168 protein-coding genes, 2 pseudogenes and 1 other annotated feature are annotated in these 190,262 nt (G+C 60.2%); of the genes and pseudogenes, 77 read left to right on the top strand and 93 right to left on the bottom strand.

All coding sequences use genetic code 11. From position 1 onward, the window contains the following. Nucleotides 1-944, top strand: a 944-nt coding sequence (locus BGO64_RS01010; RefSeq protein WP_286700008.1) for a phage portal protein, incomplete at its 5' end; no start/stop codon positions are given. A 401-nt stretch (nucleotides 945-1,345) separates the two neighbouring features. On the opposite strand, the gene BGO64_RS01005 is transcribed toward BGO64_RS01010, so the two are convergent. The 4 genes from BGO64_RS01005 to BGO64_RS00990 all read right to left on the bottom strand — a co-directional run bounded on the left by BGO64_RS01005 (nucleotide 1,346) and on the right by BGO64_RS00990 (nucleotide 4,767). Further along, a complete protein-coding gene (locus BGO64_RS01005; RefSeq protein ID WP_286700007.1) occupies nucleotides 1,346-1,918 on the bottom strand; it encodes a hypothetical protein in 573 nt (190 codons plus the stop codon). Between the two features lie 301 nt (nucleotides 1,919-2,219). Beyond that, a complete protein-coding gene (locus BGO64_RS01000; protein WP_286700006.1) occupies nucleotides 2,220-3,056 on the bottom strand; it encodes a hypothetical protein in 837 nt (278 codons plus the stop codon). A 173-nt stretch (nucleotides 3,057-3,229) separates the two neighbouring features. After that, nucleotides 3,230-3,862 (bottom strand): P22AR C-terminal domain-containing protein, encoded by a 633-nt coding sequence (locus BGO64_RS00995; RefSeq protein WP_286700005.1) that lies wholly within the window; start codon nucleotides 3,860-3,862, stop codon nucleotides 3,230-3,232. Between the two features lie 479 nt (nucleotides 3,863-4,341). Continuing rightward, complete coding sequence (locus tag BGO64_RS00990; protein ID WP_286700004.1) at nucleotides 4,342-4,767, bottom strand: GIY-YIG nuclease family protein; 426 nt, start codon at nucleotides 4,765-4,767, stop codon at nucleotides 4,342-4,344. A 268-nt stretch (nucleotides 4,768-5,035) separates the two neighbouring features. Here BGO64_RS00990 and umuD point away from each other — a divergent pair, with 268 nt between their 5' ends. The 3 genes from umuD to BGO64_RS00975 all read left to right on the top strand — a co-directional run bounded on the left by umuD (nucleotide 5,036) and on the right by BGO64_RS00975 (nucleotide 9,752). Further along, a complete protein-coding gene (umuD, locus tag BGO64_RS00985; RefSeq protein WP_286700003.1) occupies nucleotides 5,036-5,458 on the top strand; it encodes a translesion error-prone DNA polymerase V autoproteolytic subunit in 423 nt (140 codons plus the stop codon). A gap of 439 nt (nucleotides 5,459-5,897) precedes the next feature. Then, the gene (locus tag BGO64_RS00980) at nucleotides 5,898-8,612 is read left to right on the top strand and encodes an AAA family ATPase (RefSeq protein WP_286700002.1); all 2,715 of its coding nucleotides are present in this window, start codon (nucleotides 5,898-5,900) and stop codon (nucleotides 8,610-8,612) included. An 87-nt stretch (nucleotides 8,613-8,699) separates the two neighbouring features. Further along, nucleotides 8,700-9,752, top strand: coding sequence for a DUF3800 domain-containing protein (locus BGO64_RS00975; RefSeq protein WP_286700001.1), 1,053 nt, complete (start codon nucleotides 8,700-8,702; stop codon nucleotides 9,750-9,752). 125 nt (nucleotides 9,753-9,877) lie between these two features. Here the strand turns inward: BGO64_RS00975 and BGO64_RS00970 are convergent, their stop codons facing one another. From BGO64_RS00970 to BGO64_RS00955, 4 genes are read right to left on the bottom strand one after another with little or no spacing between them, the layout of a single operon-like run. After that, nucleotides 9,878-10,285: a TetR family transcriptional regulator gene (locus tag BGO64_RS00970; RefSeq protein ID WP_286700000.1), complete on the bottom strand. Its 408-nt coding sequence runs from the start codon at nucleotides 10,283-10,285 to the stop codon at nucleotides 9,878-9,880. Then, on the bottom strand, nucleotides 10,282-12,171 hold the full coding sequence (locus BGO64_RS00965) for a site-specific integrase (protein ID WP_286699999.1): 1,890 nt from the start codon (nucleotides 12,169-12,171) through the stop codon (nucleotides 10,282-10,284). The genes BGO64_RS00970 and BGO64_RS00965 overlap by 4 nt, the downstream gene beginning before the upstream one ends. Further along, the gene (locus tag BGO64_RS00960) at nucleotides 12,168-13,844 is read right to left on the bottom strand and encodes a site-specific integrase (protein ID WP_286699998.1); all 1,677 of its coding nucleotides are present in this window, start codon (nucleotides 13,842-13,844) and stop codon (nucleotides 12,168-12,170) included. The genes BGO64_RS00965 and BGO64_RS00960 overlap by 4 nt, the downstream gene beginning before the upstream one ends. Next, nucleotides 13,844-14,989 (bottom strand): tyrosine-type recombinase/integrase, encoded by a 1,146-nt coding sequence (locus BGO64_RS00955; protein WP_286699997.1) that lies wholly within the window; start codon nucleotides 14,987-14,989, stop codon nucleotides 13,844-13,846. Before BGO64_RS00955 ends, BGO64_RS00960 begins: the two co-directional genes overlap by 1 nt. Before the next feature lie 99 nt (nucleotides 14,990-15,088). On the opposite strand from BGO64_RS00955, the gene umuC reads away from it, so the two are divergent. Then, entirely contained in the window at nucleotides 15,089-16,348 is a 1,260-nt protein-coding gene (umuC, locus tag BGO64_RS00950) for a translesion error-prone DNA polymerase V subunit UmuC (RefSeq protein WP_286700013.1), read from the top strand. Nucleotides 16,349-16,363: 15 nt separating this feature from the next. Here umuC and BGO64_RS00945 read toward each other — a convergent pair whose 3' ends face one another. The 14 genes from BGO64_RS00945 to BGO64_RS00880 form a co-directional block, all read right to left on the bottom strand. Then, nucleotides 16,364-16,699, bottom strand: coding sequence for a hypothetical protein (locus BGO64_RS00945; RefSeq protein WP_286699996.1), 336 nt, complete (start codon nucleotides 16,697-16,699; stop codon nucleotides 16,364-16,366). A 61-nt stretch (nucleotides 16,700-16,760) separates the two neighbouring features. Beyond that, a complete protein-coding gene (locus BGO64_RS00940; protein WP_286699995.1) occupies nucleotides 16,761-17,237 on the bottom strand; it encodes a hypothetical protein in 477 nt (158 codons plus the stop codon). Further along, complete coding sequence (locus tag BGO64_RS00935) at nucleotides 17,234-19,567, bottom strand: replication endonuclease (RefSeq protein WP_502686707.1); 2,334 nt, start codon at nucleotides 19,565-19,567, stop codon at nucleotides 17,234-17,236. Before BGO64_RS00935 ends, BGO64_RS00940 begins: the two co-directional genes overlap by 4 nt. Continuing rightward, nucleotides 19,564-19,821, bottom strand: coding sequence for a hypothetical protein (locus BGO64_RS00930; protein ID WP_286699994.1), 258 nt, complete (start codon nucleotides 19,819-19,821; stop codon nucleotides 19,564-19,566). The genes BGO64_RS00935 and BGO64_RS00930 overlap by 4 nt, the downstream gene beginning before the upstream one ends. Then, entirely contained in the window at nucleotides 19,818-20,126 is a 309-nt protein-coding gene (locus tag BGO64_RS00925) for a hypothetical protein (RefSeq protein ID WP_286699993.1), read from the bottom strand. The genes BGO64_RS00930 and BGO64_RS00925 overlap by 4 nt, the downstream gene beginning before the upstream one ends. Further along, nucleotides 20,123-20,332, bottom strand: a complete 210-nt coding sequence (locus BGO64_RS00920; protein ID WP_039040893.1) for a hypothetical protein — start codon at nucleotides 20,330-20,332, stop codon at nucleotides 20,123-20,125. Before BGO64_RS00920 ends, BGO64_RS00925 begins: the two co-directional genes overlap by 4 nt. Then, entirely contained in the window at nucleotides 20,329-20,520 is a 192-nt protein-coding gene (locus BGO64_RS00915; protein ID WP_223956666.1) for a hypothetical protein, read from the bottom strand. Before BGO64_RS00915 ends, BGO64_RS00920 begins: the two co-directional genes overlap by 4 nt. Further along, on the bottom strand, nucleotides 20,517-20,690 hold the full coding sequence (locus BGO64_RS00910) for a hypothetical protein (protein ID WP_286699992.1): 174 nt from the start codon (nucleotides 20,688-20,690) through the stop codon (nucleotides 20,517-20,519). Before BGO64_RS00910 ends, BGO64_RS00915 begins: the two co-directional genes overlap by 4 nt. Nucleotides 20,691-20,692: 2 nt before the next feature. Next, a complete protein-coding gene (locus tag BGO64_RS00905; protein WP_223956668.1) occupies nucleotides 20,693-20,869 on the bottom strand; it encodes a hypothetical protein in 177 nt (58 codons plus the stop codon). A gap of 67 nt (nucleotides 20,870-20,936) precedes the next feature. Further along, nucleotides 20,937-21,389 (bottom strand): hypothetical protein, encoded by a 453-nt coding sequence (locus BGO64_RS00900; RefSeq protein WP_286699991.1) that lies wholly within the window; start codon nucleotides 21,387-21,389, stop codon nucleotides 20,937-20,939. Between the two features lie 45 nt (nucleotides 21,390-21,434). Beyond that, nucleotides 21,435-21,659: an Ogr/Delta-like zinc finger protein gene (locus BGO64_RS00895; RefSeq protein ID WP_286699990.1), complete on the bottom strand. Its 225-nt coding sequence runs from the start codon at nucleotides 21,657-21,659 to the stop codon at nucleotides 21,435-21,437. 8 nt (nucleotides 21,660-21,667) lie between these two features. Beyond that, nucleotides 21,668-22,177 (bottom strand): phage regulatory CII family protein, encoded by a 510-nt coding sequence (locus BGO64_RS00890; protein WP_104455960.1) that lies wholly within the window; start codon nucleotides 22,175-22,177, stop codon nucleotides 21,668-21,670. Nucleotides 22,178-22,214: 37 nt separating this feature from the next. After that, complete coding sequence (locus BGO64_RS00885) at nucleotides 22,215-22,484, bottom strand: hypothetical protein (protein ID WP_045526470.1); 270 nt, start codon at nucleotides 22,482-22,484, stop codon at nucleotides 22,215-22,217. A gap of 20 nt (nucleotides 22,485-22,504) precedes the next feature. Beyond that, the gene (locus BGO64_RS00880; RefSeq protein WP_286699989.1) at nucleotides 22,505-22,702 is read right to left on the bottom strand and encodes a Cro/CI family transcriptional regulator; all 198 of its coding nucleotides are present in this window, start codon (nucleotides 22,700-22,702) and stop codon (nucleotides 22,505-22,507) included. 120 nt (nucleotides 22,703-22,822) lie between these two features. Here BGO64_RS00880 and BGO64_RS00875 point away from each other — a divergent pair, with 120 nt between their 5' ends. From BGO64_RS00875 to BGO64_RS00815, 13 genes are all read left to right on the top strand, one after another. Next, complete coding sequence (locus BGO64_RS00875; protein ID WP_286699988.1) at nucleotides 22,823-23,521, top strand: LexA family protein; 699 nt, start codon at nucleotides 22,823-22,825, stop codon at nucleotides 23,519-23,521. A 101-nt stretch (nucleotides 23,522-23,622) separates the two neighbouring features. Continuing rightward, complete coding sequence (locus BGO64_RS00870) at nucleotides 23,623-24,507, top strand: BRCT domain-containing protein (protein ID WP_286699987.1); 885 nt, start codon at nucleotides 23,623-23,625, stop codon at nucleotides 24,505-24,507. 73 nt (nucleotides 24,508-24,580) lie between these two features. Then, a complete protein-coding gene (locus tag BGO64_RS00865; protein ID WP_286699986.1) occupies nucleotides 24,581-25,939 on the top strand; it encodes a hypothetical protein in 1,359 nt (452 codons plus the stop codon). Nucleotides 25,940-26,326: 387 nt separating this feature from the next. Then, on the top strand, nucleotides 26,327-27,313 hold the full coding sequence (locus BGO64_RS00860; protein ID WP_286699985.1) for a phage integrase: 987 nt from the start codon (nucleotides 26,327-26,329) through the stop codon (nucleotides 27,311-27,313). A 398-nt stretch (nucleotides 27,314-27,711) separates the two neighbouring features. Further along, nucleotides 27,712-28,695: a phenylalanine--tRNA ligase subunit alpha gene (gene pheS / locus BGO64_RS00855; RefSeq protein WP_041215128.1), complete on the top strand. Its 984-nt coding sequence runs from the start codon at nucleotides 27,712-27,714 to the stop codon at nucleotides 28,693-28,695. A 12-nt stretch (nucleotides 28,696-28,707) separates the two neighbouring features. After that, the gene (pheT, locus tag BGO64_RS00850) at nucleotides 28,708-31,095 is read left to right on the top strand and encodes a phenylalanine--tRNA ligase subunit beta (protein ID WP_045524898.1); all 2,388 of its coding nucleotides are present in this window, start codon (nucleotides 28,708-28,710) and stop codon (nucleotides 31,093-31,095) included. A 3-nt stretch (nucleotides 31,096-31,098) separates the two neighbouring features. Continuing rightward, nucleotides 31,099-31,395 carry an integration host factor subunit alpha gene (ihfA, locus tag BGO64_RS00845; protein WP_005300715.1) on the top strand — a complete coding sequence of 99 codons (297 nt, stop codon included), beginning with the start codon at nucleotides 31,099-31,101 and terminating at the stop codon, nucleotides 31,393-31,395. A 54-nt stretch (nucleotides 31,396-31,449) separates the two neighbouring features. Then, entirely contained in the window at nucleotides 31,450-35,373 is a 3,924-nt protein-coding gene (locus tag BGO64_RS00840; RefSeq protein WP_286700011.1) for an ATP-binding protein, read from the top strand. A 1-nt stretch (nucleotide 35,374) separates the two neighbouring features. Beyond that, nucleotides 35,375-36,625 (top strand): response regulator, encoded by a 1,251-nt coding sequence (locus tag BGO64_RS00835; protein ID WP_039040767.1) that lies wholly within the window; start codon nucleotides 35,375-35,377, stop codon nucleotides 36,623-36,625. After that, complete coding sequence (locus BGO64_RS00830) at nucleotides 36,626-37,240, top strand: GNAT family N-acetyltransferase (protein WP_103261891.1); 615 nt, start codon at nucleotides 36,626-36,628, stop codon at nucleotides 37,238-37,240. It begins immediately after the preceding gene. 72 nt (nucleotides 37,241-37,312) lie between these two features. Continuing rightward, nucleotides 37,313-38,086 (top strand): Sir2 family NAD+-dependent deacetylase, encoded by a 774-nt coding sequence (gene cobB, locus BGO64_RS00825; protein WP_010674794.1) that lies wholly within the window; start codon nucleotides 37,313-37,315, stop codon nucleotides 38,084-38,086. 85 nt (nucleotides 38,087-38,171) lie between these two features. Further along, nucleotides 38,172-38,651: a putative pterin-binding protein gene (locus BGO64_RS00820; protein ID WP_029314555.1), complete on the top strand. Its 480-nt coding sequence runs from the start codon at nucleotides 38,172-38,174 to the stop codon at nucleotides 38,649-38,651. Continuing rightward, entirely contained in the window at nucleotides 38,648-40,297 is a 1,650-nt protein-coding gene (locus tag BGO64_RS00815) for a GGDEF domain-containing protein (RefSeq protein ID WP_274799354.1), read from the top strand. Before BGO64_RS00820 ends, BGO64_RS00815 begins: the two co-directional genes overlap by 4 nt. 88 nt (nucleotides 40,298-40,385) lie before the next feature. Here the strand turns inward: BGO64_RS00815 and BGO64_RS00810 are convergent, their stop codons facing one another. The 7 genes from BGO64_RS00810 to BGO64_RS00780 all read right to left on the bottom strand — a co-directional run bounded on the left by BGO64_RS00810 (nucleotide 40,386) and on the right by BGO64_RS00780 (nucleotide 47,160). Continuing rightward, a complete protein-coding gene (locus tag BGO64_RS00810) occupies nucleotides 40,386-41,411 on the bottom strand; it encodes a substrate-binding domain-containing protein (RefSeq protein ID WP_216944279.1) in 1,026 nt (341 codons plus the stop codon). Continuing rightward, the gene (rbsK, locus tag BGO64_RS00805; protein WP_216944278.1) at nucleotides 41,411-42,343 is read right to left on the bottom strand and encodes a ribokinase; all 933 of its coding nucleotides are present in this window, start codon (nucleotides 42,341-42,343) and stop codon (nucleotides 41,411-41,413) included. The genes BGO64_RS00810 and rbsK overlap by 1 nt, the downstream gene beginning before the upstream one ends. A 98-nt stretch (nucleotides 42,344-42,441) precedes the next feature. Next, nucleotides 42,442-43,317 (bottom strand): ribose ABC transporter substrate-binding protein RbsB, encoded by an 876-nt coding sequence (gene rbsB, locus BGO64_RS00800; protein ID WP_010674790.1) that lies wholly within the window; start codon nucleotides 43,315-43,317, stop codon nucleotides 42,442-42,444. A 30-nt stretch (nucleotides 43,318-43,347) separates the two neighbouring features. Beyond that, complete coding sequence (rbsC, locus tag BGO64_RS00795) at nucleotides 43,348-44,316, bottom strand: ribose ABC transporter permease (protein ID WP_042863889.1); 969 nt, start codon at nucleotides 44,314-44,316, stop codon at nucleotides 43,348-43,350. After that, on the bottom strand, nucleotides 44,313-45,842 hold the full coding sequence (rbsA, locus tag BGO64_RS00790) for a ribose ABC transporter ATP-binding protein RbsA (RefSeq protein ID WP_286699984.1): 1,530 nt from the start codon (nucleotides 45,840-45,842) through the stop codon (nucleotides 44,313-44,315). The genes rbsC and rbsA overlap by 4 nt, the downstream gene beginning before the upstream one ends. Before the next feature lie 35 nt (nucleotides 45,843-45,877). Continuing rightward, a complete protein-coding gene (gene rbsD / locus BGO64_RS00785) occupies nucleotides 45,878-46,297 on the bottom strand; it encodes a D-ribose pyranase (protein ID WP_216944276.1) in 420 nt (139 codons plus the stop codon). A gap of 245 nt (nucleotides 46,298-46,542) precedes the next feature. Then, nucleotides 46,543-47,160 carry a glutathione S-transferase family protein gene (locus tag BGO64_RS00780; protein ID WP_201890014.1) on the bottom strand — a complete coding sequence of 206 codons (618 nt, stop codon included), beginning with the start codon at nucleotides 47,158-47,160 and terminating at the stop codon, nucleotides 46,543-46,545. A gap of 257 nt (nucleotides 47,161-47,417) precedes the next feature. Between BGO64_RS00780 and BGO64_RS00775 the strand changes: the two genes are divergently transcribed. Together BGO64_RS00775 and BGO64_RS00770 are read left to right on the top strand one after the other, a co-directional pair. After that, entirely contained in the window at nucleotides 47,418-48,173 is a 756-nt protein-coding gene (locus tag BGO64_RS00775) for a DUF2189 domain-containing protein (protein WP_042017089.1), read from the top strand. 60 nt (nucleotides 48,174-48,233) lie between these two features. Further along, complete coding sequence (locus BGO64_RS00770) at nucleotides 48,234-48,896, top strand: DUF2987 domain-containing protein (protein ID WP_216944275.1); 663 nt, start codon at nucleotides 48,234-48,236, stop codon at nucleotides 48,894-48,896. A 71-nt stretch (nucleotides 48,897-48,967) separates the two neighbouring features. Here BGO64_RS00770 and ttcA read toward each other — a convergent pair whose 3' ends face one another. The 11 genes from ttcA to ccoN form a co-directional block, all read right to left on the bottom strand. Next, nucleotides 48,968-49,876 carry a tRNA 2-thiocytidine(32) synthetase TtcA gene (gene ttcA / locus BGO64_RS00765; protein WP_010674783.1) on the bottom strand — a complete coding sequence of 303 codons (909 nt, stop codon included), beginning with the start codon at nucleotides 49,874-49,876 and terminating at the stop codon, nucleotides 48,968-48,970. A 67-nt stretch (nucleotides 49,877-49,943) separates the two neighbouring features. Next, a complete protein-coding gene (gene uspE, locus BGO64_RS00760; RefSeq protein WP_039040780.1) occupies nucleotides 49,944-50,891 on the bottom strand; it encodes a universal stress protein UspE in 948 nt (315 codons plus the stop codon). 136 nt (nucleotides 50,892-51,027) lie between these two features. After that, nucleotides 51,028-51,783 (bottom strand): fumarate/nitrate reduction transcriptional regulator Fnr, encoded by a 756-nt coding sequence (gene fnr / locus BGO64_RS00755; protein WP_041215139.1) that lies wholly within the window; start codon nucleotides 51,781-51,783, stop codon nucleotides 51,028-51,030. A gap of 68 nt (nucleotides 51,784-51,851) precedes the next feature. Then, nucleotides 51,852-52,538: a sulfite exporter TauE/SafE family protein gene (locus BGO64_RS00750; protein WP_286699983.1), complete on the bottom strand. Its 687-nt coding sequence runs from the start codon at nucleotides 52,536-52,538 to the stop codon at nucleotides 51,852-51,854. Beyond that, nucleotides 52,522-52,728 (bottom strand): cbb3-type cytochrome oxidase assembly protein CcoS, encoded by a 207-nt coding sequence (gene ccoS, locus BGO64_RS00745; protein WP_124243799.1) that lies wholly within the window; start codon nucleotides 52,726-52,728, stop codon nucleotides 52,522-52,524. The genes BGO64_RS00750 and ccoS overlap by 17 nt, the downstream gene beginning before the upstream one ends. A gap of 82 nt (nucleotides 52,729-52,810) precedes the next feature. Then, on the bottom strand, nucleotides 52,811-55,207 hold the full coding sequence (locus BGO64_RS00740) for a heavy metal translocating P-type ATPase (protein WP_286699982.1): 2,397 nt from the start codon (nucleotides 55,205-55,207) through the stop codon (nucleotides 52,811-52,813). Between the two features lie 88 nt (nucleotides 55,208-55,295). Continuing rightward, nucleotides 55,296-55,784: a FixH family protein gene (locus BGO64_RS00735; RefSeq protein WP_010674777.1), complete on the bottom strand. Its 489-nt coding sequence runs from the start codon at nucleotides 55,782-55,784 to the stop codon at nucleotides 55,296-55,298. A 113-nt stretch (nucleotides 55,785-55,897) separates the two neighbouring features. Continuing rightward, a complete protein-coding gene (gene ccoP, locus BGO64_RS00730; RefSeq protein WP_286699981.1) occupies nucleotides 55,898-56,887 on the bottom strand; it encodes a cytochrome-c oxidase, cbb3-type subunit III in 990 nt (329 codons plus the stop codon). Continuing rightward, the gene (locus BGO64_RS00725) at nucleotides 56,887-57,066 is read right to left on the bottom strand and encodes a CcoQ/FixQ family Cbb3-type cytochrome c oxidase assembly chaperone (protein WP_010674775.1); all 180 of its coding nucleotides are present in this window, start codon (nucleotides 57,064-57,066) and stop codon (nucleotides 56,887-56,889) included. The genes ccoP and BGO64_RS00725 overlap by 1 nt, the downstream gene beginning before the upstream one ends. A gap of 11 nt (nucleotides 57,067-57,077) precedes the next feature. After that, a complete protein-coding gene (gene ccoO, locus BGO64_RS00720; protein WP_010674774.1) occupies nucleotides 57,078-57,692 on the bottom strand; it encodes a cytochrome-c oxidase, cbb3-type subunit II in 615 nt (204 codons plus the stop codon). A gap of 18 nt (nucleotides 57,693-57,710) precedes the next feature. Then, nucleotides 57,711-59,135 carry a cytochrome-c oxidase, cbb3-type subunit I gene (ccoN, locus tag BGO64_RS00715; RefSeq protein ID WP_010674773.1) on the bottom strand — a complete coding sequence of 475 codons (1,425 nt, stop codon included), beginning with the start codon at nucleotides 59,133-59,135 and terminating at the stop codon, nucleotides 57,711-57,713. Between the two features lie 279 nt (nucleotides 59,136-59,414). Between ccoN and BGO64_RS00710 the strand changes: the two genes are divergently transcribed. The 14 genes from BGO64_RS00710 to rmf all read left to right on the top strand — a co-directional run bounded on the left by BGO64_RS00710 (nucleotide 59,415) and on the right by rmf (nucleotide 79,754). After that, nucleotides 59,415-59,873: a hypothetical protein gene (locus tag BGO64_RS00710; RefSeq protein WP_286699980.1), complete on the top strand. Its 459-nt coding sequence runs from the start codon at nucleotides 59,415-59,417 to the stop codon at nucleotides 59,871-59,873. Between the two features lie 108 nt (nucleotides 59,874-59,981). Continuing rightward, the gene (msrC, locus tag BGO64_RS00705; protein WP_010674771.1) at nucleotides 59,982-60,440 is read left to right on the top strand and encodes a free L-methionine (R)-S-oxide reductase MsrC; all 459 of its coding nucleotides are present in this window, start codon (nucleotides 59,982-59,984) and stop codon (nucleotides 60,438-60,440) included. A gap of 101 nt (nucleotides 60,441-60,541) precedes the next feature. Then, nucleotides 60,542-61,186, top strand: coding sequence for an RNA chaperone ProQ (gene proQ, locus BGO64_RS00700; RefSeq protein ID WP_010674770.1), 645 nt, complete (start codon nucleotides 60,542-60,544; stop codon nucleotides 61,184-61,186). A gap of 8 nt (nucleotides 61,187-61,194) precedes the next feature. Continuing rightward, the gene (gene prc, locus BGO64_RS00695) at nucleotides 61,195-63,210 is read left to right on the top strand and encodes a carboxy terminal-processing peptidase (RefSeq protein ID WP_286699979.1); all 2,016 of its coding nucleotides are present in this window, start codon (nucleotides 61,195-61,197) and stop codon (nucleotides 63,208-63,210) included. 129 nt (nucleotides 63,211-63,339) lie between these two features. Beyond that, nucleotides 63,340-65,964 (top strand): aminopeptidase N, encoded by a 2,625-nt coding sequence (gene pepN / locus BGO64_RS00690; RefSeq protein ID WP_286699978.1) that lies wholly within the window; start codon nucleotides 63,340-63,342, stop codon nucleotides 65,962-65,964. Nucleotides 65,965-66,031: 67 nt separating this feature from the next. Beyond that, complete coding sequence (locus BGO64_RS00685) at nucleotides 66,032-66,253, top strand: DUF2835 family protein (protein WP_010674767.1); 222 nt, start codon at nucleotides 66,032-66,034, stop codon at nucleotides 66,251-66,253. A 274-nt stretch (nucleotides 66,254-66,527) separates the two neighbouring features. Continuing rightward, a complete protein-coding gene (locus BGO64_RS00680; RefSeq protein WP_286699977.1) occupies nucleotides 66,528-71,390 on the top strand; it encodes an NAD-glutamate dehydrogenase in 4,863 nt (1,620 codons plus the stop codon). Between the two features lie 47 nt (nucleotides 71,391-71,437). After that, nucleotides 71,438-72,448, top strand: coding sequence for a quinone-dependent dihydroorotate dehydrogenase (pyrD, locus tag BGO64_RS00675; RefSeq protein WP_039040791.1), 1,011 nt, complete (start codon nucleotides 71,438-71,440; stop codon nucleotides 72,446-72,448). An 85-nt stretch (nucleotides 72,449-72,533) separates the two neighbouring features. Continuing rightward, complete coding sequence (locus tag BGO64_RS00670; protein ID WP_286699976.1) at nucleotides 72,534-73,070, top strand: cell division protein ZapC; 537 nt, start codon at nucleotides 72,534-72,536, stop codon at nucleotides 73,068-73,070. A gap of 307 nt (nucleotides 73,071-73,377) precedes the next feature. Next, entirely contained in the window at nucleotides 73,378-75,549 is a 2,172-nt protein-coding gene (gene rlmKL / locus BGO64_RS00665; RefSeq protein WP_042879482.1) for a bifunctional 23S rRNA (guanine(2069)-N(7))-methyltransferase RlmK/23S rRNA (guanine(2445)-N(2))-methyltransferase RlmL, read from the top strand. Further along, a complete protein-coding gene (locus BGO64_RS00660; protein ID WP_042017071.1) occupies nucleotides 75,549-75,776 on the top strand; it encodes a glutaredoxin family protein in 228 nt (75 codons plus the stop codon). Before rlmKL ends, BGO64_RS00660 begins: the two co-directional genes overlap by 1 nt. A gap of 72 nt (nucleotides 75,777-75,848) precedes the next feature. Continuing rightward, nucleotides 75,849-77,759: an ATP-binding cassette ATPase Uup gene (uup, locus tag BGO64_RS00655; protein WP_214003222.1), complete on the top strand. Its 1,911-nt coding sequence runs from the start codon at nucleotides 75,849-75,851 to the stop codon at nucleotides 77,757-77,759. A gap of 8 nt (nucleotides 77,760-77,767) precedes the next feature. Then, a complete protein-coding gene (locus BGO64_RS00650; protein ID WP_010674760.1) occupies nucleotides 77,768-79,417 on the top strand; it encodes a DUF3466 family protein in 1,650 nt (549 codons plus the stop codon). Between the two features lie 157 nt (nucleotides 79,418-79,574). After that, nucleotides 79,575-79,754: a ribosome modulation factor gene (gene rmf / locus BGO64_RS00645; RefSeq protein ID WP_005315693.1), complete on the top strand. Its 180-nt coding sequence runs from the start codon at nucleotides 79,575-79,577 to the stop codon at nucleotides 79,752-79,754. 80 nt (nucleotides 79,755-79,834) lie between these two features. Here rmf and fabA read toward each other — a convergent pair whose 3' ends face one another. The 4 genes from fabA to BGO64_RS00625 all read right to left on the bottom strand — a co-directional run bounded on the left by fabA (nucleotide 79,835) and on the right by BGO64_RS00625 (nucleotide 84,543). Then, nucleotides 79,835-80,395 (bottom strand): 3-hydroxyacyl-[acyl-carrier-protein] dehydratase FabA, encoded by a 561-nt coding sequence (gene fabA / locus BGO64_RS00640; RefSeq protein ID WP_010674758.1) that lies wholly within the window; start codon nucleotides 80,393-80,395, stop codon nucleotides 79,835-79,837. A 78-nt stretch (nucleotides 80,396-80,473) separates the two neighbouring features. Further along, the gene (locus BGO64_RS00635) at nucleotides 80,474-82,453 is read right to left on the bottom strand and encodes a Lon protease family protein (protein ID WP_042017065.1); all 1,980 of its coding nucleotides are present in this window, start codon (nucleotides 82,451-82,453) and stop codon (nucleotides 80,474-80,476) included. 208 nt (nucleotides 82,454-82,661) lie between these two features. Further along, nucleotides 82,662-83,957 (bottom strand): tyrosine-type recombinase/integrase, encoded by a 1,296-nt coding sequence (locus BGO64_RS00630; protein ID WP_286699975.1) that lies wholly within the window; start codon nucleotides 83,955-83,957, stop codon nucleotides 82,662-82,664. 280 nt (nucleotides 83,958-84,237) lie between these two features. Next, complete coding sequence (locus BGO64_RS00625; protein ID WP_103243120.1) at nucleotides 84,238-84,543, bottom strand: YebG family protein; 306 nt, start codon at nucleotides 84,541-84,543, stop codon at nucleotides 84,238-84,240. 220 nt (nucleotides 84,544-84,763) lie between these two features. On the opposite strand from BGO64_RS00625, the gene BGO64_RS00620 reads away from it, so the two are divergent. From BGO64_RS00620 to rsmF, 4 genes are all read left to right on the top strand, one after another. Continuing rightward, nucleotides 84,764-85,408: a paraquat-inducible protein A gene (locus BGO64_RS00620; RefSeq protein ID WP_219595742.1), complete on the top strand. Its 645-nt coding sequence runs from the start codon at nucleotides 84,764-84,766 to the stop codon at nucleotides 85,406-85,408. Next, entirely contained in the window at nucleotides 85,386-85,994 is a 609-nt protein-coding gene (locus tag BGO64_RS00615; RefSeq protein ID WP_010674753.1) for a paraquat-inducible protein A, read from the top strand. The genes BGO64_RS00620 and BGO64_RS00615 overlap by 23 nt, the downstream gene beginning before the upstream one ends. 51 nt (nucleotides 85,995-86,045) lie before the next feature. Beyond that, nucleotides 86,046-88,598 carry an MlaD family protein gene (locus BGO64_RS00610; RefSeq protein ID WP_286699974.1) on the top strand — a complete coding sequence of 851 codons (2,553 nt, stop codon included), beginning with the start codon at nucleotides 86,046-86,048 and terminating at the stop codon, nucleotides 88,596-88,598. 129 nt (nucleotides 88,599-88,727) lie between these two features. Further along, on the top strand, nucleotides 88,728-90,158 hold the full coding sequence (gene rsmF, locus BGO64_RS00605) for a 16S rRNA (cytosine(1407)-C(5))-methyltransferase RsmF (RefSeq protein WP_286700010.1): 1,431 nt from the start codon (nucleotides 88,728-88,730) through the stop codon (nucleotides 90,156-90,158). 234 nt (nucleotides 90,159-90,392) lie between these two features. On the opposite strand, the gene BGO64_RS00600 is transcribed toward rsmF, so the two are convergent. The 16 genes from BGO64_RS00600 to BGO64_RS00525 form a co-directional block, all read right to left on the bottom strand. Next, on the bottom strand, nucleotides 90,393-90,677 hold the full coding sequence (locus BGO64_RS00600) for a RepB family protein (protein WP_042017648.1): 285 nt from the start codon (nucleotides 90,675-90,677) through the stop codon (nucleotides 90,393-90,395). 163 nt (nucleotides 90,678-90,840) lie between these two features. Continuing rightward, complete coding sequence (locus tag BGO64_RS00595; protein ID WP_286699973.1) at nucleotides 90,841-91,869, bottom strand: tyrosine-type recombinase/integrase; 1,029 nt, start codon at nucleotides 91,867-91,869, stop codon at nucleotides 90,841-90,843. Nucleotides 91,870-92,168: 299 nt separating this feature from the next. Continuing rightward, the gene (locus tag BGO64_RS00590; protein ID WP_202042471.1) at nucleotides 92,169-92,948 is read right to left on the bottom strand and encodes a TatD family hydrolase; all 780 of its coding nucleotides are present in this window, start codon (nucleotides 92,946-92,948) and stop codon (nucleotides 92,169-92,171) included. Nucleotides 92,949-92,960: 12 nt separating this feature from the next. Next, entirely contained in the window at nucleotides 92,961-93,908 is a 948-nt protein-coding gene (holB, locus tag BGO64_RS00585; RefSeq protein WP_286699972.1) for a DNA polymerase III subunit delta', read from the bottom strand. Beyond that, nucleotides 93,893-94,534, bottom strand: coding sequence for a dTMP kinase (tmk, locus tag BGO64_RS00580; RefSeq protein WP_042017643.1), 642 nt, complete (start codon nucleotides 94,532-94,534; stop codon nucleotides 93,893-93,895). Before tmk ends, holB begins: the two co-directional genes overlap by 16 nt. Next, nucleotides 94,534-95,535, bottom strand: a complete 1,002-nt coding sequence (mltG, locus tag BGO64_RS00575) for an endolytic transglycosylase MltG (RefSeq protein WP_029314535.1) — start codon at nucleotides 95,533-95,535, stop codon at nucleotides 94,534-94,536. Before mltG ends, tmk begins: the two co-directional genes overlap by 1 nt. Next, on the bottom strand, nucleotides 95,525-96,331 hold the full coding sequence (gene pabC / locus BGO64_RS00570; RefSeq protein WP_286699971.1) for an aminodeoxychorismate lyase: 807 nt from the start codon (nucleotides 96,329-96,331) through the stop codon (nucleotides 95,525-95,527). Before pabC ends, mltG begins: the two co-directional genes overlap by 11 nt. A gap of 66 nt (nucleotides 96,332-96,397) precedes the next feature. Continuing rightward, nucleotides 96,398-97,639 carry a beta-ketoacyl-ACP synthase II gene (gene fabF, locus BGO64_RS00565; protein ID WP_239053586.1) on the bottom strand — a complete coding sequence of 414 codons (1,242 nt, stop codon included), beginning with the start codon at nucleotides 97,637-97,639 and terminating at the stop codon, nucleotides 96,398-96,400. A gap of 81 nt (nucleotides 97,640-97,720) precedes the next feature. After that, nucleotides 97,721-97,957 (bottom strand): acyl carrier protein, encoded by a 237-nt coding sequence (acpP, locus tag BGO64_RS00560; RefSeq protein ID WP_005300909.1) that lies wholly within the window; start codon nucleotides 97,955-97,957, stop codon nucleotides 97,721-97,723. 157 nt (nucleotides 97,958-98,114) lie between these two features. Continuing rightward, nucleotides 98,115-98,849 carry a 3-oxoacyl-ACP reductase FabG gene (gene fabG / locus BGO64_RS00555; protein ID WP_286699970.1) on the bottom strand — a complete coding sequence of 245 codons (735 nt, stop codon included), beginning with the start codon at nucleotides 98,847-98,849 and terminating at the stop codon, nucleotides 98,115-98,117. 13 nt (nucleotides 98,850-98,862) lie between these two features. Continuing rightward, the gene (fabD, locus tag BGO64_RS00550) at nucleotides 98,863-99,798 is read right to left on the bottom strand and encodes an ACP S-malonyltransferase (protein ID WP_042017641.1); all 936 of its coding nucleotides are present in this window, start codon (nucleotides 99,796-99,798) and stop codon (nucleotides 98,863-98,865) included. Nucleotides 99,799-99,864: 66 nt separating this feature from the next. Continuing rightward, entirely contained in the window at nucleotides 99,865-100,824 is a 960-nt protein-coding gene (locus tag BGO64_RS00545) for a beta-ketoacyl-ACP synthase III (RefSeq protein WP_010674740.1), read from the bottom strand. 6 nt (nucleotides 100,825-100,830) lie between these two features. Next, nucleotides 100,831-101,850 (bottom strand): phosphate acyltransferase PlsX, encoded by a 1,020-nt coding sequence (gene plsX / locus BGO64_RS00540; protein WP_202043673.1) that lies wholly within the window; start codon nucleotides 101,848-101,850, stop codon nucleotides 100,831-100,833. 9 nt (nucleotides 101,851-101,859) lie between these two features. After that, nucleotides 101,860-102,027: a 50S ribosomal protein L32 gene (gene rpmF, locus BGO64_RS00535; protein WP_005300935.1), complete on the bottom strand. Its 168-nt coding sequence runs from the start codon at nucleotides 102,025-102,027 to the stop codon at nucleotides 101,860-101,862. A gap of 20 nt (nucleotides 102,028-102,047) precedes the next feature. Next, nucleotides 102,048-102,569: a 23S rRNA accumulation protein YceD gene (yceD, locus tag BGO64_RS00530; protein WP_029314532.1), complete on the bottom strand. Its 522-nt coding sequence runs from the start codon at nucleotides 102,567-102,569 to the stop codon at nucleotides 102,048-102,050. Between the two features lie 196 nt (nucleotides 102,570-102,765). Beyond that, nucleotides 102,766-103,395: an START domain-containing protein gene (locus tag BGO64_RS00525; protein ID WP_406569094.1), complete on the bottom strand. Its 630-nt coding sequence runs from the start codon at nucleotides 103,393-103,395 to the stop codon at nucleotides 102,766-102,768. Between the two features lie 183 nt (nucleotides 103,396-103,578). Between BGO64_RS00525 and BGO64_RS00520 the strand changes: the two genes are divergently transcribed. Beyond that, the gene (locus BGO64_RS00520; RefSeq protein WP_041215169.1) at nucleotides 103,579-104,160 is read left to right on the top strand and encodes a Maf family protein; all 582 of its coding nucleotides are present in this window, start codon (nucleotides 103,579-103,581) and stop codon (nucleotides 104,158-104,160) included. Nucleotides 104,161-104,212: 52 nt separating this feature from the next. Here BGO64_RS00520 and rluC read toward each other — a convergent pair whose 3' ends face one another. After that, nucleotides 104,213-105,157 carry a 23S rRNA pseudouridine(955/2504/2580) synthase RluC gene (gene rluC / locus BGO64_RS00515; RefSeq protein WP_201893979.1) on the bottom strand — a complete coding sequence of 315 codons (945 nt, stop codon included), beginning with the start codon at nucleotides 105,155-105,157 and terminating at the stop codon, nucleotides 104,213-104,215. 414 nt (nucleotides 105,158-105,571) lie between these two features. Here rluC and rne point away from each other — a divergent pair, with 414 nt between their 5' ends. Further along, nucleotides 105,572-108,718: a ribonuclease E gene (gene rne / locus BGO64_RS00510; protein ID WP_286699969.1), complete on the top strand. Its 3,147-nt coding sequence runs from the start codon at nucleotides 105,572-105,574 to the stop codon at nucleotides 108,716-108,718. 649 nt (nucleotides 108,719-109,367) lie between these two features. On the opposite strand, the gene BGO64_RS00505 is transcribed toward rne, so the two are convergent. The 4 genes from BGO64_RS00505 to apbC form a co-directional block, all read right to left on the bottom strand. Next, nucleotides 109,368-110,840 (bottom strand): inorganic phosphate transporter, encoded by a 1,473-nt coding sequence (locus BGO64_RS00505; protein ID WP_029314527.1) that lies wholly within the window; start codon nucleotides 110,838-110,840, stop codon nucleotides 109,368-109,370. A gap of 321 nt (nucleotides 110,841-111,161) precedes the next feature. Next, the gene (gene dcd / locus BGO64_RS00500; protein ID WP_010674732.1) at nucleotides 111,162-111,743 is read right to left on the bottom strand and encodes a dCTP deaminase; all 582 of its coding nucleotides are present in this window, start codon (nucleotides 111,741-111,743) and stop codon (nucleotides 111,162-111,164) included. A gap of 63 nt (nucleotides 111,744-111,806) precedes the next feature. After that, entirely contained in the window at nucleotides 111,807-112,451 is a 645-nt protein-coding gene (gene udk / locus BGO64_RS00495; RefSeq protein WP_010674731.1) for a uridine kinase, read from the bottom strand. Nucleotides 112,452-112,559: 108 nt separating this feature from the next. Next, the gene (apbC, locus tag BGO64_RS00490) at nucleotides 112,560-113,642 is read right to left on the bottom strand and encodes an iron-sulfur cluster carrier protein ApbC (protein WP_010674730.1); all 1,083 of its coding nucleotides are present in this window, start codon (nucleotides 113,640-113,642) and stop codon (nucleotides 112,560-112,562) included. Between the two features lie 185 nt (nucleotides 113,643-113,827). On the opposite strand from apbC, the gene metG reads away from it, so the two are divergent. After that, complete coding sequence (metG, locus tag BGO64_RS00485) at nucleotides 113,828-115,861, top strand: methionine--tRNA ligase (protein WP_286699968.1); 2,034 nt, start codon at nucleotides 113,828-113,830, stop codon at nucleotides 115,859-115,861. A gap of 71 nt (nucleotides 115,862-115,932) precedes the next feature. Here the strand turns inward: metG and BGO64_RS00480 are convergent, their stop codons facing one another. Together BGO64_RS00480 and BGO64_RS00475 are read right to left on the bottom strand one after the other, a co-directional pair. Further along, nucleotides 115,933-116,667 carry a CHAD domain-containing protein gene (locus BGO64_RS00480; protein ID WP_286699967.1) on the bottom strand — a complete coding sequence of 245 codons (735 nt, stop codon included), beginning with the start codon at nucleotides 116,665-116,667 and terminating at the stop codon, nucleotides 115,933-115,935. A 12-nt stretch (nucleotides 116,668-116,679) separates the two neighbouring features. Continuing rightward, complete coding sequence (locus BGO64_RS00475) at nucleotides 116,680-116,952, bottom strand: acylphosphatase (protein WP_010674727.1); 273 nt, start codon at nucleotides 116,950-116,952, stop codon at nucleotides 116,680-116,682. 85 nt (nucleotides 116,953-117,037) lie between these two features. On the opposite strand from BGO64_RS00475, the gene BGO64_RS00470 reads away from it, so the two are divergent. Together BGO64_RS00470 and BGO64_RS00465 are read left to right on the top strand one after the other, a co-directional pair. Beyond that, nucleotides 117,038-118,468, top strand: a complete 1,431-nt coding sequence (locus tag BGO64_RS00470) for a methyl-accepting chemotaxis protein (RefSeq protein ID WP_286699966.1) — start codon at nucleotides 117,038-117,040, stop codon at nucleotides 118,466-118,468. Between the two features lie 183 nt (nucleotides 118,469-118,651). After that, complete coding sequence (locus tag BGO64_RS00465) at nucleotides 118,652-119,845, top strand: class I SAM-dependent methyltransferase (RefSeq protein ID WP_039039155.1); 1,194 nt, start codon at nucleotides 118,652-118,654, stop codon at nucleotides 119,843-119,845. Nucleotides 119,846-120,311: 466 nt separating this feature from the next. Here the strand turns inward: BGO64_RS00465 and BGO64_RS00460 are convergent, their stop codons facing one another. Further along, the gene (locus BGO64_RS00460; protein WP_286699965.1) at nucleotides 120,312-120,956 is read right to left on the bottom strand and encodes a glutathione S-transferase family protein; all 645 of its coding nucleotides are present in this window, start codon (nucleotides 120,954-120,956) and stop codon (nucleotides 120,312-120,314) included. Nucleotides 120,957-121,215: 259 nt separating this feature from the next. Here BGO64_RS00460 and BGO64_RS00455 point away from each other — a divergent pair, with 259 nt between their 5' ends. From BGO64_RS00455 to BGO64_RS00440, 4 genes are all read left to right on the top strand, one after another. Then, nucleotides 121,216-122,400, top strand: coding sequence for an acyltransferase family protein (locus tag BGO64_RS00455; protein ID WP_286699964.1), 1,185 nt, complete (start codon nucleotides 121,216-121,218; stop codon nucleotides 122,398-122,400). Between the two features lie 348 nt (nucleotides 122,401-122,748). Further along, nucleotides 122,749-123,786: a selenide, water dikinase SelD gene (selD, locus tag BGO64_RS00450; protein WP_286699963.1), complete on the top strand. Its 1,038-nt coding sequence runs from the start codon at nucleotides 122,749-122,751 to the stop codon at nucleotides 123,784-123,786. Beyond that, nucleotides 123,783-124,913 (top strand): tRNA 2-selenouridine(34) synthase MnmH, encoded by a 1,131-nt coding sequence (gene mnmH, locus BGO64_RS00445; RefSeq protein ID WP_286699962.1) that lies wholly within the window; start codon nucleotides 123,783-123,785, stop codon nucleotides 124,911-124,913. The genes selD and mnmH overlap by 4 nt, the downstream gene beginning before the upstream one ends. Continuing rightward, a complete protein-coding gene (locus BGO64_RS00440) occupies nucleotides 124,907-125,551 on the top strand; it encodes an MBL fold metallo-hydrolase (RefSeq protein WP_139736310.1) in 645 nt (214 codons plus the stop codon). Before mnmH ends, BGO64_RS00440 begins: the two co-directional genes overlap by 7 nt. Here BGO64_RS00440 and BGO64_RS00435 read toward each other — a convergent pair. From BGO64_RS00435 to BGO64_RS00405, 7 genes are all read right to left on the bottom strand, one after another. Beyond that, nucleotides 125,527-126,543 (bottom strand): response regulator, encoded by a 1,017-nt coding sequence (locus tag BGO64_RS00435; RefSeq protein WP_039039149.1) that lies wholly within the window; start codon nucleotides 126,541-126,543, stop codon nucleotides 125,527-125,529. The genes BGO64_RS00440 and BGO64_RS00435 overlap by 25 nt on opposite strands. Continuing rightward, entirely contained in the window at nucleotides 126,540-129,710 is a 3,171-nt protein-coding gene (locus tag BGO64_RS00430; RefSeq protein WP_286699961.1) for a hybrid sensor histidine kinase/response regulator, read from the bottom strand. Before BGO64_RS00430 ends, BGO64_RS00435 begins: the two co-directional genes overlap by 4 nt. Before the next feature lie 204 nt (nucleotides 129,711-129,914). After that, nucleotides 129,915-130,202: a 50S ribosomal protein L25 gene (gene rplY / locus BGO64_RS00425; protein ID WP_010674717.1), complete on the bottom strand. Its 288-nt coding sequence runs from the start codon at nucleotides 130,200-130,202 to the stop codon at nucleotides 129,915-129,917. Between the two features lie 162 nt (nucleotides 130,203-130,364). After that, nucleotides 130,365-131,195 (bottom strand): hypothetical protein, encoded by an 831-nt coding sequence (locus BGO64_RS00420; protein ID WP_286699960.1) that lies wholly within the window; start codon nucleotides 131,193-131,195, stop codon nucleotides 130,365-130,367. 71 nt (nucleotides 131,196-131,266) lie between these two features. Beyond that, nucleotides 131,267-135,181 carry an ATP-dependent RNA helicase HrpA gene (gene hrpA / locus BGO64_RS00415; protein ID WP_286699959.1) on the bottom strand — a complete coding sequence of 1,305 codons (3,915 nt, stop codon included), beginning with the start codon at nucleotides 135,179-135,181 and terminating at the stop codon, nucleotides 131,267-131,269. 189 nt (nucleotides 135,182-135,370) lie between these two features. Next, nucleotides 135,371-135,793, bottom strand: a complete 423-nt coding sequence (locus BGO64_RS00410; RefSeq protein ID WP_010674714.1) for a CBS domain-containing protein — start codon at nucleotides 135,791-135,793, stop codon at nucleotides 135,371-135,373. Between the two features lie 83 nt (nucleotides 135,794-135,876). Next, nucleotides 135,877-136,947 (bottom strand): helix-turn-helix transcriptional regulator, encoded by a 1,071-nt coding sequence (locus BGO64_RS00405; protein WP_041215183.1) that lies wholly within the window; start codon nucleotides 136,945-136,947, stop codon nucleotides 135,877-135,879. 407 nt (nucleotides 136,948-137,354) lie between these two features. Here BGO64_RS00405 and BGO64_RS00400 point away from each other — a divergent pair, with 407 nt between their 5' ends. Then, on the top strand, nucleotides 137,355-138,677 hold the full coding sequence (locus BGO64_RS00400; RefSeq protein ID WP_286699958.1) for a YjiH family protein: 1,323 nt from the start codon (nucleotides 137,355-137,357) through the stop codon (nucleotides 138,675-138,677). A 57-nt stretch (nucleotides 138,678-138,734) separates the two neighbouring features. On the opposite strand, the gene BGO64_RS00395 is transcribed toward BGO64_RS00400, so the two are convergent. Next, the gene (locus tag BGO64_RS00395; RefSeq protein WP_286699957.1) at nucleotides 138,735-139,616 is read right to left on the bottom strand and encodes a pirin family protein; all 882 of its coding nucleotides are present in this window, start codon (nucleotides 139,614-139,616) and stop codon (nucleotides 138,735-138,737) included. A 118-nt stretch (nucleotides 139,617-139,734) separates the two neighbouring features. Between BGO64_RS00395 and BGO64_RS00390 the strand changes: the two genes are divergently transcribed. Next, entirely contained in the window at nucleotides 139,735-140,661 is a 927-nt protein-coding gene (locus BGO64_RS00390; protein ID WP_286699956.1) for a LysR family transcriptional regulator, read from the top strand. Between the two features lie 110 nt (nucleotides 140,662-140,771). Here BGO64_RS00390 and BGO64_RS00385 read toward each other — a convergent pair whose 3' ends face one another. The 4 genes from BGO64_RS00385 to BGO64_RS00370 all read right to left on the bottom strand — a co-directional run bounded on the left by BGO64_RS00385 (nucleotide 140,772) and on the right by BGO64_RS00370 (nucleotide 144,942). Next, nucleotides 140,772-141,101, bottom strand: coding sequence for a YbaB/EbfC family nucleoid-associated protein (locus tag BGO64_RS00385; protein WP_005301028.1), 330 nt, complete (start codon nucleotides 141,099-141,101; stop codon nucleotides 140,772-140,774). 124 nt (nucleotides 141,102-141,225) lie between these two features. Continuing rightward, the gene (gene dnaX, locus BGO64_RS00380) at nucleotides 141,226-143,709 is read right to left on the bottom strand and encodes a DNA polymerase III subunit gamma/tau (protein ID WP_286699955.1); all 2,484 of its coding nucleotides are present in this window, start codon (nucleotides 143,707-143,709) and stop codon (nucleotides 141,226-141,228) included. Between the two features lie 177 nt (nucleotides 143,710-143,886). Next, nucleotides 143,887-144,432 (bottom strand): adenine phosphoribosyltransferase, encoded by a 546-nt coding sequence (gene apt / locus BGO64_RS00375; protein WP_010674707.1) that lies wholly within the window; start codon nucleotides 144,430-144,432, stop codon nucleotides 143,887-143,889. A gap of 132 nt (nucleotides 144,433-144,564) precedes the next feature. Then, nucleotides 144,565-144,942 carry a YbaN family protein gene (locus BGO64_RS00370; RefSeq protein ID WP_039039141.1) on the bottom strand — a complete coding sequence of 126 codons (378 nt, stop codon included), beginning with the start codon at nucleotides 144,940-144,942 and terminating at the stop codon, nucleotides 144,565-144,567. A 177-nt stretch (nucleotides 144,943-145,119) separates the two neighbouring features. On the opposite strand from BGO64_RS00370, the gene dusC reads away from it, so the two are divergent. The 4 genes from dusC (at nucleotide 145,120) to BGO64_RS00350 (ending at nucleotide 148,438) form a co-directional block, all read left to right on the top strand. Continuing rightward, nucleotides 145,120-146,064 carry a tRNA dihydrouridine(16) synthase DusC gene (gene dusC, locus BGO64_RS00365; protein WP_286699954.1) on the top strand — a complete coding sequence of 315 codons (945 nt, stop codon included), beginning with the start codon at nucleotides 145,120-145,122 and terminating at the stop codon, nucleotides 146,062-146,064. Between the two features lie 56 nt (nucleotides 146,065-146,120). Beyond that, entirely contained in the window at nucleotides 146,121-146,948 is an 828-nt protein-coding gene (locus BGO64_RS00360) for an AraC family transcriptional regulator (RefSeq protein ID WP_286699953.1), read from the top strand. 74 nt (nucleotides 146,949-147,022) lie between these two features. Beyond that, nucleotides 147,023-147,988, top strand: a complete 966-nt coding sequence (locus tag BGO64_RS00355) for a DMT family transporter (RefSeq protein ID WP_286699952.1) — start codon at nucleotides 147,023-147,025, stop codon at nucleotides 147,986-147,988. A gap of 81 nt (nucleotides 147,989-148,069) precedes the next feature. Beyond that, nucleotides 148,070-148,438, top strand: coding sequence for a TraR/DksA family transcriptional regulator (locus tag BGO64_RS00350; RefSeq protein ID WP_039039175.1), 369 nt, complete (start codon nucleotides 148,070-148,072; stop codon nucleotides 148,436-148,438). A 158-nt stretch (nucleotides 148,439-148,596) separates the two neighbouring features. Here BGO64_RS00350 and rnd read toward each other — a convergent pair whose 3' ends face one another. The 7 genes from rnd to BGO64_RS00315 form a co-directional block, all read right to left on the bottom strand. Then, complete coding sequence (gene rnd, locus BGO64_RS00345; RefSeq protein ID WP_042865294.1) at nucleotides 148,597-149,709, bottom strand: ribonuclease D; 1,113 nt, start codon at nucleotides 149,707-149,709, stop codon at nucleotides 148,597-148,599. Nucleotides 149,710-149,807: 98 nt separating this feature from the next. Beyond that, nucleotides 149,808-151,484 carry a long-chain-fatty-acid--CoA ligase FadD gene (fadD, locus tag BGO64_RS00340; RefSeq protein ID WP_010674700.1) on the bottom strand — a complete coding sequence of 559 codons (1,677 nt, stop codon included), beginning with the start codon at nucleotides 151,482-151,484 and terminating at the stop codon, nucleotides 149,808-149,810. A 196-nt stretch (nucleotides 151,485-151,680) separates the two neighbouring features. Further along, a complete protein-coding gene (locus tag BGO64_RS00335; RefSeq protein WP_261999618.1) occupies nucleotides 151,681-152,532 on the bottom strand; it encodes an alpha/beta fold hydrolase in 852 nt (283 codons plus the stop codon). A gap of 9 nt (nucleotides 152,533-152,541) precedes the next feature. Further along, entirely contained in the window at nucleotides 152,542-153,057 is a 516-nt protein-coding gene (locus BGO64_RS00330; protein WP_039039136.1) for a Slp family lipoprotein, read from the bottom strand. 50 nt (nucleotides 153,058-153,107) lie between these two features. Continuing rightward, entirely contained in the window at nucleotides 153,108-153,809 is a 702-nt protein-coding gene (tsaB, locus tag BGO64_RS00325; RefSeq protein ID WP_286699951.1) for a tRNA (adenosine(37)-N6)-threonylcarbamoyltransferase complex dimerization subunit type 1 TsaB, read from the bottom strand. A gap of 97 nt (nucleotides 153,810-153,906) precedes the next feature. Further along, a complete protein-coding gene (gene yoaA, locus BGO64_RS00320; protein WP_286699950.1) occupies nucleotides 153,907-155,826 on the bottom strand; it encodes a DNA repair helicase YoaA in 1,920 nt (639 codons plus the stop codon). A gap of 61 nt (nucleotides 155,827-155,887) precedes the next feature. Further along, complete coding sequence (locus BGO64_RS00315) at nucleotides 155,888-156,133, bottom strand: hypothetical protein (protein ID WP_010674695.1); 246 nt, start codon at nucleotides 156,131-156,133, stop codon at nucleotides 155,888-155,890. A gap of 190 nt (nucleotides 156,134-156,323) precedes the next feature. Beyond that, nucleotides 156,324-156,452 (top strand) — a sequence feature (His leader region). Nucleotides 156,453-156,475: 23 nt separating this feature from the next. On the opposite strand from BGO64_RS00315, the gene hisG reads away from it, so the two are divergent. The 11 genes and pseudogenes from hisG to hisIE all read left to right on the top strand — a co-directional run bounded on the left by hisG (nucleotide 156,476) and on the right by hisIE (nucleotide 171,259). Continuing rightward, nucleotides 156,476-157,372, top strand: a complete 897-nt coding sequence (gene hisG / locus BGO64_RS00310) for an ATP phosphoribosyltransferase (RefSeq protein WP_010674694.1) — start codon at nucleotides 156,476-156,478, stop codon at nucleotides 157,370-157,372. A gap of 31 nt (nucleotides 157,373-157,403) precedes the next feature. Continuing rightward, nucleotides 157,404-158,729: a histidinol dehydrogenase gene (gene hisD, locus BGO64_RS00305; RefSeq protein ID WP_286699949.1), complete on the top strand. Its 1,326-nt coding sequence runs from the start codon at nucleotides 157,404-157,406 to the stop codon at nucleotides 158,727-158,729. Beyond that, nucleotides 158,726-159,796 carry a histidinol-phosphate transaminase gene (gene hisC, locus BGO64_RS00300; RefSeq protein ID WP_201956991.1) on the top strand — a complete coding sequence of 357 codons (1,071 nt, stop codon included), beginning with the start codon at nucleotides 158,726-158,728 and terminating at the stop codon, nucleotides 159,794-159,796. Before hisD ends, hisC begins: the two co-directional genes overlap by 4 nt. A 19-nt stretch (nucleotides 159,797-159,815) precedes the next feature. Next, nucleotides 159,816-160,949, top strand: a complete 1,134-nt coding sequence (gene hisB / locus BGO64_RS00295) for a bifunctional histidinol-phosphatase/imidazoleglycerol-phosphate dehydratase HisB (protein WP_128273211.1) — start codon at nucleotides 159,816-159,818, stop codon at nucleotides 160,947-160,949. Further along, nucleotides 160,949-161,572, top strand: coding sequence for an imidazole glycerol phosphate synthase subunit HisH (gene hisH, locus BGO64_RS00290; protein ID WP_286699948.1), 624 nt, complete (start codon nucleotides 160,949-160,951; stop codon nucleotides 161,570-161,572). Before hisB ends, hisH begins: the two co-directional genes overlap by 1 nt. 5 nt (nucleotides 161,573-161,577) lie before the next feature. Beyond that, a complete protein-coding gene (gene hisA / locus BGO64_RS00285; protein WP_010674689.1) occupies nucleotides 161,578-162,324 on the top strand; it encodes a 1-(5-phosphoribosyl)-5-[(5-phosphoribosylamino)methylideneamino]imidazole-4-carboxamide isomerase in 747 nt (248 codons plus the stop codon). 132 nt (nucleotides 162,325-162,456) lie between these two features. After that, a pseudogene (locus tag BGO64_RS00280) lies at nucleotides 162,457-163,565 on the top strand (response regulator). Then, nucleotides 163,558-165,711: a PAS domain-containing protein gene (locus tag BGO64_RS00275; RefSeq protein ID WP_286699947.1), complete on the top strand. Its 2,154-nt coding sequence runs from the start codon at nucleotides 163,558-163,560 to the stop codon at nucleotides 165,709-165,711. The pseudogene BGO64_RS00280 and the gene BGO64_RS00275 overlap by 8 nt, the downstream one beginning before the upstream one ends. Then, a complete protein-coding gene (locus BGO64_RS00270; RefSeq protein ID WP_286699946.1) occupies nucleotides 165,708-169,679 on the top strand; it encodes a PAS domain S-box protein in 3,972 nt (1,323 codons plus the stop codon). Before BGO64_RS00275 ends, BGO64_RS00270 begins: the two co-directional genes overlap by 4 nt. Nucleotides 169,680-169,857: 178 nt before the next feature. Beyond that, the gene (hisF, locus tag BGO64_RS00265) at nucleotides 169,858-170,631 is read left to right on the top strand and encodes an imidazole glycerol phosphate synthase subunit HisF (protein WP_042881382.1); all 774 of its coding nucleotides are present in this window, start codon (nucleotides 169,858-169,860) and stop codon (nucleotides 170,629-170,631) included. Beyond that, nucleotides 170,624-171,259 carry a bifunctional phosphoribosyl-AMP cyclohydrolase/phosphoribosyl-ATP diphosphatase HisIE gene (hisIE, locus tag BGO64_RS00260; RefSeq protein WP_029314506.1) on the top strand — a complete coding sequence of 212 codons (636 nt, stop codon included), beginning with the start codon at nucleotides 170,624-170,626 and terminating at the stop codon, nucleotides 171,257-171,259. The genes hisF and hisIE overlap by 8 nt, the downstream gene beginning before the upstream one ends. Nucleotides 171,260-171,350: 91 nt before the next feature. On the opposite strand, the gene BGO64_RS00255 is transcribed toward hisIE, so the two are convergent. The 3 genes from BGO64_RS00255 to BGO64_RS00245 form a co-directional block, all read right to left on the bottom strand. After that, a complete protein-coding gene (locus BGO64_RS00255) occupies nucleotides 171,351-171,671 on the bottom strand; it encodes a hypothetical protein (RefSeq protein ID WP_039039125.1) in 321 nt (106 codons plus the stop codon). A gap of 65 nt (nucleotides 171,672-171,736) precedes the next feature. Further along, nucleotides 171,737-172,435: a helix-turn-helix transcriptional regulator gene (locus BGO64_RS00250; protein WP_171865407.1), complete on the bottom strand. Its 699-nt coding sequence runs from the start codon at nucleotides 172,433-172,435 to the stop codon at nucleotides 171,737-171,739. 190 nt (nucleotides 172,436-172,625) lie between these two features. Continuing rightward, complete coding sequence (locus tag BGO64_RS00245) at nucleotides 172,626-174,248, bottom strand: acyl-CoA synthetase (protein ID WP_286699945.1); 1,623 nt, start codon at nucleotides 174,246-174,248, stop codon at nucleotides 172,626-172,628. Nucleotides 174,249-174,715: 467 nt separating this feature from the next. Here BGO64_RS00245 and BGO64_RS00240 point away from each other — a divergent pair, with 467 nt between their 5' ends. Further along, entirely contained in the window at nucleotides 174,716-175,513 is a 798-nt protein-coding gene (locus BGO64_RS00240; protein WP_171865392.1) for a helix-turn-helix domain-containing protein, read from the top strand. Nucleotides 175,514-175,673: 160 nt separating this feature from the next. After that, nucleotides 175,674-176,213: a glycine zipper 2TM domain-containing protein gene (locus BGO64_RS00235; protein ID WP_010674678.1), complete on the top strand. Its 540-nt coding sequence runs from the start codon at nucleotides 175,674-175,676 to the stop codon at nucleotides 176,211-176,213. 154 nt (nucleotides 176,214-176,367) lie between these two features. Here BGO64_RS00235 and BGO64_RS00230 read toward each other — a convergent pair whose 3' ends face one another. Further along, entirely contained in the window at nucleotides 176,368-179,586 is a 3,219-nt protein-coding gene (locus BGO64_RS00230) for an ExeM/NucH family extracellular endonuclease (RefSeq protein ID WP_286699944.1), read from the bottom strand. Between the two features lie 668 nt (nucleotides 179,587-180,254). Between BGO64_RS00230 and BGO64_RS00225 the strand changes: the two genes are divergently transcribed. The 8 genes from BGO64_RS00225 (at nucleotide 180,255) to BGO64_RS00190 (ending at nucleotide 188,264) form a co-directional block, all read left to right on the top strand. Then, on the top strand, nucleotides 180,255-181,376 hold the full coding sequence (locus BGO64_RS00225; protein ID WP_286699943.1) for an ABC transporter substrate-binding protein: 1,122 nt from the start codon (nucleotides 180,255-180,257) through the stop codon (nucleotides 181,374-181,376). 123 nt (nucleotides 181,377-181,499) lie between these two features. Then, complete coding sequence (locus BGO64_RS00220) at nucleotides 181,500-182,600, top strand: ABC transporter substrate-binding protein (RefSeq protein ID WP_103243162.1); 1,101 nt, start codon at nucleotides 181,500-181,502, stop codon at nucleotides 182,598-182,600. A gap of 51 nt (nucleotides 182,601-182,651) precedes the next feature. Next, nucleotides 182,652-183,704, top strand: coding sequence for a FecCD family ABC transporter permease (locus BGO64_RS00215; RefSeq protein WP_010674675.1), 1,053 nt, complete (start codon nucleotides 182,652-182,654; stop codon nucleotides 183,702-183,704). After that, entirely contained in the window at nucleotides 183,697-184,467 is a 771-nt protein-coding gene (locus tag BGO64_RS00210; RefSeq protein ID WP_010674674.1) for an ABC transporter ATP-binding protein, read from the top strand. Before BGO64_RS00215 ends, BGO64_RS00210 begins: the two co-directional genes overlap by 8 nt. Nucleotides 184,468-184,522: 55 nt before the next feature. Continuing rightward, nucleotides 184,523-185,752 (top strand): MFS transporter, encoded by a 1,230-nt coding sequence (locus BGO64_RS00205; RefSeq protein ID WP_286699942.1) that lies wholly within the window; start codon nucleotides 184,523-184,525, stop codon nucleotides 185,750-185,752. A gap of 384 nt (nucleotides 185,753-186,136) precedes the next feature. Further along, nucleotides 186,137-186,967 carry a ParA family protein gene (locus BGO64_RS00200; protein WP_286699941.1) on the top strand — a complete coding sequence of 277 codons (831 nt, stop codon included), beginning with the start codon at nucleotides 186,137-186,139 and terminating at the stop codon, nucleotides 186,965-186,967. Nucleotides 186,968-186,969: 2 nt separating this feature from the next. Further along, complete coding sequence (locus tag BGO64_RS00195) at nucleotides 186,970-187,491, top strand: hypothetical protein (RefSeq protein ID WP_286699940.1); 522 nt, start codon at nucleotides 186,970-186,972, stop codon at nucleotides 187,489-187,491. A gap of 224 nt (nucleotides 187,492-187,715) precedes the next feature. Beyond that, entirely contained in the window at nucleotides 187,716-188,264 is a 549-nt protein-coding gene (locus BGO64_RS00190; RefSeq protein ID WP_286699939.1) for a hypothetical protein, read from the top strand. Between the two features lie 63 nt (nucleotides 188,265-188,327). Here BGO64_RS00190 and BGO64_RS00185 read toward each other — a convergent pair whose 3' ends face one another. Further along, nucleotides 188,328-188,606, bottom strand: a complete 279-nt coding sequence (locus BGO64_RS00185) for a phage virion morphogenesis protein (RefSeq protein WP_268452850.1) — start codon at nucleotides 188,604-188,606, stop codon at nucleotides 188,328-188,330. A 173-nt stretch (nucleotides 188,607-188,779) separates the two neighbouring features. Here BGO64_RS00185 and BGO64_RS00180 point away from each other — a divergent pair, with 173 nt between their 5' ends. Together BGO64_RS00180 and BGO64_RS00175 are read left to right on the top strand one after the other, a co-directional pair. After that, nucleotides 188,780-188,923, top strand: a complete 144-nt coding sequence (locus BGO64_RS00180; RefSeq protein WP_171280595.1) for a hypothetical protein — start codon at nucleotides 188,780-188,782, stop codon at nucleotides 188,921-188,923. A gap of 43 nt (nucleotides 188,924-188,966) precedes the next feature. Next, on the top strand, nucleotides 188,967-189,629 hold the full coding sequence (locus tag BGO64_RS00175; protein ID WP_286699938.1) for a helix-turn-helix domain-containing protein: 663 nt from the start codon (nucleotides 188,967-188,969) through the stop codon (nucleotides 189,627-189,629). Nucleotides 189,630-189,919: 290 nt separating this feature from the next. Here the strand turns inward: BGO64_RS00175 and BGO64_RS00170 are convergent, their stop codons facing one another. Further along, a complete protein-coding gene (locus BGO64_RS00170; protein WP_268452849.1) occupies nucleotides 189,920-190,066 on the bottom strand; it encodes a hypothetical protein in 147 nt (48 codons plus the stop codon). Nucleotides 190,067-190,143: 77 nt separating this feature from the next. Here BGO64_RS00170 and BGO64_RS00165 point away from each other — a divergent pair. Then, nucleotides 190,144-190,262, top strand: a pseudogene (locus BGO64_RS00165) (IS5-like element ISAs34 family transposase); the annotation flags it as partial.

Raw genomic sequence — 190,262 nt, 5'->3', positions numbered from 1 at the left:
TCTTATCGCAACGGGAGGTGTTCGACTACCTGGAGGCCATGCACAACGGCCGCTGGTACGAGCCGCCCCTTTCTCTCAATGGCTTGTCACGGGTCTATCGGGCCGGTGTGCATCACGCCTCGGCCATCCAGGTAAAGCGCAACATCCTGCGCTCCTGCTTCATCCCGCACCCCAAACTGAGTCTGGCCGCCTTCACCGGCCTGGTGCTGGACTACCTCATCTTCGGCAACGGCTACCTGCAGGCGGTGCAGAACCGGCTCGGCGGGGTGCTGCGCTATGACCACCTGCGCGCCAAGTACACCCGGCGCGCGCTGGATCTCAACCAGTATTGGTGGATTGCCCAGCCCGGCCAGGAGCAGGCCCTGCCCGCAGGCCGGGTGGGCCATGTGATGGAGGCGGACATCAACCAGGAGATCTACGGCATCCCCGACTATGTCGGCGGGCTCAACTCCACCCTGCTCAACGAGTCGGCCACCCTGTTCCGCCGCCGCTACTACGAGAACGGCAGCCACGCGGGCTTCATCATGCACATCACAGACCCAACGCAGAATGAGCAGGACATCAAGGACCTTAAAGAAGCCCTGCGCCAGAGCAAGGGTCCCGGCAACTTCCGCAACCTCTTGCTCTACACCCCGGGCGGCAGCAAGGACGGGGTCAAGCTGATCCCGGTGGCCGAGGTGGCCGCCAAGGATGACTTCCTCAGCATCAAGAACGTGAGCCGGGATGACCAGCTGGCCAGCCACCGGGTACCGCCCCAGTTGATGGGGGTCATGCCCAACAGCACCGGCGGCTTTGGCGATGTGACCAAGGCCGCCCAGGTGTTCGACATCAACGAGATAGACAGCATCAAGGCCAGTCTGCTGGCGCTCAATGACTGGGCGGGGGAGGAGGTAATCCGGTTCAATCCCTACCGACTGTCAGATCTGACAGGGCAGGCGGCATAGGCGAGGCTACAGTTACAAGGACCTTATGAGTCGCTAAAACGGCGTAAGAGAGGCCCCCTCACCGAGGGGGCTTTGTTTTGCCTGGCGTTCAGCGCCCTGACGCCCCGGGGCGGCGGCCCCTCAGCACCCAGCGCGCGCAGTCAAGACCCCGCCTCGCCTGCCCGCTTTATGTGTCGATTTCCATGCGGGTGAACGACGGGGGGAGGGGAACGGCTCCCCGCGCCAGCACTGGCCGCGCGCAGGATGTCGGATCCTCTCAGCGATCCTTCACTTTCCGTCAGATCCTTTCACGTACAAACAAAGGAAAGTAGAGGGGGAGGGTGAGCCCTCTCGTTTAGTTACTTCCAATGTCTAGAGTGGCGACAGATGGTACTGAAAGAGCTTTCGATATTAAATATCTATTACAGATTATTTATGCCAGAAATTTCGGCCATGAAATATCTGAGCTTAGTTTGTAAGTCTTTATAGCACTCTATTGATTCTTCATAGGCCTCAGAAATATGATAAGTATCATCATTAACTGCGTCAGTGATTTTACCATTTTTCGCCTTAGCTTTTTCTAGGCTATCGATAAGTTCCTTATCCATTAAGGAGCGATATACCTCTAGAACATATTCTTGTTTATCGATGAAATTTTTATAAACATCAGGCTCTGGTTTTTTTAGGTTTGTAGGCTCTGGATGTGGAGACATTTTTTCGTATTCCACATCCAAGTAATATTCAGAAGCTTTAATTACTAATGATAAACAATGTGCTAAATCAAGCAAGACAGTTTTGTTTATTTCCCATATTCTATCTTTCCTTTGCTTTGATACTGAGTCGAAGTGAATAATTGCTGCCACCACTGTGGCAAAAGCAATAACAATATTTGTTATCAAGCCTATATCAATTTTTAAATTTGCAACTAACATAATCGAAAGCAATATAAATGATAGGAATGTCCCTATAGTAATTCCCATTAAAAACTGAAACATATTCCTCCAGGATGATTTGATGTTTTTCCAAAGCCGCAAAGATTACTATCTTATTGGTTTTACTTTAACGGTGTAATCGCGTAGCTGGGTGGCTAAAGTAACCAATTTAAGTGTACGATTTATTAAATAAATTTCTTAGTGTCCTTGTTAGTTTATTGCTAGTGGCTCAACGCTGGTCAGGAACGTCATCGCGACACTGGCAGATACAGCCATACTCACACCAGCGATGTTATCAATAATTACCATAGTCAAGTTATCCATGATTCTTACTTTAACATTTATGCAGAATTATCGAAATTAATTAAAAATAGATACTTCGATAGAGGTTTTTTATTTCTTGCACAGAGCAAGCGTGTAAAGCTGCTGTCATATCATAATCTAGCATTGGACTTATAGACAGTAAATCTACTGCGGACTCTTCTGTAGGGAGGCGTACGATTATAATTTTGCGTGTTTTTTTCCTTATTTTAGTCGGGATAGAATTCTTGGCTATTTCAGGAAATCCAATAATAAAACAGCTCAGTTCAACCAAAAGTTCATCTGTTAACATTATTGCTTTCTCTGTTAGGTCTGATACCTCGCATATTTTAGATTGCCCGAATAATTCTAATAAATGTTCATCTGAAATTTTTTTGGCATGAAGCTGTCTCAATTGAGGTATCATCTCCTCAAAACTTTCATTTCTTTTTTTCCAAATGAATAGAGCTTGGTTGTAATTTTTAAATAATATATCCAGGTGTTCAATTCTTTGCCATTTACTATATATGTCACCGACATCAGTTGGTGCCAAAAAGACTAAGGTGGATATTTTGAAATTAATGGCTGGTTCATCAATTGGGATGCGTGGGATTGTCATCAATCTTTGGTATGGGCTTGATGATAACTCATTATGGTAATTGCTCTTGATTGCCATTAAAATATTTCTAGCCTCACTCGCCTTCAGTGTGGCATCATTTATCGAGTCTACATTTTGAATATGGATGCGATTACGCTCTTGAGTATTAACCGCATAAAATGCGGCCCATGCGCCTAATGCAGCGCTAGAAAGCGCACTGATAGCAGGAAATATATAATCCTTTATAGGGTTGGAGTATAGGCCATGTATTGCCTCAGTTACCTCCTTTAGTGAACCATCCAATACAAATTCTCCTAGTTATACGATCTTCACAAGTTTCATTTTTATATTTTAAAATGTCATTGGTTTACTTTATTGACGTGATACCTGTATGTATTTTTATATAAAATGCCATGAAGATAGATTACCCCTAGTGAGATAACTGGTCACGCACTGCGGTGCGTGACCGGTCACAATTACCAACTTTTTGTCATTGGCAGGCGGTGCAGGTGGGGGATCAACCTGTTCCAGTCTCGGTTGCTGTGGGTTGCGGGCTGCACATGGCGGGTCTTGTCGGCCAGGATCCGTTGGGCGGCGGCCAGGGTCATCGGATATTCGTGGATGATGGAGTAGTAGGTGCCGGCTTCGCGGTGCTCGGCGACATCGAGCAGGGGATAGATGCGGCGGGCGGCCCCCATCATGTAATCTGCGGCGCGCCACAGCCACGCCAGCGAATGCAGTTCGTCATCGGTCAGGGTGAGGAGGGGCTGCGGATGGGCGGCGGTTTCGCGGTCCAGCACATCGAGCACCCAGCGGCGAAACTCTTTGGCCAGCGCGGTGCGGGAGAACATGGCGATCAGATGGGCGCCGCGCAGGGAGAAGATCCGAACCTCTTTCTCGCTGCTGCCATTGCCGAACCCCTTGACGGTCAATTTGACCGTCAAGGTCATGCAGGGGGTAAATTCGTCGGCATTACGGCGATAGATTCGGCTCACGGCATCATCGCTGGCATAGCCAAGGGCTTGGGCGATTTGTGGTGCGGTCAGCCAGGGTTGGCCCTGATGGGGGATAACAGTGAACTGGGTGTCATGGAAGCGGATGCTGTTCATTGTGGTGTCTCCAAACGTCGTTGGGTAACGCCACCGATGACGCCAATCATCTGGTGACGAACTGAACGAGGTTGGCGTACCGGCCACAATGAACCCGGCGCCCCGAAGGGCCCCCGCCCAGCCCGTCATAACTGACAGATGTAACTGGGTTGCACAAAAAAACACGCGAGAGCGTGTTGTGCTCATTGTGGAAGTTCGGGACGCCAATCCCGGCAACGGATTTTGCCGTTGCCCGCGCAGTATCGCGCAACAGCGCGACACCAATCAACCCCAATAGTCCCCGATGCTCCTTTTTTGTCCCTTTCCGGCCCTCTGCGGCCCGAATCAGCGCTTATCAGGAAAAATCGGCACCATCACCCGCCCAGCAGCACAACACCGCCGGCAGGGTACCGGTTCTACACAGGGAAGGGGACGTTAGTTTCGGCAGGAAACATACACAGGGCGCACAAGGCGCCCTTAATTAGTGGTCACAGACCATTTTAAGCGGTAGTCGGCTCAACAGTGAATCTAGTGTCAAGAAACTGAGTTCTCCCAGTGAGTACAATGGTGCTTGGTTTGTGATTGAACTCTTCTGTATGTTCAGAGTTGAATTCTGGCTTGTGACGAAAAATCATTGCAGCCTCACACCGCTCTCGATGTTCCGGTGGCACTGCGCCAAAGGTATAGCAGAGTACTTCGCCAGTTTTGAGGCTTTTAGACCAGTCTTCAAACCTATTATGATTTGCAAGTCGCTCGTTCACATTTTTAGATTCACCAATGTAGATGAGCTTTTTCAGTAACACTTTATTGTTTTCGGAGTCAAAAACACAGCGGTATACACAGTAAATGCCTGATTTAGCAGTGCTTTTATCATTTCCAAATTGCAGTTTGTAACCTTCGAAGTCAATTTCAAACTCTGTTGCCACAGCGCTTCTCCTTAAAAATTGAGATGTAGTATTGATAATCCAAGCGGGTTTGCTTGGAGGGGCCATAGACTACCTCTTTGCCCCGCATGGGTCACTTATAGGTCTTGTGTGTTCGGTCACATTATCTGGTTTCTGTTGAGACTGATGTCATCGTGGCTTTCAACGTTAGGGGCTGATAGTGAATGGCGGAGCCAAACGCCGCACGGTGATCCGATTTTGGCGCCTTGCTATACTGGTTATCCATACAGTGCTTCTTGAGATTGCCAGCATGTTTGCTCAACCCACACTAGATGCCCCCTTGTTGGAGCTCCCCCTGTTCCTCTCCCCGGTGGCCTGCGGCTTTCCGTCGCCGGCGCAGGACTACACCGAGCAGACCATCGATCTCAACCAGCTGTGTGTGGCGCACCCGGCAGCCACCTACTTCGTGCGGGCGGCCGGTGACAGCATGGTCGACCACGGGATCCGCGATGGCGACTTGCTGGTCGTCGACCGCAGCCGCAAGGCGCGCCACGGTAGCGTGGTGGTCGCCGCGGTGGATGGCGAGTTCACGGTGAAGAAACTGCAGCTTGAGCCCACCGTCGCCTTGCTCCCTGGCAACCGGGCCTATCGCCCCATCCATTTCAACGATGGGCAGGAGCTGGAAATCTTCGGGGTGGTGGCCTTTGTCGTGCACCAGGTGGATAGCCCATGAACAAGCGCTGCGCCGTCGCCCTGGTCGACGTGAACAAATCCTGACCCTTACTAACCGTTAGTATTTGTTTTATTAATACAATTCAATTGGTTACATTTGGTAACTATTTATAAATTTTTTTAGGTGCGCATTCTACGGAATCTGGCCAATGACAAGAATCTGCATAGGTAAACAGCTTTGGCAGCGATGCATTCGGAATGTGATCATGCATGGCACCTCTGCGGATCAATCCAATGTTACTATCACCGAAGCCAGCCTGCGGGGGCTTTGATTTCGATCGCGCTATCTTGATATCAAGCACTTATCCCCTGAAGGCGCTGGATTTATTGAATTCGAAGCTGTTGCCAATTCGATTTCGGCATCAGAAGATGGAGGTGGAATTTTCACATTTTCACAGCGACTGGATGTTGGCCACGGTACGTTTACAGGGGATAAAAATATGAGTTCGGCTCGGCATGACTACCAGCAATTCCTAACTTGGCTTCATCTTCCTGAACGCGGTGCTACCGAAGATACTCGACGGTTTGCAAATCTGGTCGACCAAGATTTCGACACCGTGGCCGCACACTCGCGCGCTATGAGCCGCCGATCGGTTCTATTGGCTTCCAAGGCTAAAGAGTCTCTGCTCCAGACCGACTTTACACCTCCCGCAGCTGCAGGAACGGTTACTGTTGGTGAGTGGGCATGGAGCGCACTGCATAGTCTTACCATTGGCCCTTTTCGTGGCTTCAGAGTGGCTGAGACGTTCAATTTTCCTCAGCGAATTACCATGTTCTACGGCCCTAATGGCAGCGGTAAAACGAGTCTCTGCGAAGCGTTAGAGTTAGCACTCTTGGGGGCCGTAGATGAGGCGTCGGCTAAACGGATCCCTGCTCAACGCTATTTCGCGAACCTTCACGAAAATAGGTATGAAGCCCCCACCCTCGCTGCACGAAGCGCGGAAGGCCAGGTATCGGCAGTGCAAGCGGACTCAGAGGCCTATCGATTCTGCTTCGTTGAGAAAAACCGCATAGATAACTTTTCGCGAATCGCATCTAAGAGCGCAGGTGAAAAGAAGGATCTGATAGCGGCTCTGTTTGGTATGGAGCAGTTCCATGACTTCGTCACTAACTTCAACGAGTCGATGGACCAGCAGCTCAATCTGGTTGCTATCCAAGAGCAAGAGCTCGAAACGCAGCGTGCAGCACTGCAGCGCGATCAAGCAACAATAGATGGCGAGCTCCAGGCGGTTCAGATAATCGCGCAAGAGGAGACTGCCTATGCTGGAGCGTATGCTACCGGCCTCTCGTACCAGCAGCTTCTTGAGCTCATCGGCAGCGATGCCGCCCCAGGTCGTCTGCATTACCTCAATGCGCAACTGGATGGGCCAACTCCAGGTCTCTATGGCGTCAGCAGCGAGGCGTTAGTTGCGGCATATCAGGCTGCGGATCGTAAGCAGGAGCTACTCGAGGATGTGGACAAAAGGCTAGCTGCCAAGACTGGTGAGACCTCCTTCCAAAATCTGTACAACGCGGTTCTTGGCTTACAAGCCTTGTCGCCCGATAACTGCCCAGCTTGCGGGACGCCAATCAATGGTGATTCTCACGTTGTACGTGACCCATACGAGCAGGCGCGTGACGGTCTGGCTCAGCTTCAAGAGCTCGCTAGTCTGCAGGCTGAAAAAAACGTAGTACGAGGAGAATGGGAACGTGCGTCCCGAGGCTTGGAGGGGCTGTTAACTGCCTTCGGCCAGCGCGTTAGCGCTCAGCCTGATCATGCCGATGACAGGGTGCGATATCTCGCATCTCCGGGTGCTGACCACCGTGCCGCCTGGTGGAAAGCGAGCTATGTAAAACAAGGCGATGCGCCTTCGATGGCGCAAAGGGTCGTCGATTTAGCAGTCGAATGCGAAAGGATTGATATCCAGACAAACCAGGCACTGGCAGATCGCGCAGCACTGGCACAAGAGCGCACTCGGCTTGTTCAGGCAGCGCAAGATGTTGCAGGTTTTCAAACACGTCGCGCTGAGATAGCCCGGCAAGTCGGCATAGCTAGACAAACAATTGCCAACTTTGATCAAGCGAATGCAACACTCATCGATGCTGTGCAGCAAGAGGCTGTGCAGCTTGTACTCAGTCGGCGCATTAAAGCGGCCTATGACGAATTCTTAAGGCTGCTCAAGCAGTTCAGAGCAGAGCTGCCTGGTACGCTCATAGCTGGGCTTAACACTGTCGCTCTGGAGATCTATAACGAGTTCAACAGACGCGATCATGACGGCGACAAGCTAGCGGCACTTTATTTGCCGACCAACGAGGAAGAGCGTATCGGGCTGGCGTTTCGCGCTGCCCCAGATACCAGGGTAGATGCGTTACACGTCCTCAGCGAGGGACATGTTCGTTGCCTGGGCGTCGCAATCCTTCTTGCAAAGGCGCTGCATATTAAGGCTCCGACGATCATCTTTGACGATGCGATCAACGCGATTGACACCGAGCACCGTGAAGGCATCAGAGAGGCGATCTTCCAGAGTGATCGCTTCGCAGCAACTCAAATTATCGTCACGTGCCATAGCAGCGAATTCATCAAGGATCTGCAGAACCATGTCGAGAAAGGCCAATGGACGGCCTATTACTTCATGCCTCATATCGGGGACCACCGGCCGCGGGTAAAAGGTAACGAGATCACCTTCAACTACTTGGAGCAGGCCCGTTCCGCCTTGGACATTGGTGACTGGCGCAACGCTTTGGGCGCATCCAGGCAGGCCCTGGAGATGCTTACGGAAAAGATTTGGAAGTGGCTCGGCAAGAACGACCTCGGAGTAATAACCCTGCCGTTAGCTGGACGCGGGGCGGAGCCAAATCTGAGAAATCTCTGCGAGGCTTTGAAAAGACGGCTCGATGATTCGAGAACATTTGTGCACCAGGACAAGCCCGCTGTAATTCAGGGGCTTGGTGACGTCATAGGTGTTCCGGTGCAATCGAACGTATGGACGTATCTAAACAAAGGAGTCCATGAAGAGGCTGACAGAGATGACTACGATCCGAACCTCGTCCGCACCATTGTGGAGAACCTTGAAAGGATGAATCAGCTTCGGCTTGGCTCAATGCCTGTTGCTATCGCTGAAGCCGCCCAAGCGGCAGTTACGCAAGCGGTCGCTGACGTGGCTAATCCGCGATAACTGTTTTCAGTCATCGGTAACCCGGCGACACATACAGAGGAATAGCCAGGCTCTTCCTGTTCTGTCGACGACCTCAGGGAGTTGCATATGGAGTGCTTCAGAATCGACGAAAGTGGCTATACCGGATTTGACCTGCTAAATCTCGAGCAGAGGTATCAAGGGGCCGCAGCCATTGCCATTGATGATGATCAGGCCAGACACTTGATCCAAGAGCACTTTCCTAAGCTACAAGCGGAAGAGCTCAAGTACCGGGCTTTGTCACGCCGGCCAGCCAATCACCCACGGCTTCTGGCGTTGATGCGCGATGTCCTGACCGATCACAAGTGCGTTACCTACGTCTGTGATAAACGCTTTCTGCTACTGCTGATGTTTCTGGATTACGCAGTCGAACCGTACTACTACGAACGAGGATGCGACTTTTATAAGGATGGGCAGAACTACGCGCTCGGGTCACTGCTTTATGTGGCGGGCCCCACTCTTCTCGGAGAGGCAGCCTTTAAGCAGTTGCTCGTTTGTTTCCAGCGCGCAGTAAAGGAAAAAAGCCCTGCAGCACTTACCGACCTCGTGGCTGCTGCTCGCGCTACACGCTGGCAGGAATTACCGGAAGCTTTGGGGCCTTTGGCGCAGTATGCCGCGCCGGAATGCCTTCAAGCGATCGCTACATCAGGTGTCACCACTGACGCCACTTTTGTGGTGTTGCAATCGCTGATAAGTCGGATGGAAGTCATGGCTGATGGCCCCTACTTGGTTGAGCATGATCAGTCCAAGAACCTGCTTACTTACCATGACTTGCTGCTGCGCTTTATTAATCACAAGAAAGAAGTCACATTTCGCCAATCGGAGATCGCGAGCCTCACCTTTCCACTCAAGCTCCAGTCAGTGACACAAGTCGACTCAAGGGCCAGCCCTGCAGTACAGCTGGCAGACGTTATGATTGGTGCAGCCATTGAGGCGACTAACACGCTTACGGGACAGCGCGCCGGAGGGTTGAATCCTCATGATGTAATGTCCCTCTATGCGGATCATCAGATAATCCACATGCTGCCTTCGACTGACTTCGAAGGGCAGAAACGTTTCCGCCAGGGTACGCAGGCCAATGAGGTGATAGATTATTTCGGCAAAAATTTCAGTAATCCCTAGTGGTATTCCGCTTCGGGTGGAAAGCTATCTTCATCAGGCGACTGCTTTTGACCGACTCCTGCCGTTTGGCGATAGGTAGAAACCGGCCGATAGCAGTCATTCAGCAATGTGTGTTTCGCTTTACGTCAGAATATGCCTGGGGGCAGATCGATCACCTTGGAGTCACTCTGCTTTGCCTTTAGAAGTCGATTCTCGGCTATCAAAACCTCGTTGATGGAGGCAAGGCTGGCGACCTTGGCGCGCAGTCCTTCTATCTCCAGGCGAAGCGCGCGATTCTTCTCACGCTCCGCACGGAGCTCCTGGTGCTTCACATCGCGTTGAACTCGACTGGAACGCCCCTGAGCATCGCGGATCGCCTCAGCGATTATAGGGTAGTGGTTGTGGATCAGCGCTGTCGAAACGCCCGCCTCGCGCGCCACAGACGCGATAGTGACCTTGGATTCTCCGGTATGTGCCCGACCACGCTGAATGCGGGCTAGCGCGAGTTGCAAATCCCGCTCGCGGGCGTCCGAGGGCTTGCGTTTGATCGTCATGTTGGGTTCATCTCCGGGTCGTATCCAAGTTGCACGAGCACGTCACGGCAGCGCTCCAGGTCGCGCAAGATGCGCTGGCGGCCACCGTCACCAATGTCGTTGCAATCCAGCAACCCCTTCAGGTTGTCGTAGAGACGTTGGTATACGCCAATGTGGCTGCACCCAATCACTGCGTTGTGGCAGTCCCCGCAGCGAGTCCGCTCTAATGTGTTGCCGATGCAACGGTCGTCGCTGGCGGTACACCAGGCGTGGCCATTGCTGCGGATCGCGGTGCTCTCAGAAATTGAGGTCACCATCGATGTATGACTCTTGAAGATGGCGAGGTTCACCGGATCGCGCCGCCAGCGTTTGATTGAGCGACCGTAGCCTCCCGCCAGCGGTTCGTCCCCCATCCAAGTGTCAACGACGCCGAACTTGATGTCTTCGAGTTCTGTCTGGATGTCGCTGTACAACTCTATGTCGAGGTGCTGACCCCAATCCTCGTCCATGGCGTAGCCGAGCGTCATATCCATGGACCAGTGTGCGAAGTGCTCGCGCATGTAGCGCAAGTCTCCAAATTGGCTGTGTGCCGCGTAGTTGGCGAATTTGCGGCGGAATTGATGGCTGGCGAGGTTCCAGTCCAGCCCACAGCCCTGCACGAACGCCTTGAGAATATGGTTCCACGTAATGCCCGACAGGGTGCGAACTAGATTGCCCTTTGCAGGGCACACCCCGAGAAAGAGTGCATGGTGATGCTTATGCGCCGTGGCGATTTCTGGGTCGCGCAGGTCGACCTTTCTACGCTCGGCAATCTCGGCGGCGATCATAGCCTGATACGGCTCGGCCCAACGCTCCATCAGGCGCAACACGCGCACGGCGACCTCGGGGATCATCCAGTCGTGTACCCCAGTGTTGGTCTTATCCGACCTGGAACGCATCCAGTGATAGATCGTTCCCTCGTCGTCCTCGGTGCAGTGGTGCGCGCCCGACTGGACGTTGGCCAGTTCGTGGTTGCGGCAACCGGAGGTGCTGGCCAGCACGATGTAGCAGGCAGTTCGTAGATCAAGGATCGCCTGATTAAATGCCCCCAAGCCGCCTTCCCAGCCCAAAGTGGCGAGGTGGCGGTTTTTAGCCTCGATGACTGTTCTGGCAACCTGCCTTCTCCGCTGTGCTGCGACGGCATTGAGGGCATCGCGTAAATCGAGTAGCGCCTTGCCATGCTGAACCTTTTCATAGGCACTCTCGAACAGGGCGCAGAGCACCTCATCCGGCATCAGCGGTGTTTTGCCGCCCTGTTTGCGGGCCGTGCCGCTGCCGGCCAGCGTATTCGCGGAAGTATCAGGCCAGGGATGCAAAGGGATCGGATCGTGGGTGTACTGGCTCAATTCATGAAGCGCTTCGACGGCCATGAAGCGACGCTCAAGGGCGCTTTGAGACAGCGGCTTACCTTGGTTCCGGCTCGTCTGCTGGTACGCCCGACACTCGGCAACGTAGTACGCGCAGACCATGGGTGTCACCGCGCCGAAGCGAGTGAGCTTGAGCGCGTTTAAATGCCGCAGGAAGGGTAGCGCATTCTCAAAAAAATTTCGCAAAGTGCTTGCTCTGGGTCGCTTCTGCCCAGCGCGACCGCGCCGCAGGTAGCGGTACAGCAGGGCCTTCATCACGTCTTTAAACGCACAGGGCACGCGGCTGAAGTCCTGGCGCCGCAAGTTGTCTGGCACGTTGCTGGTAAAGCCGTCCAACAGCCAAATGTCGTCGCCATAGCGGCTGAGGATGACCCAGTGGTCATCGACCAGGATGGCGCTCACGATGAGTGCGTCGCGATCGATCTCGGGTAGCTCGCGTATTTCCCCCGGTTGGGACTCGATGTTTGCCCAAAATGGCGTGACCAGGTTGTTGCCGCTCACGCAAAGATCTCCAGCTTCTCCACCACATCGGACGACCAGAACGGGTGCGGCTCGCGGCGCGCACGCTCGCGGGCGGCTTCCACGGCCGCCGCTTTGAAAGTCCCGCGCCGCAGCCCCTCAGCCACAATGTAGTCGTCAATCAATCGAGGGATGTGCGCGTATTCCTGTGTCCAACGCCGCTTGTCCATGCGTGTGCGTTCCGCGAATACACGGAAGTAGAAGCTGAATAGGCGGTGCAGATCTTCCTCTGTCACTGCGTAATGCTTGCAGCGCAGACAGTTGAGGAACGAGAAACACGCTGCCCCTTCACGTTTCGGTGCGTACTGGCCGTTCATCGGGTCGCCACAGCGCCCCATCGGGGTGGTCTGGTAGGTCGCGCCGATGGTGCAGGTCAGTAACTCTTGAACAAGTATCTCGCCCATAAATTTCCAATTGCGCCTCGCGTCCCCGCTAGGTGCCAAATAATTTCGCCCGGCCACCTGTGGCGTGTTGCCAAGCGCGATGGCCGTGGTCACCAGATCGCCCCCTAGTAACTCGAAAATTCGGTTGGCGAACGTTTTACGGAGACGAGAGATGTTGATGCACAGCGGTTGGCCGTCGATATCGGTGAGCCCGTGGTCGGCCACGAGTTTCTTGATCGCCAGCTTCAACGTCTCGCCAGTCAGTGCAATGACCCGGCCGGGGCCGGGGCCGCGATGCACGCGATACAGCCACACGCGATCCTTGAGGTCGTCCGGGGCCTCCGCGCACAGCGGTTCGCTGTGGGCAAGGATGCGCCGGATCAGGCGCTCGACATTGGTCTGGACAGTTGGCGTGGATTCCAACAGCTGTGCAGCCCTGTTCTCGGCGCGCAGCGCCACCTTGTGACTGGTGTGGCTGCGGCGCTTCCAAAGGACCAGGAATACGCTGTTGTTCTTGGGATGGGTGCGCAGGCAATTGCGCTCCATCTCCAGCAGCGGCGTGGTGTTTCGCCCGGTGTGCAGTGCTACAGTCAGCAGGGCATAAGCCAACAACTCGCCGGTTACTGGGGTATCGTCGAGCCAAATCGGCATGACCGCTTGCCTGAGCGCGGTGGTGAAGGCCTGCCGCTGACGCTTCGGCAGCGGCGTTTCTCCCTTATGCTTGCCACTGTTTGGAAACGGATTTCGTGGGAAAGTCGCATCGTCCCCCGTGGTGACCAACGAAATAAGCCCACGCTGGCCCAACGCGTGAAGGACGGATTTCGCGCTGGTGTAGTGGCCCCTCTGGCTAAGGGTGGTGATACCCAGTCCAGCGAGGTGGCCAAGAAAGCCGTCAATTACAGCGCGATTAATATCATCCAGGGCCAGCCCGCGCCTGAGCGCGGTTGCGCGCAGCTCAATGTAGTTGAGAAAGTGACGTAAACCGCCTTTACAGATACTCGCCACGGAACTGGCCTCGAGCCCGCCGTCCTGCCGGGCCAGGAAGCGTTCGATCTGCCGCTGGCAGGCATAAGTGATCGGGTCGATGCCCGTGCCGTACCAAGGGGCGAAGTCGATGCCCCGGGAGCGCGTGGCATTGCGCCCGAAGGCGACCGTAGTGGTGGCCGGCGGAATCGCCTCGGGGATAATGACAACACGACCCGCCGCATCGCGGCTGTGCTCGACATGTGGGACGCGGAGGTCGGTCCTATTGAATACCTTACGTTTGCCCATCAGACCGCTCCCAGCCCTTCATTCAACTCATCGTCGTAGGCCAGCACCGCGTCGTCGGCCAGTTCGTTGACCAGGTGCAGGTACACCATCGTCGTTTGAATGGAGCTATGGCCAAGCTGCCGCTGCACGAACACCAGCGGATCCGCCCCAGCGCGGTTGCGCTGGAGCGTGACCAAGGTATGGGTGGCGTAGGTGTGGCGTAGCATGTGGGTATGGACCCTGATACCGGCGCGCTTGCCGGTTTCCCGGACGATACGCGCGATGCGCTTGCCATCATCAGAGTAGGGCTCACCAAACTGGTTCAGGAACAGCGGCTCATGTTTGGTGCGGCTCAATGAGGCTCGCTCACCGCGAACCTGCACTACGTAACGATGCAAATCAGCGAGGAAGCGGCGACTGATGTAGATGTCGCGCGGTTTGCTGCCCTTGGTGCGCATGCCATGTCCATCGAATGGATCGAGACGAATCCGGATGTTGCGCTCGCGCCTACCTGCTTTATCCGGATCGAAGATGTAGGCAAGCGGGAAAGAGGCGATTTCCTCCCGGCGCAGTCCCGTCTGAAGGCCGAGCCGAATCATCATGCGGTGATGCGGATTTTCCTGCGCCGCCAGCAATGCCTTGATCTCATCCATGCTCAGAAACTTCGGAAGCGCCTGATGCTTGCGCGGCATTATGTCGTTCACCATGGCTTTGCCGCCGCTGGCATCGACGTGGGCAAGGAAGCCAGTAACGCGTTTGACCATCCGTTCCTCATAGCCAAACGGGAGTCTGCTCACCCATCCCTGCTGCTTTGAATACTCGTAGAACTTGCATACATAGTGCAGCCGTTGACGGGTTGTTGATAAGGCCAACTTGCACTCCACCAGGCAGTAGTCCCGGTAGGCCGCTACGACACTCTTGGCCTCGCCACGGTCCACGTCGCGCCAGTCAAGATCATGCGCTTGGAGGAAACTGAAAAAATCGTAGAGCGCACGCCCTGTGCTTGGCCATGACTTTCGTGACCCAATAGCTCCACGCAACAGGTAGTGGCGAAAAAAATCATTGGCTGGGACGCAACTTTCCAGCGTGTCCCAAAGCAGGATCGGAAAGCCTGGATAAGGACGACCGGCAATCACCAAATCTTCGGTAGAACACACTAGCTCCATCAACCAACCCCCAGTCTCCGGCTTATCCCTGTTGCTTCTAAGACTACTTTTTAGATCTTTTTTTAACTCATTGTTTATAAAGCTACTCAACTCCTAACCATTAGCAAGCCCCAGAAGAACAACTTCTACGCCAGCTGCGAGCGGTTGTTTCGCCCAGACCTCAAGGGGCGGCCCATCGTGGTGCTCTCCAACAACGATGGCTGTGTGGTGGCCCGTTCGGCGGAGGCCAAGGCGCTCGGCATCAAGATGGGGGTGCCGTACTTCCAGATCCGCCAATTCTTCGAGGCCATGGGCGGGGTCTGGTTCTCCAGCAACTACGCCCTCTATGGCGACATGTCGAACCGTGTGATGACCATTTTGGAGGGGATGGCCCCGGCGGTGGAGGTCTACAGCATCGACGAGGCCTTCATCGAACTGAGCGAGTCCTGGGCGGGCGACCTGGTGGCCTATGGCCGCCAGATTCGCGAGCGGGTGCAGCAGTGGACGGGGCTGACCGTGGGGGTCGGCATCGGCCCCACCAAGACCCTCGCCAAGCTCGCCAACTACGCCGCCAAGAAGTGGCCCGCCACCGGCGGTGTGGTCGATCTGCGGGATGAAGCGCGGCGCGCCCGGCTGATGGCGATCACCCCGGTGGACGAGATATGGGGCATTGGCCGGCGGCTGTCGGCCAAGCTGGAGGCCCAGGGCATCAAGACCGTGGCCGACCTGGTCGCCGCTGATCCCAAGGCACTGCGGCGCCGCTATGGCGTGGTGGTAGAGCGCACGGTGCAGGAGCTGCGGGGGATCCCCTGCGCCGAGCTGGAGCAAGAGGCCCAGGCCAAGCAGCAGATCATCTGCTCGCGCTCGTTTGGGGAGCGCATCACCCAGATAGGCCCCATGCACCAGGCGCTGGCCGGCTACATGGAGCGGGCCGCCGAGAAGCTGCGGAGGGAGGGGATGTGCTGCCGGCACGTGACCCTGTTCATTCGCACCAGCCCATTCAGCGACCGGGAACCCTATTACGGCAACCAGGTGAGCACCAAGCTGGCGATGCCCACCCATGACACCCGGGCGCTGTTGGCCCTGATCCCGGAACTGCTCCCGCGCATCTGGCGCGACGAGCAGCGATACCAGAAAGGGGGCGTCATGCTGGCCGACTTCACCCCCGCCAACATGCAGCAGGGCGACCTGTTCGCCGCACAGCAGCCATCCCCGCGCAGCGAGGCGCTGATGCAGGTCATCGACAAGATCAACCAGGGGCGGTTGGGGAAGGTCTACTTCGCGGCCCGAGGCCGCGACACCCGGGAGTGGATGATGAAACGGGAGCAGTTAAGCCCCCGCTATACCACCGCGCTCAGCGAGCTGCCGGTGGTGAAGTGATGATGGCGGCGGGTGTCAGTACATCCGTTCGATCTGCTTGCCAAAATCCACCATCATCCATCCGGCGGCAAAAAAGCTGGCCCAAGTGAGGAACCCAATGAAGGTCTCCGGGATCATGGCCTGGATGATGGGCCACTGGTCAAACAGCCCTGGTGGAGTGGGGAGTGTCGCTTTGCCATCCGTGATGGTCAGGAGTCTGGAAAAAGCCCGTTCGAGACGGCGTTCAAACAGGAGAGTTCTGACGCCCAGCATCATTGCCGCCAAAGAGGACAGCATCAGCAGACCCCCCAAGCACTTCAACACCCCAGGCTCCATGACCAGTGAAGCCAGAATATCTTTCAGACGCTCCATGTAGGCTGTCCAATAATGGATTTATTCGGAGCACTATATCTGTTTTACCCGCCATTGGCATTTAGCTGCGATGATCCTCCACTACCTGGTGCAGTGCCGGCCGGTATGTTGGGTTGAGCCGCTCGGCGGCGCCCGGGTTGGCGCGGTCGGTGGCGCTTCCCGGTGCGATAAAGAGGGTGCGACCAGTGACGACGCACCGGATGGTGCCGCTCTGGTCGATGGCCACGGGGGTGAGTCCGTTCACCTTATGGCGGCGGCCAATAGGGCGGCCGTCTGCGGAGTGCACCGGCACGGTGGGGCGGCTGGCCTTGGCCTGATACGGGTTTGGAACTTCGGTGGCAATGGCCGGCAGGGCCAGCGATAAGGGGCGAGGGTGGCGGCGGCGCAGAATGGCAGACGCAACAGCCTGCTGTTTGCCCTTGAGCATCCCCACCCACTGGCTGATCTCGTTGGCTGGCCAGCGCTGCTGAAGAATGCAGGTTACCCGATTATCCAGGCGGCGGTACTCTTCGCGGCTGACGGTCTGCTTGTTGTTCATACCCACTCCTCGCTGTAGTCGTCTTGTTCCTGCATCCACTCCGGTGCATCCAGCCCTTCCAGCACACGCCACATCTCTGACTGATAGGGCTGCGGCAGCATCTCTATCCAGCGGTGCGCCCCGGCGTGGCCCTGCGCCTGGTAGACCTTGCCGCACAGCTCAACCAGCATCGGCCAGTCCTGGTCTCCGTCCGGTACCGCGTATTCATCCGGCATGCCCTGTTCGGCTGGCATCTGGCCTTCTGGCTGCCAATCCGGTTCGCTCGGGATCGCCCGGCTCGACTGCACCTGGCCGTTCTCCAGCCAGAGGGTGAAGCCGTCCGCTCTGACGCTGGCGCCAGCACGCAAGCGGTCGATGGAGAAGGGCGATAACCCCCATTGTTTCCTCATGATCTGGTCTGCAAAGGCATCAGGATCCGGCCGCGTACAGTTATTGTCAGAGCTCCAAGGTGCCGGGCTGTCGCCCGTCTTAACCCCAACCCCCCAAGCCGAACCTTCGGCGGCCTTGGTGGCCTCGTAGGTGCCTGCTGGTACCACCTCCCAACCCATAAGGCGAGTGCGCACCCCCAGGCGGGCTGTGTGCAGCCCCATCAGGCGCTTGATGTCTTCGCCGTAAGCGTTGGCCTGCTCCTCAATGAGGTGGGCCAGCTTGATGGGGTGATCGGCACGGGGGGCTATCGCGCCGCCCATGGCTTCCAGGTAGCAGCGGAAGATGCCGTGATCGGCTGCGAAACGAGCCGCCTCAAAGCGCGGGTCTTGCAGTACCGGCTTGGGTGGCCCCACCAGATCGCCGTGCTTCTTGGCGTTGCTGATGCGGCGCAGTTCGCGCCAGACCCCGACAGGGGCGCCGCCGATCTGCTGGAAGGTGCGGATCCCCCACCAACTGGCCCAGGCGCAAGCATGTTGGGCACCTTGATCAGCAGGGGTGTCAGATTCCTGATCACCATCAACGTGCTCGCCGTCGATGTTCTTGGCGATGTACTTGGCGAGATAGCCGGTTGCATCGCCCTTGGTGGGGTCGATCATCTTCCAGTCAAAACGGGGTGTGATATCGGTAAAGGTTGGGGCAGCCATGGGGACGCGCACCAGCTCGTCCTTGTCGTCGGTCAGGGCGTAGTGCTGCAGGGTGCTGATCACCTTGTTGCGATCGCATGGGCGCATAAACAGCAGCATGTGCCAGTGTGGCGTGCCGTCATGGTGTGGCTCGCAGACTCTGAACCCATAAACGGGCGTGTCGTTTCGCTTGAGCGCAGCCCGGGTCAGGCTCCACAGCTTGGCAAGGTATGAACAGGTCTGGCGCGGGGTTGCCCCTTCATACTTCTTGTTGTCGATGGCCTTGCCGTTTCGGCCGGTCTTCCAGGCATGGAAACGGCTCGGGGCTGTCCAGGTGAAGAATACCCCCACATGACCCTGTTTCTCAGCGTAGTCCTCGAACCCTCGCATACGAGTCATCATCTCGTTGCGGCGGTTGACCGGGTTGGAGACGCTGGCCTCCCAGCAATCCTTCATCGAGATCACCAGGTCATGCTGGCCGTTCATCACTTCTGTGTCGGCCAGCCAGCGCATCATGGCCCGCTTGCGCTCGCGTACCACTTTCATGGTGGCGTTCGAGACATAGGCGGAGACGCCCTTGCGCACTTTGCCGAGCAGAATGGCGATGTGCTCCTGCAGGCGATCCCAGCAGCGATTGACGCGCCTCTCCCACCACTTGGCAGAGAGCAGGCGCACAATGACGCTCAGGATCCAGTTATCTCGAGCCTCTCTGGTTTTGAAATCCGGCATCTTGGCGACAAATCCCCACTGGTCGGCTGGCTGCTTGATGGCTTCCCATGTCTCCATCAGATCCAGTTCACCGGCGGTGCTGTTCTGCTCGATATTCTTCCAGATGGCGGCGGTCTGGTTGGCGAACTGGTGGGCCACCCGCTTGCGGCCGTCGTCGTCGCGCAGGTGCTGGGAATCGACCGGCAGGGCCATCATCAGGGAGCGGACCCACTTCACTCGTTCCCGCAGCCAGATGTTTGCGCTGCGGCAGTTGCGAGTGGTGCCATCTTTACGGCGGCGCACGTACTGCTTGAACAGCACCTGGGTGAACTGCATGGAGAGGCCATCGAGCAGTTGCACCGCCCAGACCAGATCGGATTCACCAGGGGCGCCCACAAAGGCGGCTTCGAGCTTGGTGCCCGGCATGGCGTTGGCAAGGGCATCGATGCGGGTCTTGAGGGTCTTTTTCGACAGCGGTAGCTGGTTTCGTTTCGGCGGCGGCAGACGGCTGATCGCAAAACCAAACTGGCCAGCCTCGGCGGCTGGCCCTGTGTTGTTCTGATGGTTCATTGGTGATGGGGACCCGACAGCTCTTTGATGTTTTTTCGGCAGGAGGCCAGAGCATGACGGGCATGCCTCGCCATCTTTCTGGCTGCGACACACTGGCGCAGGGTGAGGGATACCGTGCAGCGGGGGCGGGGGGATAGCTGGCGCATTGCCAGCAGGTCGCGCTGATAGCTGCGCAGGCGGGACTCGTCGCCCATCAGGGTATCGAACCACCTATCCACACGGTTTTGCAGGTCGGAGATCAGGCGGTGGCTCATTTGATGATCTCCCCCAGTCCGTGAATTGGTGCGCAGTCTGCCCACCACTCGGCCATTTCTCTCGCCAGCGTGACTTCACCGCTCCCCAGCGCCAGCCAGTACACGGCGCGGATGGCGCCCAATGCCAACAGCTCAGATGCATCGAGATCAGCCCACAGAACCCGCGCCCGCTCGTATTCAGCGCGGGCCTCTTCCCAATGCTTGGCTAGCTGGCTGACCGGTGCGGGAGCTTGCAGATGAGAGGGGCCAGCTTCGCAGATACCCAGCTCGTCAACTGGAGGCTCGAGTTCAAACAGGTCACTCATGCCTCATCCCCCATCACGGAGTCGTCATCGAGCAGATCCGCAGGTCGGCTGGTCACGACCAGTTGCACCTGGATGTACTCATCCCCGGAATACAGCTCCCCCAAGGCGATGCGGTTTTCCTGCTCGCCGGTGGCCAGCAGTTCGGTCAGCAGTGGCAGCACGGCCCGCTCTGCCCGCTTGGCAATATGAATGGCGTCGATGCTCATGCTTGGGCTCTCCGGTTCATGGTGTGGAATAGCTGGTGCCAGCGCAGTTGCTGGCGGGCCTGCTCACGTAGATTGCGACCCTCGGGGCCGCGCCTGGTGGTGTAGGTCATCGCCCTGATGCGGTGCGGCAGATCGGCCAAGTCGGCCAGGGCAGCCTGCCGGGTGATGGGGTGGAACAGTTTTTTCATGCCACCCCCTCGATGATGCGAATCGAACCAGAGCTCAGGCGCTCCATACGGGCGTACCCGTTTTTGCCGCGCAGCCAGGTGGTGCCACAGTTGATGTACCCGCGACTGACCAGATAGGCGCTGGCGGCCTTGATGGTCGGTTCGGTATGACGAGTGATAACGGCGGCCATGATCAGATCCCCCCACGGCTGTTGACGCATGACCAGACCGCACGCCAGGCCATGGCGGCCGGGCGTTCTACTGCATGGATCAGGTCAGGGCTGGAGTTGTAGCGTTGACCCACACGGGCCAGCTTGCGGTTTTGCAGGCGCAGGTTGCGCACAGTGTCGAGAATGGCTAGAGTTGGCATGTCGATTTTCCTAGTCGATAAGTGATTGATGAAAGCCCGCTGGTGTTGGCGCACCGAAGCGGGTTTTTTATTGCCCGATTGCTCGCGGGCCGCTTTGCGTCATCTGGTTGGCCGCCATGACGGCGCGTTTCATGCGCAGCTTGGCGGCTCTCTCCCTCTTCTCTCGCTCGATATCCCCGATAGCCCTGGTCACTGGCGCCGGGTGCCATACCTTGGTGTCACAGCCGCCGCGAAACTCCCCCTGATACTCGAGTGCAATCACCGCCATCCTTACCGCCTCGCGCTGTGCGTGAGGCAGGGCGGACAAGGTGGCCGTCATCAGCTCGCTCCGTGGCTGGCGGGCGATGGCACAGATGGCTGCTTTCTTGGCCTGGCTCAGAGCCAGCCAGTCGGTGTCCAGACTGGAGCGCGTTTTGCCGAGTAGCTCCCGCAGGATCTGACAGCCGGCGGTGTTCATGGCGATCTGCTCGGCGGGTGTCAGACCCGCCAGATTCCGTTGTTCGTGATCGATGTGTGGCATGGTGGTTTCTCCTTTACCTGGGGCTGAGTTGAGGCGCCCAGTGACTCACTGGGCTACTGCCTTCGCCCTACGTGGGACCATGGGCAGCACAATGGCTGGGTTGGGCATGGCACTGGGGCTGATGGTCGCGATGATCTCGAACCCCGCCTTGAAGGTGTGGCCGCACTCCACATTGCTGCACTGGTAAGTGGCAATGCCGCACAGCGGGCTCATCCGGGTGGAAGTGCGGGTGCTGGCGCGGGCTCCGCAGTGGGGGCAAATCAGTCTCATGAAATCTCCTAAGCCCCGGCCGCCATGCGCGCGATATCCAGCGCACAAGACAGAGAGGGGATGGCTTGGTATTTGTGCTCGATCTCGGTGATCAGAATGGCGAGGTTGCCCATGGCTGCCGTCGCCGCACCGACCAGTGCATTGCGTTGCCCCTTGGTCACGCGGCCGCTCTCCACCACCTTCAGTGCCTGTGCGCCGAGTCCGGCCACCCTGGCCGTGGTATCGATCACCTGATGGGCCAGGCTGGGGGCTTTCTCCCGCTCGGGGATGGCAACAGCCGTCAAGCCACAGCCAAACAGGGCGCCATCGAACAGGGTTTCATCGCCCTCACTCGCCTGAGTGATGGCAATCAGCTCGGCCACCGTCAGTTCGTGGGGCTGATCGGGGTTTAACTTGTTGCGCAGGAGCTGTGGGTTCATGCCTGCCCGCTGGGCGATCTCGGCCATGTTGTGACTGGCCGCAAAGCGTTGGCAGGCGCTGATCCAGTGCGGATGTTTGCTGGCGTATTCGGTAAACATGCGAGCTTCTCCTTGACCCGTTATGGTGTTTGCAGGTTCACGCGAGCGTCATGGTGACGTAGCGCTCGGCCTGATAACGGGCCTGCAGGAACAGGGCGTAGAGGTTGACCTCGCGAGGAGCGCCCGGGCCGTCTTGCAAAATGGGCAACTGGCCGCGATCGGCGCGCTTTTTGATAGCCCCCAGGCTCATGCCCTGGCGTTTGGCATACTCCTCCAGGCTTTCGCTGACGCGATTGCCAAAGGGGTAATCAAGCGGCAACTGGCTCACATCGCTGGGGATACGGATGGGTTTGATTCGAGTAACCATGGTGAATCCTTCTCAGGGGTTCAAACACAGGGGGTGGGTTGTTGCGGGGTGCTGTGCGCGCCGGCTTTCAATTTGCCGCCGGTCAGCACCTCGATCTGGTAGGCGCGGCCTTGGGGGATGGTTTCGTCCCACTTGCTGACAGCGGCGTGAGAGATCCCAATAGCCCTGGCAATGGCAGTGATACTGCCGAAGTGTTCTAAGACGTCATGTTTCTGCATTCTCGACCTCACAAAATATAACTTAAGGATCATATATAGCCGAAGCGTAACTTATGTAATAAACGGGAGTCAAGAGAGTTTGATACTTAAGTGCGATTTTGGAGTGGTAACTTAGGTTTCATGGAAACGATCAATGACCGCATAACTGCCAGTCGGCAGGCACAGAAAATGAGTAAGGCTGAGCTTGCCCGACGTGTTGGTATTTCCCATGCGTCTGTTAGCAAGTGGGAGTCGGGACTTAACCAGCCAAAGGGTCGCTATCTCAATGATTTAGCGGCAGCGCTGGGGGTCACTGTTGACTGGCTTTTGACTGGCGACGGGGAGGCGAGGGCACAGCCTGCACCAGAAGTGATGCCTGGATATCACAACGTCGAACCGGCCGTGATCCCGCAAGGTACGCGCGTGCCAGTGCTGAGCTATGTTCAGGCCGGCCACTGGCACGAGATGTGTGAACAGGCCACGGCCTTCGATGGCAACGTCGAGTATGTGACGGCGGGGGTGGATGTCGGCCCTTGTGGTTTTGGCCTCTGGTTGCGTGGCCAGTCGATGGAACCCTTCTTTAAAGAAGGCGACCTCATCATCGTTGACCCCGACGAAGCGCCCCAACCAGGGGATTTCGTCGTGGCCAGGAACGGCAGCGAAGAGGCCACCTTCAAGAAGTACCGGCCCCGAGGCATCGACGAGAGCGGACAAGAGGTGTTTGAACTGGTCCCCCTCAACGACGATTACCCCACCATGCACTCCGACCGGCAGCACATCCAGATCATCGGCGTGATGGTAGAACACAGATCATATAGAAAAAGACAAACAGGGCGCTAATGCGCCCTGTTTTTATATCCGTTGCCAGCTTACAGACACGCCCAGACTCACATAACAATGGACGACATGCTTGAGCGGCAGAGACGTTTTAGGGAGAAAACATGTCAGAGTTCAATGATGTGCCAATGTCATTTGGTTACAAGCGCAATAAGCAAAAAGCACTGATCAGTCTTCACGGTATCTTGAGCGGCCTCACTGCCGATCAGCGTCTTAACGACACTGAAGTTCTCTTTATGGCAACTTGGTTGAAATCAGACTCCGAGTTCAAAAAAGATGGTGATTTCCTCGATATTCAAGATCTCATCCACGACGTTCTCGAAGATGGGATCATCACAGCCGATGAGAAAGAAGACCTACTGAACCTGCTCAATGATGTGCTGCAGTACAACGAGATTGAGCACGACAACATGGATGCGTTGGTCAATATGTTGCTCGGCTTCCTGCAAGGCATCAGTGCCGACAGCAACATCGTGGAACAAGAGGTGCATGCTCTTAGAGCGCTGTTGCTCAAGCATCGTGACTTGTTGGCCTCATGGCCAGGTAGTCTGCTGTTCAACCGCCTCAACGATATTCTGGCAGATGGCGAAATCACCGAAGACGAGCGCGAAGATCTGTTGGAACTGGTGAAACAGATTTCCGGGCAGCGCTTCACAGAATCAGGTCTTGCGGCTGGGATGGCGACCGAGTTCTTTGCCGATGGCAATGTGATGAGTCTTCGAGGCAAGACAGTCTGCTTCACAGGAAAGTTTCTCTCCGATACCCGTCACAATTTAGAGCAGCAAGCCAAGCTGCTTGGTGCCTCCCCAGTGAAGGGGGTTACTACGCATCTCGATGTGCTGATCGTGGGCAGCCTGGCCAGCCGCGATTGGATGTTCACCAGCCATGGCCGCAAGATTGAAGCAGCAATTAAAGCGAAGGAAAAAGGGCAGGATATTCAGATCATCAATGAAGAAGACTGGGTTCGGATTGCGTCTGAACTTTATTGAACATTTGAGAAAGTGATATCTGTAGGGCATAAAGATTTTTGAAAAGTATCATATAGGTTAGGGAATAACTATCGTGATAATGAGTACCGATCTTCCAGAAGGCACTGGTGAAAATAATTTTAGAACTGATGGTTCCTTCTTCATGCAATATAAATTGCAAGAGCTGGCTTATTTAGTAAGAACTTACTTTACCATAAAACAAGGGGATGAAAACCTATTCAAAACGGATGAAAAAGAGTCACTTGATCTTCTAGATGAAGTCATATTTCATTTGTATAAAGAGGGTGCATCCTACAGTAGAGTTCTAGCACTTATCGATGAGTTTATTGGGACAGCCGTAATTGCATTTAAGAACTGCTGCTATGATGATAATCGACATATATTTAAAGCGCGTTTAGGGTGGTTTGGAAATCAAGAATATATGTACTCAAGGGAGGCTGATGTTGCTTTTATTACTTTCTTTTTCAACATACTTCCAGATTTTGCTAAAGAGCTACCCAAAAGTCGCACTGAAATTACGCTCGATAACGGTCTAAGGCAGGTTAATTTCAATATTGAAAATGACATGTGCAGAATAATTGGTGCAAGTATTGTGTCTTATCATGCATCGAGACATGAACGATTAATTGAAGAAAATAAAAATTCATTAAGTGAAAGTGTATTATCAACAGTCCAAAAGAAAGCAACAGAACTTCAAGCAAATGCTAAAGTCGAGATTAGTGAATTTCTCTCTGCTTTAATGGAGAAAAAGGCTGATGAACTATCATCACTAAAGTCTGAATACAGCAACGTTAACGATTACTACGCAAAGAATATAGAGGACTTAATTAAACGTACTAATATTAACGAGAGTTATTCCGAGGAGGTTTTGAAGAAAGCAAATTCTCTATTGGATTCAGCAAAAGATATACATGGAAGGACAAATAGAGAGGCTATGGCTGGAACATTTGAGAAAATATCTCAAGAGTTAATAAAACCTCTTTGGGTTTGGGGTGTAGGGTTATTTATATCTTTGGGTGTTATATTTTCTGTTGGTATCGTGTTTTATGTCGAAGGGGCTGAAAGTTTAACCATCCCTCAATTATTAAGTCGAGTTTTCTTGATAACACCGATGCTGTGGCTTGCATGGTTTTCTGGTCGGCAATATAACCATACCAGTAAACTGAGACAGGATTATAGATACAAAAGCGCTGTGGCAAAAGCATATCATGGATATAAATCAGAAACAGGGGAGGAGAATGATCAGATGCATGCACATTTACTCCACAACATTGTAAACCATTTTTCTGACAACCCGGTTAGACTGTATGATAAAACTGAATCATCTATGCCAATAGAGGATTTTTTGAAGAAGATATCACCAGACCATTTAGTTGAAATATTGAAAGCAGCTATGCAAGCGAAAAGTGGTAAGGATTTGAAGTCAAAGTAAAGTTAAAAATAGACTGTGCTAATAAATATTTGGTATCGAAGCGACTAATTCTGCGAAAGTGCATAATTAGTTCTTCATAAAAGATGAAAAGCTGCCATTCAAGTGTTTAGTGTTCACTCTGGATAAAAAGGGTATTGAATAGGAGTGTTAAGGGAGGGGTCGGTTGATAGCTGGCTCCGCTTTCGATTTCATTGGTAGATCCAATCATTTTCTGTTCAACGATGTTTGACTTAACCCCAGTTAAACACTTCCAAACCCCATAAGGTGCTGTATAAAATCACAGTGTTTCGATGGTGGAGGGATGTCAGTGAGAGTGCAATGGTTGGGAGCTGTGTTGATGTGTTTGCTGCGGGGATGGTTGAGCGCCTTCCTATATAAGGCAGGGCGATGAGCATCAAGTCCACGCCCGAGGGGTACCTGGTCGATATCCGCCCGCAGGGGAGGGAGGGCAAGCGGATCCGCAAGCGCTTCAAGACAAAGTCCGAGGCTCAGCAGTTCGAGCGGTGGGTGATCGCCACCGAGCACAACAAAGAGTGGGTGGACCGCCCGGCAGACAACCGGCCGCTCTCCGAGCTTATCGAACTCTGGTGGCGCTACCATGGCCAGACCCTGAAAGCAGGGGAGGCGGTTCGTAAGAAACTCCACAATATCGATGCCGCGTTGCGCCACCCGTTGGCAAGACAGGTGACCCGGGCACTGTTCTCCGAGTATCGGGCGCAGCGTCTGCAGGCTGGCCGCCAACCCAAGACGGTCAATCGCGAGCAGGAGATGCTGGGCGGGGTGTTCTCGGTGCTCACCGATCTCGGTCACTACCACCACGAGAACCCGCTCAAAGAGATGAAGAAGGTCAAACTGGTTGAGCGGTCGATGGGCTACCTGACCCAGGAAGAGATCAAGGACGTTCTGGCTGCGCTAACTGGGGATAACCTGAAAGTGGTCAAACTCTGCCTGGCCACGGGAGCGCGTTGGAGTGAAGCAGCCAATCTGCGCCGTGAAGATGTGCTGGCCAGCCGGGTGACCTACATCAACACCAAGAATGGCAAAAACCGCACCGTACCGATCTCGGCCGAGCTGTGCCAAGAGATAACGAACGGGGTGAACCGGGGTCCGCTGTTTCGTGACCTCGACTATCTGCTGGTGCGTGACGTGCTCAAGACCGTGGCGCCGGATCTGCCAGCAGGGCAGGCGGTGCATGTGTTCCGGCACACGTTTGCATCACACTTCATGATGTCCGGGGGCAACATCCTCGCGCTGCAAAAAATACTGGGCCACCACAACATCCAGCAAACGATGACCTATGCCCACTTCGCACCGGACTATCTGAGCGATGCGGTGCGCTTCAACCCGCTGGAAAACCTGCTACCTGCCGCATGATGAAGTGTCCACAAATTGCCCCAAACAGGGTCGTCACGGGGCTTTTGATGTACCCTGTGGTCGCTCGTAACTCATTGATATTTATCTATGTTGTTGTTTTCATTAGACATGGAAAGGGGGCTCAGGCCTCCTTTTTTGTTGCTCATTTTTGAGCGTTGGCAGGTAGCATGCCACGTTCATGAATGCTTTATCCTTCCATATGCCAACAAACTAGAACAAACAACGCTTGTCTCAATCCTGTTGCATCTGGCTTGTGGCTTCCTCCATATAACAAAATGATTTGCAGGGAGAAAAGCCCGTCATAACTATGGTCAGCCAAGGGGCTTTTTTTGTATTATTCCCCTCTTGACCTTATTTAGCCTAAAGGCTCCTGTTCCGGGAGTGGTGACGAGGAAGACATGCAACAGCTTGAAGAAGTAGTCGGCCAGGCCAAGGCCGAAATTGAGGGCGTAAGCGACATCGCCGCCCTTGACGAAATCCGGGTCAAATATCTGGGTAAAAAGGGCTTTTTTACCGAGCAGATGAAGGGCCTGGGCGCCCTGTCCGCTGAAGAGCGTCCCGCCGCGGGCGCCGTGATCAACCAGGCCAAGCAGCAGGTTCAGGATGCCCTGAACGCGCGTCGTGAAGCCCTCGAGGTCGCCGTGCTGAACCAGAAGCTGGCCGCCGAGACCATCGACGTCAGCCTGCCGGGCCGCCGCATCGAGAATGGCGGTCTGCACCCGGTGACCCGTACCATCGAGCGCATCGAGCGCCTGTTTGGCGAGATGGGCTTCAAGGTTGCCCGTGGTCCCGAGATTGAAGATGGCTTCCACAACTTCGATGCGCTGAATATCCCGGCTCACCACCCGGCGCGTACCGATCACGACACCTTCTACTTCAATCCTGATCTGATGCTGCGTACCCACACCTCGGGCGTGCAGATCCGCACCATGGAACATCAGCAGCCGCCTATCCGCATCATCGCACCGGGCCGTGTCTATCGTAACGACTACGACATGACCCACACCCCGATGTTCCACCAGGTCGAAGGCCTGCTGGTTGACGAACATGCCAGCTTTACCGAGCTGAAAGGCATCCTGCACGACTTCCTGCGCAACTACTTCGAGGAAGACTTGACGATTCGCTTCCGTCCTTCCTATTTCCCGTTCACCGAGCCGAGCGCCGAAGTGGATGTGATGGGCAAGAACGGCAAGTGGCTGGAAGTGCTGGGCTGCGGCATGGTGCACCCGAACGTGCTGCGTTCGGTCGGCATCGATCCGGAAAAATACTCCGGCTTTGCCTTTGGCATGGGCGTTGAGCGCCTGACCATGCTGCGTTACGGGGTCAATGACCTGCGTGCCTTCTTCGAAAACGACCTGCGCTTCCTCAAGCAGTTCAAGTAAGGGCGAGAGAACATGAAATTCAGTAAATCCTGGGTGATGGAGTGGGTCCGCACCGAGTTGAGTGACAATGCACTGGCCGAGCAGATCACTATGGCCGGTCTGGAAGTGGACGCCGTGGAAGCGGTGGCCGGCCAGTTCAACAATGTGGTCGTGGGTGAAGTGGTCGAGTGCGCCCAGCACCCGGACGCCGACAAGCTGCGGGTGACCAAGGTCAATGTGGGCGAGGCCGAGCTGCTGGACATCGTCTGCGGTGCGCCGAACTGCCGCGCCGGCCTCAAAGTGTGCGTGGCCAAGGTCGGGGCGACCCTGCCGGGTGATTTCACCATCAAGAAAGCCAAGCTGCGCGGCCAGCCGTCCCACGGCATGCTCTGTTCCTTCAGCGAGCTGGGCATCGACGTCGAAGCCGATGGCATCATCGAACTGCCGCTGGATGCCCCCATCGGGACCGATATCCGTGAATACCTCGCGCTCAACGACGTCAGCATCGATGTGGATCTGACCCCGAACCGTGCCGACTGCCTCGGCATCGCGGGTCTTGCCCGTGAAATCGGCGTGCTCAACAGCGTGGACGTGGTCGAGCCGACCTGGGCGCCAGCCGTTGCCACTATCGATGCAACCTTCCCGATCCGGGTTGAAGCGTCGGCAGATTGCCCCCGTTATCTGGGCCGTGTCATCAAGGGGCTGAACCTGCACGCCCAGAGCCCGCTCTGGATGCAGGAGAAGCTGCGCCGTGGCGGTATTCGTTCCATCGACGCCATCGTTGACATCACCAACTACCTGCTGCTGGAATACGGCCAGCCGATGCACGCCTTCGACCTGGCGACGCTTGAAGGGGAACTGGTGGTGCGTCGCGCCAAGGCCGACGAGCCCATGACCCTGCTCGATGGCAACGAGGTGAAGCTCAAAGAGACCACGCTCGTGATTGCCGATGCCAAAGGCCCTGCCTGCATGGCCGGCATCTTCGGCGGCGATCGCACCGGTGTCTCCGAGACCACCACCGACATCCTGCTGGAGTGCGCCTTCTTCGCGCCGCTCTCCATCACCGGCCGTGCCCGTGCCTACGGTCTGCACACCGACTCCTCCCACCGCTTCGAGCGCGGGGTGGATCCCGAGCTGCAGGCCAAGGTGATGGATCGTGCCACCCGTCTGCTGCTGGATATCTGCGGCGGTGAAGCGGGTCCGGTCATCGAAGTCAAATCCGATGCCCATCTGCCGAAAGCGGCACCCATCAAGCTGCGCCGCACCAAGCTCGACAAGGTGATCGGCATCAGCGTAGCGGATGCGCAGGTGGTCGAAATTCTGACTCGTCTGGGCATGCAGGTAACCGTAGATACTGACGGCTGGACCGCACTGGCCCCCTCCTGGCGTTTTGACATCGCCATCGAGGAAGACCTCATCGAGGAAGTGGCCCGCATCTACGGCTACAACAACATCCCGAACCTGAAACCCGCCGCCTCCCTGGCGATGGTGGAGCAGGCTGAAGGGCAGGTGACCCTGAAGCGGGTGCGCGACCTGCTGGTTGACCGCGGTTTCCAGGAAGCGATCACCTACAGCTTCGTGGATCCCAAGGCTCAGCAGACCCTGTTCCCGCAGAGCGATGCCATCGTGCTGCCGAACCCGATCTCGGTCGAGATGTCCGCCATGCGCGTCTCTCTGTTCCCGGGTCTGGTGCAGGCGGTGGTCTACAACCAGAACCGTCAGCAGCCACGCGTGCGCCTGTTTGAGCAGGGCCTGCGTTTCATCAAGGACGAGAATGCCGAGAACGGCATCCGTCAGGAGCCCATGCTTGCCGGCATCATCACCGGCAACCAGGGGGACGAGCACTGGGATGTCAAGGCCCGTCCCGTCGACTTCTTCGATCTGAAGGGTGACCTGGAAGCGGTGCTGGATCTGACCGCCGAAGGGGCTACCTTCACCTTCGAGCGTACCGAGCACAGTGCCCTGCATCCGGGCCAGAGCGCAGCCATTCTGCGCAATGGCGTCGTGATCGGCCACATCGGCGTGATCCACCCGAGCCTCGAGAAGAAGCTGGGGCTCAAGAGCCGCGCTGTCATGTTCGAGCTGGAGCTGGACAAACTGACGCCGGCCAAGGTGCCGGTTGCTGCCGAAGTATCCAAGTTCCCGGCCAACCGTCGCGACATCGCCGTGGTGGTTGACAGACAGATCCTGGCAGGCGACGTTCTCGCAGTAATTAAAAAAGTTGGCGGAAATCAGTTAGTTGGAATAAACTTGTTCGACGTATACCAGGGCGCTGGTATGGCAGAGGACAAGAAGAGCCTGGCCATCAGCCTGGTGTTGCAAGACACCCAGCGCACCCTGGAGGAGAAAGAGATCGCCGAGACCGTGGACAATGTCGTGCGGGCCCTCGGTGAAGAGTTGAATGCATCCTTGAGGGATTGATCTATGGCGCTTACCAAAGCCGACATTGCAGAGCACCTGTTCACCCAGCTCGGGATGAGCAAGCGTGAAGCCAAAGATATGGTGGAAGCCTTCTTTGAGGAGATCAGACAGGCGCTCGAGCGTGGCGAACAGGTCAAGATTTCCGGCTTCGGTAACTTCGATCTTCGCGAGAAGAACCAGCGTCCCGGACGCAACCCCAAGACGGGGGAGGATATTCCCATCAGCGCCCGTCGCGTGGTGACCTTCCGGCCCGGCCAGAAGCTCAAGGCCAGGGTAGAAAATGTTGAACCCAACGAGTGACAAAAAGCCAGGCAATCGCCTGGCTTTTCCATTCCGATGATAAAAACCCTTCTGTTGTCCGGCGCGCTGCTGGCCTTGCCACTGCGTGCCGCCATACTCCCGCTGTCACCGGATGCCCAGGCTTATGCCGATTCGCTCACCGGACTGACCTTCTGTTACCCGGCCCTGCAACGTCCTCCCTATCTGGAGGCGGAGGGGGGCCTGCTCATCGATCGCATGACGCGGTTGGCAGAGCTGTTGCCGGTACCGGTGCGCTTCGAGAAGCGGCCGAGCTGGGCAGTCATGACGCAGGATCTGCTGAACGGGCGCTGCGATCTCATTCCTCACGTCGGGCCTGCCCGGTCGAACTCGAGCGATACCGTCTTGAGCCGCGCCATGATGGAAGCGGAGTCCGCCATCCTCTATCGGGGTGAGCTCGATCAGGCGCAGTTTCTGGTGTCACCCATCTGGCAGGCCCAGGAGACCCTGAAGCGTCTCTATCCTGGTTCATCCCAGCAACTGCTGACCGATGCTGAGAACTGGTATGGTGCCCTGGTGGCCGGCAAGGGCAGCGCCTATCTCGGCGATTATCTGCAACTGCGCTACCTGATGCGGGAATTCCCGGATGAAGGGCTGCGCCTTCGCCGTCTTCGCAGCGACGATCTGGTCATCAGCTACCGGCTGATGATGCGCAACCAGCCCGAGTTGCTCGAGCTGGTGGATACGGCCATCCGCTATTTGCCGCCGGGCAGTCTCTACCGGGATCTGGGCAAGTATCTGCCTCAGGGTGAGCAGGATGTGAATCCTCTGCATTTTACCGACAAGGAGCAGGCCTGGCTGGTCGGCAAGGCCCACACCATCAAGATGGTGGCGGATCCCGGCTTCATGCCATACAGCGGTGTCAACCAGCAGGGAGAGCTCATTGGCTGGAGTGCGGATGTCTTGCGGGAAGTGAGTCGGCAGACAGGGCTGCGCTTCGAGCTGGTGCCCGCCGCCAGCCGGGAGGAGGCGTTGGCATTGCTGCGCAGTGGCGATGCCGCCATGATGGTCGGGCTGATGGAGTCCGCCGCCCTGAACAAGGAGTTCAACTTCACCCGGATGGTGGCGACCAGCCGCTATGCTCTGGTCAGTCGCAGCAAGAGGGGGCCTGCCTCCCTCGCGGACGTCAGTGGCAAGGTGGTGGTCCCGAGAATGCTCTATGATCCCGGCCTGCTTGCCCGGTTCGGCCAGCATGAGTGGGAGGTGACCGACAACCTGCTGCAGGGATTGGCGGCGGTGCGGCATGGGGATGCCCAGGCCATGCTGGCGGAGTTGTACCAGCTCCAATATCCCATTCGAAACAACCAGTTGAGCGAGCTGACCATCACCGAATTGCCGGAGCGTTTCGGTCTCGGTTTTGCCATCCGGCCGGAACAGACCAGCCTGGCAGGGGTGCTGGATCAGAGCCTGATGACCCTCAATGATCGGCAGGTGGACGAGCTGGTGCAACGCTGGCGTCGCCTGGTGGTCAACCAGCAGGAAGGGGTCAGCTACGGTTTCTGGCTTGGCTCCGTGTTGCTGGCACTGCTGATCAGCATGGCGGTGATCTGGTCAGTCTGGCGTTCCCGCCAGCAACTGGCCCAGGAGGCCCGCGAGCGTCACAAGGTAGAGCAGGCGCTGGCGCTGGAAAGCAAGTTCAGGGAGTCTCTCTTCCAGGCGCTCCCCGTTCCCGTGTTCTTGCGCAATGACAAGGGGGAGGTGATCAAGCGCAACAAGCGGGCCAAGCGCATGGAGGCGCGCTACGCCGCCGATCTGGTGCTGCCCGCGCCACAGTTGCAGGGCGCCGAAGGGGAGCTGGCGCTGCACGAGCAGGTCTACTCCTATGCCCAGATTCCCTTGCGACTGGGCCCCCAGGCACCGGCAGGGGATCTTATCGCCCTCTCCGACATCAGCGCCCTGCGCGAGCGTACCCGCCTGCTGCGTCAGGCAGAGCGGCGCCTGCGCGCCCTCACCAATACGGTGCCCGGTGTGGTGCTGCAATTCACCCTGCTGGGGGGAGCCATCACCCGGGTGGAGTTTGTGAGCCGGGGCAGTCACGAACTGCTGGGGCTGGCGAGCCAGCAGATCCGGGTCAATCCCAACGAGACCCTGACTCGCATCTCCCACCAGGACAGGCGCGAGATGCGAGCCCCCATGCTGGCCATGCTGCAAGCCGGGCGACCTTTCTCCCATCTGCTGCGCTATCAGCACCCCGCCAAGGGAACCCGCTGGCTGCAATTTTCCGGCAGGGGGCGCCGTCAGGGGGAGGGGTGGCGGATCTACGGGGTGGTGCAGGATGTGACGGCCAGGGTGGAGCAGGAGCACTCCCTGCAGCTTTCCCACGAGCAGGCCCAGCAGGCCGTGCTTGCCAAGGGGCGCTTCCTGGCCGCCGTTAGCCACGAGATCCGTACCCCCATGAACGCCATGCTCGGCTTGCTGGAGTGGCTCGAGCAGACCGGACTCAATGCAGAGCAGGCCTCGGCTCTGGCCCATGTCAGGCAGGCGGGCAATGAACTGCTCGGGCTGCTCAACGACGTGCTCGACTTCAGCCGCAACGAGACGCGTCAGTTGCGCCTCTCCGTACAGCCCACGGATCTGGTGGAGCTGTGCGAGCACGTGGCGGCGGTGCACTGGTCCAAGGCGCGATCCCGCCATCTGCAACTGCGCCTAGCGCTCGACCCGGCGCTGCCCGCCTTGATGGAACTCGATCCCCACCGGGTGCAACAGGTGCTGCACAACCTGCTCTCCAACGCCATCAAGTTCAGCGAGCGGGGAGAGGTGGTGCTCTGGGCCCGGCGGCAAGGGGAGTGGATTTTGTGCGGGGTGGATGACGAGGGGCCCGGGATCAGTGCCGAACTGTTGCCCCGGTTGTTCCAGCCCTTCGAGCAAGGGGAGGAGCCTGGCCAGCCCAGAGCCCAGGGGACCGGGCTTGGGCTGGCCATCTGCCGTCAGCTGATGGAACAGATGGGGGGCGAGATCCGGGTTGAACCTCTGGCTCGCGGGGGCAGCCGTTTCCTCTGTTCCTTGCCCCTCAGGCATGCGCAGGAGAAGGCGCCCTGGCAACCGCGCGTCAAGACGGTCTCCCTGCAACTGTTGCCCGGGGAGCTCGAATATATGCGGGCCTGGCTCGCAGAGTTTGGCGTGGCCGAGGATCCGGCGGCACCTTGCCTTGGGGCCATGCAGGACGATGGGGGCTTGCGCGCCTGGTACTGGCAGGGGGAACCCTGGATCCCGGGCTCCGTGGTCAGCCTGCTGCAGCCCAGACTCGTCCGTGGCGCCGAGGAGATCACAGACCTGCCGGGGGCAGGCAGGCGGGTGCTGCTGGTAGAAGATCACGAAGTGAACAGAATGCTGATCAGCATGCAGCTGGGTCAGCTGGGGGCCCGGGTATTGAGCGCGGCCAATGGCCGTCTGGCACTGGAGATCCTGCAATCGGAGTCGGTGGATCTGGTGCTGACGGATCTGCAGATGCCGGTGATGGACGGCGCCGAGCTCTGCAGGCAATTGCACGCCGATGAACGCTGGCAGCATCTACCCGTCTACGTGATCACCGCGGATCTCAGCGAGCAGGCGGCGCAGCGACTGGCGGAATGCGGCTGTCAGGGCCATCTGGACAAACCCGTCTTGCTCAGGGATCTGGCCGTACTGCTTCGTACCGTCTTTGGCCCCCATGACGGGGGGAAGGCACCGCAGCCAACGGCAGCCCTTTCCCTGCCCGTGTCCCTCAGCCCGGCCCTCGTTGACATCTATCTGGCATCGGTTCACCAGGATCTGGCCGACATTGAGCGGTGTGTCACACAAGGGGACCAGAAGGCCCTCAATACGGCTTTACACAAGATGAAGGGGGCCGCCAAAATGGTGGGGGCTACCCCCCTGGTAGAGGTGATCGACCGTTGGCAGGAGGCCCCCGGACATCCCCTTGGAGCCGCCTTGAGGCAGTGCGTGGAAGAGGTCTGCCGACAACTGGGCGAGAGAGCATGACATGATCATCACAGATGAAGAGTTGATGGCCTTGCTGGAGTCTGATGACAGCCAGGAGCCAACGTTTTACCCGGTCAGCGTCTATGCCCTGGACGCCGTCTCCCATCAGGCGGTCAAGGGGGCGGGCCTGCCGGCCTATGCCAATCTGCACCGCACCCGACCCGATGCCGGCTGGCAATGGGAAGGGCTGTTTGCCGCCGGGGCCATCGCCCTGTTTGATCCTGCCTCTCATCAGGGGGCCGACTATCTGCCTCATCTGCTGGCTCCCGGGGCGGGGATCTATCGCCTCAGCGATCCCTGGCTCGAGGGGTTGCAGGCACGGGAGCAGGGGTGGCGTGCCTGGCTCGCCCAGTGCCAGATCCTGCTGCTCGAAGATCACCCCTTCCAGGGAGCCTGCATTCAGCAGGAGATCCAGGGACTGGGGTTGCCCTGCCACTGGGTTCAGGATGGCGAAGGGTGCCTCAAGGCGCTGGAAGAGGGGGGCGTGAGATTGCTTATCTGTGATCTCAGCCTAGCGGAGCAGGATGCCATCAGCCTGCTGATGAGCCATCCCCAGTATCGCCACAGCGGTCTGCCCATCATCCTGCTCTCCGCTCATGATCAGACCCTGATAGACGGCGCCCGGCGTCTCCTGCACGATGCGGGTTTCAACGTGCTGGCCGCCCTGGCCAAGCCGCTGCAAAGCGACGATCTGCTGCGTCTGCTCAAGATGCTCTATCTTGGCCCCCAGCGTCAGCGCAGGCTGGGCGGGCTCAAGCGCACCGTGCGTAGCTGGCAGGGAGAGGCGAGAGGACAGCTTGGGCTGCTGGCAGATGCGGCTTCCTGCACGCTGCCGATCTGGCTGAGCCTGAGCGGTCTTTCCCCTCACTGGGAGCCGCTCAAGCTCTGGCTCGAGCAGCATGGACGAGAAGCAAGCGAACTCACCCTGGTCATCCACCGACGGGATCACCTGCTGAGCCAGGCGGACCGTTTCGCCCTGGTGCTGCAGGCGAGCCTCGCGGGGGCCAGACTCGCGCTGCTGCTCGATCATGCCCAGCACCTGCCGTTTGATCTCATCGAGCGTCTGCCGTTGCAATCCTTGCTGCTCGGGCAACACCTGCTGCCCGAACTGGAGGCGATGGCTGCCGACTCCTTGCTGGCCCGCTTCATCCAGCGCTCCCGGGAGCTTGGCATCGCGCTCTACCTCGACGACCCCTTCAACCTGCAGGATGCCGCCCAGTGGCAGGATCGCGGCGTGGCAGGGCGCTGGTAAATGGCTCGCTATCTTTGCTGGCCGCTCGATGAGCCGCGCTTGTGGCAGGGAATGTCGGGTTGGACGGCTCCCGCCTCACGGGCCGCCTTGCCGATGACGATGGTGGTGGGGGGGCTGACTTGCCGCTTGCAGGAGCTGGCGGGCAGCGACCCGAAGCGAATAAGCGCGGCCTATGACGCCCTGAGCGAGCAGAGCGTCTATTTGCGCTTCATGCGGGCCAAGCAGCCTGCGACGGCCGAGCAGCTCGCCTTCTTTCTCGACTACCCCAGAGAACCCCAGATAGGATTGCTGCTGACCGACGAGCAGGGGGGGCCGCTTGCCATGGCCCAGTCCGTTCGCCGGCGCCTGCACCCGGACAGGGCCGAGTTCTCCTGCATCGTCGCGGATCATTTTCAGCATCGCGGCGCCGGGCGTCGCATCCTGCTGGCGCTTGCGCGGCTGGCATACGGGGAGGGGATCCGGGAGTGGACGGCGGAAGTGCTCGGCCAGAATCGCCCCATGCTGGCTCTGCTCAAGGGGCTCGGGTTGCCGCTTACCCTGGTGACAGGACGGGAGATGGTCTTTGCCAGGCTGGATCTCGCGCCCATGGCGAGCTTTGTGCTCCCATCGGCCTAAGACCAAGGGCGAATGGGCCGCCTCTTGCTCCTGTGCTAAGGTCAGCCTGTTACCCGTTGGAGGAGAACAACCATGGTGCAGTCAGCCAAACATATCGTGATCCTCACCGGTGCCGGCATCTCGGCCGAATCCGGTATCAAGACCTTCCGGGCCTGTGATGGCCTGTGGGAAGAGCACAGGGTGGAGGACGTGGCCACCCCTGAAGGCTATGCGCGGGATCCCGAACTGGTACAACGTTTCTACAATGCACGGCGCCATCAGTTGCAGCGCGCCGAGATCCACCCCAATCCGGCCCACTATGCATTGGCCCGTCTGGAGCGCCTGCTGCCGGGGCGCGTCACCTTGGTCACCCAGAACATCGACAACCTGCACGAGAGTGCCGGCAGCAAGAACCTCATCCACATGCACGGCGAGTTGCTCAAGGCCCGCTGCCCGGGCTCGGGTCAGGTGATCGAGTGGCGCGGGGATCTCCATCAGGAAGAGCTGTGTTCCTGCTGCCAGTTTCCCCACCCGCTGCGCCCCCATGTGGTCTGGTTCGGGGAGATGCCCCTCGGACTTGACCGCATCTACTCGGCCCTGGCTCAGTGCGATCTCTTCATCTCCATCGGGACCTCCGGGGCGGTCTACCCTGCCGCCGGATTCGTCCATGAGGCCGGCCTGAACGGTGCCCATACGGTGGAGCTCAATCTGGAGCCGAGCGAAGTGGGCAGCCAGTTTGATGAAAAACGTTATGGTCCGGCTTCCTTGCTGGTGCCCGCTTTTGTGGATGAACTCCTGCAAAGTTGCGGAGTGCATCAGCCTCTCTCCGTCGAGGGCCATAACTGGATGGAGATGCGGGGCCCCTAATTATTGATTTTTCACACAGTTGCATTGACCCACTGAAATCGCCACACTGGCACCTAACTTCAAGATGCAGTTGGCACAACATGTCATGAACTTTCCAACGCGCGGGATGGCCTCGCTCCTGCTGGTGCTTTTCTCGTTCGGTACCCAGGCTTCCTCCTCTTCGCTATTGCAACTGATCCTGCCGGACAAGCGGGAAATCACCCTGGATGAGGCGGCGTTGGCAGCCTTGCCACAAGTGGAGTTCGAGACGGCGACGCCCTGGACCCTCGGCACTCACCGCTATCGTGGACCGACCCTGAAGAGCGTGCTGGCGGCGCAGCAGGTGGATAGTGCCAGCGCCATCGATGTCGCCGCACTCAATGGCTACCAGCAGCGGGTCGATCTCTCCCTGTTTGCCAAGGTGCCGCTGACCCTGGTGCGTTACCAGGATGACAAACCGCTCACCCGTCGCAATAAAGGGCCGCTCTGGCTGCTGGTCCCCCTCTCGGCCCATCCCGACATGGATGTGTCCGCCATCCACAACAACATGGTCTGGCAGGTGATCCGCATCGAGGTTGTCCCGTGACGCGACGACAGCGAGATAACCTGCTGCTTGCAGCCATTTCCCTGCTGTTTCTCTTCTCGTCCCTCTGGGGGCTGCTGCTGCAGAGTCGGCACGAGCAGCTCGTTGACATGTTCTACCGCAACACCCACTGGAACATCAGCCAGGTAATGCAGGAGTCCCAGCGATTTCTCTATGATGTGCGCCTCTACCGTGCCGGGGCGCTCGACATGGCGGCCCTGAGCCTGGATTACGACCTGCTGTGGAACCGGCTGGATGTGTTCCTGATCAGTACCGAGACCGCCGATGCGCGGGCGAGGCATGGGCTGGGGGAGGTGCTTGAACGGCTCTTTGACGAACTCAAGGGGCTGGATCCCCAGATGCAGTCCGGGGAGCTGAAGAGGGGGAAAGCCCTCGATCTTGCCCTCGTCCGGCTGACCGGCTTGACCCATCAGGTGGAGCAGATTGGGGATCAGATCCTCTCCGGCCAGGAGCGGGAAGCCTCCCTCAACCAGTTGCGCCAGAGCCTGTTCTGGATCCAGATCTGGCAGTTGATCCTGCTGGTGATGGGCTGTGTGCTGGTATTTGCCCTCATTCGGACCAATCTGCAGAATCGTCGCCTCTCCCTGCTCGATCCCATGACCCGGCTTGGCAACCGCCGGGCCTTGCAGGGACAGCTCAGGCAATCCCTGCTGCAAGATCGAGTCCAGGCGCTGGCGGTGCTGGATCTGAAGCGGTTCAAGCAGGTCAATGATCTGCTCGGATACCAGGTTGGTGATCGCCTGTTGCAGGCCGTTGCGGCCCGGTTGCGTCAGGCATGCCCCGGTCGTGCGTACCGGCTGGGGGGCGATGAGTTCGCCGTGGTGCTGGACGACGAAGAGGGAGATCTCGATGCCCGCATGGCCGCCATGGTGAGCCTGTTGCAGTTTGAGTTCGTGACCCGGGAAAGCAGCTTTGATCTGGCGTGTCGCTTCGGAGTGGCCAGGTGCGAGGGTGGCGAGGATGCCGATGAGCTATTGGAGCAGGCCATATTGGCATTGAACGAGGCCAAGCGTGAGGGGAACACCCTGGTGTGGTATCAGAGTGCGATGAAGGCTGACCTCCACATGGCCCAGCGGCAGCTGCACCAACTGCGGGAATGGCTGGCGGGGGCCGCCCCTTCACCCCTGGAGACCCTCTGCGAGCCGATGAGAGACGAGCAGGGCGTGCCGGTGACGGCGGTCAGCCTGCGCTGGCGGGTGAGCCAGCAGCCCTGTGATGTGGGCTGGATGCAGGAGCGTGGTGTCCTTGGGCCCGTGATGGCACGATGGCTGACAGAAGAGCCATGCAGTGGCACCTTGCTGGTAAGGCTTCATCAGCCTGCCCAGCTGGCCCCTCTGCTGGCGAGCCTGCCCCCCTTGCCACAGGGGAGGCTGATCCTGGCATTGCCTGCGCTGATACCGGATGCCACCCTGCTTGAGAAGATGCGCGAGTGTGGCTGCGTGCTGGCGCTGAGCGAGCTTGGCAGCAGCGCCCCCGAACTGCTGCAAGCGGGCTGGCCAATTCGCTACTGGCTGCCAGCCCCCTCCGGGTACGAGGCGCTGCTCCAGCCGTTGGCAACGGCGCTGGGGCTGCTGCGCCTGGCTCCCCGGGGAGAGGCGCAGCAAGAGGATGATCTCAAGCTGAGTTGAGTGGTGGCTTGTGCAGTCCGGGGCCGATGCCAAGGAGACAATACACAGAAGGGCGGCTCATGGCCGCCCTTCTGCTGCTTGCTGGCACTTAAACTGGTTTGCTGTTCGGTGAGGAAAAGGGAGCGCAGGAGTGTCTGATCACCAGGTCCGGATCCACGGTGATCATGCGGTTTGCGATGGGCTCGCCGTTAATGCGCGCCAGCAGCCGGGTGACGGCGAGGCGGCCCAGCTCCTCTTTCGGTTGATTGACCGTGGTGAGCGGGGGGGACATGAACTGGGCCAGCGCCACGTTGTCATAGCCGACGATGGAGAGATCGCGGGGGATCTCCAGCCCCGCCTGATGGGCGGCACTGATGACCCCCATGGCCATCATGTCGTTGCAGACAAACAGCGCGGTGGGACGCTCTGGCAGTGCCAGCAGGCGGGTCATGGCGGCGGCACCGCTGGCGCAGTCAAAGTCTCCCTCCTGGATCCAGCCCGGATTGACGGTGAGCCCGGCCTCCTGCATTGCCTGCTCGAAACCCGCCTGGCGCTGGTTGGCCGGGGCGCGGCTGTGGGGCCCCGTGATGCAACCGATGGCAGTGTGACCCAGCCCCAGCAGGTGGCGGGTTGCCAGGTAGCCGCCGCGATGGGAGTTGTCGGCGATGAGATCCACCTCGCCGTTCTCCATGCCCCAGTCCATCACCACGACTGGCAGGCTCTTGAGCCAGTCGAGCTGGTTGAACACCTCCTGCTGCCCTTCACTGCACATGATGAGCAGGCCGTCGACCCGTTTCCTGAGCATCATCTTGAGGTAGGAGAGCGCGGTCTCGGCCTGTCCTTCGGTGTTGCCCAGCATCAGGTTGTAACCCTGCTCGAAGCAGTAGCGCTCCACCCCGCGCACCACCTCGGCGAAGAAGGGGTTGCTGGAGGTGGTAACCAGCATGCCGATGCTGTTGGTCTCCTTTACCTTGAGGCTGCGGGCCACCAGGCTCGGGGCATAGTTGAGATCGCGCATGGCGGCGAAGACCCGCTCCCGGGTCTCTTCGGCCACGAAGCGGGTCTCGTTGATGACGTGGGAGACGGTGGTGGTCGACACCCCCGCCAGCGCGGCCACCTCCTTGATATTGGCCATCAGTGCCCCTGCGCAGTCTGTTCAAGGAGGAAGGTATCGACTTCCTGCTTGCTCGGGATGGAGCTCTGGGCACCAAACCGAGTGACGGAGAGTGCCGCCGCCCCGTGGGCAAAGCGTACGGCTGCGTCAAAGTCGGCGCCGGCGAGCTCGGCCGCCAGGAAGGCGCCGTTGAAGGTATCCCCGGCCGCCGTGGTATCCACTGCCTTGACCCGGAAACCCGGCATGAGCGCCTGTTGCTGCCCCTTGCTGCAATAGACCCCTTGAGACCCCAGGGTGATCATCACCTCACCGATGCCCATCTGGTGGAAGCGGGCTGCAGCCTCACGGGCGCTCGCTTCGTCCGTCACCTTGACGCCGGTCAGCAGCTCGGCCTCGGTCTGGTTGGGGGTGATGAGGTCCACCAGCGCCAGCAGATCCCTTGAGAGCGGGCGCGCGGGGGCGGGGTTGAGCACCACCCGGGTGCCGTGGGCACGAGCCAGACGGGCCGCTTCCTGCACGCTCTCGAGCGGCACTTCCAGTTGCAGCAGCAGGGTGTGGGCGGCGGCGATCATTGCCTCGTGACCTTGCACTACGGCCGGGGTGAGGGCGCCATTGGCTTCGGCGGAGATGCCGATGCTGTTCTCCCCCTCGTCGCTCACATAGATGATGGCGATGCCGGTGGGGAGCCTGGGGTCGAGTTCGACGGCGCTGACATCGATGCCGTCGTTGGCAAACCCGGTTTTCATCTGGTGGCCGATGGCATCATCACCGATGCGGGCGATGAAGGAGACAGGGGCGCCGAGGCGGGCGGCGGCCACCGCCTGATTGGCGCCCTTGCCGCCGGGAACGACCTGATAGCTGTGGCCGGTCAGGGTTTCACCGGGGCGGGGAAAGTGGGGGACGCGCAGCACATGATCCGCATTCACGCTGCCGAGGACTACGAGACGATTCATTCCTATCACCCTTGGTTGAGTACATCCTGGTCTGGGTGGACCCAGACCAGGCGGCACTGGCGGAAAAAGAGAGGGGAGGCGAACCTCCCCCCGTCAACTTACTTGTTGACGATTTGCAGCGGTACCGGGATGGATTTTTCCACCGGTTGACCCTTGAGCACCTTGTCGGCGGTTTCCACGCCGATGGCGCCGATGAGGGCAGGCTGCTGGGCCACGGTGGCGGCCAGTTTACCCTTGGCCACGGCGGCTTTGCCATCGTCGGTGCCGTCAAAGCCCACGATCATCACCTCTTTGCCAGCGGCCTGCACGGCGCGGATGGCACCCAGCGCCATCTCGTCGTTCTGGGCGAACACTGCCTGCACGGTCGGATGGGCGGCCAGCAGGTTCTCCATGACGTTCAGACCCTTGGTGCGATCAAAGTCGGCGGGCTGGGAGGCCAGCACCTGCAGCTTGTTGGCGGTGACTGCCAGGGCGAAGCCTTCGCCGCGATCACGGGCGGCGGAGGTACCTGCGATCCCTTCCAGCTGGATCACTTTGGCACCGCTGCCCAGCTTCTCGGCGATGAAGTCGCCAGCCAGCTTGCCACCGGCCACGTTGTCGGAGGCGATGTGGGCCTTGACGTCACCCTGGGCTGCGCCGCGGTCCAGGGTCAGCACCGGGATGTTCGCCTTGTTGGCCAGGCGAATGGCGTTGCCCACCGCTTCGGAGTCGGTCGGGTTGATCAGGATGGCGTTCACCTTGCGCACGGTGAGATCTTCCACGTTGGAGAGCTCCTTGGCCGGGTCGTTCTGGGAGTCCAGCACCACCAGCTCGTAGCCAAGCTCCTTGGCCTTGGCTTCGGCGCCCTCCTTCATGGTGACGAAGAAGGGGTTGTTGAGGGTGGAGACCACCATCGCCAGGGTGTGATCCGCGGCCTGGGCGGTGCCCAGCACGGACATGATGGCGGCAGCGAGCAGGGTATTGAGCTTTTTCATCATTTCATTCCTTGTGTGTGGCGTGGCTTGTTAACGGTTGCTTTTGTTATCGATCATCACGGCAAGCAAAATCACGCTGGCCTTGGCGATCATCTGGTAATAGGACGAGACGTCGAGCAGGTTGAGGGCATTGTTGAGGAAGCCGATGATGAGGGCACCGATCAGGGTACCCATGATACGGCCCTTGCCCCCCATCAGGCTGGTGCCCCCCAGCACCACGGCGGCGATGGCATCCAGCTCGTACCCCATGCCGGCGGTGGGCTGGGCGGAGGAGAGGCGGGATGTGACGATGAGCCCGGCCAGTGCCGACAGCATGCCGCACAGACCATACACCGCGAGCTTGACCCGATCCACATTGATACCGGAGAGGCGGGTAGCCGATTCGTTGCCGCCGAGGGCATAGATGTAGCGGCCCAGGCGAGTGTGGTTGAGCAGGTACCAGGCCAGCAGGAAGACGATGGCCATCAGCCAGATGGGCACCGGCAGACCCAGCAGGTAGCCGGTACCCAGCCAGGCGAAGTGATCGGCGCCGTCACTGAAGCCGGTGGAAATGGGGCGCCCCTCGGTGTAGACCATGGTGACGCCGCGCAGGGCGGTCATGGTGACCAGGGTGGCGATGAAGGCCTGTACCTTGCCCTTGGCGATGATGAGGCCGCTGACGCTGCCAAGCAGGGCGCCGGCCCCCAGGGTGAGGGGGATCACCAGGCCGATGGGCAGCTCCATGGCCACCATGGTGGCGGCCAGGGCGCCGCACAGGGCCAGTACAGAGCCGACCGACAGATCGATGCCGGCGGTGAGGATGACCAGCGTCATGCCGACCGCCATGATGGCGTTGACCGATGTCTGGCGCAGGATGTTGAGCAGGTTGTCGGCGGTGAAGAAGTTGGGGCTCAGGAAAGAGACCACGCCGATCAGCACCAGCAGCGCGACCAGGGACTTGTTCTCGATCCACCAGGCCTTGCTCATGACGCCGCGGCGGGAAAGGGTTTGGGTTGTCATTGTGCTGCCTCTTGCTCTGCTTGCCATTGTTTACCGACTGCCGCTGCCATCAGCTTCTCCTGATTGGCATCGCGGGTGTTGAATTCTGCGCTGATGCGCCCTTCGTGCATCACCATGATGCGATCACTCATGCCGAGTACTTCCGGCATTTCGGAGGAAACCAGGATGATGCTCATCCCCTCCTTCTTGAACTGGTTGATGAGCTGATAGATCTCCTTCTTGGCGCCGACATCGACGCCGCGGGTCGGCTCATCCAGGATCAGCACCTTGGGCCGGGTCAGCAGCCCCTTGGCGATGGCCACCTTCTGCTGGTTGCCGCCGGAGAGGAGCTTGATCAGCTGATCCTGACTCGGGGTCTTGATGTTGAACAGACGCACATAGTCCCCTACCGCCTGGCGCTCGGCCTTGCCGTCAATCTTGCCGCCACGAATGAACTCGCCGAGGGCGCACAGGCTCATGTTTTCGCGCACCGACAGCTCCAGCACCAGGCCGTCGCCTTTGCGATCCTCGGAGATATAGGCGATGCCGGCGGCCAGACCATCGGCCGGGCTTCTGGGTACCAGGGCGTGGCCATCCACCGTCACCTGGCCAGCGCTGATGGGGCTGGCGCCATAGATAAGCTTCATCAGCTCGGTGCGGCCGGAGCCCATCAGGCCGCTGAAGCCCAGAATTTCCCCCTGACGCAGGGAGAAGCTCACCCCGCGCACGCCGGGGCCAGCCAGATCCTTCACCTGCAGGCTGACCGGGCCGAGCTCGCGCACCAGGCGCGGGTACTGCTCTTCCAGCCGGCGGCCCACCATCATCTCGATGATCCTGTCTTCATCGAGATCGCTCACCGCCTGCTCGCCGATCCACTTGCCGTCCCGCAGCACGGTGACCCGATCGCAGATCTCGAAGATCTCTTTCAGGCGGTGGGAGATGTAGACGATGCCGCAGCCCTGCTCGCGCAGTTCGCGAATGACGGTGAAGAGCTGCTCGGTCTCGGTGTCGGTGAGGGCATCGGTGGGCTCGTCCATGATGATGACGCTGGCATCGAACGACAGCGCCTTGGCTATCTCCACCATCTGTTGCTCGCCGATGGAGAGACTTCCGAGTCGGGTATCCGGGCCGTGCTTGACGCCAAGCCGTGCCAGCAGACCGCTGGCACGCTCACGCAACTGCTTGTGGTCGATGCTGCCAAAACGGGTACGGGGTTCGCGGCCGAGGAAGATGTTGGCGGCAATCGACAATTCCGGCAGCAGGTTCAGCTCCTGGTGGATGATGCTGATCCCCTGATCCTGGGAGTCGCGGGGGCCCTTGAAGTGAACCGGCTGGCCGCGATAGCTGACGCTGCCCGCATCGGCCTGGTAGATGCCGGTCAGCACCTTCATCAGGGTCGACTTGCCAGCGCCATTTTCGCCGAGCAGGGCCATCACCTGGCCCGGATAGACCCGAAGACCCGCTTCGTCGAGGGCGCGTACCCCGGGGAAGGTCTTGACGATCCCGGTCAGCTCCAGAATGGGTGAGAGGGGGGAGGTTGTGCTCATTTGCAGCTTCCTTGAAGAGGCCTTCTTTGAAGAATTCAGAACGCCACACCGGCGCAGAGGATCAGGTTGGCGTAGGGAGTCACCTCGCCGCTGCGCACGATAGCCTTGCTCTGGTGGGAGCGAGCCTTGAACGCTTCGTGCAGGCAGTACTCGATGGCGATGGGCTTGCCTTGAGCCGCGGCGTGCGCCTCCAGCTGATCCACCAGCGCCTGATGGGTGGCGGGGCTGATCGCCTTGATCTCGCTTGCCATGATCACCTTCTCCACCACCAGGTCGGTGAGCAGGGCGGCCAGTACGGTTTCAAGGCTCGGCGTGCCCGCCATCAGCGCCAGATCGATGCGCTCGGGGCCTGCCGGAATGGGCAGGCCAGCGTCGCAGACGGTGATCTCGTCGGTGTGGCCCATCTTCGCGACCAGCGCGCTTAAGGGAGCATTGAGCAGCTTGCCTCGTTTCATACAGCACCTCGGCGGCCTGGGACCGCATATGGATATTGAGTTGGGCAATCGGTTACGCAACCGGTTGCGTCATTAGGGCGAAAGATAGGTGTTAACCGTTAACGGGTCTAGGCAGTGATGACGAAAATGTGAAAACGATCTCAGTGACAGGGCAATTTCAGAAGAAACGGGTGCCATAAGAGCACCCGTCTGAGAGGCGTCGCCGGATGTTGCCCGTACAAAAAGGCGTAACCGGCGCGAGGAGATCAGAGGGCGAGCGCCGCCTGCACTGCGGGGCGGGCCAGCATGCGCTGATAGTGATCCGCCACCTTGGGAAACTCGCTGATGGCTACCCCGTCGCTCTCGAGCCAGCCTGCAATCACGAAGAGGTAGATGTCGGCCAGGCTGAAGCGCTCCCCCAGTACCCAGGGGCCGGCCAGATAGTGGCGCTCAATCTGGTCAAAGCCATCGCGCATGTTCTGGGGCATCTTGGCCTGCATGGCAGCCATGGCCTGTTCATCGTTGGCCCAGCGGCCGGGACGGCGTCCGTGGGCATGGGCGACATGGACGGTGGAGACGAGGAAACTGTGTACCTCCTGCATCCTGGCCAGGAGGAAGGGGTCATCCAATGGGGCCAGCCCGGCGTTAGGAAAACGCTGGGCCACGTAGAGCAGCAGGGCTGGTGTTTCGGTCAGCACGCCATGCTCCGTCACCAGTGCCGGGACTCGCCCCTTGGGATTGATGGCGAGGTAGTCGGGGCTGCGCTGTTCACCAGCGGCCAGATCCAGGCGCTTGACAAGGTGAGGGGCACCGGCCTCCACCAGAGCGATGCGTACCGCCATGGCACAGGTACCCGGGGCAAGATAGAGCGTCAGTTCGGACATGACCGTTTTCCTTGTGTGAGAGAGAAGAGCCAGTGGACATCTCGTCCGCCAGCGCACGCCATCATCCTACTCCCGTTGGCCAGAGGGGCCAAGGGTGAGGGGAACCTCATCAAGAAGGGCTGCAAGGCCTTTGGTATCAATGGCTTTCTGAACGGAAGATAACAGGAAAAACGGCTACGCATGCCGGTTCAAACCGCTATAATGTGCCACCTTGGATCAGTCGTCAGTGAATGTTGGACAGTCAATTGAGTAATAGAATGCGGATCGGTGGAACCCTCGAACAGTCCCTCAGCCAGGGATATCGTCTGGACCTGCAAGGGGTGTTGAAAGAGGGGTGGCAACAGACTCGTCGCACCGGTTTCGGATTGGCGCTGGCCATCGCCGGGGTCATGGCAATCTGGATCCTGCTGAGCAATACCTTGCTGACGCCCTATGTCGCCCGTGAAGGAGGGGACATGGATATGGCCCTGATCCTGAGCCTGCTGGTCACGGTGATCATGTCACCCATGACCTCCTCCCTCGACATGCTGGGGTTGCAGCAGTCGGTGGGGGTGCGCGCCCGGCCGAGCCAGGTATTCGACTTCTTCCGCCACTTCCTGCGCCTGGGCAGCCTGAGTCTGCTCGGCAGCCTCATCACCAGCCTGTTTGGCCCCCTGTTCGAGCTGCTGGGCGTGCCGGTGATGCTGGCCTTCATCCCTTCCGCCCTGGTGGGCATGGGGCTGGTGTTTACCGTACCTCTGGTGCTGGAGCGCGGTCTTTCCCCGGCTCAGGCCATTCTGGTCTCCCTCAAGCTCTTTGCCCGGGGCTGGCCCAGCATAGTGCTGCTGCACGGGGTCATGCTGGCACTCTTCTTCCTGGCGCTCATCCCCATGGGGCTGGGACTTATCTGGGTGGCGCCGCTCTACTTCAACTGCAAGGGCATTCTCTACCGGGATCTGTGTGGGGTGGCAGTCGAAGTGACCGAGGTTGCCAGTGGCAACGACGGGCAGGGCCCGGATCATTTCAACGCATAACGGGATACCAGGGGTCAGCCGGTGTCGACCCGCCCGGAGCATGATGCAAAAGGATGGCATATGAACAAGCGATACGGGATGGCGGCGCTCCTGCTGGTACCCATGCTGGGACAGGCTGAGCCGTCCCTTGAACTTGACTACGGCACCTTCTACAGCCAGATGAAGACCTTCGCCAAGGGGGAATTTGGCCACGCCAGACTGGGCTTTTATCTGGCCAGTCAACAGAACGGTCGGCGATGCGGGCTCACCTCGGCCCGGGTCTCGACCCCGGACAGGGATGTGCCCGCCGAGGTCACGGTGGATGGCGAACTGCGTCTGCCCTATGACGATGATCTCAACCTCGACAAGGCGATCGTGGTGGTGGGGCTCACCGAGGCCCACGCTGCCTGCGATCTGTCGGTACAGGTGATGGCTGACGCCCCCGCCACACCCGAGGTGCCGCTGGCTGAGCTCGTCTCGCGCCAGCAGCAGATGCAGCGATTGCTCGACAAGATGGCCGGCATGGTCGGCCAGTATTTCCTGCCCAAGATGGAAGGGGTGAGGATCTCCATGGTGGCGCCCACAGGCACTGCCTACCTTGTGGAGGGTGCCCGTCAGGAGGCCGTCTCCTGGCAGCAGGGGCAACTGCTGCTCAGCAATGCGCAGCTGAAGGGGTTTGCCCAGGGCAAGCTGCAACTGCAAGGGGAGAGCCTGCGCCTGACCCCCTGGCTGCACAAGGAGTAGCGACCCGAGTCCGCAGATTGCCAGAATGAAAAAAGGAGCGCCTGGCGCTCCTTTTTTGTGGGTGACGGGGCTTAGCGCACCTCAATCACGTCCAGCATGTCCATCTCGTCGATGTCCAGCAGCGGCGCCTTGGGCAGCTCTGGCGGATCAAATGCCTTGTCGCCACCGTCGATGATGCCGGAGTCGCGGTTGATGCTCTTGAAGTCAAACAGTTGGTGATCGAGCAGGTGGCTCGGGATCACGTCCTGAATGGCGGTGAACATGGTTTCGAGACGACCCGGGAAGCGGCGATCCCACTCCTGCATCATCTGTTTGATGGCCTGGCGCTGCAGGTTCTCCTGGGAGCCGCACAGGTTGCAGGGGATGATGGGGAAGGCCTTGACCTCGGCATAGCGCACCAGATCTTTCTCCTTGCAGTAGGCCAGGGGGCGGATCACCACGTTCTTGCCATCGTCGCTCACCAGCTTGGGGGGCATGGATTTGAGCTTGCCACCGTAGAACATGTTGAGGAACAGAGTCTCGAGGATGTCGTCACGGTGATGGCCAAGGGCGATCTTGGTGCAACCCAGCTCCTGGGCGGTGCGATACAGAATGCCGCGGCGCAGGCGGGAGCAGAGCGCGCAGGTGGTCTTGCCCTCCGGTACCTTCTCCTTGACGATGGAGTAGGTATCTTCTTCCACGATCTTGAAGTCGATGCCGAGGGTGCTCAGGTATTCGGGCAGCACGTGCTCGGGGAAGCCGGGTTGCTTCTGATCCAGGTTGACGGCCACCAGATCGAAATGGATGGGGGCGCTGGCCTTCAGGCTCATCAGGATGTCGAGCATGGCAAAGCTGTCCTTGCCGCCAGACAGGCAGACCATGATCTTGTCACCCTCTTCAATCATGTTGAAGTCGGCGATGGCCTGGCCCACGTTGCGCCGCAGGCGTTTCTGCAGCTTGTTGAAACTGTATTTCTCTTTGGCGTTAAGCTCTTCTAGCATGGCCTCAAACCCGGGACAAAAATAAGCGGCTTATTATAGCCATGTCCCGGGGGAGGGCAAGAAACGCTTATGCAGGATGACGCCTGTCATCCACAGGGCAGCTGTAATCGTCGGGTTTGAGGATGAGAATGTCGCAGTTGAGCCTGTCCACCACGTGCTCGGCGGTGTTGCCAAGCAGGGCGGCAGAGAGGCCGGTACGGCCGACGCATCCCATGATCATCAGGGTGGCATTCAGATCGTCCGCCATGTCCGGCAGCACCTCCTCCGGCAAGCCTTCCGCCACTTTGGTCCACATGTGGTTGATGCCGAACTGATCGGCATGTTCTCGCAGCAGATCTTCATGGTGTTTGCGAATGGCATCGTTGTAGGCGTTGGGATCGAACTCTGGCAGTTCGATGGCGACATTGACCGGGGTGCCCGGGTAGGTGTTGACCAGATAGAGACTGGCACCAAGCAGCTCGGCGATGGCGATCCCCTCGCGGGTGATCCGCTCGTTGAGCACCTTCTGCTCCTTGTCATCGCTCGAGCAGTTGATGGCGGCAATCAGGTTGCCCCCCCGTTGCCAGTGCCCTTCTTTTACCAGCAGAACCGGACAGGGGCATTTGCGCAGCAGGTGCCAGTCGGTGGGGGTGAAGATGAAGGTTTGCAGGAAGGAGTGCTTGTGAGTCGCCTTGACGACCAGATCGTGACGCTGCTCCAGCACTTCCTGAATGACGCACTCGAAGGGACGGTTGTGCCAGAGCACTTTCACTTCGCATTCCAGCCCTCTGGCCCGATAGGGAGTGAGGATCTCGTCGAGCCACTCCCGACGTTGGGCGATGACACCATGGCGCATCTCTTCCCGCTCGTCTGCCGAGAGCATGGCGGTCATCTCGTAAGAGAAGTCGTAAATCGTCAGGAGCAGGGTCAGCTGGGCGCCCTCATCCAGCTCGGCGACCTTGACCGCGCGCTCGAGCGCAATCTGGCGCTCCTCCTCGGGATTGATCACCACCAGAATGTTTCGGTACTTGACCATGTTCTCCTCCTTGGCAAAAAGGCCAATGATGGCAACTCTTTAGCTATTACAGCTTAGTCCAAGGGGGGAGGCGGGAAGGTGTGCCGGATCAAATTTCAGGGTGCTCCGATCCGGCAAAAGAGGAAATAAACGGGGATTAACCGCAGGGAGGACGAGTGGCTCCGGCCATGACGCCCAAGGCAACGTTGTCCAATACAGTAATGTATTTGCCTTTAACGCTGATGAGACCGGATTTCTGGAAACGGCCCAGCAGGCGGCTGATGGTCTCGACGGTGAGACCGAGGTAGTTGCCGATGTCCCCACGGGTCATGGAGAGGCGGAACTCCTTGGCGGAGAAGCCGCGCTCGGAGAAGCGAACCGAGAGATTGTGCAGGAAGGCAGCGAGGCGCTCTTCGGCGTTCTTTTTGGAGAGCAGCAGTATCATCTCCTGGTCGCCCATGATCTCGTTGCTCATCAGCCGCATGATCTGCTGGCGCAGTTTGGGCATCTTACCAGAGAGGTCGTCGAGCACATCGAACGGTATTTCGCACACCATGGCGGTTTCCAGCGCCTGGGCGAAGGAGGGGTGGGCCTGCTTGTGGATGGCGTCGAAACCGACCAGATCACCGGCGAGGTGGAAGGCGGTGATCTGTTCGTCACCCTGTTCGGTGATGGTATATGACTTGATGGTCCCGGAACGTATGGCATAGAGCGACTTGAGCTCATCGCCGGCCTTGAACAACTCTTCACCCTTCTGGATCGGCTTTTTGCGCTCGATAATGCTGTCGAGCTGATCGAGCTCGTTGTCGTTAAGGGTGAAGGGGATGCAGAGCTGGCTGATGCTGCAATCCTGGCAATGAATTGCACAGCCACCGCTCTGAATACGTCTGCCAGGTTTCTTGTCCGGGATCATAGGCTCAAATGAATAATTGATTTATATCAAACAAGTTTACCACCATCTCATCCGTTTTGGATAGGGTTTCAAAAGGACGCCATCCCGATCCAGAGGGTGTGGATCCCGTAGGCAATAAGCAGCAAGGCGCCCCCAAGGCGCAGGCTGCGCAGGGTGAGCCAGTAGCGCAATCGGTCTGCCAGCCCCCCCAGCGCAAACAGAGTCGGCAGGGTGCCGAGGCCGAAAAAGAGCATGATGAGCGCCCCGCCACTTGCGGAGCCTGCGGCAGCGCTCCAGGTCAGCATGGAGTAGACGAGGCCGCAAGGGAGCCAGCCCCAGACCATGCCAAAGGGGAGGGCCTGCCAGGCTGATGTAAACGGGAGAAACCTGCCTGCCAGCGGCTTGATGAGAGGCCAGAACTTCGCACCGATGCGCTCGAGCAGCAAGACGCCATGCCACCAGCCAGCCAAGTAGAGGCCGAGCGCTATCATCAGCAGGGCGGCGATGAGGCGAAGCCCTGCCAGGGCGTGTTTGCCAGCGCCTATCTCCGTGGTGGTGGCGAGCAAACCACCCACCAGCGCGCCCGCCAGCACATAGCTCAGGATGCGCCCCAGGTTGTAGTTGAGCAGATAACCGAGTCGGCCCCAAAAATGCTGCCTCTCGGCAGGTATGGCCATGGAGAGCGCGGCGGACACGCCGCCGCACATGCCGATACAGTGGCCGGCACCGGCAAGCCCGACCAGCAGGGCGCCCATGAGGTCAAGGCTGCTGGTCATGAGGCTTGCTTTCCTGTTCTGCTTGTTGTTCAGGGGGGGGCAAGGGGCGCTGCTCCTCGTCAAACAGGATGTTGGAGCCCTGCCTGTCGAGATCCTCGAACTGCTCGGAGCGGATGGCCCAGAAGAAGACGGCTCCTGCAATGACAACGAACAGGATGGCGATGGGGATAAGGACGAAGATGATGTTCATGGCGCGGACCCTGTGGTGAAAGGGGGATGATAACCCGGCGAGGCAAGAGGTGCCGCCACCCGGGAGGATGCCAGATGGCTGCTCACCGGTTGAGCCGCATGGAGTTGGTGACCACGATGAGGGAGCTCAGGGACATGCCAGCAGCCGCCAGATAAGGGGGGAGCCAGCCACTTGCCGCCAGCGGCAGCACAAGCAGGTTGTAGCCGATGGACCAGGCAAAGTTCTCCTTGATGATCTTGCGAGTGCGCAGGGCCAGGGCCCGGGCGGCCAGCAGACGGGAGAGATCGTCGGCCAGCAGGATGGCGTCGGCGCTGTTCTTGGCCAGATCCGTGCCCCCCGCCATGGCAAAGGACGCGTGGGCGCCGGCCAGCACAGGGGCGTCGTTGATGCCATCTCCCACCATGATGCTGATATCCCCGGCCGCTTCCCGGGCCTTGAGGTAGGCCAGCTTGCCGTCCGGGGTGACCCCTTTTACCAGCTCATCGACACCCAGCTCGCGGGCCAGCATGTCCGCCTGGTCCGAACCGTCGCCGGTGAGAATGGTGGTTTGCAGGCCAGCCTCCTTGAAGGCCTGGATCAGTGCACCGGCATCGGGGCGTAGCGTGTCGGCCAGGATGAAACGGGCCAGCAGTCCGTGTTCATCGGCCAGATAGATGGCCAGCCCTTGAGCGGCATTCTCTTCTTGCGCCAGTTCGAGCCAGCGTGCACTGCCGATGCGGTAATGTTTGCCCTCAATCACCCCCTGCACGCCGTGGCCGATGACGGGGGTGATGTCGCTGGCGGCGAGCGGCACCCCGTCCGCCAGTGGTTTGCTTCGAAACGCACGGGCGATGGGGTGCTCGGAGTAGGTCTCCAGGGCCTGGGCGAGGGCGAGGCAGCGGGCTGCGTCGAGCTCGCCGAGGGGCTGGGTGCTCACCAGGCTGATGTTGCCCGTGGTCAGGGTCCCCGTCTTGTCCATCACGATGCGGTTGGCCCGGGTCAGAATGTCCAGCACGTGGCCGCGGCGCAGCAGGATGCCGCTGCGGGTCAGGTTGGCAGTGGCCGAGGTCAGTGCGGTCGGGGTGGCCAGCGAGAGGGCGCAGGGGCAGGTCGCCACCAGCACCGCCAGGGTGACCCAGAAGGCCCGCTCGGGCTCATGAAAATGCCAGAAGGTCCAGACCCCGGCCGCAATGATCAGGAGCACCAGGATAAAGTGGCGCGACAGCACGTCCGCCAGTTGGGCGATGGCGGGCTTGTCGTCCAGAGCATGATCCTGCAGGCGCATGATCTGGGCCAGACGCGACTCTTCAATGGGATGGCTGACCCGGATCTCCAGGGGGGCATCGGTATTGATGGTGCCTGCATAGACGGGATCCCCGGCCTGCTTGAGCAGAGGCAACTGTTCGCCAGTCAGCATGGATTCGTTGAGGCTGGCCTGGCCCAAGGTGACGATGCCGTCTGCCGGCAGGGTGGCCCCCGCGAGTACCCGCACCCTGTCTCCGACTCGCAGCGTTTTGGCGGCCACCTCGTGTTCGCCGTCATCATCGATGCGGGTCGCCATGATGGGCACCAGACGCGCCAGGTTGGAGCTCGACTCCGACGCCTTGCGCCTCGCTCGCAGTTCCAGCAGACGGCCCAACAGCAGGAAAAAGACGAACATGGTGATGGAGTCGTAATAGACCTCACCCGTGTTGAAGACCGTGGCCCAGATGGAGGCGACGAAGGCGCCGATCAGTGCCAGCGACACCGAAACATCCATGGAGAGGTGCCCCTGCTTCAGGCTGCGCCATGCCCCCACGTAAAAAGGCTGGGCCGAGTAGATCATGATGGGGGTGGAGAGCAGAAGGCTTATCCACTTGAAGTAGATCATGAACTCCTCTTCCACGCTGATGAAGAGGTCCATGTAGAGTGCTACGGCGCACATCATCACCTGCATGGAGCCAAGGCCGGCCAGCGCCATGCGGAACATGTAGCTGCGCACCTCTTTGGCGTAGAGCGCTTCCTGCTGATGAGTCTGGAAGGGATAGGCGCGATAGCCGACCCTGGCAAAGCCCTTGAGAATGTCGCTCAAAGAGAGCTGGGCCGGATCCCACTTGATGCGGGCGCGATGGGTGGTGGTATTGACGTTGATGTAACGCAGACCGCGCAGGGTCATCAGGTGCCGCTCGATGAGCCAGGCACAGGCGGCGCAGGTCAAACCTTCCACCGTCAGCTGGATCTCGCGCGTAGTTTCGCGACCCGTACCGGTGTCGGTGACGAACTCCTGCTGCACCTCTGCCAGATCGTAGTGGGTGAGGGCGGCGAGCTCTTCGGGCACCAGTTCCCCCTTGATGCCGGGAGCGGTGCGGTGTTCGTAATAACTGGCGAGGCCGCATTCGAGAATGGTCTGTGCCACGGCCTGACAGCCAGGGCAACACATCGGCTGAACGATGCCTTTGATCTCGAGAGTAAAGTTACTGCCAGTGGGAACCGGTTCACCACAGTGAAAACAGCCGGTCATGGTGATCATCCCTCTTTGATGCAGCCCTGCAGGCCGGGTCGGGGAGAAGGGCGGCTGACCGGCGTGCCGATCACCCTGCCTTCGTGATTCAACGTCCCTTGGGATCGAGCTCAATCGCTGCCTGAGTCGGCAGTTGTGCCGTCTCCTGGAGGCGCCATTCATGGTTGAAGGCATCGACCCGCACGTGCCACTTGCCGGTGAGGGGCTTGTCGAGCATCAGGCGATAGACTCCCTTGCCATCGGCCGTCAGCAGATGTTCGCTGTCCAGGCCCGCCAACGTGGGATGAAACAGGGAGAGGTGCAGTGCCTGCCCGAGGGGGAAATCCCCGGACAGTGGATTTAACGTCAGCTCCTTGTCGCTGACATTGAGGGCGATACGGATGCCGAGCGCCTCGGCGCGATCGAACTTGCTGAGATCCTGGTTAATCTCCTTGCCCTGCTTGTAGTAGTCCTCCGCCACCAGGTTGACCCCATCCTTGCTGGCAATGATGGCGGTGGCGATGCTGCCTACCACGGCGGCGCAGGGGAGGGCGATGATGAACCAGGGCCAGAATTGGCGATACCAGGGTTGAGTCATGATGCTACCGAAACAAATGGTTAACGAAATGGCGGTAATTCAGCCAACACAAGATAACAAAAAGCCTCGAAGAGTCGAGGCTTTTTGCTGATTAATCACGTGCTTATCACATGTTACTGCTGATTTTGCCGATCGTTGTGGGACAAGCTGTAAACGTAGGAAGCGAGCAGATGTACCTTGTCTTCCCCCAGAATGTCCTTCCAGGCCGGCATCACGCCGTGGCGCCCGTGGGTGATGGTCTGTTCGACCACCTGACGGGAGCCGCCATAGAGCCAGATGTTGTTGGTGAGATCCGGTGCGCCGAAGGCGATGCCGCCCTTGGCATCCGGACCGTGGCAGGCGGCGCACATGGCAAAGCGTGCTTCCCCTTTCTTGGCTTCCACCAGATCAACCTTGCGACCGGAGAGGCTCAGCACATAGGAGGCAACCTCCTTCACCCCGTCCTGACCCAGGATCTCGCCCCAGGCGGCCATGATCCCCTGACGACCGCCCATGATGGTGGTCTTGATCTGGTCGGGGGCGCCGCCCCACTGCCATTCGCTGTCGGTCAGGTTCGGGAAACCGCGGCCACCGCGGGCATCGGAGCCATGACACTGGGAACAGTTTTGCAGGAACAGGCGCTGACCCACCTTCAAGGCTTCCGGATCCTTGGCGATCTCGGTGATCTCCTTGTAGCTATTGCCGTCAGCCTGATAGGTCAGCTCGCGGAACTTGGCGCCGTAGATCTCGTCGGCCTTGGCGAGTTCCCGGTCGTATTCCACCGCGCGTCCTTCGGCCTTGGCAGACTCGGCCGCCGCCTTGGACTCGGCCAGGGAACGCACATCCTGGTTGGAGCTCTGCCAGCCCAGCAGACCCTTGAAGTTGCCAAGGCCCGGGAAGGCGAGCAGGTAGATGAGCCCGGTGACGATGAAGAAGAGGAACATATAGGACCACCACTTCGGCAGGGGATTGTTGATCTCCTCGATGCCGTCGAAGGTGTGACCCATGGGTTTGCCCTCTTCGGCCCCCATCTTGTCCTTCATGCACCAGGCCAGCAGCAGGAAGCAGCCGAGAATGGTGCCAAGGCTTATGACGGTCACAAAAATGCTAAACAGAGTGCTCATTATTGCTTCGCTCCTGCGTTCTTGTTATCAGCACTGGGTTGCTCGTCATCGGCAAAAACCAGGTTGGCGGCCTCGTCGAAAGAAGCCTTGCGGCGCTTGCTGTAGGCCCAGACGATGATGCCAATCATGATGACCATCAGCAGCAGGGTGTACAGGCCGCGAAATGTGCCGTAATCCATATCCCGACTCCTTATTTCAGGGCATGGCCCAGTGATTGCAGATAGGCGATCAGCGCATCCAGCTCGGTCTTGCCCTTGACGGCCTCACCGGCACCGGCGATGTCGGCATCGGTATAGGGCACGCCGAAGTGATCCCGGAACAGAGCCAGCTTCTTGCCGGTCAGCTCGCCGCTCAGCACATTGGTCTCGAGCCAGGGGAAGGCCGGCATGTTGGACTCGGGCACCACGTCGCGCGGGTTGATGAGGTGGGCGCGATGCCAGTCATCGGAGTAGCGGCCGCCGACCCGGGCCAGATCCGGGCCGGTACGCTTGGAGCCCCACAGGAAGGGGTGCTCCCAGACGCTCTCGCCGGCAACCGAGTAGTGGCCGTAGCGTTCGGTCTCGGCGCGGAACGGGCGGATCATCTGGCTGTGGCAGACGGTGCAGCCTTCGCGGATGTAGATGTCGCGTCCTTCCATCTGCAGGGCGGTGTAGGGCTTGAGGCCCTCCACCGGCTCGTTGGTCTGCTTCTGGAAGAACAGGGGGGTGATTTCCACCAGGCCCCCCAGGCTGATGGCGAAGATGATGCCAATCACCAGCATGGGGACGCTTTTTTCAAAAATCTCGTGACGGTTGTTGTTGCTCATGCTTTAAACCCCTTCAAATCAGGCTGGCTGTGCGACGGGTTCCAGAGAACCCTTGGGCGCAGTGACGGTGCGATAGGCGTTGTAGGCCATCAGCAGCATGCCGGTGACGAAGAAGCAGCCACCCAGGAAGCGCACGAAGTAGAAGGGATAGGAAGCTTGCAGCGCCTCCACGAAGCTGTAGGTCAGGGTGCCGTCGTCGTTGACCGCACGCCACATCAGGCCCTGCATCACACCGGAAATCCACATGGCGACGATATAGAGCACGGTGCCCACGGTGGCCAGCCAGAAGTGGACGTTGATGAGCTTGATGCTGTACATGCGCCCCTGCCCGAACAGGTTCGGGATCAGGTGGTAGACGGCACCGATGGACACCATGGCAACCCAGCCCAGGGCACCGGAGTGAACGTGACCGATAGTCCAGTCGGTGTAGTGGGAGAGGGCGTTGACGGTCTTGATCGCCATCATGGGGCCTTCGAAGGTCGACATGCCGTAGAACGACAGGGAGACGATCAGGAAGCGCAGGATGGGGTCATAACGCAGCTTGTGCCAGGCACCCGAGAGGGTCATGATGCCGTTGATCATGCCGCCCCAGGAGGGCACGAACAGGATGAGGGACATCACCATGCCCAGCGACTGGGCCCAGTCAGGCAGGGCGGTATAGTGCAGGTGGTGCGGACCGGCCCAGATATAGAGGGAGATCAGCGCCCAGAAGTGCACGATGGAGAGGCGGTAGGAGTAGACGGGGCGACCCGCCTGCTTGGGCACGAAATAGTACATCATGCCAAGGAAGCCCGCCGTCAGCAGGAAGCCCACCGCGTTGTGGCCATACCACCACTGCACCATGGCATCCATGGCACCGGAGTACATGGAGTAGGACTTCATGCCGGAGAGCGGCACTTCCATGTTGTTGACGATGTGCAGTACGGCCACCGTGATGATGAAGGCACCGAAGAACCAGTTCGCCACATAGATGTGGGAGGTGGTGCGCTTGACCAGGGTGCCGAAGAAGACGATGGCATAGCTCACCCAGACCACGGCGATGGCGATGTCGATGGGCCACTCCAGCTCGGCGTACTCTTTGGAGGTGGTGTACCCCAGCGGCAGCGAGATGGCTGCAGACAGAATGATCGCCTGCCAGCCCCAGAACACGAAGGAGGCGAGGGGACCACCAAACAGCCGGACCTGACAGGTGCGTTGCACCACGTAGAAGGAGGTGGCCATCAGGGCGCTGCAACCAAATGCGAAGATGACCGCATTGGTATGCAGGGGACGCAGACGGCTGTACGTCAGCCAGGGGGTGTCGAAGTTGAGGGCAGGCCAGATCAGCTGGGCTGCAATCAATACACCCACCGACATGCCGACGATACCCCAGACAATCGTCATGACGGTGAACTGGCGCACAACGGTGTAGTTGTACTCAGGGTGGTTTGTTGTATGGCTCATCGTTGTATTCCGCTTCCGATGCTGTTGTTTGTGTTGCCCGGTGTCCTGGGCCATTTTCACCCCGGTTTTGCAAAATCCTCTCGTTAACATCTGTTAATAAAAGGAAAAGCAAAAGGTGGTTAAATGAAAATCCATTGAGAATGATACTGAAATGACCGGTAAAATAACAGTACAAACAGTGATATATTTGGCTCCAGCGGGTCTCATGTCCGCCAGTTTTTACCTTGCGCCAGATCACGAAAATTACATTTTCAAAGTACCTTACAGAGCTGTTTTTTCATGAAAGAGAGACTCACTTCACGCAAAATCGTCCACCTGTCCATGGTGCTGGTCATTTTGCTCTCCCTGATGGCCTATCGAACCTGGTTTTCAGGCACTGGAAGCGATCATGAAGAGGACACCAATGTTCAGATTTGTGATCTGTCCCACAGCCCCTGCCGCCTCATCGTCGGGGATCGCCCGCTGACGGTCAGCATCGATGGCTTGCCGATCCGCCCTGAACATGACTTTGTCCTGCGCCTTCAAGGGGGTGTGCCGGCCATCACGCCGGTCAAGGCCTGGCTCGAGGGCAAGGAGATGTTCATGGGGCTCATCCCTGTGCAGTTTGAACCCAGCCAAGCGGGGTGGCGAGGGGTAACCCAGGTGGGAAGTTGTACGACCGAGGCGATGGACTGGCTCCTGACCATCGAGTGGAGCAATGGCCAGCGCCATCAACTGATGTTGGGGGCGGCACGTTGAACGGACTCTCATCGAGCCCCAGGAGGGGGGATAATTGAAAATTGATTTGAAATTTTCAGGCAGGACGGTACCTTGCATTGATTATCAAGGAGTGAAGTTCATTTAATCATGATTGAAAAACAAGCATTTTATCGCACGCTCAACCAGCAGGCCCAGGCATTGCTGGAGGGCGAACCCGACATGATCGCCACCCTGGCAAACCTGTCTGCCCTGCTCAATCAGGAACTGGCTGACATCAACTGGGTTGGTTTCTACCTGCTGCAGGGCGAGACCCTGGTGCTCGGCCCGTTCCAGGGCAAGCCGGCCTGTGTGCGCATCCCGGTCGGGCGCGGCGTCTGTGGCACAGCGGTGGCCGAGGGCAAGACCCAGTTGGTGGACGACGTGCACCAGTTTGCGGGGCACATTGCGTGCGACGGTGCCAGCAACTCGGAAATCGTGATCCCGCTGCGCCGTGGCGGGGAGATCATCGGGGTGCTGGACATCGACAGTCCAATCTTTAACCGCTTTGACGAGCAGGACCGGATTGGCCTCGAAGAAACGGTGCAAATTTTGGAAAGCATGCTCTAAGTCATTGCTAGATGGTTCGCAAAAGGTCCCAAGCTCTCTATAATGGGGCCTTTGTTGTGTTCGGGCATGCCCGTGCGTCTATATGAAAGCCAAGGTTATACATGGAAAACACTGAAAAGCTGAAGAACAGTAAAGAGATCGTCGCCTACCTGGTCGAGAAATTCCCGGCCTGCTTCATCGCTGAAGGAGAGGCCAAGCCACTCAAGATTGGCATCTTCCAGGATCTGGCCGCGCGTCTTGCTGATGACGAGAGAGTCTCCAAGACCATGCTGCGCTCTGCTCTGCGTCAATACACCTCCAGCTGGCGTTACCTGCATGGCCTCAAGGCTGGCCAGGCCCGTGTCGATCTGGACGGCAACCCGGGCGAGCTGCTCACCGAAGAGCACATCGAGCATGCCAAACAGGCGCTCAAGGAGAGCAAGGAACGTGTCTTTGCCAGCCGCCGCACCAACACCAAGGAGAAGGAAGACAAGCCCAAGCAGCCGCGTCGCAACGCGCCGCGCAAGGCTGACGCTCCCCGCTCCGACAAGCCCAAGTCCGCCCCTGCTCCCAAGGCTGCACCGGTCGCCGATGCGCCGCTGGTGAAAGTGGATGCCGCTACTCTGAAAGTCGAGCAGGGCGTGCGCGTCGTGCTGGGCAAGTCCCCTGTGCCTGCGACCATCAAGGAAGTGACCAAGGATGACGTACAGGTTCAATTGCAGACCGGCATGATGTTGCGGGTCAAGTTCGAGCATCTGGTTCTCTAAGGAGACGAATGTTGAAGCATGGCGTGATTCGTTTTTCACTCGTTGCCTGTAGCCTGGCGCTTGCCGGGCTCGCACAGGCCATCGAGCCGGTGCTCAAGGAAAGTGATTTGCCTGTGTTGGCTCAAGAGAGCCAACATGCTACGGCCAGCAAGCGAATTGCCAATCTGTTTACCCGCTCCCACTACAAACAGTTCAAGCTGGACGACGCCTTTTCCTCCGTGATCTTTGACAAATATCTGGAGAATCTGGACTACAGCCGCAACCTGTTTCTGGCCTCTGACATCAGCCGTTTTGAGAAATATCGTACCGGTTTTGACACCGACCTCGAGCGAGGGCGGCTGGCTCCGGCCTACGAGATGTTCAACCTGAGTCAGCAGCGGCGGTACGAGCGGTTCGAATACGCCCTCAAACTGCTCGACACTCCCTTCGATTTTACCCAGAAAGACAATTACGTCTTCGATCGGGAAGGGGCTCCCTGGCCCAAGGATGAAGCCGAGCTCAACGAGCTGTGGCGTCAGCGGGTCAAGTTCGATGCCCTGAGCCTCAAGCTCAGCGGCAAGGAGTGGCCCGAGATCAAGGAGCTGCTTGGCAAGCGTTACAACAACGCCATCAAGCGGATGTCCCAGACCGAGAGCGAGGACGTGTTCCAGCTCTTCATGAACTCCTTCGCCCGCGCCATCGAACCGCACACCAGCTATCTGTCTCCGCGCAGCGCCGATCGGTTCAACACCGAGATGAACCTCTCGCTGGAGGGGATTGGCGCCGTGCTGCAGGCGGAAGATGACTTTACCGTCATCCGCTCCCTGGTGCCCGGCGGCCCGGCGGCCAAGTCCAATCACCTGAAACCCGATGACAAGATCACCGGGGTGGGGCAGGACGACGGCAAGATTGTGGATGTCATAGGTTGGCGTCTTGACGACGTGGTCGAGCTCATCAAGGGGCCCAAGGGCAGCAAGGTGAAGCTGGAGATCCAGCGCGGCAAGGGCGCGACCGCCAAGACCGAGCTGGTGGAGCTGGTGCGTGACAAGGTGCGTCTGGAAGACAGAGCCGCCAAGTCCAAGGTGATCACCGCCGAGGGCAAGAAGATCGGCGTGCTCGAGATCCCGAGCTTCTACGTCAACCTGCACGACGACGTGATCAAGGAGATCTCCAGCCTCAACAAGCAGAAGATCGACGGCCTCATCGTCGATCTGCGCGGCAACGGTGGCGGTGCCCTGACGGAAGCCTCCGCTCTGAGCGGTCTCTTCTTTGCCAGCGGCCCCGTGGTGCAGATCCGTGATCACATGGGTCGCATCACCGTCAATGGCGACGACGACGGCAATGTCTACTACGGTGGCCCCATGTCGGTGATGATCGACCGCTACAGCGCCTCGGCCTCCGAGATCTTCGCTGCCGCCATGCAGGACTATGGTCGTGCGCTGATCCTCGGCGAAAACTCGTTTGGCAAGGGGACGGTGCAGCAGCATCGCAGCCTCGCCAAGGTCTATGACTTCTACGAGCAGCCGCTGGGTCACGTGCAGTACACCATCGCCAAGTTCTACCGTATCGATGGCGGCAGTACCCAGAACAAAGGGGTTGCACCCGATATCGCCTTCCCGACCGCAGTGGCGCCGGAGGAGACGGGGGAGAGCCGCGAGTTCAACGCCTTGCCCTGGGACAAGATTGCCTCGGCCAGCTACGAGCGACTGGGGGACTTCTCCAGCCTGCTGCCCAAGCTGAAAGCGGCCCACGAGGCACGGATCACCAAGGATCCGGAATTTGCCTATGTGCTGCAGGACATCAAGGAGTATCAGGCGGACAAGGACAAGAAGTCGGTCTCCCTGAACGAAGCCGAGCGGCTGGCTGAACAGGCCAAACAGGACGAGAAGGCGCTGGCGCGAGCCAACGAGCGGCTGACCCGTCTTGGCAAGCCGACGGTGAAGAGCCTGGATGAACTGCCGACCGATTTCGAGGCACCTGACGAATACCAGGTGGAAGCGGCCAACATCACGGCGGATCTGGCCACCCTCAGCAAGAAGAGCTGATGCTGGCAACGAAATGACAAGGGCGACTCGGGTCGCCCTTTCTTTTGCCTGAATGCAAACTATTTGACCCTGTCCGAGCCTTGTGACAGCCTCTGACACGTCAATAACAAAGCGTGGAAGCACACAATAATGACTGAACAACCTCAGGCCATGACGGCCAAATATCGCCAGGATTACCAGGCTCCCCTCTATTGGTGTGACAGCCTGGATCTCGATTTTCAGCTGCAAGAGCCCCTGACCCGGGTCACCGCCATCTCCCGTTTGCGTCGCAGCGGCGATCACAACGAGCCCCTGGTGCTGGACGGCGAGGGGCTTGACCTTGTCAGTGTCAGTGTGGATGGCGTGCCCTATCAGCAATACGAGCAGGGAGAGAGCAGCCTGACCCTGTTCAACCTGCCGGCCGAGTGCGTGCTGACCGTGGTCACCGACATTGATCCCGCCGCCAACACGGCGCTGGAGGGGCTCTACAAATCCGGCGATGCCTATTGCACCCAGTGCGAGGCCGAGGGCTTTCGTCGTATCACCTATTACATGGACAGGCCAGACATCCTGGCCCGTTACAGTACCCGCATCACCGCCGACAAGGCCAAGTACCCCTATCTGCTCTCCAATGGCAACAAGGTCGCGAGCGGCGATCTGGACGACGGTCGCCACTTCGTGCAGTGGCAGGATCCCTTCCCCAAACCGAGTTACCTGTTTGCCCTGGTTGCCGGTGACTTCGACGTGGAACGCAACCACTTCATTACCAAAAGCGGCCGCCAGGTGGCGCTCGAGATCTTCGTGGACAAGGGCAACCTGGACCGCGCCGGTTTCGCCATGGAGAGCCTCATCAACTCCATGCGCTGGGACGAGCAGCGTTTCGGCCTCGAGTATGACCTCGACATCTACATGATCGTGGCGGTGGACTTTTTCAACATGGGGGCCATGGAGAACAAGGGGCTCAACATCTTCAACTCCAAGTTCGTGCTGGCCAACCCGGCCACTGCCACCGATGCGGACTACCACGGCATCGAGCGGGTGATCGGCCACGAATACTTCCACAACTGGACCGGCAACCGCGTCACCTGCCGCGACTGGTTCCAGTTAAGCCTCAAAGAGGGGCTGACGGTGTTCCGGGATCAGGAGTTCTCTTCCGATCTGGGGTCGCGCGGCGTCAACCGCATCAACAACGTGCGCACCGTGCGCGGTCCGCAGTTTGCCGAAGACGCCGGCCCCATGGCCCACCCCATCCGCCCGGATGTGGTGATCGAGATGAACAACTTCTACACCCTGACCGTCTACGAGAAGGGCTCTGAAGTGATCCGCATGATGCACACCCTGCTGGGGGAGGACGCCTTCCAGGCGGGCATGCGACTCTACTTCGAGCGTCACGACGGCTCTGCCGCCACCTGCGACGACTTCGTGCAGGCGATGGAGGATGCCTCCGGGGTGGATCTCGCTCGATTCCGCCGCTGGTACAGCCAGTCCGGCACCCCCGAGCTCACCGTGACCGACGAATACGATGCCGAAAGCGGTGTCTATCGTCTGCACGTGAGCCAGTACACGCCGCCGACCCAGGATCAGCCACAAAAGCTGCCGCTGCATATCCCCCTCGACATCGAGCTCTACGATGAGCAGGGTGCCGTTATTGCGCTGCAATACCAGGGCAAGGCCATTGGCAATGTGCTGGACGTGCTGGAAGCACAGCAGACTTTCGAATTCGATCGGGTACCGGTCAGGCCAGTACCTTCCCTGCTGCGGGACTTCTCCGCCCCGGTCAAGCTGCACTATGACTACAGCGACGAGGCCCTGGCCTTCCTGATGCGCCATGCCCGCAACGAGTTTGCCCGCTGGGATGCGGCCCAGATGCTGATCAACAAGGCGGTGATCGACGGGGTTGCCCGGGTCCAGCACGGGCAGGGGATTGAACTCTCCCACACCCTGCTGGCGGCCTTTGTCGCCATTCTGGACGAGGCTGCACTGGATCCCGCCCTCAAGGCAGAGATCCTGGCCCTGCCGGGAGAGGCGACCCTGGCCGAGCTGTTCGAGGTAGCCGACATCGACGCCATCCATCAGGTGCGCAACGGCATTCAGACTGCTCTGGCCCACGCCTTTGGCGACCGCCTGCTGGCGTGCTACGAGAGCCTGCGTCTGCCGGCTTATCAGGTGGTCCATGCCGACATGGCCAAGCGGGCCCTCAAGGGTGTGGTGCTGGGTTATCTGGCGGCGCTGGATGCCGCGAAGGCCGATACCCTGGTGCGCGAGCAGTACGGGGCTGCCGACAACATGACCGACACCCTGGCGGCGCTCCAGGTGGCCAACAGCCATCTGCTGCCGTGCCGCGCTGCGCTCTTGGCCGACTTCGAAGGCAAGTGGGCCCATGATGGCCTGGTACTGGACAACTGGCTGCGGCTGGTGGGGGCCAAGCCGGCCAAGGATGTGCTCCATGACGTGAAGCAGGCGATGGCGCACCCGACCTTCAGCATCCGCAACCCGAACCGGCTGCGGGCGCTCATCGGCAGCTTCGCCATGAGCAACCAGGTGCAGTTCCACGCCGCCGATGGCAGCGGCTATCGCTTCCTGACCGATCTCTTGATCGAGCTCAACGAGGTCAATCCCCAGGTGGCGTCCCGCCTCATCACCCCGCTTATCCAGTTCAAGCGGCTCGATGAGGGGCGCAAGGCGCTGGTTCGCGCCGAGCTGACCCGCCTGGCCAACCTGGACGGGCTGGCGCGGGATCTGTTCGAGAAGGTGAGCAAGGCGCTGGCACAGTAAGCGTCACGACGGCGGGCAGGGGAGTCTGGCTCTCCTGCCCGTTTTTCATGGATGACCAGGAGGTGACATGAGGCAATACACTTTTCGGCTCTCCCTTGGCCGCGACGAGATCATGTTGATGTACCAGGGGCAGGTGAACCGCCTGGTGGTACGTACCGAGCAGGGTCTGACCCTGGAGCTGGGGTTGGAGAAAATCCGGCGTTTTGTGTCGGAGAGCGGCGTTCACGGCTACTTTCGACTGAAAACCCAGGACGATCATCGCTTCATTTCCCTGGAACGCATAAATTAACAAAAATTGAACATCAATCCGGGTAAATATCTGCTTTAAGTCACTATCTATCCGGTAAATGGCGCGACATCCAGTGCGATTTTCTGAATTTTGCCAACTTGGCAAAATTTATCACAACCCAAGCCGTGATCTGCCCCTTGTTTTTAACATCCCGTTATCACCTTTGCTCGCCTTCCTTGATCCAAGCCATTACACTTCGCTGCAACTCTGTACCGGTGGGCATCCTGGGTGGATGTCGCCGTGTCTGTGATGTCGTCCGATAAGGAAACTAGCAATGGCATTGAAAGACGCCCCTACCTCCGTTCTGCTCGAAAACGTTCTCAGTCTGATCCACCAGAAATTGCCGAAAAACAGTGCCTCCCTGGTCGAATGTTTCGTTGCCAAGTTCTACGGCAACATGGCCAGTACTGATCTGCATGACCGCAATGACAGCGATCTCTATGGCGCCGCCCTCAGTCTGTGGAATGCCCTCAACCACCGTACCGGCATCGAGCCCTATATCCGGGTCTACAACCCCGAGCTGACCCGCCACGGATGGCAGTCTCCCCATACCATCGTCGAGATCATCCTGCAGGATTCCCCCTTCCTGGTGGACTCCATCCGCATGGCGCTCAAGCGTCTCAATATCACCGCCCACATGATGCTGCACCAGCCGCTGCACCTGATCCGCGGCGAAGGCGGCAAGATTGGCGCCATCCTGGATCTGGACAACACCGCAGAGCAGACCTCGGTGGAAACCGCCTTCCTCATCGAAATCGATCACCTGACCGGTGAAGAGGAGATGGACGCCCTGACTGCCGAGCTCAACTCGGTGGCGCGGGAAGTGGCCCTGGCGGTGGGAGACTGGCAGCCCATGCTGGCGCGCCTGAACGAGATCATCGAGGAGCTGCCCAAACGCAAGAACCCGGTCAGCCAGGCCGAGGTGGACTCCTGCGTCGCCTTCCTCAAATGGGTGGCCGCCCACAACTTCACCCTGATGGGTTATCGTCGCTACGACGTCAAGGCGGTGGAGGGGGATCACGAGATCCTGCCGCAGCCCGAGTCCAGCCTGGGGCTGATGAAGAACTCCATCAAGGACGAAGGCCAGCGCCTCGGCACCATGCCCGCCAGCGCCCGTCACGCGGCCCTCAGTTCCGACTTGCTGATCCTCACCAAGTCCAACAGCAAGTCCCGGGTGCATCGTCCGGCCTATGTGGACTACATCGGCATCAAGCGTTTCGACGAGCACGGCAAGGTGGTGGGAGAGGATCGCTTCATCGGCTTGTATGCCTCCTCCATCTACAACACCAGTGCGACCCAGATCCCCCTCATCAGCCACCGCCTCGAGCGCATCATGGCCGCCTCCGGCTTTGAATCGGGCTCCCATGCCTACAAGGCGCTGCTGAACGTGCTGGAAACCTACCCGCGCGACGAGCTGATCCAGGCCCGTGAAGAGGAGCTGCTGGCCACCGGTCTCGGGGTGCTGGAGATGCAGGAGCGGGACATGCTGCGCCTGTTCGTGCGCCGCGACGTCTACGGCCGCTTCTTCTCCTGCATGGTCTATGTCACCAAGGAGCGCTACAACACGGCGCTGCGGGTCAAGACCCAGCAGATTTTGCAGAAATATTTTGGCAGCAGCATCGATGTGGAGTTCAACGTCTACTTCACCGAGGGTGTGCTGGCACGGACCCACTACATAGTGCGGGTCAACAACAACAACGTGGATGTGGATGTGAACGAAGTACAGAACAACCTGATTGAAGCGGCCCGCAGCTGGGATGACCGCCTGGATTCCGTGCTGCTTTCCCACTATGGCGAGGCCCGCGGCAACGAACTGCGCCGCCGTTTCAGCACCGCCTTCCCCCGCGCCTACAAGGAAGATGTGCTGCCGGGCTCTGCCGTCGCGGACATCATGGCCCTGGATGGATTGAGCGAGGCCGAGCCGCTTGGCATGCTGTTCTACCGCGCCCAGGAGGAGGAGAACGATCGCCGGGTACGCCTCAAGCTGTTCCACCGAAGCGAACCCATCCACCTCTCCGACGTCCTGCCCATGCTCGAAAACATGGGGCTGCGCGTCATCGGCGAGACCCCGTATCAGGTACGGACCCCCACCGGCGAGGTGTTCTGGATCCTCGATTTCTCCATGCTGCTGCGGGGCGAGCAACCGTTCGATCTGGAGCAGAGCCAGCAGCGCTTCCAACAGGCCTTCGCCGCCATCTGGAACAAGACCCTGGAAGATGACGGCTTCAACCGTCTGGTGCTGGGGGCCGGCCTCACCGGTCGTCAGGTATCCGTGCTGCGGGCCTATGCCAAATACATGCGCCAGACCGGCGTCTCCTTCAGCCAGTCCTATATCGAGGAGACCCTGACCCGTTATCCGGACATCGCCCAGCTGCTGTTCACCCTGTTCGAACAGCGCCTGGATCCGGCCATCAAGCAGGATGCCAAGGTGCCATCGCAAGATGCCAAGGCATCCGCCAAGCTGCACGAGCAGCTCGCCGCCAAGCTGGATCAGGTCGCCAACCTGGATGACGATCGCATCATTCGCCGCTATGTGGAGATGATCGACGCCACCCTGCGCACCAACTACTACCAGCTGGACAAGGCGGGCAACATCAAGCCCTACATCTCCTTCAAGCTGGCCCCCTCCTGCATCACCGACATGCCGCTGCCGCTGCCGAAGTTCGAGATCTTCGTCTACTCCCCGCGAGTGGAAGGAGTACACCTGCGCTGGGGCAAGGTGGCCCGTGGCGGCCTGCGCTGGTCCGATCGCAAAGAGGACTTCCGCACCGAAGTGCTGGGTCTGGTGAAAGCTCAGCAGGTGAAGAACACCGTCATCGTGCCGGTGGGCGCCAAGGGCGGCTTCTATTGCAAGCAGATGCCGGCGGGGGCGCCCCGTGCCGTCATCCAGGAGGAGGGCAAGGCCTGCTACCGTCTGTTCATCCGCGGCCTGCTCGATGTGACCGACAATATCATCGGCGGCGAGGTGATCCCGCCAAAATCCGTGGTGCGTCACGACGAGGATGATTATTACCTGGTCGTGGCCGCCGACAAAGGCACTGCCACCTTCTCCGACATCGCCAACGAGATAAGCCTCGAATACGGCCACTGGCTCGGCGATGCGTTTGCCTCCGGCGGCTCGGTGGGCTATGACCACAAGAAGATGGGCATCACCGCCCGCGGCGCCTGGGAATCGGTCAAGCGCCACTTCCGTGAGATCGGCATCAACTGCCAGACCACCGACTTCACCTGCGTGGGGATAGGCGACATGGCCGGCGACGTGTTCGGCAACGGCATGCTGCTCTCCGAGCACATCCAGCTGGTGGGCGCCTTCAACCACATGCACATCTTCGTCGACCCGACCCCGGATGCGGCCAGGAGCTTCGTCGAGCGCAAGCGCCTGTTCGAGCTGCCGGGCTCGAGCTGGGATGACTACAACCGTGAGCTCATCTCCAAGGGGGGCGGCATCTTCCTGCGCTCTGCCAAGTCCATCAAGCTGAGCCCGGAAATGCAGACCCTGCTCGGCACCGACAAGAGCGGCATGGCCCCGAACGAGCTGATCAAGGCGCTGCTCTGCCTGAACGTCGACCTGCTCTGGAACGGCGGCATCGGCACCTATGTGAAGAGCGCCCGCGAGAGCGACGCCGACGTCGGGGATCGCAGCAACGACGTGCTGCGGGTCAATGGGCGTGACCTGCGTGCCCGCATCGTGGGCGAGGGTGGCAACCTGGGCTTCACCCAGCTTGGCCGGGTGGAGTACGCCAGTCAGGGTGGTCGCATCAACACCGACTTCACCGACAACGTGGGCGGGGTGGATTGCTCCGACAACGAGGTCAACATCAAGATCCTGCTGAACCAATTGGTGGCGGCCGGTGACCTGACCCTCAAGCAGCGCAACCAGATGCTCTACGAGATGACGGATGCGGTGGCCCAGGTGGTCATCACCAACGCCTACCGCCAGTCACAATCCATCTCGGTGACCGCCTTCCGTGGTGCCGAGCAGCTGAAAGAGCAGCAGCGCTTCATCCAGGGGCTGGAGCGGGAAGGCAAGCTGGACCGGGCGCTCGAGTTCCTCCCCTCCGACGAGGAGCTCTCCGAGCGGATGGCGGCAGGGCAGGGGTTGACCCGACCCGAGCTGGCGGTGCTGGTGGCCTACGGCAAGATGGTGCTCAAAGAGCAGCTCAACTGCCCGGAAGTGACCGAGGAGCCCTTCCTCGCCAACATGCTGGTCACCAGCTTCCCGACCCAGTTGCAGCAGCAATTTGGCGCTGCCCTGGCCCAGCACCCGCTACGAGGCGAGATCATCGCGACCCGGGTGGCCAACATGCTGGTCAACGACATGGGGCTCAACTTCGCCAGCCGGATGAAGGACGAGACCGGTGCCTCGGTGGCGGAAGTGGCCTGCTGCTTCGCCATGGCCCGGGAAGTGTTCGGCCTCGGCGCCCTGTGGCGTGACATCGAAGGGTGTGACAACGGGGTGGATGCCCAGACCCAGCTCGAGCTGATGTTCTACAGCCGCCGCATCGTACGCCGCGCCACCCGCTGGTTCCTGCGCGCCCGCAACCGCAGCTGGAGCATCGGCGAGAACATCGCCTTCTTCCGCCCGGCCTTCGAGACCCTGAGTCAGCACCTTTATGAGGTAATGGACGAAAGCGAAGTGGCCGAACACAGCCAGGCGGTCGCCGCCCTGGTGGAGAAACAGGTGCCGGAGGCCATCGCCCGTCGCGTGGCCCACATGAGCAGCCTCTTCTCCTGCCTGGATCTGGCGCAGATTGCTGCGGAGCACAAGACCGACATCCTGCGGGTTGCCAACGTCTACTACCGCCTGGGCGCCAAGCTGGATCTGCACTGGTTCCTCGAACAGATCAACCATCAGCCGGTGGGCAACCACTGGCAGGCGATGGCGCGGGCCTCCTTCCGCGAAGATCTGGACTGGCAGCAACGCAGCCTCACCTCCGTGGTACTGGAAGGGTGCAAAGAGCAGGGGGAATGCGCTACCATACTGGCCGACTGGATTTCGGAGCATGAGCAACTCTTGTCCCGTTGGACCCACATGTTGGCCGACTTCAAGACCACGAGCACGCACGAGTTCGCCAAGTTCTCGGTGGCCTTGCGAGAGTTGAACCTGCTCCAGTTGAATTGCCGAACCTCGGCATAACCCCAAAAGCCCCGGCCAGTTGCCGGGGCTTTTTTTAAGGAGCAAGCATGCTGTACCCACTCGCCAGGCATTTCCTGTTCAAACTCAATCCGGAGCAGGCTCACGATCTCTCCATCAAATATTTGCCCCGCCTTCTCGGTACCCCGCTTGATTGTTTCTTCCGCCACTCTCTGCCCAAACGCCCCGTCACCGTCATGGGGCTTAATTTTGCCAATCCGGTGGGGTTGGCCGCCGGTCTGGATAAAGACGGGGAGTGCATAGATGCCTTCGGCGCCATGGGGTTCGGTTTCATCGAGGTCGGTACCGTGACCCCCAGACCCCAGAGCGGCAATGACAAGCCACGTCTCTTCCGGGTGATCCCGGCCGAGGGGATCATCAATCGCATGGGCTTCAACAACAAGGGCGTCGATCATCTGGTGGCCAAGGTGAAAGAGGCCAAATATCAGGGGGTGATCGGCATCAATATCGGCAAGAACAAGGACACCCCCATCGAGCAGGGCAAGGATGATTACCTTCTCTGCATGGACAAGGTGTATGACCACGCCGGTTATATTGCGGTCAATATTTCCTCACCAAACACCCCGGGTCTGCGTCAATTGCAATATGGCGATGCGCTGGATGAACTGCTGGCCGCATTGAAACAGCGCCAACAGGAGCTGGCCGAGAAATATAAAAAGTATGTGCCGCTGGCCGTGAAAATTGCCCCGGATCTGTCACTCGATGAAATAGATCAGGTAGCCGCCTCTTTGATCAAGAACCGTATTGACGGTGTCATCGCCACCAATACCACTCTGGAGCGGGAGATGATATATGACATGCCCCATGCCGCAGAGGCCGGCGGGCTTAGCGGTCGTCCGCTCCAGCACAAGAGCACCGAGGTGATCCGCCACCTGGCCAAGGCCCTCGACGGCGCCCTGCCCATTATCGGCGTGGGTGGTATCGACAGCGCCATGGCGGCTCGGGAAAAACTGGCGGCGGGTGCCAGTCTTGTCCAGATTTACAGCGGCTTTATTTATAAAGGGCCGAGTCTGGTCAAAGAGATCGTTACCCATATTTAAAAAATAACCGGTTGCCCTTATTTAACGTTGCTCAAATTCTCGACATGGAATAAAGTCGAGGGACGGCTTAGATAAGGGCACCACCATGTGTATTCAACCCAATGACAATTGGCAGTGGCATTATGACGCTCAGGATGATCGCCTGATGCTGGATTTGTCCGATCGCATGATATTTGCCACCGAATATAAAGGTCGGCAACTTGTTCCCTGTTCTTTCACCACCCAGCCTTTTTGTGTGGATGATGCCGCCCTCTATTACCAGTTGATGGACAAGGCCGCTGAACTCGACTGGAGTACGCCCCACCAGGTCCAGCTGGTCCTCAATGCCATCGTCGTCAGCCGTTTTTATAAACCCCTGATGCCGCAAAGCTGGTTCTTTCATGAACAGCAGGCTCATGTTATTCCAGAGATGGGATCCCTGGTGTGGATGGATACTCCCCACGGTCGGGGGGAATTCATGGTCATCGAAGCCGGCGATCAGGCGAGCGTTTGCCTGAACCTGACCGACGAACTGGTGCTGACCAACAGCAAGACGCTGCCGCGCTTTGCCGTGATCAAGGTGATGAATAACCGGATGCAAGCCAGAGTCCGGGCACAGACACAATATCGGGAAGTGGGCTGACGATGGGGCCGTTATATGGCGACGAATAAGTCCGTTATAGGCCTGCTATATTGGTCTGATATTTAAGCGCTCAGTCTCTCTCTTGTTCCATTATTTGTCTTTTTCCTTCGTCTGGTCGTCACGACCATTTTCTGCCTGGTCCGGGCAAGATTTTCGAATTCTTTACGAATGTGATGGTAGACAACTGCCAGCCAGGAGCGGGATCCTGTCGCCCGCAAGGGGGAGGGGAGCGTTTGCCGCGCCTCTTGCCGTTTATATGGCGCCTTTGTCCAAGGTTCGAGTGCCGAGCGCGGGCCGATAAGGTATAATGCGGCACTATTTTTATGGCATCCCCGTGAGCGTGATGAAAGAATTTTTTGCAACCTGCCCCAAGGGGCTGGAAAACCTGCTGGCCGTCGAGCTGACCAATCTGGGTGCGGAGCAGGTCCGTGAGACCGTGGCCGGCGTCCATTTCAAGGGCGAACTGGCCATCGGCTACAAGGCCTGTCTATGGAGCCGCTTTGCCTCCCGAATCGTGCTGGTGCTCTCCGAGTTCCAGATGAACGACGATCTGGACCTCTACCTCGGGGCCCATACCATTCCCTGGGAAGATCACTTCTCCGGTACCGCCACCATCGCGGTGGACTTTACCGGTACCAACGCCTCCATTCGCAATACCCAGTACGGCGCCCTGAAGATCAAGGACGCCATCGTCGATCGCTTCACCAAGCGCGGTCACGTGCGCCCGGATGTGGACAAGAAGTCCCCGGACATTCGCATCATGGCGCACCTTGGCAAAGGCAAGGCCAATATCACGCTGGACTTGTCAGGCCCGGCGCTGCACCAGCGCTTCTATCGCCAGGGCACCGGCGAGGCGCCCCTCAAAGAGAACCTGGCTGCGGCCATGATTGCCCGCAGCGGCTGGGCCGGCGAGCCCATGATGGACCCCATGTGCGGCTCCGGTACCCTGCTGATTGAAGCGGCCTTCATCGCTGCCGACATGGCGCCTGCGCTGCGCCGTGAGCGCTTCGGTTTCGATCGCTGGCTGCAACACGATGGTGAACTGTGGCAGAGTCTGATGATGGAAGCCCAGGTGCGTGCCAAGCGCGGCATGCAGCGCTGCGAGGTGAAACTGTTCGGTTGCGATGCGGATACCCGGGTCCTGATGAAGGCCCGTGACAACGCCAAGGCCGCCGGCGTGGCCCATCTCATTACCTTCAAGCAGGCCGATGTCACCAAGCTGGAAAATCCGCTGCCGATGCCGGCTGTGGAAGGAGAGAGCCGTCAGGTCGGCATGCTTATCTCCAACCCGCCCTATGGCGAGCGTCTCGGTGAATTCCCGGCGTTGCTGGAAGTGCATCAGGCCCTTGGCGATGCCCTGCGCCGCGGCTTCCAGGGGTGGAAGGTCACCATTCTCTCCGCCTCTCCCGAACTCCTGAGCTGCCTGCGCTTGCGTGCCGACAAGCAGTATCGCCTGTTCAACGGCGCCCTCGAGTGCCAGCTGCGCAACTATCAGATCGCCCTCGATGCCGTTGCTTCCCAGAAAGAGGTGGCCCAGGACTTTGCCAACCGTCTGCGCAAGAATCTGAAGACCCTCGAGAAATGGGCGAGCAAGGAGAACCTCGATTGCTACCGCCTCTATGACGCGGACTTGCCGGAGTACAACGCTGCCATCGACCGCTATCAGGATTATCTGGTGGTACAGGAGTACGCGGCGCCCAAGGACATTCCCGCCCAGAAGACCCGCCAGCGTCTGCTGGACATGGTGCAGGCCGCCATCAAGGTGACCGGCATGGACGGCGAGAAGGTGATCCTGAAGGTGCGCGAGCGCCAGGAAGGCAAACAGCAGTACCAGAAGCTCTCCGAAGAGCAGCACCGGATGGAGGTGCAGGAGTACGGTGCACGCCTCTGGGTCAACCTCTACGACTATCTGGACACCGGCCTCTTCCTCGACCACCGCCAGACCCGCCGCATGCTGGGCCAGATGGCAAAGGGCAAGCGCTTCCTGAACCTCTTCGCCTACACCGGCAGTGCCACCGTGCACGCGGGGCTCGGCGGCGCCCGCGAAACCACCACGGTGGACATGTCGCGCACCTACCTCAACTGGGCCCAGGACAACATGCGCCTCAACTCGCTGGTGGGCCGCGAGCACAAGTTCGTGCAGGCGGATTGTCTGAAGTGGTTGTCGGAAGCCGACGAGCAGTACGACCTCATCTTCATCGATCCGCCCACCTTCTCCAACTCCAAGCGGATGGACGAGAGCTTCGACGTGCAGCGGGATCACCTGCTGTTGATGCAGCACCTCAAGCGCCTGCTCGCGGCGGACGGCACCCTGGTCTTCTCCAACAACAAGCGCCACTTCAAGATGGACTTGGCCGGCCTTGACGCCATCGGTCTCAAGGCGCAGAACATCACGAACAAGACCCGGCCCAAGGACTTCGAGCGCAACCAGCATATCCACAACTGCTGGATCATCACCCACGCCGAGGCACAAGGCTGATGCTGACCCTGTTTCACACCGACGGCTGCCACCTGTGCGAACAGGCGTGGGCGCTGGTGGAACAGGCCGGGATGGCCGCGCAGACCCGCCGCTGCGACATCCTGGAGGAGGAGGCCTGGCTCGAGGCTTACCGGGTGCGCATCCCGGTGCTGCAAGACAGTGCCGGCCGGGAGCTGGGCTGGCCCTTCACCCTGAGGGAGCTGCAAGGCTGGCTGGCACAGGGGTGAGCAGGATTTGACGACAAAACGGGGGCAGACTCACGCTGCCGCCCGTTTTTTCATAAGCAACAAGGAACAAACATGGCTCTTTTGACATTGCACGGCGCGTCCCTGTCGTTCAGTGATTTTCCGCTGCTCGACCATGCCGAGCTCACCATAGAGCGGGGCGAGCGCCTCTGTCTGGTGGGTCGCAACGGGGCGGGCAAGTCCACCCTGATGAAGGTGATTGCCAGCGAACTGCCGCTGGACGACGGCCGTCTGGTGTTGCAACAAGATTTGAAAGTGACCCGCCTCGAGCAGGATCCGCCCGCCTCGAGCGAGATCACCGTGTTCGATTACGCCGCAGAAGGGCTGGCCGGGGTAGGGGAGCTGCTCAAGCAGTATCACCATGTCTCCCACGCCCTGGCGCACGACCCTTCCGATGCCAACATTCGCACCATGAGCCAGTTGCAGGAGCAGCTCGACTATCAGAACGGCTGGCAGTACGAGACCCGCATCAATCAGGTGCTGACCCTGCTCGATCTCGACCCTGATGTGACGCTCGACAGTCTGTCTGGTGGCTGGCTGCGCAAGGTGGCTCTGGCCCGTGCCCTGGCGTGTGACCCGGATCTGTTGCTGCTGGACGAGCCGACCAACCATCTGGACATCGATGCCATCAACTGGCTGGAAGAGTTCCTCAAGGACTTTCGCGGCGCCATCGTCTTCATCTCCCACGACCGGGAGTTCATCCACAAGCTGGCGACCCGGATCATCGATCTCGATCGCGGCGTGATCACCTCCTGGCCCGGCAACTACGACGAATATCTGCAAGGCAAGGAGGAGTGGTTGCGGGTCGAGGAGCTGAAAAACGCCGAGTTCGACCGCAAGCTGGCCCAGGAAGAGGTATGGGTGCGCCAGGGGATCAAGGCGCGTCGTACCCGCAACGAGGGACGGGTGCGGGCCCTCAAGGCGATGCGCATGGAGCGCACCCAGCGCCGGGAACTGCAGGGCAAGGCCAAGCTGCAACTGGACGAGGCGGGCCGCTCCGGCAAGCTGGTGTTCGAGACCGAGGGGCTGGGGCTGGACTTTGGCGATCGCACCCTGTTCCAGGGACTGGATCTGCAGGTGCTGCGCGGGGACAAGATTGCTCTGGTGGGCCCTAACGGCTGCGGCAAGTCGACCCTGATCAAGCTGCTGATGGGCCAGCTCGAGGCGAGCCGTGGCTCGGTGCGCCAGGGGACCAACCTGGAAGTGGCCTACTTCGATCAATACCGTGAGCAGCTCGATCCCGAGAAGACGGTGGTGGACAACGTGGGGGAGGGCAAGCAGGAGGTGATGGTTCGCGGCCGCTCCCGTCACATCCTTGGCTACCTGCAGGACTTCCTGTTCGAGCCCAAGCGGGCGCGCACACCGGTCAAGGCCTTGTCAGGGGGCGAGAAAAACCGTCTACTGTTGGCCAAACTCTTCCTCAAGCCCAGTAACTTGTTGATTCTGGATGAACCAACCAACGACCTGGATGTCGAAACGCTGGAATTACTGGAAGAGCTGCTCACCGATTACCCGGGCACCCTGCTGCTGGTCAGCCACGATCGCCGTTTCATCGACAATACCGTGACCGGCTGCTGGCTGTTTGAAGGGGATGGACGGATCAGCGATTATGTCGGGGGCTACGCCGACATGATGGCCACACGAGCCCTGCAGGCCGCCCAACAGACGGCCAAGGCGACCCAGAACAAGGTGGCAGAGCCTGTCGCGTCGGCAGCGGAGCCTGCGAAAAAAACACGAAAACTCTCTTACAAGTTGCAACTGGAGCTGGATAATCTGCCAGCCCGGCTGGAACAGTTGGAAATGGAACTCGATGCCCTGCAGGCCGAGATTAACCACCCCGGTTTCTTCTCTCTGCCAGCAGAGCAGACCCAGCCCAAACTGGATGCATTGAATGCGGCAGAGGCCGCATTGGAACACGCCTTCTCCCGTTGGGAGGAGTTGGAAGCGTTGAAACATCAAGACTAAGGAAGTAGATGAAAAAGCAATTATCCATGCTGGCCATCCTGGTCGGCGCCAGCCTCAACGCGCAGGCGGCACAAAGCTCCTTTTTCACCATCGTCGATGACGAAGTCAAAGGCTATGCCAGCGGGATCAGCGGCGATGCCAACGGCCTCATCGGGCTCAACACCAAGAACAACATGGCGGAATACTTCTCCACCGTGCGGTTTGCCGACTTCCTGGTCGATCGTTTCCGTTTCGAGCAGGGTTGCATGCTCTCCAACTCGGTCTGCAACTCCTTCTGGAGCGACAACTCGGGCTTTGCCTACCAGTGGCGTCGCGACTTCCTGGACAAGGTGGATCAACGCAGCAACCTGGGCTACGTGACCAGCTCCGAGGTTGATGGCCTGGTGACGGCCCTCGGGGATGTCCCGGAGGATCGGGTCGGTTACAAGATGAATGGCAAGCTGCGCACCGCCTTTGCCGTGGTCAATGATGGCAACCCGGTCGAGCTCAAGGATGCGGCCAGCACCCACGGCCTGAGCGTACCCACTTCCATCAAGAAGCTGGACAACGGTCAGTATCTGGTGACCGGTACCGCGGCCAGCGACAAGTATCGCCACAAGGTGGGCGGTGACTTCTACAAGTGGTGTTTCGAGACGGGCAATGACAGCCAGTACGGTGACTTCCGCTACTGCCCCGGGGTCGATACCCAGGCGAGCTTCTGGCTGCTCAACAGCTCGGGCGGGTTCAACAAGCTGATGCAGGCCGGCACCTATGGTCATCAGCGTGACGAGGTGCTGCAAACCGCCTCTGCACTGGGCGTGGCCAAGTACAACGGCACCCTCTACGGCGTGGGCTACAGCTCCACCGGGGAGGTGGGCACTGGTGATCTGGATGGCCGCAACCTCGCCAGCTACTGGACCCTGGATACGGCTGCCGGCACCGTGGGCACCACCAAGATCATCCCGCTGCCGGATGGCGAGCCTGGCAAGGACGATGCCAAGCTGCAACACAGCTGGGCCGTGGCCGTCAACGACAACGGCTACGTGATCGGCAACCAGCGCTATCGCATCAACAAGGGCCAGAACCGCCCGGTGGAGATGTTCCTGTTCAACCTGAGCAAGCCGGGTACGGCGGCCAGCCTTCCTCTCCAGGACAAGCCGGTCTCGGGGGCAGGCTCGGAAGCGGCCGCCATCAACGAGCACAACATGGTGGTTGGCTGGCGCGACTCCCGTCACCAGACCCAACCGGTGGTCAATGGTACCAACCGCATGCAGGAAGCCTTCCTGCTGAACGCGGCCGCCCCGGCCAACAGCTGGTATCTGAACGATCTCATCTGTGGCAAGGATGACGCCGGCAACAAGCAGTGTGCCCAGAACGGCAAGTACTATCACATCGCTTACGCCAGCGGCATCAGCAGCGACGGCACCATTGCCGCGACCGCGTATCGCTATGACAGCGAGAGCGACCTCAACAAACGCGCCAACGCCACCGTGGTCGCCGTCAAACTGACGCCGGCCGTGGCGGATTATCAGGGCAATGCCCCGGCCAGCTATGTGGTCAGCAATGCGCCGGTCAACAACCAGACCGGTCAGGATGGTGGGGAGGGCGGTGGCGGCAGCCTGTTCTGGTTGACTCTGCTGGCGCTGCCCTTTGCCTGGCTGCGTCGCTATCAGCGATAAGTAAGTGTCATCAAAAATTAATGCAGTTCAGTATCTTGTGTCACAACCCCTGAATAGCATGGAATTTTTTGTTTGACCCTGCCTCCCCCCTGGGGTAAAGATGAAGGCGACCGGTGAAAAACTGGTCGCTTTTTTTGTTCCACGAAGAGGGTCGTAGATGATGAAGAGACAGAAACGGGACCGTCTGGAGAGAGCTCGCGCTCGTGGTTATCAGGCTGGCGTAGTCGGCAAACAGAAAGAAGCGTGTCCGTACCAGTGCCTGGATGCCAGGGGCCATTGGCTTGGTGGTTGGCGCGATGCCATGGAAGGGCGAGGCTCAGGCCTCTTCATGAAGTAACCGATACTTCATCACTCATTACAAAAGGAAAGGGGCCATCGTGGCCCCTTTACGTTGTCTCTGCTCACCCAGGAGCAGGATCAGAATGCGGTGGTGTCTTTGAACAGGCCCACTTTCAGATCGGTGGCACTGTAGATGGGGCGACCATCCACTTCCACGACGCCATCGGCAATGCCCATGACCAGTTTGCGGTTGATGACGCGCTTGAAGGTGATTTTGTAGGTGACCTTCTTGGCCGTCGGCAGGATCTGGCCGGTGAACTTGACTTCACCGACACCCAGCGCACGTCCTTTGCCAGGACCCCCTTTCCAGCCCAGGAAGAAGCCGACCAGTTGCCACATGGCATCCAGGCCCAGGCAGCCGGGCATGACGGGATCGCCGGGGAAGTGGCAGTCGAAGAACCAAAGATCCGGCGTGATATCGAGTTCAGCCAGGATTTCACCCTTGCCGTGCTCGCCGCCATGGTCGTTGATCTTGACGATGCGATCCATCATCAGCATGTTGGGGGCGGGCAGCTGGCTGTTACCTTCACCAAATAATTCGCCACGGCTGCAGGCAAGCAGCTCTTCACGGGTAAAGGACTCTTTGCCTTGTTCGCACAGGGAGAGGCGGGGATCAGTGGTGTCGTTATCTAGGGTCACGCTGTTTATCCTTCATATGGGTCAAAGCCGGGCCAATTTAGCTTACAGATGTTCGCTAAACAACTCCGATCACTTCATTTAACGGCCAAGCAGCCGGTCCAGCAGGCTGCGCAGCAGGCCGCCACTCTTGGTGGCCGTGCCATTGAGTTCGTCCAGTCTCTCCTGGATGCGACCAAACAGGGTATCCGGCATGTCCGGTTCGCCAGCAACGCAGCCGGTGAGCAGCTCGATAGCCTCTTCCACGTGATCCACCGGGTGGATGTGGAACTGGCCGGCCTCTACTGCCGCGATCACTTCGTCAGAGAGGTTGAGCTGCTGGGCGTTGGTGCCGGGTAGCAGAATGCCTTGCTTGCCGGTGAGACCGTGGATCTTGCACACCCGGAAGAAGCCCTCAATCTTCTCGTTCACGCCGCCAACGGCCTGCACATTGCCGAACTGGTCGACCGCACCGGTCACGGCGAAGTGCTGGTAGATGGGCTGGCGGGCGAGGGCGGAGAGCAGGGCACACAGGCCGGTCAGGGAGGCGCTGTCACCATCGATCTCGTGGTATGACTGCTCGAACACCAGGTTGGCCGAGAGCGGCGAGGGGTTCTCTGCGCCGAACTTGTTGGAGAGGTAGCCGTGGATGATCATCATGGCCTTGGCGTGAATGTGCCCGGCGAGCTCCGCCTTGCGCTCGATGTCAGCCACATCGCCATCCCCGAGGTGGACGGTCGCGGTGAGACGTACCGGCTCCCCGAAGTCATAGGGATGGCCGGCCACCTGGATGACGGAAAGGCCGTTGATCTGGCCAACCTCTTCACCGTCGGTCTGCAGCAGGATCTGGCCGTCGATGACACCCTGATCCGATTGCTCCACCAGATAGTTGAGGCGGTAATCCTGCTCTTCCAGGGCGAGCAGGATATGTTCGTCAGTGACGCAGGTTGCTTCCAGCTCGCGGGCCAGACTGTCGGCCATGCGCATGATGGCGCCGAGCTGTACCTCGGAGAGGGATAGCCACTCCTGGTGGTCACACAGGCGGCTGGCATGGCGACAGAGGGCGAGGAGGGCACCTGGGGTGAAATCCAGCAGCGCCCAGCGCGCTCGCAGCCAGGCGAGATATTGCAGGAAGGCGGGGAGATCTTCCTCGATGTTCACTTCTGAGACCAGATCGGCACGCAGGAAGATGCGCTCCGCCATGTCCCTGTCCAGCATCTGGAATTCCGCCACGTCCAGCCTGTCACCGACCAGGATCAACTTGAACCGGATGGGGGTCGCCTCCGGGGTGAAGAACGGTGTCAGCGTCTTGCCTTCCTGATAGGCATTCCAGTCCAGCTCGCCTTTTTGCATGGCGTTCTTGAGCTTGAACCAGAGATGAGGCTGATCCAGCAGCTCATCAAGCTGAAGTACCAGATAACCACCGTTGGCTTCCCGCAGCAGGCCAGGTTCCAAAAGGTGCTGGTTGGCGTAAACGGAGCCTTGTTCCGTCTGATAGTTGATGGAGCCGAACAAGGTATCCCAGTTCAGGTCACGGCCGTAGACGACAGGGGCTTGCTGATCCTCATGATGGATCAGCAGGTTGATGAGTACCGGGTGCTGGAACTCGAGGCCCTGGGCGACATGGGCGGCCAGATCGGAGAGGAAATCCACGATCTTGGGGTCGTTGTTCTGTTTGCGGATGATCCGGGTGACCAGCCGCTCGGCGTCGAGATGGTGGCTCATCAGCTTGAGCAGCTCGCCGACCATTTCGCAGAACTCGAAACCCGAGCCCGGTTGCAGGCGCAGCCAGATGGGTTTGAAAGGGTTGTTGAGATTCTCGGTATAACAGAGATCGAACAGGTCGCCATCCTTGCCATTCGAAGAGGCGATCAGGGTCTGGCAGACATTCTCGTAATCTGCACCGGGGAAACCGTTGAGGATCATGACCGGGCAGTCACCATCAAAACTGGCCAGCCGTTTGATACCCGAAATCGCTCTGGGTTGCAGGGCGGCAAACGGAATGGGGTCGAGTTCGCCCAGTGTGGGGAACTGCTCAATCGAGAAAGCGGGTTTTAATTGTTCTGATGTTAATTCAGCCACTTAAGACATCCGGTCGGGGATAGGATCAATTGCCACCATTATACACAGTTCGGTTGAGGGTGACAGAATACCAAGATACTTAATTTAACATAATATACATTATGCGCAGTGTCGTGTTTTATGAGTCCCAGGGAATGGTCAATCAAGGATTGCCTTTAGGTCCAACATCTTGGTTATGAGTGCAGCTTTATTTGTTCACCACTGGTTATCAATCATATGTTCGGTCCTGGTCGAGCAAGTGATCCAGCGGCTTGCGGCTGGCACTCTCGTGACGTTCCCGGTTACCGGTATGCAGGTACTTGGAGGTGGTGTCGATGCTGTCGTGTCCCGCATCGGCTTGTACGTGGGATAAAGGCCGTCCGTGCAGATTGATGTCATGGGTGATGCCGGTGTGACGAATGGAGTGCGGCGTCAGGGTTCGCATTTCAGCAGCATCCTGATCAAAACCATCTTGTTCGGCAAGGCTTGCGGCCTGTTCAAATACCGCCATTACCAGGTCTCGTAGCTGGCGGATACCCAGATTGGCATTGAGTTCGCCTTGTTCGCGGCCATGGGCCGCCGCCTTGTGGCGTACGAACAGCGGGGTCTGCTCTCCGGGGGCCGGCAGTGGCGAAAGGCCAAGAAAGGTACGATAGCGAGCCAGGGCTTCGAGCAGAGCCTGAGAAACGGCCACGGTGCGACGTTTACCGCCTTTGCTGCGGGGAATGTCATAACCCCAGACGCCCGTTTTGGCGTCACGTCGAAACTGGCCCATGACGGGGCTGAAACCCGGCCTGGCCGCCACCTCGGAAATCCGCAGATAACAGGCATACATCAGACAGATGAGAAAGCGGCTGCGCTCATGTTGGGCCGGGCATTCGACAGCGAGCTGCTCGGCGGCTTGCATCACATAGGACCATTGCAGCTCGGTGAAGGATTGCGCGTCTTCACCAGCCTCTTGGGGGCCCGCACGTTTAACCCGCTGCAGCAGGAGAGCCGGATTGCGATCCATGTACTCCTCCTGGATGAGAAACTGGAAGAAGGCGGACAAAATGGCGAGTTTTGTCTTCATCGCCTGCTCACTCAGTCGATACGGCAGCTCCCGGCCCAGTTCCCGCTTGCCAAGAAACGGACGCCACAGGGGATTTGGCAACCGTTCCCCCCACTCCTTGTCGAGCACGAACTGGGCGACGTTGCGGTAGGCAATCAGTCCGGACGGTGGCGCCTGGCAATAGTCGAGATAGCGCATCATGATGCGCCTGGTGAGATCCCTGGGGCTGATGGCCACCTCGCAAAAGCACCAGTGCAAAAAAGTGGTCAGCTCACTGCGATAGGTCTTGTAGTTGTTTTCGCTGTGGCGCTGCTCCAGCAGCCAGTCGACGGCCAGCTCATAGACGATCCCCGCGTCGGGGACCTTGCCAAGACTCAGGGTGGCGAGGTACTGGTTGACCTGGGGATTGCCCGCCTCAAGGTTGTCCACGCTATCGAACAGTGGCATGGCGGGTGGAAGTGCTGGATGAGTCATGATGGTGTGTGATGTCGGTTGAATGTTTTGAACGGGGCCGCAACCCCCTGATGCCGATAAATGGGGTTATCGGCATCAGGGCTTGCAGTGCGCCTTGGGGGCAACGACCTGAGGCATCTTGCTGTGATACCCCATGATGACGAGCAATCGGCATATTCAATAAATATGCGGTCTGGTTGGAAAATTCTCGGGGAAAAGAGTCGTGACAATGACTTAAGTTGCACTTTTCATGAATGAGATAGCGGGTTCTGCCTCACATCCCCTTCCCCGCCCTTTCGTCTCAAGCCACGCTCTTCAGGGGCTTCCCCTTTGGCAGTTCAGTATCCTGCTTGTCTTCTTTGGGGGGATTCCCCTGCCCTTTTCCACCGCGCAATACCTGCTGCAACTGATCCCGCTGCTCGGCCAGATAAAAGGCCAGACTCTCCTGCTGCTCCGGTGCAAGCGCGACCGGCGCACCCGCCAGCAGTGTCATCAGCTCATCGGCGGTGTCCAGCAGTTTGTCATAGGCATCCGCCTCTTTCTTGCTGGCAAAGGTCATCTTCTCCACTCCCCCACGTACCACAACATACTTGATCTCAACGGCCATCGCGGCGCCCTCCTGATGATAGTGATTGCAAGTATATGTACGTATATACAGTATTGCAAATACCCTCAGCATGTCGGCATGCATCGCCAGCCCCTGCTTGGCTGGCGGCGGCCAGTTCACAGCGGAAAACACGTCTTTTCAAAGGGGGCTGTGCAGCGCGGCAAGACAGGGCAGGCGTTTTAAGGTAAATTTCATCAATTCCTTCAACAGGTTGAATCGTATGTCGGATCCGCACTCGGTGATTGTCTGTCCGGCCTGTGACTTGCTGATCGAACGCAAGTTGCTGCCGCTGCGCCGTCACGCCCATTGCCCCCGCTGTCATCAGCATCTGTATGGGCGCTATGCCTTTCGCCCTTCCCAGTTGATGGCGCTGACCATCACCGGATTCCTGTTGCTGCCTTCCGCGTTTTTTGAGCCTTTGATCTATCTTCGTCTGGCGGGCGTGAACTCGGACGCCAACCTGATCAAGGGGATTATGATGCTGTATGCCGAGAGCGAGCTCTGGGTGGCAACACTGGTGCTCTGGTGCGCCGTGCTGGCACCGACAGGGCTGCTGCTCGGGATCTTTGCCCTCGCTTCCGGCCTGGCCAAGCGCTGGCATCTGCTGGCGTGGATCCTCAAAGCGGTCGAGGTATTTCGTCACTGGGCCATGCTGGAGGTGTACATCGTCAGCCTGCTGGTCGCCCTGTTCAAGCTTATCGACATCGCCGACGTGCGCCTGGGAGGCGGTCTGCTGAGCCTGGGTTGTCTGATGCTGCTCAACATGACGCTGCTGATCCTCTTTGACCCTGCCCCTTACTGGGAGCGGATTCCGCTGCAACACGCCTCCCGGGAGCCGGACCATGTCCCCGATCAGCGCCCGTGAACTGGGGCTTTGCCGCTGCCATACCTGCGGGTTGCTGGTGCGCCATCAACACGGCATGAGCTGCCCTCGTTGTCACACCCCCTTGCAGATGCGCATCCCCCATTCCCTCGCCTGGTCATGGGGCCTGCTGGCGCTGGCCACCTTCATGTTGTTGCCTGCAAACCTGCTGCCCATCACCCACTTCTACAACAAGGGATTATTGCAGTCCGATACCATTTTCAGCGGTATCATGGCGCTCTATCGCAGCAAGATGTCCGGCATCGCCACCATAGTGCTCACCGCGAGCATCATCGTGCCCATCGGCAAGATCCTGGGTCTTGGCTGGATCTGCTGGCAGTTGCAGCGCAGCAAGCCGGTGCGCCGCAAACGCCAGCTCGTCATGTACCGCATCATCGATTTCATCGGACGCTGGTCCATGCTGGACCTGTTCGTCATCTCGCTGATGGTGGCCCTGGTGGATCGCGGCGTGCTGCTCAACGTGCGTGCCGGCCCCGGGGCGACGGCGTTCGCCGGCGTGGTCGTGCTTACCATGATGTCGGCCAGGATGCTCGATACCCGCCTGTTGTGGGACAAGGCCGCCCGTTAATGTTTTTTGTGTCGAACGCGCTGTGCATCACAGCCAATGTAAGGAGTCGGTATGGTCGGGGCTGAGCCCGTCATTGAGAAGCACCGCTGGTTATCCCCGGTCTGGTTGCTGCCCTTCATCGCCCTCTTGCTGGCGGGAGGCTTTCTCTACCAGCAGTGGACGAGCAGTGGTCAACTCATTCGCATCAACTTTGCCCAGGGCAACGGTATCTTGCCGGGCAAGACCCAGTTGCGCTATCAGGGGGTCGCCATCGGCGTGGTCCAGGAGCTGGAACTGGCACAGGATGGTCGCAAGATTGCGGTGCTGGCCAAGGTGGACAGCCGTGCCCGCTCCCTCATACGCAAGGGCTCCGACTTCTGGCTGGTGAGTCCCAAGGCGTCACTGACCGAGATCTCCGGCCTGGACACCCTGGTGTCCGGCAACTACATCAACCTGCAACCCGGACGGGAGAACAACCCGCTGGAGGATGAGTTCGATGCCCTGGATGGCCCTCCCCCCGGTTATCAGGCCCAGGGGCGCACCCTGCACCTGACAGCCGATTCTCTGGGGTCGGTGGGCATCGGCGCCAAGATCTATTTCCGCGGGCTGGAGGTGGGCAGTGTCATCAACACCCGTCTTGGGGAAGAGAACCAGAACGTGATCCTGGATCTGGTGATCGAGCCGCGCTTCGAGCACCTCGTCAAGGCGGATACCCGCTTCTGGAACATCAGTGGCATCAAGGGCTCCTTCAGCCTGGCTGGCGTCAGCGTGGAGGCGGGCAGCCTCACCTCCATCCTGAGCGGTGGCATTGCGTTTGACTCCCCCAAGGATTCTCCCGTGGCGCAAAAGGGGGTCAACTTCATCCTCTACAAGGGGTTGGCCGAGGCCGCCCGGGGTGAGCGCATCACCATCCAGGCGGGGACTCTGCCCATCAAGGAAGGGATGCCCATCCTCTATGAGGGCATCGAGATTGGACGAGTCGACCCTATTCGCCTCACCGAACAGGGACGGAGCGTGACGGCCCTCATCAACCCCGAACAGGCGTTCCGGGTGACCGGCATGAGTCGTCTGGTGTGGGAGACGGTCTCTCTCTCCCCTGCCGGGATCAAGCATGCGGATCGCCTGCTGGCCGGGCCCGCCATTCGTCTGGACTATGAACCCGGTAAACGGGTCAACACCATGACCCTGGAGAGCCAGGCACAGCGCGGCGGCATCAAGCTGACCCTGCAGGCCGAGGATCTCGCCGGTTTGAGCGAAGGGGCTCCGCTCTGGTTCAAGGGGTTGCAGATAGGTCAGCTCGGGGCACTGACCCTGGATGCCGGCGGCAATGCCAGTGTCGAGTTGCTGGTGAACGAGCGTTATCGCCATCTGCTGCAACGGGCTCGCTTCTATCGCGCCGCCCCCTTGCAGGTGGAGGCGGATCTCAGCGGTATCAAGGTGGAGACCAGCCCGGCCAGTGCCTGGTTGGCGGGGGGCATCAAGCTGGTACAGGCTGCGAAGGGTGACAGGATTGACCGCCTCTACCCCAGCCAGGAGCTGGCCCTGCTTGGGAGCCGCCATGCCAAAGCGGTCAGCTGGACGCTGCGTGCCGCTCAGGCTGATGGTATTGGTGTGGGCTCCCCCGTCCTCTACCTGGGACTGGAAGCGGGCAAGGTCAAGGCGCTGGATGCCGATGGTCGCGGTGTGGCCATCACCCTGGAGATCGATGCCATCTATGCTCCTTTGCTCAAGCAGCAACCCCAGTTTTGGAAGAAGGCCGCCATCGACGGCAAGATCCGGATCGACGGCGTACAGGTCAAGATGGGGAACCTCGCCACCCTGCTACGTGGTGCCATCGAATTCGACAAGCTGGGGACAGGTCGCAGCAGTCATCAGCTCTTTGACAGCAAGGAGCAGGCAAGCTCCCAGGTGCGTACCCTCATCCTCACGGCGGATCACAACCCGGGTCTCGGGGTCGGTAGCCCCATCCGCTATCGCGGAGTGGACATCGGCAAAGTGGAGCAGGTGGAACTGGATCCGACCCTGGGCCAGGTGAGCTTCAAGGCTGAGCTGAACGAGCAATATGCCGCGCGCTTCCTGCAATCCGGGGCGCGCTATGCCCTGGTACAGGCCAAGGTCGGGCTGGGGGGCGTTGCCCACCTCGATACCCTGATCAAGGGGGCCTTTGTGGAGGCGACGCCGGGCCGGGGGGCTGGCAAGGAGACCTTCCCCTTGAGCCAGAGTGGCCCCGCCGGTCTTGCCCTGACCCTCAAGAGCCCCTCCGTCGATGGCATCAGCGTGGGCAGCCCCCTGCTGTTTCGCAAGATGGTGGTGGGCAGCGTCACCGGCGTGACCCTGGCCCGGGATGGCAGTGAGGTGCTGATCGATGTGAATGTGGATGGACAGTATGCCCATCTGATACGCGCCAACAGCCGCTTCTGGAATGTCTCCGGGGTCAAGGCCGATATCGGGCTGACCGGTGGCACCATCGAGGTCGAAACGGTGCAAAGCCTGCTGGCGGGCGGAATTGCCTTCAATACGCCGGAGCGGGAGATGGGCGCGACCGTCAAGGCGGGCCATCGTTATCCGCTTCATGCCAAGGCAGAGAAAGAGTGGCTGGAGTGGAGCCCCCGCATCTTGCCCTGAGTTATTCCCCTGCTCGTCAAAAACCGGCCTTGTGCCGGTTTTTTTATGGCCTCATGGACTCCCCCATCAAGAAGGGCCGCGCACTGTGGTAAGATGTCGCCCCTCATTTTGGGTCAGCGAGATTGCGCCGTGCACGACAACACCTACCTCCCCGATCACTTCCTGCGTCACATTGCGGAGTTCATGCCATCCCATCTCTCCATGGAGGCATTTGTGGCGAGTTGCCGGCAGCCGCTGCGGCGCAGCATCCGGGTCAACACCCTCAAGATCCCGGTATCCGAGTTTGTCGCCCGCATGGCGCCGCTTGGTTGGCAGCTGGATCCCGTGCCCTGGTGTGAAACCGGCTTCTGGCTCACCCGCAGTGATGAGAGCGTTCCCCTTGGTAACACGGCCGAGCATCTGTGCGGTCTCTTCTACATCCAGGAAGCGAGCTCCATGTTGCCGGTGACGGCGCTCTTTGCCAGTGAGCAAACCAGAGGGGATGGCATGTTGCTGGACGCGGCCGCTGCCCCTGGCTCCAAGACTACCCAGATCGCGGCGCTGATGGAGAACCGCGGCATGCTGATCGCCAACGAGTTTTCCAGCAGCAGGCTGAAAGTGCTGAGCGCCAATATCCAGCGCTGCGGTGTGACCAACGTCGGCATGACCCATTTCGATGCCAAGGTCTTTGGCCAATGGCTGCCGGAAACCTTCGACGCCATCCTGCTCGACGCCCCCTGCTCCGGCGAGGGGACGGTGCGAAAAGATGAAGACGCGCTGCGCAACTGGAGCCTAGAGAGCATCGAGGAGATTGCCGCAGTGCAGCGTGGCCTGCTGGAGAGTGCTTTTCACGCCCTCAAACCTGGCGGCGTACTGGTCTACTCCACTTGCACCCTGAGCCTGCAAGAGAACCAGGACGTCTGCCAGTCACTGCAAGAGAAGTTCGGTGATGCCTTCAGCTTTGACTCGTTGGCCGATCTCTTTCCGGGAGCGGAGAAAGCCTGTACGCGGGAGGGATACCTGCATGTGTGGCCCCAGATCTTCGACAGTGAGGGCTTTTTCGTCGCCCGGTTGCGCAAGCATCACTCCGTGCCCAACACCATGTTCAAACCGGGCAAGCTCGGCAAGTTCCCCTTCTCGCCGCTGCCAGAGAAAGAGGCCGGCCCCATGTTGCGGGAGATTGAAGGGAATTTTGGCATCGTGCCCCATGGCCAACTGTTTGGCCGCAATGACGAGATCTGGCTCTTCCCTCACGCCTTCGAGCAGGTACAGGGGAAGCTGCGTTTCGATCGCATCGGCATCAAGCTGGCTGAGACCTTCAAGAAGGGATATCGATTGACCCATGAATGGGCTCTGGCTTACGGCCATGAGGCGAGTAAGGGATGCGTCGAGCTGGATGCCGCCAATGCCCGTGAATTCATGATGGGACGAGATCTCTGGCCAGAGCAGGATGCCGGGACTGGGGAAGTGATCGTTCGTTACCAGGGGCACCCGCTCGGCATGGGGAAATGGGTGGGGAGTCGCATCAAGAATGCCCTGCCCCGGGAGCTGGTACGGGACAACAACCTGTTCAATGCGTGAGAGTGGGGTCGCTCGAGCAAAAATAGCGCCTGTTCGAGTCTGAAAAACCCACACTCTGGTTGAACTTTTACCCGGTTCTTGAAATGCCTAGAGCCTTGTCTAAGCTTAAGGCTATCCGCATACCAGTTAGCGCACGGCTCTGCAAGGAGCCAATTCCCCTATGCCAGGTACAAGGAATTCGTACCTGGCTTTTTTTGTCTTCCTTTTTCAACCATGCCGGCACGATACCATCGTCTATTCGAGCATGTCTGCCGACTCGGGGACATCGCTCTGCTGCGCGTTGGTCGTTTGTTGCAGTTCGTGCTGATAGAGCAGGTCGATCGCCTGCTCGATGAGGGATGCCTGACTGTCTTCCAGATGCAGGCCGAGTTCATGCAGCCGCTCGGCGTGACGGTTGCTTATCCAGCATTGCAACCGGCTGTGGGTTTCCTGCTTGCGCTTTACGTGCTGGCGCTGCCGTTCGGCATTCTCTTGCGCGGCGCTTTTCTTCAATTCCTGGCTATCGTGACCTTCCGACATTTCTATATCGTGAATGTTATCTCTCATTTTTCGTTGGCATCTTCTACGAAAGTCAATCGGATTACGACTCCCCCACCGTCATGATGTCTGTGGAGGACGGATTGAATATACCATCAGATCAACAGGATATCATTTAACATAAAAAAGGAAGTGGCGCAATTTGCTATAACAACCCATCCAGGGCGTGATCCGAGAACTTGTGGGCATCATCGAAATACTCCTGCAAGGTGCGCATGTCCTTGTGCCTTGTCACCTCGATGATCTTGTTCATCGGCTTGCCCGCCGTCACCGCCGAGGTGATGAACCCCCGCCGCAAACTGTGGCCACTGACATGGAGATCGTCGATGGCCTGGCCGGTTCGCCGCTTGATCATCAGGTTGATACCTTGCGGCCCCAGGGGGTCTGTCATCAGCTGGCCCCAGCGATTCATCCGGCGAAACAGGGGGCCCTCAGCAATCCGGCTTTTTTTCAGCCATTGTTGCAGTGCAGACACTGGGCAATACCGGGTACCTGGAATGAGTGCTATCTCCGATTCATGGAGCTGATGTTTGCTTGGTTTGAGACAAAGGCGTATCCCCTGCCCCACAAACTGCACGTCATTCACCTCGATCCTGGCCGCTTCCGATCGACGCAAGGCGCCACTGAACATCAGGAGCAACAGGGTGTAATCCCGAAGCCCAGCCAGGTTGCTGGTGTCTATCTCGTCCAGTACGCAGGCCAATGGTTTCAGGGTCAGCGCCCCCGTTTTGCGTTTGCGGTTATTACCGAGCCGTACTATGCCCCGCATCATCTCCTTTATCTCCGCATGCTCGGTCGGCATGGGGTGGATCCCCTTCTGCTTGAAGGCATAACGAATGCCGGCAAGCCGTCTTACCAGGGTGGCCGGTTTGCGAGGTTCCCCGTTGCGAAGTTCCCCCTTTCCTTCTTCCTTGTCCAGCCAGACCCAGTTGGCCAGGATGCCATCGGCCTGATCCGCCAGAAAATTCATGATGTCATGATGTGTCGTCTGCAAGGGATCCAGCCCGTGGAGCTGGCACCAGGAGACAAAGATGCGGGTATCTGCCTGATAGGCATTGAGGGTGGAGTCGGCTTTGGCGCTGCGCAGGAAGCGTCTTGCCCGGCTGTTCAGCTGAGGATCGAAGATGCTCTGCAAGGATTGCTGAACTGGGTTTTGAAGGCGTGGGTAGTTCACTTAACTCTATGATTTAAAGCGGAGTTTCGATGGATCTTACAGGATCATCCAGATCTATCAAGTATCGATAATGAATATTATCGATACTTAGGAAGAGTGCTTTTAACCCATTTCAGCTCCCTCATTTATTTCTCAAGTACCCTGTCATCTCTGCTCCGTTTTATCAGGATTGTGGATTTAATCTCATCAGTATCCACCGCAAAAAAAGTGAGAGATAACAACTTGGCATGATTGTTTTTGGATGGGTAATGAGTGCTGATTGTCATAGTAAAACGCCCCGCTATGCGGGGCGTTGTCTGTTATCGCTTTGCCAACTTGAACAATTCGAAGAAATTGTGGCTGGTGGCCTCCGCCAATTCGGCGAGCGATATCTGGCGAAGATCAGCGATAAATTGGGCAACGTCGCGAACAAAGGCAGGCTCGTTCTCCCTCCCCCGGTGGGGAACCGGTGCCAAATAGGGAGAGTCGGTTTCAACCAGCAGTCGTTCCAGTGGCAACGCCTTGACCACGGCCTGCAGGGCTGAGGCGTTCTTGAAAGTGGCTATTCCCGAGATGGAAATATAGAACCCCATGGCCATCGCGGCCTCGGCCATTTCGAGGGACTCGGTGAAGCAGTGCAGCACTCCGCCCACCTGTTCGGCCCCCTCCTCTCGCATGATCCGCAGCGTGTCTTCCTGGGCATCCCGGGTGTGGATGATTAGCGGTTTGTTCAGTGCCCGGGCTACCCGGATATGTTCGCGGAAAGAGGCTTGCTGTACATCCTTGTTTTCCGGTGAATAGAAGTAGTCGAGCCCGGTTTCGCCGATGGCCACCACTCTCTCATCGGCCGCCTGAGTCAGCAGCAAGGGAGCATCCACCCCGGGATCCTGATTGAGCGGGTGAACACCGCAGGAGGCAAACACCTGGGGATAGGGAGCGATGGCCTCCATCATGGTCGGGAACTGGGCCTGGGTCACACTCACGCAGAGAAAATATCCCACGCTCTGCTGCGCCGCCTTGGCCAATACATCGGCCATGTCGGTCTGCTTGGAGCCATAACTCAAGCGATCGAGATGGCAATGGGAATCAACGAGTAACATAGACAACCTTGTTTATAACCAGCGATTGAGCCAGTTCATCAAATGGATGGTGGGATTGGAAAGCTGCCCTGGCTGACAAGCCTCTTTCAGCATAACCAGCTGCTGTTCGGCTTCCAGGAGCCGTTCGCTGGAGTGTTTCTCTGCCAGTTGCTGGCTGAGTGATGCAAGATCCGGCATTGCCAGTTGATGATGGCCGCAGCCAGCCTGAAGCTTGAGGGCATCACACAGGAAGAGCTGCAACCAGTGCAGCCGGACCTGAGTATCCTCGGCCAACTGGGCACAGACATTCGCCGCACAGGTGGGGGCCGATGCCAGCGAGACAAATCCGTCGAGCAATGCCCGTCTGGCATCATCTTGCTGTGCTTCGATGTAGCTCAGCACCCGCAGCGGCGCACCCTGGCAGATCCGCACCTGGGCCTGGGTGGCCTGATGGCCCTGCTCGGCGAGCCAGGCAAGGGTCTCCCCCTCAGAGGGGAGCTGGCAGACATGCTTGTGACAACGGCTCAAGATGGTGGGGAGCAGGCGAGATACCCGGGATGCGATGAGCAGCAACAGACTGTCGCCAGCCGGCTCTTCCAGCGTCTTCAGCAAAGCATTGGCGGCAGACTCCGTCATGCGCTCCGCCTCCTGAATGATCACCACCTTGCCGCGACCGAGCTGGGATGTGCTCTGGAGGCGGCTGCAAATCTCCCGGATGGCTTCGACACCTATGGTCTTGCCCTCGGGCCCCAGGGTGCCAAGATCCGGGTGATGCCCCTTCTCAAAAAGCTGGCAGGAGTGGCACTGACCGCAGGGCTCACCTCGTTGTGGATGCTGACACAGGTGCAGTCGCGCCAGTCGCTCTGCAAGCTGCTCCTTGCCAAGCCCGGGATCCCCGAGCAGCAACCAGGCGTGGCCGAGCCGTCCGGCCCGGGCCGTCTCGCTCAGGGCATGCCAATCCGGGATCAGCCAGGGATACATAGCCCCTCGCTTGCCAGATAATGCTCAAGGGCTGCCTCGATGGCGGCTTTGACTTGCGCCGGGGGCAATCCGGCATCGATGACCTGGATGGAATCATCGGCGGCCGCCAACTCGAGGTAACGCTGGCGGGTACGTTCAAAGAAGCCGATCTGCTCCAGCTCAATCCTGTCCAGCTCGCCGCGATGGCGGGCCCGCTGCAGGCCGATGGCAGGATCAATGTCGAGATAAAGGGTCAGATCCGGCTTGAAATCCCCGAGGACCGCCCGTTTGATGGCGCCGATGAGGTTCGCATCGATGCCGCGGCCCCCCCCCTGATAGGCCTGGGAGGAGAGATCATGGCGATCGCCCACTACCCAGATGCCGTCTGCCAGGGCAGGTTTGATCCGGGTCTCCACCAGTTGTACCCGGGAGGCGTACATCAACAGCAGCTCGGCCTCGACGGTCAGGCGCTCGTCGTGTACTTCCTTGACGATGGCCCGCATGCGTTCCGCCAGCGGCGTGCCGCCCGGCTCCCGGGTGCACTCGATCCGCGCCACTCCGTGGGCTTGCAGATAGTCGGTGACATAGCGCACCGCAGAGCTCTTCCCTGCCCCTTCCAATCCTTCAATCACGATAAATTTAGACATTAGGGTTTCTTCAATATGTATTCACGCACCGCCCGATTGTGTTCATCGAGGGTCTTGGAGAAGTAGTGGGCACCGCCCCCCTTGGCAACGAAGTAGAGATAGTCGGTCGATTTGGGGTTGAGCGCCGCCTCGATGGAGGCCTTGCCCGGCATGGCGATGGGCGTCGGAGGCAGACCGTCGATCACATAGGTGTTGTAGGGGTTCACGTCGGTCAAATCGCTGCGGCGAATGTTGCCATCGTACCTCTCCTTCACCCCGTAGATGACGGTAGGGTCGGTTTGCAACTTCATGCCAAGGCGTAGACGGTTGACGAACACAGAGGCAATCTGGGCTCGTTCATCCGGTTGGCCCGTCTCTTTTTCGATGATGGAGGCCATGATGAGCGCCTCATAGGGTGTCTTGTAGGGCAGATTGGCCTGACGCTTCTCCCAGGAAGCCTCCAGGAACGTTTTCATGTCCTGATAGGCGCGGCGCAGGATGGAAAGATCGCTGGCATGAGTGGTATAGGCGTAGGTTTCCGGCAGGAACCACCCCTCCAGCTTGCCATTTTCGATGCCGAGTTCCTGAGCCAGCTCGGTTTCGCTCTGCTCCAGAGTCAGGCGCTCCAGATAGGGGGCGCTGGAAAGTTGCTTCAGCCAATCCTCAAAACGGGACCCTTCGACAAAGGTCAGGCTGAAGTGAAACTCCTTGCCGGAAGCAAAGAGAGAGAGAGTCTCCTTGAGCGGCGCCCCTTCCTTGATTTCATAGGTGCCGGACTTGATGGCCACCAGTTCGGGATGACCGCGCAACCAGAGGCGCACCGCCCAGGGGCTGGTTTCCCCCTCTCCCAGTTCGGCAATCAGGCGCGCCGCATGGGCGCCTTTTTCGACGGTAAAGAGGCGGGTTGGCCCCTTGTTGGTGAGCGTCTCCACCTGTTGCCACTTGTGATACACGTACCCTCCGGCAACGGCGACAGAGAGTGCCGCCCCCGCGAGCAGGGTGTAAAGCCGATTAAACTTCAATGACCAAGCGCTCCTGTAAACGGCGGATCAATACCGGACTGGGATAGTGCATATCCCCGATGCTGGTGACCGGGACAATCCCCATCAGGGTATTGGTCAGCCAGACCTCTTCCGCCTGCCAGAGTGACTCCAATGGAGCCTCAACGACACGCAGTTCAATGCCCATCTGTTTAAGCATCGTCATCACGCGCTTGCGCATGATGCCATCGATCCCGGCGCGGGTGAGATCCGGTGTGAACACCGTCCTGCCGCGACGCCAAAACAGATTGGCGCTGACCCCTTCTACCAGAAATCCCCGGCTGTTCAAGACTATACCTTCGACCCCGCCGCGCGCAGCAAGTTCGCGCTTCAGCATCACTTGTTCGAGGCGCCCCAGCGTCTTGAGACCGGCGAGCATGGGACTGTCCCCAAGATACTGTTGGCATACCAGGGCATTGATGCCGGTTTGCTGCCAATCATGATAATGCTCAGGATAAGGTGCCAAAGAGATGATGCGAGTGGGCGTGTCACAGCCTGCGCCGTCATATCCCCGCCCACCGGCGCCCCGGGTCAGCATTATCTTGACGACAGCCTGTGCCTGCCCAGAAGCCAGCTGCGCCGCCTCGTCGGCAAGCAGGTCCCAGGAGTGCTCGCCAAAACCAAGCCGGGCGTTGGCATGTTGCAGCCGGGCCAGATGGTCCTGCCACCAGAGTACCTTCCCTTCCCTCACCAGCATGGTGGTGAAATGACCATCACCGTATGCCAGTCCACGATCCCTGGCTGACAGTGTTTCTGTGGGTATTCCATTAATCAGCAAGGGGATCCCTCCGATAAAAAAGGCCCGATACTGCCGTATCGGGCCTTATCATTCGCCCAGAGCGAATTATACGCGTTTGAAGATCAGGGAGCCATTGGTGCCGCCAAAACCGAAGGAATTGGAGAGGGCATATTCGAAGCTGCCGACCTTGGCAACATGCGGGACCAGATCCAGGTCGCACTCATCATCCGGGTTGTCCAGGTTGATGGTGGGAGGCACCATCTGGTCACGCAGAGAAAGCACGGTGATGATCGCCTCGATGGCGCCAGCCGCACCCAACAGGTGGCCTGTCATGGACTTGGTGGAGCTGACCATCAGGGCGCTGGCATGGTCACCAAACACCTTCTTCATACCGCGCAGCTCTGCCACATCCCCAAGGGGGGTGGAGGTACCGTGGGCATTGATGTAACCGATCTGCTCGGGTGCAATGCCAGCATCCTTGATGGCGTTCTTCATGGCGCGTGCGCCACCATCGCCGTCCGAGGGAGGGGCCGTCATGTGATAGGCATCCCCGCTCATGCCAAAGCCGACCAGCTCGGCATAGATCTTGGCGCCGCGGGCCTTGGCATGTTCATACTCTTCCAGCACCAGCACGCCGGCACCGTCGCCCAGCACGAAACCGTCGCGATCCTTGTCCCAGGGGCGGCTCGCCTTCTGCGGTTCGTCATTACGGGTGGAGAGCGCCTTGGCAGCGGCAAAGCCGCCCATGCCCATGGGGGTGGAGGCTTTCTCGGCACCACCGGCAACCATCACGTCCGCATCGCCATAGGCGATCATCCGGCCAGCCATGCCGATGGCATGGGTACCCGTGGTGCAGGCGGTAGTCACGGCGATGTTCGGGCCCTGCATGCCTTTCATGATGGAAAGATGACCGGACACCATATTGATGATGGTGGACGGAACGAAGAAAGGGCTCAGCTTGCGGGGGCCGCCATTGATGAGGCTGCTGTGGTTCTGCTCAATCAGACCCAGACCGCCGATACCGGAGCCGATGGCAACGCCTACCCGCTCCGCGTTCTCTTCGTTGATGATCAGGCCGGAATCTTCCAGGGCCTGAACACCCGCCGCCACGCCATACTGGATGAAGAGATCCATCTTGCGGGCTTCTTTGCGGTTGATGCCGAACTCTTCGGGGTCGAAATCCTTGACCAGGCCTGCGAAACGGGTTGCGAACTCGCTTGCATCAAAGTGGTCGATGAGGGAAATGCCGCTCTGCCCGTTGAGCAGGGCTTGCCAGCTGGATTCGGCAGTGTTGCCTACCGGGGAAAGCATCCCCAAGCCGGTCACCACGACTCTGCGTTTTGACACTGAGGTAGTCTCCGAGAGGTGTTTTGAAAGGGGTAAACATAAAAGAAGCGGCCCTTGGGCCGCTTCTTTCAGAACAGGAACTTATTCCTGATTAGCGGTGATGTAGTCGATAGCCGCTTGAACAGTGGTGATCTTCTCGGCTTCTTCATCAGGAATTTCGGTATCGAATTCTTCTTCCAGCGCCATTACCAGTTCAACGGTATCCAAAGAGTCAGCGCCCAGGTCGTCGACGAAGGAGGCAGCGTTCTTCACGTCTTCTTCTTTAACACCCAGTTGTTCGATGATGATTTTCTTTACGCGTTCTTCGATGTTGCTCATGACCTGAATTTTCCTTTAAAAATACGCTATTGCGTCTGGTTGGGGTAGTGTATTCAATTGACGTGAGTTTGCAAGTGACTTGCCGCTGGTCAAACCACGAAATTCGCCAAACTTCGGCGTATTATCGCAAATTTGAACAGAACTCACGACAAATTGATTACACCATGTACATCCCGCCATTAACATGCAGGGTTTCGCCGGTAATATAGGCGGCATCATCCGATGCCAAGAATACCACAGCGGCAGCAATTTCTTTCGGATCGCCCAAACGGGCGGCAGGCACCTGATTCATGATGCCGGCGCGCTGCTCTTCATTGAGCGCCTTGGTCATGTCGGTCTCGATGAAACCGGGAGCAACCGCATTCACCGTGATGCCACGGGATGCCACTTCACGGGCCAGCGACTTGGTAAAGCCAACCAGACCAGCCTTGGCAGCAGCATAGTTGACCTGACCGGCGTTGCCCATGGTGCCGACCACGGAACCGATGCTGATGATGCGACCGTTGCGCTTCTTCATCATGGCACGCAATACCGGCTTGCTCAGACGGTACAGGGAGGTGAGATTGGTGTCGATGATCTCGTTCCACTCGTCATCCTTCATCCGCATCAGCAGGTTGTCGCGGGTGATGCCGGCGTTGTTGATCAGGATGTCGATGTCGCCAAAACGCGCCTTGATGGCGGCGAAGACGGTTTCGATGGATTCCTGACTGGTCACGTTCAGTGCCATGCCGCAGCCTTGCTCACCCAGGTAAGCACTGATCGCTTCGGCACCGCTCTCGCTGGTCGCGGTACCCACGACTTTGGCGCCACGAGCAGCAAACGTCTCCGCAATCGCACGACCAATGCCACGGCTGGCGCCAGTGACCAACACAACCTTATCGATAAAACTCATGACTTGCTCCTGTTTACTTGATCTGGGCCAGCGCCTGCTCGAACGAGGCGGCGTCGTTGGCGTGAATACCTTCCACTCGCGCATCGATACGCTTGGCCAGGCCGGTCAACACCTTGCCCGGGCCCATCTCGATTTCGAGGGTAACACCATCGTTTGCCATGCGCTCTACCGTTTCAGTCCAGCGAACCGGGCTGAACAGCTGACGCACCAGGGCTTGCTTGATGGCGGCAGGATCCTGCTCACAAGAGACGTCGACATTATTGATGACGGCGATGGCAGGAACCTTGATCTCGATCCCATCCAGGGCGGCGGCCAGCTTTTCTGCGGCCGGTTTCATCAGGGCGCAGTGGGAGGGCACGGAGACCGGCAGCGGCAGAGCACGCTTGGCACCTGACTCTTTCATCAGCACGTTGGCACGCTCGACCGCCTCTTTGTGGCCGGCGATGACCACCTGGCCCGGAGAGTTGAAGTTGACCGGAGAGACCACCTGCCCCTGGGCCGCTTTCTCACAGTTGGCAGCGATGCTTTCGTTGTCCAGACCGATGATGGCAGCCATGGCGCCAGTGCCTTCCGGTACGGCTTCCTGCATGGCAAGACCACGCAGCTCGACCAGTTTGACGGCATCGGCAAACGCCAGCGCGCCGCTGCACACCAGGGCGGAGTATTCCCCCAGGCTGTGGCCGGCCATCACGGCGGGGGTTGCCCCCCCCTGTTGCTGCCACAGGCGCCACAGCGCGACGGAGGCGGTCAACAGTGCAGGCTGGGTACGCCAGGTCTTGTTGAGATCCTCAGCCGGGCCTGCCATCACCAGGGCAAACAGGTCATAACCCAGCACCTGGCTCGCCTCGGCGAAGGTCTCTTTAATCACAGCGTGTTGCTCGGCCAGCTCGGCCAGCATGCCGACGCTCTGGGAGCCTTGTCCCGGGAAGGCAATGGCAAATCGGGTCATCATTGATTCCTTTAAGGTAAGACGAATTCGGTAAGCGGGCGCCCGAGGACCGGGCACCGCTCGGTATCAGAGGCGAACCAGCGCAGAGCCCCAGGCAAAACCGCCGCCGAAGGCTTCCAGCAGGACCAGCTGGCCGGGTTTGATGCGACCATCACGCACCCCTTCATCAAAGGCGATGGGCACGGAGGCCGCGGAGGTATTGCCATGACGATCCAGGGTCAGGATCACCTTGTCGAGCCCCATGCCGAGTTTCTTCGCGGTGGCATTGATGATGCGGAAGTTGGCTTGATGGGGCACCAGCCAGTCCAGCTCGCTCGGCTCGACGTTGGCCGCAGCCAGGGTTTCGGTCACGATCTCGCTAAGGCGTGTCACCGCCACCTTGAAGACATCGTTGCCCTTCATGTACATGTAGGCTTCGAGCTCGGCACCCGGCATGCCGCGACGGGGCTGCGGCAGTTTGAGCAGCTCGCCATAACGGCCATCGGCATGCAGATGGGTGGAGAGGATGCCAGGAGTGTCGCTGGCACCGATGACCACGGCCCCTGCCCCATCCCCGAACAGGATGATGGTGCCGCGATCCTCGGGATCGCACATGCGTGACAGCACGTCCGCACCGACAACCAGCACGTGGCGAGCAGCGCCGGATTTGACGAACTGATCGGCGATTGCGAGAGCATATGTAAAGCCGGCACAGGCGGCGGCTACGTCAAACGCCGGGATCCCCGGTACGTCAAGCAGCCCCTGCAGTTCACAGGCAGCAGCTGGGAAGGCATTCTCTGCGCTGGTGGTGGCCAGCACTATCATGTCCAGATCGGCGGCAGTCAGACCTGCCGCATCAAGCGCACGCAAGGCCGCCTGATGAGAAAGGGTCGCGACGGTTTCGTCGGCTCCGGCGATACGGCGTTCACGGATCCCGGTGCGTTCCACGATCCATTCGTCACTGGTTTCAACCATCTGTTCAAGATCGGCGTTGGTACGAACCGAACTCGGCAGATAACTGCCAGTACCCAGAATTTTGCTATGCATAGAGTTTTATAAATCCCTGTCGGAAAAGACAGATTCAAGGCGATCTGCAATTTGCAATGGAAGTTGATGTCTGGCTTCTTGTGCAGCCAGCAGAATCGCATGACACAGAGCGCGGCGCTCGGCCCGCCCATGGCTTTTTACCACAATGCCGCGCAATCCTAACAGACTCGCGCCATTATACTGGTCGGGGTTCAGGTAAGAGAAACGCCGTTTGAACATAAATCCGGCGAGTCGACCAAGAAAACTGCGTTTTTTGCGCGGATATCCGGCCAGTTCGGCCATCATCCGCACCACCCCCTCCGCGGTCTTGAGCGCCACGTTGCCCACGAAACCGTCGCAGACGATCACGTCGCACTCGCCGCTGAAGATCCTGTCACCCTCGATAAAACCGAAAAAATTCAGGGCGGAGCATTGGCGCAGCAACTCGGCGCTGTGGCGCACCAGGTCGTTGCCCTTGATCTCCTCCTCCCCCACGTTGAGCAGTGCCACTCTGGGTGAAGGTATCCCCTCGACCTTCTCTGCAACCACGGCGCCCATCACGGCAAATTGCAGCAAGGTGTCGGCATCACAGCTCACGTTCGCACCCAGATCCAGCATCACGGTCCGTTTTCCACCCAATGTGGGCAGCGCCTTGATAAGGGCTGGCCGGTCAACACCGGGCAAGGATTTGAGCACGCACTTGGCCATGGCCATCAAGGCACCGGTGTTGCCTGCACTGACACAGGCATCGGCAGCGCCGCTCTTGACCAGATCCAGGGTCACGCGCATGGAGGAGTCTTTCAGGGTACGCAGCGCCACGATAGGTTTTTCGCCCATGCCCACGACCTGGGAGGCATGCACGAGACGAACGCGAGGGTGATTGAGCAGGCCATATTGCTGCAGAAGAGGGGCAGTCTGGTGTTGATCACCGACCAGAACAAGTTTTAGCTGGGGTAGAAGAGACAGTGCCTGCACGGCGGCAGGCACTGTTTCCGAGGGGCCGATATCTCCCCCCATTATGTCTAGCGCGACAGTTTGCGTAGACAAAGGCAATCCTTAAGCGATTACCTTTTTACCGCGGTAGAAACCATCGGCAGTCACGTGGTGACGACGATGAATTTCGCCACTGGTCTGATCAACAGTCAGGGCAGCGGTGGTCAGCGCATCGTGGGAACGACGCATGCCACGCTTGGCGCGGGTTTTACGGTTCTGTTGTACGGCCATGGTAGGCTAACTCCTAAAATTCACTTACGTTTGAGCGCTTCAAGAACTGCAAAGGGATTCGGCCGCTCATCAGCAGGTTCGATTTCACCCCAGGTCATCTCCATGTTTCCTCTGGGACACACATCCACCGGATGCATGGCTACCTGAGGCAACGAGAGGATGAGTTCATCCTCCAGGATTTGATGAAGATCTATCTCGCCGTTTTCGTCCAACTCAATGGGCTCATAAGCTTCCGGCAGTTCTTCCTCGTTTGTTCTTTCGAACAGCGGAGTGTAAATAAAACTAGCTTCACAAAGGTGTTCAAACGTCTCACCACAACGCTGGCAAACCAGGTCGACCTTGGCATGGGCAGTGCCTTTCATAACGGTCAACTTCTGGACATCTTTGCCAAAGTGCAGTGTGACATCCACATCACTTCGCAAGCCTTCGGTTGATTCCTCCAGCCTGGGCATCTGCGACTTTTCCACTATCCCGACATAATCGAGTAGCTTCAAGGCATTACGGACTGGATCAACCTTAACGGGCAACTTCACCTTTTGCATAGGGCGCGAATATTATAGGTCCAACAAGGGATAGTCAAAGGAAAAAGTCCTTACCGCCGATGATTTTACCTTCACAGGCCCCTGCAAGAGGAACTTGTGCTCATCGGTGGCCGATTATGCCATATCGTGCAGGATCTGGCACAGGATCCTGTTCCCCTCCCCTGTCTGTCCACCGGATGTGCTCCTTGGTGTCTCATCAGGTGGCAGAACAGCGCGGGTCGCTCCCCAGCAGGCCTGGTGTCGCAGCCACACTGGGCTCGGCTTCCATCAGTCGGCGTATGGCTTTGAAACTGCCCACGGCAGCCTTGATGGCAATGGGATTGACCAGCCAGCCCGGCAAGTTGTTGCCCGGATTGGTATAGGTTTCGAGCCGAACGAGTGTGCTGCCATCCCGTTGGGGTAGCGCCTCCCACCGTCCGGCGCTTTCCTGGATCCGGAACAGCCCTGCATGCAATGGCAGGGCATTCGGCTCTGCCCACACCTCGAGAGTCAGGCTGCAATCAATGCGTCGACTCAGATGAGAGCGGGTGATGAGCTCCCTGTCTTGCACCGGCCAGGGAGATGCCAGGCGGGTATAGACCAGATCATCGTCGGGACCCGATCTGGCCAGCACCCTGACTTCACGGCTCTGGGGCAACCACTCTTTATGGCGCGCCGTGTTCCGCAGCACCGTGATCAGCGCGCCAGGATCGGCATTCACCCGCATCTCCAGACGTAAGGCCTGAAAAGAGGTCGGAGGATGTGGCTGGGTCCAAAGCATCACCCCCTCATCCCCCTGGCGAAGTTGCCATGTCCCTGCCCAGCTGGCGAAGGAGATCAGTGCCATGACCAAGGCCGCATATCGTGTCATCACGCTCAATTCCGATCTCTTGTGTTTGTGCTGTGGTTCCATCAGCATGCATGCTTCCCGCTAATTAGGCGAGTCCCGCTGTAGACATCTCCTGTTTGCGTGGCCCCATCTGCACAGATAGAATCAACCAATTGATTTATAAATGGATATCATCAAAACATGCAGCCTTCCTTGATCCTCGCGTCCACCTCGTCCTACCGCAAGACCTTGCTGGAAAAACTCGGTCAGCCATTTCACTGTGCTGCGCCTCAAGTCGATGAGACGGCGCGACACGGGGAGACCGCAGAAGCTCTGGTCAGCAGATTGGCGTTTGCCAAGGCGAATGCCGTTGCCGCTGACCGTGATCAAGGATTGATCATCGGTTCAGATCAGGTGTGCGTCTGTGACGGGCAGATCCTCGGCAAACCCGGCACGGTGGAGAAGGCGGTCGAGCAGTTGCTGCGGGCACAAGGCAAGCGCGTCATCTTTTACACCGGGCTCTGTGTGATCAATGCTGCGAATGGCCATGCCGAGCAGCTCGTCGAGCCTTTCACCGTGCATTTTCGCTCGCTCGACGAAGCCGCCATCCGTCGCTATGTGGAGGCCGAACGTCCTCTGGATTGTGCCGGCAGCTTCAAGTGCGAGGGAATGGGCATCGTCTTGTTCAAGGCGCTGGAGGGGCGCGATCCCAACGCCCTTGTCGGTCTTCCCCTGATAGGCTTGGTTGATCTCCTGGGTCGCCACGGCCTGGCTCTGCCATAACAAGAACTCTGCCATGAAAAACGGGAGCCTTGGCTCCCGTTTTTCATGGCTGTCAGCGTGGCAGCTTGGCGAGGAACGCCTCAAGCTCCGGTGACAATGGCGCTTCCACCTGCATCTCCCGGTCGTCCACCGGATGAGTAAAGGTGAGCTTCCAGGCGTGCAGGAACAGACGCTTTAGCCCCTGCCCCCGCATTTTTTCATCAAACCCGGCCTCACCATATTTGTCATCGCAGGCGATGGGATGGCCGGCGTGCTGGGTGTGGACACGGATCTGGTGGGTACGGCCAGTGATGGGGCTGCACTCGACCAGGGTGGCTTCGGCAAATTGACGGGCAATCCGGAACCGGGTCTCGGAGGGTTTGCCATCGCTGCTGACCCGCACCACCCGCTCGCCGGATTGCAGATCATTTTTGCGAAGTGGCGCATTGACCACCTTGACGTGGGGTTGCCACTGGCCGCGCACCAGCGCCAGATACTGCTTGCGCATGGTCTTGACCCGCAGCTGCTCGTGCAGGCTGCGCAGGGCACTGCGCTTCTTGGCAACCAGCAGCACGCCGGAGGTGTCGCGATCCAGCCGGTGCACCAGTTCGAGGAAACGGGCTTCGGGGCGCAGGGCACGCAGCCCTTCGATGACGCCAAAACTGAGGCCGCTGCCGCCGTGCACTGCCATGCCGGACGGCTTGTTTAGCACTATCATGGCGTCGTCTTCAAACAGGATCTGGCTCTCCAGACGCTGGATGCTGCCGAGGTTGGCAGAAGGCAACTCATTCTTCTCGGCCACACGCACGGGGGGCACCCGCACCTCGTCACCGGCACAAAGCTTGTATTCCGGTTTGATGCGCTTCTTGTTGACCCGTACCTCCCCTTTTCGAAGGATGCGATAAATCAGGCTCTTGGGGACGCCCTTTAACTGAGTCTTGAGAAAATTGTCGATGCGCTGCCCGTCATGCTCAGCTTCGATGGTGAGCAGCTGCACTTGTTGATGTATCTGTGTCATGGCGCGGATTTTAACACCGCCGACAGCCCTTGGCTCCATGCTTTGTTAAAAAATGGCGTCTTGCTATAAAAGTGGTTTAAATGGGATAATAAACAAGGTTTTGTCATTGTGTTCAAGCCTTGTACTAAGTGGCCAAAATGTATGCCACCCAATCCCGAAACACCGTGTATACAAGAACATGACGGTTCCCGGGTGCGAGGTACAACGCATGGAGAACACAAACAGAGCCGACGTAAATTGTCTCCACATCGGTATCCTTAATTCACGCCCTCTCGAGAAGGCTGAACCAGAGTGCCCTTAGTTTGCGCCTCATGCATACCCCAACCGGGAGGTTGCCCCAGCATGCTGAAGACCCGAGGCCGGCGCCGGCAGGACCCAGTGGAGGAATCAAAATGACAAAATAATGAGAACTCAATGAAAAGAATGCTAATCAACGCGACTCAGGAAGAGGAGTTGCGCGTAGCGCTGGTTGACGGACAACAGCTCTACGATTTGGATATTGAAAGTCCGGGACACGAGCAGAAAAAAGCGAACATTTACAAGGGCAAAATCACCCGAGTAGAACCCAGTCTCGAAGCTGCTTTTGTTGACTATGGCGCCGAACGCCACGGTTTCCTACCGTTAAAGGAAATCGCCCGCAATTACTTCCCCTCCGGTTACTCCTATCAGGGTCGTCCCAACATCAAAGAAGTGGTCCGCGAAGGCCAGGAAGTGATTGTCCAGATCGACAAGGAAGAGCGTGGTACCAAGGGTGCCGCCCTCACCACCTTCATCAGTCTGGCTGGCAGCTACCTGGTGCTGATGCCGAACAACCCCCGTGCCGGCGGCATCTCCCGTCGCATCGAGGGTGACGAGCGGACCGAGCTGAAGGAAGCCCTGAGCGGACTGACCGTACCGGACGGCATGGGCCTCATCGTGCGCACCGCCGGTGTGGGCAAGTCCCCGGAAGAGCTGGAGTGGGATCTGAACGTTCTGCTCAATCACTGGGACTCCATCCACAAGGCGTCACAACAACGTTCCGCTCCGGTGCTCATTCACCAGGAGAGCAACGTCATCGTGCGCGCCATCCGTGACTATCTGCGTCGCGATGTGGGCGAGATCCTGATCGATAATCCGGTCATCTTCGAGCGCGCCAAGTCACATATCGAGCTGGTCCGCCCCGATTTCCTCAATCGCGTGAAGCTGTACAAGGGTGATGTCGCCCTGTTCAACCACTTCCAGATCGAGAGCCAGATCGAATCGGCCTTCCAGCGCGAAGTGCGCCTGCCCTCCGGCGGCAGCATCGTCATCGACCCGACCGAAGCACTGACCTCCATCGATATCAACTCCTCCCGCGCCACCAAGGGCGGCGATATCGAAGAGACCGCCCTGCAGACCAACCTGGAAGCGGCCGACGAGATTGCCCGTCAATTGCGCCTGCGTGACCTGGGTGGCCTGATTGTCATCGACTTCATCGACATGACCCCGGTTCGCCATCAGCGCGAAGTGGAAAACCGTCTGCGTGAAGCGGTGCATCAGGATCGTGCCCGCATCCAGCTGGGCCGTATCTCCCGTTTCGGTCTGCTGGAGATGTCTCGCCAGCGTCTGCGTCCCTCCCTCAACGAGTCCAGCAGCCATATCTGCCCCCGTTGCCAGGGTCAGGGGGTCATCCGTGACAATGAATCCCTCGCCCTGTCCATCCTGCGTCTCATCGAAGAAGAGGCCATGAAGGACAACACCGAGCAGGTTCATGCCCAGGTGCCGGTCGATGTGGCCGCCTATCTGCTCAACGAGAAGCGTACCTCCATCGCCAATCTGGAACAGCGCAATGATGTGCGTGTCTACATCATTCCGAACCAGCATCTGGAAACGCCGCACTACGAAGTGACCCGCATCCGTCAGAACGAGATCCCGGAAGCGGCCAGCTACGAGCTCAAAACCGAGATTGCCAAGCCGGTCTATCAGCCGCGCCAGGCTCAGGTAGTCGAGCGCGAACAGCCGCTGCTGCAAGGGTTTGCCCCGGCTCCCCAGCCTGTTGCGCCCACCGCCCCGGCTCCTCTTGCGACTCCCGCTCCGGTTGCAGAACAAGTCGGCTTCTTTGGCAAGCTGGCCAAGGCCTTCTCCGGCCTGTTCGGTGCCTCCTCCGATGCGGCTCCGGCCGAGGTGAAGGCGCCTGCCGACAAACCGGCCGCCCAGCGCGAAGCTCGCAAGGATGACGGGCACCGTCACCAGCGCGATGAATCCCGCAGCCGTGGTCAACGTGGCCGTCGCGATGACAACCGCGGCAGTCGCAATGCCGAGGCCGGCGAGAAGCGTGAAGGCGCAGCCAGCCGCGAGAGCAGTGATCGCAATCGTCGCCCGCGCAAAGAGCGTGAGCCTCGTCAAGAGCGGGAACCGCGCCAGGAACGGGAACCCCGTGGCGAAGTGCGCACCGAACAGCGCATGGAGCGTGAGCCTCGCGAACCCCGCCAGGAGCGCGAACCTCGTGCCCCGCGTCCGGCTCGTGAACCTCGCGCGCCCCGCGAACCCCGTGCAGAGGTGAGCGTCGAGGCGGTTGATACCGTTGATACTGCTGTCGCCAGCGCTGAACCGCGTCAGGAAAAAGAGCAGAAAGTGGCCGAGCGCCGCGAACGTCGCCAACTGCGCAAGCAGATCCGTGTCGATGTCGCCGCGACCGACACCCCTGCCCTGCCGATTGACGAGCAAATCACCGATGTCGCCGACGTGCAAGCCGCCTCTGCTGAGCAACAAGAAGAGCAAGGCGAAGGTCAGCGTCGTTCCCGCCGTCCCCCCCGCAATCAGCGCATCGAAGGGCAACGTCGCAAGCGCATCAACGAAGAGGCTCGTGGCCAGCGTGAAGACGAAGCACAAGGCGAAGTGCAGCTGACTACTGCGGCCCAGGCCGATGCGGCTCAGGTGAAGGTGGAAGAACCGGCTGTGCCTGTCATCACCATTCCGAGCGCAGAAGCGGTTGCAGCAGCCCTGCAGGCCTCCGCCGCACTGACCGAACACGTGGTGGCTGAAGCCGTTGCTGAGGAAGCGGCAGAGCAAGCACTGGCAGCCCAGGCTGTGGACGCGCCCTCCACTGACGAAGTGGAGCAGGCTGCGCAAGCAGACGCTGAACCCGTCGCCGAAGTGGCAGTTGTCAAACCCGAGATGGTCGAACCTATCGTCGACACCGCCTCTCATGACGAACCTGTAGCCGTGATCGACGCTGTCGAGCAGACCCAGCAAGTGGAGGCCATCCCAGAAGAGGTTGCACCGGTTGCTGAAGCGGCACCTGTCGTGATCGCTGAGGAGACGGGCACCGCCGAGGCGGAGGTCGTCGAGATGCCGGCTGCCGTGGTGCAAACCGAGCCAGCAACCAGCCCCGAAGTGAAGGTCAGCAAGGGTGCCGGTGTATTGGCCCGTGCCCGCAAGGCTTATGCCCCCATGGCAACGCCGGCTGCGGCTCCTGCCCCGACACCCCGTGAACCCGTGGAGTACGCTCCCCTGGTACGCAGCGAAGTCGTGACCTCCGGTCGCCACGGTGGCAGCACCGCTGCCAGCAACGTGGCAACCAGCCCGGCCGGTCGCCCCTGAGCAGACTCGTTAGTCTGAATAAAGAGCCACACATTGTGTGGCTCTTTTTTTATCTCTTTTTTGGGCTGACATCGCCTTGCTCTCCCCCCTGCCCGTTCTTCGATATCCGCCGCTTTCCCGATGTTCAGCGACCACACACAGTCCAAACAAGACGTGAATAACACACCAGACAGAGAATTCATCTCTGTCAACGCACCACGACATGCTCTGCTTGTGGATAGGTCAATGCATTGACGGCATATGATGCCTTTGGCAAACAGTCTGACAGCCCCTTTGACTGCTCTGTCGGTGTGTTCGTGGTAGCTGAGACAGCCCAGGTTGAACAGGAATGCCAGACATAGGGCAACCTGTGGCGCTCTTCACTCTCATCATTTCTGGTGAGGAACATAGGCACGTTGCACACCCCTTCAGCTTCACGTGCAAGCGTCAGTTCGTCACAAGGTAGCTCCCGGGTATGCGGTCCTCACTGTGTACAACAGAGTGGTTGAGGCATGCAGAGTAAGAAACGATGTAATAGATACTGTTGCTCAACTTCTTGTCTGATGGCATACAGCTATTACTCATCGAACTATTGCCGTATGACGTGACATTCACCAGGCAACAAAAAAGGGCCCGAAGGCCCTTGTTTCATTTCCAATGACTGTCGCGCTTACCCGCCAAAGAGATGGTTGTTCAGCAGGAACAGGCCTCCGGAGAGCAGCATGGTGAGCGGCAATGTCAGCACCCAGGCCAGCAGAATGGTCTTGATGGTCTGGCTCTGCAGGCCGGACTTGTTGGCCACCATGGTCCCCGCCACCGCAGAGGAGAGAATGTGGGTGGTGGACACCGGCATCCCGGTCAGACTCGCAATCCCGATGGACGCGGCGGCCGTGATCTGGGCTGCAATGCCCTGGCTGTAGGTCATGCCGGAGGAACCGATCTTCTCCCCTACCGTGTAGACGATACGACGCCAGCCCACCATGGTACCGCAACCGAGCGCCAGGGCGATGGACACGATGACCCAGGTCGGCGCATATTCGGCCGTTGCGGTCAGATCCTTGCGCCATTTGGCGAGATCGGTCAGCTCCTTGGCCGGCAGTGGCAACTTGGAGACCTTGCGGGCAGTGTCGTCGATGCACAGCAGCAGGCGACGCACTTCGCGGCGATCCACCAGATTCATCTCCTCGTAGGTGCGCACCTGGCCCAGACGCTTGTCGAGGGTCGCCATGGCCTGCAGGGCCTCCCCTGCCGCACAGTGGCTCATCAGCTCCTCCTGGGCTTTGGCAGGGACACTGAAGTTCACCAGATGGGAGACCTGATCCTGGTTACGCTGGTAGATCTCCATGATGCGCTGGTTGGCATCCTGGGTTCTGTCCAGATCATAGGAGCGGCTGTTCATGTCCAGCGCAAAATAGGCAGGCGCCATGCAGATCAGCACCAGCATCACCAGACCGATGCCTTTCTGGCCATCGTTGGAGCCGTGCACGAAGCTCACCCCCATTGCGGAACAAATCAGAGTGACACGGGCCCAGAACGGTGGATGCTTCTTGCCGTCCACCAGCAGGCGCTCTTCCGGGGTCTTGTGGATCTTGCTGCCAAGCCATACGCGCTTCATGGCGAACAGCAGCAGGGCGGCAATGATGAAGCCCACGGTGGGAGAGATGATGAGAGAGAGCATGATGTCGATGGCTTTGCCGACGTTGATACCCTCTTTCAGGGGTTGATGGCTGATCAGGGCATAGGCGCCGCCTACCCCCAGGATGGAACCGATCAGGGTGTGGGAGCTGGATGCCGGAATGCCGAAGTACCAGGTTCCCAGGTTCCAGACGATGGCCGAGAACAGCAGGGAGAACACCATGATCAGACCCTGGGTAGAGTCCATGCCAAGCAGCAGATCGATGGGCAGCAGGTGAACGATGGCATAGGCCACCCCCAACCCACCCAGCATGACACCGGCGAAATTGAACAGACCGGAAGCCACCACCGCCATATGAGCCGGCATCGCCTTGGTATAGATAACCGTTGCTACCGCGTTGGCGGTATCGTGAAAGCCGTTGATGAATTCATAGGCCAGCACAAAAAAAACGGCCAATACCAAACCGATTGACCACCACAAACCCAAACCACTAAACATTTCAAACATAAAAACGAACCTGTTTATGAGTTGCGGCGGATTATGCCAGAAGGCTCGATGCGCCATACCCGTTGTTGAAATATTTCAGCAAAAAAAAAAAAGGGCATTCCGTCAGAAAATGTCTTAGGGCCTGTAGGAACGGGGCTTGTCGAGGATTAATTTAAGTCCATTCCATTGCTGTGGATAGGCGCCAATCAAAGCCTGAGCATGGCTCGATGTCCCGAAAAAGGCAGCCTTTCAACCCGCTCGGCACGCCCGTTTCCTTTTGTCAGATAAAAAAAGAGGGTGCCTTGGCACCCACCTCGATAGACAAGCCGCACAATGCGGGGATCAATCCTGGTTGATCCGGCTGGCCACAGCCCCTTGCTGGCTCTTGTATTTGGCATTTTCCCGTTTGTTGTACGGGCGAGCCGCGGTACCTGACAGCATCTCGAAGTTCAGGGCACCGATCTTCATCTTGGGACGCAGGGCCAGAGGCAACTTGCCGCCGTTGTAAAACTCCAGCACGATGCGACCGGACCAGCCCGGATCGATGCGGTGGGCGGTGACGTGCACCATGAGGCCCAGGCGCGCCAGGGAGGAGCGACCATCCAGCCAGCCGACGATATCGGCGGGCAAGGTAACCGATTCATAGGTCACCGCCAGCGCCAGCTGACCCGGGTGCAGATAGAAGGCTTCACCGTCCGGCACGTGGATCTCCTCGCTCATCACCCGCTCGATGGCATCGGCCATCTCGGCACTGGTACCGCCAAGGTCGATGTAAGGCGCGGTATGATCGCGAAACACCCGAAACTCGTTGCCCAGCAGCACATCGACGCTGACGCCGCTGATCCGCTCAACACCGGGCCGCGGCTCGATGACGATCTTGCCTTCATCCAGGTGCCGTTCGATATCGGTATCACAAAGACGCATTCTGCGACTCTCCTGACAAAAGATTCATTAAAAAAAGCCGGGCATCACCCGGCTTGTTTTCTCTCAACCAATCAACATATGGCGGATACGCGCCTTGAGCATGTCGATGGCGATGCGGTTCTTGCCGCCACGGGGCACGATCACGTCGGCATACTGCTTGGACGGGTCGATGAACTGCATGAACATGGGACGCACAGTCTTCTGATACTGCTTGAGCACGGAGTCCATGGTACGACCGCGCTCCTGCACATCGCGCACCAGACGGCGCAGCAAACAGATGTCGAGCGGGGTATCCATGAAGATGGAGGCATCCATCAATTCGCGCAGGCGGCTGTCGGTCAACAGCAGTATCCCTTCGAGGATGATGACACGGCGCGGTGCAAAGGTGGTGACCTCGGTCATGCGCGTGTGCTCGGTATAGGAGTACTGGGGGATGTTGACCGCCTCCCCTTGCGTCAGCTGGGTCAGATGCTGCACCAGCAGATCGTGATCCAGGGCATTGGGGTGGTCATAGTTGGTCTTGACCCGCTCTTCCATGGTCAGGTGGGTCTGATCACGGTAGTAGCAATCCTCGGTGATCACACCAATCTGACCCGCTCCCAGCTCGGCCACCAGCTCTTCATAGATGGTTTGGGCGATAAGACTCTTGCCGGACGCGGATGCACCAGCAATACCGATGATCACGCAGGAATGTTGAGTATCAGACATTGAAAATACCTAAAGAGAAGAGCACTGGGGATTGTTTAAACCGATCCATTATATGAAAAAGGGGTGGCCATGCCCACCCCAAATCCGTCCCCCTTGGCCGAACGCCGATTATTCGTCCAGCGCCACAGTGTAGAGCGGGGTCGCAATCGGTTTTGCGCTGAAATAGAGCTCGGCCCCTACCCGGCGAGCCAGTTTCAGGTAAGTCTGTGACAGCTCGCCATCCGGCGCACCGAACACGGTGGGGCAGCCGTCATCCATGTGCTGGCGAATGTCAATATGCAGCGGCAACTGACCAAGCAGCGCCACGTGATACTGCTCCGCCATCTTCTGGCCACCGCCGGTACCGAACAACGGCTCGTGATGCCCGCAGGCGCTGCAGACGTGGTAACTCATGTTCTCGACGATGCCAAGCACAGGCACATTGACCTTGTTGAACATGGCAATCCCCTTGCGGGCATCTGCCAGCGCCACATCCTGGGGAGTCGTGACGATCACCGCCGCCGTGGTGGGCACCTGCTGGGCCAGCGTCAGCTGGATATCGCCGGTGCCCGGGGGCATGTCCACCACCAGGTAGTCCACCTCGCCCCAGCGGGTCTCGTGAAGGATCTGCCCGAGTGCCTTGCTCGCCATGGGACCGCGCCAGATGGTGGCATCCTGCTCGGCCACCAGATAACCGATGCTGTTGCTCTTGATGCCGCAGGCCATCACCGGCTCCATCAACTTGCCATCAAAGCTGACAGGGCGCTCCTTGAGGGTCCCCGTCATGGTCGGGATGGAGGGGCCATAGATGTCCGCATCCAGCAGGGCGACCCGCGCCCCCTCTTTTTGCAGCGCCAACGCCAGGTTGACCGCGGTAGTGGACTTGCCCACCCCTCCCTTGCCGGAGGCAACCACCAGGATATTGCGGATCCCCTGCACCGCCGCCAGTTGCTGCGCGCGAGGCATGCTGGCCACGTCTATCTCCCCCGTCCAGTCGATGCGGGTCGCACCGGTTGCGCTGCGCAGCCGCGCATCGAACTCCTCTTTGATCTGTTCAAACAGGGACTGGCCGGCAAAGGGCAGCACCAGCGTGATGGCCAGGGTCTGTTCGTGCCGCTCGACGGTACGCACAAAACCGGCCGCGACCAGATCCTTGCCCCATCCTGCCGGCTTAAATTCGGCCAGGATCTGTTTTACTGAATCAATCACCATTAACTCCCCATTATGTTGTCGTTATGCTGAGGTGAACGGTTACCGCACATAAATCAGTGGCTTGCCGACGTCATCGTGATGCCGCCAGTCAGGGCACCGGGGGCCACAACCCTAGGCAGGCCGCCCCCAATTCGGGTAACATGCACGGCACTGTATCATCCCAACAGGCACATAAAGAACGTATTATGGCAACTGATCCTCGTAGAATGCTGGTAACCTGCGCCCTCCCCTATGCCAACGGCTCCATCCATCTCGGCCACATGCTGGAACACATCCAGGCCGATATCTGGGTTCGTTATCAGCGAATGCGTGGCCATCAGGTGCATTTCGTCTGTGCCGACGATGCCCACGGTACGCCCATCATGCTCAAGGCTCAGCTGATGGGGATCTCGCCGGAAGAGATGATTGCCGCCGTCTCCCAGGAGCACCAGGGGGATTTTGCCGGTTTCAACATCAGCTTCGACAACTACCACTCCACCCACAGTGACGAGAACCGCGAGCTGGCGGGCGTGATCTATGGCCGCCTCAAAGAGTCAGGCAAAATCAAGATCCGCACTATCTCCCAACTGTTCGATCCGGAAAAATCCATGTTCCTGCCGGATCGCTTCGTCAAGGGCACCTGCCCCAAGTGCAAGTCCCCCGATCAGTACGGTGACAACTGCGACGCGTGCGGCGCCACCTACAGCCCGACCGAGCTGATTGATCCGAAATCCGCCGTCTCCGGTGCGACCCCGGTGATGAAGGACTCCGAGCACTACTTCTTCGACCTGCCCCAGTTCGAAGCCTGGCTCGCCGACTGGGTACGCGGCTCCGGCGCCATCCAGGAAGAGATGGCCAACAAGATGCAAGAGTGGTTCGAAAGCGGCCTGCAGCAGTGGGACATCACCCGTGACGCCCCCTACTTCGGCTTCGAAATTCCCGGTGCCCCCGGCAAGTACTTCTATGTCTGGCTGGACGCCCCCATCGGCTACATGGCGTCGTTCAAGAACCTGTGCAACAAGCGCGGCGACATCGACTTCGACAGCTACTGGAAAGCGGACTCCGACGCCGAGCTCTATCACTTCATCGGCAAGGACATCGCCTACTTCCACTGCCTGTTCTGGCCGGCCATGCTGGAAGGCGCGAACTTCCGCAAGCCGACCAAGGTCAACGTGCACGGCTATGTGACCGTCAACGGCGCCAAGATGTCCAAGTCCAAGGGCACCTTCATCAAGGCGTCCACCTATCTCAAGCACCTGGATCCGGAGTGCCTGCGTTACTACTACGCCGCCAAGCTCAACAGCCGCATCGACGATCTGGACTTGAACCTCGAAGACTTCGTCTCCCGCGTCAACGCCGATGTGGTCAACAAGCTGGTCAACCTGGCCTCTCGCAACGCCGGCTTTATCGCCAAGCGTTTTGACGGCAAGCTGGCCGCCACCTGCGCCGAGCCCGCACTCTACGCCGAGTTTGCCAACGCCAGCGCCAGCATCGCCGAAGCCTATGAAGCGCGCGAATTCAGTCGCGCCATCCGCGAGATCATGGCCCTGGCCGACAAGGCCAACCGCTATGTGGACGACAAGGCTCCCTGGGTCATCGCCAAGCAGGAAGGGGCGAATGCCGAGCTGCAAGCCGTCTGCTCCGTCGGCATCAACCTGTTCCGCGTGCTGATGGCCTACTTGAAGCCCGTCATGCCGCAACTGGCCGAGCGCGCCGAAGCCTTCCTCGGCGAGACCCTGACCTGGGACGGCATCGCCGCCCCTCTGGTCGACCACGGCGTCGCTCCCTTCAAGGCGCTCTTCTCCCGCATCGAGTCCGCCAAGGTGGATGCCATGGTGGAAGCGTCCAAGGAAGATCTCGCCAAGGAGCAGAGCAAGAAACCGGCAGGCCCCCTGGTGGACGATCCCATCAGCGAGACCATCACCTACGACGACTTTGCCAAGATTGACCTGCGGGTGGCGCTGATCAAAAAGGCCGAAGCGGTGCCGGAAGCCGAGAAGCTGCTGAAGTTGCAGCTGGACATCGGCGGCGAAACCCGTCAGGTGTTTGCCGGTATCAAGTCTGCCTACAACCCGGAAGATCTGGAAGGCAAGCTGACCGTGATGGTGGCCAACCTGGCCCCGCGCAAGATGCGCTTTGGCATGTCCGAAGGCATGGTGCTGGCGGCAGGTCCGGGCGGCAAGGATCTCTGGATCCTCGAGCCCCAGGAAGGTGCCCAGCCGGGCATGCGCGTGAAGTAATACGCCCCTTCCCGGACAGTCCCAATGAAAAGAGAGGCCAATGGCCTCTCTTTTTTTATCTTGTGGGGTGCTTACTGCCCGCTCTGCAGCAATGCCATGCGAAGGGCGACCAGCTCCGCCTGATGGCAATCCAGTTGCAGTAGTTGGCAGCGGATCTCTGTTTTCAGGGCTCGCCGTTGCTGGCCCCGCCCCGTTTCGCCCCCAAGGCGTCTGAGCCATTGGCGCCTGTCCTGCAATTGCCCAAGCCGCTCCTGCCAGCTCACCAGCATGGACAACCAGGCCGGATCCCCTCCCCCCTGTGCCGTCAGCAGCTCCATCCCGTAGCGCGCCTGTTTCAGCACCAGACGCAGCCGGTGCCAGCACCGAAGTTTCGCCCTGGTGCCCACAGGAAGGGAGGTGGTCTTCGCCAGTGCATCCGACAGTGACAGCGCCAGATGCAGCTGAAACAGCGACAAGAGATCGACACCGACGGGCACCTCTTCCAGTCGGGCCAGCCAACGGGCAAGCAGGCCGGTCAACAGGGGGACCCGTGGCAAGCGGTTCTGCCGAAGCGAGCCACCATGATGCTGCGCATAGACCTGGGCATCGCGCAGGGCGGAGAGCGTGCCGACGGCACGGGTCAATCGCCGCTCCAGCTCGGGCTCATGAATGAGGGGTCGCCACAGGGCGAGCAGCGCCAGCAGGCGGCGGGCCGCTATCCGGTAGGCATGCACCTCTTCCATCCCCTTGTGCTGGCGCAGTGCCAGGGTCGCCCCCCGATATTGCCCAACGAGCCGGTTGGCCTGCGCAATCCCGCTCTCCCCCATGAACCCTCCCGGCTAGTTGGTATGAAAACCGGTTCCAGTGGGTGGCAACGCCTGGGTGCACTCCATTCGGGTGACGGTGGCGGTTCGGGGCCCGTGCTCAAGCCAGCCCAGCATCATCTGTACCTTCTGTTCGGGACCGGCAATCAGGATTTCCACCGAACCATCTTCCAGGTTGTAGGCATGCCCCCGCAGCCCCAGTTGCAGCGCCCGCTCCCGGGTGAAGTAGCGAAACCCCACCCCCTGAACCTGACCCCACACCCGCACGACAAACGATTGCTCTCCCATTTATCACACCTTTCCCTTAAGTAATTTTTCCCCGGGGCGATAATGAGCGCGACACTCTCTTCCCCTTGCAGGACGCAATACCATTATGAAAGAAGTAAAGTTTCGGTGGGTTGACCGTTATCTCATTCACCTCACGATCAGCGAGAAATTTCTCATCACCTTCTGGTGCCCCCTGGTGTTCATCGCCTTCCTCACCTGGTATCTGCTGGCCGACGGCCATGATCAGGCGATGCAGCTCAGAGTGGATCAGCTAAAAGGGCGGGTCGAGACCACGGCCCAGCTGGTGAGCCAGCAGCCGACCCTTACCCTGCCCGCGGATCTCGTACTCACGCCTGGCGCCGCCACCGGCCTTAGCCAGCAGGGAGACATCTATCGCTATGGCGCCAGCGCAGGTCAGGCGGGCGTCGTCTCCGGCACCCTGGATACGAGTCACTACGCCCTCTGGGATGGTCAGGGCACCACGCTCACCATCATCGCGGTGCTGGCCGCCCTGCTGGCCCTCATCACCCACTATCTGATGACCTTTGTCTCGGGGGCGCTCTACTCCACCAACAAGGCATTGCAGACGGTAGCGAACGGCGATCTCACCTTCCGGCTCAACTTCTTCCCGGTGCGGGACGAGTTCTCCATTCTGGCGGGCAGCATCGACACCTTCACCGACCGCCAGCACAAGATAGTGCAACTGGTGGAAGAGTCCGCCGATGCCCTTACCCTGGCCGCAGACGAATTTCGCGAGCATGCCAGCGACGGCGAGCAGCTTGCCCGCGCCCAGCGCCAGCACATGGACTCCCTGGCCGCCGCCATGGAGCAGATGTCCGCCGCCATCCGGGAAGTGGCCCGCAACGCCAACGACACCCTGCTGCAAACCCGCCAGTCCAGCGACGAGGCGACTCACGGGGCACAGCGGGTGGCACGCACCATCACCGCCATCCGCACCCTGGCGGACGAGATTGGCAATGCCTCGGGCGCGGTCGAGCGGCTGACTCACAACGCCAATCGCATCAACGAAGTGGTCAACGTCATCAACGCCATCTCCCAGCAAACCAACCTGCTGGCCCTCAACGCTGCCATCGAGGCCGCCCGGGCTGGTGAACAGGGACGCGGCTTTGCGGTGGTGGCCGACGAGGTGCGCACCCTCGCCAGCCGCACCCAGCAGGCCACGGTGGAAATCCAGCAGATGATCGAGGAGCTCCAGGCCGGTACCGAGGCGCTGAACGACATCATGGAGAAGACGGTGGGGCGCGCCGCCGACAGCCAGCAGCTCATCACCGAGGTGGGCATGGATATCGAGCGGCTCAGCAACCACAGCCATGCGGTCCTGGAGATGAGCACCCAGATCGCCACCTCCAGCGAAGAGCAGAGTTCGGTGGCCGAGGAGATCACCCGCAACCTCGACAAGGTGCGCCACGAGGCAAGCCGGGTGGAGGAATCCGCCAGCGCGGCGGTCGCCGGCACCACCGGCCTCAAGGGAACCGCCAGCGAACTCGGTCAGGCGCTCACTGGCCTGCGGATCTGACCACTCCGGCAGGCCATCGTCCAGATGGCCTGCCATGTCTGGGCCAGGCGCTGGGGACGTGCTAAACAGCCCGTTCGACCCTGACCGCGTGTGGATGCACGGATCCCGGTAGACGCGGCTTGCGTGCCTACCCTCACAGCCCCTACTATATGCCCCCTTCTTTTCTACCATCGGCAACTACCCATGAGCGCTTCCATCTATCTCGTCAAAGGCCGCGAAAAATCCCTGCTGCGTCGCCACCCCTGGATCTTCTCCAAGGGCATTGAGCGGGTGCAGGGCAACCCCGTTGACGGCGATACCGTCGAGATCTTCACCCATGACGGCAAATGGCTCGCCCGTGGCGCCTGGTCCGGCAGCTCCCAGATCCGTGCCCGGGTCTGGACCTTCGACAAGGATGAGAGCGTCGATCTCGACTTCTTCATCCGTCGCCTCAAATATGCGCAGGAGTCCCGTGACGGGCTCATCAAGCGTCAGGGCCTCACCGGCTATCGCCTCTGCGCCGCCGAATCCGACGGTCTGCCGGGCCTCACCATCGACCGCTACGCCGACTTCCTGGTGTGCCAGATCCTCTCCGCCGGTGCCGAGTTCCAGCGCGAGCTGATCACGCAAGCCCTGCGTACCCTCTACCCCGAGTGCAGCATCTATGAGCGCTCCGACGTGGCCGTGCGCAAGAAGGAAGGGCTGAAGGAGCGCACCGGCGTCATCCATGGCGAGACCCCGACCGACCCCGTGGTCATCGAGGAGAATGGCGGCGTCAAGATCCTGGTAGATATTCGCAACGGTCACAAGACGGGTTTCTATCTGGATCAGCGGGATAACCGCCTTGCCGCAGCGAAATACACTGAAGGCAAGCGGGTGCTCAACTGCTTCTGCTACACCGGCGGTTTCGGGGTCTATGCCCTCCAGGGCGGTGCCAAGGAGGTAGTCAACGTCGATCTATCCCAGAATGCGCTGGACATCGCCCGCCAGAACGCCGAACTGAACGGTCTCGATACCAGCAACACCCAGTTCGTGCGTCACGACGTCTTCAAGCTCTTGCGCGAATATCGCGAAAAGGGCGAGAAGTTCGATGTCATCGTGCTGGACCCGCCCAAGTTTGCCGAGAGCAAGGCCCAGCTGCTGGGCGCCTGCCGCGGCTACAAGGACATCAACATGCTGGCGTTCCAACTGCTGGCGCCGGGTGGCGTGCTCTTGACCTACTCCTGCTCCGGCCTGATGGAGCAGAGCCTGTTCCAGAAGATAGTGGCCGATGCGGCCCTCGATGCCGGCCGTGATGCCCAGATCCTGGAGCTCCTGTCCCAAGCCTCCGATCACCCCATCGGCACCGCCTATCCGGAAGGCTTCTACCTCAAGGGACTGGTGGTGCGCGCCCGCTAAGCCGAGCAGACCAGCGCAGCCCCCTTGTTCCCGGTGCCAGATCCGGGCCAGGCTGGGTTCTGCTAGTCATCAAAAAGCCCGCGATCAAAGCGGGCTTTTTTTATGCGGCCGCCAAAGAGACAACCTCCCCCCGACTTTGCCACCAACAGCGATTGCTGCCCCCATCCCTCCTCTTCGACTGACGACAGCCATCCTCAATCAAAGGTTGCCGTATCGTTAACCCGATTCTCATCTCTCTATCACTACACAACCCACCAGCAGAGACATGCCCGGCATTTTTTTATGCAAAAGCATGAAATATTACGCATCAAAATTCAAAAATCCTCGGGGAAATATCAGCCATAAACGCATATCCACTCATTTTAATGAATATTGCTGTTTTCCCCTGCAATGGATCACGCCATGCCCCTGTCCGCCTCGCACATTGCCTGGGGCGACAATACTCGCCCACCACAAGTCATCCCGCTCAATCACGCGCTGGCGCGCCCAGCGGGAAGTAGTGTCGAAATGGCCTCGCTTCCTCCACCACCCGCACGATGGAGGGATGATTGAGCAGACGGGCGCGATAGGCACGCAGACGGCCATAGCCAGCCGGGATCTCGTGGGCCCAGTCGGCGTAGAAGAGCGAGGGGGCGGCGGCGCAATCGGCCAGCGTGAAGTCTGCGCCGGCAATCCAGTGGCGTCCTTCCAGTCGCTGATCAAGCCAGGGGTAGATCTGATTGAGCAGCTCGCGGGCCTCCGCTACGCCATAGCTGTCACGATCCGCGACCGGGCGCAGCGCATCCAGCACCACTTTTTGCATCGGCGTCATCACATAGTTGTCGAAGACGCGATCCAGCATATGCACCTCCAGACCCGCATCGCCAGGCGGGATCAGGCTGACGGGGCCCGGATGGTGCGCCTGCAGATGGGCGACGATGGTGCTGCTCTCGAGGATGCAGCGACCATCATCCAGCAACACCGGGAAGCGCTTGAGTGGCCAGAGGGCGGCAAGTTCGGCGTTCGCCGCCGGCTCTTCGAGATTCCGGTACTCGAACAGGGTGGCATTCTCGTAGAGAGCGATCAGCACTTTCTGGCTGTAGGACGAAAAGGGGTGGGCATAGAGTTTCATGGGGATGTTCCTGACGCTCAGAGGGATGACTTCCCTAGTCTAGATCCCCTCTCTATTTTCGATGCGTCCCTATCCCATGCTGGTTTTAGGATGATAAACGCCCATTCATGACGGCAATCACACTCGTATGACTCTCTTTTAGGTAGGGTGATCCCGCCTGTGGCCGCCAAGCCGGGGCAGCCGACTCATCAGGGTTGATGAGCGGCACCACAACAAAAATTGATGTCAGGCCAAGCTGAACATCATCAAGGATCCCGTCATGAATCAATCATTGCCGCTGTTGACGCCGCTGCGGGGCATCGCTGCCCTGATGGTGGTGCTGTTCCACGCCCGCTTGCTGCTCTTTCCCCAGTGGATGGAGTCGATCGCCGGCCACACCCAACTCATCGAGAACGGCTACCTCTGGGTCGATCTCTTCTTTATTTTGAGCGGGCTGGTGCTGGCCCACGTCTACGGGGAGGCTTTCACCCGCTCACCCCACACCGTGAGTTATGGTCGCTTCCTCTGGCTGCGGCTCACCCGGGTGTATCCCCTCTACCTGGTGACCCTGCTGCTGCTGGTTGGCTGGGAGCTCTACAAGGCCCACCACGGGATTGGCTTCTTCGCCGGTCCCCTGTTCAAGATGTGGGAGTGGGAAGGAATGCCTCCGTTCGGCTCACCCTTTACCCCGGCCGAGGCGCTGCCAAGCAGCCTGTTGCTGCTGCAGGTGGTGACCGATCACGGATTGACCTGGAACTTCGCCGCCTGGTCCCTCAGCGTGGAGTGGATGAGCTATCTGCTGTTTCCGCTGCTCATTCCGCTCGCCGTCACCCGCAGCCGCTGGAGCAACCTCGCCCCCTTGCTGGCCCTGACGGTGCTGGCCTTTATCGTGCACAGCCGGGGTACCCTGGATGTCACCAGCGGAGCGCTGGCCATCGGGCGCGGGGTGAGTGAATTCGTGCTCGGCCTCTGGCTGCTGCCCAAGGTCAAGGCTGCCCGCCAGTGGCCCATGATGCAGCAAGATCTGCCGCTGCTGCTCGCTTTTGTGCTCCCCTTCGCACTGATGCAGTTCACCATGACACCGTTGTTGACCCTGCTACTGATCAGCGCCTATGTATTGCTGATCTGGATTGCCGCTGCCCAGGGTGATCGCCAGAGCCCGCTGCTGCGCCTCCTGGACAACCGCTTCACCAACTGGCTGGGGGATCTCTCCTACTCCATCTACCTGCTCCACGCCCTGGTGTTGCTCACCGGCTGCGAGCTTGTCCACTATCTGGCGCCGGGGCTCACCGCGTGGTGGTACGCCCAGACCAACCCCTTGCTGGGGGTGCTGGCCACCCTGTTGATGCTCGCCGTGCTGATCGGGCTCTCGGCGCTGAGCTACACCCTGCTGGAGCGGCCGCTGCAACGGCGACTGCGCCGGCTAGGCAAGGCGCCCCAACCAGTGATGGAGCAAGCTGGCTAGTTTCCGTCGCCACATGCTGCCCCGATGCAAGATCGGCACGCCGTCGGGGCGGCTCAAAGTGGGACTAGCCTGAGCAAGGCGAAGAGTACGGCTCTTTTTGAACCCGACAATCCCCTGCGCTTTGTGTGAATTCCAGTTCGAATCAAGAGGGCCGTCTGTGGCATAATGGCCCGTCCTGTGGTCCTCGGCGGGGCTTCGCCGGCGCATCCTTGCCCTCCTCCCGTCCTGCCAGGCAGCCTGACATCACTGTGTTCACAGGCCGCCAGGGCCACCCTATTTTTGCGCGCACATTTGACGGTGCCACAGCAGTTATTTGCACACGCAAGTCTGCCCACACAAGGGGAAAGCATGTCTTCCATTCGTCTGACCCAATACAGCCACGGCGCTGGCTGCGGTTGCAAAATCTCCCCCAAGGTGCTCGACACCATCTTGAAGAGCCAGATCCCGGGCTTTGACGACCCCACCCTGGTGGTCGGCAACAGCAGCAAGGATGACGCGGCCGTGGTCGATATCGGCAACGGTCAGGGTATCGTCTCCACCACCGACTTCTTCATGCCCATCGTCGACGACCCCTTCACCTTCGGCCGCATCGCCGCCACCAACGCCATCAGCGATATCTACGCCATGGGTGGCAAACCCATCGTCGCCATCGCCATCCTTGGCTGGCCCATCAACACCCTGGCGCCGGAAGTGGCCCAGCAGGTGATCGACGGCGGCCGCCAGGTGTGCCACGAAGCGGGTATTTCTCTGGCCGGCGGCCACAGCATTGATGCCCCCGAGCCCATCTTCGGCCTCGCGGTGACCGGTATCGTGCCGCTCAATGCCATCAAGCAGAACGACACCGCCAAGGTGGGTGACACCCTCTATCTGACCAAGCCCCTTGGCATCGGTATCCTCACTACCGCCCAGAAGAAGGGCAAGCTCAAGCCCGAGCATGAGCAACTGGCCCCGGATGCCATGTGCACCCTCAACAAGATTGGCCAGCGCTTCGCCGCCTTACCCGGCGTACACGCCATGACCGACGTGACCGGTTTTGGACTGGCAGGCCACCTGCTGGAGATGTGCGAAGGTTCCGGCGTCAGTGCCCGTCTGGACTTCAAGGCGCTGCCGCTGCTGGACGAGGTGGATTACTACCTGAGTGAGGGCTGCGTACCGGGCGGTACCCTGCGCAACTTCGACTCCTATGGTGACAAGCTGGGCGCCATGGATGATCGCACCCGCAACATTCTGTGCGACCCGCAGACCAGCGGCGGCCTGCTGGTAGCCGTCGGTAAAGAAAGTGAAGCCGAGCTCCTTGCCATTGCCGCACAGGCAGGGCTGACCCTCTCTCCCATCGGCCAGTTGCAGGCCCGCACCGGCAACCAGTTCATCGAGGTTGTCCGATGAGTACCCTGCCACTGGCCACGGATTACGCCCGGATCTTTCTGGATGAGGTTCCACTCATCGATCTGCGCGCCCCCGTCGAGTTCAAGGAAGGGGCCTTTCCCACCGCCGTCAGCCTGCCGCTGATGACGGACGAGGAGCGTGCCCGGGTCGGTACCTGTTACAAGCAGGAGGGTCAGGCCGCAGCCATCGCCCTGGGCCATCTACTGGTGGGAGGCGCGGTGCGCGCCGCGCGCATGGAAAGCTGGCTGGCCAGGTTGCGCCAGCAACCCGACGCCCTGCTCTACTGTTTTCGCGGCGGCCTGCGCTCCCAGACAGTGCAGCAGTGGCTGGCCGAGGCCGGTGTCACCCGCCCCCGGGTCGCGGGCGGCTACAAGGCGCTGCGCCACTTTCTCATCGACACCCAGGCGAAGGCCAGTGCAGAGTGCGACTGGACCGTGCTGACCGGCATGACCGGCTCCGGCAAGACCCACATGCTGGCGCACATCACCCAAGCGGTGGATCTGGAAGGGCACGCCCGTCACAGGGGGTCGTCGTTTGGCCAACTGCCGGGTGGGCAACCCGGCAACATCGACTTCGAAAATCGGCTTGCCATCGAGCTGCTTCAGCGTCGCAACCGGGGAGAGTCACAGTTTGTCCTGGAAGACGAGAGCCGTCTCATCGGTCGCTGCGCCCTGCCACTCAACCTCTATGAGGCCATGTGCCGGGCTCCTCTGGTGGTGGTGGAGGTGCCGCAGGAGGCACGGGCCGAGCAGATCCGCACCGATTACGTGCAGGATCTCTGGCTGCGCTATCTGGAGTTCCATGGGCCAGATGCAGGCTGGCCCCTCTTTGCCGGCTACCTCACCGACGCCATGGCCAGGCTCAAGCGCCGACTCGGTGACAAGGATTATCGCGAACTCGATGGGCTGTTGCAGGCCGCCCTCAGGGAACAGGCCCAGAGCGGGGACACCCGCGCCCATCTGGTCTGGATCAGACTGCTGCTGACTCGCTACTATGACCCCATGTACTGCTATCAGCTGGACAACAAGCGCGAGCGGATCCTGTTTCGTGGTGACAAGGAGGCCTGCCTCGCCTTCTTCGCCAAACGCTCCCCCCTTCAGACCCCTCAGGAGAGTCCCACATGTTGAAGTTCGAGGTGATCCCGGTCACCCAGTTCGCCCAGAATTGTTCTCTTATCTGGTGTGACGAGACCCGCCAGGCTGCCCTCGTCGATCCCGGCGGCGAGGCGGACAAGCTGCTGGCCGCCATTGCCAAACGGGGGCTGACCCTCACCCATATCCTGCTGACTCACGGCCATCTGGATCACGTGGGCGCCGCCGCCGAGCTGCGCGAGAGAACCGGTGTCGCCATTACCGGCCCCCACAAGGAGGATGCCTTCTGGCTCGACATGCTGCCCCAGCAGAGTCAGATGTTCGGCTTCTCCCACACACCAGCCTTCACCCCCGATCGCTGGCTTGCACAGGGTGACAAGGTGCAGCTGGGCCAGTGCGAGCTGGAGGTCTATTTCTGCCCGGGCCACACTCCGGGCCACATCGTGCTGCTCTGCCAGGCAGAACGCCTCGCATGGGTGGGGGATGTGCTCTTTGCCGGCAGCATAGGCCGCACCGATTTCCCGCGCGGGGATCACGGGACGCTGATCAAGTCGATCACCGAGACCCTGCTGCCGCTCGGGGATGAGATCGTCTTTATTCCGGGCCATGGCCCGAGCTCCACCTTTGGTCACGAACGGGCCAGCAATCCCTATCTGACACAGCCCATCTGGTAATCCCCCCGCTCCTCGCGGGCATCCCATTGCGCCTTGAGGCGCAAGATCTCCGGCATGATCTCGAGAAAACGGGAGAGCAGCCGGGGATCGAAGTGCTGGCCTGCACCATCGCGCATGGTAGCCAGCACCCGGTCCAGGGGCCAGGGCTCCTTGTAGGGACGACGCACGCTCAGGGCGTCAAAGACGTCAGCGATGGCCACTATCCGCGACGCCTCGGGGATCCCCTCACCGGTCTCGCCAGCGGGGTAGCCCGAGCCGTCCCATTTCTCGTGGTGGTGCAGGGCAATCTCCGCCGCCATGCGAAAAATGGGGGCATCGGATCGCCTCAGGATCTCGTAACCGATGCGTGGATGACTTCGCATGATGACCCACTCCTCCTCGGTGAGGGGGCCGGGCTTCTTGAGGATGTGGTCAGGGATACCAATCTTGCCCATGTCGTGCATGGGGGCCGCCAGCTCCAGCAGATCCGACTGCTCCGGGCTCCAGCCCGCCGCATCAGCCAGGGCCCGGGCGTATGCGGCCATGCGCCAGATATGCACCCCGGTGTCGGTGTCGTTGTAGTGGCCCGCCTCGCTCAGCATGACGATGGCGGTGCGATAGCTGCACTCGAGCTGATCGAGGCGCACCAGGGAGAGATGATTGCGCACCCGGGCACGCACCGTGCTCGGACAGACCGGCTTGTAGATATAATCCACTCCGCCCGCCTCGAACCCCTGGCTCTCGCTGTCTGCGTTGTCGCTCGCGGTGATAAAGAGCACCGGGATCCCGGCGTGAGCCGGATCGGCCTTGAGCCGGCGGCACACTTCGTAACCATCCATGTCGGGCATGCGCACGTCCAGCAGGATAAGTGCCGGCTCGTGACGCCCCACGGCGGCCAACCCCTCCTCTCCCCCTTTGGCAAAGAAGAGGTTGTACTCCTCTTTGAGGATTTGCCGCAGCAACCCGAGGTTGCTCGGCTCGTCGTCGATGATCAGCACGCGCGGTCGACTCATGGCGCAGGTTCCTCCCGATCCTCCAGATATTCCTCCAGCTTGCGGGTGGCGAACGGGATATCGAACAGCTCCAAGGCTGCGCTTATCTCGCTCACCAGCTCGCAAGGCAAGTGACTCCTTGCCTGGCTCAGCGCCGGCTCAATCAGATCCAGATCCTCGCTCACCAGGGCCTGATGCAGGGCGTGCAGGCAGACCTCCCGCACTTCCCCCTGGGCCAGCGGGGAACTGACCGCGCCCGGCTCGCGCCCGGCATAGGTATCGATGGAGTGTTGTGCACGCTCCAGGGCCTCGAGGAAGGGTGCGATAAGCTGGCTGGTGTCGCCACCCTGCTCGATGGCCTCGTTCAACTCGGCACTGATACGCGCCACATCGGTGAGTGACAGGCTGCCCGCCACCCCCTTGAGCTTGTGGGTCAGGCTCGCGGCCGCATCGGTCTCGTGCTGGGCGATGTAACCCGGCAACACGGTACCGACCGTCATGTAGTCATCGCGAAAACGCCGCAGGTATTTAAGATAGACCGAGGCTTCACCCCAGTTGCGCAGTCCGGTATCGATATCGATGCCGGCCACCGGCTCGTGGGGGAGTCGCTCGTCGTTCACGGTGAGCGGCAGGACTACGTCCGGCAGATAACGCAGCAAGGTCGCGATGAGCTGCTCCACATCGAGCGGCTTGGCTATGAAGTCGTTCATGCCAGAGGCCAGCGCCGCCTCCCGCTGATCCTTGAATACCCCTGCGGTGAGTGCCAGCACGGGAGTCTCCTCCCGCCCCGGCAGCAGGCGCAGGCGACGGGTCGCCTCGTAGCCATCCATCACCGGCATCTGCACATCCATGAGCACCAGATCGATGCGCCGTGCCGGATCTGCCAGGCAGGCCAGGGCTCGCTCCCCATCGATGGCGGTCATCACCTCGGCCCCCTCCCGTTGCAACAAGCGGGTCGCCACCTCCAGGTTGATGTCGCTGTCATCCACCAGCAGTATGTGCACGCCCGGCAGGCGCAGACGGCGCTGGCCACTCTCAAGGGGCTCCACATGCTCGCGCTTCTCGTGGATGAGACGCGCCACCGCGTTGTAGAGACTGGAGCCGGTGACCGGTTTGTGCAGTACCAGATCCACCTGATCCGAGCCGGGGCGGTGCATCAGTTCATCCTGGGAATAGGCGGTCGCCATGATGATGATGGGTGAACGCTCCTGCTGCTCGAAGGCGCGGCGAATGGCCAGGCAGGTCTCGAGCCCGTCCATGCCCGGCATGATCCAGTCGAGCAGGATCACGTCGAAACGCTCCCCCTGGCGCAGCAGATGGTGTAGCGCCTGCTCACCGGACTCCACCACCCGCGACTGCCATCCGAGGGAACCCACCGTCATCGACAGGGCATCGCGGGTCACCTGATTGTCGTCGGCGATGAGCAGCGAGATGTGCTGCAGGCGCTCGTTCAAGGCCTCGGGCCGCTCCACCTGCTCCAGCCGGACGCGGAACCAGAATTCGCTCCCCTTGCCAAGCTCGCTGGTGACGCCGATATCCCCCCCCATCAGATTCACCAGGCGGCGACTGATGGTCAGACCAAGCCCGGTGCCCCCGAAGCGGCGACTGGTGGAGGAGTCTGCCTGGGAGAATGCATTGAAAATGTTGGCCTGCTGCTCGGGGGGAATGCCGATCCCGGTGTCGCGCACCCGAAACAGCAAGGTGGCCATGCCGTCTTGCTCTGATTCCAGCACAACCTTGACCTCCACCTCGCCGCGTTCGGTAAACTTGATGGCATTGCCGGTCAGGTTGAGCAGCACCTGCTCGAGGCGCAGGGCGTCCCCAATCAGATGGGAAACCGGCTCGGGGGCACTGCTCACCACCAGTTCGAGGTGCTTCTGGCCAACGCAGGTGGACATGATGGCCGCCACGTGATCGAGCACCTCTTCGAGACTGAATGGCACCCGCTCAAGCTCGAGCCGACCCGACTCAATCTTGGAGAAATCAAGGATGTCGTTGATGATCCCGAGCAGCGCCTGCCCGGCCTGGTGGATTTTGCGCACCAGGGCATGCTGACCATCGTCGAGCCCTCCCTGTTCGAGCAGGTAGGTCAGCCCCATGATGGCGTTCATGGGGGTGCGGATCTCGTGGCTCATGTTGGCGATGAAATCACCTTTGACCTGTGCCAACCTGGCCGCTTCCTGCTGGGCCAGTTGCTCCTTGTGCCTGCTGCGCACCAGTGCAGCCACACCGGCACCAAACAACAGCAGCAGCACGGCGCTGGCGGCCAAGATGATCCCCCAGATATGAGTGCGAATGGCCTGCAGCTCGCTGTGCGGCACCAGGGACGCGGCTTTCCAGATCAGCTGATCATGATTCTGTGCCGGGTACAGGGTGGTCCAGCTCCAGAGTCCGTCGGCAGACTCCATCTGGCCGTTTGATGCGTCCCAGAACGCCTGCCAGGCCTGGGGAGAAGTCTGCTTCAGAGTCAGATCCGGGCGCTCGAGCATGAAGCCCCACTCCCGGGATGGGTCCGGGCTGCGCAGCCAGTATCCATCCTGGTTGAACAGCATGATGTGATCGGCTGCCTTGCCGCGGTTGTCGGCAAACTCCTTGAGCATACGGGCAGCCTGGACGTTGATTAGCAGCAGACCAAGATCACGTCCCCCAAGGCGCAGACGCTTGGCAATGCGGATCATGGGGTTGAAGGGGCGATCGATCACCCCGTGTTCAACGTTGAGATCGAGCGGCGAGACGTAGACCCGCTCCCAGGGCAGCGCCATGGCATCGCGAAAGTAGTAACGCTCCCCCTTGTTCTGCAACTGGTCGTCCGTCACACGCCACAGACGCTGGCCCTGGCGATCGATGCGCACCCGCTCCATGCCATCCGGGGCAAGCCAACGCACCTGGGCATAGTCGGGATTGCGGTTCAGCAGGATGGTGAACTGGACGGCCAGGGTGTCACGGTCATTGCGAGCCGCCGCTTCGAGCAGGATGGGTTCTTCCGACATGCTGCGCACATGGCGCAGCGGCACCGCCAGCTCGCCGTCAAGGCGGCCGCTGGCAAGCGCCAGGAAGGTGCTTTCATCGCTGCGAACGCGATAGAGCTCGCGCTCGATCAGTGCATTGCCCAGCAGATAGCCACCCGCCAGGACCAGCAGCAGAATAGGTGAAAACAGCAGGATATATGTCCGTACGATTCCTTTCATAACGGTCAACATCGCCCCGAAAAATGGACTTACCCGAGTACTTTTTGAACATCAGAGCACCACAACACGTGTCCTGCTGTCAATCATGCCTACAAGTAAAGACCAATAGTGCTGTTTGAGTATTTTATTTTCCCGGAAAAAATGCTGTAAAAACAAAGAGGCCACCCGATTGGGTGGCCTCTTCACAGGAAAGTTCGTTGTCGATTAGACGCGAACGAAATCCAGGTGAACCAGCTTGTAGCGAACCGGGTGACGCTGGATAGCCTTCACGTTCACTTTGACTTCTTCACCGTTGATGACCAGGGTCAGCTCGGAGGAGTAGAACTCCGGCTTCTCTTGGGCCAGGATCAGCTTTTTGTGGTCCAGGGTAACGGACACGGCTTCTTTGCCTGCACCGTAAACGATGGCAGGAACCAGGTCAGCATGACGCAGGCGGCGGCTCGCACCTTTCCCCAGGTCAGAACGGACTTCAGCTTGGAATACGAAAGACATAGTAATTATCTCTTTTAAGATGAATGTATGGTGTTGACTGCGACCGGTCAGCACCTCGCAAAACGAGCGCGAATACTAGCACGGGCCCGGAGGGGATACAAGGAAAGAACCCGCGTCACTCCTCTTTGGCCAAGAGGCACTCCACCACGCCTCTCGCCATCCCTAGCGCCCCTGCTCCAGACGGGCAAACTGCTGCTGTCGCTGGGCCGGGCTCAGGGCATCGAATTGCGCCAGGGTCTGCGCTGTGGGGCAATAGAGGCGCAGCCCGGCCTGCACCCGGATTCCTTTGACCATCCTGTCACGATTTTCCTGTACCAGCGCCAGCAGATAGCTGTAAGTATCCGAACCGCCGGCCTCTTTTGACTGAAGCTGGCTTGCGATACGCCACAGGGTCTCTCCCGCCGCCACCTGATGACAAACCCGCGATGCCTCCCCTGCCGCCGTGGCGGAAAGAGTCAGGGTCGCCTGCTCAGGGGCAGAATCTGCGGTGGCCATGGGCTGTGCATCTCCCTGTCTTGCCAAGGCCTGGGTGGGGACCTGCCCCCCAAGCCGTGCGAGCAAGGGCTCCCCCAGGGGCATCCGCGCCTTCCTCTCCCGAGGCAGGGAGAACTCGGCGACAAAGGCGACAGCGCCCGGGACTTCGAACGAGAGGGCCGAGGAGGCGGCTTGCTGTACTGATTGGTGGGGCGCCATGCCATAGGCCATCTCATCGATGCGCTTTAGCCTGGCCAGGTAAGCCTTGGAGAGCTGGGCCTCCCCTTCGAACAGATCGAAGGGGGGCACCAGCCGGGCAGGAAAGAGGATCTGCCAGCGGCCGTTCTTCTTTCTCTGTTCAAGAGGGGGAAACTGATTGCCCCGCCAGGCCGCAAAAATGGGCGGCACGGGGCGCTGCACCGGATAGTACTCCGGGTTGAGCTGCACCCAGGTTTGTTCCGCAATGGGTTGATACCCGCTGATGTTGACCAGTGCCACCCCCAACCAGATCCCCAGCATATGACGGCCTCCCTTCCCTTTGGCGTCCCGTTGCTTTCACACTATGGCTCAGAAAACAGATAGATAGCAGCTTAGCACTGGGCAATGGCGCTCTGCACCCGTTTATCCGAGATGGGGTATGGCGTACCCAGTTGCTGGGCGAAGAAGGAGACTCTCAGCTCCTCGATCATCCAGCGGATATTGGCCACCTCGGTGGGAATAAGCTGGGATTTGGGGATCTTGGCGAGCAGTGCCTTGTACTCCGACTCCACGCTGTGCACCTTGAGCATGTAGACCCGATCCCGGTTGGGATCGATGGCCAGCTTCTCGAGGCGCCGCTCGATGGCCCGCAGGTAGCGCAGCAAGTCAGGCAACCGCTGCCAGCCGGTCTCGGTGACAAAGCCCTTGTGGATGAGGTTGCCGAGCTGCTGCTGGATGTCCGACATGGCAAAGGCGGTGTCGAGCTGCATCTTGCCCTTGAGCCGTTTCTTGATCTCATGGGAGAGGGTCAGCACGGCTTCCACCTGCTTGGCCACCTCCACCACCGCATCGTTGAGCTCGGCGCGGACATACTCCTTGAGCGCCTCGAAACCGGCCTCGTCCCAGGCCATGCCGCCGTGCTGCTCGATGAGCTTGTCACAGCCACAGGCGATGCAGTCATCAATAAGCTCGGCCACCTTGCCAAACGGGTTGAAATAGAGCCCCAGCTTGGCCTTGTTGGGCAACTTCTCCTGCAGATACTTGATGGGCGATGGTACGTTGAGCAGTACCAGCCGACGCTGACCGGCCCACATCAGCTGCTGCTGCACCACCGGGCTCTCCACCAGCTGGATGGCGACCGAATCCTTCTCGTCTACCAACGCCGGATAGGCCTTCACCTCGAACCCGCCCCGCTTCTGACTGTACTCTTGCGGCAGCTCGCCAAAGCTCCACAGGGTGAGACCTGACTGCTCGATATCATCGTCCGCCACTTGTGACAGGGTCTCCTGCACCTTGCCGCGCAGCGACTCTTTCAAGGCCTCCAGATCTTTGCCTTCCGCCACCTTCTTGTGTTTGTCGTCCACCACCCGGAAGGTGAGTTTCAGGTGATCGGGCACCGCAGCCCAATCCCAGGATTCACGGGGCACGGTCACGCCGGTCATACGGCGCAGCTGGCGCTCCATCTCGTCCAGTAGCGGCCCCTGTTCGGGGTTGATGCTGGCTAGCAGCGCATCGGCATAGTTGGGGGCCGGCACAAAGTTCTTGCGCATCGGCTTTGGCATCGACTTGATGAGGGCCACCAACAGCTCATGACGCAGCCCCGGGATCAACCACTCGAACCCCTTCACCTCCACCTGATTCAGGAGCGGCAGCGGAATATGCAGGGTCACGCCATCCGCCGCCTCCCCCGGCTCGAACTGATAGGTCAACTTGAGCTTGAGGCGCCCCTGCTGCCAGAAGTTGGGGTAGTCGAGATCGCTGATGTGGGCCGCATCCCCCTTCATCAACATCTCTTTTTCGAAGTTGAGCAGCTCGGCGTCCTGCTTTTGCGCCTCTTTCCACCACTTGTCAAAGTGGCGGCTTGATATCACCTCCTCCGGCAGACGGGCATCGTAGAAGCGGAACAAGTCCTCATCATCCACCAGGATGTCGCGCCGGCGGGACTTGTGCTCCAGCGCCTCTACCTCGGCCAGGAGCTTGCGGTTATCGCTGAAGAAACGGTGGCGGGTCTCGAAATCCCCCTCCACTAGGGCGCGGCGGATAAACAGCTCGCGGCACAGCGCCGGATCGATGCGGCTGAAGTTGATGATGCGCTCGTTGACCAGGGTCAGGCCATAAAGCGTCACCTTCTCCTTGGCCATCACGGCGCCATTTTTCTTCGACCAGTGGGGGTCGCTGTGGTGTAGCTTGATGAGGTGCCCCGCCAGCGGCTCCACCCACTCGGGCTCAATCTTGGCGTTGATGCGGGCATAGAGGCGCGAGGTCTCCACCAGCTCGGCGGCCATCACCCACTTGGGCGGCTTTTTGAACAGACCGGAGGCCGGGAAGAGGTGGAAGCGGCCGTTGCGGGCCCCGAGAAACTCAGGCTTTTCCAGATCCTTGTTGCCGATGTGGCTCAAGAGGCCGGTCAGCAGAGCGCAGTGCACAGTCTTGAAGTCTGCCGGTTCCTGGTTGGCCTTGAAGCCCAGCTCCTTGACCGTCTGGCGCAGTTGGAAGTGAATGTCCTGCCACTCGCGCACCCGCAGGTAGGAGAGAAACTCCTTCTGGCACATGCGGCGAAACGGGTTGCTGCCAAGGGCATCCTGCTGCTCTTTCAGATAGTTCCAGAGGTTAACAAAAGCGAGGAAGTCGGAATCCTTGTCTTCAAAGCGTCTGTGCTGTTCGTCGGCGGCCTGCTTTTTCTCCATGGGCCGCTCGCGGGGATCCTGAATGCTGAGGGCGGCGGTGATCACCATCACCTCACTCAGGCAGCCGGTCTGCGCCGCACTGATCACCATCTTGGCCAGACGCGGATCAAGGGGGATACGCGAGAGCTGGCGACCGATCTCGGTCAGCTGCAGTTTGGCTTCGTGATCGCCGGTGGCGGGCAGCTCGCGCACCGCCTCCAGCTCTTTCAAGAGGGTCAGGCCGTCCTTGATATGGCGCGACTCGGGTGGCTCGACGAAGGGGAACGCCTCCATATTGCCAAGGCCGAGCGCCAGCATCTGCAGGATGACCGATGCCAGGTTGGTGCGCAGGATCTCGGGGTCGGTAAAGGCCGGACGGCTATTGAAATCCTCCTCGGAGTAGAGGCGGATACAGATACCGTCCGCCACCCGGCCACAGCGCCCTTTACGCTGGTTGGCGCTGGCCTGGGAGACCGGCTCGATGGGCAGGCGCTGCACCTTGGTGCGCCAGGAGTAGCGGCTGATGCGGGCGGTGCCCGGATCGATGACGTAGCGAATGCCCGGCACCGTCAGCGAGGTCTCCGCCACGTTGGTGGCGAGCACGATGCGCCGCCCGGCATGTTGCTGGAACACCTTGTTCTGCTCGGCATTGGAGAGGCGGGCGTAGAGCGGCAGTACCTCGGTATCGCGCAGGTTGAGCTTGCGCAGAGCATCGGCGGTATCGCGGATCTCCCGCTCGCCGTTCATGAAGATGAGGATGTCCCCGAGCCCCTCGCGGGCCAGCTCTTCCACCGCATCAAAGATCCCCTGCAGCTCGTCGCGCTCCTCCAGCCCTTCGCTCTTGTCATTGCTTTTTTTATCAACAAACAGTGGGCGGTAACGCACCTCCACCGGATAGGTGCGACCGGAGACCTCGATCACCGGCGCCTTGTTGAAATGGCGGGAGAAACGTTGCGGGTCGATAGTGGCCGAGGTGATGATCACCTTGAGATCCGGGCGTTTGGGCAACAGTTGCTTGAGATAGCCCAGAATGAAGTCGATGTTGAGGCTGCGCTCGTGGGCCTCATCGATGATGATGGTGTCGTACTGGGAGAGCATCCGGTCGTTCTGGATCTCCGCCAGCAGGATACCGTCGGTCATCAGCTTGATGTGGGTCTGCTCGCTCACCTGATCGGTAAAGCGCACCTTGTAACCCACGTAGTGGCCGAGTTCGGACTCCATCTCCTCGGCAATACGGGCCGCGACGGTACGGGCCGCCAGACGGCGCGGCTGGGTGTGGCCGATGAAGCCCTTGACCCCGCGCCCGAGCGCCAGACAGATCTTGGGGATCTGGGTAGTTTTGCCCGAGCCGGTTTCGCCGGCGATGATCACCACTTGATGCTCTTCAATGGCTTTGGCGATCTCCGCCTGCTTCTGGCTGACTGGCAGATTGTCCGGATAGGTGACCTTGGGCACGCCCGCCAGACGGGACTGGTAGCGCGCCTGTGCCACATCCAGGTCAGCGGCGATGGTCTCGAGCACGGCAGCCTGCTTGGCTTCCGGCAGCTTCTTGACCCCGTGCAGTCGACTGGAGAGACGGCGGGCGTCGAGATTCATGCAGGCGGTAAGACGGCGGCGCAGCGCCTCGATAGAGAGAGACAAGGTACGAATTCCTTAAAAGAGTGCCCATCAAGGGCCATATCGATAGCTGGGGGAGATCCTAAAGAGCGAGGCTGGGCGGTGCAAGCCTTAAAGCGCCGCGCCAGCACACCAAGCCGGTGGCGTCATGACCGCCACGGATGGAAAGAGCAGGCCGGGGCCTGCTCTTTGAAAACAACCAGACAACACCGCTCAGACTCTGGCCTGATGCACGAAACAGGTGCCAAGCTGGGCGTGGATGGCCTGCATCACATTGTGGCGGTTGATGACCCCGAGCAGGCGCCCCTCCTCCACCACAGGATAGATCTTGGGCTTTTGACCCATCATCATCTCCGCCAGATCCAGGATGCTGGTGTCGGGGCCGACTGCCAGCACCTCCTTGCGCATCACATCCCTGACCTGGGCCACCTGTTCACAGTGGTAGGCCTCCTTGAGCATGACGGCGATGCAATCCTGCTCGGAAACCCAGCCAATCAGATGTCCCTGGCTGTCCACTACGGGGCCGCCCAACTGATGACTGTTGAGAAATTTTTCCACCGCCGCCTGTACCATCATCTCTGCGCTGAAGGTGATGGGCTTGGTCTGCATGTAGTCCTTTGCCTTGAGTGATTCCATGACGCTTTCCCCCAACGAGCCTCCCGAGGGGAGGCAAGAGCCGGGCACTATGTCCGGCTCACTCCAAGCATAGTCCGCATGGATCAGGAGATGGATTGCAGCAAGAGCAAGAGCTCGTTCTGGCTGTGGCAGTCGGTCTTCTTGAACACCCCTTTCAGGGTGGAGCGCACAGTTTCCACCTTGACACCGCGCAGCTCCGCGATGTCGTTGCTGCTGTAACCCTTGCTCATCAGCACCAGCAGCTCCTTCTCGCCAATGGTGAGGGGATAGAGGCTGGCCAGCGCTTCGATGTCGGGGTTGAAGGCGTGCTCAGGGTCACGCAGCACCACTTCCACATAGCGTTCAAAGCGGCTGAGTCCGCTCATCAGGGTGCATTGGACCAGCAGCGGACGCAAGTTAGGCTGACGGGGAATGGACATATAGGCGCTGGCGCCGGGCAGCAAATAGGCAAAGCCATTGAGGATCTCCTTGAGCTGGCGTTGCTGCTCCTTATTCTGCAAAGAGAAAATGCCATTGATGGCCCGCAATTCCACATTTTCATCGGCGATACGGTTGAAGGCCACATTGGAATAATGAATATGCCCCTTGTCGTCTATGATGGCGCTGGGCTTATTATGGTTTTTCACCAGCTGTTGCAACTGATAGTTCTGGGTTTCCAGGGCCAGCAAGTTCCAATAATGGTGGCTCCAGGCCGCCAGTCCGGAATAGATTTCCGAGAGCGAGGTGAGGTCGCGACTGCTGAAATCATCTTGCGCTGCACCACGGTAACTGCACAGGCTGCTCAGCCCACGCCCTTTGACCTGGCAGACGCCGCCGGCGGCGAATTGGGCGCCGAAACTTGCCAGCAGGCCCACCGAGCTTGAAATGCTGTTGGCGCTGACGATCCCCTTGCACCCTTTATCCAGATAATGGTTGAACCACACATCCTGGCGATGATGTTGCAGGTAAAACTGCTGCTGGGCCTCGGTCAGACCGCTGGAAAAAAGCTTTATTCCGTCGCTCTTGTCATCATCCCGCAATAAAAACAGGGATGAACTGCAGGAAACGTCGGCACGAAATTGGTCCACGACGAGCTTAATGTCAGAATCATTAATACCGCACTCGTATAACTGGCTGATATAGGGCGATATCCTTTCTTTCTCTAATGCCTTCACACCCGAACTCCTAATTCTTATTTTTATTGAAGAGGCATCTTACTCTGCAATGTGATAGTCGAAAAGTAGTCAAATGAACAAAGGGTTTATGATTTATTCATAAATAGTCATGAATATAGGCTCATGAATGAATATGACCAGAAAGGGTAAATAGCCGCTCATGTTTTTCCTGGCGCTGGTCGCTTACCTTCCTGTTTTGCCTCTTGATGCCTCACCACCCACTCGCCATCCCGGCCCCTCTTTCCCCCCGAGCTCACGCTTTTCAGTCTTGGGGTCATCTGCATCCACACCGATTCACATGTTGCATTTTGGTGACTTTGGTGTTTCCATTTTGAGCGCCTGACGATATTGTATATACAAATTGTCCCCTCAACGGAATTGAACCATGCGGATCACAAGGAGAGAAAATGGAACCTGAACACACGCTCACTGCACCGGCAGGATCAGGGGCCGGCATCAAGCTGCTGCTGGCCAGCCTGCTTGGCATCGCCATCTTTTTCGTGCCCTTCGAGCTTGGCGGGCGCAGCACCATAGTGGTGGATCACCTGGCCGGCTTTCTGATTGCCCAGCGCCCCCTTGCCCTGACCCTCATTCTCTTGCTCATCGCCTATGGCGCCATCACCCCCTTGCTGGATGGCCGCTGGCGCGCCCGTCCCATCGACAGGGTATTGAGCCTGTTCAAGCTGCTCGGACTGGCCCTGGCCATTTTGTATGTCACAGACTGGGGCCCTGCCTGGTTGATGACCCCGGATCGCCTCCCCTTCCTGTTCGACAAACTGGCCATGTCTGTGGGTCTCATCGTGCCTATCGGCGCCATGGCCCTGACCTTCCTGCTCGGTTTCGGCCTGCTGGAATTCATCGGGGTGCTGATGCAACCCGTGATGCGCCCCCTGTGGCGCACGCCGGGTCACTCCGCTATCGATGCGGTCGCCTCTTTCGTCGGCAGCTACTCGGTGGGCCTGCTCATCACCAACCGGGTCTTCCTCGCGGGCAAGTACACGGTGCGAGAAGCCGTCATCATCGCCACCGGCTTCTCCACCGTCTCGGCCGCCTTCATGATCATCGTGGCCAAGACCCTCAACCTGATGGGACACTGGAACTTCTACTTCTGGTCCACCCTGGTGATCACTTTCGTCATCACCGCCATCCTGGCGCGCGTTCCTCCCATCAGCCGTTTGGCTCACCATGGCGAGACCGACGAGCCGCTACCGGCTGGCATGAGCCGCTGGCAGGCAGCCCTCACCTGCGGCCTGACCCAGTCCCACCAGGCAGATCCCCTGCTGCGGCAATTGAAGGACAACCTCAGGGACGGTCTTCACATGGCCGCTGCCGTGGTGCCCACCATACTGTCCGTCGGTCTGCTGGGCCTGCTGCTGGCAAAGCACACCCCCCTGTTCGATCTGCTGGGCTGGCTGCTCTGGCCACTGACCTGGCTGCTGGATCTCGGCGAGCCACTCGCCACCGCCAAGGCCCTCTCGGCCGGTCTGGCCGAGATGTTCCTGCCCGCCATCCTGCTCAAGGATGCCGACCTGCTGGTGCGCTATGTCGCGGCCGTGGTTTCGGTCAGCTCGGTGCTCTTCTTCTCTGCCTCCATCCCCTGCATCCTGGCCACCCGGATCCCGGTGAGCGTGGGACAGCTGGTGGTGATCTGGCTGCTGCGCACCCTGCTTGGCATCCTGCTGGCCGCCTTGTGCGGCAGGCTGGCGCTGGTCCTCGGCTGGCTCGGTTGACCAGGGCCCATAAAAAAACAAAGCGCCATCAGGCGCTTTGTTTTTATCAGGATTGTCTCAGGGGGCGATGACGGCGAACCGGCCGCTGTTGAAATCATCTATCGCCTGATGGATCTCTGTCTCGCTGTTCATGACAAAGGGGCCATAACCCACGATGGGTTCATCGATGGGCTCGCCACTCAGCAGCAACAAGCTGGCCTCGCCTTCCGCCTCCAACATGAACTCCTCACCGTTGGGATCGAGCAGCACCAGTTGTGCTTCGCCCGCGCGCTCCTGACCGTTGATCAAGAGAGAACCCTTGAGCACCACCAAGGCACTGTTCCATCCCGCTACCGCCGGCAGCACCACACTGGCCCCGCCCTTGAGCCGCAAATCCCAGATGTTCATGGGCGAGAAGGTGCGGGCTGGCCCCTCTACCTCGCCTTGTTGCAACCCGGCATCGTTCCCGGCGATGATGCGCACCCGCACGTCGCCCTCCTTGAGGCTCAGTTGCGGGATGGTGTCGCTGGTGATGCCCTGATAACCGGGCGTCGACATCTTGTGTTTGGCGGGCAGGTTGACCCACAGCTGCACCATGTCGAGGGTGCCACCACGACGGGTGAACCCCTGAGAGTGGAACTCGTCGTGCATGATGCCGGCGGCGGCCGTCATCCACTGCACGTCTCCCGGACCGATGATCCCCCCCTGGCCGGTCGAGTCGCGATGGGCGACCTCCCCTTCATAGACGATGGTGACAGTCTCAAAACCACGGTGCGGGTGTTCCCCCACGCCCCTGGCATGATCGGCGGGCTCGAAATGTGCCGGACCAGCCCTGTCCAGCAGCAGGAAGGGGCTCAAGGCGCGGCCATGGGTCTGATACGAGAACAGCGAGCGAACCGGGAATCCGTCACCGACCCAGTGTTGTCGAGGGGCGCTGTAAATACCGATGACTCTTTTCATGATGCTCTCCTGGGTGATCGTCACGGGATGTGCCGTTGCTCGCATTGTGAGTCTGGAACGCTGCACCCGGTAGACGTAAAATTTGCCATCAGCGTCCTATTTTGTGAACGATAAACCCATGCAACAGGATCTCAACGACCTCTATTTCTATGTCCAGGTGGTGGATCACGGGGGCTTTGCCCAGGCTGGCAGGGCCCTCGGCATGCCAAAATCGCGGCTCAGCCGCCGCATCGCCATGCTGGAGGAGCGACTCGGAGTGCGTCTTATCCAGCGTTCCACCCGCAGCTTCACCGTCACCGAACTCGGGCAGGCTTATTACACCCGTTGCCGGGCCATGCTGGTGGAAGCCGATGCGGCGCAGGATCTCATCGCCGCGACCCAGAGCGAGCCTTGCGGTCTGGTGCGCATCGCCTGCCCCATCGATCTGCTCCACGCTCACGTGGGACGGATGCTGGTCTCTTTCGCCCTGGCCCATCCCAGCGTCAAGGTGCAGCTCGTCGGGGTCAACCGGGCGGTGGATCTGGTCGCGGAGGGGTTGGACATGGCGCTCAGGGTGCGACCACTGCCCCTGGAGGACAGCGATCTCGCCATGCGGGTGCTGGGTTATGCGACCCAGTGTCTGGTGGCAAGCCCGGCCCTTGTCGCGTCACTCGGCATGCCCCGGGCCCCCGCAGATCTGCTGTCATGGCCGAGCCTCGGTCATGGCGCCAGCCTGGAAGGCCATCACTGGACCCTGCTGGGCCCCAATGGGGCCAGAGTCAAACAGCACCACAGCCCCCGCTTTGCCACCACCGACATGCAGACATTGCGTCAGGGGGCGATCGACGGGCTCGGGGTCGTGCAACTGCCCACCATGATGATGGATGAGCCCCTGGCCGATGGCCGGCTGGTGCGTCTGCTCCCCGACTGGGCACCGCGCCAGGAGGTGATCCACGCGGTCTTCCCCTCACGCCGCGGTCTGCTGCCTGCCACCCGCGCCCTCATCGATCATCTGGTCGAGGGCTTCTCCCCCCTGGGGCAGTCAAGTACGCAGCTCCCGCCATGATCTGTGCATGGCCGTTCCCGGGTGTGCTGACATGCAAAAGGCCAGAGCTTGGCTCTGGCCTTTTCATTTTCCCCTTCACAGAGGAGGGGAAACGGATACGGGCAGGATCCTCAGAAGGGCATCTTGAAGCCCGGGGGCAGTTGCATGCCGCCGGTCAGCTCGCCCATCTTGGCCTTGTTCTGCTCTTCCACGCGGCGCACGGCGTCATTGACGGCGGCGGCGACCAGATCTTCCAGCATCTCCTTGTCATCTTCCATCAGGCTGGGATCGATCTCGATACGACGCACGCTGTGGCTGCCGGCCATGGTCACCTTGACCATGCCTGCGCCCGCCTCACCGACCACTTCCATCTGGGCCAGCTGCTCTTGCATCTTCTGCATGCGCTCTTGCATCTGTTGGGCCTGTTTCATCAGGTTACCCATTCCACCTTTACCAAACATAGATCGTCTCTCGTCTTGAAATCCGGCATCCAGCGCCGGGCTGTGGGTTCATCTGCCCTAAGTGGGGGCAGCCAAAGGTCTTTTCAACCGGGGGTAAGCCCCGGCACGGTTTTTTCACCGCAACTCAGCGACTCAGGGGTTCGATGCTCTCGGGATGGAGCACGGCGCCGAAACGCTGCTGCAAGAATTGTACGTTGGGATCCGCCGCCAGATCCCGGCTCACCTGTTCACGCACCCCGAGATAGAGACGATGCTCTATCTCGAGCGGCGTCTCCCGCGCGGGATCCGAGCCCAGGGTCACATCGATGTGAACCGGGCCGCCCAGCTCGGGACCGATGATCTCGGCCAGATCGGCGCGGGCCTTGTCGCTCACCAGATGGCGCTGCTCGGGTTTGAGCAGCAGGGAGACCCGATTGCCTTCCCGGGTCATCACCGCGTTGATGGCCAGTTGACGCAGCCGACCACCCACCCCGGTGCGGGCGATGAGCTCGGCCCAGGCGTCCCCGCAATTGACCAGCAAGGACGAGGGGATCAGACGGGCGACCTCCCCCTCCTCCTCGGGTTGTTCGTCGCTCTCCAGCGCATCCCAGTCGATGGTCTCCATCAACGCAATGGCGGGCTGAGGCTCGCTGGCGACCACTGGAGGCGCGGCAGGCACCATAGCGACAACCGCAGGTGCCGCCGCATCCGCGCTGCCGGCGTCAGCGCCCAGATCCCAGGGCGGCAGATCCTCCTGCGAAGGAGATGCCATGGTGGCGGGAGCTGGCTGGGCGGAAGTCACTGCCCGCGTGGGCAACGGGGCACTGGCAAACCTCTCGTCAAACCCCTGATTCAGATACTCTTCGTAGTCACTGGCCCCCTCTTCATAGGCATCCAGAGGGGGCAGGTCGTCATACCCCGCTTGCATGGCAGATCCCTGCCCCGGTATCTCGGGCCGCGCCGCTGGTTGCACCTCGGCCTGGGGCGAAGTCGCGACGGCAGGCATCGCAGGGGCCGGTTTGGTCGCGGCCACGGGTTTGACGGGGGTGACCCGGGCAGGCGCGGCGTTTGCACTCTGCTCGCCACGCAGGCGGCTTCGCAGCAGATTGCGTTTGCCAAGCAGGCTCTGCATGCTGGAGGTCGAAGAGATGGCGACGTCTTCCCCTTGAACCTCAACCTGCTGCGTCTGCCCGGCGTCATCCGCCGCCAACGGCGCAGAGGCTGGCTCTGCTGCAGGCGGACTGGCGGGCACCACGGCCTCGTAGCCCATCCGTTCGGCCTCACGCAGCAGCTCATCCTGCTCGGCAAAGAGCGGATCCAGCACTGCGCCCTCCTCCGCCTTGGGTGAGGGGGCGACGTGCTCGGCCTCAAGGACCGATGCTGGCGCGGCGGGAGCCTGTGGTGCTGCGCTGGCAGCCGGGGCCGGCTCAGCCCCCTGGGGCTTTCCCGGCAGGAGCGACGCGCTTTCCCTCGCTGCCGCCATCACGCCGGAGTGCCCTGTCATGAGAGGTTGGGCCGCCAGGTTGGCGGGATGGAGCACCTCGCGCCGGGGAGAGAAGGCCAGCATCCGCAGACAGGTCATCTCCAGTGCGGTGCGCCCGTCAGGGGCCCAGGGCAGATCCTTGCGCCCCCCCAGCACGATTTGATAGCAGAGCTGCACCTCTTCCGGGCTCATGGCTCCGGCGAGCTGCAGCAAGGCATCGGCATCCGCCCCCTGCTCCTGCACGCTCGCAGGCAGCAGTTGCGCCATGGCCACCCGATGGAGCAAGGCTTCCAGCTCGGCGTGAAGCTGGTCGAAATCCGGCCCCAGGGTAGCAATCTCGGTGATCTTGGCCATGGTGGCCGGGGCATCCTGGCGCAGCACCGCCTCCAGCAACTGGTGCAGGTGGTGATGATCGAGGGTCCCCAGCATGGCGAGCACGCTCTCCAGGCGCACGCTGCCGTTGCCGTGGGCCAACGCCTGATCGGTGAGGCTCAGGGCATCGCGCATGCTGCCGTCGGCCGCCTTGGCCAGGGCCAGCAGGGCGCGCGGCTCGAAGGGTTGACCCTCCTTGTCCAGTACCCATTCGAGCTGCCTGGCGATCTGGGTCTGATCCAGGCTCTTGAGATGAAACTGCAGGCAGCGCGACAGTATGGTGATGGGGAGCTTCTGCGGATCCGTGGTGGCCAGCAGGAATTTCACATAGGGCGGCGGCTCTTCCAGGGTTTTGAGCAGCGCATTGAAGCTGTGGCGCGACAACATGTGCACTTCATCGATGAGGTACACCTTGAAACGACCACGGGCCGGACGGTACTGCACGTTGTCGAGCAGCTCTCGGGTGTCTTCCACCTTGGTGCGGGACGCCGCATCGATTTCCAGCAGATCGACGAAATTGCCCTGATCGATCTCGCGGCAGGTATCGCACACACCGCACGGATGGCTGCTGATCCCCTGTTCGCAGTTGAGGCTCTTGGCCAGAATGCGGGCGATGGTGGTTTTGCCCACGCCGCGGGTCCCGCTCAGCAGGTAGGCATGGTGAAGCCGCCCCTGATCCAGGGCATTGGTCAGGGCAGTCAGCACATGTTGCTGGCCGACCACTTGTTCAAACGTATGGGGGCGCCATTTGCGCGCCAAAACCTGATAGCTCATAGATCTCGATGCTGGGAAACGAGGCATTGAGGCTGGATGCTAACACAAATGGAGGGCAGGCTGTATGGGGGATGCGCCGCCTTGGGAGGGATCGCTTGAATTTCAAACCGGTGCCCGTTCAGGCACCGGTTTGCGGCAGAAAGCAGGGTGACGAGGCCTGCCGCGCGAAGGGGCGATTTACGCCCCCGCGAGTTCCACCAGAGAGACCACCTTGACGCCGGCGGCGGTCAGGCGGGCATCACCGCCCAGGGACGGCAGGGAGATGATGAAGGCGGCATCCGCTACCTCACCGCCGGCGCGGCGGATGAGCTTGACGGTGGCATCGACGGTGCCGCCGGTGGCCAGCAGATCGTCCACCACCAGCACCTTGTCACCGGGCACGATGGCATCGGTGTGCAGTTGCAGGGTGTCGGTGCCGTACTCCAGGGCGTAGGACTCCTCGATAACGGCGCGGGGCAGCTTGCCCGGTTTGCGCACCGGCACGAACCCCAGCCCCATGGCGTAGGCAACCGGGGCGCCGAAGATGAAGCCACGGGCCTCGGTACCGACAATCTTGGTGATGCCTTGATCACGGTAATGATCGGCCAGCAGATCGATGGTGGCCTTGAAGGCCTCGGCATTCTCGATCAGGCTGGTGATGTCGCGAAACAGAATGCCCGGCTTCGGATAGTCGGGAATGGTCTTGATGCTCGCTTCGATAAACTTCAGGGTTTCCGGATTCATTATTTGACCGCTTATTTTTTGAGCCCTGCCATGGCGGCGCACGGGGTCTCCGCCTGGGGGCAATAAAAAGGCCCGTCACGCAAAAATGACGAGCCGACTCCATAGCATTATTGCCGCGATAGCTTAGGGATTTCACTTCTTCATTGCAACCGGCTCCAGCACCGGCAGACGCATCAACCAGGTGAGCAGGATCACCATTATGACCACCAGCAGCCACCTCACCCAGGGCAACGGCACCACCAGCAGCGATACCGAGAACGAGATCAGGATGAAGATGATGGCGCGGCGTCTGGCGTGACGGCGAATGCCGCGATACTGCTGCCAGTCGAGGATGGGGGGGCCAAACCAGGGATGCGCCAGCAACCAGCCATGAAAGCGGGGGGAGGAGCGCGCAAACAGCGCCGCCGCCAGCAACATGAAGGGGGTGGTCGGCAACAGGGGCAGGACTATCCCGACTATCCCGGTGGCGAAGGCAAGCCAGCCCAGGGCCATCAGACACCAGCGTTTCATGGGTACTCCTCTGCATGTATCTCTGCCTTTAGCCTAACAGAGTTGGCCCGAAAGCTGACAGCCTGGCCCAGTCTGCGGCCGTCGATGGGGGCCATCGAGTGGGCAGACGGCTGACAATCCCGGCCATTGCCACTACAATCTGCGCTCTTTTTTCTCCCCTTGTCTTCGGAAGCAGCTATGCGCGTTATTTTGGCCCCCATGCAGGGGGTGCTGGATCACCTGATGCGGGAGGTCCTCACCTCCGTCAATAATTACGACCTCTGCGTCAGTGAATTCATCCGGGTGGTCGATCAACTGCTGCCCGCCAAGGTCTTCCATCGCCTCTGCCCCGAGCTGAAACAGGATGGCAAGACCCGTGCAGGGACCCCGGTACGGGTGCAACTGCTGGGACAGCATCCGGAGTGGCTGGCAGAAAATGCCATCCGGGCCATCGAGCTCGGCTCTCCCGGGGTCGATCTCAACTTCGGCTGCCCTGCCCCCACGGTCAACAAGAGCAAGGGGGGCGCCGTGCTGCTCAAGGAACCCGAGACCGTCTATCGCATCGTCAAGGCGGTGCGGGAGGCCGTGCCTGCCCACCTGTCGGTGAGCGCCAAGATCCGCCTGGGATACGATGACAAGGATCTCTATCTGGACAACGCCCAGGCCGTCTATCAGGGGGGGGCCAACGAGCTGGCGGTGCATGCCCGCACCAAGCGCGAAGGCTACAAGGCGCCGGCCCACTGGGAGTACGTGGACGCCATCCGCCGCGCCCTGCCCATCCCCGTCACCGCCAACGGCGAGATCTGGAACCATGCCGATGCCCTGACCTGTGCCCGGGTGTCCGGTTGCGATGCCCTCATGGTGGGCCGGGGCGCCATCTCCCTCCCCAACCTGGCCAACGTGATGAAGACGGGGTGTGCCCACATGAGCTGGGCCGAGGTACTGCAACTGATGGTGACCTACACCGAGCAGGATCTGGCGAGCGACAAGGCCGACTACTACCCCAGTCGCATCAAGCAGTGGTTCTCCTACATAGTGCGGGAATACCCCCAGGCCGACGAGCTGTTTCGTCGCATCCGCACCATCAAGACCGCAGAGGAGATCCGCACCGCCCTCGAGCGCGAGTGCGCCTCACAGGCCTAGACTTGGCCGCCGCCCCGCGGCGCCCTATGATGAAGGCTCATTGACAGGAGGTCAGGATGCAGGGAGTGCCGGTCAACTTTACCCATCAGCACGACAGGGCCGATTTCCGCGCCCTGCCGGGGCAGCCTGCGACCGAGCTCTATCGCGCCCACATCCAGCACCACATCTTCGATCCCCATAGTCACGAGGGGTTTGGCCTTGGTGTCATCGAGTGCGGTGCCGAGCGCTTTCGCTATCGCGGCAGCCAGCTCCTGGCCGGTCCCGGCAGCCTGGTGCTGATGAACCCCGATGAGCTGCACACGGGCGAGTCAGCCTGCGAGCAGGGGTGGCGCTATCGCATGCTCTACCTGCCCGCCGACCGGCTCGAGGCCATCAGCGGCGAGCGCGACTGGTATTTCACCGATGCCGTGCAAAGCGATCCGCGCACTGCCCCCGTCCTGCAGGCGGCCCTGGATGCCCTCTGGCACTGTGACAGCGAGCTCGCCGCCGACGGCCTGCTGCTGAGGGTGTGCGAGACCCTGCGCCCCCATGCCCGAGCCCTGGCGGCCCCGCGCGAAGCGGCCCACCCTCTGGGCCGCGCCATCGACTATATGCAGGCCTGTTTCGCTCGCCCCATTACCCTGGCCGAGCTGGCCGGCGCAGTGAACCTCAGCCCCTACCACTTCCAGCGCAGCTTCAAGGCCCGCTTTCACGTCACCCCCCAGCAGATGTTGATGGCCATCCGCCTGCAACGCGCCAAGGGGTGGCTGGCCGCCGGCCTGCCCGCTGCCGAGGTGGCCGCCACCTGTGGTCTGGCCGATCAGTCCCACCTCAACCGTGCCTTCCTGCGCCGCTATGGCACCACCCCGGTCCGCTACCAGAAACAGGTGCAGGCTGGCCGCTAAAGCGCAATCTGGTTCAATACGCCCCCCTTCCCCCCTGCTAGGCTGGCCTCCTTCTTCTTTACCGGATATGAAACATGTTGTTCGGAGTCCTGTTTGCCCTGCTGGCCGGCCTGATGTGGGGGCTCATCTTCGTCGCCCCCCTCTTGGTGGACGGCTACCCCCCCGCCCTGCTCGCGAGCGGCCGCTACCTCGCCTTCGGCCTCATCGTACTGCCGCTCGCCTGGCAGGCCCGCAAACACCTGGCGGCCCTCTCGGCCAGCGACTGGCGAGAGGCCCTCGCCCTCACTCTGGTGGGTAACCTCCTCTACTACTTCTGCCTGTCGGGGGCCATCTTGCGCATCGGCTCGCCCCTGGCAGCCATGTTTATCGGCACCCTGCCGGCGGTGACGGCCCTGGCCGCCAACCGCCTCTATGGCGCACGGGACGGTCGCCTCTCCCGCACCCGGCTCTACCCGTCCCTGGTGCTGATGGGGGCCGGCCTCTATCTGGTCAACAGCGCCGAGCTGACCTGGCACACCGAGGCGCGCACCGAACAACTGCTTGGGCTCGCCCTGGCGGTGGGCGCCGTGCTGTGCTGGACCTGGTATCCCCTGCGCAACGCCCGCTGGCTGCGCGAGCACCCGGGCCGCAGTCCGGCCGTCTGGGCCACCGCCCAGGGGCTGGTGACCCTGCCGGTAGCGCTCATTGCCTATCTCGGCAGTCTCGGCCATCTTGCCCTGAGCGCACCGGACTTTCCCCTGCCCTTCGGGCCAACGCCCCTGCGCTTCGTGCTGCTGATGGGGGCGGTGGGGCTCTTCTGCTCCTGGCTCGGCACCCTGTGCTGGAACGAGGCGAGCCAGCGCCTGCCGACCGTGCTGGTCGGGCCGCTCATCGTGTTCGAGACTCTGGCGGGACTCTTGTACGCCTTTATGCTGCGCGGGATCATGCCCCCCATGAGTACCCTGGTGGGTGTCGTCTGTCTGGTGGCGGGGGTGCTCTACGTCATCACCGGCAAGCCGCAGCACCTGCCGGAAAAACCTGCCAAAGCACGGTTAACTTGACTCATGTCATCTTGATAAACCGCGGGTTTCCCTATACTGGCCGAGTTTTATCACTCGTTTTTGGGGGCTGCTGTGTGTGAAGTGACGCAAGCCCGGTTGGCCGAATGGCATCAGCGCCTTCTGACCGACTGGGCGCAAACAAGAGAGGAGCTGATCCGTCAGCTCAAGGCCTGTCGACAAGATGACTGGGCACAGAAAGTGGAGCGCTGCGAGCGGGATCAACTGGTTGATCTGACCAGCCGTCTCGATCTGCCCGGGGTGGAACACAGCGTGGCACGTCTCAAGCGGCTCGACGCGGCGCTCTGCCAGATGGATCTGGGGCTCTATGGCTTCTGCTCCGATTGTGAGGAGCCGCTGCTCCCAGAACAGCTGGAACAGGATCCGACCCTGCAACGCTGCCCGCGCTGCGAGGCCCGCTACCGCAAGGGATTCCACGCTCACGAACTCTGATGGGGGCACCCTTTGTGCCCGCCATTTTCCTCCTCCACCCCTACTCGCTTCCCATCATGACCACCCCCCTGGCGCGACGATCCCGGCAACCCCTGGGGGCAGCCGCACAGGCATGAAAAAGGGGAGTCATGGACTCCCCTTCTCGTACTGCGTACTCGTCACTGGGCCAGCAGGTGGCCTACCAGCTCATGACGCCACCCTTGCAGCAGCATGGGCTTGTCCGCCCTGGCCCGCTCCTCGGCACTCATGCGCCAGCTCCAGGTGAAGTACTGGTGGATGATCTTCTTGCTCGCCACCAGCTCCGGTGGAATGTTGCTGGCCTTGGCCTTCTCCTCCACCATGGCCTTGATGCGCTTGAGCTCGGCCTTGTACTGGGGGAAGTCCACCAGACGGCGGATGGGATCGGGCCAGCTCGCAGGGTCGCTCTGCTGGGCGGCGGCGACGATGTCCAGCATCCGCTTGCCGTGGATCTTGATCTCGATGGGCGAGAGGCCCAGCTCGTTGAGATCCCGCAGCGAAGCGGGACGACGCTCCGCCACCTTGAACAGGTGCAGCTCTTTGACCACGAAGTTGAGGGCGAGATCCCGGCGTACCGCTTCCTGCTGGCGCCAGGCGGCCAGCTCGCGCAGGATGGCCAGCTCGCGGCGACCCAGTTGCCAGGCGTTGACTATCTCGAGGTAGGCCTGACGGGGATCGCTGCCCTGGGTCTTGCGGGCGGAGTGGTTCTGGCACTCCTGCTCGAACCAGGGGAACTTGCCGCTCTCGCGCAGTCTGGCCATCACCTTCTCGTAGAGGGGCATGAGGTAGAAGACATCCGCCGCGGCATATTCCAGCTGACGAGGGGTAAGGGGGCGCGCCAGCCAGTCGGTACGGGCCTGATCCTTCTCAAGCTCGACCCCGAGGAATTCGTTGACCAGGGCGCCAAAACCCACCGACACGCCATGGCCCAGGAAGGCTGCCGCCAGCTGGGTATCGTGCATCTGGTTGGGCAGGTGACCCGCCTGATGCTGGATGAGTTCCAGATCCTCACCGGAGGCGTGCAGGATGGCAATCTGTCCGGCCCGACCGAGGCGCTGCCACAAACCGGAGAGCTCCAGGGTCAGGGGATCGAGCAGGGCAAGCTGCTTGCCATCGTAGATCTGGAACAGACCGAGCTGGGGATAGTAGGTACGGGTGCGAACGAATTCGGTATCGATGGCCAGGGGAACGTCGGCCAGAGAAGCGAGATACTGATCCAGTTCGGCTTGCTGTGAAATGAGTTGATATTGCATCGTTGCCTGCACGTTGGTCGGATCCAAAAAGAAAAAACCGTGGATGTCCCACGGTTTTGCATAACGACAGCGCTGGACTGCAAAGCAGTGCATGCCGGTTACTGCTTGGCAATCTCCTCGTCGCGCAGCACGCGGCGCAGGATCTTGCCCACGTTGGTCTTGGGAAGTTCGTCGCGAAATTCTACCAGTTTCGGCACCTTATAGGCAGTCAGATGTTTGCGGCAGTGGGCAATTATCTCCTCTTCCGCCAGCTTTGCATCTTTCTTGACCACGAAGATCTTCACCTGCTCGCCGGACACCGGGTTGGGTACGCCGACGGCGGCCACCTCCAGCACCTTGGGATGCAGGGCCACCACGTCTTCTATCTCGTTCGGGTAGACGTTGAAGCCGGAGACCAGGATCATGTCCTTCTTGCGATCGACGATCTTGAAGAAACCCTGCTCGTCGCATACCGCGATGTCGCCGGTGCAGAGCCAGCCATCCTGCATCACCTCGGCGGTCGCCTCCGGGCGCTGCCAGTAGCCGGTCATCACCTGAGGACCGCGCACCTGCATCTCGCCGGGGGCACCCCGTTCGGTGACCTGGTTCCCCTCGTCATCCACCAGACGGATCTCGGTGGAGCAGACCGGCAGGCCGATGGAGCCGTTGTAATCCACCAGATCATAGGGGCAGACGCTCACCAGGGGCGAGCACTCGGTCAGGCCATAGCCCTCCAGCAGCGGGGTGCCGGTCAGCCCCTTCCACTGCTCGGCCACCGCCCGTTGCACCGCCATGCCACCACCGATGGTGAGCTTGAGCTTGGCAAAATCCATGCCCTTGAACTCGTCGTTGTTGACCAGAGCGTTGAACAGGGTATTGACCCCGGTGATGCAGGTGAAAGGATACTTCTTGATCTCTTTGACAAAGCCCGGGATGTCGCGGGGGTTGCTGATGAGCAGGTTGTAGCCCCCCAGACGCATGAACAGCAGGCAGTTCACCGTCAGGGCGAAGACGTGATAGAGCGGCAGCGCCGTGACCACGAACTCCTTGCCGCGCTCCAGCACAGGGCCATAGACACCGAGGCACTGCTCGACGTTGGCGATCATGTTGCGATGAGTCAGCATGGCCCCCTTGGAGAGGCCGGTGGTCCCGCCGGTGTATTGCAGGAAGGCGATGTCCTGGTTGCTGATCTCGGGTTTGATGTACTGCAGGTAGCGCCCCTTGGCGAGGGCCTGGCGCATGGTGCTGGCATGGGGCAGGTTGTACTTGGGCACCAGCTTCTTGACGTATTTGACCACGAAGTTGACCAGGGTCCCCTTGGCCAGCCCCAGGTTGTCTCCCATCCGGGTCAGGATCACATGCTTGACCGGGGTGTCATACACCACTTTTTCCAGGGTGTGGGCAAAGTTGGAGACGATGACGATGGCCTTGGCGCCGGAATCTTTCAACTGATGCTCCAGCTCGCGCGGGGTATAGAGGGGGTTGACGTTCACCACCGTCATGCCGGCCCGCAGGATGCCGAATACCGCGATGGGGTATTGCAGCAGGTTCGGCATCATCACAGCCACCCTGTCCCCCTTGCCGAGCTTCAGCTCGTTTTGCAGGTAGGCGGCGAAGGCTCGGGACTGCTCCTCCAGCCGGCGGTAGGTAATGGTCTGCCCCATGTTGACGAAGGCGGGTTGATCGGCGAACTGGTTCACCGACTCTTCAAACATCTCGACCAGAGAGCCGTATTGGTCTGGATTGATCTCGGCGGGCACCCCTTCTGGATAACGCTTCAGCCAGACTCTTTCCACGAACTTCTCCTGCATAACTCGCACCTGTGCGCTCACTGTGTTGCCTCCGTCCCTGTCACATCCATTTCAATCAGTTGTTTTAAGTTCATGCTCTAATGCCGCACATATTTACATAAGGCAACATCAATTAACAGTGAATTAACAACGGGAAATGTGAGGGAGAAAGCAAACCTGACATGATTCAAAGCCGCCGATCCTACCGGATTTGAGCGAAGTTTTCGATATAAACGGCGGTTTCTGATGAATTTTCCATATGAAAATGATGGCCTCCTGCCACTGTCACCCGTTCAATGTGGCCAAAGGCCGCCTCCCGCAACTGCCACTGTGCCAGGAGCCCGGGGAAGCCCTGCTCTCCCCGGATAAAGAGCACCGGACAGGCGATGGCCCGGATCAGGGCCTGGGCCTGCCCCTCGCTCATGCGCAGGGGCGAGAGATCGCGAAGACGGGGATCACTGCGCCAATACCAGCGCCCTGCCCGCGCCTCCAGTTGTCGCTCGCAGATAAGGCGTGCCGCACTCGGGGGGATGTCCGCCACCTTGCAGCGGGCAGCCACCGCCTCCTCGAGGGTGGCAAATCCACTGGTTGCACGCTCACGGGTACGAGTGCGGTTGAGGATGGCGCGGCGCAGCTGGCCCGGTACCTCCTCGTCGGGCTGGCTCAAGGGGCCGAGCCCCTCCAGCAGAATGAGCCGCTCGATTTGCTCGGGAAAGACGCCGGCATAGGCAGAGGCAATCAGCGCCCCCAGGGAGTGACCAAGCAGGATGAAACGCTGCCAGCCCGCGGCCTGGGTGATCTGGTAGAGATCATCCAGCCAGTCCACGAAGACATAGGGAGTCGACTTGTGATCGGAGTGACCATGGCCCGGCAGGTCGACGCAGACCAGATGAAACGCCCCCAGCCAGGGGGCCAGAGGCAAAAAGCTGGCACCGTTGTCGAGCCAGCCATGGAGGGCCACCAGCAGCGGTCTGCCCTCCTGACCATTGTCCAGCAGGGCGATGTGCCGCCCGTCCGCCAGGCACAGCCTGCGCTCCTGCAATGTCGCCGTCATCCGGGCTCCTCAGCGGCGCAGGGGCCGTCTGGGCCAGAAGGGATCATAGAAAGGATCGTAAAAGTAGGGATCCATGTAGCGGATCTCCACCTCCTTCACCGGTGGCCACAGCTTGCTCCCCGTCACCTTGAGTACCGAGAAGCGATACTTGTGCTCGCCAATCTGGCTGTCCACCGGCTTGTCGAGGGTGCCGAGCACCGTCAGGCTGCGACCCTTGGCATAGAGGGTCGGGTCGACAAACCCCTGCATGATGGCGAGAAAACGACCTGGGCTCTGCTCGGTCTGCTCCGGCACCCCGTTGGACTTGAGGGGCAGATAGACCACCTCGATGACACTCTGATCCGCCTTGTTGTGGACCGCCGAGATGACACCGCTCCAGCGGGCCGGCTTGCCTTCCATCCCCTGCAGGGCGGGTTGATAGGCCACCAGCTGATCCGCAGGCTCATAGGCAAGCTCTTTGGGCACCGTGCTGCAACCGCCCAGCAGCAGCCCCACCAATCCCAGCATGATCACGGATTTTCTCATTCGTCTCTCCTTCATCGTCCGACAAAGCAGCCCGGGGCAGCCGTTGCCGCCTATTCGCGACCCGGCAGTTTCTTCCAGGTCACCTTGTCACGCAGATAGACAGGGGTGGCTTGCTCAACCGGCACCGCCTCACCCGCAAACCAGGCCTGGCGTGCCAGAGGCAGCATGTCGGCGGCCGCCGGGAAACGCACCAGGCTTGGCATCAGCGCATCTGCCAGGCCGCCCAGGGTCTCGCCATAGGTTTCAAAACCGGTGCCAACGCAGCTCACCGCGCCAGTCAGCTTGTCACGGGCCTGCACCAGTGCGGCTGGTTCGCTCACCACCTCCTCGCCCACCAGCGTCATCACCCCGTCCACCAAGGCGTAGTGGCCGAAATAGACCTCGTCCATGCGCGCATCGATGGCGGCAAGCACCTGCTCGGCCCCTTCCAGCTTATGGGCCCCCTGGGCCATGGCTGCCAGGGTGGAGACACCGATCATCGGCACGCCGGCACCAAAGGCGAGCCCCTGGGCCACGCTGATCCCGATCCGTACCCCGGTGAAGGAGCCAGGCCCACGACCGAAGGCGATGGCGTCGAGCTCATCCAACGATAGACCGGCTTCATCCAACAGAGCCTGAACCATGGGCAGGATCTTGCGGGTATGGTCACGGGGCGCCTCTTCCCAGCGGGAGTAGAGGGTATCGCCCACCAAGAGGGCTGCGGAGCAGGCTTCGGTGGCGGTATCCACGGCCAGGATCTTCAACTCATCCATTCTTTTTATTCTCTTCACATCAGTCAGTTAAATCGTCAGCATGGCCAAGGCCTGCCGTCATGCATGGCCGGGTGCAATCAGCCCCGGCGCGGCGGACTCACTCCCGTGGTCCGAAAAATTCTCCCAGGGTCGCCAGCTCCCGGGTCCGTGGAATGGCAGGCAGGCTCTTGATGAAGGTGGCGCCATAGGGCTTGTTGACCACACGGGGATCACAAATAACCAGTACGCCGTGATCACTGCGATCACGTATGAGCCGCCCCGCCCCCTGCTTGAGGGCAATCACCGCCTTGGGCAACTGCAGCTCGGCAAAGGGATCTCCCCCCTTGAGCTTGCAATCTTCCACCCGCGCCTTGAGCTGGGGATCGTCCGGGCTCGCAAAGGGCAGCTTGTCGATGATAACACAGGACAATGCCGCCCCCCGCACGTCTATCCCCTCCCAGAAACTGCTGGTGGCCACCAGCACGGCCCGACCGTTTTCCACGAAGGTCTTGAGCAGCCGCTGCTTGTTGTCTTCCCCTTGCAGCAGGACGGTGCGGCCGATTTCCCGGCGTAGCACCTCGGCCACCTGGCGCATCACCTGATGGCTGGTGCAGAGGAAGAAGCACCCCCCCGGCGTCTTGTTGATGAGGGGGATCATCAGGGTCGCCAGCTGCTCCCCGCGCCCGAAGGCATTGGGCTCTGGCAGGAAACGGGGTACGCACAGGCGCGCTTGCTCGGCGTAATCGAACGGACTGTCGAGAATGAGTTCGGCGCTGCCGGCCAGCCCCATCTCGGCGACGAAGTGGGCGAAGCGATTGTCCACCGTCAAGGTGGCCGAGGTGAAGACCCAGGCCACCTCGGGGCGCTGCACCTCGGCACCGAAGCGCTCGGCGACCGACAGCGGCGTCAGATTGAGGGTAAAGTGCAGACGCGAACAGTCATACCAGTAGGAGAAACCGGTCTGGTTGACCGCCAGCACCTCCCCAAGGCGGGTGCGCAGCTCGCTGATGCGCTCGAAACAGTGATCCAGCTGCTCCCCCCGCCCGAGCGCCAGTTTCAGCACTTCATAACAGAGCCCGATGGCATCGTTGAGGCGGGCCAGCGCCTGGGCCCAGAGGGATTGTCTCAGCAGATCCCGGGTGTTGCCGCGCCCCCCCTCCACGCCGAAGGCAAGGCGCAGATCCTGACTGGCAATGGCGAGCCTGTCCGCCGCCTTGCCAAGCTGGGCCATGTCATGAGCCTCTGCCCGGTAGGCGAGCTGGATATCCTGCGCCAAATCCTGGATGGTGCGGCTGCCCACGGACTTGCCGAAGTAATGGCTGGCGATCTCGGGCAGCTGGTGCGCCTCGTCGAATACATAGACCTGCGCCTCGGGCACCAGCTCGCCAAAGCCGGTGTCTTTGACCGCCATGTCGGCGAAAAAGAGGTGGTGGTTGATCACCACCACCTGGGCGTCCATGGCACGGCGCCGGGCGATGACCAGGTGACAATCATCGTAATAGGGGCAGTCGCGACCCAGGCAGTTGTCGTTGGTGCTGGTGACGTGGGCAAGGATCTCGGCGTTCTCCTGTAGCCCCGGGATATCCCCCACATCGCCGTTGTCGGTGGCGGTCGACCAGGATTTGACCTTCACGAGATCGCTCAGGATCTCGGGCTTTTGCAGATGGGATTCACTCAACAGCCGGTTCATCCGCTCGATGCAGAGGTAATTGCTGCGCCCCTTGAGCAGTGCCACCGGCGGGGTGTAGTGAAGCGCCCCCGTGATGGTGGGCAGATCCCGATAGAAGAGCTGCTCCTGCAGGTTCTTGGACCCGGTGCTGATCACCACCCGCTTGCCGGATTCCAGCGCAGGCACCAGATAGGCATAGGTTTTGCCAGTGCCCGTTCCAGCCTCCACCAGCAAGCGGCCACCTTGCTTGATGGCGCGCGACACCGCCTCGGCCATCTCCAGTTGCGGGGCACGGGCCTTGAAGCCGTCAATATGGCGGGCCAGGGGGCCGTCTGGCTTGAACAGGGTCTGGATGATGGTCAAAGGCATGTCCCGCTGCAAAAGCGGGCATTATGCCAAAAGCGCGGAAAAAGCGGGACTGATAATGCGTTCAGACGAAGAGATCAATCCGGTGGTCCGGATCCGGTTTGTGATCATCATCCTGCACCGCTGGTTGATCAGGCTTTGGCGGCTGCTCTCTCTGCTGGTGATGCTGGCCACCGCCGCCATTGTCGGTGCCTATCTTGCGCAGCTGATGTTTCTGGCTGATCTGGGTCACCTCCCGCTTGATGTCATCCGGGCTCGGTGTCGAGGGTGCGCGGGGCAGGATGGGAAATAACAGGTCCTGGCTGGGCATGATGTCGCCTCCTTTGGCATCTCATTGTCTAGTTATCGACCAGAAAACCGTTTTCTCAACTTTAATCGTCCGGATCACATTTTTCGGTTGCATTTTCTGTCAAGGCAGGTAGTTTAAATCGGGCGTCAACAACGGCATCTGATTTGTAAAGGATTGATTACATCATGAAGTTCACCAACCTGAAGACTCATCATCACCATCATCATCCCGAATAGTCTTTCAGGAGGTTGACTGCTGGAAGACACTTAACTGGTGACTTCCAAAAGGACCGCAAGATTCATGAACCCTCGGAAGCACATACTTCCGAGGGTTTTTCGTTTTTGACTAGAAGGAAATCGAGCAATGGAAACACAACGTCTGCGCATCGCCATGCAAAAATCCGGTCGTCTGAGCCAGGATTCCCAGGCCCTCTTCAAGAGCTGCGGCCTCAAGATCAACCTGCGGGAACAGCGCCTCATCGCCCATGTCGAGAACATGCCCATCGACATTCTGCGAGTGCGCGATGACGACATCCCGGGTCTGGTGATGGAAGGGGTGGTCGATCTTGGCATCATCGGCGAGAACGTTCTCGAAGAGGTGCAGCTCATCCGCGCAGCCCAGGGGCAGCCCTTTGCGGTGAAGACCCTCAAGCAGCTCGACTTCGGCGGCTGCCGCCTCTCTCTGGCGGTGCCGGACGATGTCAACTACACAGGACCCGAGAGCCTTGCCGGCAAACGCATCGCCACCTCCTACCCCGGTCTGCTCAAGCGCTTCTTCGACGAGAAGGGCCTGGGCTTCAAGAGCGTGATGCTGGGCGGCTCGGTGGAAGTGGCCCCCCGCGCGGGTCTGGCCGATGCCATCTGCGATCTGGTCTCCACCGGCGCGACCCTGGAAGCCAACGGCCTGAAAGAGGTCGAGGTGATCTACCGCTCCAAGGCCGTCCTGGTGCAGGCTCCCAACCCTCTGAACGATGCCAAGCAGAAACTCATCGACAAGCTGCTGCCCCGCATCCAGGGGATGCAGCAGGCGCGCGAAAGCAAATACATCATGCTGCACGCCCCCAAAGACAAGCTCGATGCCATCACCGATCTGCTGCCGGGGGCGGAACGTCCCACCATCATGCAGCTCGCCGGTGACACCAACCAGGTGGCCCTGCACGTCGTCTCCAGCGAAACCCTGTTCTGGGAGACCATGGAACAGCTCAAGGCCCTGGGTGCCAGCTCCATCCTGGTGCTGCCCATTGAAAAGATGATGGAATAAGCCAAGAGAGATGGAATAAGGAAGACACATCATGCAGACCCTGATCTGGAAGACCCTCTCCCCCGCCCGGCAAGCCGAGGTCCTGACCCGGCCCGCCCTTGGCGATGAAGCCGACATCGGTACCGTGGTGCGAGACATCATTGCTGCGGTACGCAGCCGGGGCGATGAGGCCCTGCGCGAGCTGAGCCAGCGTTTCGAACGCGCGCCCCGCGAACAGCTTCGGGTGAGCGACGTGGAAGTGGATGCCGCCTGCGCTCGACTCGGTGATGACATCAAGGGTGCCATCGAGGCCGCCATCGCCAATATCCGTACCTTCCACGCCGCCCAGGTACAGCCCGTCGTCCGAGTCGAAACCCAGCCCGGGGTACTGTGCGAGCTGCGCACCCAACCCATCAGCCGGGTCGGCCTCTATGTCCCGGGAGGCAGCGCGCCGCTCCCCTCCACCGTGATGATGCTGGCCATTCCGGCAAGTCTGGCCGGTTGCCGTGAGGTGGTGCTCTGTACCCCATCTCCGGCGAGCGACGAGATCCTGTTTGCCGCCCGCGCCTGTGGCGTCCGTCAGGTGTTCGCCATCGGCGGCGCCCAGGCCATCGCGGCCATGGCCTATGGCACGCAAACCATCCCCAAGGTGGACAAGATCTTCGGCCCGGGCAACGCCTATGTGACCGAAGCCAAGGGCCAGGTTTCCCGTGACTGGCGGGGCGCCGCCATCGACATGCCAGCCGGCCCCTCCGAGGTGCTGGTGATCGCAGACGAGAGCGCCAACCCGGCCTTCGTGGCATCGGATCTGCTCTCCCAGGCCGAGCACGGCCCCGACAGCCAGGTGGTGCTGGTGACCACCTCCGCTTCCCTGGCCGATGCCATCGGCAGCGAGATCCAGGCGCAACTCGCCGACCTCAGCCGCCGCGACATCGCCGAGCAAGCCCTGAAGGCAAGCCTGGTGATCCTCTGCGACAACCTGGAGGAGGCCTGCGCCATCTCCAACGCCTATGCCCCGGAACACCTCATCGTGCAGACCCGGGCCCCCCGGGATCTGCTGGACAAGCTCGAGAACGCGGGCTCCATCTTCCTCGGGGCATGGACACCGGAGTCGGTCGGTGATTACGCCAGCGGCACCAACCACACCCTGCCCACCTACGGCTATGCCCGCACCTGCTCGAGCTTGGGGCTTGCTGACTATCAGCGCCGCTACACGGTACAGGAGCTCACTGCAGACGGCATTCGCGGCCTTGGCCCCATCGTCCAGCGCATCGCCCAGGCCGAGGGGCTCGATGCCCACAAGCATGCCGTCACCCTCAGGTTGAACGCCCTGGCCGCCGAGCCCCAACAAACAGCACAGCAGAAGGATCTGTCATGAGCATCGTCAATCTGGCCCGTCGCGTCGTGCGGGCTCTCACTCCCTACCAGTCCGCTCGCCGCATCGGCGGCCAGGGCCACGTCTGGCTCAATGCCAATGAGGCCCCCCTGGCCTACCCCTTCACCGTCGAGGGGAGCCGCCTCAACCGCTATCCCGAGTGCCAGCCGGCCGAGGTGGTGAATGGCTATGCCGCCTACGCCGGGGTCAATCCGGATCAGGTGCTGGTGAGCCGCGGCGCCGACGAGGCCATCGAGCTGCTGATCCGCACTTTCTGCGAGGCGGGGGAAGATCAGATCCTCATCTGCCCCCCCACCTACGGCATGTACGCCATCAGCGCCGAGACCTGTGGCGTGGGGATTGTCGAGCAGCCATTGACCGCCAGCCGTCAGCCGGACTGGCCCGCCATCGCCGATCGCCTCTCTGACGTGAAGCTGGTGTTCCTCTGCTCCCCCAACAATCCCACCGGGGATCTGGTGGGCCGCAAGGGACTCGTCGCCCTGCTGGAGAAGGCCCGGGACCGCGCCATCATCGTCGTGGACGAGGCCTACATCGAGTTCTGCCCGGAGGCCTCCGTGGTGGACCTGCTCGCCCAATACCCGAACCTGGTGGTGACCCGCACCCTCTCCAAGGCCTTCGCCCTGGCAGGGATCCGCTGCGGCTTTACCCTGGGGGATCCCGAGGTGATTGCCATGCTGGCCAAGGTGATCGCGCCCTACCCCATTCCCGACCCCATCGCCCAGATTGCCGCCCAGGCGCTCTCTCCCATGGGGCTGGAATTGATGCAGGAGCGGGTGCAGGAGCTCAACAAGCAAAAGGCGCTCATCAAGGCGGAGCTGCTTCGTCTGCCCTGCGTCAAGGAAGTGTTCGAGGACAAGGGCAACTTCGTGCTGGTGCGCTTCGTGGATGGCGCCGCCGTGTTCGCCGCCATGAAGGCCGCCGGCATCATCTTGCGTGATTTCTCCAGCAAGCCTGGCCTTGACAACAGCATCCGCATCACCATCGGCTATCAGGGCGAAATGGACGCCGTGCTGGCCGTGCTGCGTGACCTGCCCCCACCCTCTCTGTAAGACAAGCAAGGATGTAGCGATGAAAACCCCGTTTTTGTTTATCGACCGTGACGGCACCCTGATCGAGGAGCCGGTCACCGACAAGCAGGTGGACAGCCTTGCGAAGCTGCGCTTCGAGCCCATGGTGATACCTGTGCTGCGTGAGCTCCAGGCCGCCGGCTACGTGCTGGTGATGGTGACCAACCAGGATGGGCTCGGCACCGCCAGCCTGCCCCTTGAAAACTTCCAGCCGCCTCACGACCTGATGATGCACCTCTTCGAATCCCAGGGCGTCACCTGGGAGCAAGTGCTGATCTGTCCCCACTTCCCCACCGACGGTTGCAGCTGCCGCAAGCCTCACCTTGGGCTGGTGAAGGAGTATCTCGCCTCGGGCCGCATCGACTTTGCCAACTCCTTCGTGATTGGCGACAGACAGACCGACATCCAGCTTGCCGAGAACATGGGCATCCGCGGCATACGCTACCACCCGCAAGATCACGGCTGGAATGCCATTCGTGATCAGCTGCTCTCCAAGGGGCGCGTGGCCGAGGTGGAGCGCTACACCAAGGAGACCCGCATCCAGGTGGCGGTGGATCTCGACAAGAGCGGTGGCAACCAGATCGCCACCGGCATCGGCTTCTTCGATCACATGCTGGATCAGATAGCGACCCACGCGGGCTTTCGCCTCAAGCTCAAAGTGAGCGGCGATCTGCACATCGACGATCACCACACGGTGGAAGATGTGGGATTGGCACTGGGTCAAGCCCTGCGCCAGGCCCTTGGCAACAAGCGCGGCATCGGCCGCTTCGGCTTCGTGCTGGCGATGGACGAGGTGCAGGCGGTGATCGACGGGCGTCCCCGCCAGGAGGCTGACAACACCTCGCTGACCGAGCTGGACGTGGCCACGGCGCTGGATCTGAGCGGCCGTCCCTACTTCGTGTTCGACTGCCCGAGCGGCTTTGGTCGCGACAGCGTGGGAGAGATGGCCACCGAGATGGTGCCCCACTTCTTCCGCTCCCTCTCTGACGCCATGGCCATCACCTTGCAGATGAAGGTGGGCAGCGGCAACACCCACCATCAGGTGGAGGCGCTGTTCAAAGGCTTTGGGCGCGCCCTGCGCCAGGCCATTCGCGTGGAAGGGAGCGAGCTTCCCTCCAGCAAGGGGGTGCTGTGATGGGGAAACAGAACCTGGTCATCATCGACACCGGCTGCGCCAATCTCGCCTCGGTGCGCATGGCGTTCGAGCGCCTCGGCGTGCAGCCCAGGGTGAGCTGCAAGGCCGCCGATATCGAGCAGGCGGACAAGCTGATCCTGCCCGGCGTCGGCACCGCCATCGCCGCCATGAAGAACCTCAATCAGCGGGAACTGGTGCCCCTCATTCGCGCCGCCAAGCAGCCGCTGCTCGGTTTTTGCCTCGGCATGCAGATGCTGGCACAGGCCTCGGAAGAGAACATGAGCGCCGATGGCAGCGAAGGAGCGCTCATCGACTGCCTCGGCATCGTGCCTGGCAGGATCCGCCTGATGGAGGTGGGCAACCTGCGCCTGCCCCACATGGGCTGGAACCAGATTGAGCACGACGAGACCCACCCGCTACTCAAAGGCATCCCCAGCGGCAGCTACTTCTACTTTGTCCACTCCTATGCGCTGGAGGTGACCGACGCGACCCTGGCGACCTGCGACTACGGCCTGCCCTTTACCGCCATCGTCGGGCGGGACAACTTCTTTGGCGCCCAATTCCACCCGGAGCGATCCGGCCCGGCCGGTGCCCGCCTACTGCAAAACTTTCTGGAGCTATGACAGGCATGATTATTCCCGCAATCGACCTTATCAACGGTCAGGTCGTGCGCCTCTACCAGGGCGACTACGGCCAGAAAACCGCCTACAGCGACAACCCGCAGGCCCGCTTCGATGACTATGTCAGCCAGGGGGCGGCGCAGTTGCACCTGGTGGATCTGGACGGTGCCAAGGATGCCAAGGCCCGCCAGTTGGCCCTCATCGCCCAGCTGCTGTCCGCCACCGAGGCACCGGTGCAGGTCGGCGGCGGTGTGCGCAGCGAACAGGATGTGGCCGACTTGCTGGCGGCCGGCGCCAGTCGGGTGGTGATCGGTTCCACCGCCGTCAAATCCCCGGATCTGGTGGCCAGCTGGATGGAGAAATATGGCCCCGAGCGCATCGTGCTGGCCCTGGATGTCAACATCGATGAACAGGGCAATCGCCACATCGCGGTGGCTGGCTGGCAGGAGAACAGCGGCATCTCCATCGAGGCGCTGATCGAGCGCTTCCTCCCCGCCGGGCTCAGACACGTGCTCTGCACCGACATCAGCCGGGACGGTACCCTGGCGGGCACCAACGTCGAACTCTACCGGGATCTCTGTGCCCGCTACCCGAGCGTCGGCTTCCAGGCCTCCGGCGGTATCGGCGGTCTTGCGGATATCGAGGCGCTCAAGGGAACCGGCGTCAAGGGGATCATCCTCGGCCGTGCCCTGCTGGAGGGCAAGTTTGACGTGGCAGAAGCCATTCGCTGCTGGGGTGACGGCCGCGCTGCGTGACGCGCCCCTTTCCGGCATCAGACAGCCTGCCCATCCGGGCAGGCCTCTTTCTCCCCGATGGGGGCGAACCTTATGATTTGGCAGCAATTGGCTCTATACTCGACCTCACAGGGATAGCGTCATGGAAGACATATGTTGACACCTCACAACGCCACCATCCTGATCGTCGACGACTCACCCGAAAATCTGATGGTACTGACCGAATTGCTTTCGCCTCATTACCGCGTGCTGGCGCGCAGAGCGGGGAAAAATGCCTGCGCATCGTCAGCGTGGATCCAAAGCCTGACCTCATCCTGCTGGATGTGATGATGCCCGGCATGGATGGTTATGAAGTGCTCAGGCAATTGCGTCAGTCCCCGATCAGCAGCCGTATTCCCGTCGTTCTGCTCACCGCCCTCGCCGACCCCCAGAGCGAGGAGTTCGGCCTCTCCCTCGGCGCCGCCGATTACATCACCAAGCCCATCAAGCCGGTGGTCGTTCAGGCCCGGGTACGTACCCAGCTGGAGGCCAAGCAGGCCCGTGACGGCCTGCAAAACCAGAATGCGGCGCTGGAAGCCGAGGTCGCGCGGCGAATGGCGGAAAACGACCTGATCCAGCAGGTCTCCATCCGCGCTCTCGCCCATCTGGCGGAGATCCGCGACCCCGAAACCGGCAACCATATCCTGCGCACCCAGGGCTACGTACGTCTGCTGGCCAGCGCCCTGGCTGATCACCCCCGTTTCGCCGATACCCTGACCCCGGGTTACATCGACCTGCTGAGCCGCTCCGCACCGCTTCATGATATCGGCAAGGTGGGCATTCCCGACCACATCCTGCTCAAGCCGGGCAAGCTGACCCCGGAGGAGTGGCAGATCATGCGCACCCACGCCAAGCTCGGCAGCGATGCCATTGAGGAGGCCGAACAGGACATGGAGCAGCCCCTGGCCTTCCTCACCCTGGCCAAGGAGATCGCCCACTGGCACCACGAGAAGTGGGATGGCAGCGGCTACCCGGATGGCTTGCAAGGGGACGCCATACCCCTCTCGGCCCGCCTGATGGCGCTGGCAGACGTGTTTGACGCCCTCATCTGCGCCAGGGTCTACAAGCCGGCCATGAGCTACGACGAGGCTCGCGCCCTCATCCTCTCCGGCAGTGGCCACCATTTCGATCCCGATGTCGTGACCGCCTTCGATCGCCATTTCGACGCCTTCGTCACCATTGCCGAACGCTACCAGGATGGCAGCGAGGCCGTGGATGGCTGAGGCTCCCCTGACCCGGGCACATGTGCTCAACGTCGTGCTCACCTATGCCGCCGTGGCAAGCCTGTGGATCCTGCTCTCCGACAAGGCGGTGGAGTGGCTGTTCAGCACCCCTGCCCAGTTCGCCATGGCAAGCACCATCAAGGGCTGGCTCTTCATCCTCATCACGGCCCTCATGCTTTATGCCATGCTGCGTCGTCGCATTGACACCACCGGCAGCACACCTGTCTTTACGAGGCGTCAATGGATCCCCTTCCTGTTGCTCAACGGGCTCATTTTGGCCCTGACCGCCATGGCCATCGCCCGCAACATCGAACTGGCACGCAACAAGGAGGTGGCTCGTCTCGAAGCCATCGCGGATCTCAAGAGCCAGCGCGTCACCGAGTGGCTCGGAACCCACGAGCAGGATATTCACCAGCTCATAAAGGGTCTGGGCAGTACTGATTTCTATCGTCCCGGACAAGCACCATCCTCACCCGAAGCGATCACGCCACCACTGGCAAGGCTGCTCGAATTCATCTCGGTACGCGGATTTCACGGTGCGGCCGTGTTCAATCCTGCCGGACAGCCCCTGTGGCATACCCCGGGTGGCGACACCATGAATGCCACGTTGCGTGACGCCCTGCCACGGCTCGAGCAGGGCAACGTCATGCGTCTTGGTCCCTATCTCGATGATCGCGGTCACGCCAGGCTGGACTTTCTGGTCAATCTGGAGGTTGCTGCAGGACCTGCCCCCGTGCTGGTGATGCAGATAAGCGCAAATCGCTGGCTCGATCAGATCCTGGGGTCCTGGCCCGTCCCAGACAGCAGCGGAGAAGCCATTCTGTTTCGCCAGCAGGGGGATCAGGTCCACTATCTGAGCAGCCTGCGCTATCGCCCGGAACCGGCTCTCACCCTGCACTATCCCGTCACCCACCCCACCCTGCTGGCTGCCCAGTATTTGCGGCTCGCCGAACGCGGCATGCCCCAGGTACTCTATGGCCAGGATTACCGGGGCAGCGAGGTCTTCGGGGTTGTCTATCCGGTCATGAACACGGACTGGTACCTGCTGGCCAAGATCGATAAGGCGGAACTCTACCAGGCCACCTTCAAGGAGAGCGTCTGGATCGGTCTCATCGGCCTGCTGGTGCTCTTTGTCACCAACGCCGGCATCATCCTGCTGCGCCAGCACACCCGGCTGCAGATGGCCGAGCAGCTTCAGCATTCCCAGTCCCAGCGGCTGGAGGCGTTGCAGCTGCTCTCCGCCATCGCCGACAGCTCGGAAGACGCCATCTTCGCCAAGAACAAGGAGGGCAGATACATCCTCTTCAACCGGGCCGCCAGCCAGTTTGTCGGCAAGCCGGTTGACGAGGTGCTGGGCCAGGATGATCTGACGCTCTTCCCGCCGCAGCAGGCGCAGATGCTGATGGCATCCGGGCGCCAGGTCATAGAGCGCAACCGGGTGCAGACCGAGGAGGAGTACCTGACCCTGCCCGATGGCGAGCATGTGTTTCTCGCAACCAAAGGCCCCTTGCAAGACAGCGAGGGGCAGGTGATCGGGATCTTCGGCATCTCTCGGGACATCACGGACTTCAAACGGGCCGAGGCCGACTTGCGAGAGCGGGAGGGGCTGTTCCGTGCACTGGTGGAGCAATCCCTTGCCGGGATCTACATCATCCAGCAGGGTCGGCTCTGCTACATCAACCCCTGTTTTGCCCGATTGTTTGGCTATGACACCCCGGGGGCGCTGATCGCCGTTGGCCAGTTGCACGCCCTTGCCGCTCCCAAGGACAGCACCAGGGTTGCCGAGCTGGTGCACGCGTGCGAGCAGGACGCGCGCGATATCCACACCCGCTTCAGTGCCCTGCATCAGCACGGGGAATCCCTGGAGGTCGAGCTGTACGGGCGGCGCGTCGACTACCTCGGCCAGCCCGCCATCATCGGCATTCTGCTCGATGTCACCGAACGGGAGCAGGTTGAACAGGCCCTGACCCGCCAGGCCAGCGAGCTGCGCCAGCAGAACCATGAGCTGGAGCGGTTCAACAAGGTGATGGTGGACAGGGAGCTCGCCATGCTGGCCCTCAAGCACCAGATCAACGGGCTCTCCCGTCAGCTCGGAGTGCCGCCCCCCTATCCCCAGGCCCCCATGTCACCGGAGGATCTCCCATGATGAGCTGGTCACCCCTGTGGCATGTGCGCCCCTCCACCCAGCGCTGGGGGATCTCCCTGCTGGCCGTGCTGCTGCCCGTTCTGATGTTGCAAATCCGTGTCCAGCTGCCCATCGCCTTTGGTGAGCGACCGCTGCTGGTTCTCTTCATGCTGCCCATCATCGTTTGCGCCCTGTTGGGGGGCTTGTTGCCAGGTCTGCTCTGCACCCTGATCACCGCCCTGGTCACCAGCTATTTCATGCTCCCCCCCATCTATTCACTGAGTGTCGAGGCTGGCCAGGATCTGGTGCAATGGAGCCTGCTCATCGCCAACGGTCTGCTCATCAGCGTGCTCAGTGCCGCCTTTCATCGCGCCCGGGCCAGAGAGGTCCTGCGCTGGCAGGAGCTGATGAACACCCAGAACCAGTTGCAGCAGAGCGAGAACCGCTTCCAGGTCACCTTCGAACAGGCAGCGGTCGGCATCGCCCTGGTCTCCCCCGATGGACACTGGCTGCGTGTCAATCAGCGGCTGTGCCACATCCTGGGCTACCGGGCCGACGAGCTCACCGGGATGACGTTCCAGCAGTTGACCCACCCGGACGATCTCTACCTCGATGAGGCCTATGTGGCCCGGGTGCTGGCGGGAACTATCCCCCACTACACCCTGGAGAAGCGCTACCTGCACAAGGGGGGCGAGATCATTTGGACCACTCTGACGGTGGCCCTGGTGCGCGACGCCGAAGGCAATCCCGACTACTTCATCTCCATCATCGAGGACAACCGGCAGAACAAGGAGACCGAGGAGGCGCTGCGCCGCAACGAAGCCATACTGCGCGAGTCCCAGCGTCTCGCCAAGATAGGGAACTGGCGCTGGCGCGTGGCCGATGACAGCCACTTCTGGTCACCGGAGATCTATCGCATCTATGGCCGGGATCCGGCCCTCCCCCCCGCCGTCTATCCCGAGGTCAGAAAATACTTCACTCAGGAGGGGTGGCACACGGTGGCCCAGGCCGTCGAGCGCTGCAGGATGGACGGGCAGCCCTACGAGTGCGATGCCGAAGTGATCACGGAGCAGGGGGAGACCGCCTGGGTCATTGCCCGCGGGGCGGCGCTCAGGGACAGGGATGGCACCATACTCGAGCTCTACGGCACCGTGCAGGACATCACGGAGCGCAAGCTCGCGGAGCAGAGCCTGCAACACAATCAGCAGATGGCGCTCGATACCCAGCGCCGTGCTCGCCTCGCAGCCCTGAACCTGATGGACGACGCCATCAGTGCACGGGTGCGCGCCGAAACCGTCAGCAGCGCCCTGCGCGAGAGCGAACAGCGCCTGCTGATGGCCCAGGAAGGGGCCCATGTCGGCATCTGGGAATGGGACATGGTCAGCAACCGTCTCTTCTTCTCGCCGGAATGCGCCCGCCTCTATGGCCGCAGTGCCGAGGCGCTCGGCGAGCTGGCCGCCTGGCAAGCCTGCCTGCATCCGGATGACAGGCCCCGCATCGAGCAGTTGCTGGCGGAGCGGGCGGTCAGCGGCGCCCCCGTCGAGCTGGAGTTCAGGATCCTGCTGCCAGATGGCGGCATCCGCTGGCTGGTGAGCAAAGGGAGTGTCTACCGGGACGCCCAGCAGCGGCCCGTGCGCCTCCTTGGCATCCATCTGGACATCACCCAGAGCAAGCTGGCCGAGCAGCAGTTGCGCCAGTTGTCCCTGGCCCTCGAACAGAGCCCTGACGGCGTCTTCATCACCGACACCCGGGCGCGCATCGAATACGTCAACCCCGCCTTCCTCGCCGCCAGCGGTTACCAGCAGCACGAGGTGATAGGCCGGACCCCGTCCCTGCTGCGCTCTGGCCTCACCCCGGATGCCAGCTATGTCGCCCTGTGGGATGCCATCAACCACGGCCAGCGCTGGCATGGCGAATTCATCAACCAGCGCAAGGATGGCTCCCACTACCAGGTGCTGGCCACGGTGTCGCCGATCCGCCAGGAGAGCGGCGAAATCACCCACTACGTCACGGTCCAGGCCGACATCACCGAGAAGAAGCAGCTCGGCGAGGAGCTGGACCAGTATCGCTACCACCTGGAGGAGATGGTCAACGAGCGCACCCGGCAGCTGGCCCAGGCCCACCAGCGGGCCGAAAGTGCCAACCACGCCAAGAGCGCCTTCCTTGCCAACATGAGCCACGAGATCCGCACCCCCATGAATGCCATCCTGGGGCTCACCTATCTGCTCAAGCGCGACACCCGGGATCCCACCGACCTCGAACGGCTGACCAAGATAGACACTGCCGCCCAGCACCTGCTCAGCATCCTCAACGACATCCTGGATCTCTCCAAGATCGATGCGGGCAAGATGACGCTGGAGCTGACCGATTTCTCCCTCACCGCCATGCTGGACAACGTCCGCGCCCTGATGAACGACCAGGCCAGGGCCAAGGGGCTCACCATAGTGACGGACATCGGCGATACCCCCGCCTGGGTGCACGGCGACATCACCCGCCTGCGCCAGGCCCTGCTCAACTATGCGACCAACGCCATCAAGTTCACCGAGCAGGGAACCGTCACCCTGCGCGTCAGGCTGGCCCGCCCCCTCACCACCGGCTACCTGCTGCGCTTCGAGGTGGAAGACACCGGCATCGGCATCACCCCTGCACAGCGCGAGAAGCTGTTCCAGGCGTTCGAACAGGCGGATGTCTCCACCACTCGCAGATATGGCGGCACTGGCCTTGGCCTTGCAATCACCAGCCGGATCGCCGCCCTGATGGGGGGTGAGGTCGGGGTCACCAGCGAGCCAGGCCAGGGAAGCTGCTTCTGGTTTACCGCCAGGCTGTTCAAGGCAAAAGAGGACGCTCCTTCCCGGACCCCGTCCGAGCAGGGGAACCAACAGGCCTTCAGCTTCCCTCGCCACGCCCGGATCCTGCTGGTGGAAGACAACGCCATCAACCGGGAAGTGGTGCTCGAGCTCCTGTGCCACAGCGGCCTCGTCATCGAGACGGCCGTCAACGGCCAGGAGGCCCTGGCCCTCGTCAGCCAGCACCCCTTCGACCTCATCCTGATGGACATACAGATGCCGGTGATGGATGGCTACAGCGCCACCCGCGCCATCCGGGCCCTGCCCGGCATGGACAGGCTGCCCATCCTGGCGCTCACCGCCAGCGCCTTCGAGGAGGACAGAAAGGCGAGCGCATCGGCCGGCATGAACGATTTCATTGCCAAGCCCGTCACCCCCGCCAAGCTGTTTGAAGCCCTGCAGCGCTGGTTGCCCCAGGGCAAGGTCCCCGAGCTTGCCCCGGACGACAGCACTCGCCATCCCGTGACAGGCCCCCTTGCCCGCCTGCAGGCACACCCGGGTCTGGATCTCGACCAGGGGCTGGCGGCCCTCAACGGCAATCAGGAGAAATACCTGGCCCTGCTTCGCTACTTCATCCATGAGCATGGCCAGGACATGACCCGGCTGCACCGCCACTTGCAGGCCGGGGAGCACAGCGATGCAACCCGCATGGTCCACAGCCTGCGCGGCGTGGCGAGCACCCTGGGGGCACATGAGCTGTCGCGCCACTGCCTGGCCCTGGAGCAGGCCATCGCGGACGGCAACACAGAGCCCACCGGACTCATGTCATCCATCGATGAAGAGATCGCCGCCCTTTGCGCTCTGCTCGGGGACGATCTCGCCGCCCCGACCACCGATCTGGTGCCTCTGGGGGATCAGTGGCGCCAGCAACTGCTGGGCCAGATGGAAGCCCTGCTGGTGCAAAGCGACACCGCCGTGATCCCCCTCTACGAGCAGTATGCCGGTCCCCTTCGCCTCATGCTGGGGTCTCGCAGCGACACCCTGACCAGGCAACTGAAGGCGTTTGATTTTGATGCCGCCCTGCTCACCCTGCGCCAGCATATGGCAACGGACGAGACCCACCCGGACGATCGGGCTCCCCTCCCCGAGGCGCCAGCCTGCCATCCGGGGCAGGTGAAGGGCGACAAAGGGTTGAATCACTGAATGAAGTCATGCATATAGTGGGGTGCCCAGAGGCGACGAGACGGCCTGCCGGGCCTGTCGTTTCCCCCGTCAGGGGCCCCCGTTCAAGGCATGCCAACCCTGTTCCCGTCCGCCGCCCGGGCCAACGCCGGCGGCAGAACGACGTTTCTTTAACCGTGCTTTACATGGAGCAATGAGCATGTTGTCAAAGCGTATTATCCCCTGTCTCGACGTCAAAGATGGCGTGGTGGTCAAGGGCGTGCAGTTTCGCAACCACGAGGTGATGGGCGGCATTGTCGACCTCGCCCGCCGCTACGCCGCCGAGGGCGCCGATGAGCTGGTCTTCTATGACATCACCGCCTCGAGCGACGAACGGGTAGTGGACAAGAGCTGGGTAAGCCGGGTGGCGGAAGTCATCGACATCCCCTTCTGCGTCGCCGGCGGCATCAAAAGCGTGGAGGATGCCCGCCAGATCCTGGAATTCGGTGCCGACAAGGTCTCCATCAACTCCCCCGCCCTGGCCGATCCCACCCTGATCACCCGGCTCGCCGAGCGCTTCGGCGTGCAGTGCGTGGTGGTGGGTATCGACTCCTACTTCGATGCCGCCCTCGGTCAATATCAGGTCAAACAGTTTACCGGCGACGAGAGCCGCACCCGCACCACCACCTGGACCACCCTGGAGTGGGTACAGGAAGTGCAGCGCCGGGGCGCGGGGGAGATAGTGCTCAACGTGATGAACCAGGACGGCATGCGTCAGGGGTACGACCTTGAGCAGCTCAAGCTGGTGCGCGCCGTGTGCAAGGTGCCCCTCATCGCCTCCGGCGGCGCCGGGGCCATGGAGCACTTTCGCGATGCCTTTACCCTGGCCGACGTGGACGGGGCGCTGGCCGCCTCCGTGTTCCACAAGGGCCTCATTCCCATTCCCGAATTGAAACGCTGGCTGAAAAACGAAGGAGTCGCCATCCGTGAATAATCAAGCAGTAGACAATGCATTGCCGCTGGCCGAGCGCCTGGACTGGGCCAAGTGTGAGGGCATGATCCCCGCCATCGTCCAGCATTCCCTCAGCGGCGAAGTGCTGATGCAGGGCTTCATGACCCGCGAGGCGCTGGAAAAGACCCAGACCACCGGCCAGGTCACCTTCTTCAGCCGCAGCAAGCAGCGCCTGTGGACCAAGGGCGAGAGCTCGGGCCATGTGCTCAAGCTCGTCGCCATCACCACCGACTGTGATCAGGACTCCCTGCTCATTGCCGCCGACCCGGTCGGCCCCACCTGCCATCTGGGCAACCCCTCCTGCTTCGACGGCCACCCCGTGCCGCCGCTCGGCTTCCTGGCCGAGCTCGAACAGATTCTGGCATCACGCAAAGGGGCAGACCCCGCCACCAGCTACACCGCCAGCCTCTATGGCAAAGGCACCAAGCGCATCGCCCAGAAGGTGGGTGAAGAGGGGGTGGAAGTGGCCCTGGCCGCCATGGCGAAAGACAGAGAAGAGCTAATCAACGAATCCGCTGACCTGCTCTACCACCTGACCGTCTTGCTGCAAAACGAAGGCTTGGGTTTGAAGGATGTGGTGCAGCGCCTGCATGAGCGCCACACCAAGTAATTATTGAATTCTGTTCAACAAAACGGGCCCTATGGGCCCGTTTCATTTCATGATTGCCCCCTCGCCGGGGATGGCAGGCCCCGCGCCGCCCTCAGCCGATACGGGTCCAGAAGCTCATGTTGACCGAGTCATGGTCAAGCAGGGTCAGGTACTCCCCTGCCACGTCGTTGTGCAGCCACTGCTGGCAGTAGGCTTCCACCAGCGACTGGCTGGGGGCCATCACCACGTCGGCATAGAGGCCGTCGGCGCCGCGCAGCAGGCAGTGCATGATGAGCCCGGATTGCTGGACAAGAAACTCGGACTCGACCCGCCGTGACAGGGCGAGCAAATCAGCCTCCGTCACCCCTTCCCTGAGCCTGAAGGTGGCAAATTCGACGCCCCCTGCCTGTTGCATGTCACCCTTGATGATCATCTTTTTTCTCCGTTGTGGATGGTCTGGAGAACCCAGCATAACGAAGGGCTACTGACAGCCTTGTGTCAGTCCTGAATGACCTTTTCGGCGCCACTGCGCCCAGGGGGGAACGCGTCCGACTGGCGCAGGGCAAGGTAATCGGCCAGGGTCGCGCCAGGTGGTGCCCCTTCTCCCGGTCGGCACGACGCCAGGGTGTCGATGCGATCCACCCTGAAATCCCGGTAGGCCCGGCGCAGCGCACACCAGGCGCCGAGCGTCCAGCATCCGCCCCAGTAGAAGAGCCCGAGGGGAAAGAGCTGACGTTCCGTCCTGCTGGCGCTGGCATCCCGGTAGCCAATGTGCAGCCAGTGACCGGCCGTGATGGCGTCGTGCAACCTGTCCCAGCGAGCGTATGCAGGCTGCGCCGTGGAATAGTCCGGCACCCGCACCACGGGGACGCGAGGTGCCCGGGCCTCCTTGGCGGGCAGGGCCGCCTCAATCTTGGCGAGCAGGGCGCGGGCCGGATCGGCCATCCCCTTGCCCGTCAGCACCGCCACCAGGTTCACCCCGGTGATGAGGGCCTCCAGCTCGGCCGCACTCAGTTGCAACGGGGCCATTTCGAACCCCTCGCTCAGCCGATAGCCCAGCCCGGCTTCCCCGTAAACCGGAATGCCCGCCAAAGAGAGATCGTCGATATAGCGGTAGATGGTGCGCTCCGACACGCACAGGCGCGTCGCCAGATCCCGGGCGGTCAGGGGTTGATGCGCCCGCAGCAGGTTGGTCAGTTGAAACAGTCGGTCCGATTTTCTCACAGGCATCCTCAGGCTGGCGGGACATGGCGGCCATGGTAAGCCGGGACGGGCTCGAAAGGCACGTCTTGTTGGCTGGCGACCGCTACCGGCGAGGCCCTGCTTCTTTGCATCACGCAACACAAAACGGGCCCGCAGGCCCGTTGATGGCGCGGCGCCTTTGTCGTCACACCAACTGCTTGCGCAGCATGAATTTTTGCACCTTGCCGGTGGAGGTCTTGGGCAGCGGGGTGAAGATGATGCGCTTGGGGGCCTTGAAGTGGGCCATCTGCTCGCGGCAGAACGCAATGAGCTCGGCCTGGGTGAGCTCGCGCCCCTCCTTGAGCTTGACGAAGGCGCAGGGCACCTCCCCCCAGGTCTCGTCCGGCATGGCGATCACCGCGGCTTCTTCCACATCGGGGTGGCGATAGAGCACGTCCTCCACCTCCAGGCTGGAGATGTTCTCCCCGCCGGAAATGATGATGTCCTTGGATCTGTCCTTGATCTCCACATAGCCGTCCGGGTGCCAGACCGCGAGATCCCCGCTTCGAAACCATCCCTGTGCCATCGCCTCTTCGCTCGCCGCCGAGTTCTTGAGGTAGCCCTTCATGACGATGTTGCCCCGCAGCACTATCTCTCCCAGGGTTTTGCCATCCATGGGGACCGGCTCGCCGCTGACGGGGTTGATGACCCGCATCTCCCCTTGCAGGGGGGAGGCCACCCCTTGGCGCGCCTTGAGACGGGAGAGCGTGGTGGCATCCTGCCCCTGCCAGCGTCTTTGCGGCTCGCACACCACGCAGGGGCCATAGGTTTCGGTGAGGCCATAGACATGGGTCACGGCGATCCCCATGGCCTCCATGCCGGCGATCACGGTGGCGGGCGGCGCTGCCCCCGCCGTCATCGCCTTGACGGGGTGGTCGAGTCCCTGCTTGAGGGCCGGATCGGCATTGTTGAGCATATTGAGCACGATGGGGGCGGCGCAGAAATGGCTCACCTTGTGTTCGCGCAGCGCCCCGTAGATGGCCGCCGCCTGCACGTGGCGCAGACAGACGCTCACCCCGGCGGTGGCCGCCAGGGTCCAGGGGAAGCACCAGCCATTGCAGTGAAACATCGGCAGGGTCCAGAGGTAGACCGGGTGCTTGGGCAGCTCCCAGGAGAGGGCATTGTTGACCGCATTGAGGTGGGCGCCGCGATGGTGATAGACCACCCCCTTGGGGTTCCCCGTGGTGCCGGAGGTGTAGTTGAGGGAAATGGCCTGCCACTCGTCCGCCGGCAGCCAGCCGGGTTCGTCCCCGTCCCCCAGGGCGATGAACCCCTCGTAGTCGAGCTCGCCGACCAGCTCCCCTTCCCGGTAGAGGGGATCGTCGATGGCGATCACCAGGGGCTGGCTGTCAATGAGAGAGAGCGCCTTTCGCACCAGGGCGCCGAACTCCCGATCCACCAGCACCACCTTGCTCTGGGCGTGCTGGAAGATGAAGGCCATGGCGTCCGCATCGAGCCGGGTGTTGATGGTGTTGAGCACGGCGCCGCTCATGGGCACCCCGAAGTGCGCCTCGAACATGGCCGGCACATTGGGGGCGACGATGGAGACGGTGTCCCCCTCGCCAATGCCGCGACGGCGCAGGGCCGAGGCGAGCTGGCGGCAACGGCGTTCGGTCTGAGCCCAGCTCTGGCGCAGGGGCCCGTGGATCAGCGCCGGATAGTCGGGATAGACCCGGGCTGCCCGCCCCAGAAAGATCAAGGGGGTCAGCGCCTCGAAATTGGCGGGCGTCTTGCCAAGGCCGGCGTCGTACATGTTCTGCTCTGTCATCGGATCCTTCCTCACAGGGGCACAAAACGGGGTGGCTCTCGCGGTTCACCACGACCGGCATTGCGCCCTGACGCGGGGCCAGGATGCCGGCGGGAACCGGATGAAAGGGTATCAAGGGGGGCCGAGCCCAGGTATTAGCGAAACGTCTTAGGGTGGTGAGGAGATGACACATGCCCCCACCGACCACCTTGCCAAGGAGCATGAACGAGCCTCAAATCAATGCCGCCAGCACAAACATCAGACAAACCAGAAGGCACGCCAGTACGTTGACTACGGGGGGCAGCGCCAGTCCCCTGAGCCCCCCACTCACCCACAGGCTGTGCTCACTCCTGTCTATCCACTGAACACCGCCCCTCATCTGATCGCGATACATGACTACCTCTCCATGTGCTAAAAGAGAGCAAAGCATCACGCCAAGACCACATCAAGGCCATAAATACAAATGAATGGTCACCAGGAGATACCAAATGGATAGAGAGAGGACCCTCCCTCGGGACAGAGAAAGCATCGATCACGCCATGTGCCAGTTGTTCAAGCGCCACCTCAAGCGCGCCGGCATCTCGTACAAGGCGCTGGCGGGAGAGTTGAGCATGTCGGAAGCCAGTGTCAAACGACTGCTCAATCAGACTCAACCCTTCACTCTGGACCGCATGCTGGCGATTGCCACGCTCCTCGGCGTTCCCCTCTCCCAGATCCTGACGGAGGCAGAGCAGTTGGCCGCAAGCGTCGTCCACTTCACGCCGCAGCAGGATGCCGCCTTCTGCCAGCGCCCCGAGCTCTACAGCCTGTTGCTGCAGATCCTGCAACAGGGCACGGATCCCGATGCGCTGTGCCAGCACTTCGGGCTCAATGCCCCCTCGCTTTATCTGTATCTGCGCGAGCTCGAGCAGCTCGGACTCGTGGCGCTGCAGAGCGGACTCAGCTTTCGTCTGCTGGTGCCCCGGCACGTGGCATTTCGGGACTCGGCACGCTTCCCCCTGCGCTTCAAGAATCAAGTCATCGAAGGGTTGCAGGCACGCGTCCAGCACCTGACGCCCCGCGATCGTCAGGCCTATCTCATCACCGCCCGGCTTCGGCTGACCGAAGCCGAGTTCATGGAGTACCGCCTTGCACTGGAGACGCTCATGCTGGACACCCTCAAATTGAGCCTCAAGCGTGACCCTGCCACGCCGGATCTGGCGGACTACACCATCCTGGACATGGGCGCACTGGGCAGTTATCAACCCATGTTGCCGCAACCCGTCAACCTCAATCCCTCCACATAGGTCTCTTCTTTGTCGCCAATCGCCGACGCTATTTTTGTGCGGTCACTTTTTGCGCAGTCAGCCCCTGTCGCGATCCCGTGGCCCTTGCCTTGAGCCTGCGGTGCAAAATGCCAAGAATGATCCCAAGCCCTCAACGGGTATGAGTACGAGGAGAAGAGTGATGAACAAATCCATGTTGGCAGGTGTCGGGATCGGTGTGGCCTCTGCGCTGGCATTGTCGGCGGTCGCCAGCGGATCCCTGTTTTCATCAGAGCCCCAGTTTGCCGAGGTGCTGGCCAGCAAGCCGGTGACCGAGACCATCAAGACGCCACGTCAGGAGTGCCGCAACGTCACCCTGACCCACCGCAAGCCGGTGCAGGACGAGCACAAGATCCTGGGTACCGTGGTTGGCGCAGCCCTGGGCGGCGTGGTCGGCCACCAGTTTGGCGGTGGCAGCGGCAAGAAGGTGGCCACCGCCGCTGGTGCCGTGGCAGGGGGTTATGCCGGGAATCAGGTGCAGGGCAACATGCAGGCGGGTGATACCTACACCACCACGGAGCAGCGCTGCAAGACGGTGCAGGAGAGCAGCACCCGCACCATCGGCTATGACGTCACCTACCGCCTCGCCGGCCAGGAAGGGGTGGTACGCATGGAGAAGCAACCCGGCCCCACCATTCCGGTCAAAGATGGCAAGCTGGTACTGAGCAACGCGCAGGGTTGATACTCCGTTAGGAGCGCCCTGCCATGAAAAAGGCCCACCATGACGGTGGGCCTTTTTCATCTTCGCAACCCCACCTGTCTGCAACAGGTCTTCCCAACAAACGTTTTCTCAACAGAAAGGGGCCCGCAGGCCCCTTTCTTTTGCTCAATCATCCTCAGTGGCGACCGAAGGGCCACCAGGACTTGTCGTTGTCCTGGATGTCGACCCGGGTCTGCTGCAGGGCGCCGGGCTGGCCCCCTTCCACCCGATCGAGGCTCACCCTGAACTGCTCGGTGGGCTCGACGAACCAGTCATCGATGATCAGCACCTTGACCGACTTGCTGCCCCCCTCGCCCGCGGCCCAGCTAACCGTCTGGCCGAACCAGGGCAGGAAATCCAGTCCCCAGCGCGCGGTGACCCCGTCAAGGGCCACCCGGGTCCGGGCCGGCTTGCTCAGATCGCCGCTTCGCACCAGGGGGATCTCGGCAAACCACTGCCCCTCGTTCACCGTGATACTGGCCTGAGCCAGCGAGATGGTGGACGGTGCCAGCTTGTCCTTGATGGTCACCAGGGTCTGGTGCTGATCCCCCAGGGCCGCGCCGCTCGGGTCAAACAGCTCCAGAGTAAAGGTCTCGTCCCCCTCGTGCAGGGTATCGCTCTTCACCGGAATGCTGATGGTCTGGGGCTCGCTCTGCCCGGCGGCCCAGTGCAGGGTGCCGATGAGGGGCGCCACGTCGTTGGCATCGGCGCTGCCATGGACGATGCGATAACTCACGCTGGCCTCCCCATGGCTGCCATCGCGGCGCGCCACGCTCAAGACCAGGGTGTTGCCCTCCTCCACGTTTGCAGCGGCGCTCTCGAGGCTCAATACCCCGGCGGGCGGCAGCGGATACTGGATGGCCACCAGCACGGGATCGTGATCCGAGGCGCTGAAGGGCCCTTCGGATTTCGCCAGCTGGCCGCTGTACTTGCTGCCGTACTCGAAGAAGTTGCTCTCGGCGGAGTTGATGTGCCAATCCTCGATGCCGATCACCTTGGCCGCGAGACTCGGGTTTGCCAGGGCGTGATCCAGGTTGCCGAGCTCCCCTTCGTAGCTGTAGGAGTAGGTGTCGGTGCCGTGGAAGCGGGTGTTGAGGTTCACAAACCCATACCCCTTGCCCAGGGCGCTGCCGCTCTCCTCGAAGGGCTGGCCCGCCAGGGTGGTGAAGGAGGCGCTCATGATCTGGCGCACCTGGGCGGCCGGATCATAGTCGGTCAGCACCCGGATGGGATCTTCCATGCCATAGGCGTTCATGTCGCCGATGAGCAGCAGATCCCCGGCCAACTCTTTGAGCTGCTCCCCCAGCACCTTGGCGGCAGAGACCCGCAGCGCGTTGCAGTGGCCCTGGCCATCCAGCGGATCGGCAGTGGCGTAGTCGGGGTAATCCTCGAAGCAGGCGGAGCCCTTGGACTTGAGGTGGTTGACCACCAGGGTCAGGGGCGCATCCCCCTTGGGCGAGCTAAAGCGCTGCACCAGTGACTCGCGCATCCCCTGATTGATGGTCACCGGCTTGCCGCTGGCGTCCACCGCCTCGGCCTGCTGCACCGGCAGCGCGATGAGACCGGCAACCCCCTCCGGGGTCACCTTGGCGGGTCGGTAGATGAGCCCCACCGTGATGGCGTCGGTGCCAATGGGCTTGCCATCCGGCGAGGCAATCCAGCGGTAGTGATCCGCCTCGTCCGGCTGGGCGGCGTTGAGGGCCGTCACCAGGTTGGCGATGGCGGAGTTGTCGCCATAGCCGTTGTTCTCGATCTCCATCAGCCCCACCACGTCGGCATTGAGGCGGGTGATGGCGCTGACGATCTTGGTGCGCTGCAGCTCGAACTCCGCCACCGTCAGGGCGCCCCGGTTGCTGCCGGTGGGGTTGGCATCGCCCCCCACGACCGTGGTGAAGAAGTTGAGCACGTTGAAGCTGGCGACCCGCAGATCCCCCGCCTCGGCAAGTTCCGGCGTTTCCACCCGATCCCAGCCGCTGTGATCAATCTGGCTCGCGTCAATGCGATTGCTGGCCACCAGCCGGAACAGGTTGTAGGAGTAGCCAAGCGCCCCCTCCAGCCCGTTGAGCTTGTCGCCGATGCGCAGGTAACCGTCCTCGGCGTTGAAGCCGGGGAACCAGGGCAGCACGCCGTCCGGCGCCTTGGCGTCGGTCTCCACCACCAGCTGGTTCTGCTGGTTGCGAAGGGCCCAGTCGCTCGCCTCCTGGCTCATGGCGGCAAATTTCTGGGTCGACTTGATGAGCGGCGCGCCATAGGCCAGCACCAGGTTGTTGCGCTTGCCGTCGTAATCGAAGCTGAAGTTGCGGGTCACCACCAGGCTGGAGCCCGGCACCAGCCGTACCTGCATCCCCTCGTGACGCTCCAGCAGCTGGCTCAGGCTCTCGCCCGCCACCGGCAGCAGATCCACCGCGGCCGGGATTGCCCCTTGCGGCCGGGTCACCGCCAGCTCGTCGGCATTGATCTGGGTCTGGTTGAAATACTCCTTCACCTTGCCAGAGACGCACACCTCGGCCCCCGGCACGATGGCAGCGTTGGCCTTGGTGGTGTAGACGAAGAGGCCGTCGGAGGTGGCCGGATCGCCATCCCCTTGCTCATCTTGAATGAAGAAGCCCTTGTAGAGGCCGCTCACCACCTGGGTCACCACGCCGCGGGTGGCATAGGCCTGTTCCGATTCAAACTTGCCGGCCGGCACCAGCGGACTGCTGCTGCCCGGGCCCTGAATGGCGGGCACGGGAACCAACTGATCCACCGGGCAGACGAAAGCGGGCGGCTGGGTGCCATCGCAGGGGCCATCGCCACTGCAACCCAGACCACTGGCGTCATCTTTCGGGGCCGCCACGTATTCCTGCGCCGGATCGAAGGGGGCGGTTGCATCAGTGCGGCCGATGGTGACGGTGGCCTTGCGGCGCAGGGTCATGTCCAGGGTCGAGACGTTGCCCGACACCCAGGCAGTGCCCGGATCCATCCCCACCTGGCCGACACTGTCCACTATCTCGCTGCCGCGATAGAGCACCAGGGCATCGTCGCCGTTGAACACCAAATTGCCGCTGGTCTGATTGGCCTTGGCCAGGATCTCGGCATTTGCGGAGGGGTTGGCCAGCACCAGGGTGGCGCCCGGGGCCAGGGTGCCTTGCAGCGCCAGGCTGTTGGTGGGGGATTCGCTGATGGGTTTGCCGTTGGCGTAGAGGGCCAGCCGGTATTGGGAGAGATCGACGGGGTCGCTGCCGAGGTTGCTCAGCTCCACCGCCTTGTTGTTGCCGGACCCTTCCAGGTATTCGGTGATAAGCAGTTGCGCCTGTGCCTGTCCAGCGAGCGCCAGCCCGACGGCCAGCGCCACCAGAGAGTGTCTTCCTGACATGGTCAGTTTCCTTTTTTATTTGCAGATCATGTTATTGGCGCCCCGCACAAGGCGGGCCGCAGCACCTTGGATGCAGCCATCAACGGGAGGCATGTCAGCCCCCGGCCGAAACTGCGCGCCCACTCTGCCCCGTCGGCGCCGGGGCTGCTGCGAGCTGGCTAACAATGACAACAAAATGTTGCGCCAAGGTGACGGGCAATACCCGAATGGGCAGTGTCTGCCATCACTGCGCAGGAAGTTGTCGCCACCCCCAGCCCCTGCTGGCGGCCTCTGTCAGGGATCGACATCGGCGCCGGGGCAGACGGGGGGAGCACTACGGCGGCCTCTGCCCGGTACCATTTCGTGAGCAACCCCACTCACAGACACTGGATCATGGGCAAATCCATGGGCGCCATACCGGGCGCCACCCCCTTCGTGGCCCGAGAAGGCAGAGACACTGGATCATGGGCAAATCCATGGGCGCCATACCGGGCGCCACCCCCTTCGTGGCCCGAGAAGGCAGAAAACCGGGGGTGGAACGCTCTCCTGGTGCTCTTGTGGAACCGGTTCCAGTAATGACAGAAATAACAAGAGAGGGGATGACACAAACGTTTGTTGCTTTTGCGCCCGCGAATAGCAATAGTTCTCACTTTCTTTTTTGACCGTCTCTATTCTCGAGGTGCTACAAGATGTTTCGTCACCCCCTGGCAAAGTTGCTGCTGCTCGGCCAGCTCGTCCTGGTGAGCTGGATGGCGCAGGCCACCCCCCCCGTTGAAGTGGAAGATGTGATGGGCCGCAAGGTCTCCCTCAGCCTTCCGGCAAACCGCATCGTGCTCGGTTTCTATCCCGAAGATTACCTGGCGGTGGCCGGTGAAGGCGGGGCCGAACGCCTGGTGGGCATGTCCCTGGGCTGGTTCATGAAGTCCCGTCCCGCCATCTGGTCGCTCTACGTGGCCAGCCAGCCACAACTGGCCAAGGTCCCGGACCTTGGCAACGTGCAGGATCAGAGCTTCTCCATCGAGAAGACCCTGGCGGTCAAGCCCGACCTGGTGATCCTGGCGAAGTGGCAATATGAGGCCCTGAGCGCCGACCTGCCACGCCTTGAGCAGGCGGGGATCCCGGTGGTGGTCATCGACTACAACGCCCAGACCCTGGCACAGCACATGGCGAGCACCCTGCTGCTTGGCAAGCTGACCGGCCAGGAAGCCCGTGCCCGGAAGATGGCCGACGAGTACAAGGCCAAGATTGACACCATCACCTCCCGCATCGCCGCCGCGAAGCGCACGCCGCCCCGGGTCTACATCGAGCTGGGTGACAAGGGCCCGGCCGAGTACAGCTACACCTATGGCAAGGACATGTGGGGCGCCATGGCCCTGCTGGCCGGTGGCGACAACGTGGCCGCCCCCTTCGTCGATCGTTGGGGCCCCATCCACCCGGAACAACTGCTGGCGAGCAAGCCAGAGGTGATCCTGATGGCGGGCTACGAGAGCGTGAGCAGTGCTGTCGCCATGCAGGTGGGCCAGGATGTGTCGGAAGAGACCGTGCGCCAGCGTCTGCAAGGCTTTGCTGCCCGTCCGGGCTGGAGCGAGCTGCCTGCGGTGAAGCAGGGTCGCCTCTACGCGGTCTATCACGGCGCCACCCGCAGCATCATGGATGCCGCCCTCATCGAGTTCATGGCCAAGGCCCTCTATCCGGACCTCTTCCAGGATCTCGATCCCCTGGCCACCTATCAGGCGTTCTACCAGCACTACCTGCCCATCCGTCCCCAGGGCACCTTCATGCTGGGCATTCATCAGCACAACGCGCACTGAGTGTCGGCCGGGGTCTCTCCGGCTCATTCCCTCCCCCACCCGGTGGAGAACCCACCGGCGACCTCAGGTTGCCGGTGACAAAAACGATAAAAAACCACAAGACAAGATGGAGTTCACACGCAGATGACACTTTTCTCCCGCTATGCCAGCCTGGTGCTGGCAAGCCTTTGCTGCTTGTTTGGCACCGCACAGGCGAAAGTTGAAACCCTGACAGATGTGCTGGGACGGGAAGTCCAGGTCGATCTCCCCGCCAAGCGGGTAGTGCTCGCATTTTACTTTGAAGACTACATGGCCGTCGGTGGCGAACAGGCCTTCGATCGGGTCGTCGGCATCTCTCGCGAGGCCTGGGAAGGCTGGCGTCCTGCCAACTGGTCCCTCTTTACCGCCCATCGCCCGTCCCTCAAGGAGATAGCCGACGTAGGCGAGGTAGAAGTGCAGACCTTCTCGGTGGAAAAAGTGCTCGCCCTCAAACCCGACGTCGTCGTTCTGGCCGACTGGCAATACAAAGGTCTTGGCCAGGACGTGGCCCGTCTCGAACAGGCCGGTCTGCCCGTGGTGGTCGTGGACTACAACATGGAACTCCCCGCCAATCACAAGGCCAGTACCTTGCTGCTCGGCAAGATTGCGGGCACCGAGCCTCGCGCTCGCCAGCTCGCAGACGAGTACCAGCATGCCATCGACGAAGTACATGGCCGGATCGCCGCAGCCAATCTGCCCAAGCCCCGTTTCTACGTAGAGTTTGGCAACAAGGGGCCTGACGAATATGGCTTCAGCTATGGCAAGGGCATGTGGGGTCCGCTCGGCCACCTGGCTGGCGGCGACAACATCGCCGCCCCCTTTGTGGAATGGTACGGCCCCATGAACCCCGAGCAGGTTCTGGTCTCCAAACCCGAGGTCATCTTCCTCACCGGCACTGAATCCACCCAGAACCCCACCGCCGTGCTGCTGGGCCAGGGTGTCAATCCCGCACTCGCTCGGGCACGGCTCCAGGCCTTTACCGAGCGTAAAGGTTGGGCGAACCTGCCAGCGGTGAAGGAAAAGCGCATCTATGGGATTTACCAGGGCGCCTCCCGCACGCTGCTCGATTACACCATGGTCCAGTTCATGGCCAAGGCGCTCTATCCGAGCCTGTTCAAGGAGATGGATCCGCTTGCCAACTACCTCGACTTCTATCGGCGCTATCTGCCGGTCAAGGCAGACGGCACCTTCGCTATCGCTCTTTAACCTTCAACCTTCGTGGGCGCCTCTTGTGGCGCCTGTTTCAGGATTGACATCATGAATGATTTGGCTGCCCTGCAGCAGACCCTCGCCCGGCAGCGGCAACGGGAGCGCCGTCGCTGGCACTGGCTCCTGCTGCTCGCCCTGGTCCTGTGCATTACCCTGGTGCTCGACATCGCCACCGGCCCCTCCCTGCTGGCCCTGCACGACGTGATCGATGCCCTGGTTTCCCCCGCCCAGGCCGATCCCATGACCCGCACCATCGTCCACGACATGCGCCTGCCCATCGCCCTCATGGCTCTGGTGGTCGGCGCCTCCCTCGGCCTTGGCGGTGTGCAGATGCAGACCCTGCTGGACAACCCCCTCGCCAGCCCCTACACCCTCGGGCTCGCGGCGGCGGCGGGCCTGGGCGCGGCGCTGGCCCTCTACACCGGCGGCCTCGGACTTCCTCCCCTGGTGGCCATCCCGGCCGGTGCCTTCATTGTGTGCATGTTTGCCGCCTGCCTGCTGTTTGGACTGGCCATGATGCGCCATGTCAGCAGCCAGACCCTGATCCTGGCGGGCATCGCCCTGCTGTTCCTGTTCCAGTCCCTGCTCTCCCTGCTGCAGTTCCTCTCCTCCCCCGAACTCAACCAGCAGATCCTGTTCTGGCTGTTTGGCAGCCTGATGCGCACCACCTGGGACTCCCTGATCATCACCGCCGTCGTCACCCTGATCTGCACCCTGCTCATCTACCGTGACGCCTGGGCCCTCACCAGCCTGCGCCTCGGGGAAGCCCGCGCCCGCAGCCTCGGGGTCAATGTCGACAGGCTGCGCATGAAGACCCTGGTGCTGGTCGCCCTGCTCACCGCCACCGCCACCAGCTTCGTCGGCGTGATCGGCTTCGTCGGCCTGGTGGCCCCCCATATCGCCCGCATGCTGGTGGGGGAAGATCAGCGCTTTTTGATCCCCCTCTCCGCCCTGTGCGGCGCCTGCATGCTCTCGGCGGCCTCGGTACTCTCTAAGTCCATCATTCCGGGGGCCCTGTTCCCCATCGGCATCGTCACCGCGCTCATTGGCGTGCCCTTCTTCATCTGGTTGATCCTCGGCAGGGGGCGTAAACGTGCTTGAAATATCCCGACTCTCCCTCTCCCTCGGCCAGCAGACCTTGCTGCGGGATCTCAGCCTCACTCTGCATCCGGGTCAGGTCCATGTGATCATCGGCCCGAACGGGACCGGCAAGACCTCCTTGATGCGCACCCTCTTTGGTGAACTGACCCCGGACAGTGGCGACATTCGCCTCGGGGACCAGAGTGCCCGCCAGATGACGCAGGCCAGGTGGCGCCAGCAGTTTGGCTACATGCCCCAGAACATCCAGCTGGAGCTGGATCTCAGCGTCATCGAAGTGGTGGTGCTGGGGCGCCTCGACAGCCTCTCCATGCGCCTCGCGGACGAGGACATCCTGGCTGCCGGCCGCGCCCTGCAGGCGCTCGGCATCGCCCATCTGGCGGATCGCCCCCTCTACTCCCTGAGCGGCGGCCAGCGGCAGATGGTGCTCTTCGCCCAGGTGCTGCTGCGCGATCCCCGCATCATGATGCTGGACGAGCCGGTCAGCGCCCTGGACCTGCACCACCAGATGCAACTGATGGAGCACCTGTGCCAGCAGACCCGGGAGCAGCAGTGGATCACCCTGGTGGTGCTGCACGACCTCAACCTGGCCGCCCAGTTTGCCGATCAGCTGATCGTGCTGGCAGGGGGAGATCTGCAGGCCTTCGGCCCCCCCGCCCGGGTGCTCGACGCGGCCCTCATCGAGCGCCTCTACCAGGTGCCGGTGGAGATAAGCCACGATCAGCACGGCATCCCCTTCCTCAGAACCCTGCGAAAGACATCATGACACAGTGCTGCGCCACCCCGGCGACCACCGCCCCACGCGCTGGCGGGAGGCGACCATGAACGGCGCCTCCTACTGGCGGGACTGGCAGGACATGAGCCCGGCCGCCCGCCTGCTCATCACCAATGGGCTCGCCTTCAACCTCGGCTTCTACATGATGATGCCCTTCCTCGCCCAGCACATGGGCAGCGGGCTCGGCCTGGCCGGCTGGGCCTGCGGCCTCGTCATGGGGATGCGGGTCTTCAGCCAGCAGGGGCTCTTCCTGTTGGGCGGCACCCTTGGAGATCGCATCGGCTACCATCCCGCCATCGTCTGGGGCTGCCTGGTACGATCCTTGGGCTTCGTGCTGCTGGGCTGGGCCGAGTCCCTGCCTATCCTGCTGCTGGCCGCCGCCCTCACCGGCTTTGCGGGGGCCCTGTTCACCCCCTGCGCCCAGGCCTACCTTGCCAGCGAATGCCACAACCCGAGCCAGCGTAAGCGCGCCTTCGCCCTGCACAATCTGGCCAGCGAGGCGGGCATGCTGCTCGGCCCCCTGGTCGGCCTCACTTTGACCCAGCAGAGCTATACCCTGACGGGGATCCTGGCGGCGAGCCTCTTCGCCCTGCTCGGAGTGCTGCAATACCGGGTGCTGCCCAAACGCCCGGTGAGCAACCAGAGCCCCCGTGGCGCCATCTTGCGCCAATGGGGGGAGATAGTGCGCCAGCGCCCCTTCATGGGGTTCACCCTGCTGGCAGGTAGCTACCAGATCCTGTTCCACCAGCTCTATCTCGCCCTCCCCGCCCATATCCAGAGCCTGCCGGACGCCACCCACCTGCTCGGCGGCGTCTTCACCCTCTCGGCGGTGATCGGTGTCGTGCTCCAGCTCCCGGCCTCCCGCCTGGTGGAGCGCCGCCTGGGGGTACCGCTCGCCATGGGGCTGGGGATAGGCATGATGGGCTTGAGCTACCTCGCCCTGCCCCTGCTGGCACCCTGGCCGACGGCAGGCGTGTTGACGCAGGTGGCCCTGCTTTCCCTGGGCTCCATCCTCTGCTTCCCGCTCTTCGCCGCCCAACTGCCCTGCTACGCCCCCCCTGAGCAGCTCGGCAGCTACTACGGCTTCTATGCCAGCGCCGGGGGCTGCATGGCGCTCTTTGGCAACCTGCTGATCGGCTTTATGCTGGGGGATGCGGGCAGTCGCCCCGCCACCGCCATCTGGTGGCTGCTGGCCCTCGCCGGCCTGCTGGCGGGGTTTGGTCTCTATACCCAACTGCGCAAGGATGGCCAGGTTCAGCCTGCTCCCCATCAATAAACAGGGCGGCCAAGGTCGCCCGATTTTTGTCTCGTGGTCGTAATCGTTCTGGATGTCTTGCCCAAGGGCCTTGGCACGGGCAATCAGCGCAGCAGCAATCTGCCCATCCAGCTACTCGCCATATCAAACGGGCGACCATAACGGGCCTTGAACGGGCCGACACCGACAGCAGCTGGTACCAGCCATCGCCTTGAGGGGTGAGCTGCGCATCAAGCACCGCCAGCCGCTCCCCGCTGACGGGGTTGGCTTGGAGGATGGCCACGAAGGGCGCTGAGTATGGGGTCTTGGATATGTTTATGCCGCTATAGTGCGGCGGCATGACTAGCTCATGTGTGTATGGTAGATTAGTGAAGGGATAACTCACTGATGCCAAAGGAATAAGCCTTGAAAACAATTTGCTTTGTCAACATGAAAGGCGGCGTGGCAAAAACCACTCTTGCTATTAATTTTGCCGATTGCTTAAGACGTGTGCATAGGAAAAAAGTAGCGCTTATTGATATTGACCCTCAATTTAATGCAACTCAATGCCTTTTAAACAGCGAGCAATACATAGAACACCTCCGATCTGGAGGTGATACCATATTAAGCTTGTTTGATAGAGATGAGTCACCACAGGTCAGTGTGTTAGCGGGGTCTCAATCATCACCAGCAAAAGAGTTGAGTGATATAGCATTAATAGATACTGCGGGTTTGTCCTTACTCCCAGGGAATATAGACTTATATCGAGTGGAAATGACTTCAGGAGAAGGAAGGGAGTTCATATTAAAACGATATATTGATGATGTTCTTGCTCATGAAAATTACGACTACATTATCATTGACACCCCCCCTACTCCATCCATTTGGATGACTAGTGCATTGATTGCATCTGATCACTACATTATTCCAGTCAAGCCAGACCCATTGTCAATAATCGGTATTGATTTGCTCAAAGCTATCATTGCACGGAGAACCCAAGCTTTTGGACTCACTATCTCTTGTTTAGGGGTTGTGTTCACATTGATTGACCGTCCAGATAGTGTGAACCTCAGCACAGCTAGGGCAAATCTTGGGCAAAACCCTGTGTGGACAAATAAACTAATTAAAGCTTATCTCCCCAAGCGCACAGTTTATGCTCGAGAACAATTAACATCGCCTTTTATTCTCTCAGGGGATGACTTTGAGTTCAGAGAGAATATGAAAACGATTACCAATGAATTGATTCAGAGACTATAAAAATGAAACACACTGATATTAAAAACTTGAAAAACCTCTCTATGAAATTAGAGAATTTAATGTGGACATTAAGGGACCTCAATCCTAATGTTTTGAAAGATGCAGTAAATGTTATTAATGAAACCATCAAATATGATAGTGAACATTTTTACTCTAACGAAAAAACCAATATCATTAACAACAAGGCTATTTCTAGAAAAAATCCGAACAAAGGGGTTCTAATTGGTGTCCTCCCAAGACTTCTGCAAAATAAAGATTTATTTCCTCAAAATGAAGACATATACGATTTCGCTCGCGAAGCGTTAAATTTAATCATTTCCCGATACGAGAAAAGGTCTCGCTACGAGTTAATTGGAATGCTCATCTGTACGATAAATGAACTAGATGAAGACGATTTGTCTTACCTTGTTACAGCTTTAGATAAAATAATAGATGATGGTGAGGAATTGAACAAAGTTGTCATTGACAAGAAAAGCAACTCTTTCTCTTGGAATGAAGCCATTCAGAAATGGTATAAAAAATAATGAGCAGAATAATAGCAAATGACTTCGATAGACTGTTAGATTACATAAGACAGTACTCTATTCCTACTGAGATTCAAAATGATGCTCTAAAGAGAGAATTAAAGAATGGGCATAAAATATATTTATGCCTTTTGTTTCTATGGAATAGACTATATTGCTTACATAGCGAAAACCAGCTGTCTCTATGTAACACATCCATTTCTGACACGCTGATTCTAAATTACATGGAAGAGGCTATTTCAGATATCGGGAGTGGCTTTTCATGTTGTATTCATGGTAATTACAAACCTGCATTTATGATGTTAAGAAGCAGTATAGAGAACTATTTAAGGTTCACTTCATGTGAGTTTAATCATGAGGCTAAAACCACAACAGTCATAAGCAATCTTTTTGAAATAGCTAAAGATATACCTATTTTTGAAAATCAAAACAGGGACTATCTTAACCAACTCAGACAGATTTATGGTGAGCTTTGCGCTTATACACACACTGCATCTCTTACTCATATGACACGTATTCATGCTATATCCCACTTCCCCAGATTCGATAGAGAAAAACTTGTCGAATGGAACCAAAAAGCATTAGCTATATCTAATGTGATTCTTCATTCAACATTGTTATCTAATAGAAAAATCTATACACATGCACACTACAAAACAAAGGAGGTTTTAGAAGAAATGTTGCCCAAAACACTCTGTAGAAGATTAAATGGTGTAGATCAGATATACCCGATGCCCCCTTCTTTACCAGCTATCACTGGAACCTCTGTTTAATGGTGTTTAAAACTGGAAAACGAGTTACAGACGTTCAGAGACTAGATACCCCTCCAGCGTCTCCTACACGCTCTGTTTATCCCCTTCTGACAGCCCCAGAGCACGGCGCTCTGGCAGGTTGATCTCGGGACGACCGAACTGGTGGGCGGCACCGTATTCCTGCGGGGTGCCGAAGTAGAGAGAGCGGGGATCGGGCTGGGCAGCAAGCAGTTCTGGCACAGCGCTGACCGCAGCCGCACCGTTCCCCTGCTCCAGTGCAGCGAGCCGTGCCAGCAAGCTGGCCAGATAGTCGCTCGCCGCCACCAACCCCACCATATTGAGCGCACTCTCGTTATTTGCCATCTGATTACCCTCTGCTTCTTGTTGTGCCAGTGCTCGTATCCTGCGCCCAGTGAAAATTGGGCAACCAGGTCAAATATCACGGTTTATCAACTTTTATCATTAAATCATCAATGGTATAAGATTATGAATTAGCTAACATTTCTCTCGTCATCACACACACAAGGGAGAATGTTATGACCAAGCAATCAAACCACAATGCCGATATCAGCAACCCCAATAAAGGCTCGAACGGTACCAACCCTACCTATGACCGTAATCAGGGGAACCGTGGCTGGCAATTGAATCCGCAGACCCCGAAAAGCAGCGGCAAAAAGTAAGCAAGAGGCACCGGGGGGCTTGTCCCCCCTTATCTGGATCCCTATGACACAGAACGAGCAATCCACCGGCGCCAAGCGCCCCTTTAAACAGACTCGGGCCCTTATCCGGCTCGCCCTCAACGAGGGTCTCACGCAAAAAGAGATCGCCGCACTTTGCCGAACCCAGCAATCTATTGTCAGCTCGTGGGCAAAAGGGACGAAACTGGCCAACGAGGGGCAACTGACCGAATTGCTGACCCGCTATGGCCATACGCTGCGCCGCCAATCCTTTCGCCTCTATTGGTCTATCGACTATGAAACCAAGACAAAGAAATTTTATCGGGTTGAGGGCAAGGTTATTTTCCAGCACATCTTCTACAACCTGCGGCGCGATACCCGCAGCGGGAAACAGCACAAGATCAACCCGGAAGAGCGCCTGATTGTGCATCACCAAGGGCAGGATACCTTTCGAGTAGTTTCTCAATCGCGCATTCAATTCAACGATGGGCTGTTACTCGATAGCCATCAGGATGATTCGATTTGGTTCTCATCCATTTCTCCCCCACTAACTGGTAAACAACTGGTGTGCCACCTTGATAAGGTCGGCACTGAAGTAGCGTCCACATGGCCTAGCGATGGCCACGCCCTCCCTTTTCTGATCCGCCAAGCCCTGCTGCAACACGGCTTTCCGGTGGAAGGAATTGAGGAGTACCCGGCACAGTGGTAGCCTCACCGGACACCCAAACAGGTGTCAGAGCACCTTAACGCTCTGAAAGGCGGCAATACCGCCACAGATTTGAGCACTCTTGCGAGTTAAGCCCTGTGAACAGCCCTTTGCTCTCACGGCGCGATTCAAATCGACAAGGGGTATGCAGGCGGCTCATACAGAGCTAGGCGAACAGGTCACCCAGTAGCCGAAATGGCTGTATACCAACAGGGATAGGGGTGGGCGCGATACCCAAGCCGTCAGTATCTGGCCGCTTGGGTATTTTTATTTTCCCCCTGCAACCTCCTCCCTCACCCCTCCTCTTTATCAGCTAGCGACTTGCTGGCCGACGTAGCGGCAACCAGTTTCGGCTCATCGGGTTCGGCCTGCTGGATCTGCTTCATCTTGTGGGCCCAGTCGAGCGGGATGCGCATGCCGCAGGCGGCGAGCTGGCGCAAGTCGGCATCTCTAGGCTGTGTTCTTAAAGTGATGAATATATAATCTCAAATCTTCTCAACAGCTTAAGACCTATGCAGTGTCCCGTCGTTACCAGTTAACCGATCCACAATGGGGGCTTATATGCCGCCGCATAAGCGGACGCCCTACTCGTGAGCCACGCCAAGTGCTTGATGGCATTCTCTGGATACTTCACAC

The sequence above is a fragment of the Aeromonas sp. 62-46 genome (assembly GCF_001898585.1).
Lineage (GTDB): Bacteria > Pseudomonadota > Gammaproteobacteria > Enterobacterales > Aeromonadaceae > Aeromonas > Aeromonas caviae.
Note: the sequence above shows the minus strand (reverse complement) of the source record. Positions and strands in the feature narration are given on the sequence as shown.

What these genes read in the sequence shown, in the direction of transcription:
- BGO64_RS00420 (WP_286699960.1), bottom strand. Translation starts at nt 131,195, where the DNA reads ATGCTGGGGATCTGGTTGGGGGTGGCACTGGTCAACATCAGCGGGTAT.
- BGO64_RS00835 (WP_039040767.1), top strand. Translation starts at nt 35,375, where the DNA reads ATGATCATCACAGATGAAGAGTTGATGGCCTTGCTGGAGTCTGATGAC.
- ccoN (WP_010674773.1), bottom strand. Translation starts at nt 59,135, where the DNA reads ATGAGCCATACAACAAACCACCCTGAGTACAACTACACCGTTGTGCGC.
- BGO64_RS00615 (WP_010674753.1), top strand. Translation starts at nt 85,386, where the DNA reads ATGTCCCCGATCAGCGCCCGTGAACTGGGGCTTTGCCGCTGCCATACC.
- BGO64_RS00370 (WP_039039141.1), bottom strand. Translation starts at nt 144,942, where the DNA reads ATGAAACGCTGGTGTCTGATGGCCCTGGGCTGGCTTGCCTTCGCCACC.
- uup (WP_214003222.1), top strand. Translation starts at nt 75,849, where the DNA reads ATGGCTCTTTTGACATTGCACGGCGCGTCCCTGTCGTTCAGTGATTTT.
- BGO64_RS00355 (WP_286699952.1), top strand. Translation starts at nt 147,023, where the DNA reads ATGTTGTTCGGAGTCCTGTTTGCCCTGCTGGCCGGCCTGATGTGGGGG.
- BGO64_RS00860 (WP_286699985.1), top strand. Translation starts at nt 26,327, where the DNA reads ATGAGCATCAAGTCCACGCCCGAGGGGTACCTGGTCGATATCCGCCCG.
- BGO64_RS00270 (WP_286699946.1), top strand. Translation starts at nt 165,708, where the DNA reads ATGATGAGCTGGTCACCCCTGTGGCATGTGCGCCCCTCCACCCAGCGC.
- rbsD (WP_216944276.1), bottom strand. Translation starts at nt 46,297, where the DNA reads ATGAAACGAGGCAAGCTGCTCAATGCTCCCTTAAGCGCGCTGGTCGCG.
- BGO64_RS00875 (WP_286699988.1), top strand. Translation starts at nt 22,823, where the DNA reads ATGGAAACGATCAATGACCGCATAACTGCCAGTCGGCAGGCACAGAAA.
- hisG (WP_010674694.1), top strand. Translation starts at nt 156,476, where the DNA reads ATGGAAACACAACGTCTGCGCATCGCCATGCAAAAATCCGGTCGTCTG.
- BGO64_RS00275 (WP_286699947.1), top strand. Translation starts at nt 163,558, where the DNA reads ATGGCTGAGGCTCCCCTGACCCGGGCACATGTGCTCAACGTCGTGCTC.
- prc (WP_286699979.1), top strand. Translation starts at nt 61,195, where the DNA reads ATGTTGAAGCATGGCGTGATTCGTTTTTCACTCGTTGCCTGTAGCCTG.
- BGO64_RS00925 (WP_286699993.1), bottom strand. Translation starts at nt 20,126, where the DNA reads ATGAGTGACCTGTTTGAACTCGAGCCTCCAGTTGACGAGCTGGGTATC.
- rplY (WP_010674717.1), bottom strand. Translation starts at nt 130,202, where the DNA reads ATGTCTTTCGTATTCCAAGCTGAAGTCCGTTCTGACCTGGGGAAAGGT.
- BGO64_RS00195 (WP_286699940.1), top strand. Translation starts at nt 186,970, where the DNA reads ATGAAACACACTGATATTAAAAACTTGAAAAACCTCTCTATGAAATTA.
- BGO64_RS00775 (WP_042017089.1), top strand. Translation starts at nt 47,418, where the DNA reads ATGCGGATCGGTGGAACCCTCGAACAGTCCCTCAGCCAGGGATATCGT.
- BGO64_RS00385 (WP_005301028.1), bottom strand. Translation starts at nt 141,101, where the DNA reads ATGTTTGGTAAAGGTGGAATGGGTAACCTGATGAAACAGGCCCAACAG.
- BGO64_RS00215 (WP_010674675.1), top strand. Translation starts at nt 182,652, where the DNA reads ATGAATGATTTGGCTGCCCTGCAGCAGACCCTCGCCCGGCAGCGGCAA.
- BGO64_RS00890 (WP_104455960.1), bottom strand. Translation starts at nt 22,177, where the DNA reads ATGTTTACCGAATACGCCAGCAAACATCCGCACTGGATCAGCGCCTGC.
- BGO64_RS00545 (WP_010674740.1), bottom strand. Translation starts at nt 100,824, where the DNA reads ATGCATAGCAAAATTCTGGGTACTGGCAGTTATCTGCCGAGTTCGGTT.
- BGO64_RS00440 (WP_139736310.1), top strand. Translation starts at nt 124,907, where the DNA reads ATGTTGAAGTTCGAGGTGATCCCGGTCACCCAGTTCGCCCAGAATTGT.
- BGO64_RS00885 (WP_045526470.1), bottom strand. Translation starts at nt 22,484, where the DNA reads ATGGTTACTCGAATCAAACCCATCCGTATCCCCAGCGATGTGAGCCAG.
- BGO64_RS00750 (WP_286699983.1), bottom strand. Translation starts at nt 52,538, where the DNA reads ATGACCAGCAGCCTTGACCTCATGGGCGCCCTGCTGGTCGGGCTTGCC.
- BGO64_RS00660 (WP_042017071.1), top strand. Translation starts at nt 75,549, where the DNA reads ATGCTGACCCTGTTTCACACCGACGGCTGCCACCTGTGCGAACAGGCG.
- BGO64_RS00235 (WP_010674678.1), top strand. Translation starts at nt 175,674, where the DNA reads ATGAACAAATCCATGTTGGCAGGTGTCGGGATCGGTGTGGCCTCTGCG.
- rne (WP_286699969.1), top strand. Translation starts at nt 105,572, where the DNA reads ATGAAAAGAATGCTAATCAACGCGACTCAGGAAGAGGAGTTGCGCGTA.
- BGO64_RS00970 (WP_286700000.1), bottom strand. Translation starts at nt 10,285, where the DNA reads ATGACGATCAAACGCAAGCCCTCGGACGCCCGCGAGCGGGATTTGCAA.
- dusC (WP_286699954.1), top strand. Translation starts at nt 145,120, where the DNA reads ATGCGCGTTATTTTGGCCCCCATGCAGGGGGTGCTGGATCACCTGATG.
- BGO64_RS00975 (WP_286700001.1), top strand. Translation starts at nt 8,700, where the DNA reads ATGGAGTGCTTCAGAATCGACGAAAGTGGCTATACCGGATTTGACCTG.
- BGO64_RS00330 (WP_039039136.1), bottom strand. Translation starts at nt 153,057, where the DNA reads ATGAGAAAATCCGTGATCATGCTGGGATTGGTGGGGCTGCTGCTGGGC.
- holB (WP_286699972.1), bottom strand. Translation starts at nt 93,908, where the DNA reads ATGTATCCCTGGCTGATCCCGGATTGGCATGCCCTGAGCGAGACGGCC.
- hisF (WP_042881382.1), top strand. Translation starts at nt 169,858, where the DNA reads ATGTTGTCAAAGCGTATTATCCCCTGTCTCGACGTCAAAGATGGCGTG.
- rbsC (WP_042863889.1), bottom strand. Translation starts at nt 44,316, where the DNA reads ATGACAACCCAAACCCTTTCCCGCCGCGGCGTCATGAGCAAGGCCTGG.
- pepN (WP_286699978.1), top strand. Translation starts at nt 63,340, where the DNA reads ATGACTGAACAACCTCAGGCCATGACGGCCAAATATCGCCAGGATTAC.
- BGO64_RS00190 (WP_286699939.1), top strand. Translation starts at nt 187,716, where the DNA reads ATGGAAGAGGCTATTTCAGATATCGGGAGTGGCTTTTCATGTTGTATT.
- BGO64_RS00725 (WP_010674775.1), bottom strand. Translation starts at nt 57,066, where the DNA reads ATGGATTACGGCACATTTCGCGGCCTGTACACCCTGCTGCTGATGGTC.
- BGO64_RS00910 (WP_286699992.1), bottom strand. Translation starts at nt 20,690, where the DNA reads ATGGCCGCCGTTATCACTCGTCATACCGAACCGACCATCAAGGCCGCC.
- BGO64_RS00880 (WP_286699989.1), bottom strand. Translation starts at nt 22,702, where the DNA reads ATGCAGAAACATGACGTCTTAGAACACTTCGGCAGTATCACTGCCATT.
- rluC (WP_201893979.1), bottom strand. Translation starts at nt 105,157, where the DNA reads ATGACACAGATACATCAACAAGTGCAGCTGCTCACCATCGAAGCTGAG.
- BGO64_RS00220 (WP_103243162.1), top strand. Translation starts at nt 181,500, where the DNA reads ATGACACTTTTCTCCCGCTATGCCAGCCTGGTGCTGGCAAGCCTTTGC.
- rmf (WP_005315693.1), top strand. Translation starts at nt 79,575, where the DNA reads ATGATGAAGAGACAGAAACGGGACCGTCTGGAGAGAGCTCGCGCTCGT.
- BGO64_RS00960 (WP_286699998.1), bottom strand. Translation starts at nt 13,844, where the DNA reads ATGGGCAAACGTAAGGTATTCAATAGGACCGACCTCCGCGTCCCACAT.
- BGO64_RS00390 (WP_286699956.1), top strand. Translation starts at nt 139,735, where the DNA reads ATGCAACAGGATCTCAACGACCTCTATTTCTATGTCCAGGTGGTGGAT.
- apbC (WP_010674730.1), bottom strand. Translation starts at nt 113,642, where the DNA reads ATGGTGATTGATTCAGTAAAACAGATCCTGGCCGAATTTAAGCCGGCA.
- rbsA (WP_286699984.1), bottom strand. Translation starts at nt 45,842, where the DNA reads ATGAGCACAACCTCCCCCCTCTCACCCATTCTGGAGCTGACCGGGATC.
- pyrD (WP_039040791.1), top strand. Translation starts at nt 71,438, where the DNA reads ATGCTGTACCCACTCGCCAGGCATTTCCTGTTCAAACTCAATCCGGAG.
- BGO64_RS00525 (WP_406569094.1), bottom strand. Translation starts at nt 103,395, where the DNA reads ATGGCACTGATCTCCTTCGCCAGCTGGGCAGGGACATGGCAACTTCGC.
- selD (WP_286699963.1), top strand. Translation starts at nt 122,749, where the DNA reads ATGTCTTCCATTCGTCTGACCCAATACAGCCACGGCGCTGGCTGCGGT.
- BGO64_RS01005 (WP_286700007.1), bottom strand. Translation starts at nt 1,918, where the DNA reads ATGTTTCAGTTTTTAATGGGAATTACTATAGGGACATTCCTATCATTT.
- BGO64_RS00315 (WP_010674695.1), bottom strand. Translation starts at nt 156,133, where the DNA reads ATGCCCAGCCAGGACCTGTTATTTCCCATCCTGCCCCGCGCACCCTCG.
- BGO64_RS00225 (WP_286699943.1), top strand. Translation starts at nt 180,255, where the DNA reads ATGTTTCGTCACCCCCTGGCAAAGTTGCTGCTGCTCGGCCAGCTCGTC.
- BGO64_RS00400 (WP_286699958.1), top strand. Translation starts at nt 137,355, where the DNA reads ATGGAACCTGAACACACGCTCACTGCACCGGCAGGATCAGGGGCCGGC.
- BGO64_RS00740 (WP_286699982.1), bottom strand. Translation starts at nt 55,207, where the DNA reads ATGACCGGCTGTTTTCACTGTGGTGAACCGGTTCCCACTGGCAGTAAC.
- BGO64_RS00650 (WP_010674760.1), top strand. Translation starts at nt 77,768, where the DNA reads ATGAAAAAGCAATTATCCATGCTGGCCATCCTGGTCGGCGCCAGCCTC.
- BGO64_RS00940 (WP_286699995.1), bottom strand. Translation starts at nt 17,237, where the DNA reads ATGAACAACAAGCAGACCGTCAGCCGCGAAGAGTACCGCCGCCTGGAT.
- mnmH (WP_286699962.1), top strand. Translation starts at nt 123,783, where the DNA reads ATGAGTACCCTGCCACTGGCCACGGATTACGCCCGGATCTTTCTGGAT.
- BGO64_RS00205 (WP_286699942.1), top strand. Translation starts at nt 184,523, where the DNA reads ATGAACGGCGCCTCCTACTGGCGGGACTGGCAGGACATGAGCCCGGCC.
- BGO64_RS00430 (WP_286699961.1), bottom strand. Translation starts at nt 129,710, where the DNA reads ATGAAAGGAATCGTACGGACATATATCCTGCTGTTTTCACCTATTCTG.
- BGO64_RS00185 (WP_268452850.1), bottom strand. Translation starts at nt 188,606, where the DNA reads ATGGCAAATAACGAGAGTGCGCTCAATATGGTGGGGTTGGTGGCGGCG.
- BGO64_RS00905 (WP_223956668.1), bottom strand. Translation starts at nt 20,869, where the DNA reads ATGCCAACTCTAGCCATTCTCGACACTGTGCGCAACCTGCGCCTGCAA.
- BGO64_RS00945 (WP_286699996.1), bottom strand. Translation starts at nt 16,699, where the DNA reads ATGGAGCGTCTGAAAGATATTCTGGCTTCACTGGTCATGGAGCCTGGG.
- BGO64_RS00915 (WP_223956666.1), bottom strand. Translation starts at nt 20,520, where the DNA reads ATGAAAAAACTGTTCCACCCCATCACCCGGCAGGCTGCCCTGGCCGAC.
- ttcA (WP_010674783.1), bottom strand. Translation starts at nt 49,876, where the DNA reads ATGCTAGAAGAGCTTAACGCCAAAGAGAAATACAGTTTCAACAAGCTG.
- BGO64_RS00900 (WP_286699991.1), bottom strand. Translation starts at nt 21,389, where the DNA reads ATGCCACACATCGATCACGAACAACGGAATCTGGCGGGTCTGACACCC.
- BGO64_RS00520 (WP_041215169.1), top strand. Translation starts at nt 103,579, where the DNA reads ATGCAGCCTTCCTTGATCCTCGCGTCCACCTCGTCCTACCGCAAGACC.
- BGO64_RS00685 (WP_010674767.1), top strand. Translation starts at nt 66,032, where the DNA reads ATGAGGCAATACACTTTTCGGCTCTCCCTTGGCCGCGACGAGATCATG.
- BGO64_RS00920 (WP_039040893.1), bottom strand. Translation starts at nt 20,332, where the DNA reads ATGAGCATCGACGCCATTCATATTGCCAAGCGGGCAGAGCGGGCCGTG.
- BGO64_RS00780 (WP_201890014.1), bottom strand. Translation starts at nt 47,160, where the DNA reads ATGTCCGAACTGACGCTCTATCTTGCCCCGGGTACCTGTGCCATGGCG.
- ccoS (WP_124243799.1), bottom strand. Translation starts at nt 52,728, where the DNA reads ATGAACATCATCTTCGTCCTTATCCCCATCGCCATCCTGTTCGTTGTC.
- BGO64_RS00255 (WP_039039125.1), bottom strand. Translation starts at nt 171,671, where the DNA reads ATGATCATCAAGGGTGACATGCAACAGGCAGGGGGCGTCGAATTTGCC.
- BGO64_RS00995 (WP_286700005.1), bottom strand. Translation starts at nt 3,862, where the DNA reads ATGAACAGCATCCGCTTCCATGACACCCAGTTCACTGTTATCCCCCAT.
- pheT (WP_045524898.1), top strand. Translation starts at nt 28,708, where the DNA reads ATGAAATTCAGTAAATCCTGGGTGATGGAGTGGGTCCGCACCGAGTTG.
- BGO64_RS00180 (WP_171280595.1), top strand. Translation starts at nt 188,780, where the DNA reads ATGACCAAGCAATCAAACCACAATGCCGATATCAGCAACCCCAATAAA.
- BGO64_RS00460 (WP_286699965.1), bottom strand. Translation starts at nt 120,956, where the DNA reads ATGAAACTCTATGCCCACCCCTTTTCGTCCTACAGCCAGAAAGTGCTG.
- hisD (WP_286699949.1), top strand. Translation starts at nt 157,404, where the DNA reads ATGCAGACCCTGATCTGGAAGACCCTCTCCCCCGCCCGGCAAGCCGAG.
- BGO64_RS00435 (WP_039039149.1), bottom strand. Translation starts at nt 126,543, where the DNA reads ATGAGTCGACCGCGCGTGCTGATCATCGACGACGAGCCGAGCAACCTC.
- yceD (WP_029314532.1), bottom strand. Translation starts at nt 102,569, where the DNA reads ATGCAAAAGGTGAAGTTGCCCGTTAAGGTTGATCCAGTCCGTAATGCC.
- BGO64_RS00870 (WP_286699987.1), top strand. Translation starts at nt 23,623, where the DNA reads ATGTCAGAGTTCAATGATGTGCCAATGTCATTTGGTTACAAGCGCAAT.
- rbsK (WP_216944278.1), bottom strand. Translation starts at nt 42,343, where the DNA reads ATGAATCGTCTCGTAGTCCTCGGCAGCGTGAATGCGGATCATGTGCTG.
- BGO64_RS00480 (WP_286699967.1), bottom strand. Translation starts at nt 116,667, where the DNA reads ATGGGGGAGAGCGGGATTGCGCAGGCCAACCGGCTCGTTGGGCAATAT.
- BGO64_RS00830 (WP_103261891.1), top strand. Translation starts at nt 36,626, where the DNA reads ATGGCTCGCTATCTTTGCTGGCCGCTCGATGAGCCGCGCTTGTGGCAG.
- rnd (WP_042865294.1), bottom strand. Translation starts at nt 149,709, where the DNA reads ATGCAATATCAACTCATTTCACAGCAAGCCGAACTGGATCAGTATCTC.
- BGO64_RS00810 (WP_216944279.1), bottom strand. Translation starts at nt 41,411, where the DNA reads ATGGCCAATATCAAGGAGGTGGCCGCGCTGGCGGGGGTGTCGACCACC.
- msrC (WP_010674771.1), top strand. Translation starts at nt 59,982, where the DNA reads ATGATTGAAAAACAAGCATTTTATCGCACGCTCAACCAGCAGGCCCAG.
- BGO64_RS00735 (WP_010674777.1), bottom strand. Translation starts at nt 55,784, where the DNA reads ATGACTCAACCCTGGTATCGCCAATTCTGGCCCTGGTTCATCATCGCC.
- BGO64_RS00230 (WP_286699944.1), bottom strand. Translation starts at nt 179,586, where the DNA reads ATGTCAGGAAGACACTCTCTGGTGGCGCTGGCCGTCGGGCTGGCGCTC.
- BGO64_RS00680 (WP_286699977.1), top strand. Translation starts at nt 66,528, where the DNA reads ATGGCATTGAAAGACGCCCCTACCTCCGTTCTGCTCGAAAACGTTCTC.
- BGO64_RS00600 (WP_042017648.1), bottom strand. Translation starts at nt 90,677, where the DNA reads ATGTCGGAAGGTCACGATAGCCAGGAATTGAAGAAAAGCGCCGCGCAA.
- metG (WP_286699968.1), top strand. Translation starts at nt 113,828, where the DNA reads ATGGCAACTGATCCTCGTAGAATGCTGGTAACCTGCGCCCTCCCCTAT.
- BGO64_RS00395 (WP_286699957.1), bottom strand. Translation starts at nt 139,616, where the DNA reads ATGAAAAGAGTCATCGGTATTTACAGCGCCCCTCGACAACACTGGGTC.
- BGO64_RS00895 (WP_286699990.1), bottom strand. Translation starts at nt 21,659, where the DNA reads ATGAGACTGATTTGCCCCCACTGCGGAGCCCGCGCCAGCACCCGCACT.
- ihfA (WP_005300715.1), top strand. Translation starts at nt 31,099, where the DNA reads ATGGCGCTTACCAAAGCCGACATTGCAGAGCACCTGTTCACCCAGCTC.
- BGO64_RS00470 (WP_286699966.1), top strand. Translation starts at nt 117,038, where the DNA reads ATGAAAGAAGTAAAGTTTCGGTGGGTTGACCGTTATCTCATTCACCTC.
- rpmF (WP_005300935.1), bottom strand. Translation starts at nt 102,027, where the DNA reads ATGGCCGTACAACAGAACCGTAAAACCCGCGCCAAGCGTGGCATGCGT.
- rlmKL (WP_042879482.1), top strand. Translation starts at nt 73,378, where the DNA reads ATGCGGCACTATTTTTATGGCATCCCCGTGAGCGTGATGAAAGAATTT.
- hisC (WP_201956991.1), top strand. Translation starts at nt 158,726, where the DNA reads ATGAGCATCGTCAATCTGGCCCGTCGCGTCGTGCGGGCTCTCACTCCC.
- BGO64_RS00980 (WP_286700002.1), top strand. Translation starts at nt 5,898, where the DNA reads ATGAGTTCGGCTCGGCATGACTACCAGCAATTCCTAACTTGGCTTCAT.
- BGO64_RS00630 (WP_286699975.1), bottom strand. Translation starts at nt 83,957, where the DNA reads ATGACTCATCCAGCACTTCCACCCGCCATGCCACTGTTCGATAGCGTG.
- BGO64_RS00245 (WP_286699945.1), bottom strand. Translation starts at nt 174,248, where the DNA reads ATGACAGAGCAGAACATGTACGACGCCGGCCTTGGCAAGACGCCCGCC.
- BGO64_RS00610 (WP_286699974.1), top strand. Translation starts at nt 86,046, where the DNA reads ATGGTCGGGGCTGAGCCCGTCATTGAGAAGCACCGCTGGTTATCCCCG.
- udk (WP_010674731.1), bottom strand. Translation starts at nt 112,451, where the DNA reads ATGTCTGATACTCAACATTCCTGCGTGATCATCGGTATTGCTGGTGCA.
- BGO64_RS00590 (WP_202042471.1), bottom strand. Translation starts at nt 92,948, where the DNA reads ATGTTACTCGTTGATTCCCATTGCCATCTCGATCGCTTGAGTTATGGC.
- hisA (WP_010674689.1), top strand. Translation starts at nt 161,578, where the DNA reads ATGATTATTCCCGCAATCGACCTTATCAACGGTCAGGTCGTGCGCCTC.
- fabG (WP_286699970.1), bottom strand. Translation starts at nt 98,849, where the DNA reads ATGAGTTTTATCGATAAGGTTGTGTTGGTCACTGGCGCCAGCCGTGGC.
- apt (WP_010674707.1), bottom strand. Translation starts at nt 144,432, where the DNA reads ATGAATCCGGAAACCCTGAAGTTTATCGAAGCGAGCATCAAGACCATT.
- yoaA (WP_286699950.1), bottom strand. Translation starts at nt 155,826, where the DNA reads ATGCCTTTGACCATCATCCAGACCCTGTTCAAGCCAGACGGCCCCCTG.
- hisB (WP_128273211.1), top strand. Translation starts at nt 159,816, where the DNA reads ATGAAAACCCCGTTTTTGTTTATCGACCGTGACGGCACCCTGATCGAG.
- pheS (WP_041215128.1), top strand. Translation starts at nt 27,712, where the DNA reads ATGCAACAGCTTGAAGAAGTAGTCGGCCAGGCCAAGGCCGAAATTGAG.
- BGO64_RS00475 (WP_010674727.1), bottom strand. Translation starts at nt 116,952, where the DNA reads ATGGGAGAGCAATCGTTTGTCGTGCGGGTGTGGGGTCAGGTTCAGGGG.
- tmk (WP_042017643.1), bottom strand. Translation starts at nt 94,534, where the DNA reads ATGTCTAAATTTATCGTGATTGAAGGATTGGAAGGGGCAGGGAAGAGC.
- BGO64_RS00335 (WP_261999618.1), bottom strand. Translation starts at nt 152,532, where the DNA reads ATGACGGCGACATTGCAGGAGCGCAGGCTGTGCCTGGCGGACGGGCGG.
- BGO64_RS00505 (WP_029314527.1), bottom strand. Translation starts at nt 110,840, where the DNA reads ATGTTTGAAATGTTTAGTGGTTTGGGTTTGTGGTGGTCAATCGGTTTG.
- BGO64_RS00465 (WP_039039155.1), top strand. Translation starts at nt 118,652, where the DNA reads ATGAGCGCTTCCATCTATCTCGTCAAAGGCCGCGAAAAATCCCTGCTG.
- uspE (WP_039040780.1), bottom strand. Translation starts at nt 50,891, where the DNA reads ATGGTCAAGTACCGAAACATTCTGGTGGTGATCAATCCCGAGGAGGAG.
- BGO64_RS00670 (WP_286699976.1), top strand. Translation starts at nt 72,534, where the DNA reads ATGTGTATTCAACCCAATGACAATTGGCAGTGGCATTATGACGCTCAG.
- dnaX (WP_286699955.1), bottom strand. Translation starts at nt 143,709, where the DNA reads ATGAGCTATCAGGTTTTGGCGCGCAAATGGCGCCCCCATACGTTTGAA.
- BGO64_RS00935 (WP_502686707.1), bottom strand. Translation starts at nt 19,567, where the DNA reads ATGAACCATCAGAACAACACAGGGCCAGCCGCCGAGGCTGGCCAGTTT.
- hisH (WP_286699948.1), top strand. Translation starts at nt 160,949, where the DNA reads ATGGGGAAACAGAACCTGGTCATCATCGACACCGGCTGCGCCAATCTC.
- fnr (WP_041215139.1), bottom strand. Translation starts at nt 51,783, where the DNA reads ATGATCCCGGACAAGAAACCTGGCAGACGTATTCAGAGCGGTGGCTGT.
- ccoP (WP_286699981.1), bottom strand. Translation starts at nt 56,887, where the DNA reads ATGAGCACTCTGTTTAGCATTTTTGTGACCGTCATAAGCCTTGGCACC.
- BGO64_RS00625 (WP_103243120.1), bottom strand. Translation starts at nt 84,543, where the DNA reads ATGGCCGTTGAGATCAAGTATGTTGTGGTACGTGGGGGAGTGGAGAAG.
- BGO64_RS00930 (WP_286699994.1), bottom strand. Translation starts at nt 19,821, where the DNA reads ATGAGCCACCGCCTGATCTCCGACCTGCAAAACCGTGTGGATAGGTGG.
- BGO64_RS00455 (WP_286699964.1), top strand. Translation starts at nt 121,216, where the DNA reads ATGAATCAATCATTGCCGCTGTTGACGCCGCTGCGGGGCATCGCTGCC.
- cobB (WP_010674794.1), top strand. Translation starts at nt 37,313, where the DNA reads ATGGTGCAGTCAGCCAAACATATCGTGATCCTCACCGGTGCCGGCATC.
- BGO64_RS00175 (WP_286699938.1), top strand. Translation starts at nt 188,967, where the DNA reads ATGACACAGAACGAGCAATCCACCGGCGCCAAGCGCCCCTTTAAACAG.
- BGO64_RS00620 (WP_219595742.1), top strand. Translation starts at nt 84,764, where the DNA reads ATGTCGGATCCGCACTCGGTGATTGTCTGTCCGGCCTGTGACTTGCTG.
- BGO64_RS00240 (WP_171865392.1), top strand. Translation starts at nt 174,716, where the DNA reads ATGGATAGAGAGAGGACCCTCCCTCGGGACAGAGAAAGCATCGATCAC.
- BGO64_RS00955 (WP_286699997.1), bottom strand. Translation starts at nt 14,989, where the DNA reads ATGGAGCTAGTGTGTTCTACCGAAGATTTGGTGATTGCCGGTCGTCCT.
- acpP (WP_005300909.1), bottom strand. Translation starts at nt 97,957, where the DNA reads ATGAGCAACATCGAAGAACGCGTAAAGAAAATCATCATCGAACAACTG.
- BGO64_RS00820 (WP_029314555.1), top strand. Translation starts at nt 38,172, where the DNA reads ATGAACTTTCCAACGCGCGGGATGGCCTCGCTCCTGCTGGTGCTTTTC.
- rbsB (WP_010674790.1), bottom strand. Translation starts at nt 43,317, where the DNA reads ATGAAAAAGCTCAATACCCTGCTCGCTGCCGCCATCATGTCCGTGCTG.
- tsaB (WP_286699951.1), bottom strand. Translation starts at nt 153,809, where the DNA reads ATGGATGAGTTGAAGATCCTGGCCGTGGATACCGCCACCGAAGCCTGC.
- fabD (WP_042017641.1), bottom strand. Translation starts at nt 99,798, where the DNA reads ATGACCCGATTTGCCATTGCCTTCCCGGGACAAGGCTCCCAGAGCGTC.
- BGO64_RS00710 (WP_286699980.1), top strand. Translation starts at nt 59,415, where the DNA reads ATGAAAGAGAGACTCACTTCACGCAAAATCGTCCACCTGTCCATGGTG.
- ccoO (WP_010674774.1), bottom strand. Translation starts at nt 57,692, where the DNA reads ATGAGCAACAACAACCGTCACGAGATTTTTGAAAAAAGCGTCCCCATG.
- umuD (WP_286700003.1), top strand. Translation starts at nt 5,036, where the DNA reads ATGTTTGCTCAACCCACACTAGATGCCCCCTTGTTGGAGCTCCCCCTG.
- BGO64_RS00770 (WP_216944275.1), top strand. Translation starts at nt 48,234, where the DNA reads ATGAACAAGCGATACGGGATGGCGGCGCTCCTGCTGGTACCCATGCTG.
- BGO64_RS00360 (WP_286699953.1), top strand. Translation starts at nt 146,121, where the DNA reads ATGCAGGGAGTGCCGGTCAACTTTACCCATCAGCACGACAGGGCCGAT.
- proQ (WP_010674770.1), top strand. Translation starts at nt 60,542, where the DNA reads ATGGAAAACACTGAAAAGCTGAAGAACAGTAAAGAGATCGTCGCCTAC.
- BGO64_RS00410 (WP_010674714.1), bottom strand. Translation starts at nt 135,793, where the DNA reads ATGGAATCACTCAAGGCAAAGGACTACATGCAGACCAAGCCCATCACC.
- dcd (WP_010674732.1), bottom strand. Translation starts at nt 111,743, where the DNA reads ATGCGTCTTTGTGATACCGATATCGAACGGCACCTGGATGAAGGCAAG.